General features: G+C 68.4%; 221 protein-coding genes and 6 tRNA genes (1 of these 227 cut by a window edge). 156 read left to right on the top strand and 71 right to left on the bottom strand.

What is annotated here, in order from left to right:
* A protein-coding gene (locus tag ABIB15_RS04030; protein ID WP_354475442.1) for an HRDC domain-containing protein crosses the window boundary here: on the bottom strand, positions 1-604 show its 5' portion. It extends 584 nt beyond the left edge of the window; the window shows 604 of its 1188 coding nt (coding positions 1-604); the start codon lies at positions 602-604; the stop codon falls past the left edge of the window.
* 61 nt (positions 605-665) lie between these two features.
* On the bottom strand, positions 666-1262 hold the full coding sequence (locus tag ABIB15_RS04025) for a DUF3000 domain-containing protein (RefSeq protein ID WP_354475440.1): 597 nt from the start codon (positions 1260-1262) through the stop codon (positions 666-668).
* A gap of 22 nt (positions 1263-1284) precedes the next feature.
* Here ABIB15_RS04025 and ABIB15_RS04020 point away from each other — a divergent pair, with 22 nt between their 5' ends.
* Positions 1285-2544 (top strand): alpha/beta hydrolase, encoded by a 1260-nt coding sequence (locus tag ABIB15_RS04020; protein ID WP_354475438.1) that lies wholly within the window; start codon positions 1285-1287, stop codon positions 2542-2544.
* Here ABIB15_RS04020 and ABIB15_RS04015 read toward each other — a convergent pair.
* From ABIB15_RS04015 to ABIB15_RS04005, 3 genes are read right to left on the bottom strand one after another with little or no spacing between them, the layout of a single operon-like run.
* Positions 2471-3208, bottom strand: coding sequence for a dihydrofolate reductase family protein (locus ABIB15_RS04015; protein ID WP_354475436.1), 738 nt, complete (start codon positions 3206-3208; stop codon positions 2471-2473). The genes ABIB15_RS04020 and ABIB15_RS04015 overlap by 74 nt on opposite strands.
* On the bottom strand, positions 3205-3639 hold the full coding sequence (locus tag ABIB15_RS04010) for a SufE family protein (protein ID WP_354475435.1): 435 nt from the start codon (positions 3637-3639) through the stop codon (positions 3205-3207). Before ABIB15_RS04010 ends, ABIB15_RS04015 begins: the two co-directional genes overlap by 4 nt.
* 8 nt (positions 3640-3647) lie before the next feature.
* Positions 3648-4553 carry a sulfurtransferase gene (locus tag ABIB15_RS04005; protein WP_354475433.1) on the bottom strand — a complete coding sequence of 302 codons (906 nt, stop codon included), beginning with the start codon at positions 4551-4553 and terminating at the stop codon, positions 3648-3650.
* Between the two features lie 109 nt (positions 4554-4662).
* On the opposite strand from ABIB15_RS04005, the gene zapE reads away from it, so the two are divergent.
* From zapE to ABIB15_RS03985, 4 genes are all read left to right on the top strand, one after another.
* Positions 4663-5685, top strand: coding sequence for a cell division protein ZapE (zapE, locus tag ABIB15_RS04000; RefSeq protein ID WP_354475432.1), 1023 nt, complete (start codon positions 4663-4665; stop codon positions 5683-5685).
* A 239-nt stretch (positions 5686-5924) separates the two neighbouring features.
* Positions 5925-7208, top strand: a complete 1284-nt coding sequence (locus ABIB15_RS03995; RefSeq protein WP_354475554.1) for an ammonium transporter — start codon at positions 5925-5927, stop codon at positions 7206-7208.
* Between the two features lie 105 nt (positions 7209-7313).
* A complete protein-coding gene (locus tag ABIB15_RS03990; RefSeq protein ID WP_354475430.1) occupies positions 7314-8378 on the top strand; it encodes a hypothetical protein in 1065 nt (354 codons plus the stop codon).
* 26 nt (positions 8379-8404) lie between these two features.
* A complete protein-coding gene (locus ABIB15_RS03985) occupies positions 8405-9133 on the top strand; it encodes a YqjF family protein (RefSeq protein ID WP_354475429.1) in 729 nt (242 codons plus the stop codon).
* A gap of 311 nt (positions 9134-9444) precedes the next feature.
* Here ABIB15_RS03985 and fdhA read toward each other — a convergent pair whose 3' ends face one another.
* Positions 9445-10662, bottom strand: coding sequence for a formaldehyde dehydrogenase, glutathione-independent (gene fdhA, locus ABIB15_RS03980; RefSeq protein ID WP_354475427.1), 1218 nt, complete (start codon positions 10660-10662; stop codon positions 9445-9447).
* 202 nt (positions 10663-10864) lie between these two features.
* Positions 10865-10937, bottom strand: a tRNA-Val gene (locus ABIB15_RS03975).
* Positions 10938-11077: 140 nt separating this feature from the next.
* Between ABIB15_RS03975 and ABIB15_RS03970 the strand changes: the two genes are divergently transcribed.
* The 12 genes from ABIB15_RS03970 to ABIB15_RS03915 all read left to right on the top strand — a co-directional run bounded on the left by ABIB15_RS03970 (position 11078) and on the right by ABIB15_RS03915 (position 20975).
* Positions 11078-11149, top strand: a tRNA-Gly gene (locus tag ABIB15_RS03970).
* A 48-nt stretch (positions 11150-11197) separates the two neighbouring features.
* Positions 11198-11268, top strand: a tRNA-Cys gene (locus tag ABIB15_RS03965).
* Positions 11269-11301: 33 nt separating this feature from the next.
* Positions 11302-11373 (top strand) — tRNA-Val (locus tag ABIB15_RS03960).
* A gap of 299 nt (positions 11374-11672) precedes the next feature.
* A complete protein-coding gene (locus tag ABIB15_RS03955; protein ID WP_354475425.1) occupies positions 11673-12551 on the top strand; it encodes an FAD binding domain-containing protein in 879 nt (292 codons plus the stop codon).
* 5 nt (positions 12552-12556) lie between these two features.
* Complete coding sequence (locus ABIB15_RS03950) at positions 12557-13051, top strand: (2Fe-2S)-binding protein (RefSeq protein WP_354475423.1); 495 nt, start codon at positions 12557-12559, stop codon at positions 13049-13051.
* On the top strand, positions 13048-15441 hold the full coding sequence (locus ABIB15_RS03945; RefSeq protein WP_354475422.1) for an aerobic carbon-monoxide dehydrogenase large subunit: 2394 nt from the start codon (positions 13048-13050) through the stop codon (positions 15439-15441). The genes ABIB15_RS03950 and ABIB15_RS03945 overlap by 4 nt, the downstream gene beginning before the upstream one ends.
* A gap of 11 nt (positions 15442-15452) precedes the next feature.
* Positions 15453-16352: an XdhC family protein gene (locus ABIB15_RS03940; RefSeq protein ID WP_354475420.1), complete on the top strand. Its 900-nt coding sequence runs from the start codon at positions 15453-15455 to the stop codon at positions 16350-16352.
* Positions 16336-16944: a nucleotidyltransferase family protein gene (locus ABIB15_RS03935; RefSeq protein ID WP_354475418.1), complete on the top strand. Its 609-nt coding sequence runs from the start codon at positions 16336-16338 to the stop codon at positions 16942-16944. Before ABIB15_RS03940 ends, ABIB15_RS03935 begins: the two co-directional genes overlap by 17 nt.
* A complete protein-coding gene (locus tag ABIB15_RS03930; RefSeq protein ID WP_354475417.1) occupies positions 16941-17864 on the top strand; it encodes an AAA family ATPase in 924 nt (307 codons plus the stop codon). Before ABIB15_RS03935 ends, ABIB15_RS03930 begins: the two co-directional genes overlap by 4 nt.
* The gene (locus ABIB15_RS03925) at positions 17857-19110 is read left to right on the top strand and encodes a vWA domain-containing protein (protein WP_354475415.1); all 1254 of its coding nucleotides are present in this window, start codon (positions 17857-17859) and stop codon (positions 19108-19110) included. Before ABIB15_RS03930 ends, ABIB15_RS03925 begins: the two co-directional genes overlap by 8 nt.
* Complete coding sequence (locus ABIB15_RS03920) at positions 19097-19849, top strand: SRPBCC family protein (protein WP_354475413.1); 753 nt, start codon at positions 19097-19099, stop codon at positions 19847-19849. Before ABIB15_RS03925 ends, ABIB15_RS03920 begins: the two co-directional genes overlap by 14 nt.
* Positions 19842-20975 carry an XdhC family protein gene (locus ABIB15_RS03915; RefSeq protein WP_354475412.1) on the top strand — a complete coding sequence of 378 codons (1134 nt, stop codon included), beginning with the start codon at positions 19842-19844 and terminating at the stop codon, positions 20973-20975. Before ABIB15_RS03920 ends, ABIB15_RS03915 begins: the two co-directional genes overlap by 8 nt.
* 16 nt (positions 20976-20991) lie before the next feature.
* Here the strand turns inward: ABIB15_RS03915 and ABIB15_RS03910 are convergent, their stop codons facing one another.
* Complete coding sequence (locus ABIB15_RS03910) at positions 20992-21591, bottom strand: cell wall-binding repeat-containing protein (RefSeq protein ID WP_354475410.1); 600 nt, start codon at positions 21589-21591, stop codon at positions 20992-20994.
* Between the two features lie 530 nt (positions 21592-22121).
* Between ABIB15_RS03910 and thrS the strand changes: the two genes are divergently transcribed.
* The 13 genes from thrS to ABIB15_RS03845 all read left to right on the top strand — a co-directional run bounded on the left by thrS (position 22122) and on the right by ABIB15_RS03845 (position 35321).
* Positions 22122-24098 (top strand): threonine--tRNA ligase, encoded by a 1977-nt coding sequence (thrS, locus tag ABIB15_RS03905; RefSeq protein WP_354475552.1) that lies wholly within the window; start codon positions 22122-22124, stop codon positions 24096-24098.
* 3 nt (positions 24099-24101) lie between these two features.
* Positions 24102-24683: an HIT family protein gene (locus ABIB15_RS03900; protein WP_354475408.1), complete on the top strand. Its 582-nt coding sequence runs from the start codon at positions 24102-24104 to the stop codon at positions 24681-24683.
* A gap of 12 nt (positions 24684-24695) precedes the next feature.
* Entirely contained in the window at positions 24696-25598 is a 903-nt protein-coding gene (gene pdxS / locus ABIB15_RS03895; RefSeq protein WP_354475407.1) for a pyridoxal 5'-phosphate synthase lyase subunit PdxS, read from the top strand.
* A complete protein-coding gene (pdxT, locus tag ABIB15_RS03890) occupies positions 25588-26184 on the top strand; it encodes a pyridoxal 5'-phosphate synthase glutaminase subunit PdxT (RefSeq protein ID WP_354475406.1) in 597 nt (198 codons plus the stop codon). The genes pdxS and pdxT overlap by 11 nt, the downstream gene beginning before the upstream one ends.
* 44 nt (positions 26185-26228) lie before the next feature.
* Positions 26229-26987, top strand: a complete 759-nt coding sequence (locus ABIB15_RS03885; protein ID WP_354475405.1) for a YebC/PmpR family DNA-binding transcriptional regulator — start codon at positions 26229-26231, stop codon at positions 26985-26987.
* 14 nt (positions 26988-27001) lie between these two features.
* Entirely contained in the window at positions 27002-27580 is a 579-nt protein-coding gene (ruvC, locus tag ABIB15_RS03880; RefSeq protein WP_354475551.1) for a crossover junction endodeoxyribonuclease RuvC, read from the top strand.
* Positions 27577-28212 carry a Holliday junction branch migration protein RuvA gene (gene ruvA / locus ABIB15_RS03875; protein WP_354475404.1) on the top strand — a complete coding sequence of 212 codons (636 nt, stop codon included), beginning with the start codon at positions 27577-27579 and terminating at the stop codon, positions 28210-28212. The genes ruvC and ruvA overlap by 4 nt, the downstream gene beginning before the upstream one ends.
* Complete coding sequence (gene ruvB, locus ABIB15_RS03870; RefSeq protein WP_354475402.1) at positions 28209-29264, top strand: Holliday junction branch migration DNA helicase RuvB; 1056 nt, start codon at positions 28209-28211, stop codon at positions 29262-29264. Before ruvA ends, ruvB begins: the two co-directional genes overlap by 4 nt.
* 81 nt (positions 29265-29345) lie before the next feature.
* A complete protein-coding gene (locus ABIB15_RS03865) occupies positions 29346-29771 on the top strand; it encodes a preprotein translocase subunit YajC (protein WP_354475400.1) in 426 nt (141 codons plus the stop codon).
* A gap of 99 nt (positions 29772-29870) precedes the next feature.
* Positions 29871-31601: a protein translocase subunit SecD gene (gene secD / locus ABIB15_RS03860; protein WP_354475398.1), complete on the top strand. Its 1731-nt coding sequence runs from the start codon at positions 29871-29873 to the stop codon at positions 31599-31601.
* Positions 31601-32587, top strand: a complete 987-nt coding sequence (gene secF / locus ABIB15_RS03855) for a protein translocase subunit SecF (RefSeq protein WP_354475396.1) — start codon at positions 31601-31603, stop codon at positions 32585-32587. Before secD ends, secF begins: the two co-directional genes overlap by 1 nt.
* 11 nt (positions 32588-32598) lie before the next feature.
* The gene (locus tag ABIB15_RS03850) at positions 32599-32955 is read left to right on the top strand and encodes a rhodanese-like domain-containing protein (RefSeq protein WP_354475395.1); all 357 of its coding nucleotides are present in this window, start codon (positions 32599-32601) and stop codon (positions 32953-32955) included.
* Positions 32956-33047: 92 nt separating this feature from the next.
* Entirely contained in the window at positions 33048-35321 is a 2274-nt protein-coding gene (locus tag ABIB15_RS03845) for a RelA/SpoT family protein (protein WP_354475393.1), read from the top strand.
* Here the strand turns inward: ABIB15_RS03845 and ABIB15_RS03840 are convergent.
* From ABIB15_RS03840 to ABIB15_RS03830, 3 genes are all read right to left on the bottom strand, one after another.
* Positions 35308-35880, bottom strand: a complete 573-nt coding sequence (locus ABIB15_RS03840) for a type IV toxin-antitoxin system AbiEi family antitoxin (protein ID WP_354475391.1) — start codon at positions 35878-35880, stop codon at positions 35308-35310. The two genes, ABIB15_RS03845 and ABIB15_RS03840, sit on opposite strands and share 14 nt — an antisense overlap.
* An 81-nt stretch (positions 35881-35961) precedes the next feature.
* Positions 35962-37191, bottom strand: coding sequence for a DUF349 domain-containing protein (locus tag ABIB15_RS03835; protein ID WP_354475390.1), 1230 nt, complete (start codon positions 37189-37191; stop codon positions 35962-35964).
* Between the two features lie 93 nt (positions 37192-37284).
* A complete protein-coding gene (locus ABIB15_RS03830) occupies positions 37285-38076 on the bottom strand; it encodes a peptidylprolyl isomerase (protein WP_354475388.1) in 792 nt (263 codons plus the stop codon).
* Between the two features lie 71 nt (positions 38077-38147).
* On the opposite strand from ABIB15_RS03830, the gene ABIB15_RS03825 reads away from it, so the two are divergent.
* The 17 genes from ABIB15_RS03825 to ABIB15_RS03745 all read left to right on the top strand — a co-directional run bounded on the left by ABIB15_RS03825 (position 38148) and on the right by ABIB15_RS03745 (position 53591).
* On the top strand, positions 38148-39485 hold the full coding sequence (locus tag ABIB15_RS03825; RefSeq protein ID WP_354475387.1) for a replication-associated recombination protein A: 1338 nt from the start codon (positions 38148-38150) through the stop codon (positions 39483-39485).
* 201 nt (positions 39486-39686) lie between these two features.
* A complete protein-coding gene (rpsD, locus tag ABIB15_RS03820) occupies positions 39687-40316 on the top strand; it encodes a 30S ribosomal protein S4 (RefSeq protein ID WP_161886356.1) in 630 nt (209 codons plus the stop codon).
* Positions 40317-40450: 134 nt separating this feature from the next.
* Positions 40451-40645, top strand: coding sequence for a hypothetical protein (locus ABIB15_RS03815; RefSeq protein WP_354475385.1), 195 nt, complete (start codon positions 40451-40453; stop codon positions 40643-40645).
* A gap of 61 nt (positions 40646-40706) precedes the next feature.
* A complete protein-coding gene (gene alaS / locus ABIB15_RS03810) occupies positions 40707-43361 on the top strand; it encodes an alanine--tRNA ligase (protein WP_354475383.1) in 2655 nt (884 codons plus the stop codon).
* Between the two features lie 2 nt (positions 43362-43363).
* Positions 43364-43816, top strand: a complete 453-nt coding sequence (gene ruvX / locus ABIB15_RS03805; RefSeq protein ID WP_354475381.1) for a Holliday junction resolvase RuvX — start codon at positions 43364-43366, stop codon at positions 43814-43816.
* A 17-nt stretch (positions 43817-43833) separates the two neighbouring features.
* Entirely contained in the window at positions 43834-45033 is a 1200-nt protein-coding gene (gene mltG, locus ABIB15_RS03800) for an endolytic transglycosylase MltG (protein WP_354475379.1), read from the top strand.
* On the top strand, positions 45026-45880 hold the full coding sequence (locus ABIB15_RS03795; RefSeq protein WP_354475377.1) for a shikimate dehydrogenase: 855 nt from the start codon (positions 45026-45028) through the stop codon (positions 45878-45880). The genes mltG and ABIB15_RS03795 overlap by 8 nt, the downstream gene beginning before the upstream one ends.
* A 36-nt stretch (positions 45881-45916) precedes the next feature.
* Positions 45917-47131 carry a chorismate synthase gene (aroC, locus tag ABIB15_RS03790; RefSeq protein WP_354475375.1) on the top strand — a complete coding sequence of 405 codons (1215 nt, stop codon included), beginning with the start codon at positions 45917-45919 and terminating at the stop codon, positions 47129-47131.
* Positions 47131-47679 (top strand): shikimate kinase, encoded by a 549-nt coding sequence (locus ABIB15_RS03785; protein WP_354475374.1) that lies wholly within the window; start codon positions 47131-47133, stop codon positions 47677-47679. The genes aroC and ABIB15_RS03785 overlap by 1 nt, the downstream gene beginning before the upstream one ends.
* Positions 47676-48752, top strand: a complete 1077-nt coding sequence (gene aroB, locus ABIB15_RS03780; protein WP_354475372.1) for a 3-dehydroquinate synthase — start codon at positions 47676-47678, stop codon at positions 48750-48752. The genes ABIB15_RS03785 and aroB overlap by 4 nt, the downstream gene beginning before the upstream one ends.
* A 35-nt stretch (positions 48753-48787) precedes the next feature.
* Positions 48788-49222, top strand: a complete 435-nt coding sequence (locus tag ABIB15_RS03775) for a type II 3-dehydroquinate dehydratase (RefSeq protein WP_354475370.1) — start codon at positions 48788-48790, stop codon at positions 49220-49222.
* A gap of 97 nt (positions 49223-49319) precedes the next feature.
* The gene (gene efp / locus ABIB15_RS03770) at positions 49320-49883 is read left to right on the top strand and encodes an elongation factor P (RefSeq protein ID WP_354475369.1); all 564 of its coding nucleotides are present in this window, start codon (positions 49320-49322) and stop codon (positions 49881-49883) included.
* Entirely contained in the window at positions 49883-50296 is a 414-nt protein-coding gene (nusB, locus tag ABIB15_RS03765; protein WP_161886367.1) for a transcription antitermination factor NusB, read from the top strand. The genes efp and nusB overlap by 1 nt, the downstream gene beginning before the upstream one ends.
* A gap of 65 nt (positions 50297-50361) precedes the next feature.
* Positions 50362-51213 carry an ABC transporter ATP-binding protein gene (locus tag ABIB15_RS03760; protein WP_354475367.1) on the top strand — a complete coding sequence of 284 codons (852 nt, stop codon included), beginning with the start codon at positions 50362-50364 and terminating at the stop codon, positions 51211-51213.
* On the top strand, positions 51210-52247 hold the full coding sequence (locus ABIB15_RS03755; protein ID WP_354475365.1) for an aliphatic sulfonate ABC transporter substrate-binding protein: 1038 nt from the start codon (positions 51210-51212) through the stop codon (positions 52245-52247). The genes ABIB15_RS03760 and ABIB15_RS03755 overlap by 4 nt, the downstream gene beginning before the upstream one ends.
* A gap of 2 nt (positions 52248-52249) precedes the next feature.
* The gene (locus tag ABIB15_RS03750) at positions 52250-53146 is read left to right on the top strand and encodes an ABC transporter permease (RefSeq protein WP_354475363.1); all 897 of its coding nucleotides are present in this window, start codon (positions 52250-52252) and stop codon (positions 53144-53146) included.
* 82 nt (positions 53147-53228) lie between these two features.
* Positions 53229-53591 (top strand): LysR family transcriptional regulator, encoded by a 363-nt coding sequence (locus tag ABIB15_RS03745; RefSeq protein ID WP_354475361.1) that lies wholly within the window; start codon positions 53229-53231, stop codon positions 53589-53591.
* Positions 53592-53719: 128 nt separating this feature from the next.
* On the opposite strand, the gene ABIB15_RS03740 is transcribed toward ABIB15_RS03745, so the two are convergent.
* Positions 53720-54349 carry a LysE/ArgO family amino acid transporter gene (locus tag ABIB15_RS03740; RefSeq protein WP_354475359.1) on the bottom strand — a complete coding sequence of 210 codons (630 nt, stop codon included), beginning with the start codon at positions 54347-54349 and terminating at the stop codon, positions 53720-53722.
* Between the two features lie 68 nt (positions 54350-54417).
* On the opposite strand from ABIB15_RS03740, the gene ABIB15_RS03735 reads away from it, so the two are divergent.
* From ABIB15_RS03735 to pyk, 31 genes are all read left to right on the top strand, one after another.
* On the top strand, positions 54418-55314 hold the full coding sequence (locus ABIB15_RS03735; protein WP_354475358.1) for a LysR family transcriptional regulator ArgP: 897 nt from the start codon (positions 54418-54420) through the stop codon (positions 55312-55314).
* A gap of 87 nt (positions 55315-55401) precedes the next feature.
* Positions 55402-55989 carry a bifunctional pyr operon transcriptional regulator/uracil phosphoribosyltransferase PyrR gene (gene pyrR / locus ABIB15_RS03730; RefSeq protein ID WP_354475357.1) on the top strand — a complete coding sequence of 196 codons (588 nt, stop codon included), beginning with the start codon at positions 55402-55404 and terminating at the stop codon, positions 55987-55989.
* A complete protein-coding gene (locus ABIB15_RS03725) occupies positions 55986-56942 on the top strand; it encodes an aspartate carbamoyltransferase catalytic subunit (protein ID WP_354475355.1) in 957 nt (318 codons plus the stop codon). The genes pyrR and ABIB15_RS03725 overlap by 4 nt, the downstream gene beginning before the upstream one ends.
* Positions 56939-58288, top strand: coding sequence for a dihydroorotase (locus ABIB15_RS03720; protein ID WP_354475354.1), 1350 nt, complete (start codon positions 56939-56941; stop codon positions 58286-58288). Before ABIB15_RS03725 ends, ABIB15_RS03720 begins: the two co-directional genes overlap by 4 nt.
* Positions 58281-58799 (top strand): PH-like domain-containing protein, encoded by a 519-nt coding sequence (locus tag ABIB15_RS03715; protein ID WP_354475353.1) that lies wholly within the window; start codon positions 58281-58283, stop codon positions 58797-58799. The genes ABIB15_RS03720 and ABIB15_RS03715 overlap by 8 nt, the downstream gene beginning before the upstream one ends.
* Positions 58800-58804: 5 nt before the next feature.
* Positions 58805-59971, top strand: a complete 1167-nt coding sequence (carA, locus tag ABIB15_RS03710) for a glutamine-hydrolyzing carbamoyl-phosphate synthase small subunit (RefSeq protein WP_354475351.1) — start codon at positions 58805-58807, stop codon at positions 59969-59971.
* A complete protein-coding gene (gene carB, locus ABIB15_RS03705) occupies positions 59971-63264 on the top strand; it encodes a carbamoyl-phosphate synthase large subunit (RefSeq protein WP_354475350.1) in 3294 nt (1097 codons plus the stop codon). The genes carA and carB overlap by 1 nt, the downstream gene beginning before the upstream one ends.
* Positions 63261-64112: an orotidine-5'-phosphate decarboxylase gene (pyrF, locus tag ABIB15_RS03700; protein ID WP_354475348.1), complete on the top strand. Its 852-nt coding sequence runs from the start codon at positions 63261-63263 to the stop codon at positions 64110-64112. The genes carB and pyrF overlap by 4 nt, the downstream gene beginning before the upstream one ends.
* Positions 64109-65032 (top strand): guanylate kinase, encoded by a 924-nt coding sequence (gene gmk, locus ABIB15_RS03695; protein ID WP_354475347.1) that lies wholly within the window; start codon positions 64109-64111, stop codon positions 65030-65032. Before pyrF ends, gmk begins: the two co-directional genes overlap by 4 nt.
* 51 nt (positions 65033-65083) lie before the next feature.
* Positions 65084-65341: a DNA-directed RNA polymerase subunit omega gene (gene rpoZ / locus ABIB15_RS03690; protein ID WP_354475345.1), complete on the top strand. Its 258-nt coding sequence runs from the start codon at positions 65084-65086 to the stop codon at positions 65339-65341.
* Positions 65342-65389: 48 nt separating this feature from the next.
* The gene (gene coaBC / locus ABIB15_RS03685) at positions 65390-66610 is read left to right on the top strand and encodes a bifunctional phosphopantothenoylcysteine decarboxylase/phosphopantothenate--cysteine ligase CoaBC (protein WP_354475343.1); all 1221 of its coding nucleotides are present in this window, start codon (positions 65390-65392) and stop codon (positions 66608-66610) included.
* Between the two features lie 111 nt (positions 66611-66721).
* The gene (gene metK, locus ABIB15_RS03680; RefSeq protein WP_354475341.1) at positions 66722-67924 is read left to right on the top strand and encodes a methionine adenosyltransferase; all 1203 of its coding nucleotides are present in this window, start codon (positions 66722-66724) and stop codon (positions 67922-67924) included.
* A 2-nt stretch (positions 67925-67926) separates the two neighbouring features.
* Entirely contained in the window at positions 67927-69912 is a 1986-nt protein-coding gene (locus ABIB15_RS03675; protein ID WP_354475340.1) for a primosomal protein N' family DNA-binding protein, read from the top strand.
* A gap of 8 nt (positions 69913-69920) precedes the next feature.
* A complete protein-coding gene (fmt, locus tag ABIB15_RS03670; protein WP_354475339.1) occupies positions 69921-70850 on the top strand; it encodes a methionyl-tRNA formyltransferase in 930 nt (309 codons plus the stop codon).
* A complete protein-coding gene (locus tag ABIB15_RS03665) occupies positions 70847-72295 on the top strand; it encodes an RsmB/NOP family class I SAM-dependent RNA methyltransferase (protein ID WP_354475337.1) in 1449 nt (482 codons plus the stop codon). The genes fmt and ABIB15_RS03665 overlap by 4 nt, the downstream gene beginning before the upstream one ends.
* A 26-nt stretch (positions 72296-72321) precedes the next feature.
* The gene (gene rpe, locus ABIB15_RS03660) at positions 72322-72984 is read left to right on the top strand and encodes a ribulose-phosphate 3-epimerase (protein WP_354475336.1); all 663 of its coding nucleotides are present in this window, start codon (positions 72322-72324) and stop codon (positions 72982-72984) included.
* Between the two features lie 206 nt (positions 72985-73190).
* The gene (locus tag ABIB15_RS03655) at positions 73191-73559 is read left to right on the top strand and encodes an FKBP-type peptidyl-prolyl cis-trans isomerase (RefSeq protein WP_354475335.1); all 369 of its coding nucleotides are present in this window, start codon (positions 73191-73193) and stop codon (positions 73557-73559) included.
* A gap of 66 nt (positions 73560-73625) precedes the next feature.
* Positions 73626-73889 carry a phosphoribosyl-ATP diphosphatase gene (locus ABIB15_RS03650; protein WP_161886384.1) on the top strand — a complete coding sequence of 88 codons (264 nt, stop codon included), beginning with the start codon at positions 73626-73628 and terminating at the stop codon, positions 73887-73889.
* 80 nt (positions 73890-73969) lie between these two features.
* Positions 73970-74809, top strand: a complete 840-nt coding sequence (hisG, locus tag ABIB15_RS03645; RefSeq protein ID WP_354475333.1) for an ATP phosphoribosyltransferase — start codon at positions 73970-73972, stop codon at positions 74807-74809.
* Positions 74810-74811: 2 nt separating this feature from the next.
* Positions 74812-75573 carry an imidazole glycerol phosphate synthase subunit HisF gene (hisF, locus tag ABIB15_RS03640; RefSeq protein ID WP_354475332.1) on the top strand — a complete coding sequence of 254 codons (762 nt, stop codon included), beginning with the start codon at positions 74812-74814 and terminating at the stop codon, positions 75571-75573.
* Between the two features lie 6 nt (positions 75574-75579).
* A complete protein-coding gene (gene hisI, locus ABIB15_RS03635) occupies positions 75580-75954 on the top strand; it encodes a phosphoribosyl-AMP cyclohydrolase (protein WP_354475330.1) in 375 nt (124 codons plus the stop codon).
* Between the two features lie 8 nt (positions 75955-75962).
* Complete coding sequence (locus ABIB15_RS03630) at positions 75963-77471, top strand: anthranilate synthase component I (RefSeq protein WP_354475549.1); 1509 nt, start codon at positions 75963-75965, stop codon at positions 77469-77471.
* The gene (locus ABIB15_RS03625) at positions 77472-78119 is read left to right on the top strand and encodes a Trp biosynthesis-associated membrane protein (RefSeq protein WP_354475329.1); all 648 of its coding nucleotides are present in this window, start codon (positions 77472-77474) and stop codon (positions 78117-78119) included. It begins immediately after the preceding gene.
* Positions 78120-78158: 39 nt separating this feature from the next.
* Positions 78159-78392, top strand: a complete 234-nt coding sequence (locus tag ABIB15_RS03620) for a DUF6704 family protein (protein WP_354475328.1) — start codon at positions 78159-78161, stop codon at positions 78390-78392.
* 4 nt (positions 78393-78396) lie between these two features.
* Positions 78397-79170, top strand: coding sequence for an indole-3-glycerol phosphate synthase TrpC (gene trpC, locus ABIB15_RS03615; protein ID WP_354475327.1), 774 nt, complete (start codon positions 78397-78399; stop codon positions 79168-79170).
* Positions 79170-80381 carry a tryptophan synthase subunit beta gene (gene trpB, locus ABIB15_RS03610; RefSeq protein ID WP_354475326.1) on the top strand — a complete coding sequence of 404 codons (1212 nt, stop codon included), beginning with the start codon at positions 79170-79172 and terminating at the stop codon, positions 80379-80381. Before trpC ends, trpB begins: the two co-directional genes overlap by 1 nt.
* Positions 80378-81187, top strand: coding sequence for a tryptophan synthase subunit alpha (gene trpA, locus ABIB15_RS03605; RefSeq protein WP_354475324.1), 810 nt, complete (start codon positions 80378-80380; stop codon positions 81185-81187). Before trpB ends, trpA begins: the two co-directional genes overlap by 4 nt.
* A 40-nt stretch (positions 81188-81227) precedes the next feature.
* The gene (gene lgt, locus ABIB15_RS03600) at positions 81228-82247 is read left to right on the top strand and encodes a prolipoprotein diacylglyceryl transferase (RefSeq protein ID WP_354475323.1); all 1020 of its coding nucleotides are present in this window, start codon (positions 81228-81230) and stop codon (positions 82245-82247) included.
* 138 nt (positions 82248-82385) lie between these two features.
* A complete protein-coding gene (gene gltB / locus ABIB15_RS03595) occupies positions 82386-86963 on the top strand; it encodes a glutamate synthase large subunit (RefSeq protein ID WP_354475322.1) in 4578 nt (1525 codons plus the stop codon).
* A complete protein-coding gene (locus tag ABIB15_RS03590; protein ID WP_354475321.1) occupies positions 86956-88410 on the top strand; it encodes a glutamate synthase subunit beta in 1455 nt (484 codons plus the stop codon). Before gltB ends, ABIB15_RS03590 begins: the two co-directional genes overlap by 8 nt.
* 86 nt (positions 88411-88496) lie before the next feature.
* Positions 88497-89939, top strand: a complete 1443-nt coding sequence (gene pyk, locus ABIB15_RS03585; protein WP_354475320.1) for a pyruvate kinase — start codon at positions 88497-88499, stop codon at positions 89937-89939.
* Positions 89940-90041: 102 nt separating this feature from the next.
* On the opposite strand, the gene ABIB15_RS03580 is transcribed toward pyk, so the two are convergent.
* Positions 90042-90124 (bottom strand) — tRNA-Leu (locus tag ABIB15_RS03580).
* A 38-nt stretch (positions 90125-90162) separates the two neighbouring features.
* On the opposite strand from ABIB15_RS03580, the gene ABIB15_RS03575 reads away from it, so the two are divergent.
* Positions 90163-90768, top strand: a complete 606-nt coding sequence (locus ABIB15_RS03575; RefSeq protein WP_354475318.1) for an ANTAR domain-containing response regulator — start codon at positions 90163-90165, stop codon at positions 90766-90768.
* A 131-nt stretch (positions 90769-90899) separates the two neighbouring features.
* Here ABIB15_RS03575 and ABIB15_RS03570 read toward each other — a convergent pair whose 3' ends face one another.
* The gene (locus ABIB15_RS03570; RefSeq protein WP_354475317.1) at positions 90900-91325 is read right to left on the bottom strand and encodes a hotdog fold thioesterase; all 426 of its coding nucleotides are present in this window, start codon (positions 91323-91325) and stop codon (positions 90900-90902) included.
* 53 nt (positions 91326-91378) lie between these two features.
* Between ABIB15_RS03570 and polA the strand changes: the two genes are divergently transcribed.
* The 4 genes from polA to rpsA all read left to right on the top strand — a co-directional run bounded on the left by polA (position 91379) and on the right by rpsA (position 97750).
* A complete protein-coding gene (gene polA / locus ABIB15_RS03565; RefSeq protein ID WP_354475315.1) occupies positions 91379-94045 on the top strand; it encodes a DNA polymerase I in 2667 nt (888 codons plus the stop codon).
* A 40-nt stretch (positions 94046-94085) separates the two neighbouring features.
* Entirely contained in the window at positions 94086-94355 is a 270-nt protein-coding gene (locus tag ABIB15_RS03560; protein WP_354475547.1) for an HPr family phosphocarrier protein, read from the top strand.
* A 36-nt stretch (positions 94356-94391) separates the two neighbouring features.
* Positions 94392-96095, top strand: coding sequence for a DUF885 domain-containing protein (locus tag ABIB15_RS03555; protein WP_354475314.1), 1704 nt, complete (start codon positions 94392-94394; stop codon positions 96093-96095).
* Positions 96096-96301: 206 nt separating this feature from the next.
* Positions 96302-97750 (top strand): 30S ribosomal protein S1, encoded by a 1449-nt coding sequence (gene rpsA / locus ABIB15_RS03550; protein WP_354475313.1) that lies wholly within the window; start codon positions 96302-96304, stop codon positions 97748-97750.
* A 180-nt stretch (positions 97751-97930) separates the two neighbouring features.
* On the opposite strand, the gene ABIB15_RS03545 is transcribed toward rpsA, so the two are convergent.
* Positions 97931-98554: a DUF4126 domain-containing protein gene (locus ABIB15_RS03545; protein ID WP_354475312.1), complete on the bottom strand. Its 624-nt coding sequence runs from the start codon at positions 98552-98554 to the stop codon at positions 97931-97933.
* Between the two features lie 183 nt (positions 98555-98737).
* On the opposite strand from ABIB15_RS03545, the gene coaE reads away from it, so the two are divergent.
* From coaE to ABIB15_RS03485, 12 genes are all read left to right on the top strand, one after another.
* A complete protein-coding gene (gene coaE / locus ABIB15_RS03540; protein ID WP_354475310.1) occupies positions 98738-99352 on the top strand; it encodes a dephospho-CoA kinase in 615 nt (204 codons plus the stop codon).
* A 34-nt stretch (positions 99353-99386) separates the two neighbouring features.
* Positions 99387-101453 (top strand): excinuclease ABC subunit UvrB, encoded by a 2067-nt coding sequence (gene uvrB / locus ABIB15_RS03535; RefSeq protein ID WP_354475308.1) that lies wholly within the window; start codon positions 99387-99389, stop codon positions 101451-101453.
* 86 nt (positions 101454-101539) lie between these two features.
* Positions 101540-104509, top strand: a complete 2970-nt coding sequence (uvrA, locus tag ABIB15_RS03530) for an excinuclease ABC subunit UvrA (RefSeq protein ID WP_354475307.1) — start codon at positions 101540-101542, stop codon at positions 104507-104509.
* A gap of 3 nt (positions 104510-104512) precedes the next feature.
* Positions 104513-106381: an excinuclease ABC subunit UvrC gene (gene uvrC / locus ABIB15_RS03525; protein ID WP_354475305.1), complete on the top strand. Its 1869-nt coding sequence runs from the start codon at positions 104513-104515 to the stop codon at positions 106379-106381.
* Between the two features lie 73 nt (positions 106382-106454).
* A complete protein-coding gene (gene rapZ, locus ABIB15_RS03520) occupies positions 106455-107330 on the top strand; it encodes an RNase adapter RapZ (protein ID WP_354475304.1) in 876 nt (291 codons plus the stop codon).
* Between the two features lie 64 nt (positions 107331-107394).
* Positions 107395-108375 (top strand): DNA-binding protein WhiA, encoded by a 981-nt coding sequence (gene whiA / locus ABIB15_RS03515; protein ID WP_354475302.1) that lies wholly within the window; start codon positions 107395-107397, stop codon positions 108373-108375.
* Between the two features lie 111 nt (positions 108376-108486).
* Positions 108487-109113, top strand: a complete 627-nt coding sequence (locus ABIB15_RS03510; RefSeq protein ID WP_354475301.1) for a superoxide dismutase — start codon at positions 108487-108489, stop codon at positions 109111-109113.
* Positions 109114-109221: 108 nt separating this feature from the next.
* Complete coding sequence (gap, locus tag ABIB15_RS03505) at positions 109222-110229, top strand: type I glyceraldehyde-3-phosphate dehydrogenase (protein ID WP_354475300.1); 1008 nt, start codon at positions 109222-109224, stop codon at positions 110227-110229.
* Positions 110230-110247: 18 nt separating this feature from the next.
* A complete protein-coding gene (locus tag ABIB15_RS03500) occupies positions 110248-111465 on the top strand; it encodes a phosphoglycerate kinase (RefSeq protein WP_354475299.1) in 1218 nt (405 codons plus the stop codon).
* Positions 111462-112253 (top strand): triose-phosphate isomerase, encoded by a 792-nt coding sequence (tpiA, locus tag ABIB15_RS03495; RefSeq protein WP_502908906.1) that lies wholly within the window; start codon positions 111462-111464, stop codon positions 112251-112253. The genes ABIB15_RS03500 and tpiA overlap by 4 nt, the downstream gene beginning before the upstream one ends.
* A 51-nt stretch (positions 112254-112304) precedes the next feature.
* Complete coding sequence (gene secG / locus ABIB15_RS03490) at positions 112305-112553, top strand: preprotein translocase subunit SecG (RefSeq protein WP_161886413.1); 249 nt, start codon at positions 112305-112307, stop codon at positions 112551-112553.
* Between the two features lie 8 nt (positions 112554-112561).
* Complete coding sequence (locus ABIB15_RS03485) at positions 112562-112927, top strand: RNA polymerase-binding protein RbpA (protein WP_354475297.1); 366 nt, start codon at positions 112562-112564, stop codon at positions 112925-112927.
* On the opposite strand, the gene pgl is transcribed toward ABIB15_RS03485, so the two are convergent.
* Genes pgl through tkt form a run of 6 tightly spaced genes read right to left on the bottom strand, consistent with a single transcriptional unit; the run spans position 112924 to position 121080 of the window.
* The gene (pgl, locus tag ABIB15_RS03480) at positions 112924-113700 is read right to left on the bottom strand and encodes a 6-phosphogluconolactonase (protein ID WP_354475296.1); all 777 of its coding nucleotides are present in this window, start codon (positions 113698-113700) and stop codon (positions 112924-112926) included. The genes ABIB15_RS03485 and pgl overlap by 4 nt on opposite strands.
* Positions 113697-114665 (bottom strand): glucose-6-phosphate dehydrogenase assembly protein OpcA, encoded by a 969-nt coding sequence (locus ABIB15_RS03475; RefSeq protein ID WP_354475295.1) that lies wholly within the window; start codon positions 114663-114665, stop codon positions 113697-113699. The genes pgl and ABIB15_RS03475 overlap by 4 nt, the downstream gene beginning before the upstream one ends.
* Complete coding sequence (gene zwf / locus ABIB15_RS03470) at positions 114662-116203, bottom strand: glucose-6-phosphate dehydrogenase (protein WP_354475294.1); 1542 nt, start codon at positions 116201-116203, stop codon at positions 114662-114664. The genes ABIB15_RS03475 and zwf overlap by 4 nt, the downstream gene beginning before the upstream one ends.
* A gap of 31 nt (positions 116204-116234) precedes the next feature.
* Positions 116235-117833: a glucose-6-phosphate isomerase gene (locus tag ABIB15_RS03465; protein ID WP_354475293.1), complete on the bottom strand. Its 1599-nt coding sequence runs from the start codon at positions 117831-117833 to the stop codon at positions 116235-116237.
* Positions 117830-118945: a transaldolase gene (tal, locus tag ABIB15_RS03460; RefSeq protein WP_354475292.1), complete on the bottom strand. Its 1116-nt coding sequence runs from the start codon at positions 118943-118945 to the stop codon at positions 117830-117832. The genes ABIB15_RS03465 and tal overlap by 4 nt, the downstream gene beginning before the upstream one ends.
* A 26-nt stretch (positions 118946-118971) precedes the next feature.
* Entirely contained in the window at positions 118972-121080 is a 2109-nt protein-coding gene (gene tkt, locus ABIB15_RS03455; RefSeq protein WP_354475291.1) for a transketolase, read from the bottom strand.
* Between the two features lie 272 nt (positions 121081-121352).
* Between tkt and ABIB15_RS03450 the strand changes: the two genes are divergently transcribed.
* Complete coding sequence (locus ABIB15_RS03450) at positions 121353-122273, top strand: heme o synthase (RefSeq protein WP_354475546.1); 921 nt, start codon at positions 121353-121355, stop codon at positions 122271-122273.
* A 211-nt stretch (positions 122274-122484) separates the two neighbouring features.
* On the opposite strand, the gene ABIB15_RS03445 is transcribed toward ABIB15_RS03450, so the two are convergent.
* Positions 122485-123399, bottom strand: coding sequence for a COX15/CtaA family protein (locus ABIB15_RS03445; protein WP_354475290.1), 915 nt, complete (start codon positions 123397-123399; stop codon positions 122485-122487).
* A gap of 377 nt (positions 123400-123776) precedes the next feature.
* On the opposite strand from ABIB15_RS03445, the gene sufB reads away from it, so the two are divergent.
* The 6 genes from sufB (at position 123777) to ABIB15_RS03415 (ending at position 130000) form a co-directional block, all read left to right on the top strand.
* Positions 123777-125195, top strand: a complete 1419-nt coding sequence (sufB, locus tag ABIB15_RS03440; protein WP_354475289.1) for a Fe-S cluster assembly protein SufB — start codon at positions 123777-123779, stop codon at positions 125193-125195.
* Entirely contained in the window at positions 125196-126422 is a 1227-nt protein-coding gene (sufD, locus tag ABIB15_RS03435; RefSeq protein WP_354475288.1) for a Fe-S cluster assembly protein SufD, read from the top strand.
* A complete protein-coding gene (locus ABIB15_RS03430) occupies positions 126422-126748 on the top strand; it encodes a non-heme iron oxygenase ferredoxin subunit (protein WP_354475287.1) in 327 nt (108 codons plus the stop codon). Before sufD ends, ABIB15_RS03430 begins: the two co-directional genes overlap by 1 nt.
* Positions 126749-126768: 20 nt before the next feature.
* The gene (gene sufC, locus ABIB15_RS03425) at positions 126769-127533 is read left to right on the top strand and encodes a Fe-S cluster assembly ATPase SufC (RefSeq protein WP_354475286.1); all 765 of its coding nucleotides are present in this window, start codon (positions 126769-126771) and stop codon (positions 127531-127533) included.
* 4 nt (positions 127534-127537) lie between these two features.
* Positions 127538-127867: a metal-sulfur cluster assembly factor gene (locus ABIB15_RS03420; protein WP_354475285.1), complete on the top strand. Its 330-nt coding sequence runs from the start codon at positions 127538-127540 to the stop codon at positions 127865-127867.
* Between the two features lie 534 nt (positions 127868-128401).
* The gene (locus ABIB15_RS03415; protein ID WP_354475283.1) at positions 128402-130000 is read left to right on the top strand and encodes an ABC-F family ATP-binding cassette domain-containing protein; all 1599 of its coding nucleotides are present in this window, start codon (positions 128402-128404) and stop codon (positions 129998-130000) included.
* Positions 130001-130003: 3 nt separating this feature from the next.
* On the opposite strand, the gene ABIB15_RS03410 is transcribed toward ABIB15_RS03415, so the two are convergent.
* Genes ABIB15_RS03410 through ABIB15_RS03400 form a run of 3 tightly spaced genes read right to left on the bottom strand, consistent with a single transcriptional unit; the run spans position 130004 to position 131399 of the window.
* A complete protein-coding gene (locus ABIB15_RS03410) occupies positions 130004-130858 on the bottom strand; it encodes an SURF1 family cytochrome oxidase biogenesis protein (RefSeq protein ID WP_354475281.1) in 855 nt (284 codons plus the stop codon).
* Complete coding sequence (locus ABIB15_RS03405) at positions 130855-131103, bottom strand: hypothetical protein (RefSeq protein WP_502908905.1); 249 nt, start codon at positions 131101-131103, stop codon at positions 130855-130857. Before ABIB15_RS03405 ends, ABIB15_RS03410 begins: the two co-directional genes overlap by 4 nt.
* The gene (locus ABIB15_RS03400; protein ID WP_354475280.1) at positions 131100-131399 is read right to left on the bottom strand and encodes a DUF3099 domain-containing protein; all 300 of its coding nucleotides are present in this window, start codon (positions 131397-131399) and stop codon (positions 131100-131102) included. The genes ABIB15_RS03405 and ABIB15_RS03400 overlap by 4 nt, the downstream gene beginning before the upstream one ends.
* A 115-nt stretch (positions 131400-131514) precedes the next feature.
* Between ABIB15_RS03400 and ABIB15_RS03395 the strand changes: the two genes are divergently transcribed.
* Positions 131515-132225 (top strand): beta-ketoacyl-ACP reductase, encoded by a 711-nt coding sequence (locus ABIB15_RS03395; RefSeq protein ID WP_354475279.1) that lies wholly within the window; start codon positions 131515-131517, stop codon positions 132223-132225.
* Positions 132226-132231: 6 nt separating this feature from the next.
* Here the strand turns inward: ABIB15_RS03395 and serB are convergent, their stop codons facing one another.
* Positions 132232-132873: a phosphoserine phosphatase SerB gene (gene serB, locus ABIB15_RS03390; protein WP_354475278.1), complete on the bottom strand. Its 642-nt coding sequence runs from the start codon at positions 132871-132873 to the stop codon at positions 132232-132234.
* 45 nt (positions 132874-132918) lie between these two features.
* Positions 132919-134160 (bottom strand): glucose-1-phosphate adenylyltransferase, encoded by a 1242-nt coding sequence (glgC, locus tag ABIB15_RS03385; protein WP_354475277.1) that lies wholly within the window; start codon positions 134158-134160, stop codon positions 132919-132921.
* A gap of 47 nt (positions 134161-134207) precedes the next feature.
* On the opposite strand from glgC, the gene glgA reads away from it, so the two are divergent.
* The 3 genes from glgA to ABIB15_RS03370 all read left to right on the top strand — a co-directional run bounded on the left by glgA (position 134208) and on the right by ABIB15_RS03370 (position 136572).
* On the top strand, positions 134208-135389 hold the full coding sequence (glgA, locus tag ABIB15_RS03380; RefSeq protein WP_354475276.1) for a glycogen synthase: 1182 nt from the start codon (positions 134208-134210) through the stop codon (positions 135387-135389).
* A 50-nt stretch (positions 135390-135439) separates the two neighbouring features.
* Complete coding sequence (locus ABIB15_RS03375; RefSeq protein WP_354475275.1) at positions 135440-136222, top strand: ABC transporter ATP-binding protein; 783 nt, start codon at positions 135440-135442, stop codon at positions 136220-136222.
* A gap of 98 nt (positions 136223-136320) precedes the next feature.
* Positions 136321-136572 (top strand): type B 50S ribosomal protein L31, encoded by a 252-nt coding sequence (locus tag ABIB15_RS03370; protein WP_161886435.1) that lies wholly within the window; start codon positions 136321-136323, stop codon positions 136570-136572.
* A 115-nt stretch (positions 136573-136687) separates the two neighbouring features.
* Here ABIB15_RS03370 and ABIB15_RS03365 read toward each other — a convergent pair whose 3' ends face one another.
* Both ABIB15_RS03365 and treS read right to left on the bottom strand, forming a co-directional pair.
* Positions 136688-137371: a 3'-5' exonuclease gene (locus tag ABIB15_RS03365; protein WP_354475272.1), complete on the bottom strand. Its 684-nt coding sequence runs from the start codon at positions 137369-137371 to the stop codon at positions 136688-136690.
* Positions 137372-137380: 9 nt separating this feature from the next.
* Entirely contained in the window at positions 137381-139105 is a 1725-nt protein-coding gene (treS, locus tag ABIB15_RS03360; protein WP_354475271.1) for a maltose alpha-D-glucosyltransferase, read from the bottom strand.
* A gap of 100 nt (positions 139106-139205) precedes the next feature.
* Here treS and ABIB15_RS03355 point away from each other — a divergent pair, with 100 nt between their 5' ends.
* Entirely contained in the window at positions 139206-140105 is a 900-nt protein-coding gene (locus ABIB15_RS03355) for an alpha/beta fold hydrolase (protein WP_354475269.1), read from the top strand.
* Positions 140102-141226, top strand: coding sequence for a glycosyltransferase family 4 protein (locus ABIB15_RS03350; RefSeq protein ID WP_354475268.1), 1125 nt, complete (start codon positions 140102-140104; stop codon positions 141224-141226). The genes ABIB15_RS03355 and ABIB15_RS03350 overlap by 4 nt, the downstream gene beginning before the upstream one ends.
* Positions 141227-141250: 24 nt before the next feature.
* Here ABIB15_RS03350 and ABIB15_RS03345 read toward each other — a convergent pair whose 3' ends face one another.
* Both ABIB15_RS03345 and ABIB15_RS03340 read right to left on the bottom strand, forming a co-directional pair.
* Positions 141251-141898, bottom strand: coding sequence for a histidine phosphatase family protein (locus tag ABIB15_RS03345; protein ID WP_354475267.1), 648 nt, complete (start codon positions 141896-141898; stop codon positions 141251-141253).
* Positions 141895-142746 carry a Sir2 family NAD-dependent protein deacetylase gene (locus tag ABIB15_RS03340; RefSeq protein WP_354475266.1) on the bottom strand — a complete coding sequence of 284 codons (852 nt, stop codon included), beginning with the start codon at positions 142744-142746 and terminating at the stop codon, positions 141895-141897. The genes ABIB15_RS03345 and ABIB15_RS03340 overlap by 4 nt, the downstream gene beginning before the upstream one ends.
* Positions 142747-142877: 131 nt before the next feature.
* Here ABIB15_RS03340 and ABIB15_RS03335 point away from each other — a divergent pair, with 131 nt between their 5' ends.
* Positions 142878-143675 carry a TrmH family RNA methyltransferase gene (locus ABIB15_RS03335; RefSeq protein ID WP_354475264.1) on the top strand — a complete coding sequence of 266 codons (798 nt, stop codon included), beginning with the start codon at positions 142878-142880 and terminating at the stop codon, positions 143673-143675.
* On the opposite strand, the gene ABIB15_RS03330 is transcribed toward ABIB15_RS03335, so the two are convergent.
* Complete coding sequence (locus ABIB15_RS03330; RefSeq protein ID WP_354475263.1) at positions 143672-144613, bottom strand: aminoglycoside phosphotransferase family protein; 942 nt, start codon at positions 144611-144613, stop codon at positions 143672-143674. The genes ABIB15_RS03335 and ABIB15_RS03330 overlap by 4 nt on opposite strands.
* A 68-nt stretch (positions 144614-144681) precedes the next feature.
* On the opposite strand from ABIB15_RS03330, the gene ABIB15_RS03325 reads away from it, so the two are divergent.
* Positions 144682-145968 (top strand): D-alanyl-D-alanine carboxypeptidase family protein, encoded by a 1287-nt coding sequence (locus ABIB15_RS03325; protein ID WP_354475261.1) that lies wholly within the window; start codon positions 144682-144684, stop codon positions 145966-145968.
* A 74-nt stretch (positions 145969-146042) separates the two neighbouring features.
* Positions 146043-147146: a fatty acid desaturase family protein gene (locus ABIB15_RS03320; RefSeq protein WP_354475260.1), complete on the top strand. Its 1104-nt coding sequence runs from the start codon at positions 146043-146045 to the stop codon at positions 147144-147146.
* Here ABIB15_RS03320 and ABIB15_RS03315 read toward each other — a convergent pair.
* A complete protein-coding gene (locus tag ABIB15_RS03315) occupies positions 147134-147952 on the bottom strand; it encodes an SGNH/GDSL hydrolase family protein (protein ID WP_354475259.1) in 819 nt (272 codons plus the stop codon). The genes ABIB15_RS03320 and ABIB15_RS03315 overlap by 13 nt on opposite strands.
* 237 nt (positions 147953-148189) lie before the next feature.
* Here ABIB15_RS03315 and ABIB15_RS03310 point away from each other — a divergent pair, with 237 nt between their 5' ends.
* The 3 genes from ABIB15_RS03310 (at position 148190) to ABIB15_RS03300 (ending at position 153139) form a co-directional block, all read left to right on the top strand.
* Positions 148190-148453, top strand: coding sequence for a GlsB/YeaQ/YmgE family stress response membrane protein (locus ABIB15_RS03310; RefSeq protein WP_354475257.1), 264 nt, complete (start codon positions 148190-148192; stop codon positions 148451-148453).
* Positions 148454-148545: 92 nt separating this feature from the next.
* On the top strand, positions 148546-150330 hold the full coding sequence (locus tag ABIB15_RS03305; protein WP_354475255.1) for a DEAD/DEAH box helicase: 1785 nt from the start codon (positions 148546-148548) through the stop codon (positions 150328-150330).
* A 127-nt stretch (positions 150331-150457) separates the two neighbouring features.
* Positions 150458-153139, top strand: a complete 2682-nt coding sequence (locus tag ABIB15_RS03300; protein ID WP_354475254.1) for a hypothetical protein — start codon at positions 150458-150460, stop codon at positions 153137-153139.
* On the opposite strand, the gene ABIB15_RS03295 is transcribed toward ABIB15_RS03300, so the two are convergent.
* The 9 genes from ABIB15_RS03295 to ABIB15_RS03255 all read right to left on the bottom strand — a co-directional run bounded on the left by ABIB15_RS03295 (position 153098) and on the right by ABIB15_RS03255 (position 167516).
* The gene (locus ABIB15_RS03295; RefSeq protein WP_354475252.1) at positions 153098-156601 is read right to left on the bottom strand and encodes an error-prone DNA polymerase; all 3504 of its coding nucleotides are present in this window, start codon (positions 156599-156601) and stop codon (positions 153098-153100) included. The genes ABIB15_RS03300 and ABIB15_RS03295 overlap by 42 nt on opposite strands.
* Positions 156601-158172, bottom strand: coding sequence for a DNA polymerase Y family protein (locus ABIB15_RS03290; protein WP_354475250.1), 1572 nt, complete (start codon positions 158170-158172; stop codon positions 156601-156603). Before ABIB15_RS03290 ends, ABIB15_RS03295 begins: the two co-directional genes overlap by 1 nt.
* The gene (imuA', locus tag ABIB15_RS03285; RefSeq protein WP_354475249.1) at positions 158169-158978 is read right to left on the bottom strand and encodes a DnaE2-dependent mutagenesis accessory factor ImuA'; all 810 of its coding nucleotides are present in this window, start codon (positions 158976-158978) and stop codon (positions 158169-158171) included. Before imuA' ends, ABIB15_RS03290 begins: the two co-directional genes overlap by 4 nt.
* A gap of 365 nt (positions 158979-159343) precedes the next feature.
* A complete protein-coding gene (locus ABIB15_RS03280; protein WP_354475248.1) occupies positions 159344-159619 on the bottom strand; it encodes a hypothetical protein in 276 nt (91 codons plus the stop codon).
* Between the two features lie 477 nt (positions 159620-160096).
* Positions 160097-162148, bottom strand: coding sequence for an alpha-galactosidase (locus ABIB15_RS03275; protein ID WP_354475542.1), 2052 nt, complete (start codon positions 162146-162148; stop codon positions 160097-160099).
* A gap of 50 nt (positions 162149-162198) precedes the next feature.
* The gene (locus tag ABIB15_RS03270) at positions 162199-163533 is read right to left on the bottom strand and encodes an ABC transporter substrate-binding protein (protein ID WP_354475246.1); all 1335 of its coding nucleotides are present in this window, start codon (positions 163531-163533) and stop codon (positions 162199-162201) included.
* Between the two features lie 56 nt (positions 163534-163589).
* On the bottom strand, positions 163590-164507 hold the full coding sequence (locus ABIB15_RS03265; RefSeq protein WP_354475245.1) for a carbohydrate ABC transporter permease: 918 nt from the start codon (positions 164505-164507) through the stop codon (positions 163590-163592).
* The gene (locus ABIB15_RS03260) at positions 164504-165430 is read right to left on the bottom strand and encodes a carbohydrate ABC transporter permease (protein WP_354475244.1); all 927 of its coding nucleotides are present in this window, start codon (positions 165428-165430) and stop codon (positions 164504-164506) included. Before ABIB15_RS03260 ends, ABIB15_RS03265 begins: the two co-directional genes overlap by 4 nt.
* 25 nt (positions 165431-165455) lie before the next feature.
* Positions 165456-167516, bottom strand: a complete 2061-nt coding sequence (locus tag ABIB15_RS03255) for a beta-galactosidase (protein WP_502908904.1) — start codon at positions 167514-167516, stop codon at positions 165456-165458.
* 230 nt (positions 167517-167746) lie between these two features.
* On the opposite strand from ABIB15_RS03255, the gene ABIB15_RS03250 reads away from it, so the two are divergent.
* A complete protein-coding gene (locus ABIB15_RS03250) occupies positions 167747-168769 on the top strand; it encodes a LacI family DNA-binding transcriptional regulator (RefSeq protein ID WP_354475242.1) in 1023 nt (340 codons plus the stop codon).
* A gap of 6 nt (positions 168770-168775) precedes the next feature.
* On the opposite strand, the gene ABIB15_RS03245 is transcribed toward ABIB15_RS03250, so the two are convergent.
* Positions 168776-169639, bottom strand: a complete 864-nt coding sequence (locus ABIB15_RS03245) for a hypothetical protein (RefSeq protein ID WP_354475241.1) — start codon at positions 169637-169639, stop codon at positions 168776-168778.
* A gap of 39 nt (positions 169640-169678) precedes the next feature.
* Between ABIB15_RS03245 and ABIB15_RS03240 the strand changes: the two genes are divergently transcribed.
* The 4 genes from ABIB15_RS03240 (at position 169679) to ABIB15_RS03225 (ending at position 172329) form a co-directional block, all read left to right on the top strand.
* Positions 169679-170032, top strand: a complete 354-nt coding sequence (locus tag ABIB15_RS03240) for a DUF2834 domain-containing protein (RefSeq protein ID WP_354475239.1) — start codon at positions 169679-169681, stop codon at positions 170030-170032.
* Between the two features lie 75 nt (positions 170033-170107).
* A complete protein-coding gene (locus tag ABIB15_RS03235) occupies positions 170108-170491 on the top strand; it encodes a hypothetical protein (RefSeq protein WP_354475237.1) in 384 nt (127 codons plus the stop codon).
* A gap of 139 nt (positions 170492-170630) precedes the next feature.
* Positions 170631-171845: a GAF domain-containing protein gene (locus tag ABIB15_RS03230; protein ID WP_354475236.1), complete on the top strand. Its 1215-nt coding sequence runs from the start codon at positions 170631-170633 to the stop codon at positions 171843-171845.
* Positions 171846-171882: 37 nt separating this feature from the next.
* Positions 171883-172329 carry a hypothetical protein gene (locus ABIB15_RS03225; protein WP_354475235.1) on the top strand — a complete coding sequence of 149 codons (447 nt, stop codon included), beginning with the start codon at positions 171883-171885 and terminating at the stop codon, positions 172327-172329.
* Here the strand turns inward: ABIB15_RS03225 and crcB are convergent, their stop codons facing one another.
* From crcB to ABIB15_RS03200, 5 genes are read right to left on the bottom strand one after another with little or no spacing between them, the layout of a single operon-like run.
* The gene (gene crcB / locus ABIB15_RS03220; RefSeq protein WP_354475234.1) at positions 172330-172704 is read right to left on the bottom strand and encodes a fluoride efflux transporter CrcB; all 375 of its coding nucleotides are present in this window, start codon (positions 172702-172704) and stop codon (positions 172330-172332) included.
* Positions 172701-173126 carry a fluoride efflux transporter FluC gene (locus ABIB15_RS03215; protein WP_354475233.1) on the bottom strand — a complete coding sequence of 142 codons (426 nt, stop codon included), beginning with the start codon at positions 173124-173126 and terminating at the stop codon, positions 172701-172703. Before ABIB15_RS03215 ends, crcB begins: the two co-directional genes overlap by 4 nt.
* Complete coding sequence (locus tag ABIB15_RS03210) at positions 173119-173505, bottom strand: RNA-binding S4 domain-containing protein (RefSeq protein ID WP_354475232.1); 387 nt, start codon at positions 173503-173505, stop codon at positions 173119-173121. The genes ABIB15_RS03215 and ABIB15_RS03210 overlap by 8 nt, the downstream gene beginning before the upstream one ends.
* Positions 173506-173536: 31 nt before the next feature.
* Positions 173537-174232 carry a Pr6Pr family membrane protein gene (locus tag ABIB15_RS03205; protein ID WP_354475231.1) on the bottom strand — a complete coding sequence of 232 codons (696 nt, stop codon included), beginning with the start codon at positions 174230-174232 and terminating at the stop codon, positions 173537-173539.
* A 26-nt stretch (positions 174233-174258) separates the two neighbouring features.
* Positions 174259-174480, bottom strand: a complete 222-nt coding sequence (locus ABIB15_RS03200) for a hypothetical protein (protein ID WP_354475229.1) — start codon at positions 174478-174480, stop codon at positions 174259-174261.
* A 151-nt stretch (positions 174481-174631) separates the two neighbouring features.
* Here ABIB15_RS03200 and ABIB15_RS03195 point away from each other — a divergent pair, with 151 nt between their 5' ends.
* Positions 174632-175561 (top strand): J domain-containing protein, encoded by a 930-nt coding sequence (locus tag ABIB15_RS03195; RefSeq protein ID WP_354475228.1) that lies wholly within the window; start codon positions 174632-174634, stop codon positions 175559-175561.
* A 104-nt stretch (positions 175562-175665) separates the two neighbouring features.
* Here the strand turns inward: ABIB15_RS03195 and ABIB15_RS03190 are convergent, their stop codons facing one another.
* Positions 175666-175944, bottom strand: a complete 279-nt coding sequence (locus ABIB15_RS03190; RefSeq protein WP_354475227.1) for an acylphosphatase — start codon at positions 175942-175944, stop codon at positions 175666-175668.
* Between the two features lie 101 nt (positions 175945-176045).
* Here ABIB15_RS03190 and ABIB15_RS03185 point away from each other — a divergent pair, with 101 nt between their 5' ends.
* The 3 genes from ABIB15_RS03185 to ABIB15_RS03175 all read left to right on the top strand — a co-directional run bounded on the left by ABIB15_RS03185 (position 176046) and on the right by ABIB15_RS03175 (position 180164).
* Positions 176046-177899, top strand: a complete 1854-nt coding sequence (locus tag ABIB15_RS03185) for a DUF2207 domain-containing protein (RefSeq protein ID WP_354475226.1) — start codon at positions 176046-176048, stop codon at positions 177897-177899.
* Between the two features lie 43 nt (positions 177900-177942).
* Positions 177943-179409: an NCS2 family permease gene (locus ABIB15_RS03180; RefSeq protein WP_354475539.1), complete on the top strand. Its 1467-nt coding sequence runs from the start codon at positions 177943-177945 to the stop codon at positions 179407-179409.
* A gap of 68 nt (positions 179410-179477) precedes the next feature.
* Positions 179478-180164, top strand: coding sequence for an endonuclease/exonuclease/phosphatase family protein (locus ABIB15_RS03175; RefSeq protein ID WP_354475538.1), 687 nt, complete (start codon positions 179478-179480; stop codon positions 180162-180164).
* A 22-nt stretch (positions 180165-180186) separates the two neighbouring features.
* Here the strand turns inward: ABIB15_RS03175 and ABIB15_RS03170 are convergent, their stop codons facing one another.
* The gene (locus ABIB15_RS03170) at positions 180187-180354 is read right to left on the bottom strand and encodes a hypothetical protein (protein WP_354475224.1); all 168 of its coding nucleotides are present in this window, start codon (positions 180352-180354) and stop codon (positions 180187-180189) included.
* Positions 180355-180646: 292 nt separating this feature from the next.
* Here ABIB15_RS03170 and ABIB15_RS03165 point away from each other — a divergent pair, with 292 nt between their 5' ends.
* Positions 180647-181060, top strand: coding sequence for an Hsp20/alpha crystallin family protein (locus tag ABIB15_RS03165; RefSeq protein WP_354475222.1), 414 nt, complete (start codon positions 180647-180649; stop codon positions 181058-181060).
* Positions 181061-181197: 137 nt separating this feature from the next.
* On the opposite strand, the gene ABIB15_RS03160 is transcribed toward ABIB15_RS03165, so the two are convergent.
* Entirely contained in the window at positions 181198-181902 is a 705-nt protein-coding gene (locus tag ABIB15_RS03160; protein WP_354475221.1) for a hypothetical protein, read from the bottom strand.
* A 119-nt stretch (positions 181903-182021) separates the two neighbouring features.
* Positions 182022-183407, bottom strand: coding sequence for an HNH endonuclease signature motif containing protein (locus ABIB15_RS03155; RefSeq protein ID WP_354475220.1), 1386 nt, complete (start codon positions 183405-183407; stop codon positions 182022-182024).
* A 272-nt stretch (positions 183408-183679) separates the two neighbouring features.
* Here ABIB15_RS03155 and ABIB15_RS03150 point away from each other — a divergent pair, with 272 nt between their 5' ends.
* Positions 183680-184414, top strand: a complete 735-nt coding sequence (locus tag ABIB15_RS03150) for a cell wall-binding repeat-containing protein (protein ID WP_354475219.1) — start codon at positions 183680-183682, stop codon at positions 184412-184414.
* Between the two features lie 286 nt (positions 184415-184700).
* Here the strand turns inward: ABIB15_RS03150 and ABIB15_RS03145 are convergent, their stop codons facing one another.
* From ABIB15_RS03145 to ABIB15_RS03125, 5 genes are all read right to left on the bottom strand, one after another.
* Complete coding sequence (locus tag ABIB15_RS03145; RefSeq protein ID WP_354475218.1) at positions 184701-185402, bottom strand: hypothetical protein; 702 nt, start codon at positions 185400-185402, stop codon at positions 184701-184703.
* A gap of 103 nt (positions 185403-185505) precedes the next feature.
* On the bottom strand, positions 185506-186132 hold the full coding sequence (locus ABIB15_RS03140; RefSeq protein ID WP_354475217.1) for a TetR/AcrR family transcriptional regulator C-terminal domain-containing protein: 627 nt from the start codon (positions 186130-186132) through the stop codon (positions 185506-185508).
* 2 nt (positions 186133-186134) lie between these two features.
* On the bottom strand, positions 186135-187232 hold the full coding sequence (locus ABIB15_RS03135) for a zinc-binding dehydrogenase (RefSeq protein WP_354475215.1): 1098 nt from the start codon (positions 187230-187232) through the stop codon (positions 186135-186137).
* Positions 187229-188713 (bottom strand): purine-cytosine permease family protein, encoded by a 1485-nt coding sequence (locus ABIB15_RS03130; protein ID WP_354475214.1) that lies wholly within the window; start codon positions 188711-188713, stop codon positions 187229-187231. Before ABIB15_RS03130 ends, ABIB15_RS03135 begins: the two co-directional genes overlap by 4 nt.
* Complete coding sequence (locus tag ABIB15_RS03125; protein ID WP_354475212.1) at positions 188710-188883, bottom strand: hypothetical protein; 174 nt, start codon at positions 188881-188883, stop codon at positions 188710-188712. The genes ABIB15_RS03130 and ABIB15_RS03125 overlap by 4 nt, the downstream gene beginning before the upstream one ends.
* A 122-nt stretch (positions 188884-189005) precedes the next feature.
* Here ABIB15_RS03125 and ABIB15_RS03120 point away from each other — a divergent pair, with 122 nt between their 5' ends.
* Positions 189006-189839 (top strand): nitrilase-related carbon-nitrogen hydrolase, encoded by an 834-nt coding sequence (locus ABIB15_RS03120; protein WP_354475210.1) that lies wholly within the window; start codon positions 189006-189008, stop codon positions 189837-189839.
* A 13-nt stretch (positions 189840-189852) separates the two neighbouring features.
* Here ABIB15_RS03120 and ABIB15_RS03115 read toward each other — a convergent pair whose 3' ends face one another.
* The 3 genes from ABIB15_RS03115 to ABIB15_RS15285 form a co-directional block, all read right to left on the bottom strand.
* Entirely contained in the window at positions 189853-190386 is a 534-nt protein-coding gene (locus ABIB15_RS03115) for a DUF4395 domain-containing protein (RefSeq protein WP_354475536.1), read from the bottom strand.
* A 77-nt stretch (positions 190387-190463) separates the two neighbouring features.
* On the bottom strand, positions 190464-190784 hold the full coding sequence (locus ABIB15_RS03110; protein ID WP_354475208.1) for a hypothetical protein: 321 nt from the start codon (positions 190782-190784) through the stop codon (positions 190464-190466).
* A gap of 50 nt (positions 190785-190834) precedes the next feature.
* Complete coding sequence (locus ABIB15_RS15285) at positions 190835-190993, bottom strand: DUF8730 family Cys-rich protein (RefSeq protein WP_502908903.1); 159 nt, start codon at positions 190991-190993, stop codon at positions 190835-190837.
* A gap of 115 nt (positions 190994-191108) precedes the next feature.
* Between ABIB15_RS15285 and ABIB15_RS03105 the strand changes: the two genes are divergently transcribed.
* The 6 genes from ABIB15_RS03105 (at position 191109) to ABIB15_RS03080 (ending at position 196640) form a co-directional block, all read left to right on the top strand.
* Positions 191109-191477 (top strand): thioredoxin family protein, encoded by a 369-nt coding sequence (locus ABIB15_RS03105; RefSeq protein WP_354475207.1) that lies wholly within the window; start codon positions 191109-191111, stop codon positions 191475-191477.
* A 49-nt stretch (positions 191478-191526) separates the two neighbouring features.
* A complete protein-coding gene (locus ABIB15_RS03100; protein ID WP_354475205.1) occupies positions 191527-191898 on the top strand; it encodes a rhodanese-like domain-containing protein in 372 nt (123 codons plus the stop codon).
* 269 nt (positions 191899-192167) lie between these two features.
* Entirely contained in the window at positions 192168-193553 is a 1386-nt protein-coding gene (locus ABIB15_RS03095) for a MoxR family ATPase (protein ID WP_354475204.1), read from the top strand.
* The gene (locus ABIB15_RS03090; RefSeq protein ID WP_354475203.1) at positions 193546-195549 is read left to right on the top strand and encodes a vWA domain-containing protein; all 2004 of its coding nucleotides are present in this window, start codon (positions 193546-193548) and stop codon (positions 195547-195549) included. Before ABIB15_RS03095 ends, ABIB15_RS03090 begins: the two co-directional genes overlap by 8 nt.
* A gap of 187 nt (positions 195550-195736) precedes the next feature.
* Entirely contained in the window at positions 195737-196057 is a 321-nt protein-coding gene (locus ABIB15_RS03085) for a DUF6907 domain-containing protein (RefSeq protein ID WP_354475201.1), read from the top strand.
* A gap of 289 nt (positions 196058-196346) precedes the next feature.
* Complete coding sequence (locus ABIB15_RS03080) at positions 196347-196640, top strand: hypothetical protein (RefSeq protein WP_354475199.1); 294 nt, start codon at positions 196347-196349, stop codon at positions 196638-196640.
* Between the two features lie 97 nt (positions 196641-196737).
* Here ABIB15_RS03080 and ABIB15_RS03075 read toward each other — a convergent pair.
* A tRNA-Leu gene (locus tag ABIB15_RS03075) sits at positions 196738-196821 on the bottom strand.
* Positions 196822-196961: 140 nt separating this feature from the next.
* Here ABIB15_RS03075 and ABIB15_RS03070 point away from each other — a divergent pair.
* From ABIB15_RS03070 to mshC, 6 genes are all read left to right on the top strand, one after another.
* Entirely contained in the window at positions 196962-198317 is a 1356-nt protein-coding gene (locus ABIB15_RS03070; protein WP_354475197.1) for a M20/M25/M40 family metallo-hydrolase, read from the top strand.
* A gap of 15 nt (positions 198318-198332) precedes the next feature.
* On the top strand, positions 198333-199196 hold the full coding sequence (locus ABIB15_RS03065; protein ID WP_354475196.1) for an undecaprenyl-diphosphate phosphatase: 864 nt from the start codon (positions 198333-198335) through the stop codon (positions 199194-199196).
* A 157-nt stretch (positions 199197-199353) separates the two neighbouring features.
* Positions 199354-200070 (top strand): GAF and ANTAR domain-containing protein, encoded by a 717-nt coding sequence (locus tag ABIB15_RS03060; protein WP_354475195.1) that lies wholly within the window; start codon positions 199354-199356, stop codon positions 200068-200070.
* Between the two features lie 33 nt (positions 200071-200103).
* On the top strand, positions 200104-200817 hold the full coding sequence (locus ABIB15_RS03055) for a GAF and ANTAR domain-containing protein (RefSeq protein WP_354475194.1): 714 nt from the start codon (positions 200104-200106) through the stop codon (positions 200815-200817).
* 84 nt (positions 200818-200901) lie between these two features.
* The gene (locus ABIB15_RS03050; protein WP_354475192.1) at positions 200902-201081 is read left to right on the top strand and encodes a hypothetical protein; all 180 of its coding nucleotides are present in this window, start codon (positions 200902-200904) and stop codon (positions 201079-201081) included.
* Positions 201082-201136: 55 nt separating this feature from the next.
* Complete coding sequence (gene mshC / locus ABIB15_RS03045; RefSeq protein WP_354475190.1) at positions 201137-202390, top strand: cysteine--1-D-myo-inosityl 2-amino-2-deoxy-alpha-D-glucopyranoside ligase; 1254 nt, start codon at positions 201137-201139, stop codon at positions 202388-202390.
* A 312-nt stretch (positions 202391-202702) separates the two neighbouring features.
* Here the strand turns inward: mshC and ABIB15_RS03040 are convergent, their stop codons facing one another.
* On the bottom strand, positions 202703-203659 hold the full coding sequence (locus ABIB15_RS03040) for a proteasome assembly chaperone family protein (protein ID WP_502908902.1): 957 nt from the start codon (positions 203657-203659) through the stop codon (positions 202703-202705).
* Positions 203660-203816: 157 nt separating this feature from the next.
* Here ABIB15_RS03040 and ABIB15_RS03035 point away from each other — a divergent pair, with 157 nt between their 5' ends.
* The 10 genes from ABIB15_RS03035 to ABIB15_RS02990 all read left to right on the top strand — a co-directional run bounded on the left by ABIB15_RS03035 (position 203817) and on the right by ABIB15_RS02990 (position 214456).
* The gene (locus tag ABIB15_RS03035) at positions 203817-204458 is read left to right on the top strand and encodes an HAD family hydrolase (RefSeq protein WP_502908908.1); all 642 of its coding nucleotides are present in this window, start codon (positions 203817-203819) and stop codon (positions 204456-204458) included.
* On the top strand, positions 204455-205495 hold the full coding sequence (locus ABIB15_RS03030; protein ID WP_354475185.1) for a tRNA (adenine-N1)-methyltransferase: 1041 nt from the start codon (positions 204455-204457) through the stop codon (positions 205493-205495). The genes ABIB15_RS03035 and ABIB15_RS03030 overlap by 4 nt, the downstream gene beginning before the upstream one ends.
* A 44-nt stretch (positions 205496-205539) precedes the next feature.
* Positions 205540-206448 (top strand): FKBP-type peptidyl-prolyl cis-trans isomerase, encoded by a 909-nt coding sequence (locus ABIB15_RS03025; RefSeq protein ID WP_354475183.1) that lies wholly within the window; start codon positions 205540-205542, stop codon positions 206446-206448.
* 51 nt (positions 206449-206499) lie between these two features.
* A complete protein-coding gene (locus ABIB15_RS03020) occupies positions 206500-207513 on the top strand; it encodes a helix-turn-helix transcriptional regulator (protein ID WP_354475181.1) in 1014 nt (337 codons plus the stop codon).
* Positions 207506-208483: a helix-turn-helix transcriptional regulator gene (locus ABIB15_RS03015; RefSeq protein ID WP_354475180.1), complete on the top strand. Its 978-nt coding sequence runs from the start codon at positions 207506-207508 to the stop codon at positions 208481-208483. Before ABIB15_RS03020 ends, ABIB15_RS03015 begins: the two co-directional genes overlap by 8 nt.
* A 94-nt stretch (positions 208484-208577) precedes the next feature.
* On the top strand, positions 208578-208814 hold the full coding sequence (tatA, locus tag ABIB15_RS03010; protein WP_354475534.1) for a twin-arginine translocase TatA/TatE family subunit: 237 nt from the start codon (positions 208578-208580) through the stop codon (positions 208812-208814).
* 47 nt (positions 208815-208861) lie between these two features.
* Positions 208862-209620 (top strand): twin-arginine translocase subunit TatC, encoded by a 759-nt coding sequence (gene tatC, locus ABIB15_RS03005; protein WP_354475178.1) that lies wholly within the window; start codon positions 208862-208864, stop codon positions 209618-209620.
* Positions 209617-212049: a DEAD/DEAH box helicase gene (locus tag ABIB15_RS03000; RefSeq protein ID WP_354475176.1), complete on the top strand. Its 2433-nt coding sequence runs from the start codon at positions 209617-209619 to the stop codon at positions 212047-212049. The genes tatC and ABIB15_RS03000 overlap by 4 nt, the downstream gene beginning before the upstream one ends.
* 63 nt (positions 212050-212112) lie before the next feature.
* Positions 212113-213717, top strand: a complete 1605-nt coding sequence (gene lnt / locus ABIB15_RS02995; RefSeq protein ID WP_354475174.1) for an apolipoprotein N-acyltransferase — start codon at positions 212113-212115, stop codon at positions 213715-213717.
* A complete protein-coding gene (locus tag ABIB15_RS02990; RefSeq protein WP_354475172.1) occupies positions 213710-214456 on the top strand; it encodes a polyprenol monophosphomannose synthase in 747 nt (248 codons plus the stop codon). Before lnt ends, ABIB15_RS02990 begins: the two co-directional genes overlap by 8 nt.
* 28 nt (positions 214457-214484) lie before the next feature.
* Here the strand turns inward: ABIB15_RS02990 and ABIB15_RS02985 are convergent, their stop codons facing one another.
* The 4 genes from ABIB15_RS02985 to ABIB15_RS02970 all read right to left on the bottom strand — a co-directional run bounded on the left by ABIB15_RS02985 (position 214485) and on the right by ABIB15_RS02970 (position 217175).
* Positions 214485-214847, bottom strand: coding sequence for an RNA polymerase-binding protein RbpA (locus ABIB15_RS02985; RefSeq protein WP_354475171.1), 363 nt, complete (start codon positions 214845-214847; stop codon positions 214485-214487).
* A 144-nt stretch (positions 214848-214991) separates the two neighbouring features.
* A complete protein-coding gene (locus ABIB15_RS02980) occupies positions 214992-215780 on the bottom strand; it encodes a glycerophosphodiester phosphodiesterase family protein (protein ID WP_354475169.1) in 789 nt (262 codons plus the stop codon).
* Position 215781: 1 nt separating this feature from the next.
* Entirely contained in the window at positions 215782-216705 is a 924-nt protein-coding gene (locus tag ABIB15_RS02975) for an SPFH domain-containing protein (protein ID WP_354475168.1), read from the bottom strand.
* A complete protein-coding gene (locus tag ABIB15_RS02970) occupies positions 216705-217175 on the bottom strand; it encodes an NfeD family protein (protein WP_354475167.1) in 471 nt (156 codons plus the stop codon). The genes ABIB15_RS02975 and ABIB15_RS02970 overlap by 1 nt, the downstream gene beginning before the upstream one ends.
* Positions 217176-217266: 91 nt before the next feature.
* Here ABIB15_RS02970 and ABIB15_RS02965 point away from each other — a divergent pair, with 91 nt between their 5' ends.
* Genes ABIB15_RS02965 through ABIB15_RS02950 form a run of 4 tightly spaced genes read left to right on the top strand, consistent with a single transcriptional unit; the run spans position 217267 to position 221046 of the window.
* Positions 217267-218040, top strand: a complete 774-nt coding sequence (locus tag ABIB15_RS02965) for an SDR family oxidoreductase (protein WP_354475166.1) — start codon at positions 217267-217269, stop codon at positions 218038-218040.
* A gap of 31 nt (positions 218041-218071) precedes the next feature.
* Entirely contained in the window at positions 218072-220093 is a 2022-nt protein-coding gene (locus ABIB15_RS02960) for a S9 family peptidase (protein WP_354475165.1), read from the top strand.
* A gap of 4 nt (positions 220094-220097) precedes the next feature.
* Positions 220098-220580 (top strand): NUDIX hydrolase, encoded by a 483-nt coding sequence (locus ABIB15_RS02955; RefSeq protein ID WP_354475164.1) that lies wholly within the window; start codon positions 220098-220100, stop codon positions 220578-220580.
* Complete coding sequence (locus ABIB15_RS02950; RefSeq protein ID WP_354475163.1) at positions 220570-221046, top strand: heme-degrading domain-containing protein; 477 nt, start codon at positions 220570-220572, stop codon at positions 221044-221046. The genes ABIB15_RS02955 and ABIB15_RS02950 overlap by 11 nt, the downstream gene beginning before the upstream one ends.
* A gap of 178 nt (positions 221047-221224) precedes the next feature.
* Here ABIB15_RS02950 and ABIB15_RS02945 read toward each other — a convergent pair whose 3' ends face one another.
* On the bottom strand, positions 221225-221623 hold the full coding sequence (locus ABIB15_RS02945) for a VOC family protein (RefSeq protein ID WP_354475161.1): 399 nt from the start codon (positions 221621-221623) through the stop codon (positions 221225-221227).
* Positions 221620-221760, bottom strand: coding sequence for a hypothetical protein (locus ABIB15_RS02940; protein ID WP_354475160.1), 141 nt, complete (start codon positions 221758-221760; stop codon positions 221620-221622). The genes ABIB15_RS02945 and ABIB15_RS02940 overlap by 4 nt, the downstream gene beginning before the upstream one ends.
* Before the next feature lie 125 nt (positions 221761-221885).
* On the opposite strand from ABIB15_RS02940, the gene ABIB15_RS02935 reads away from it, so the two are divergent.
* Both ABIB15_RS02935 and ABIB15_RS02930 read left to right on the top strand, forming a co-directional pair.
* Positions 221886-222149 carry a hypothetical protein gene (locus ABIB15_RS02935; protein WP_354475159.1) on the top strand — a complete coding sequence of 88 codons (264 nt, stop codon included), beginning with the start codon at positions 221886-221888 and terminating at the stop codon, positions 222147-222149.
* A gap of 311 nt (positions 222150-222460) precedes the next feature.
* Positions 222461-222832, top strand: coding sequence for a VOC family protein (locus tag ABIB15_RS02930; protein ID WP_354475157.1), 372 nt, complete (start codon positions 222461-222463; stop codon positions 222830-222832).
* Positions 222833-222884: 52 nt separating this feature from the next.
* Here ABIB15_RS02930 and dhaM read toward each other — a convergent pair whose 3' ends face one another.
* Genes dhaM through dhaK form a run of 3 tightly spaced genes read right to left on the bottom strand, consistent with a single transcriptional unit; the run spans position 222885 to position 225197 of the window.
* Positions 222885-223559: a dihydroxyacetone kinase phosphoryl donor subunit DhaM gene (gene dhaM, locus ABIB15_RS02925; RefSeq protein WP_354475155.1), complete on the bottom strand. Its 675-nt coding sequence runs from the start codon at positions 223557-223559 to the stop codon at positions 222885-222887.
* The gene (dhaL, locus tag ABIB15_RS02920) at positions 223556-224188 is read right to left on the bottom strand and encodes a dihydroxyacetone kinase subunit DhaL (RefSeq protein WP_354475153.1); all 633 of its coding nucleotides are present in this window, start codon (positions 224186-224188) and stop codon (positions 223556-223558) included. The genes dhaM and dhaL overlap by 4 nt, the downstream gene beginning before the upstream one ends.
* 7 nt (positions 224189-224195) lie before the next feature.
* On the bottom strand, positions 224196-225197 hold the full coding sequence (dhaK, locus tag ABIB15_RS02915) for a dihydroxyacetone kinase subunit DhaK (RefSeq protein ID WP_354475151.1): 1002 nt from the start codon (positions 225195-225197) through the stop codon (positions 224196-224198).
* Positions 225198-225420: 223 nt separating this feature from the next.
* On the opposite strand from dhaK, the gene ABIB15_RS02910 reads away from it, so the two are divergent.
* Together ABIB15_RS02910 and ABIB15_RS02905 are read left to right on the top strand one after the other, a co-directional pair.
* Positions 225421-226179: an MIP/aquaporin family protein gene (locus ABIB15_RS02910; protein ID WP_354475149.1), complete on the top strand. Its 759-nt coding sequence runs from the start codon at positions 225421-225423 to the stop codon at positions 226177-226179.
* 104 nt (positions 226180-226283) lie between these two features.
* A partial coding sequence (locus ABIB15_RS02905; protein ID WP_354475533.1) for an FGGY family carbohydrate kinase occupies positions 226284-226429 on the top strand: 146 nt, incomplete at its 3' end.

The following is a 226429-nucleotide window of genomic DNA, read 5'->3' as shown; positions in this document are numbered from 1 at the left end:
TGAGCCCGGTGAGCCGCCGCCAGACATCCGTCTTCATGGGCTTCACCTCACGGGTGAGCACCGCGGCGAACTCCTGCTCCGCGATTCCCGTCTTGCGTTGCTCTGTCAGCACCCGCCCCATGGCGTCGCGCAGGTCGACGAGCAGTTCCACGTCGAGGGCGGCGTAGACGAGCCACGACTGGGGGAGGGGCCTGGTCGACCAGTCGGCCGCCGAGTGCTCCTTGGCGAGGTGGATGCCGAGCAGACTTTCCACGACGGTTCCGAGTCCGACCCGCGGCAGTCCGGCGAGTCGCGCGCCCAGTTCGGTGTCGAAGATCACGGTCGGGTCGAGGCCGACCTCGCGCAGGCAGGCGAGGTCCTGGCTGGCGGCGTGCAGCACCCACTCGTCGTCACGGATCGCGGCGTTGAGCTCCTCGAAGGAGCCGATCGCCGGAGGATCGAAGAGGAAGATCCCGGCGTCGCGCCGGAACACCTGAATGAGGTAGGCCCGCTGAGAGTAGCGGAATCCGGATGCCCGCTCCGCGTCGATGGCGATGGGCCCGTGACCGGCGGCGATCGTCTCGACGGCGGCCAGGTACTCCTCGCGAGTGTCAATCACGCTCATGAGCGCATGCGGATCGGCCACGTCTTCCTCGGCCGGGGAAGGCGGTGTGTCCTGAGCGGCGTTACTCACGCCCTGCTCGACGTGACGACAACATGGTCACTCCTTCAATGGTCGGCGGAAGGCCCGCCAACATGCACAATAGCTCCCCCCAGCCTTCCACATGAGCGGCGATGTCGGTTCCCTGCGGTGTCCACGAGGCGCGCAATTCAATCTGTGCCCCATCTCCCTGCTCGGCGAGCTCGCCGTACCCGGTCGACAGGATCTTCGTGGCGGTGCCGGAAAGCGAGTGGTAGCGGGCCCCGCGGGCAGCGAGCGCGTCGACAAGCCAGGACCAGGCGACGTCCGCGAGGAACGGGTCGACGCCGATGTCGGTTTCGAGCGGCGCCTGCGCGAAGCAGACGATACGAAACTTCCCGTCCCAGCCCTGCTGGCCCTCGGGGTCGTGCAGCAGGATGAACCGCCCGGTGCCGGGCTCCGAGTCGCCCTCGTGGCGTGCCGGGGTGACGTCGGCGGCGAACGCGACGGTAAACGGGGCGACTCCCGATGGTGCCGTGATCTCGCTGATCGCCAGCTCTTTTCGGGGCGCCGACCGGCGGATCGACTCGAGCGCCGAGGCGAACGCGGGTGGGGCCGAGGCTCCGGAGACAGTTTCGGGCACGAGTGAAGATTAGAGTTTGTCCGTGGCAGATTCCGGAAGGCACGCCGACCACCGGCCCCCGTGGTGGAGCATCGTGATCTTCTCGGTGTCGTCGCTCGCCGCGATGGGCGGCGCCATCACGGCGCTCATGACGCTGCGCGTGGCTCAGCTCGTTGTGACGCCGCCGAGAAGCCGCCCCGATGACGTGCCGATCCTTGACGTGGACAGGCACGCACACACGGTGACCCTCGGCCGCACCGCCGACTCGGCGACGCCGGGCCGATACGGCCTCTGGTTCTCTCGCGACTCCGGGCATGCGCGGCTCGGCGAGGTCACGGCGGAGACCGACGGAACCGTAACCCGTGAGCTGCTCGGCGTGGACTTCGGCGAACTACTGCCCGATACGAGGGGCCGGTTCAGCGGGTGGTTCTTCCTGACCCCGCGAGACCTGGGCGTCGACCACGAGAGCGTGAGCCTCGTGACGACCCTCGGCCCGGCGCCGGCCTGGGTCATCCTCGCCGATCGGGACGAACACGGCACCGCGACGGGGAAGTGGGCGGTGCTCGTGCACGGGCGCGGGGTGACCCGCTCGGAGACGCTGCGCTGCGTCGGCGTGTTCCGTGAGGCCGGGTACAACTGTCTGCTCGTCTCCTGGCGCAACGACGGGGACGCTCCCCCGAGCGACGACCGCCGCTACGCCCTCGGCGCGACCGAGTGGCTCGATGTGGAGGCGGGCATCCGCTACGCCCACGACGAGCGGGGCGCGACCGACGTCGTCCTCGTGGGGTTCTCGATGGGGGGCGCCGCGGTATTGCAGGCAGCGGCGAACTCGGAGCTGGCGACCCTCGTCCGCGGGATCGTGCTCGAGTCGCCCGTCGTCGACTGGGCACCAACCCTGCTCTTCCAGGCCAGAGTGTTGCGCGTTCCGCGGCTCGTGCAGCGCGCGGCGATCAGCCTCCTCGGCAGTCGGCGCGCCCATCGGATCACCGGGCTGCGGACCGCGATCGACTTCCGGATGCTGGACTTCGTGCTGCGCAGCGACGAGTTGACCGTGCCGGTCCTTCTGATGCACAGCGACGACGACGGATATGTGCCGCCGACCGCGTCACGGGCGCTCGCGTCAGCGCGGCCCGACATCGTGACGTTCCACCTGTGGCGTGGAGCGCGGCATGCGCGCCTGTGGAACTATGATCCGGTGCAATTCACGGCCCAGATCGGCCAGTGGCTGGCTACACTGCCGCTGGGCGGGGGACCAGCCACCTCGCATACAGGCCGCTCCGATCGTCCACCAGAAGCTGGCTGAGTTCGAGCCGCCGCTCGGCAACACCGGTACTGCCGAAGAGCGGCAGCTGGGCCGTCGTGATGACCGGCCCGGTCGAGAGGCAGAGCTCATCGACGATTCCGGCGTCGAGGAGCTGCCCGGCGAGGCTCGGGCCGCCCTCGCACACGATGTGGGCGAGCCCGCGGCCGCGCAGCCGCGCGACGACGTCGGCGGGGGCGATGCGACCACCGACGTCGTCGACCACGATGATCTCGGCGGCGGCGCCGTCGAGCGAGGCGTCGACCCGAGCCACGGCGCCAGCGGGGCAGATCACGAGCAGCCGGCCTGGTTCGATGTCCCTCCTCACCTTGTGACCGTCGAGGTCACCGGTGCCGGTGAGGACGGCGAGGCGCGAGCTCCTCGGCACGTGGTAGCCCTCCGCCCTGACGCTCGCGGCCCCGACGAGCACGACGTCGGCGAGAGAGCGGATGGCCCTGAGGATTGATCGGTCGGCCCTGTTCGTGAGTGAGTCGGACGTACCATCGCCTCCGGCGGCACTCCCGTTCACGCTGGAAACGAGGTTGAGTCGCAGCCACTCGGCCCGGGGTGGGGCGTAGAGCGCGGCGAGAGCCTGCAGCGCGCCGTCATCATCGAGGTCGATTCGTTCCGCGTCCGCGTCGGAGGGGACCACGCTGGTGAGGATCACGCCGCGATTTTCGCGCGAATCTGTCGCTTAGAGCGGGAGAGCAGCGCGTTCATCCCGCGCATCCGGAGCGGGCTCACGGCATCCGTCAACCCGATGGTCTGCGGAAAGTCGTCCGGAACGTCGAGGACCTCGTCGGCACTGAGGCCGGAGAGCCCCTGCACGAGGATCGACGCGAACCCGCGCGTTGTCGGCGCCTCCTTCGGCGCGGTCGCGTGCAGGTGCACCGTCCCGTCGTCGCCGACCTCGACGAAGATGAACACGGGTGCCTGGCACTCCTCGACGCGCTCCAGAAGGTCCGGGTGGTCGGCGAACTGGGCGGGCAGCTCCGGCAGCTCGTTGGCGAACTCGAGCAGCAGCACCAGCCGGTCGGACTGGTCGAGCTCGAGGAAGTCGTCGCGGATCTGGGCGAGGGACTGCGGTAGTTCGGTCATCCGGTCCATTATCCCTTGCGCGGGGGAACCTCGCCCGGCTCGCTGCCACGAACGATCGGCACCCGCACGGCGCTGCCCCACTCCGTCCAGGAGCCGTCATAGTTGCGCACGTTCTCGAACCCGAGCAGGTGGGTGAGCACGAACCAGGTGTGCGCCGACCGCTCGCCGATCCGGCAGTAGGCGATGACCCGGTCGCCGTCGCTGAGCCCGGCCTCGCCGCGGTAGAGCGCGTCGAGCTCCGACGTGCGCCGGAAGGTACCGTCATCCGCGGCCGCCCTGCCCCACGGCACGTTGTGCGCGCTGGGGATGTGCCCCGCCCGCAGGGCACCCTCATCGGGGTAGGCCGGGGCGGTCGTGCGCTCGCCGCTGAACTCCTCGGGCGAGCGCACGTCGATGAGGGGCTCGCCGAGGTGCGCGAGCACGTCGTCCTTGTAGGCCCGGATCGAACTGTCGTCGCGCTCGACGACGGGGTAGTCGACCGCGGCCGGTCGAGGCCGCTCTGTCGTGTAATCGCGGCCCTCGGCCTCCCACTTCGCCCGGCCTCCGTCGAGCAGGCGCACGTCGGCGTGGCCGAAGAGGGTGAACACCCAGAGGGCGTAGGCGGCCCACCAGTTGTTCTTGTCGCCGTAGATGACGACGGTCGTGTCGCGGGTGATTCCGCGAGACCCGAGGAGCTTCGCGAAGGCGGCGCCGTCGATGTAGTCCCGCTCGACCGGGTCGTTGAGGTCGGTGTGCCAGTCGATCTTGACCGCTCCGCGAATGTGGCCGGTCTCGTACAGCAGCACGTCCTCATCGGATTCGACCACCACGAGCCCGGGGGAGGAGAGGTGCTCCTGGAGCCAACCGGTCGAGACGAGCCGCTCGGGGTGGGCGTAGCCGATGAATTCCGTGGATGAATCTACCTCGATGGCCATCTGGACCTCCTGTTGACGCGGACTCGGCGGCACATGGCCGGCTACTCCAAGGTTAAGCTGGTGCGACCACGAGATTGACCATTCGCAACCAAGGTGAGGCTGTAAGACATTGTCCGCTGACCCGGTGCGCGTTGTGAACAGGCTCGTCGACCGACGCCCCACGATTAGCGGAGCCCAGATCGTCGCCCACCTGGTGCCGCCCCGCCAGTTTGTGAACGCCACGATCGACTCGTACCGCCCCGACCCGGACTATGTATCTCAGACTGAGGCGGTCGAGGCGGTCGATGTGTTCTCCTCAGTGTGGACCGCGGGGCCGAGCGGCGGCTTCTTCCGGCGTCGGCGTACTCCGGCGGCGCTCCCCGGCATCTACTTCGACGGCGGCTTCGGCGTCGGGAAGACCCACCTGCTCGCGGCGCTCTGGCACCGCGCGCCCGGGCGCAAATACTTCGGAACCTTTATCGAGTACACCGCACTCGTCGGCGCGCTCGGCTATGCCGAGACGATTCACCTGCTGCGCGGGGCATCCCTCGTCTGCATCGACGAGTTCGAGCTCGACGACCCGGGCGACACCCGCCTGATGTCCCGTCTGCTCTCCGAGCTGGTGCACAGCGGCACGCGCATCGCGGCGACCTCGAACACCCCGCCCAACGCACTCGGTGAGGGGCGGTTTGCCGCGGCCGACTTCCTGCGCGAGATCGATGCCCTCGCCGCGAAGTTCAGGACCATCAGGATCGACGGCCTCGACTACCGCCGTCGCACGGTCTCCGGGCACGCAGGCACCGTCGCCGACAACGAGATCGAGGACGCGATCGGCGCCGTCGCCGGCACCACGACGATCGACGACTTCGAAGAGGTCGTCGCGCACCTCGCGACCGTGCACCCGTCCCGCTACGTGACTCTCGTAGAGGGCCTTGCCGCGGTCGCCTTCCGCGACGTGCGCCAGTTCACTAGCCAGACGGATGCCCTCCGCTTCGTCGCGTTCGTGGACCGGCTCTACGACGCCCAGGTGCGCATCCTTGCCACCGGCCTGCCGCTCGACGAGGTGTTCGCCGAAGACATGCTCGCCGGCGGCTACCGCAAGAAGTACCTGCGTGCGATGAGCCGCCTCATCGCGCTCGCGTCGTCGGACTGAGCCCGGAAATTCGTCGGGCCGGGCCCGCGCGCCCGGACTCCGGGGCGTTTCGTGGTGCCTCGAAACACGATGTTAACGCGCCACCGGCGCGCGTAACAGGCCCGAAACACGGCGAGGCCACTGACGAAACCTCCTCCCGAGAAACTGTGTTCGTACCCGAGCTGGCTCGGTGCCGGCTCCGGCCCCTCTCGGGGAGGCCGGCCGACATTCAGTCTTCGCATACCTAAGAGAGGTTCATGATGGATCAAGGCAACACCGCCTTCCTGCTTATCTGCGCGGCGCTTGTGCTGTTGATGACGCCCGGTCTGGCGTTCTTCTACGGCGGCCTCGTCAAGGCAAAGAGCGTCATCAGCATGATGATGATGAGTTTCGGGGCCCTCGGCCTCATCGGAGTCCTCTGGGTCCTCTACGGCTATGCGATCACCTTCGCCAACGGCGGAACCGAGGGCTTCCTCGGCATCGACGGGTTCCTCGGCGTCGACACGGCCAACCTCGGCCTCAACGGCCTCCTCGAGACCCCGGAGGGTGCGGCGTTCCCGCCCATCGCTTTCGCGGCCTTCCAGGCGACCTTCGCCATCATCACAGTCGCACTCATCTCCGGCGCTATCGCCGACCGGGCCAAGTTCGGCGCGTGGATGATCTTCGCCGGCATCTGGGCGACCGTCGTCTACTTCCCCGTCGCAAGCTGGGTCTTCAACTTCACTCTCGACCCCGAGACCCTCGCGTTCACCGACGGTGGCTGGATCACCTACGGCATGCAGGAGGTATTCGGCGTCGGCGCGATCGACTTCGCCGGCGGAACCGCAGTGCACATCAACGCCGGAGCCGCGGCCCTCGCCCTTGCCCTGGTCCTCGGCAAGCGCGTCGGCTTCGCCAAGGGCGCCCACGTGCCTCACAACCCGCCGTTCGTTCTGCTCGGTGCCGGGCTCCTCTGGTTCGGCTGGTTCGGCTTCAACGCCGGCTCCGAGCTCGCCGCCGACGGTACCGCCGCCCTCGCCTTCCTCAACACGATCGCCGCACCCGCGGCCGCGCTGCTGGCCTGGCTCGTCGTCGAGAAGGTCCGCGACGGCAAGCCGACCTCGGTCGGCGCCGCATCCGGAGCCGTCGCCGGACTCGTCGCGATCACCCCGGCCTGCGCCTCGATCCACCCGATCTGGGCGATCCTGCTCGGCTTCATCGCCGGTGCCGTCTGTGCCCTCGCGATCGACCTGAAGTTCAAGCTCGGCTTCGACGACTCCCTCGACGTCGTCGGCATCCACCTCGTCGGTGGCCTCATCGGAACGCTGTACCTGGGCTTCTTCGCCAACGGAACCGGCCTCTTCATGGGCGGCGACGGAACGCAGCTCCTGGTGCAGGCGATCGCGGCCTTCTCGGTGATGGCCTTCTCCTTCACACTGGCCTTCGTCATCGGCCTCGTGATCGAGAAGACGATCGGATTCCGTATCAAGAACGAAGACGAGCTCGCCGGCGTCGACACCGTGGTCCACGGCGAAGAGGGTTACGTGCTCGCCGAAACGAGGTAGCACCACCGCACAGCACTGGGGTGCCGCCGTCCGGGCGGCACCCCTTTCTGCATTCCGGGCTGCCGGAACGGGAACGCACCCCTACGCTGGGTCACTGGAGGCGACGTGATCATCGAGGTATCCCCGCTCACCCTGTTCTCGACGATCGCGATCGCCGGACTCGGCCCGGCGATCACCGCGCTCACCGACGCCTGGCAGGGATCTGCCGGCATCCGCTCGCTCGCGGCCGGCGCCATGCACTCCGTGGCCGGCTGGCTGGGCTGGCTGGCGTTGGCGGGAATGCTTCGGCCCGACATCGACCCGCTGCTCGTGCTACCGCTCACGGCGCTCGGCGGTGTCGCGGCGGTCCTCGCCGCCACGCCCGCCCGACTCCTCGGTCGCGGTGCGCGCAGCACCCTCGCCTACGCGGCTCTCTGGTCGGTGCTCGTCTACGGGCCCGTGGCCGTCGCCTTGTTCTCGGCGGAGGGGTTGCTCGCCGCTGAACTGGCGACAGTCGATCTTGCCGGGGCGCTGCCGGTGCTCGTGGCGGGCGGATGCGGCGGGCTCGCGGTGCTTGTCCTCGAGAGGAGCCGGGTCGAGCGCCGGCGCGGGAGGAACGCGGGACGCGTGCTGCTCGGCATCTTCGCGGGGGTCTGGGCGCTCTGGCTCCTGTGGCTCGTTGGGATGGAGTTGGCGATCGACGAGATCACCGGGCTGATCATCGCGAACACGCTTTTGACGCCGGTCGCCTCGGCGGCAGCCTGGCTTGTGGTCCAGCGCATCCAGCACGCGAGAACCACGCCGTCGGCGGCGGTCGGCGGGCTGCTGTGCGGACTGGTCGCGATCGCCCCTGGCAGCGGAAACCTGAGCACCGTCGGCGCCCTTCTTACCGGAATCGTCGCCGGAGCGCTGTGCTCGCTCGTGGGATATTGGGCCGCCCGGCGCACCGGCAACTTCGTCTGGCTCGTTGTCACGATTCTGCTGGGAGGGGGAGGGCTCGGCGTCGGCCTCATCGGCGCCTTCGCGACCCGCACCGGAATCGTGTTCACAGGTCAGCCCGAAGCGCTGCTGAGCCAGTTCGCGAGCGTGCTGATCGTCACCGTCTACGCCGGCGCCGTGTCGCTCGCCTGCTGGCTCGTCGTCTCCCGCGTTGCGCGCCGACCGGCGCCGAGTGCCCTCGCAGGTTCCTAAGGGCACACCGCACGTACAGTGAGCTCGTGGATCCCATTACTTCGACCGCACCGCCGCTCACCGGGCGTCCGGTGCTCCGACAGCTCTGGCGCGACCTCGTCTTCGTGCACTGGCGAGTCGACCCCCACGAGATCGCGCCGCTGCTGCCGCGGGGGATCGTGCCGGATGTCTTCGATGGATCATCATGGGTCGGCCTGATCCCGTTCGAGATGCGGGACTCCGCTGTGCTCGGCGGGCCGCCCGTTCCCTACTTCGGCTCGTTCACCGAGGTCAACGTGCGCCTGTACGGCGTGGACGCATCCGGCCGCCGCGGCGTCGTCTTCTGCTCGCTCGAGGCATCCCGGCTCGCCGCCGTGATCACCGCGCGCGTGCTCTTCCGGCTTCCCTACCAGTGGGCACGCGCCGCCTCGGTGGTCACCGACGACCTGCTCGCGTACCGCTCGGAGCGGTTAGCCCCCGGCCGTGCCGCCACGATGATCTCCGTGCGCCCGTCGACGAGAGCCGTCCATGGCGACGCCCTCGCCGAATTCCTGACCGCCCGCTGGCTCCTGTTCGTCACGCGCGGCAACGACACCGTCGCAATGGCGAACGAGCACGAGCCGTGGCCGCTGTTCGAAGCCGACATTCTCACCCTGCGCGACGGACTCGTTGCCGCGGCCGGCATCACCTCGATCGGCTCCCGCGCCCCGGACTCGGTGCTCTACTCGCCCGGTGTCGTCACGAGCTTCGGCCTGCCGTCTCGCGTCGACGTCTAGCCAGCCCCGCCGCTGTCATTATTCAGGACCCTGCGGGCCGCAGGCCTTTCATCATTCAGGAGATTTGGGTCGGACACATCCGGGCGGGAGCATCCCGCCCCGCACGTGCGGCAGTGGTGCCAGTAGCTCGCCGCGTTCGCGGTGGTGCTCGCCAGGCTGTCCTGAATGATGATGGCCGCCCGACTTCAATCTCCTGAATAATGAAAGCCCGGCTGGCAGCAACTCCGGCTGAAACTCCTGAATAATGAGGCACGCAGACGAGGAGGACCGCCGACCGCTCGGCCGGCGGCCCTCCTTGGGCGTTGCGTCCTCTACTTGCCGTCGAGGTACCCGTTCGGGTTGAGCACGTACTTCGTCGCGGCACCCGCGTCGAACTCGGCGTAGCCGCGGGGGGCCTCGTCGAGCGTGATCGCCTTGGCGTTGACGTTCTTCGCGATGCTGACCCGGTCGTGCAGGATCGCCATCATGAGGCTGCGGTTGTACTTCATCACCGGGCACTGTCCGGTGGTGAACGACAGCGACTTCGCCCAGCCGGTGCCGAGGCTGAGGGACAGCGAGCCCGTCTTGGCGGCCTCGTCGACCCCTCCCGGGTCACCGGTGACGTAGAGCCCGGGGATGCCGAGCGCTCCGCCTGCCGCCGTGACGTCCATGAGCGAGTTGAGCACGGTGGCGGGAGCCTCGCCGGAGTCCTTGCCGTGACCCCTCGCCTCAAACCCGACCGCGTCCACGCCGCAGTCAACCTCCGGCACGCCGAGGATCTGGTCGATCTGATCGGCGAGGTCGCCCTTGGTGAGGTCGATTGTCTCGCAGCCGAAGCTGCGCGCCTGGGCGAGCCGATCGGCGTTGAGGTCGCCGACGATGACAGCAGCTGCGCCGAGCAGCATCGCGCCGCTTGCCGCGGCGAGTCCGACGGGTCCGGCTCCGGCGACGTAGACGGTCGAGCCGACCCCAACTCCGGCGGTGACCGCTCCGTGGAATCCGGTGGGGAAGATGTCGGACAGCATCGTGAGGTCCATGATCTTCTCGAGGGCCTGGTCCCGGTCCGGGAACTTCAGCAGGTTCCAGTCCGCGTACGGGACGAGGACGTACTCCGCCTGGCCACCAACCCACCCGCCCATGTCGACGTAGCCATAGGCGCTGCCGGGGCGGTCGGGGTTGACGTTGAGGCAGATGCCCGTCTTGCGCTCCTTGCAGTTGCGACACCGGCCGCACGCGATGTTGAACGGGACAGAGACGATGTCGCCGACCTTGATGAACTCGACCCCGGGGCCGCACTCGACAACCTCGCCCGTGATCTCATGGCCGAGCACCAGATCACTGGGAGCTGTCGTGCGACCACGGACCATGTGCTGGTCCGAGCCGCAGATGTTGGTGGCGATGGTGCGCACGATGACGCCGTGGGGCACCTTCCTGCCCACGTTCGCGGGGTTCACCCCCGGTCCGTCCTTCAATTCGAATGTGGGGTAGTCGATGTCGATGACCTCGACTTTCCCTGGGCCCTTGTAGGCAACGGCTTTGTTTCCTGACATGGTGGTTCCTCTCTTCGATTTCTTCAGGGTGACTGTGTGGTGCGAAGGAGACCCCGGATGCTGTGGTCGTACCGGGTTCATCTCGACGCTAACCGCCGAGCATGGGAATAACCATGGGGTTGCGAAAACGGGGTCACTGGCGGGAATGGAATGACCCCGGGGAACTAAAGAAGCCCCCCGGGTAACCGAGGGGCCGTTGCTGTGGGCGATACCGGACTCGAACCGATGACCTCTTCCGTGTGAAGGAAGCGCGCTACCAACTGCGCCAATCGCCCTGCACGATAATCCTGCCACATGCGCCGACAGGACATGGACACCCGAAGCTCGTCTTTCGAGGACACGCCCTGCCGGCACACGATTGGCCCATTCGCATCGCATCGGATAGAGTTCCCAAGCACGCAGAAATGCGAGCAGTGCGGATGTGGCGCAGTGGTAGCGCATCACCTTGCCAAGGTGAGGGTCGCGAGTTCGAATCTCGTCATCCGCTCGAAATGGTCTCACGTGGCAGTTACACGTGGCGTGGGAAACCACACATGGTGGCGTGGCCGAGAGGCGAGGCAGCGGCCTGCAAAGCCGTCCACACGGGTTCAAATCCCGTCGCCACCTCGGCAGTACAATAGAAAATACCGAAGTATGCATGAGCGATTGGCGCAGCGGTAGCGCGCTTCCCTGACACGGAAGAGGTCGCTGGTTCGATCCCAGTATCGCTCACAAGAAAAGCCCCGGTCAGCCGGGGTTTTTTTCTGCCCAAAACGGCCCGCTGCAACACGTGGATGTCTCCGCTTCGAGTGAGTCGTTCGTTTACCGCGTCCACCTCCGGGCACCGGTCCGAGTCCTCTGCAGGCGGCCGCGTAGCTGCGCGATTGTGCCCACCGGGAAAGATTCGTCCGCCTCCTTCGCCGGGCTGCCGTCCCGCGCAACTCATTGACACCCGGGATCAGGGGGAGCAGGATGGCCCCAATCCAGTGCCCTTCACATCGGCCGGGCACACACTCGAGGAGGAGTGACCCGTGCAGATTCCGGCTCAGTTCGATTATGTCCGCGCCAGCACCGTCGACGACGCCGTTGCCCTGCTGGATCGCCATGGACCTGACGCCCGCGTCGTCGCAGGAGGGCACAGCTTGTTGCCGATGATGAAACTACGGCTGGCGAGGCCGGAGTGGCTTGTCGACATCAACGACCTCTACGAGCTCGACTTCGTCCTGCGCGACGGCGACACCCTGCGCATCGGCGCGCTCACCCGCCACACCGCCCTGCTCGAGTCGGAGGAGATATCCCGCCTCTTCCCCATAATCGGCGATGCCGAAAGGGTCATCGCGGACCCGACCGTGCGCAACCGCGGAACAATCGGCGGGTCGCTCTGCCAGGGCGACCCGGCGGAAGACCTGTCGACCGTCTGCGACGTGCTCCGCGCGCAGGCGGTCATCCGTGGACCCCGCGGCGAGCGCACTCTCACGATGGGGGAATTCCATCGAGGTCCCTACGAGAGCGCCGTCGCCCAGAACGAACTGCTGTGCGAGGTTCGCATCCCCATCCGTCCACGCTCCGGGAGCGCCTACGAGAAGGTCGAGCGGCGCTCGGGCGACTGGGCGGTCGTGGCCGCCGGCGCATCGATCTCACTCGCCGAGGACGGCACGATCTCCGATGTCGGAATCGGACTGACCGCGGTCGGCCTCGACGGGACGATCCCCCAGGCGGAAGCGGTCCTGCTGGGCACGCGGCCGTCCGAGGACCTCTTCGTCGAGGCCGCGCGGCTCTCCGCCGCCGCCTGCGACCCGATCGCCGACCAGCGTGGGCCGATCGACTATAAGCGGCACCTCGCCGACGAACTGACCCGCCGGGTCCTGCGACGCGCGGCCGCGCGGGCAGCTGAAGCACAGGAAGGCTGAAGTCAATGCAGATCAGCATGACCGTCAACGGCGAGGAGATCACTCGCGAGGCAGAGCCGAGGGTTCTCCTCGTGCACTTCATCCGAGACGTTTTGCGTCTCACCGGTACGCACTGGGGATGCGACACCTCGAACTGCGGCACGTGCGTCGTGCTGATGGACGGGCAGCCGGTCAAGTCGTGCACCGTGCTCGCGGCGATGGCCGACGGCCATGCGATCACGACGGTTGAGGGCCTCGCCACCGGAGCCACGCTCGACCCCGTGCAGCAGGGGTTCATGGAGGAGCACGGACTGCAGTGCGGATTCTGCACGCCCGGCATGATGCTCACCGCTCGCGCCCTGCTCGACAACAACCCGCATCCCGACGACGACCAGATCCGCGAGGCGATCTCGGGGCAAATGTGTCGGTGCACCGGCTACGCCACCATCGTCCGATCCGTCCGGTGGGCAGCGGACCACCCCACCACCGTTCAGAGCGCTGAAGAAGAGGTGACCGCATGACCATCATCGAGGAGCACGCGTCCAACCCGGCGGCGGGGGATGCCGACCGCCCGATCGGCTACGGCCGCATCCAGCGCAAGGAGGACCCACGCTTCGTCCGCGGCAAGGGGCACTATGTCGATGACATCGTGCTGCCCGGGATGCTGCACGGTGCGATCCTGCGCTCCCCGGTCGCACACGCGCGGCTCGTCTCGATCGACACGACCGCTGCGCTCGCCCACCCCGGGGTCGTTGCCGTCATCACCGGCCAGGACCTGCTGGGTCTGAAGCTCGCATGGGCCCCCACCCTCTCCGCCGATGTGCAGGCGGTGCTCGTCACCGACAAGGTGCGCTTCCAGGGCCAGGAGGTCGCGTTCGTCATCGCGGAAGACCGCTACGCCGCCCGGGATGCGCTCGAGCTGATCGAGGTCGATTACGACGTGCTGACTCCGGTCGTCGACGTGCGCACGGCGTTGGATCCCGGTGCGCCGGTAGTCCGGGACGAGCTCGAGGGACGAACAGACAACCACATCTTCGACTGGGAGGCCGGAAACGCGGCCGAGACCGACGCGGTCTTCGCCTCGGCCGATGTAGTCGTCTCGCAGGAGATCATCTATCCGCGTTCCCACCCGGCCCCAATGGAGACCTGCGGCGCCGTCGCCGACTTCGAGCCGATCGAGGGCGCGTTGACCCTGTACGAGACGAGTCAGGCCCCGCACGCCCACCGCACCCTGTTCGCGATCGTCTCCGGCATCCCGGAGCACAAGATCCGGATCGTATCGCCGGACATCGGCGGCGGATTCGGCAACAAGGTCGGCATCTACCCCGGATACATCCTCGCCGTGGTCGGCTCGATCGTCACCGGCCGCCCAGTGAAGTGGGTAGAGGACCGATCCGAGAACCTCATGTCGACCTCGTTCGCGCGGGACTACATCATGCAGGGCGAGATCGCGGCGACGAAGGACGGCAAGATCCTCGCGCTGAGGACCAACGTGCTCGCCGACCACGGAGCGTTCAACTCCACGGCGCAGCCGACGAAGTACCCGGCCGGTTTCTTCCACATCTTCACAGGAAGCTACGACCTGCAGGCCGCTCACTGCAAGGTCACGGGCGTGTACACGAACAAGGCACCCGGCGGGGTGGCGTACGCCTGCTCGTTCCGTGTGACCGAGGCGGTGTACCTCGTCGAGCGGCTCGTCGACATGCTCGCCCAGAAGATTGAGATGGATCCGGCCGAGCTTCGGCTGAAGAACTTCATCAAGCCCGAGCAATTCCCGTACACGAACAAGACAGGGTGGGAGTACGACTCCGGCAACTACGAGCGGGCCATGCGGCTGTCGATGGAGATGGCCGGCTACGACGACCTCCGCCGCGAGCAGGCGGAGAAGCGCGCCAGGGGTGAGCTCATGGGCATCGGGATCTCGTTCTTCACCGAGACGGTGGGAGCTGGGCCCCGCAAGCACATGGACATCGTCGGCCTCGGCATGGCCGACGGCGCCGAGCTGCGGATCCATCCGACCGGCAAGGCCGTAGTCCGCATCTCGGTGCAGAGTCAGGGCCAGGGCCACGAGACGACCTTCGCGCAGATCGTCGCCGAGGAGATCGGCATCCCGCCGGAGGACATCGACGTCGTTCACGGCGACACGGACCAGACCCCGTTCGGCCTCGGGACCTACGGCAGCCGATCGACGCCGGTCAGTGGTGCCGCCGTCGCACTCGTGGCCCGCAAGGTGCGGGAGAAGGCTAAGTTCATCGCGGCGGCGATGCTCGAGACCAGGCCGGAGGACCTCGAGTGGGAGAAGGGCCGCTGGTTCGTGAAGGGCGATCCCAGTGTCGGCAAGACCATGGCGGAGATCGCGATGGGCGCGCATGGCACCGTTGCGCTGCCCGAGGGCATCGACGGAAACCTCGACGCCGAGGTGACCTACGACCCGCCCAACCTCACCTTCCCGTTCGGCGCCTACATCTGCGTCGTCGACGTCGACCCGGGAACCGGGCACGTGAAGGTGCGGCGGTTCGTCGCGGTGGACGACTGCGGCACGCGCATCAACCCGATGATCATCGAGGGCCAGGTGCACGGCGGTCTGACCGACGGCGTCGGGATGGCGCTGATGCAGCTCATCGAGTTCGACGACGAGGGAAACTGCCTCGGCGGATCGTTCATGGACTACCTCGTTCCTACGGCGATCGAGGTGCCGGACTGGGAGACCGGCTTCACCGTGACGCCGTCGCCCCATCACCCCATCGGCGCCAAGGGCATCGGCGAGTCCGCGACCGTCGGCTCGCCTCCGGCGATCGTGAACGCGGTCGTCGACGCATTGCGCCCGTTCGGCGTGACCCACATGGACATGCCCTGCACCCCGGCCCGGGTGTGGGCCGCCATGCAGGGTCGACCGACGCCTCCGATCTAACGATGACGGCCATGGGGGAGACCCTCGCGCGACGGGCGCAGGAACTCACCGGACGCCGGGAGTCCTTCGTGCGCGCCACCGTGGTGCGGGCGCAACACCCGACGAGCGCATCGGCCGGCGACACCGCGATCGTGCATCCCGACGGGATCATCGACGGTTTCGTCGGCGGCAACTGCGTCGAGGCATCCGTTCGGGAGTACGGCCTCATGACACTGTCGACGGGAGAGCCGCTGCTGTTGCGTGTCGTACCGGGGGAGCCCTCCCACACGAGAGAGGAGGGGGCGGTGGAGGTCGCGAACCCGTGCCTGAGCGGCGGCGCAATCGAGATCTTCCTCGAGCCGCACCTTCCGGCCGCGCGCGTGGTCGTTGTCGGCCGCACCCCGACCGCGCACGCCCTCGTCGAGCTCGGCGCGGGGATCGGGCTGGATGTGCAGCTGACCGACGGGCTCTCCGCCGACCCCGCGCCCGACGACGCCGCTGTCATCGTGGCCTCGCATGGGCGGGACGAGGAGCCGGCGCTCGAGGCCGCCCTCCGCGCCGGGGTCCCCTACGTCGCACTCGTCGCGAGTGCGACGCGGGGTGCTTCCGTGCGTGCGTCGCTGGATGTCGACGAGGCGCAGCGCGCCCGTCTGCACAGCCCCGCCGGGCTAGACCTGGGGGCCAGGACCCCAGCCGAGATCGCACTGTCGATCCTGGCGCAGCTTGTAGCCGAGCGCGCCGCACACCGGGCCCGGCCGGCATCCAGCGGGTGGGTGGCGGAGACGGCGATCGACCTGGTCTGCGGGATGTCCGTCGCCGCGAGCCCCGCGAGCCTGAACGCCGAGATCGACGGGGTCACGACCTATTTCTGCTCGACGGGGTGCCGCGCGCGCTTCATCGCCCATCCGGAGCGATATGCCGACGCGCCCTGAACCCCGCGTCGCCGCGCTCGTACTCGCCGCCGGCGCCTCCACCAGGTACGGCAGCCCCAAACAATTGCTCCAGTACGGCGACGGAGTGCTGCTCGACGCCGTGCTCGCGACCGCGCGGGCCAGCTCCCTCGATCAGATCGTCGTCGCCCTCGGCGGTGCCGCGGCCCAGGTGCGGAAGATGGTCGACACGGCCGGCTGCGACGTGGTTGAGAACCCCGATTTCAGTTCCGGATGCTCGTCGTCGATCGCGTCGTCGCTGCCAGCACTCGGCCCGGGCACGGACGTGCTCGTGCTGCTCCTCGGCGACCAACCGGGGGTGCGCCCGGAATCGGTGCGCCTCCTGCTCGAGGGGCGCGGCGACGCGGCGATCGCGGTGTGCCGGTACGACGACGGCATCGGGCACCCGTTCGCCTTCTCCCGCTCCACGTTCGCAGATCTCGCCGGACTGCACGGCGACAAGGGCGTGTGGAGGCTGCTCGACCAGCGAGCCGCCGAGGTGGCCGAGGTGCCCGTCGCCGGCAGGATCCCCGTCGATGTCGACACCGAGGAGGACTACGACACGGTGCTCGCCGAGCGACGGGGGGCACGATGACCGGGCCGGCGCGCGGCGGCGCCGAGGACGACGTGCTGCGGCGAATTCCGGATGTCTCCGCGCTGCAGGCCGCCCTCGACGACGTCGACTACCTCTCCGACCCCGGGCTCGCCACCGCGCTGTTCCTCGCCGTGCGGCTCCCGCAGCCGATCCTGCTCGAGGGCGAACCCGGCGTCGGCAAGACCGAGGCGGCGAAGGCGCTCGCGCGGGTGCTCGATACCCCGCTCTACCGGCTGCAGTGCTACGAGGGGATCGACGCGGGCGAGGCACTCTACGAGTGGAACTACCCCCGGCAACTGCTGGGGATCCGGCTCGCGGAGGTACGCGACGCGCACCTGGACGAGACGGAGCTGTTCGGCCCGGAGTACCTGCTGCGCCGACCCCTGCTGAAGGCCATCGAGCACACCGGCCCGCGGCCCGCCGTTCTCCTGCTCGACGAGATCGACCGGGCGGACGCCGAATTCGAGGCATTCACCTTCGAACTGCTCGCCGAAGCCGCGGTGACGATCCCCGAGCTCGGCACGGTGCGGGCGACGCATCCGCCGATAGTGATCTTGACCTCCAACCGCACTCGGGACCTGCACGATGCCCTGACCAGGCGCTGCCTCTACCACTGGATCGACTACCCTGCGCCGGAGCGCATCGCCGAAATCGTGCGTCGGCGCGTGCCGAGCAGCGCCGAACCCCTCGCCCTTCAGGCCGCATCGGCCATCACCAGGCTGCGCTCCCTCGACATGGACAAGCCCCCCGGCACCGCCGAGGCGATCGACTGGGTCTCGGCGCTGACCATCCTCGGCGTCGAACGGCTCGACGTTCGGGCCGTCAACCAGACATGGGGGACGATCCTGAAGAACCGGGACGACCACGACCTCGCGCTCGCACGGGGCGCCGGTTGGCTGGTCGGAGACGCGAATGCCTGACCCGGGCAACCCCATCGCCACACGCACGGTGGAGCCTGCCAGCCTCGCCGTCGGGTTCAGCACGGCGCTGCGCTGCGCCGGGCTCCCGGTCCCACCCGACCGCGCTGCGCGGTTCGCCGAGGCCATCCGGCTCGTCCCGCCGCACGCGCGTGACGCCCTCTACTGGACGGGACGCGTCGTGCTCGTGTCCCGCCGGGAGCAGCTCGCCGTCTTCGACGCCGTCTTCGCCGCGGTGTTCGACGGGATGCTGGATCCGGCGGACTCCCGGGGAGACACCACCGCGACGGCCCCGATCGGCGGGGAGGTCAGGACCCGCCCGACCGCCAACGACGAGCGGCCGAGTGGCGCGGAGGCGAGCCCCCAGAATCCGGCCATGAGCCCCGGCGGCGACTCCGAGCAGGGCGCGGGCCCGGACCGAGAGGCGATCCTCGCGATGGCGTCGTCGGACGAGCACCTGCACGACGTGGCCTTCGCTGAGCTCGCGCCCGAGGAAGTCGCCGAGATGCGGAGACTCGTGCGCAAGATCGTCCTGGCGACGCCCACCCGCCGAAGCCGGCGCACCCGGCGCACACCGCACCGCAGCGCGAGGCTGGACCTCCGCCGCACGGTGAGGTCGGCGCACCGCACGGGCGGGGACTCAATCCGGCTCATCTACTCCCAGCGCCGCACGCGCTCCCGGCGCCTCGTGTTGTTGTGCGACGTCTCCGCGTCGATGGAGCCCTACACGCGGGTGTTCCTTACGCTGCTCCAGGGCTCCGTCGTCAGCGCAGGCGCCGAGGCATTCGTGTTCTCGACCCGCCTGACCCGGTTGACCCGGCAGCTCACCTCGCGCGACGCCGACCAGGCGCTCGCACGGGCCGCCTCCGCCACGAACGACTGGGCCGGCGGCACGCGGCTTGCGGAGAGCATCCGGAGCTTCATCGACGACCACGGCCGCCGGGGTCTCGCCCGGGGCGCGGTGATCGTAGTGTTGTCTGACGGATGGGCGCAGGATGCGCCTGCGCTCGTCGGGGAGCAGATGGCACGACTGAGCCGGCTCGCCTACCGAATCGTGTGGGTGAATCCGAGGAAGGTCGCCGTGGACTACCAGCCACTCGTCGGTGGCATGGCCGCTGCGCTGCCCTACTGCGACGCCTTCGTGAGCGGGCACAGCTATACGGCACTGACCGAAGTGGCGGTGGCGATCCGCGCCGACCGCTCATCTCAACCCAAGAGAAACAGAGGCCCAGACAATGCAACTCGATAGCTCCTTCTCCGTCGTTGCCCCCATTCACGAGGTGTGGCAGGCCCTCATGGACTTCGAGCGGGTGGCCGGCTGCGTGCCGGGCGCGCAGATCCTGGGCAAGCTCTCCGACGACGCCTACCAGGTCGGCCTCCAGGTGAAGATGGGGCCGGTGACGATGCAGTACAAGGGACAGATGACGGTGCTCGAACGGGACGCGGATGCTCATCGTGCCGTGTTCGAGGGAAAGGCGCAGGAGACCCGTGGCCAGGGGACCGCGCAGGGCTCGGCGACGTTGACCCTTGTCGAGGTCGACGGGGCAACGCAGGGCACGGTCAGCGCGGACATCTCCCTTTCCGGCAAGGTCGCCGCCATGGGCAAGGGTGTCATCGGCAGCGTCACCGACCATATGATGACCCTGTTCGCCACGAACCTTCAGTCGATGGTGGGGGCCTCGGCGGCTCCGGAGCCCCAGGCAGAGTCCGCGACGGCCGCACCGGCAGAGGCCGGCTCATCCGCCCCGCCCCGCCCGGATTCACAGCCGCGCACCCCCGCGCAGCCCGTGATGGTACCGTCCGCGGGACCCAGCCTCGACGCGATGTCACTCGCGAAGGGCGTCGTCATGGACCAGCTCAGCAGCCCGGCCAAGCTCATCGGCATGGTCGTGGCGGTGGCCTTCGTCGCCTACCGCGTCGGCACCTTCGTCTCGACGCGCCGGTGGATCCGGCTGAGCACCGCGAGGGGGTTCTCCCCAGATGCGTGATGTGCTCGGCCCCCTCCTGGCGGGCTGGGGCACCGGCGGCACGGCGGGCCTCGCCACCGTCGTGCGCACCTTCAACTCCGCTCCCCGACCGGCCGGAGCGTCGATGCTCGTCACCACGGAGGGCGAGGCGGTCGGCTCCGTCTCCGGCGGCTGCGTCGAGGCGGCCGTCTACGAGCTCGCCACGGAGGTCGCCGCCGACGGCCGGCCGCAGCTCGTGCGCTACGGCATCACCGACGACGACGCATTCGCGGTGGGTCTGACCTGCGGTGGAATCCTCGACGTGTTCGTCGAGCCCATCTCCCCGGAGACATTCCGCGAGCTCGACTCGGTGCGGCAGGACATCGACAACTCCGCGCCGGTGGCGGTTGCCACCGTGATCGAGCATCCCGACGATCGCCGACTCGGCCGCCACCTCATCATCCGCCCGCACGGATTCGAGGGCAGCCTCGGCTCCGACCGGGCCGACGGTGCCGTCAGCGACGATGCTCTGGGGATGCTCGCGGCCGGCCGGAACAGCATCCTGACCTACGGGCCCGAGGGCGAGCGCCTCGGCGAGGGGATGACCGTCTTCATCAACAGCTTCGCGCCGCGCCCCCGCATGCTCGTGTTCGGGGCCATCGACTTCGCCGCGGCCCTGGCCCGGCTGGGCACCTTCCTCGGCTACCGGGTCACCGTCTGCGACGCCCGGTCGGTGTTCGCCACCGAGAGGCGGTTTCCCGGCGCCGAGGTGGTCGTCGCCTGGCCGCACCGCTACCTGACCGAGCAGATCTCCGACAGGCTCGTCGACGAGCGCACCGTCATGTGCGTGCTGACCCACGATCCGAAGTTCGACGTGCCTCTCCTCGAGGTGGCGCTGAGCGGACCGCCGGTCGCCTACATCGGAGCGATGGGGTCCAGGCGCACCCACGACGATCGCGTCGCCCGCCTCCGCGAGGTCGGGCTCGGCGACGACGAGCTGGCGCTGCTTCATAGCCCGATCGGCCTCGACCTGGGCTCCAGGACCCCAGAGGAGACCGCCGTCTCAATCGCCGCCGAGATCATCTCCCTGCAGTGGGGTGGGACCGGCAAGCCGCTCGGCACACTCGCCGCCCCCATCCACCACGAGGAGGCGGTCGCACCCGCCTAGCCTCGAAGCCGTCTCGCTACTGCACCGGCGTCGCGTACTTTGTGCCGAGAAGGAACAGGTACGGGTCGACGTGCGTGCCGTTGATGCGGATCTCGAGGTGCAGGTGCGGGCCGGTGCTGGCGCCGGTCGTGCCGACGAGTGCGACGGCGAGGCTCCGGATCGGCATCCCCAGGATGCCCGTCTTCGCGTAGTCGGTGCCGTTGTGCATGGTCACAGTTCCGGTAATCGGGTGCACCCTCATGCCGAACGACGACGTGATGGGCACGAACGACTCGAACGGCTGGTTGAAGCCGAGCAGGGCACCGCTTCTCGAGAGATCTGTCGTGCACTCGACGAGGTTCTCGACGTTCTCGGTGAGCGACGCGGGCCCGCCGAGAAGCACGAGGCTGGTCGTGCCCATGTCGCGCAGGCCGGTGAGTATGGCCGCGGGCACGCAGTTGCCCGGCACAGTGAACAGTGGCGCGGAGTCCCTCGCCGCGAGAGCGGCCCCGGAGAGCGCGTCGGGGTAGTCGGTTCCCCCGGCGAGGTAGGCGACCGGGGCGGCCGAGACGATACGGTCGCCCCCGGCCGCTGCCGAGGAGGTGAGCGCATCCGGGAACATCTCGCCCGTCGCCACGAACGCCGGCGCGACGCTCCCCGCCGGGAACGCACCGTGGTGATCGTTCGGGACGTTTCGTAACGGTCCCCGCCCGAGTCGCGTCGGATCGCAGGCGCCAGGAGCGCGAGGGCGTCGTACACCTCGGGGGCGATTGCAGCGGGTCTACCCGCGATGACGATGAGCCGCGGGGCGAGGCGCGTGATCTCCGCTCGCACGTTGTCCATCAGCACCGTCGGCGGGGTCAGCAGCAGCGGGCCGCCCTCCAGCCGTTCCCAAGTCGGCGCGGTCGTCGCGGTCGCCCGTGCCGTGTGCGCGGCCGCGGACATCGCGGGCAGCAGGGACGCGGCAAAGACTCGGCGCATGGATCCCCCAATCCTGGAACGAACTCTCCAGAGCACACGTTGAGTGAGAGACCGAGCGAACGTACCCCTTCGGGCCACACCACGCGCAGGGTCGGCAATCGGCGCAACGGTACAGTTGTCCGTACCGCACACTGCAAGCTGAGGAGCCCGTCGACCGTGTCTGAAACGCCCGAGAATCCCCCTGCCGTGCTCGAGCCGCAAAGGGTGGCGACGACGACGACGGGGTTCGACCTGTTCCCCGATCGCAGTGTCGTCGCCGTGCGCGTGAACGGCGAACTGCGGGATCTCGCGACGCCGCTCACGGTCGGCGAGGTCGCCGAGCCGGTGCTCATCGACTCGCCCGACGGCCTCAGCATCCTGCGCCACTCCGCGGCGCACGTGCTCGCCCAGGCCGTGCAGTCGATCACTCCCTCGGCGAAGCTGGGCATCGGACCGCCCATCACCGACGGCTTCTACTACGACTTCGACGTCGAGACCCCCTTCACCCCTGATGATGTCAAGGCGATCTCCAAGGCGATGGACCGCATCATCCGCGCCGGCCAGCGCTTCGTGCGCCGTGTCGTGACCGAGGATGAGGCGTTCGCCGAACTCGCCGGGGAGCCGTACAAGCTCGAGCTCATAGGTCTCAAGGGCGGCGCGGCCGACGGCGCCGACAACGAATCGGTCGAGGTCGGCGGTGCAGAACTCACGATCTACGACAACGTCGACCCGAAGACGGGGGAGACCCTCTGGAAGGACCTCTGTCGCGGCCCGCACCTGCCGAGCACCCGAATGATCGGCAACGGCTACGCGCTCATGCGCACCGCGGCCGCGTACTGGCGCGGCTCGGAGAAGAACAAGCAGCTCCAGCGCATCTACGGCACGGCCTGGGCGAGCAAGGACGACCTTCGCGCGTACCAGGGGCGGCTCGAGGAGGCCGCGAAGCGCGACCACCGCAAGCTCGGGCAGGAGCTGGACCTCTTCTCCTTCCCGGACGAGATCGGATCCGGGCTCGCCGTATTCCACCCCAAGGGTGGCATCATCCGCCGCGAGATGGAGGACTACTCGCGCCGAAAGCACGAGGACGCCGGCTACGACTTCGTCTACACCCCGCACATCACCAAAGCGAACCTGTTCGAGACATCCGGCCACCTCGGCTGGTACGCCGACGGGATGTTTCCCCCGATGCACCTCGACGAGGGGCGCAACGAGGAGGGCGAGATCACCCGGCAGGGCGCCGACTACTACCTGAAGCCCATGAACTGCCCGTTCCACATTCTCATCTACCGCTCGAGCGGTCGCTCCTACCGCGACCTGCCCCTGCGGCTGTTCGAGTTCGGCACCGTCTACCGCAACGAGAAATCCGGCGTCGTTCACGGACTCACTCGAGTGCGCGGGCTGACGATGGACGACGCCCACATCTTCACGACCAGGGAGTCGATGAAGGCGGAGCTCACGAGCACCCTGAACTTCGTGCTCGCGCTGCTGCGCGACTACGGGCTCACCGACTTCTACCTCGAACTCTCGACCAAGGACCCGGAGAAGTTCGTCGGAGACGATCGTCTCTGGGAGGAGGCGACCACGACCCTCGCCGAGGTCGCCGCCGAGTCCGGGCTCGACCTCGTGCCCGACCCGGGCGGCGCCGCGTTCTACGGTCCGAAGATCTCCGTGCAGGCGCGCGACGCGATCGGCCGCACCTGGCAGATGTCGACAGTGCAGCTCGACTTCAACCTGCCCGAGCGTTTCGACCTCGAGTACACCGCTGCCGACGGAACCCGGAAGCGGCCGGTCATGATCCACCGCGCGCTCTTCGGCTCGATCGAGAGGTTCTTCGGGGTGCTCACCGAGCACTACGCCGGCGCCTTCCCGGTCTGGCTTGCGCCCGTTCAGGTCGTCGGCATCCCCGTCGCGGAGGAATACGGCGACTACCTCGACGAGGTCATCTCGAAGCTCACGGCGAAGCGGGTTCGCGCCGAGGTCGACCACTCGAACGACCGGATGCCGAAGAAGATCCGCACCCACACGAAGGCCAAGGTGCCGTTCCAGCTGATCGCCGGAGAGGAGGACCGCGCCGCCGGAGCCGTCAGCTTCCGCTATCGCGACGGCACCCAGGAGAACGGGGTTCCCGTCGACGAGGCGATCCGCCGGATCACAGAGGCGATCGACTCGAAGGCGCAGGTCTGAGCGATGACGATCGACGACTCCGAACTGAACGGGATCACGGTCGACGGCTCGTATGAGCTCGCCGGGGTGCCCGACGAGTTCCAGCGTCTGTGGACGCCCCACCGCATGGTCTACATCCAGAACGGCCAGCAGCCGCCTGAGCACGAATGCCCGTTCTGTATTGCCCCGCGAATGGACGACGAGAAGGCCCTCATCGTGGCGCGCGGCACCCACGCCTACGTGCTCCTGAATCTGTTCCCGTACAACAGTGGACACCTCCTGGTCTGCCCGTACCGTCACGTCGCCCTGTACGACGAGGCGACGGCGGCGGAGACCGCGGAGATCGCGGCTCTGACCCAGACGGCCATGCGGGTGATCAAGAAGGTCTCCCGAAACGAGGGCTTCAACATCGGTATGAACCAGGGCAGGATCGCGGGAGCCGGCATCGCCGACCACCTGCACCAGCACATCGTTCCACGCTGGGCCCTCGACTCGAACTTTTTCCCCATCATCGCCAAGACCAAAGCGCTGCCGCAGCTTCTCGGCGACGTGCGGCGATCCATCGCCGAGGCCTGGCCGACCGAACCCACAGATTCCGCGGAGTAGAGTACAGACACAATGAACGACACCAATTCGAACGAACAAGTCGGCACGAGCCGAGTCAAGCGCGGCCTCGCCGAAATGCTCAAGGGCGGCGTCATCATGGACGTCGTCAACGCCGATCAGGCGCGCATTGCCGAGGATTCCGGGGCCGTCGCGGTCATGGCCCTCGAGCGCATTCCTGCCGACATCCGTGCCGAGGGCGGCGTCTCGCGGATGAGCGACCCCGATCTCATCGACGGGATCCGCGACGTCGTCTCGATTCCTGTCATGGCGAAGGCGCGCATCGGCCACTTCGTCGAGGCGCAGATCCTGCAGGCCCTCAGTGTCGACTTCATCGACGAATCCGAGGTGCTGAGCCCCGCCGACTACGTCAACCACATCGACAAGTGGAACTTCACCGTTCCCTTCGTCTGCGGTGCCACCAATCTTGGCGAGGCGCTGCGACGCATCAACGAGGGTGCCGCGATGATCCGCTCGAAGGGCGAGGCCGGCACCGGCGACGTCTCCGAGGCGACCAAGCACATCCGCACCATCAATCGGGAGATCGCGCGCCTCAGCTCGATGAGCCGCGATGAGCTGTACGTCGCGGCGAAGGAGCTGCAGGCACCGTACGACCTCGTCGTCGAGGTCGCGCGCACCGGCAAGCTCCCCGTCGTGATGTTCACCGCCGGCGGCGTGGCCACCCCGGCCGACGCCGCGATGATGATGCAGCTCGGCGCCGACGGCGTCTTCGTGGGATCGGGCATCTTCAAGTCGGGCAACCCCGTCGCCCGCGCGGCCGCGATCGTCAAGGCCACCACGTTCTTCGACGACCCGGCGGTCATCGCCGAGGCATCCCGCGGACTGGGCGAGGCGATCGTGGGGATCAACGTCTCCGACCTCCCCGCACCGCATCGCCTCGCCGAACGTGGCTGGTAGGCCCGCTCGAGTCGGGGTACTCGCCCTTCAGGGCGACTTCCGGGAGCACCTTGCGGTGCTCGCGTCTCTCGGTGCCGACACGCGGCCCGTCCGCCGCGCGTCGGAGCTGGATGAGCTCGACGGTCTCGTGATCCCCGGTGGGGAGTCGACCGTCATGGACAAGCTGTCTCGCGCGTTCGACGTCGCCGAGCCGCTCGAGGCCGCGATCGCATCCGGGTTGCCGGTCTACGGCACGTGCGCCGGCCTCATCATGCTCGCAGACCGTCTGTCGAACCCGATCGCCGGCCAGCACACCCTCGGCGGCGTCGACATCACGGTGCAGCGCAACGCTTTCGGATCGCAGAACGAATCCTTCGAGGTGGATCTCGACATCCCCGAGCTCGGCGCCGTTCCCGTGCACGCGGTCTTCATCCGCGCGCCCGTGATCGTCCAGTACGGACCCGCGGTCACGCCGCTCGCGGCGCTGCCCGACGGCCGGGTCGTCGCCGCCAGACAGGGCAACCTCCTGGTCACCTCGTTCCACCCCGAAATCATGGGCGACACCCGCTTCCACGCGCACTTCCTCGCCGGGCTCCGCCGGTCCTGACGGCCCAGCCCGATCAGCCGGTGCCCGCTGGGTAGAATGGCGGCATGTCAGGTCACTCCAAGTGGGCAACCACTAAGCACAAGAAGGCGATCATCGATTCGCGTCGCGCGAAATCGTTCGCGAAGCTCATCAAGAACATCGAAGTTGCGGCGAAAATGGGTGGCGCCGACCTCTCGGGCAACCCGACGCTGGTCGATGCGATCCAGAAAGCGAAGAAGACGTCCGTCCCGATCGACAACATCAACCGGGCCGTCAAGCGTGGGTCAGGGCAGCTCGGCGAGGCCGTCGATTACCAGACCATCATTTATGAGGCCTACGCGCAGGGCGGCGTCGCCCTCCTCGTCGAGTGCCTCACCGACAACCGCAACCGCGCCGCCGCCGACGTGCGGGCGATCATGACCCGCAACGGCGGAACCCTCGCCGACCCGGGCAGCGTCGCCTACAACTTCCACCGGAAGGGTGTTGTGGGCGTGCGCAAGAGCGACGGCGTCACCGAGGACGACATCCTCGCGGCGGTGCTCGACGCCGGGGCGGAAGAGGTCAACGACCGCGGCGAGGGGTTCGACGTCATCACCGAGCCGGGCGCGCTGGTCGCCGCGCGCACGGCGCTGCAGGAGGCCGGAATCGACTACGAGTCGGCCGACATCGAATTCGTCCCGCAGGTCCTCGTCGAGGTCGACGCCGACACCGCGCGCAAGGTGTTCCGGCTCGTCGACGCTCTCGAGGACAACGACGACGTGCAGAACGTCTACGGCAACTACGACGTTCACGCCGACGTGCTCGCCGAACTCGATAACGACTAGCCAGCTTCGTGACCATTCGGGTGCTCGGCATCGATCCGGGGCTCACCCGGTGCGGCGTGGGAATCGTCGATGTCGACCCGAACCGGGTGGCGAGGCTCGTTGAGGTCACCGTCATCCGTACCCCGTCGGACATGCCGCTCGAACAACGCCTGCTCGCGGTGGGCACCGGGATCGAGGAGCTCCTCGACCGGTTGGCGCCCGATGCGGTGTCGCTCGAGCGGGTCTTCGCGCAGCAGAACCTCAGCACCGTGATGGGCACGGCCCAGGTGAGCGGAGTGGCTCTCTACGCGGCGGCGAAGCGCGGGCTCGCCGTGGGACTACACACGCCGTCGGAGGTCAAGGCCGCCATCACCGGCTACGGCTCGGCCGACAAGAGGCAGGTGCAGGCGATGGTCGCGCGCGTGCTGGGCCTCGCCGAGGTGCCGAAGCCGGCCGACGCCGCGGATGCCCTCGCGATCGCGATCTGCCACGCCTGGAAACGCGGCGGCGTCTCCGCACCGACCGGCAACGGGCGCACCCCGGCACAGGATGCGTGGCTCGCCGCCGAGCGTGCCGCGGCGAAGCCGGTGGCCAACCGTAGGCTTGCACCATGATTTCCTCTGTGCGCGGCACCGTCATCGCCGTGGCCGGGACCACCGCCATCATCGAGGTCGGGGGAGTGGGCCTCTCCGTCAGCGTGACGCCCCAATTGGGCCTCTCGCTGCGGATCGGCACCGAAGCACGTCTGCGCACCGCTCTCATCGTGCGCGAAGACGACCTCGCCCTGTTCGGATTCCGGGAGGCGGACGAGCTCGCCGTCTTCGACCTGCTCCGCGGGGTGACGGGCGTCGGCCCGAAGTCGGCCATGGGGGTACTCGCCGCGATAAGCCCCGCCGAGATCGCGACCGCCGTCGCCACCGAGAACGACGCGGCATTCCGCAAGGTCTCCGGGATCGGCCCCAAGACCGCGAAACTCATCGTGCTCTCGCTCGCCGGCAAGATGCTACCTTTCGCGGCAACAGCACCGAATGCGCCGACGAGCGCGACCCCCGTCAGCGAGAGTGTGCTCGTGGCTCTCGTCGGGCTGGGCTGGTCGGAGCGGGTCGCCGCGCAGGCTGTCGACGAGGCCGTCGCCGAGGCATCCGCCATGGAGCTCGCGAGCGTGCCGGCTCTGCTGCGCGTCGCGCTCACCCGCCTCGGCCCGCGCCAGCCAAGCGCCGCCCGCAGCGAAGGAGTGCCCTCATGATCGACCCCGCCGACCCGTCGATGGCAATCGTGCGCCCCACCCCGGAATCGGATGCCGAGCTGGCCTTTGAGGGCGCCCTGCGACCCAAGACCCTCGCCGAGTTCGTAGGGCAGGCGAAGGTGCGCGCGCAACTGCAGCTGCTCCTCCAGGCCGCGACAATGCAAAACCGCACCCCCGATCACATCCTGCTCGCCGGCCCGCCGGGCCTCGGCAAGACGACACTCGCAATGATCGTCGCGGAGGAGAGCGGACGCCCCCTGCGGATGTCGAGTGGGCCGGCGATCCAGCACGCGGGCGACCTCGCCGCGGTGCTGTCGTCGCTCGTGCCGGGCGAGATCCTCTTCATCGACGAGATCCACCGCATGGCCAGGCCTGCCGAGGAAATGCTCTACCTCGCGATGGAGGACTTCCGCATCGACATCATGGTCGGCAAGGGGGCGGGGGCGACCTCGATCCCGCTCGACCTGGCGCCGTTCACCCTCGTCGGCGCGACCACGAGATCGGGCCTGCTTCCCAACCCGCTGCGGGACAGGTTCGGGTTCACCGCGCATCTCGAGTTCTACGCCGAATCGGAACTCGAGCAGGTGCTCGTGCGGGCGGCCGCCCTGCTCGACCTTCCGATCGACCGGTCGGCCCTCGCCGAGATCGCCGGACGCTGCCGCGGTACCCCACGGATCGCGAACCGGCTGCTCCGCCGGGTGCGGGACTACGCCCTCGTACACGGCGGTGGCGCCGGGCTTGGGGCGGTGCACGGGGCACTCGACCTGTACGACGTCGACGAACTCGGGCTCGACCGGCTCGACCGCGAGGTCATGACGACGATCCTCACGCGGTTCGACGGAGGGCCCGTTGGCCTCAGCACCCTCGCGGTCTCGGTCGGCGAGGAGGCGGAGACCGTCGAGTCCGTCGTCGAGCCGTTCCTCGTGCGGATCGGCCTGCTGACCCGCACGCCGCGCGGCCGGGTCGCCACAAGGCTGGCCTGGAAGCACTTCGGGTTGCAGTCCAACGCTCCCGGCACGGTGAGCCTCGGCCTCGATATCGATGGCCTATAATTCAAGCTGGCCTTATCGGGCTCTGACCTGGGCTCGTCGCAGCCCGCACATTACCTAAGCCGCGGAAGGCTCGTTCCTCACATGGACCCCACACTTATTCTCCTCGTCGTCGCGCTTGGCGCCTTCATCGTCTTCCAGGTGTTCCAGGGCAGGAAGCGCAAGCGCGAGACCGAAGAGCGCCAGACGAAGTTCGTTCCCGGCGTCGAGATCATGACGAACTACGGCCTCTACGGCACCATCCTCACGATGGACGAGGAGACCAACGTCGTCGAGATCGAGTCGACCCCCGGAACTGTGCTCAAGATCCACCGCCAGACGATCCTCAAGGTCGCCGACTATGCCGTCGTCGCCGAGCCCGAGGAGGCGACCGACATCCTCGAGAACGATGATCCAGCCGTGATCGACCAGCCCGTCGCCGATGGTTCGCGCGGCGACACCCCGGAATTCGGCGAACGGGTCGAGCCCGAGGCGACCCCGGCCGAGCAGCCCAAGAAGTCGGACGACTAGCACCAACCTTGTTCCGCAGTCCCGCGCGTTCGCGCGAAGGCCAACCTCAAGGATGCGCGCGCGACACTCCGCACATCCGAATAGAAAGCTGAGTTCCCGGTGGCAAGATCCACTCCGGCCAAGAAGGCCTGGCGTTCACTGACCTGGCTCCTGGTCATCATCGCCACACTGACGGCGGTGAACGCCGGGGGAGTGCTCTTCTCGAACGGCTCCTGGACCCCGAAGCTCGCTCTCGACCTCGAGGGCGGAACCCAGATCGTGCTCCAGCCCCAGCTCGGCGAGGGCGAGAGCGTGTCGGGTGAACAGCTCACGCAGGCCGTGGGCATCATCCGTCAGCGCATCGACGCCGGCGGTGTCTCCGAGGCGGAGATCAGCACCCAGGGAACCCAGAACATCGTCGTGTCGATCCCGGGTGTGCCCGACCAGGAGACGCTCGACCGGATCGAGTCCTCAGCGAAGCTCGAGTTCCGACCTGTTCTGGTCACCGACGCCGCGGCCACCAGCGCGACCGGCGGGGACGGCGCGGACGCCAGCGCGGCTCCGAGCGACCCCGCCGCGCCGCCGCTCGAGTCGACACCGAGCGTGAGCCCGACCGACCCGAGCGACCTCAACTACGTGACCCCGGCGCTGCTCGACCAGTTCACCAATTTCAACTGCGACGACGTGGATGCCCTGGGACTCAACACCGCACCGGCCGACCAGCCCATCGTCACGTGCGACGACACCGATTCGGTCAAGTACATCCTCGGCCCGGTGGAGATCACCGGGGAGAACATCTCCGACGCGAGCGCCGGCCTCAGCACGAACAGCCAGGGTGCGACCACCAACGAGTGGGGCGTCAACCTCGAGTTCGACGCCACCGGCACCGAGCAGTTCGCCGGGGTCTCGGAGCGGCTGTTCTCGCTTGAGGGCGCGCGCAACCAGTTCGCGGTCGTGCTCGACGGCCGGGTAATCACCGCCCCGACCACCGGGGGTGTGTTCACCGACGGCAAGGCACGCATCACCGGCTCGTTCACCCAGGACTCGTCCAAGGCCCTGTCCGACCAGCTCAAGTTCGGAGCCCTCCCGATCGGCTTCGAGGTGCAGAGCCGCGACACGATCTCGGCCACGCTCGGATCCAGCCAGCTGACCAGCGGAATCATCGCCGGCGGGATCGGGCTCCTGCTCGTCGTGATCTACTCCCTGTTCCAGTACCGGCTGCTCGGCTTCGTGACCGTCGCCTCGCTCATCGTTGCAGGAGTGCTCACCTACCTCGTGCTCGCGATCATGTCGTGGCGGCAGGGCTTCCGGCTCTCCCTCGCCGGCGTCGCGGGCCTGATCGTGGCCATTGGGTTCACTGCCGACTCCTTCATCGTCTACTTCGAGCGCATCCGAGACGAGCTGCGCGACGGACGGAGCCTCGAGGCGGCCGTCGAGGCCGGCTGGAAGCGCGCGCTGCGGACGATCATCGCGGCGAAGGGCGTCAACATGCTCTCGGCCGTTGTGCTGTTCGTGCTCGCGATCGGCAACGTGCGCGGATTCGCCATCACCTTTGGAATCACCGTCATCATCGACGTGCTCGTGGTCGTGCTCTTCACCCATCCGATCATGCAGCTGCTCGCGACGACGAGGTTCTACGCGAACGGCCACCGCCTGAGCGGGCTCGACCCGCAGGCGCTCGGCGCCGTCTACCGCGGCCGAGCACAGTTCCGCGCCCCGGTCGCGGCCACGCCGGGCAAGAAGACGCCCGGCGGCAAGGAGGCCGCGAAGCGGCAGACCATCGCCGAACGCAAGGCCGCCGAGGCCGACAAATCGTTCGAGGATGCATCGACCAAGGGAAAGAAGTCCTGATGGCCAACCTCACGCAGTTCGGAAACGACCTCTACACCGGCAAGAGGTCCGTCGACTTCGTCGGCAAGCGTCGCATCTGGTACTCGATCGCGATCGCGATGATGGTCATCTCGGTGATCATCCCCTTCGCCGGCGGCGGATTCAACTTCGGGATCGAGTTCCGCGGCGGCTCCCAGTTTCAGATCACCGGTGCCGCAACGCTCGATCAGGCTCCGGCGACCGAGACCGTCCAGCAGGTCGTGCCGGGCGAGGTCACTCGCGTCACGACCGTCGGGTCCGACGGCGTGCGCGTGCAGACCGACCAGCTCAGTGACGACGAGACCCAGGAAGTCGCCGCAGCACTCGCGGTCGCCTACGACGTTCCTGCCGCCGACGTCGCGGCGTCGTTCATCGGCCCGAGCTGGGGTGCCGACATCACCGAGCAGGCGGTGCGCGGCCTCGTCGTGTTCCTCGTGCTCGCGGCGATCATCATGGCCCTCTACTTCCGCACCTGGAAGATGTCGGTCGCTGCGATGGTCGCGCTGCTCCACGACCTGGTGATCACCGCCGGCGTCTATGCTGCCACGGGCTTCGAGGTCACCCCCGCCGCCATCATCGGGTTCCTCACCATCCTCGGCTTCTCCCTCTACGACACCGTCGTGGTGTTCGACAAGATCCGCGAGAACACCAGCGAACTCGGGGAGCAGTCGCGGTACACCTTCGCCGAGGCCGTGAACCTTGCCGTCAACCAGACCCTGGTGCGCTCCATCAACACCGGTGTCGTCGCCGCCCTTCCCGTCGCCGCGATCCTGTTCATCGGGTCGTTCGTGCTCGGCGCGGACACCCTGCGGGACATCTCGCTCGCGCTGCTCGTCGGCATCATCGTCGGCACCTACTCGACGATCTTCATCGCCGCGCCGTTCTACGCGCAGATGCGCGAGGGGGAGCCCGCGATCCGCAAGACCGACGAGCGCACCCGCGTCGCCCGCGGCGAAGCCGTGGCCTGAGGGCGGTCGACATGACGACGGCGGGCACTGACGACCCGAACTCGGTGACCGCGCTGGAGGCCATTGCGGAGGCGACCGCGCAGCGCGCCGTGCTGGTCGACGTGCGCGAGCAGCACGAGTGGGACCTGGGCCACTCGCCGCTGGCCACGCTGGTCCCCGTGTCGCAGCTGCAGGCCCGGATCGACGAGCTGCCTCTCGGGCGCCGCCTGCTCGTGGTGTGCCACTCGGGCCAGCGCTCGGCCCGGGTGCAGGCCGCGCTCGTCGGGATCGGGTACGACGCGGTGAACGTATCCGGTGGCATGATTGCCTGGCAGCTCGCCGGTGGCGAGATCGTCGCAGAGGGCCCAGGGCCCGCCCGCGTGGACTGAGCGATGCCGAGCGGACGGGCGGCTGACGCCCCCAGCGAACAGCACCACCCACACAGCCCTCCGGTGCTATTTTTGCTGGGAGAGGTGGGCCCATGAGCGAAATCACGACGTCGAACGTCGCCTCGCTGCGCACACTCCTGCCCCGGCTGTTTTCGAAGGCGCAGCCCGTCGGCGCGGTCGACCGCCTCATCCGCACCGCGCGCACGAATCATCCGAAGGCCGACATCTCGGTGATCGAACGCGCCTACGTCACGGCCGAGAAGGCCCACCGGGGCCAGATGCGCAAGAGCGGCGAGGCGTACATTACGCACCCCGTCGCGGTCGCCCAGATCCTCGCCGACCTCGGTATCGGTCCGAAGACGCTCGCCGCGGCGATCCTGCACGACACCGTCGAGGACACCGGCTACAGCCTCGACCTGCTCCGCCAGGAGTACGGCGATGAAATCGCGATGCTCGTCGACGGCGTCACGAAGCTCGACAAGCTCAAGTACGGCGACAGCGCCCAGGCCGAGACGGTGCGCAAGATGGTCGTGGCAATGTCGAAGGACATCCGCGTGCTCGTCATCAAGCTCGCCGACCGCCTGCACAACGCCCGCACCTGGGGCTTCGTGGAATCGGAGTCGGCCAGGCGCAAGGCGCAGGAGACCCTCGAGATCTACGCACCGCTCGCGCACCGCCTGGGAATCCAGACGATCAAGTGGGAGCTCGAGGACCTCTCGTTCGCCGTGCTGTACCCCAAGCTGTACGTCGAGATCGAGAGCCTCGTGAGGCAGCGAACCCCGCAGCGCGAGGAGTTCGTGCAGGAGGTCATCGACGCGGTCGGCGACGACCTCAAGGTCAACCGGATCAAGGGCAAGGTCGCCGGGCGACCCAAGCAGTACTACTCGATCTACCAGAAGATGGTCGTCCGCGGCCGGGAGTTCGACGAGATCTACGACCTCGTCGGCATCAGAGTCCTCGTCACATCGCTGCGCGACTGCTACGCCGTGCTCGGCTCGATCCATGCCCGCTGGACGCCGATTCCCGGCCGGTTCAAGGATTACATCGCCACGCCGAAATTCAACCTGTACCAGTCGTTGCACACGACGGTCATCGGCCCCCACGGGCGCCCGGTCGAGATCCAGATCCGCACCGAGGAGATGCACCGGCGCGCCGAATTCGGCGTTGCGGCGCACTGGAAGTACAAGGACCGCATGAGCGGCGGCAAGGCCGCCGGCGGCATGGGCGGAGCCGGCGCGAACCTCACCGACGAGGGCGACATGGCCTGGCTCGCCCACATCACCGACTGGCAGGCCGAGACGGTTGACCCGAGCGAGTTCCTCGACTCGCTTCGCTTTGAGATCGGCGCAAAAGAGGTCTACGTCTTCACCCCGCAGGGCAAGGTCATCGGACTCCCCGCGGGAGCGACCCCCGTCGACTTCGCCTACGCCGTGCACACCGAGGTGGGCCACCGCACGATGGGCTCCAAGGTCAACGGGCGGCTCGTTCCGCTTGAGACGACCCTCAGCAGCGGTGACGTCGTCGAGGTCTTCACATCGAAGAACCCCGACTCGGGCCCCAGCCAAGATTGGCTCACATTCGTCAAGAGCCCCCGCGCGCGCAACAAGATCAAGCAATGGTTCACCAAGGAACGCCGGGACGAGGCGATCGAGCAGGGCAGGGACGCCATCGCACGCGCAATGCGCAAGCAGAACCTCCCGCTGCAGCGCCTCATGAGCCAAGACTCGCTCAGCGAGGTCGCGGCTCAGCTCCGCTACGACGATGTCTCGTCGCTCTACGCCGCCGTCGGCGAGGGCCACGTGTCGACCCAGTCGGTGCTCGAGAAGGTGCTTGCGACGATCAACTCCGACGCCGAGACCGAAGACGCCGAGCTGACCCTGCCCAGCCGCGGCAAGTCGAAGCAGCTGCGCAACAGCGACTCCGGCGTTCTCGTGCGCGGAGCGCCGGATATCCTCGTCAAGCTGGCGAAGTGCTGCACCCCGGTACCGGGCGACCCGATCGTCGGTTTCGTCACCCGCGGCGCCGGCGTCTCGGTGCACCAGGCCGACTGCCACAACGTCTCGTCACTGCAGAATGAGCCAGAGCGGATGATCGAGGTCGAGTGGGCCCCATCGTCGAAGAGCATCTTCCTCGTGCAGATCCAGGTCGAAGCCCTCGACCGCTCCGGGCTGCTGTCGGACGTGACGCGGGTGCTCTCCGAGCATCATGTCAACATCCTCTCTGCGACCGTGACCACGTCGAGCGATCGCCTCGCCCTCAGCCGCTTCGTCTTTGAAATGGGCGACACCACCCACCTGGACCGCGTGCTCAACGCGGTGCGCCGAATCGACGCCGTCTATGACGTGTACCGGGTCAGCGCGGGCTGACAATCGAAGCGGGCGGCAGCGCCGCCCGCAGCCGCCGCGCCGCGCGCACCTTTCCCGGCAGGTGCCGGCGGAGCTCGAGACAGGCGATCGCACCGGGCAGGTCGAACCCGCCGATTCGCGCGAGCCCGGCCACGATGTCCTCCTCGGCCGCGCCGAATTCCGGGCAGAATCGGGCGAGGTCGATCGCGGTCCGCAGCGCCGTGGTGACGCGGATCCCTCCGAGGACCGCCGTTTCGGTGGGGTCCAGCACCACCTCGCGCACCAGGAACCGGGCCGCGCCGGCGAACCTGTACCGCGCGGCCGTGTCGGCGCAGAGCTGGTGCTGCGCCGGTGGATCGAGCAGCGCGCCCAGCACCCACGCGGCAGTGCGCTGCTCGGCGATGAGCCGGGCCGGCAGGATCGCGGCGAGCGACGCCGCACGCGCACTCGCCTGCGGTGCGAGGTCGATCGGTGCAAAGCACTCGTCAATGGCGAACAGCTCGCCGTCGAGCCTGGCCGCGTGCAGCTCCGCCGCCGGCAGGTCGAACCGCGAGAGCACGAGGGGGAGTAGCCGGGTCATCCCTCCATCATGAAGGGGTGGCATGACCGGCAGGCCGGGGCGCGAGCGGTTGTGCACTCGCGGCCCCGTCCGGGCACGGTGTCAACCGAGTGCATCGAGCCAGACCTTCCGGGCGTCGAGCGCTTCCTGCGCCTCGGCGACCTTGCGCTTGTCACCGGAGGCCTTCGCCTCGGCCAACTCGCGTTCAAGCTTCGCGATCGCATCCTGCAGCTGGCTCGCAAGTCCCTCGGACCTGGCCTTGCGCTCGGGGTTGTTCTTCTCCCAGTGCTCCTCGTCGAGCTTGCGCACTGCGGTCTCGACCTTGCGCAGCCGATCCTCGACGACCTTGACCTTGTCCCTCGGGACCTTGCCGAGGGCATCCCACCGACGCTGAACCTGGGCGAGAGTCTCCTTCGCCTTCACACGGTCGGTCTCGGTGAGCAGCGGCTCCGCCTCGGCGAGAAGGGCGAGCTTCAACTCATAGTTCGCGGTGAACTCCTCGTCGTCGTGCGCGTCGACCTCGGCCTTCGCCCCATAGAGCGCGTCACCGGCGGCTTTGAACTTGGCCCAGAGCGCATCGTCGAATTTCTTGCCGGCGCGACCGGCGAGCTTCCACTGGTCCAGAAGTGTGCGGTAGCTGGGGATCCCGTCGGCACCCTTGGGAATGAGCACCTCGGCCTTGTCGACGAGCTCCTGCTTCTTGCCCCGTGCGTCGCGGTGCACCGAGTCGAGCTCGGCGAAGAACGCCTTGCGATGCGTCTCGATCGTCGTGCGGGCGGCGCGGAATCGCTTCCACAGCTCGTTGCTCTCGTTCTTGGGCAGGCGCGGGCCGTCCTGCTGGTGCTTCTGCCACCTGGCGAAGATCTCGTCGAGAGAGGCGCTGACCTGCTTCCACTGCACCTTCGACGGGTCCTGCGCGGCAAGCAGCTCCGCCTCCTCCACGAGGGCGGCACGCTCCGCGACAGCGGCTTCAATCTGTGCCTTCTGCTCGGCGGACTGCTTCTCGACGATCTCTCCGACGGCACCCCCGAGCGCCTCGAGGCGCCGTGTCAGCGACGCGAGGTCTCCCACCGCATTCGCGGTCGCAACCGTGGTCGTGAGGGTGGAGATCGTCTTGGCGACATCGGCGACCGCCGTGCCGCGCTTGATGCGCTGCTCGAGAAGGGTCACCTGGCCGGCAAGCTCGGTGTACTTGCGCTCGAAGTAGGCCAGTGCCTCTTCCGCCGTTCCGTCGGGATACTGACCGACAGCGCGCTCGCCGTCCGCCTCGCGGACGAAGACGGTGCCGGTCTCGTCGACGCGGCCCCACGGTGCCTGATCGTTGGTCGCCACAAGCTTCACCTTAATACTCCGGGTCGCTCCGGTCGGAGCGGCCGGGATCCAGCCTATTGCACGCGCGCACGCCGAAATGCAGCGGTGCTCCGGCTACTCGAGCGTGATCGAGGAGATGACGGCCGGGATGGCGGGCTGCCCGTCTGTCGGGGACGCGCCACCCTCGGCGACCCCGCCGCTCGCGACCTGGGCGATGAACTCGTCGAGGCCGTCGGTAACGGCGCCGAAGACCGTATACCCGCCGCCGCTCGGGTCAAGGTAGGAGTCCTCGTAGGTGATGAAGAACTGGGTGGACTGGCTCTCGGGGGTGTCGGCCCTGGCCATGGCGATGGTACCGGCCGGGTAGATGCCGTCCTCCGGCACGTTCTCGAGCGGGCCGAAGGTGAACCCGGGGTCGTCCGAGCCGGTGAGGTTCGGCTGCCCGCACTGGATGACCTTGAGCTGATCCGCACTGGTGAGGCGCTGGCAGGCGTTCTGGTCGTAGTAGCCGTCCTGGGCGAGGGAGATGAACACGGAGGCGGCCTGTGGGGCGAGATCGCCGTCGATGCGGATGCCGAGGTCGACCTCGTTGATCTCGAGCAGCCCGGTCCAGGTGCGGTTCTCGGCGATCTCGGCGGAGGGCACGTCGCCGAGGTTGCCGGTCTCGGTCTCCGGCGCGTCGCTGGCGCTCGGGGTGGGCTCCGGCATCCCCGGTCCCGACGTGAAGTAGACCACCTGGCTGACCGTGGCAATCGTGACGATGGCGACCACGCCGATGACGGCTGCGAGGTTGTCGCGCGTGCGACGGCGCAATCTCATCTCGTGCACGGTCTGCCTGGCCCTGTAGTTTCGCAGGCGATCCCGGGCCGCGCGTTGTTCGCGCTCGGCGTTCTTGCTCGTTGCCACGTGATCCTCCGTCGGTGTTGCCGGGGTTGCCACCAAGAACTTTAGTCGGCGGGCGTGGCTACGATTGCCCAATGGTTGATGCCCAGCTCGGTCTGCGCGGGGGAGCCACCCCGCTGGCGGTGCGGATGCGCCCGACCTCCCTCGACGAGGTCGCCGGGCAGAGGCACCTGCTGACGCCGGGATCGCCCCTTGTCAGCCTCGCCTCAGACACGCTCGGTGAGCGCGGCTCGGTGTCGGTCATCCTGTGGGGGCCTCCGGGCACGGGAAAGACCACCCTCGCCCAGGCGATCGCGCACACCTCCGGCCGCAAGTTCGTGGAGCTCTCGGCCGTGAACGCCGGGGTGCGCGACGTGCGCCAGGTGATGGAGCAGGCGATGTCGGCGCGCGACCTCTATGGCGTCTCGACAATGCTGTTCCTCGACGAGATCCACCGGTTCTCGAAGGCCCAGCAGGACGCTCTGCTGCCCGGCGTCGAGAACGGCTGGGTGATCCTCGTCGCGGCGACCACCGAGAACCCGTCGTTCTCGGTCATCTCGCCGCTGCTGTCCCGCTCGCTCCTCCTGACCCTCGAGCCACTCTCCGACGACGACCTCGGCACGCTGATCGACCGCGCCGTGACCGACCAGCGCGGGCTTGGCGGGCGGGTGAGCCTCGATGACGGGGCGCGAGCGACGATCATCCGTCTCGCCTCGGGCGACGCCCGGCGGGCCCTCACGGCGCTCGAGGCGGCGGCGCAGACCGCGGTGTCGACGCTCTCCTCGGCCGACCGGGTGCCCGTCGTCACCGCGGAGATCGTCGCGAACGCCGTCGACCGCGCGCTCCTGCGCTACGACCGCAATGGCGACGAGCACTACGACGTGATCAGCGCGTTCATCAAGTCGGTGCGCGGATCGGACGTGGATGCCGCGATCCACTACCTCGCCCGGATGATCGAGGCGGGGGAGGACCCCCGGTTCATTGCCAGGCGGATCATCGTGAGCGCGGCGGAGGACATCGGCATGGCCGACCCGCAGGCGCTCGTCATCGCGGTTGCCGCCGCCGACGCGGTGCAGTTGATCGGGATGCCGGAGGGGCGCATTCCCCTCGCCGAGGCGGTGACCTACCTCGCGACGGCGCCCAAATCAAACCGCTCCTACCTCGCGATCGACCGGGCCATCGACGACGTGCGGGCCGGCAAGTTCGGCCGCGTTCCGAAGCCGCTGCGCGACGCCCACTATCCGGGCGCCAAGCGGCTCGGGCACGGCAAGGGATACCGCTATTCCCACGACTCCCCGCTCGGCGTCGTGGCCCAGGACTACCTGCCGGACGAGCTGCGCGGCACCGTCTACTACCAGCCCACCGAGCACGGCCACGAGCGGGACGTCGCGGCGCGCCTCGAGAAGCTGCGGCGCATCATCCGGGGCGACTAGATCCGTGCTAATCTTGTGCCCGCCTACAGGGCTCGAGTGCGCACGGCTGCTGCTCTCGAATCCCTGAAGGGAACCGTCCTGTAGCCGGACCGCTCCCGCGGCGCATCCCTCTTCTAATGTTCGGATCGTTCGATGGTGTTCGCCGTCGTCCCCGTCCGAAGTCCTGTTGAAGACCGATGATCTCTGTACCGAAAGGAACCCGTGTCTACCAAGTCACGTACTCGTAGCAAGACCCGCCTGTCGCGCGCGCTGGGCATTGCCCTCACGCCGAAGGCAGCCAAGTACCTCGAAAAGCGTCCGTACGCTCCGGGCGAGCACGGCCGCACCAAGCGCAAGACCGATTCCGACTACGCCGTGCGCCTTCGCGAGAAGCAGCGCCTGCGTGCCCAGTACGGCATCCGCGAAGCTCAGCTGAAGATCATCTTCGAAGAGGCCCGTCGCGCGCCCGGACTGACCGGTGAGAACCTTGTCGAACTGCTCGAGATGCGTCTCGACGCTCTCGTGGTCCGCGCCGGCATCGCCCGCACCACGGCCCAGGCTCGCCAGCTCATCGTGCACCGCCACATCCTCGTCGATGGAGCGCGCGTCGACCGTCCGTCGTTCCGCGTGAAGGAGGGCCAGCTCATTCACGTCCACGCGAAGAGCGAGGGCCTCGAGCCGTTCCAAGTTGCCGCCGCCGGCGGTCACGTCGACCTCCTGCCGAAGCTTCCGCCCTACCTCGAGGTCGAGATCGACAAGCTCCAGGCGCGCCTCCTGCGCCGCCCGAAGCGCGTCGAGGTCCCCGTGACCTGCGAAGTCCAGCTCGTCGTGGAGTACTACGCCGCCCGCTGATTCACCGCACGTCGATTCACCGCATGTCGATTCGGAGCGGGCCCCCTCGGGGGTCCGCTCCGTAGTCGTTAAGGCCGTCGACAACCCGAACTAAGCTGGCAGACGGGCATCATCCGCTCTCCGGAGGAGAAATCATGAAGAACGCACTGTGGCTCGTCATCGGCATCGGCACCGGCTTCCTTGCCGCGCACCAGGTTAACCGCACCGAGACTGGGCGTGCCTTCTTCGAGGAACTCGACGCGCGAATGCAGGAATTCACCGCCGCGGTCACCGCCGGCTACCGGTCTCGCGAGGCCGAACTCCGCGGTGCCCCCGACACCGACCGCTAACCTCCAGCCCTCCACCCCGCGACGGGATGCGCTCCCGCCTCACCAGCCCTGTTTGGACATCATGCAGACCGCCGAAATCCGCCGCCGCTGGCTCGACTTCTTCGCCGAGCGCGGCCACACCGTGGTGCCGTCCGCGTCCCTCGTGAGCGACGACCCGACCCTCATGTTCACCGTCGCCGGGATGGTGCCGTTTGTGCCCTACCTCACCGGTCTGGTCCCGTCGCCGTTCCCGCGCGCGACGAGCGTGCAGAAGTGCATCCGCACGCTCGACATCGACGAGGTCGGGAAGACAACCAGGCACGGCACCTTCTTCCAGATGAACGGCAACTTCTCCTTCGGCGACTACTTCAAGGAGACGGCGATCCAGTACGCCTGGGAACTTCTCACGACCCCGGAGGCCGACGGCGGCCTCGGCTTCGAGAAGAAGGACCTCTGGGTCACCGTCTACGAGAACGACGACGAGGCCGTCGACCTGTGGAAGAAGATCGCCGACCTTCCCGACGAACGCATCCAACGGCTCGGCATGGACAGCAATTACTGGTCCACCGGGCAATCAGGACCGGCGGGGCCGTGCTCCGAGATCTTCTTCGACCGCGGACCCGCCTACGGCAAGGACGGCGGTCCCGCCGCCGACGACGACCGCTACATCGAAATCTGGAACCTCGTCTTCATGCAGTACCTGCGGGGGGAGGGGTCCGGCAAGGACTTCCAGATCCTTGGTGAGCTGCCGCGAAAGAACATCGACACCGGGATGGGCCTGGAGCGCGTTGCGTTCATCAAGCAGGGGGTCGAGAACCTGTACGAGATCGACCAGGTGAGGCCGGTCCTCGACAAGGCTGCCGAGCTGTCCGGGCGCCGTTACGGCGCCGTGCATGAGGACGACGTGCGGATGCGGGTCGTCGCCGACCACGTGCGGAGCGCGCTCATGCTCATGAGCGACGGTGTCACACCGTCGAACGAGGGACGCGGCTACATCCTGCGGCGCCTCCTTCGCCGCGCGGTGCGCGCCATGCGGCTGCTCGGCGTCGAGACCGCGACGTTCCCCGAGCTGTTCCCCGAGTCGAGGGACGCCATGAAGTCGGCCTATCCCGAGGTCGAGGCAGACTACGACCGCATCGCCCGCCTCGCCTACGCCGAAGAGGAGACGTTCCTGCGCACGCTCGCGAGCGGCACGAACATCCTCGACGTCGCGGTGACGAAGGCCACGCGGTCCGGTGCAGCACAGCTCGCGGGCGACACCGCGTTCCTGCTGCACGACACGTTCGGCTTCCCGATCGACCTGACCGTCGAGATGGCCGAGGAGGCCGGCCTCAGCGTCGACCGTGCCGCCTTCGACACGCTCATGCTCGAACAGCGCACCATGGCGAAGGCCGACGCGAAGGCGAAGAAGACCCTCCTCGCCGACCTGTCGGTGTACAGCGCGTTCCGCGCGGTGGGAGAGACCGTCTTCACCGGGTACGACTTCCTGGAGACCGACTCCCGCGTGCTCGGCCTCATCGTCGACGGCGTGTCGGTCACCACGGCCGTCGTCGGCGACATCGCCGAGGTCATCCTCGCCGAGACCTCCCTCTACCCGGAGTCCGGCGGCCAGGAGGCCGACGCCGGCTCCATCGTCGGAAAGGGCTTCGACCTCGAGGTGCTCGACGTGCAGAGGCCCGTCAAGGGACTCGTGAGCCACAAGGTGCAGGTGCGCTCCGGCGAGGTCGGGGTCGGCGACGCCGCCACGAGCGTCGTCGACGCGGAATGGCGCCGCGGCGCCACCCAGGCACACTCGGCGACGCATCTCATCCACGCGGCCCTGCGAGAGACGCTCGGCGCCGACGCGCACCAGGCGGGCTCCTACAACCGCGCGGGCTACATGCGGCTGGACTTCAACTGGAACCAGGCGCTCTCCCCGGCGACCCGCAGCGAGATCGAGGAAATCGCGAACACCGCGATCCGCAACAACCTCGACGTCGAGACGCGCGTGATGCCGCTCGACGAGGCGCGCGCGCTCGGCGCGATGGCGCTGTTCGGCGAGAAGTACGGCGAGACCGTGCGCGTCGTCGACATCGGCGGACCCTGGTCCCGGGAGCTCTGCGCCGGAACCCACGTCGCGCGCAGCTCCGAGATCGGGCTCATCAACCTCGTGAGCGAGACCTCGGTCGGCTCGAGCAACCGCCGGATCGAGTCGCTCGTCGGCATCGACGCCTTCCGTGACCTCGCGACCGAGCGCGCCATCGTCGGGCAGCTCACCTCGACGCTCAAGACGCCGCGAGAGCAGCTCCCCGACCGTATCGGCGAGCTGATTCAGAGCCTCAAGTCCGCAGAGAAGAAGATCGCCCAGTTCGAGGCGGCCGCCCTGTCGGAGCGGGTGCCCGCGATCATCGCGACGGCCACGAGAGTCGGCGAGCTCACCGTTGTGAACGAGAACGTCGGCACGGTCGCGACCTCCGACGACCTGCGCTCGCTCGTGCAGTCGGTGCGATCGCGCCTCGGCGAAGGCGCGGCCGTCGTCTGCCTGGCGGCGGATGTCGCGGGCAAGCCGGCCGTGATCGTCGCGACCAACGACGCGGCCCGCGCGCGCGGGGCGAAGGCGGGAGCTCTGGCCAAGATCGCTGCGGCGGTGCTCGGCGGCGGCGGCGGCGGCAAGGACGACCTCGCGCAGGGCGGCGGCTCCGATGTGGCGGCGATCCCCACCGCGCTCGACGCAATCTCGAACGCCCTGCCGAGGTAGTCGTGCGCCCGGGAGTGCGGATCGGCGTCGATGTCGGCACGGCGAGGATCGGGGTAGCGAGGAGCGACGTCCACGGGATGCTCGCCATGCCCGTTGAGACCGTGCCCCGGGGGGCCGGCGACGTGCGCACCATCGTCGCGCACGCGCTGGAGCTCTCGGCCACCGAGATCGTCGTCGGCCTGCCGATCGCCCTGAGCGGGAGAGAGACCGCATCGACGCAGGATGCCCGTGAATTCGCGGCGCTGATCGCCGCCTCGAGCCCCGACGCGCCGGTGCGCCTCGTCGACGAGCGCCTCTCCACCGTCTCCGCCCAGCAGGCCCTGCGGGCCGCCGGCCGCACCGCGAAGAACTCGCGGAATGTGATCGACCAAGTCGCGGCCGTTATAATTCTGCAACATGCCCTCGACTTCGAGCGGACCAGCGGAACCCCGCCGGGCACCCTCGTGGTTCCCTGACGCAAGGACGTATGAACGTGCCGAATGACTCGAGCTGGGACGACCTGTTGGCGTCGCAGCCCGCCACCACCGACACCCGCCACCAGGGTGTCGGTCATCACTCGAGCTCGGCACCCGATCAGGCGAAGCGCACACGCCGGCGCCGCCGTCGCACTGTGCTCGTCATCGCCCTCGTCCTCGTCGGCGCGCTCGGCATCGGCGCTGCCGGCATCTTCTTCACCTTCGAGGACCGCATCCGCAACGTCCTCGGCTGGGAGGGGCCGATCGACTACGAGGGCGAGGGAACCGGCGAGGTCGTCGTCACCATTACCGACGGCCAGGTCGGCGGCGACATCGCGACCCTGCTCGCCGAGGAGGACGTGGTCATGACCTACAAGGCCTTCTACTCGCTCCTTCTGCAGAATCCCGAGATCACGTTCCAGCCCGGCAACTACGCGCTCCGCACGCAGATGAGCGCGCAGGCGGCCCTCGACGCACTGCAGGACCCGGCGAACCGGGTGGAGGTGTCGGTCGGATTCAACGAGGGGCTGAGCATCGACCAGGTGCTCGAGTCGCTGAGCGAGTCCTCGGGCATCCCGCTTGCCGAGTTCGAGGCCGCGGCGGCCGATCCGACCGTCTACGGCGTCGGCGCCGAGGCGCCGAGCCTCGAGGGGTACCTGTTCCCGGCGCGCTACACGCTCGACCCGCGCGTCGACGCACCCACCATCCTGCAGACGCTCGTCGACCGCACCTTCCAGTCCCTCGACGCGGCCGGCGTCGCCGCGGCGGACCGGCACCGGGTGCTGACGATCGCCGCGCTGATCCAGCGCGAGGCGGGGTCGAATCCGGAGGACTTCTACAAGGTGTCCCGGGTGATCCAGAATCGCCTCGACTCCGGGACGCCGCTCCAGATGGACTCCACCGCGCAGTACGGCTACGCCTGGCGCTACGGCGAGCGGCTCGAACAGTCCGTCTTCAGCAAGCAGGCAGAGCTCGACGACGACAACGCCTATAACACCTACCAGATCCAGGGACTCCCGCTCGGCCCGATCGGAGCTGCCGGCGACCTCGCGATCGACGCCGCGGTCAACCCGGCCGACGGCCCGTGGCTGTTCTTCGTGACGGTGAACCTCGACACCGGCGAGACGGCCTTCACGACCACGGGCGAGGAGCACAACGCGGCGGTGCGCCGCCTGCAGGCGTGGTGCGAGGAGACGAACAGCCCGAACTGTGCCTGACGCGAGGCAGACGCGCCTCGCCGTACTGGGCAGCCCGATCGCGCACTCGAAGTCACCGTTGCTGCACCGTGAGGCCTATCGCGAGCTCGGCCTCGACTGGACCTACGAGGCGACCGAGGTGACCGGGGAGAGGCTGCCCGCCTTCGTCCGCGCCCTCGGCGCCGAGTGGCGAGGGCTCTCCCTCACCATGCCGCTCAAGCGCGACGTGCTGCCCCTCCTCGCCCGACGTGACGACCTGGTCCACCTGACCGGCGGGGCGAACACCGTGCTCATCACCGAGGGCGGGCTCGTCGGCTTCAACACCGACGTGTACGGCCTGGTCGAGGCACTGCGCGGCAGCGGTGTGGTAAGGGTGAGCGCCGTTCAGCTCATCGGGGCCGGCGCGACCGCGGCCTCCGTGCTCGTCGCCGTCGCCTCCCTCGGCGCCACGGAGGTGCTCATCGCGACGCGGTCACCGGAGAAGGCGACCGCACTGCTCGAGCTCGCGACGAGCCTGGGCATGTCGGCGACCGCGAGCGGCCTCTCCGGGAGGCGTGGCGACTTCGTTGCCGACCTGGTCGTCAGTACCCTGCCGGGCGGCACGAGAGTCGACCTGCCCCTGCCCGCCGAGGTCCTCTCCGGGGCGACCCTCCTCGACGTCGCCTACGACCCGTGGCCGACGCCGCTCGCGGCCCGGTTCCTCGATGCCGGCGGCAGCGTGATCTCCGGCCTCGAGATGCTCGTGAATCAGGCGCTCGCGCAGGTCCGGATCTTCGTGACGGGCAGCGCGCAGACGCCGGTCGACGACGAGGCCCGCGTGCTCCAGGCCATGCGGGCGAGCATCGGACTTGCCCCCTCGTCCCGCTGACCGTCGGGCCTCCGCTCCTGTGGGAGGATTCTTTACATGCTTCGATGGTTGACCGCAGGCGAATCCCACGGCCCGGAACTGGTGGCGATCCTCGAGGGGCTCCCGGCCGGAGTCCCCATTTCGATCGACGGGATCCGCGCCGATCTCGCCCGACGCAAGCTCGGCTACGGGCGCGGCGCCCGGATGAAGTTCGAGGAGGACCAGCTCGACATCTCGGGCGGAATCCGCTTCGGGCTGAGCATGGGCAGCCCGGTCGCCCTGCGCATCGGCAACACCGAGTGGCCGCGCTGGGTCGACGTGATGAGCGCGTCGCCGGTCGACCCCGACACGCTTCCCAAGGGGCGCGGCGCCGCCCTCACCCGCCCGCGTCCCGGCCACGCCGACCTCGTCGGCATGCAGAAGTACGACTTCCCCGAGGCGCGCAACGTGCTCGAGCGGGCCAGCGCTCGGGAGACCGCAGCACGGGTCGCCCTGGGCGCCGTCGCCCGCGCGTTCCTCAGCGGACTCGGCATCGAGCTCGTGAGCCACACCCGTGCCATCGGGCCGGTGCGCGTGCCGGAGAACAGCCCGCTGCCCGGCCCCGGCGACGTCGCCGCGCTCGACGCCGACCCACTTCGCTGCTTCCACCCGGAGACCTCCGCGCGGATGGTCGCCGAGGTCGATATGGCCCACGAGGACGGTGACACCCTCGGCGGCGTCGTCGAGGTCCTTGCCTACGGACTCCCTCCCGGGCTCGGCTCCTACACGCACTGGGACCGGCGGCTCGACTCGCGGCTCGCGGGTGCGCTCATGGGCATCCAGGCCATCAAGGGGGTCGAGGTCGGCGACGGCTTCCTCACCACCACGCGGCGGGGCTCGGTCGCGCACGACGAACTCGTGCAGACCGATGCGGGTATCACGCGCCTCAGCGATCGCGCCGGCGGCACCGAGGGCGGAATGAGCACGGGGACCGTGTTGCGGGTGAGCGCTGGGATGAAGCCCATCGCCACCGTTCCGCACGCCCTCCGTACCGTCGATGTCGCCACCGGCGGAGCCGCCGAGGCACACCACCAGCGCTCCGACGTCTGCGCCGTCCCGGCATCCGGCGTCGTCGCGGAGGCCATGGTCGCGCTCGTGCTCGCGGACTCCGTCATCGAGAAGTTCGGAGGGGACTCGCTCGGCGAGACCCGCCGCAACCTCGACTCGTACCTCGCGGCCATTCCGACGACGCTCGCGACGTCGGGCGCGAGCGACCCGACGGCCAGCGCTTAGTGGGCACCGCCCCGGTGGAGAGCGGGCGCCCCTATGTCGTCATGATCGGCGCGCCCGGCGCCGGCAAGTCACGCGCCGGCAAGCGCGTCGCCCGCCTGCTCAAGGTGCCGTTCGTCGACACCGACCGGCGCATCGTGCTGCGCCACGGCCCAATCGCCCAGGTCTTCGCGACCCGCGGCGAGGAGTACTTCCGCACGATCGAGCGCATCGAGGTCGCCCGTGCGCTGAAGGAGGGCGCGGTCGTCGCGCTCGGCGGCGGCGCCGTGCTCGACCCCGAGACCCAGCGTGAGCTCGAGAGCCTGCCGATCGCCCTCATGACTGTGAGCGCCGAGGCCGTCGCGAGTCGCATCGGCGACAAGCGGCCTCTGCTGCGCGGTGGGGGAGTCGAGGCATGGGAGAAGCTTGTCGCCGCGCGCCGCGTCACGTACGAACGACTCGCCACCCGCACCTGGGACAGCTCCCACCGGCCGATCGACGCCATCGCGCAGGAGATCGCCGACTGGGTGACCTCTGGCGCGGGGCCAGAACCAGAACAGGAACTGCCATGAGCACCAGCACCACCATCGCCGTCACCGGCGCGAACCCCTACGACGTGGTGATCGGCCGCGACATTCTCGGCACCGTCGCCGACCAGCTCGGCCCCGACGTCAAGAAGGTTCTCATCGTCCACCCCGCGACGCTCACAACCCGCGCCGCCGCGCTGAGGGAACGCCTTCTCGGGCAGTACGAGGTACTGCTGGCCGAGATCCCGGATGCCGAAACAGGCAAACGCGTCGAGGTCGCCGCCTTCTGCTGGGGCGTGCTCGGCAAGGCCGACTTCACCCGCACCGACGCCGTGATCGGCTTCGGCGGCGGGGCGGTCACCGACCTCGCCGGGTTTGTCGCCGCAACCTGGCTGCGCGGGGTGAAGCTCGTGCAGGTTCCAACGACGCTGCTCGGCATGGTCGACGCGGCGATCGGCGGCAAGACCGGAATCAACACGGCCGAAGGGAAGAACCTCGTCGGGGCGTTCTACGCTCCCGCCGCGGTCGTCATCGATCTCGACGTGCTGCACGGGCTGAGCCAGATGGAGATCCTCGCCGGGTTCGGCGAGGTCGTGAAGTGCGGCTTCATCGCCGAGGCGGAGATCCTCGACATCATCGAGGCCGACGTCGACGCCGCAACCGACTCGACGAGCCCGCAGTTCCGCCGCCTGGTCGAGCTCTCTGTCGGTCTCAAGGCACGAGTCGTGAGCGAGGACTTCACGGAGGCCGGGCTGCGCGAGATCCTCAACTACGGGCACACGCTCGGACACGCGGTCGAGTACGCCGAACGCTTCCAGTGGCGGCACGGCGCTGCCGTGGCCGTCGGCATGGTCTACGCCGCCGAGCTCGCCCGGCTCACCGGACGGCTCGGCGACAGCGTCGTCGACCGGCACCGCAGCATCCTGAGCTCCCTGCAGCTTCCGATCGACTACCCGCTGGGCCGGTGGAACACCCTGCTCGCCGCGATGAAGCGCGACAAGAAGGCCCGCGGCTCGATGCTGCGATTCATCGTGCTCGACGACATCGCCAAGCCGACGGTGCTCACCGGGCCCGACGAGAGCCTGCTCTTCGCCGCGTACCAGGAGATCGGCGTCTAGAGGGAGTGACGGCCGCGCGCCGATAGGCTGGTCGGATGCCCCGCGTGCTGGTCCTCAACGGACCCAACCTCAACCGCCTCGGCAGTCGCGAGCCCGATATCTACGGAACCGGCTCGCTCGACGACCTCCGGGAGGCTCTCGCCGCGGACAGCCGCTTCGAAATCGACCTGCGGCAGACCAACGATGAGTCGGAACTCATCGGCTGGCTGCACGAGGCCGTCGATACCCGCACCCCGGTCATCCTCAATCCGGCCGCGTTCACGCACTACTCGTACGGGCTGCGCGACGCCGCCGCGCTCGTCACCAAGGCTGGGCTGCTGCTCATCGAGGTGCACATCTCGAACCCGCACGCGCGCGAGGAGTTCCGCCATACGAGCGTGATTTCGGGGGTGGCGACGGGCGTCATCGCCGGCTTCGGCTTCGATTCGTACCACCTCGCGCTCGACCTCATTGGTCGCCGGCCCAGATAGCCGGTAAACTCCTATTCTTTGGGCCCGACGCGCCCGCTTGGCACCACAACCTCCGCATCGCAATCTCCGCACCACAATCGAATGGAACCGCACCCCCATGGCCTCAACCGCTGACATCAGGAACGGCGTCGTTCTCAACATGGACGGCCAGCTCTGGACCGTGATCGAGTTCCAGCACGTCAAGCCCGGCAAGGGCGGCGCGTTCGTGCGCACCAAGGTCAAGAACGTCATGACGGGCAAGACCGTCGACCGCACCTTCAATGCCGGCGCGAAGATCGAGACCGAGACCGTCGACCGACGCGAGTTCCAGTACCTCTACCGCGACGGGGACGGCTTCGTCTTCATGGACGTCTCCGACTACGACCAGATCACCCTGTCGACGACGGTCGTCGGCGACGCCGCGAACTACCTGCTCGAGAACCAGAACGCCACCGTCGCGCTGCACAACGGCAACCCGCTCTACGTCGAGCTGCCGGCATCCGTCGTGCTCGAGATCACCTACACCGAGCCCGGCCTGCAGGGAGACCGCTCGACCGGCGGAACCAAGCCGGCGACCGTCGAGACCGGTTTCCAGATTCAGGTTCCGCTCTTCCTCGAACAGGGCACCAAGGTCAAGGTCGACACCAGGGACGGCTCCTACCTCGGTCGCGTGAACGACTAGTGAGCGCACGCACGAAGGCGCGAAAGCGCGCCGTCGACATGCTGTACGGCGCCGACCTGCGCGGCACGAGCATCAACGAGGCCATCTCCGAGGCGGCCACCCGTGCCCTCACCGAGTCTGGCCGCGAGGAGTCCTGGAACTACGCGCGCGAGATCGTCGTGGGGATCGCGGAGCACGGCGACGAGATCGACGAGCTCATCGAGACCTACGCGCTCGGTTGGACGATCGAGCGGATGCCCGTCGTGGACCGCGCGATCATCCGTATCGGCATCTGGGAGCTGCTCTTCAACGAGCAGGTTCCCGACACCGTCGCGATCGCCGAGGCCGTCTCGATGGCGAACGAGCTGAGCACAGACGATTCCGGCAAATTCGTGAACGGCCTGCTCGCGCGAATCGCCCAGACCCGGGTCTGACCGCAACATTTCGCTACGTTACGCGACCGCCGGCACGCGCTGGGGCGGCGGTTTAGCGTGGTGTCATGTCCATCACCTCGACCCCTGTTCGCGAGACCGCGGCCCCGCTCGCGGTGTCGGTGCGCGGCGTCGGCCGGAGCTTCGCCGGTGCCACGCGGCACGAGCCCGATCGGGTAGTGCTGCGCGACATCGACATTGAGGTCGCCGCGGGCGAGATCGTGGCCCTCATCGGGCCCTCCGGATGCGGCAAGTCGACGCTTCTGCGCGAGGTGAGTGGTCTGGATGCTCCGACCGTCGGCACGGTGAGCATCGGCGATCGCCCGGTCTCGGGCATCGACCTGCGCTGCGCGGTCGCCTTCCAGGAGCCCCGCCTGCTTCCGTGGCGCACGATCGAGAAGAACGTGTCGCTCGGCCTGCCGCGCGGAACCGACAAGGCGGCCGGCGCCCGCCGCGTCGCCGAACTGCTCGAACTCGTCGGCCTGGCCGAGTCCACGGCGCTGCGCCCCCGGCAGGTGTCGGGCGGCATGGCGCAGCGCGTCTCGCTCGCCCGCGCCCTCTCCCGCGGTCCCGGGGTTCTCGTGCTCGACGAGCCGTTCGGCGCCCTCGACGCCCTGACCCGGCTGCGGATGCAGGACCTGCTCCTCGATGTGCACGCCGCCGAGCCGGCGACCATCCTCCTCGTCACCCACGACGTCGACGAGGCCCTCTACCTCGCCGACCGCGTCGTGCTGCTCGGTCAGGATCCCGACGGACCGGCCGGCTCGAGCATCCGCCGCATCATCCGCGTGCCGGGCAGCCGACCGCGCGACCGCGGCGACGCCGATCTCGCCCACCTGCGCGCCGGGCTTCTTGACGGCCTCGGCGTCAACAGCCATCACCCGACCACCACCGCATCCACAGCAAGGGATTCCCGATGACTCTCCGTTCACGACTGACCCGCGCGGCCGCCGCCGCGGCCACCACGGCACTCCTCCTCAGCGGCTGCGTCGCGGGGGAGGGCTCCGCCGTCGCCGAGCCCGCCGCCGACAACGAGGCCGGCTGGTCAAGCGACACCCTCAACATCGACTACGCCACCTACAACCCGCTGAGCCTGATCATCAAGGACCAGGGCTGGCTCGAAGCCGAGCTCGGCGACGACGTCACCGTCAACTGGGTGCAGTCGGCCGGATCGAACAAGGCGAATGAGGCCCTGCGCGCGGGTGCCGTCGACGTCGGATCCACCGCAGGTTCCGCGGCGCTGCTCGCGAAGTCGAACGGGTCGCCAATCCAGACGATCGACATCTACTCCCAGCCGAACTGGGCGGCGATCCTGGTTCCGTCGGGCAGCGCGATCAGCGAGGTGAGCGAGCTCGCGGGCAAGTCGATCGCCGCCACCAAGGGAACGGACCCCTACTTCTTCCTGCTGCAGAGCCTCGAGGAGGCCGGGCTGTCCCTCGCCGACGTCGACGTACAGAACCTCCAGCACGCCGACGGCAAGGCCGCGCTCGAGAGCGGCACCGTCGACGCCTGGGCCGGACTCGACCCGCTGCTGTCGACGAGCGTCGCGGTCGCGGGCTCGAAGATCATCTACGACAACATCGAGTTCAACAGCTACGGGTTCCTCAACGCCACCGATGACTTCATCCAGAACCACCCGGACCTCGCCCAGCTCGTCGTGGACGCCTACGAGAAAGCCCGCGGCTGGGCCATCGACAAGCCCGACGAGACCGCCGCGATCCTCGCCGAGGTCGCCGGGATCGATGTGGCCATCGCCACCGCCCAGCTCACCGACCGCACCAACTTCGACCTCGACCCGGCCCCGGGAGCCGCCCAGCGCGACGTACTCGCGATCATCGGACCGATCTTCGTGGACTCGGGCGACGTTCCGAGCCAGGAGCTCATCGACGATGCCCTCGACAACCTGTTCGAGCCGAGCTTCGCCGAGAACTCCGACCCGACCGCCGTCGGCTGAGCATGACTCGCGTCCCCGACACCGTGACCCACGACACCCAGTGGCAGGGCCCGGACACCGACCCGTCCGCCGCCCTCGAGCAGTATTCGTCCTCGCTCGGCTACTCCGCCGCGGGTACGGCCACACCGGTGTCTGTCCTGCGGGGGCCGAAGCGCTCGGCGATCGTGCTGTTCGGGGCTGTTCTGCCGATCGCGCTGCTTGCGGCGTGGTGGGGGATCGCGGCGTCCGGCGTTGTGCCCGCCTATCGTCTGCCGTCGCCCGCGGCGGTCTGGCAGGCCGGGGTCGACCTGACGGCCACCGGGCAGCTCGCCCAGTACTCGGCCATCTCAACCCAGCGCGTCATCCTCGGCTTCATCGCGGGATCGGCGATCGGCCTCGTGCTGGGGTCGATTGTGGGGCTGTCCCGCTGGGCATCCGCGTTCCTCGCGCCCACGATCGGCGGCTTCCGCGCGGTGCCCTCGCTCGCCTGGGTTCCACTGCTGGTGCTCTACATCGGCATCAACGAGGACTCGAAAGTCACACTCATCGCGGTCGGCGCGCTGTTCCCCGTGTACACGACCGTGGCGGGCGCGCTGCGGCACGTCGACCCGCAGCTCGTCGAGCTCGGACGTGCCTATGGCCTCGGCCGCTGGGCGCTCCTTACCCGCGTGCAGCTGCCTGCGGTGATCCCGACGATCGTCTCGGGGCTGCGCCTCGCGCTGGCGCAGGCATGGCTGTTCCTCGTCGCAGCGGAGCTCATCGCGAGCTCGATGGGTCTGGGATTCCTGCTCATCGACTCGCAGAACAACGGCCGTCTTGACCGCATCGTCCTCGCCATCATCGTGCTCGCGATCATCGGGAAGACGACGGATGCCCTCATCGGGCTCCTCGAGCGGTACCTGCCGCGCCGCTGGGGCTAGGGCCGCCCGCTCGGGCCACGCCCGCGTCCCGTAACCTGATCGGGTGGCCGCGACTCGCGCGGCTTCGATGAAAGAGCTCTCCGTGGACATCTCCCTGCTTCGCCACTTCGTTCAGGTCGTCGACACGCTCGACTTCGAGCGGGCCGCAGCGGCGCTCGCTATTCCGCGGTCGACCCTGAACGCATCGATCCGGCAGCTCGAGGCCGAGGTCGGCACGCCGCTGTTCATTCGCGTCGACGGTTCGGTCACCCTCACTCCGGCGGGCGAGGCCATCGTCGACGATGCTCGCGCCGAGCTCGCGAACCCGACTCCCAAGGCCCCCGGCTCCGTTCGCAAGGCGTCGAAGCCCAGCGCCGGCGGCAAGGCCAAGGCGTCGAAGGGCAAGGGCCGTGCACCAGCGGTGAAGGGGCAGGCTGCCCCGGGCAAGCGTCGGCAGTCGCGCTGATCGAAACCGAACCGCGCGGTCCTTGTTCACCCGCGCGGTTTGTCTCACCACAGGCTGACACGTTGGGAATCACACCCGCGCGAGTGAACAGCGGGCGCGCGAGCTGTGACCTGGCCGAAGCCGCACCCCTACTGCCCGACCGCGAGCCGCACGCCGAGGGCGATCATGACAACGGCGATGGACGCGTCGAGAACCCGCCACGCCCGGGGTCTGGCGAACAGTGGCCGCAGCAGCCTGGCTCCGAATCCGAGCACGCCGAACCAGAGGAAGCTCGCGAGCACGGCGCCTCCCGTCCACCACCAGCGTTCCGCCGCGTCCTGCTGGGACGCCACCGCACCGAGCAGCAGTACCGTGTCGAGGTACACGTGGGGGTTCAGCCAGGTGAGCGCGAGAACGGTCGTCACCGCCACCCGCAGACCGGTCTGCTGGCCCGCACCCGCGGTCAGGAGCGCCGCCGGGCGGAAGGCACGCCGCGCGGCGAGCAACCCGTAGACGATCAGGAATCCGGCACCGAGCACACGCACGATGACGAGCGCGACCGGCGCGGACTCGACGATCGCTCCCAACCCGATCACCCCCGCCAGGATCAGGGCGGCATCGGACAGCGCGCAGATGGCGACGACGGGCGCGATGATGCGAGTGCGGCCCTCGATTCCGAGCCGGAGCACGAAGGCATTCTGGGCCCCGATCGCGATGATGAGCGACAGCCCGGTCACGAGGCCCAACAGGGCAGGGAGCAGGGTCGCGGAGAAGGTCACGGCATCACGATACGGCCGACCGTCACTCCAGCCCAGCTACGGTTTCTTCGCCGCCATAAGCTGACCTTATGCAGCGCTTCTCGCTCGACCAGCTCGCCACCCTTCGCGCCGTGATCGACGAGGGCACATTCGAGGCGGCGGCGGGGCGGATGCATGTCAGCGCATCAGCCATCTCGCAGCGGGTGAAGGCGATGGAGCAGGCGGCCGGGCAGGTGCTCGTGCGCCGCACCGCCCCGGTCACGCTCACCCCCGCTGGGGATGTGCTGCTCCGCTACGCCCGGCAGATCGAGCTGCTCGAGGCCGACACCCTGCGCGAGCTCGACGACGGCCCAGACGGCGGGCAGCATCTCCTGGTCCCGCTCGCGGTCAACGCCGACAGCCTTGCGACGTGGTTTCTCGGTTCCCTCAGGGAACTCGGCGAGGAGCTCGGCGCGACCTTCGACCTGCACCGCGAAGACCAGGAGCACACGATCTCACTGCTGCGGGCCGGCACCGTGATGGCCGCGGTGACCACCACCCGGGCGTCCATCCAGGGCTGCGTGACCGAGCCGCTCGGGCTCATGCGCTACCGCGCGGTGGCCGCTCCGGCATTCGTCGCCAGGTGGATCCCACAGCATCCCGACCTCGCGGCCCTCACCGATGCGCCCGTCGTCACCTTCGACCGCAGTGACGAGCTGCAGCGCGCCTTCGTGCTCGCCCGAACGGGCGGGGTCGGCGGCCCGAGTCACTACGTCCCGGCGTCCCACGACTTCGCCCGCGCCGTGGTGCTGGGTCTCGGCTGGGCGCTGCTCCCCGAGCAGCAGTGTCTCGCCGAGATCGACGACGGCACGCTCGTGGAGCTCGCGCCGCGTCATCCGGTCGACGTCGCGCTCTACTGGCAGCGCTGGAACCTCGCGTCTCCGCTGCTCGACGCGGTGTCGCGGGCGGTACGTGAGGCAGCGGCAACCGCGCTGCACCCGTTCTGAGCCGGGGCGCCCCGCTGGCCCTGCTAGGCTCGACACACACCAGACATCCTTTAACCACCGTCCAGAGAGACGGGGAAGGAGGTCAGATTGCCTCCCAGAGTAGTTCTGCGGCACGCTGACATCGCCCGCGCGTTGACTCGGATCTCGCATGAGATCCTCGAGTCCAATCGCGGCCCCGACGATCTGGTCATCCTCGGCATCCCCACACGTGGGGTCATTCTGGCCGAGCGCATCGCCCGGCTGATCTCAGACATCTCCGGGCGGCCCGTGGCCTCGGGATCGCTCGACGTGACGATGTACCGCGACGACCTCTCCCGCAACCCGACGAGGGCCCCCTCGCCGACACGCGTTCCCTCGTCCGGCATCGACGGCTCCGTTGTCGTGCTCGTCGATGACGTGCTCTACTCCGGCCGCACGATCCGCTCGGCCCTCGATGCACTCGGCGACATCGGACGCCCGCGCATCGTGCGCCTCGCCACCCTCATCGACCGCGGTCATCGTGAGCTGCCGATCCGGCCCGACTTTGTCGGCAAGAACCTGCCGTCCGCCCAGGGCGAGCGAATCTACGTGCGCCTGCACGAGAGCGACGGCGACGAGTTCGTCAGCATCGACAGCGGCGAGACCAGCAGCGAGACCAGCGGCGAGAACACCGGCCAGAACGGGGCACAGAAGTGAAGCACCTGCTCAGCACCCGCGACCTGGCGCGCGTCGAGGCGATCGGCATCCTCGACGTCGCCGAGGACATGGCCGATGTGCAGTCCCGGGAGGTCCGCAAGCTGCCGACCCTACGCGGCCGCACCGTCGTGAACCTCTTCTTCGAGGACTCCACCCGCACCCGCATCTCGTTCGAGGCGGCCGCAAAACGGCTGAGCGCCGACGTCATCAATTTCAGCGCGAAAGGCTCGAGCGTGTCGAAGGGCGAGAGCCTCAAGGACACCGCGCAGACCCTCGCCGCGATCGGGGCGGATGCCGTCGTGATCCGGCATCCGGCATCCGGCGCCCCCCAGGTGCTCGCGCAAAGCAACTGGATCGAGGCCGGCATCATCAACGCCGGCGACGGCACCCACGAGCATCCGACCCAGGGCCTCCTCGACGCGTTCACCATCAGGAAGCGCCTGCACGGCACCGCGTCGCGGGGCAGATCGCTCGACGGCGTTCGCGTGACGATCGTCGGCGACATCCTCCACTCGCGCGTCGCCCGCTCGAACGTCTGGCTTCTCACGAGCCTCGGCGCCCAGGTGCACCTCGTCGCCCCGGCGACCCTGCTGCCGGTGGGCATCGTGAACTGGCCCGTCACCGTCGGCTACGACCTCGACGAGGCCATCGACGTCGGCACCGACGTCGTGATGATGCTGCGGATCCAGTCCGAACGGATGATGTCGGGCGGGTTCTTCCCGAACGCCCGGGAGTACTCGAGGCGCTGGGGCCTCGACGACGCGCGGGTCGACCGTCTCCCCGCCGCTACCATGGTGATGCACCCGGGTCCCATGAACCGCGGCCTCGAGATCTCCTCCCGCGCCGCCGACTCACCCCGATCGACAGTGCTCGAGCAGGTCGCAAACGGGGTTTCGGTGAGGATGGCAGTGCTGTACCTCGTCTTGTCTGGGGAACGCGGAGAACTTTCATGACAACCACACTTCTCGTCACCAGCGCGACCCTCGTCGACGGAACCCGCACCGACCTCGTCGTGCGCGACGGTCGCATCAGTGAGGTCGGCACCGGCCTCAGCGCCACCGGCGCACGGGTGATCGACGCCGACGGGCTCACCGCCCTGCCCGGCCTCGTCGACCTGCACACGCACTTGCGCGAGCCCGGCTTCGAGCACAGCGAGACCGTGCTGACCGGATCTCGTGCGGCGGCGATCGGCGGATTCACGGCGGTCCACGCCATGGCCAACACCTCTCCCGTCGCCGACAACGCCGGAGTCGTCGAGCAGGTCGAGTCGCTCGGCCGGCGCGCCGGGTACGTCACCGTGCGCCCGATCGGCGCCGTCACTGTGGGACTTGCCGGCCAGCAGCTCTCTGAGATCGGCGCGATGGCGAACAGCCGCGCGCGGGTGCGGGTCTTCTCCGACGACGGCAAGTGCGTCTCGGACGCCCTCCTGATGCGCCGCGCCCTCGAATACGTGAAGACCTTCGACGGCGTCGTCGCGCAGCACGCTCAGGAGCCCCGGCTCACCGAGGGCGCCCAGATGAACGAGGGAGTCGTGAGCGGCGAACTCGGGCTCGCCGGCTGGCCCGCCGTCGCCGAGGAGGCGATCATCGCTCGCGATGTGCTGCTCGCCCAGCACGTCGGCGCCCGCGTGCACATCTGCCACCTGTCGACGGCGGGATCCGTCGAGGTGGTGCGCTGGGCGAAGGCGAGGGGCATCCGCGTCACCGCCGAGGTGACCCCGCACCACCTGATGCTCACCGAGGAGCTCGTCCGCAGCTACGACGCGCGCTACAAGGTCAACCCGCCACTGCGGCGCGAGGAGGACGTGCTCGCACTGCGCGCCGGACTCGCCGACGGCACCATCGACATCATCGCGACCGACCACGCGCCGCATCCGTCCGAGTCGAAGGACTGCGAGTGGCACGCCGCGTCGATGGGCATGGTCGGTCTCGAGTCCGCCCTCTCCGTCGTGCAGGCCTCTGTCGTCGACACCGGGATGCTCGGCTGGAACGACATCGCCCGGGTGCTCTCGCGCACCCCAGCCGCGATCGGCCGCCTCGACGGGTACGCCGACGGAATCGCGGTCGGCGCGCCCGCCGAGTTCACCCTCTACGACTCCGCGGCGAGCCGCGTCTTCGACACCGACGCTCTCGCGGGACAAGGCCGCAACTCGCCATTCCTGCAGCTCACCCTGCCGGGCCGCGTCGTCGCGACGGTGCACCAGGGCTACCCGACCGTGCTCGACGGGCAACTCGTCGACGAGGACACCGTCTCGGCGGCCGCCGCCGGTGTCGAGGCAGCTGGGAGTGCCCATGGATAGCCGCGTCATCTCCGGCGCCATCGTGCTGGCGGTGCTCGTACTCCTTCTCACGCTCATGTACGCGGGGTGGCGGCGACGCCAGCGGCGCCAGTCGGGCATCCCGAGGCCCCAGGGCCTTCCCGAGCTGACCGGACGCGAGATCATCACGGCCGAGGCCTTCTACGTCGCCTCGACGATGACCGACGAACCACTCAACCGCATCGCCGTCGCCGGCCTCGGCTACCGCGCCCGCGCCCGCCTGCGGGTCTTCGAGTCGGGGATCTCGCTCGGGATCGCGGGGGAGCCGGATGCCTTCATCCCGCGCTCCGACCTCGTGGCCGTCGAGCGCGCCACCTGGACCATCGACCGCGTCGTCGAGACCGGCGGCCTCGTGCGCATCGTCTGGCGACTCGGCGACACCACGATCGACAGCTATCTCCGCGTGCCGGAGCCCACCGACCCGTCGGAGCTCATCCGCGCGGTCGAGTCAATCATCACGGCGCCGACCCGCGCCAGGAACGAGGAACAGTGACGAGCATGGATCCAGCAGTGCTGGTGCTCGAAGACGGCACCCGGTACGTCGGGCGGGCCTGGGGCGCGCGCGGGCGCACATTCGGCGAGGCCGTGTTCTCGACGGGGATGACGGGTTACCAGGAGACCCTCACCGACCCGAGCTACGCCGGGCAGATCGTTCTCATGACTGCCCCGCACATCGGTATCACCGGGGTCAACGACGAGGACCCGGAGTCCCGCCGCATCTGGGTCAACGGCTTCGTCGCGCGCGACCCCTCCCGCATGGTGTCGAACTTCCGCGCGAACGGCAGCCTCGACGACCAACTCGTCACCGACGGGATCGTCGGCATCAGCGGCGTCGACACGCGTGCCGTCACCCGCCGGCTGCGCGACGCCGGTGTCATGCGCTCCGGCATCTTCTCCGGCGAGGATGCCGCGCTCGACCCGGCCGAGCAGCTGCGGCTCGTGCAGTCCGGCGAGGACATGCGCGGCCTCAACCTCTCCGACCGGGTGTCGGTCAGCACGCAGTACCGGATCGCGCCGGAGGGGGAGCGGATCGGACTGGTCGCGGTTCTCGATCTGGGCGTCAAGGAATCCACCCTGCGCTACCTCGCCGCGCGCGGCTTCGAGGTGATGGTCCTGCCGCAGTCGGTGTCGGCCGGGCAACTGCGCGACCTCGACCCCGACGCGCTCTTCTTCTCCAACGGCCCGGGCGACCCGAGCGCATCCGACGCCCACGTCGCCCTGCTGCAGGGCGCCCTGCGCGACGGCGTGCCGTTCTTCGGCATCTGCTTCGGCAACCAGCTCCTCGGCCGAGCCCTCGGCTTCGGCACCTACAAGCTGCCGTTCGGCCACCGCGGCATCAACCAGCCGGTCGTCGACAAGTCGACCGGGCGGGTCGAAATCACCTCGCACAACCACGGCTTCGCGGTCGACGCGCCCATCGGGGCACCCACCCCGTCCCCGGCCGGCTTCGGCCTCGTCGAGGTGAGCCACGTCAACCTCAACGACAACGTCGTCGAGGGCCTCAACGCCCTCGAGATCCCCGCCTTCTCGGTGCAGTACCACCCGGAGGCCGCCGCGGGGCCGCACGACGCCAACTACCTCTTCGACCGGTTCCGCGACATGGTGCTCGCCACCATCGCCGCCCGTGCGGACAACGCCCGTGCCAACAAGAAGGACGACAAGTAATGCCCAAACGCGACGACATCAACTCGGTCCTGGTCATCGGGTCCGGGCCCATCGTCATCGGCCAGGCCGCGGAGTTCGACTACTCCGGCACCCAGGCCTGCCGGGTGCTGCGCGAGGAAGGCGTGCGCGTCATCCTCATCAACTCCAACCCCGCGACGATCATGACCGACCCCGGATTCGCCGACGCGACCTACGTCGAACCGATCACCTGGGAGGTCATCGAGACGATCATCGCCAAGGAGCGGCCGGATGCCGTGCTTCCGACCCTCGGCGGGCAGACGGCGCTCAACGCGGCGATCGAACTGCACGAGCACGGGATCCTCGAGAAGTACGACGTCGAGCTGATCGGCGCGAACTTCGAGGCGATCCAGAAGGGCGAGGACCGCCAGATCTTCAAGGAGCTCGTCATCGCCTGCGGTGCCGAAGTGGCCCGCTCGCACATTGCCCACACGGTCGAGGAGGCCATCGGATTCGCCGACGACCTCGGCTACCCGCTCGTCATCCGCCCCTCGTTCACGATGGGCGGGCTCGGCTCCGGATTCGCCTACACGCCAGACGAACTCGTGCGCATGGTCACCGACGGCCTGCACCAGAGCCCGACGACGGAGGTGCTGCTCGAGGAGTCCATCCTCGGCTGGAAGGAATACGAGCTCGAGCTCATGCGCGACACGGCCGACAACACCGTCGTCGTCTGCTCGATCGAGAACGTCGACCCCGTCGGGGTGCACACCGGCGACTCGATCACCGTCGCGCCGGCACTGACCCTCACCGACCGCGAATACCAGAAGCTCCGCGACATCTCGATCGACATCATCCGCGCCGTCGGCGTCGACACTGGCGGCTGCAACATCCAGTTCGCCGTCGACCCCGCCAACGGTCGCATCATCGTCATCGAGATGAACCCGCGCGTCTCCCGCTCCTCCGCCCTTGCCTCGAAGGCCACCGGCTTCCCGATCGCGAAGATCGCCGCGAAGCTCGCCATCGGGTACCGGCTCGACGAGATCCAGAACGACATCACCAAGGTCACCCCGGCCTCGTTCGAGCCCACCCTCGACTACGTCGTCGTCAAGGTGCCGCGGTTCGCGTTCGAGAAGTTCCCGGCCGCTGACGCGACCCTGACGACGACGATGAAGAGCGTCGGCGAGGCGATGGCGTTCGGCCGCAACTACGCGACAGCGCTGCAGAAGGCGCTGCGCTCGCTCGAGAAGCGTGGGTCGAGCTTCCACTGGGGCGACGAACAGCGTTCGATGGACGAGCTCCTCGCCGCATCCGCGATTCCCACCGACGGCCGCATCGTCACGCTGCAGCAGGCGCTGCGCGCCGGCGCGACCAACGCCCAGGCCCATGCCGCGACCGGCATCGACCCGTGGTTCATCGACCAGATCGAGCTCATCAACGAAGTTGCCGCCGACGTTGCGGCTGCGGAGCACCTGAATGCGAGCGTGCTGCGCCACGCCAAGGACCACGGGTTCAGCGACGCGCAGATCGCGCAGTTGCGCGGGCTCGACGAGCCGGAGGTGCGCGGCGCCCGCTGGGCTCTCGACGTGCGTCCGGTCTTCAAGACCGTGGACACCTGCGCCGGCGAGTTCCCCGCACTGACCCCATATCACTACTCGAGCTATGACCTCGAGACCGAGGTCGTGCCGAGCGAGCGGCGCAAGGTCGTCATCCTCGGCTCGGGCCCGAATCGCATCGGGCAGGGCATTGAGTTCGACTACTCCTGCGTGCACGCCTCGTTCACCCTCGCCGAGGCCGGGTACGAGACGATCATGATCAACTGCAACCCGGAGACGGTCTCGACCGACTACGACACCTCCGACCGCCTCTACTTCGAGCCCCTCACCCTCGAGGATGTGCTCGAGGTCATCCACGCCGAGAGCCTCAGCGGCGAACTGGTCGGCGTTGTCGTGCAGCTCGGCGGGCAGACGGCGCTCGGGCTCGCCCACGGTCTGCAGGCGGCCGGAGTGCCGATCCTCGGAACGACGCCCGATGCGATCGACCTCGCCGAGGAGCGCGGCCTGTTCTCCGGGATCCTCGACGCGGCCGGTCTCGTCTCGCCGCGCAACGGCACCGCGATCGACTTCCGCGGCGGCGTCACCATCGCCGAGGAGATCGGCTACCCGGTGCTCGTGCGCCCGTCCTACGTGCTCGGCGGCCGCGGGATGGAGATCGTCTACGACAGCCCGTCGCTCGAAGACTACTTCCACCGGATGTCCGGCCAGGGCATTATCGGACCATCGCATCCGCTGCTCATCGACCGCTTCCTCGATGACGCGGTCGAGATTGACATCGACGCGATTTACGACGGCACCGAGCTCTACGTCGGCGGCGTCATGGAGCATATCGAGGAGGCCGGCATCCACTCCGGTGACTCCAGCTGCACCCTGCCTCCGGTGACGCTCGGCCGCGACCAGATCGCGCGCGTCGTCGAGGCGACCCTCGCGATCGCGCAGGGCATCGGCGTGAAGGGGCTGCTCAACGTGCAGTTCGCGATCGGCGCCGGGGTGCTCTACGTGCTCGAGGCGAACCCGCGCGCATCGCGCACCGTGCCGTTCGTGTCGAAGGCCCTCGGCATCCCGCTCGCCAAGGCCGCGGCCAGGGTGATGGTGGGGGAGAGCATCCGCGACCTCATCGAGAGCGGGCTGCTTCCCGAGCAGGATGGCGCGATCGTGCCCATCGACTCGCCGGTCGCGGTGAAAGAGGCGGTGCTGCCGTTCAAGCGGTTCCGCACCAAGGACGGCCTCATCGTCGACTCGGTCCTCGGCCCGGAGATGCGCTCGACCGGGGAGGTGATGGGAATCGACGAGAACTTCCCGAAGGCGTTCGCCAAGAGCCAGGAGGCGGCCTACGGCGGCCTCCCGTCCGGCGGTGCCGTGTTCGTCTCGGTCGCCGATCGCGACAAGCGTGCGATCATCCTGCCAGTGCTGCGGCTCCAGCAGCTCGGGTTCGAAATCCTCGCGACGATCGGCACCGCCGAGATCCTCGGCCGCAACGGCATCCGCGCGACCGTCGTGCGCAAGTACTCGCAGGGCGGCTCCTCGCCCGAGGACGAACCGTCGATTGTCGACCTCATCAACCAGGAGCGCGTCGACGTCGTCATCAACACGCCCAGCGGGCGCAGCGCCCGAGCGGACGGGTACGAGATCCGGGCTGCGGCCGTCGCGGCCGACAAGCCCCTGTTCACTACGATCGCGCAGCTCAGCGCCGCGGTCGCCTCCTTCGAGGCGATCCAGAACGGCTTCGACGTGAAGTCGCTGCAGGCGTACGCGATCGAGCGGGCGGCGCGCCTGTGATCGGCTTCGGCACGCGCCTGGAGCACGCCATCGACGGCCACGGGCGCCTCTGCGTCGGCATCGACCCGCACCCCTACCTTTTGGGCCAGTGGGGCCTCGGCGACGACGCGGCCGGCCTGCGCGACTTCGGCCTGCGCGTCGTCGAGGCGAGCGCCGGCCGGGCGGGCATCGTGAAGCCGCAGGTGGCATTCTTCGAGCGCCACGGGTCCGCGGGCTTCGCCGCGCTCGAGGAGGTGCTGAGGGTGGCCCGCGCCGCGGGCCTGATCGTCATCGCCGACGCCAAGCGCGGCGACGTCGGCTCGAGCGTCGAGGCGTACGGCCAGGCGTGGCTGACCCCCGGCTCCCCGCTCGAAGCCGACGCGATGACCGTCAGCGCCTTCCAGGGCGTCGGGTCGATCAAGGCGCCGCTCGACCTCGCGGCCCAGCATGGCAAGGGGCTCTTCGTGCTCGCTGCGACCTCGAATCCCGAGGCGGCGGCCATCCAGACGGCCGTCATCGGGTCGGGCGCGCGTAGCGGACTGACGGTGGCAGCGGGTATCGTCGCCGACGTGACCGACTGGAACCTGGGCGACCCCTCCGCCCGCATCGCAAGCGTCGGCGTCGTGCTCGGAGCCACTGTCGACTTCGCCGCGTACGGTATCGACACCGCGCCCGCCGGCGCCGGACCGGGAACGCCCATCCTTGCCCCGGGCTTCGGGCACCAGGGCGCCAGGTTCGACCAGGTCGACGCGATCTACGGCACCGCCGCGAGCCGCACCATCGTGGCCGCGTCGCGCAGCATCCTTTCCGCCGGGCCGTCCGGGCTCGCCGCGGCGATCACCTCCCACGCGAACGAGGTCGGCGCATGACGCAGTCAGGTCCACCACCCGTCGACCGGGTCGCGGCATCCCGCGCCGCCGTGGCAGCGCGCCGCCGCCGTGCGGCCGTGAAGCACGCTGTCGCGACGCGGCAGCGCAGCGCCGTAGACGTGCTCGACACCGCGTGGAGCGATCCGGACGCCGTCGCCGAGGGCACCCTCCGGGTGCGGGAGCTGCTGACCAGCGTTCCCACCCTCGGCCCCACCCGCACCGCCAAGGTCATGGCCGAGTTGCAGATCGCCGATTCGAAGCGGGTCGGCGGCCTCGGCTCCCGCCAGCGGGACCGGTTGCGGGACTGGCTCGTCGTACGGGAGAGCCGGGGGACGGACACCGCGAAGGCCAAGCTCGTCGTCCTCGCCGGGCCGACCGCGGTCGGCAAGGGCACCGTCTCCGCCTTCATCCGGGAGAACTACCCCGACGTGCACCTCTCGGTGTCCGCGACGACGAGGGCCCCACGGCCCGGCGAGGTCGAGGGGGTCAACTACTTCTTCGTGAGCGACGAGGAGTTCGACCGCCTCGTCGAGCGGGGCGAGATGCTCGAGTGGGCGAAGGTGCACAACGCGTTCCGTTACGGCACGCCGCGGCGACCCGTCGACGACAACCTCGGCGAGGGCAGCAGTGTTCTGCTCGAGATCGACATCCAGGGCGCGCGACAGGTGAAAGCGGCGATGCCGCAGTCCGTGCTCGTATTCCTGCTGCCCCCGACCTGGGACGAACTAGTGCGCCGCCTCATCGGCCGCGGCACCGAGGGGCCTGCCGAACAGCAGCGCCGGCTCGAGACCGCGAGGGTCGAGCTCGCCGCGCAGCACGAGTTCGACTACCGCGTCGTGAACGGCGACGTCGCCGAGGCAGCCGAGGAGGTCGTAGACTTGATGAGATTGCGCCCTCGCGCTGCCCACGACTTCGGCTGATCCGGCCGCATCCGCTTTCACTCACACGCTTATTCACAGAAGGAGCACCACATGGTTGACAAGGCAAAGGGCATCATCGATCCGCCCATCGACGAGCTGCTGACGAAGGTCGACTCGAAGTACGCGCTCGTCATCTTCGCCTCGAAGCGTGCTCGCCAGATCAACGACTACTACGCCGACCTCCACGAGGGAAGCCTGTTCGACAACGTCGGACCGCTCGTCGACTCCACGATCGAAGACAAGCCCCTCTCGGTCGCGCTGCACGAGATCAACGAGGACAAGCTCGTCGCGAAGCCTCTCGCCGAGTAGCCCCGACCCTCGACCCCGCGCCCAGATCTCGCGCCCAACGCCGACACCATGACCGACCCCGGCACGCGGTGGCCGCTCGCCAGCCGCCCGCTGAACATCGTGGTCGGGGTCACCGGGGGAATAGCGGCCTACAAGGCCGTCGGGGTCATCCGCGCGTTCGTGCTTCTCGGGCACGACGTGCACGTGGTGGCGACGGATGCCGCGCTGCGCTTCGTCGGACGCCCGACGCTCGAGGCGATCAGCCGCAACCCGGTGCACACCGACCTCTACGAGGGCGTCGCGCAGGTCAGGCATGTGGCGATCGGCCAGGCGGCCGACCTCATCGTCGTCGCGCCGGCGACGGCGAATTCGATAGCGAAGCTGGCGACCGGTCTCGCCGACGACCTCCTGGGCACCACGATTCTCGCGAGCACCGCCCCCGTCGTCATCGCCCCCGCGATGCACACCGAAATGTGGGTCAGCGCCGCGACAGCCGCGAACGTCGCGACCCTCCGCTCTCGGGGCATCCGCATCGTCGGCCCGGGAACCGGCCAGCTGACGGGGTCGGATGCCGGGCTCGGGCGCATGGTCGAACCCGACGAGATCGTTGTGGCGGCACTCGCCGCGCTGCGCCCGAGGGACCTCGCCGGTCGGCGGGTGCTCGTCACCGCCGGCGGCACACGGGAGGCCATCGACCCGGTGCGCTACATCGGAAACCGTTCGAGCGGCCGACAGGGTGTCGCGATCGCCGAAGCCGCGTCCCTTCGGGGCGCCACCGTCGAGCTGATCGGCGCGAACCTCGAGGTGGCGCCGCCCCTCGGCATCCGCCTGACCGAGGTCAGCTCCGCCGCCGAACTGGCCGCCGCCGCCTCCTCCTCATCCACCCGCGCCGACATCATCATCATGGCCGCCGCCGTGGCCGACTACCGCCCGGAATTCTCGGCCGAGGCGAAGATCAAGAAGGAGGCGCAGGGCGACCGGATGCGGATCGACCTCGTCAAGAATCCCGACATCCTCGCCGGCCTCGTGTCCACGCGCCACCGGGGTCAGATCATCGTCGGTTTCGCCGCCGAGACCGAACCGGACGACTCCGAGCTGCTCGCCCTCGGCCGGGCGAAGGTGATCCGCAAGGGCGCCGACTATCTCGTCCTCAACAGGGTCGGCTGGACGGAGGGCTTCTCGGTTCCTGACAACCGGGTCCTGGTCATCGATCTGGCCGGGGATATAGTGATGGAGGCCTCCGGGAGCAAGATGTCGGTGGCCGATCGCATACTCGACCTGCTGGCCTGACCGCACCTGTTCGGCCAGCGGCCTGTCCCGCTCGGGTCTGCGCCCCTGATTCGCACGGCACCCCGACGGAGTGGATCCGTCCGCCCGCCAACTTCCAGCTACGAGGCACCCATGAGTACGTCACCGTCCGGCCTGCGCCAGTTCAGCTCCGAATCCGTCACCGAGGGACACCCCGACAAGATCTGCGACCAGATCTCCGACGGCATCCTCGATGCGCTGCTCGCCGAGGACCCGCACAGCCGCGTCGCGGTGGAGACCCTCGTCACCACCGGCCTCGTCCACGTCGCCGGCGAGGTCACGACCACGGGCTACGTCGACATCCCGACCCTCGTGCGCGACACGATCACCTCGATCGGCTACAACTCGTCCGAGGTGAGCTTCGACGGCAGCAATTGCGGTGTGACCGTCTCCATCGGGTCGCAGTCGCCGGAGATCGCCCAGGGCGTCGACCGGGCCCTGGAGGCCCGCGGCGGCGACGACGACGCTCTCAACGCGCAGGGCGCCGGCGACCAGGGCCTCATGTTCGGATTCGCCACCCGCGAGACCCCCGAGTTCATGCCGTTGCCGATCTGGCTCGCCCACCGCCTCGCCGAACGGCTCGCCGCCGTGCGCAAGGAGGGAATTGTCGATTACCTCCGCCCGGACGGAAAGACGCAGGTGACGATCGGCTACGACGGGCTCGTTCCGCGCACCGTCGAGACCGTGGTGATCTCGGCCCAGCACGCCCCGACCGTGTCGGACGCGACCCTCGCGCGTGAGATCGAAGAGCTGGTGATCAAGCCCATCCTCGAGCTCACCGGGCTCGACTTCGGCTCGGCGGACATGCTCATCAACCCCACCGGCCGGTTCGAGATCGGCGGCCCGAAGGGCGATGCCGGGCTCACCGGGCGCAAGATCATCGTCGACACCTACGGCGGCGCCAGCCGGCACGGCGGGGGCGCGTTCAGCGGCAAAGACCCGTCAAAGGTCGACCGCTCGGCGGCGTACGCAATGCGCTGGGTCGCGAAGAACGCCGTCGCGGCCGGTCTCGCCGATCGGCTCGAGGTGCAGGTCGCCTACGCGATCGGCAAAGCCGCGCCGGTGAGCCTGTACGTGGAGAGCTTCGGCACCGGCCACGTCGACGACGACGTGATCGGCCGGGCCATCCGCGACGTATTCGACCTGCGCCCCGCCGCGATCATCCGCGATCTCGATCTGCTCCGCCCGATCTACGCGGCCACCTCGACCTACGGGCACTTCGGCCGCGAGCTTCCCGACTTCACCTGGGAGAAGCTCGACCGAGTCGAGTCGCTGCGCAGCGCCGCCGGGCTGTAACCATGACGACCCCCGCTCCGATCGCGCGGGTGATGGTCGATTCACCGCTGCCCCAGCTCGACCGGCTGTTCGACTACGCCGTGCCCGCCGCGATGGCGGCCGATATCGCTCCCGGGGTGCGCGTTCGCGTGCCGCTCCGGTCGGCGGGACGCATCGCCGACGGATTCGTGATCGAGGTCGTCACCGAGATCGACTACACGGGCGTGCTCAGCGAACTCGAGGCCGTGGTGTCGACCGCACCCGTGCTCACCCCGGAGGTTGTGGCACTCGCGCGGGCCGTCGCCGACCGCGCCGCCGGCACCGCCAACGACGTGATCAGGCTCGCGGTGCCGAAACGCCAGGTGCGGGTCGAGAAGGCCTGGCTCATGGGCAAGGCCGACGGCGCGCCCGCTGCAGTCGAGCCCGATCCGGTCACGGCGGCGGACGTCGCCGAGTATCCGGCCGACCGGCTCGCCCAGGCGATCGCGGGCGGCGAGAAGCACGCCGTCGACGCCGTGCCACGGGTCGTCGCACTGCCGGACGGACAGCAGGTGGGGCACTGGGCGACGACGATGGCGGCTGCTGCGACCCACGCGCTCGCGAGCGGTGGCAGCGCGATCCTCTCGGTACCCGATTACCGCGACCAGGAGCAGCTCGTCGCCGCCCTCGAGGCGGTGCTGCCCTCGTCGCGTATCGTGCACCTCGACGCCAGGCAGTCCAATCCCGACCGATACCGCGCCCACCTCGAATGCCTGGGGGAGACCCCGCTCGCGATCGTCGGCAACCGCTCGGTCGTCTACGCGCCGGCCGTGAGGCTCGCGCTCATCGCCGTGTGGGACGACGGTGATCCGCTGCACGCCGAGCCGCTCAGCCCCTATGTGCACACCAGGGACGCCGCGCTCGTGCGCCAGCAGCAGCAGGGCTGCGCGCTCGTCTTCCTCGGCCACTCCCGCAGCACCGAGGTCGAGCGGCTCGTCGAGATCGGCTACCTCACAAGCCTCGGTCCCTCCCGCAGCTACTCCCCGAAGGTCGTCCCGACCGCCCAGCAGGCGCCGCAAGACCGGTACGCGGCGATCGCCCGCATCCCCTCGACGGCCTGGCGGGAGGCGAAGACGGCGCTCGCGACCGGGCCGGTGCTCGTGCAGGTCGCGCGCCCCGGCTTCGCGCCGCGCCTCGCCTGCGACTCCTGCGGGCAGTCGGCCAGATGCCGGCACTGCGACGGGCCGCTCGGCACGAAGACGTCGAGTTCGGTGCCCGCGTGCACGTGGTGCGGCAAGCCCGCCGCCGCCTGGACCTGCGGCAACTGCGAGGGCACGCGGCTGCGGCAGGTCGGGCAGGGCACGGTGCGCACCGCTGAGGATCTCGGACGCGCCTTTCCCGGCGTGCGGGTGATCATCGCCGACGGAGACCGGCCGCTGCTGCACGTCGACGCCGTGCCCGCCCTCGTGGTCGCCACGAGGGGGGCGGAGCCTCTCGCCGCTGGCGGCTACCATGCCGTGCTGCTCCTCGACGGGGAGCGGATGCTGGCCAGGGAGAGCCTGCGCGTCGGCGAGGACTGCCTGCGCTGGTGGGCCAACGCCGCGGCACTCGCGAAACCGGGTGCCCCCGTTGTGCTCGTCGGGGTCGGCGGCGCCCTTGCCACGGCTCTCGCGACCTGGCGGCCCCAGTCGTACGCCGCCGCGGAGCTCGTCGACCGACGGCGGCTGAGGTTCCCGCCGGCGATCAGGGTCGCAACGGTCACGGGCACCGCCGACTCGGTCGAAAAGGCGCTCGCGAGCATCGCCGGCCTCGCCGGCGCCGACGTTCTCGGCCCCCTCGACACGGATGCCGGCGTGCGTGCGATCGTGCGATTCGACTACTCCCAGGGCCCTGCCGTTGCCGCGGCGCTGCGGGCCGAGATCATCCGGGCGGCCACCGTCCGACGCAAGCGCGTTCCCGGCAAGAGCATCCCCCTCGCGCTGCCTACACTGAAAGTTCGGTTCGACGACATCGAGCCGTTCATCGAGTGAAGAGCCACGTGACCCACCTCAAAATCGTCTTCGCCGGCAGCCCCGGCGCCGCCGTCCCCAGCCTCCGCGCGATCGCCGCAACCGATCACGCCATCGCGGCGGTACTCACCCGCCTCGACTCGCCCAAGGGCCGCAAGCGCGTGCCCACCCCCACCGATGTGGGGGCAGCTGCGACCGAGCTTCGCCTCCCGACCATCAAGTCGAACCGGCCGGGCGACGAGGTGACGGAGCAGATCACCACGCTCACCGCCGACCTCGGTGTGATCGTGGCCTACGGCGCGATCCTGCGCGAACCGCTCCTCTCGACCCCGCGGCTCGGTTGGATCAACCTGCACTTCTCGCTACTTCCGCGCTGGCGCGGCGCCGCCCCCGTGCAGAGGGCGATCATCGCCGGCGACCAGCTCACCGGCGCCAGCGTGTTCCAGCTCGTGCCGGAACTCGACGCGGGCGACATCTACGGCCAGTTCACCCAGCCGATCGGCGGCAACGAGACCGCCGGGCACCTGCTCGACTCCCTCGCCGCCGGCGGCGCGGAGCTGCTCGTGCGGGTCATCGATGCGATCGCCGACGGCAGCGCGAGGGGCGAGCCCCAGGCCGGCGACGTGACGCGAGCCCCGAAGCTCACCCTCGAGGACGGCCGTATCGACTGGACCGCGCACGCGAGCACTGTGCACGACCTCATCCGCGGAGTGACACCGGAACCGGGCGCCTCCACCACCATCGACGGCGCCCGGCTGAAGGTGCTCGACGCGGCCATCGCGCGGGATGCCGCCCGGATTGCCCCCGGGCAGCTCCGGCTCGACGGGCGCCGCGTCCTCGCCGGCACCGCGAGCGACGCGATCGAACTCGTCACGGTGCAGCCGGCCGGCAAGAACGCGATGGCCGCCGCCGACTGGTGGCGCGGCCGGCCCGCCGATGCGAGGATGATTGTCGAATGACCAGTGACGCCGGGCCACCTCGCAACCAGAAGCGGCGCCCGCCGCGGCGCCCCGCCCAGGCCCAGCGCGTGCAGCCGGCCCGCCGCGTCGCATTCGACGTGATCCGCGCGGTGACCGAATCCGACGCCTACGCGAACCTGCTTCTTCCCACCCGTCTCGAGCGGGCAGGGCTGAGCGGGGCGGACGCCGGACTCGCGACCGAGCTGACCTACGGCACCCTCCGGATGCAGGGCTACTACGACGCCGTCATCCGGATCGCGGCCGGGCGCGAGACCGACAGGATCGACCCGCCCATCCTCGACGTGCTGCGCCTGGCGACCCACCAGCTGCTGTCGATGCGCACCGCGCACCACGCCGTCGTCGACGAGGCGGTGTCCCTCGCCCGGGAAGTCGGCTCCCAGTCGGCCACCGGTTTCGTGAACGGGGTGCTCCGAACGATCACCCGGACCGAGCCAGCAGACTGGCACGAGCGGGTCATGGACGAGCCGCGGACCGACGACGAGCGCCTCGCGATCGAGTACTCCCACCCGGTCTGGATCGTGCGCGCGTTCCGCCGGGCCCTGGCCGCCGAAGGGCGCGAAATCGAGCTCGAAGACCTCCTCGACGCCGACAACCTCGCTCCGCGGGTGAGCCTCGTCGCTTTGCCGGGCCTGTCGAGCACCGACGACTTGCCCAGGTCGCGCCCCGCGCGTTTCTCCCCCCTCGGCGTCGTGAGCGAGGGCGGCGACCCGGCCCGCTGGCCCGTCGTGCAGACCGGGCACGCGCGTGTGCAGGACGAGGGCTCCCAACTGGCCGCCCTCGCCCTCAGCCGTGCCCGCCCGGCCGTCGCCGGGGAACGCTGGCTCGACATGTGCGCCGGTCCAGGAGGCAAGGCCGCACTGCTCGCCGCCGAGGCCGCCGCCGTCGGCGTGACCCTCGTCGCCAACGAGATCCTCCCCGTTCGCGCCGAGCTCGTCCGCTCGGCACTCGCGGCCATCCCGAACCCGCCGCAGGTGCTCGTGCAGGACGGCACGACGATCGGCCAGACCCTCCCCGAGCAGTTCGACCGCATCCTCATCGACGCGCCATGCACGGGACTCGGCGCGCTCCGCAGGCGCCCGGAGGCACGCTGGCGCAAGCAGCCGAAGGACGTCGCCGAGCTGCAGAAGCTGCAGGCCAGGCTGCTCGAATCCGGGATCGACGCACTCAAGCCCGGCGGTATCCTCGCCTACGTCACCTGCTCGCCGCACCTCGCGGAGACCACCGGCATCGTCGAGGGCGTTCTGAAGCGGCACGGCGGCCGCATCGAGCGGCTCGACACCGCCGCGGTGCTCGCCGGCGTGACGGTGGAACCGCTCGAGCTGGGCGACCGGGGCGAGCGGACACCCGGGCATGTGCAGCTCTGGCCGCATCGGCACGGCACCGACGCGATGTTCATCTGCCTGCTGCAGAAGGTCCAGGACTAGGGCCGCCGGCCCAATAGGCTCGCCCCATGGACATGCGCCTGAATCCCAGCATCCTCGCGGCCGACTTCGCAAACCTCGAACGCGACCTCGCGCGGATCTCGAGCGCCGACTTCGCCCATGTCGACATCATGGACAACCACTTCGTGCCCAACCTCACCTTCGGGGTCGGCATGGTCGAGCGGCTGCAGCAGGTGTCGCCCATCCCGCTCGACGTGCACCTCATGATCGAGGACCCCGACCGCTGGGCACCGGGCTACGCCGAGGTCGGTGCCGCGTCGGTCACCTTCCATGCCGAGGCCGCGACGGATGCCGTCGCCCTCGCGCGCCGGCTGCGCGACATCGGCGCGAGGGCCGGCCTCGCGCTCAAGCCGGGCACGCCTGTCGAGCCCTACCTCGACCTGCTCCACGAGTTCGACCAGGTGCTCGTCATGACCGTCGAGCCGGGATTCGGCGGGCAGTCCTTCATCGAGGAGACACTGCCGAAGATCGAACGCCTCCGTACCGCGATACGGCACTCCCGGCACGACGTCTGGCTGCAGGTCGACGGTGGCATCAACGAGGAGACGATCCTCACGGCGGCCGAGGCCGGAGCGGACACCTTCGTCGCCGGCTCCTCGGTCTTCGGGGCCGAGCATCCCTCCGACCAGATCGCCGCGCTGCGCGCCGCGGCCGCCTCGCACAGGCACTGAGCGCGCCGGCGCAGTGGCAGCGTCACCGGCATCCGCCCCGCGCGTTGCCGAGGAGATTCCGCGCCACGCCGCAAGGCGGTGCCACGAAACGCGCCGTGTCACCCGGATCTCCTGCGTTGCGCCCACGCCAGTCGAGCGGGCGACGGGGCAGCTACCCGACGGGCACGACCGATGAGCGGCACCGGCCCGTCTGGTTGGATAGGCACATGACAGAAAAAACCAAGCCAGAAATCGAGTTCTACGAGGGCGACGAGCCCACCGAGCTCGTCATCATCGACGTCGAAGAGGGAACCGGCGAGTCCGCCGCACCCGGCGCGACCGTCGACGTGCACTACCTCGGCGTCGACTTCGCCTCCGGTGAGGAGTTCGACTCCTCGTGGAGCCGCGGCCAGTCCATCAACTTCCCGCTCGGCCAGCTCATCTCCGGCTGGCAGCAGGGGATCCCCGGCATGAAGGTCGGCGGGCGCCGCCAGCTCATCGTGCCGCCCGCGCTCGCCTACGGTCCCGCCGGAAGCGGCCACCAGCTCAGCGGACGCACCCTGATCTTCGTGATCGACCTGCTCGGCACCCGCTGACCCGCAGCTGAGCGGGCACGCCACCGTGGCGCGGAGTCGGCCTCCGCGCCACGGTAACCTTGACAGGTGAAAACGTTCGACGAACTCTTCCTCGAGCTGGGCGACAAGGCCCGGTCCAGGCCCGCCGGCTCCGGCACCGTAGCGCAGCTCGACGCTGGCGTGCATGCCATCGGCAAGAAGATCGTCGAGGAGGCCGCCGAGGTGTGGATGGCCGCTGAGTTCCAGTCGAACGACGAGACGGCGGAGGAGATCTCCCAACTGCTCTACCACCTGCAGGTGCTCATGCTCGCGAAGGGGCTGACGACCGCCGATGTCTACCGACACCTGTGACCTGGCGCCCCTCATTCCCGTCCTGACTACCGCACCACCCCGATCACGCTGCACCGGCAGCGAGTAAAGAGTCGTCCCCCATGCTGCGCATCGCAGTGCCCAACAAGGGCTCCCTCGCCGAAACGGCCGCCGACATGCTCATCGAGGCCGGCTACGTCGGACGCCGCGACCCGCGCGCGCTGAGCGCAGTCGACCCGCGCAACGACGTCGAGTTCTTCTACCTCCGCCCCCGCGACATCGCGACCTATGTCGGCTCGGGCGCGCTCGATGTCGGTATCACCGGCCGCGACCTCCTGCTCGACTCCGGCTCGACCGCGAGGGAGATCGCGACCCTCGACTTCGGCGACTCGACCTTCCGGTTCGCCGGACCCAAGGGCCGGTTCGACACGCTCGCCGACCTCGAGGGCATCCGCGTCGCGACCAGTTATCCCGGTCTCGTTGGCGACTTCCTCGCGACGCAGGGGGTCAAGGCCGAACTCGTCCGCCTCGACGGCGCCGTCGAATCGGCCGTCAAGCTCGGGGTTGCGGACGCCGTCGCCGACGTGGTCTCGACCGGCTCGACCCTGCGCGCGCAGAACCTCGAGATCTTCGGGCCCGTGATCCTCGACTCCACCGCGGTGCTCATCAGCTCCGGCAATGCACTGCCCGGCATCGACACCCTGCACCGTCGACTGCAGGGCGTGCTCGTCGCCCGCCAGTACGTGCTCATGGACTACGACCTCCCCGTCGAGCTTGTCGAAGCCGCCGCCGCCATCACCCCCGGGCGCGAATCGCCGACCGTCTCGCCGCTGCGCGACCCCGCCTGGGTCGCCGTGCGGGCGATGGTCGCACGCACCGACACCAACCACATCATGGACGAGCTCTACGGCCTCGGCGCCCGCGCGATCCTCGTCAGTTCCATCCACGCGGCGAGGATATGACGATGTCCCTCGCGGTTCGCGTCATCCCGTGCCTCGACGTCGCCGCCGGGCGCGTCGTCAAGGGTGTGAACTTCAAGAACCTCCGCGACGCCGGCGACCCGGTCGAGCTCGCCGCCCGCTACTACGAGCAGGGCGCCGACGAAATCTGCTTTCTCGACGTCACCGCGACGATCGACCAGCGCGAGACGATGCACGAGGTTGTGCGCGCCACCGCGGAGCAGGTGTTCATCCCGCTCACGGTCGGCGGCGGAGTGCGCAGCACCGACGACGTCTCCCGGCTGCTCGGCAGCGGAGCCGACAAGATCGGTGTCAACAGCGCCGCAATCGCCCGGCCCGCGCTGCTCGGGGAGATCGCCGACCGCTTCGGCGCGCAGGTGCTCGTCCTCTCGCTCGACGTGCGCCGCTCGGATGCCGCTGCCAGCGGGTTCATCGTGACGACCCACGGCGGGCGCACCGACACCTCCTTGGATGCCCTCGACTGGGCCCGCGAGGCGATCGAGCGCGGCGCGGGCGAGCTGCTCGTCAATTCGATCGACGCCGACGGGACCCGCAGCGGATTCGACCTCGAACTCATCCGCGCGATGCGCGAGGTCAGCCATGTGCCCGTCATCGCGTCCGGCGGTGCCGGCGCACTCGACCACTTCGCCCCCGCGATCGCGGCGGGCGCCGATGCTGTGCTCGCGGCATCCGTCTTCCATGACGCCGACCTCACCGTCGACGACATCAAGGGAAGCCTCGCCGCGGCGGGCATGACGACGAGGTAGGACAACATGACCGACACCGGAATCGACGCGATTCTCGACCGCGCCACCTTCGATGGCGACGGGCTCCTCCCGGCGATCATCCAGCAGTGGGACACCCTCGAGGTGCTCATGCTCGGCTACATGAACGCCGAGGCCCTCCGCCGCACCCTCACCGAGGGGCGCGTGACGTTCTGGTCCCGCTCCCGGCAGGAGTTCTGGCGCAAGGGCGACACCTCCGGCCACCGCCAGTACGTCAAGGGTGCCGCGCTCGACTGCGACTCGGACACGATCCTCGTGACCGTCGACCAGGTCGGAGCCGCCTGCCACACGGGTGCGCACGCCTGCTTCGACGTTGACCCGCTCGAGCCCGCGATCGGTGACCGGAGCGAGGACGACCGGTGAGCGACACCATGACGAGGGCGCAATTTGACGCGCTCCTCGGCGACCACCGCGTCATCCCGGTCATCCGCGAGCTCTTCGCCGATGGCGAGACGCCCGTCGGCATCTACCGCAAGCTCGCCGCGGGGGAGCCGGGAACCTTCCTGCTCGAGTCCGCGGAGCAGGGCGGGATCTGGTCGAGGTTCTCCTTCATCGGCGTCTCGAGCTTCGGTGTGCTGACCCAGACCGGCGACGAGTCGGTGTGGCTCGACTACGGGCTCTCCGCCGAGCGCGCTCTCGGCGCGGGCGCACCGACCGGGCCGCTCGAGACGCTCGCGCATATCTATCAGCGGTGGGGCACCCCGCACGTGCCCGGCCACCCGCCGTTGACCGGCGGGCTCGTCGGCTTCATCGGTTGGGAGGCGATCCGGCAGATCGAGCGGCTGCCGAACATTCCTCCCGCCGACTTCGCCACGCCCGGGCAGGCACTCAGCTTCGTCTCCGCGCTCGTCGTCGTCGACCACCGCACCGGGTCGGTGCTGCTCATCGCCACTGCCCTCAACGACGGAGTCGACACGCCGGACGACCTGTGGAGGCTCGCCCAGTCCAGCCTCGACGCGATGCAGGCACGCCTCGCAGAGCCGGCCGAAGCCTGGCTCGCCGAGGTTGACCTTGAGACCGCGCCGCAGCCGACCCCGCGAATCCGCCCGGAAGACTTCCACGCCGCCGTCACCCGGTCTCGGCAGTTCATTGTCGACGGCGACGTGTTCCAGGTCGTCATCTCGCAGCGTTTCGACCACGAGATCAGCGCGCACCCGATCGACGTGTACCGCGTGCTGCGCACCCTGAACCCGAGCCCGTACATGTACCTGCTGTCCCTCGAGGATGCCGCGGGGGAACCGTACTGGATCGTCGGCTCGTCCCCGGAGGCGCTCGTCAAGGTCGAGAACGACCGCGTCTATATGCACCCCATCGCCGGGTCCAAGCCGCGCGGCGGCTCCCCGGAGGAGGACCAGTCGCTCGCCGACACCCTCGAACGCGACCCCAAGGAACGTGCCGAGCATCTCATGCTCGTCGACCTCGCCCGCAACGACCTGCTCAAGGTCTGCGAGCCCGGTTCGGTCGAGGTGACCGAGTTCATGCAGGTGGAGCGCTTCAGCCACATCATGCACCTCGTGTCGTCGGTCGAGGGCGACCTCCGCCCCGGCGCGAGCTCGGTCGACGTGTTCCGGGCGACCTTCCCGGCCGGCACCCTCTCCGGCGCGCCGAAACCCCGGGCGCTCGAGATCATCGACGAGCTCGAGGTTGCCCAGCGGGGCGTGTACGGCGGTGTGGTCGGCTACTTCGACTTCGCCGGCGACCTCGACCTCGCCATCGCGATCCGCACGACGACGATCGCCGGGGGAGTGGCGCGAGTCCAGGCCGGAGCGGGGCTCGTCGCCGATTCCGACCCTCTCGCTGAGGAGCAGGAGACCCAGAACAAGGCCGCCGCACCGCTGCGGGCAATCGCCGTTGCCAACGCCATGCGCCGGGTGACCTGAGTGGCTCCCCGGCGTCTCAAGAGCACGATCCTGCTCGCGGGTGTCGTCGCCAACGCCCTCATCCTCCTCGCCTGGACTCAGACGTGGGTCATCGTCGCGCTGACCGCGGACGAGCTCGGCGGGGCACGGGTGATCGTCGGCGGTGACATCGCCGCGGGGGGCCTGTCCGCCCTCGCCCTGGCGGGTCTCGCGCTGGTGGGCGCGCTGTCGATCGCCGGGCCCATCTTCCGGGTTGTGCTGGGCGCGCTGCAGGCGCTGATCGGCGCCACCGTCGCACTCACCTCGGTGCTCGCGATCGGCGACCCCGCCGGGGCCGCCTCCCGTGCGATCACCGACTCGACCGGAATCTCCGGTGCCTCGTCGGTGCAGGGCCTGGTCGAGTCGGCCACTCTCACCGCCTGGCCCTGGTTCGCGGCGACGGTCGGGGTCATCAGCGTCGCCATCGGGGTCGCGATCATCGCCACGGTGCGCCTCTGGCCCGCTGCCACGCGCAAGTACCAGAATGCCGCGTTCACCAGCGCCGACGGCACTCCGGTCGACGGGAGCACCGTGGACGGCGGGGCGGGCTCGGGCGCGGCAGCCCGCGAGCCCGATGCGATCGGCGACTGGGACGCGTTGAGCGACGGCGCCGATCCGACGTCACGCTAGACTCGAAGCCCTGCCATCCACCCACAACACAGGAGCGACATGACGCACGATAACTCTGATCCAGGCCACGGCAACTCGCCTGCGGCATGGACCGCGGTCATCATCATGTTGGTGGCATTCACCATCGGCACGGTTGCATTCTTCTTCTCGATCGCGTGGCTCGTCTGGGCTTCCGCAGCCCTCGTTGTCGTCGGCCTGATCGTCGGCATCGTGCTCGCGCGACTGGGTTACGGCGTGGGCGGATCCCGCTACGTGCCCAAGAACGTGCACTGAACCGGTGCTGACCGAACTCACCGCTGGCGCCCTCGCCGACTCGTCGGAGCGCCAAGCTGTTCGCCCTCTCCCAACCGTCGAGGCGGATGCCCTCGCGCGTCCGCGGGCGCTCGACGCCCTCGCGCTTCTCGCCCCCGCCGAGCGCGTCAAGATCATCGCCGAGGTGAAGCGCGCGAGCCCGTCCCGCGGCGCCCTCGCCGAGATCCCCGACCCCGCGGCGCTCGCGATCGCCTACGAGACCGGTGGCGCGAGTGCGATCAGCGTGCTGACTGAGGGCAGGCGCTTCGGCGGTTCCCTCGCCGACCTCGAGGCCGTGCGCTCCGCCGTCAGCATCCCGGTGCTGCGCAAGGACTTCATCGCGACCCCGTACCAGGTGTTCGAGGCGCGCGCGGCCGGGGCAGACCTCGTACTGCTCATCGTCGCCGCTCTCGACACGCGCACCATTGCCGAACTGTACGAGCTGATTGGCGCGCTCGGCATGACCGCGCTCGTCGAGACCCACGACGCGGACGAGGTGAGCCGTGCGCTCGACCTCGGCGCCGGACTCATCGGCGTCAACGCCCGCGACCTCTCCACCTTCGAACTCGACCGGGACCTGTTCGGGCGACTCGCCGACCAGATCCCCTCCGGCGTGATCCGTGTGGCGGAGTCCGCCGTCACGACCGCCGCCGACGTCACCCACTACCGTTCGGCCGGCGCGGACATCGTGCTCGTCGGCGAAGCCCTTGTCACCGGCGGCGACCCCGTCGCCACCCTGCAGCGATTTCTGGAGGCCTGATGGCTCTGCGCGACCAAGTCGGACCGTACTTCGGCGAATACGGCGGCCGCTTCGTGCCCGAATCCCTCATCCAGGCCCTCGACGAACTCGACGCCGCCTACCTTGCGGCGAAGGTCGACCCGGAGTTCCAGGCGGAACTCGCCGCACTGCACGCGACCTACAGCGGCCGCCCCTCGATCATCACCGAGGTGAAGCGGTTCGCCGAGCATGCCGGCGGGGCGCGCGTCTTCCTCAAGCGCGAAGACCTCAACCACACGGGCTCGCACAAGATCAACAACGTCATGGGCCAGGCCCTGCTCGCGAGGCGGCTCGGCAAGAAGCGACTCATCGCCGAGACAGGCGCCGGCCAGCACGGCGTCGCGACCGCGACCGCGGCCGCCCTGTTCGGCATGGAGTGCGTCGTCTACATGGGCGAGGTCGACACGGAACGGCAGGCGCTCAACGTGGCCAGGATGCGCCTGCTCGGCGCCGAGGTGATCCCGGTCACCGCCGGCTCCCGCACCCTGAAGGACGCCATCAACGAGGCACTGCGCGACTGGGTCGCCAATGTCGACAGCACCCACTACCTGCTCGGAACCGTCGCGGGGCCGCATCCGTTCCCCGTCATGGTCCGCGACTTCCACAAGATCATCGGCGAAGAGTCCCGCGACCAGCTCCTCGCGCTCACAGGCAAGCTCCCTGATGCCGTCACGGCGTGCGTCGGCGGCGGCTCGAACGCCATGGGCATCTTCCACGCCTTCCTGGACGACCCCGGCGTCATGCTCGTCGGGTACGAGGCCGCGGGCGACGGCGCGGACACCCCGCGGCACGCCGCGACAATCACGAAGGGCCGCCCCGGCGTGCTGCACGGCGCACGCAGTTACCTCCTGCAGGACGAGGACGGACAGACGGTCGAGTCGCACTCCATCTCCGCCGGCCTCGACTACCCGGGAGTCGGACCGGAGCACGCGTGGCTCGCCGACATCGGCCGGGCCCGCTACGAGCCCATCACCGACGCCGAGGCCATGTCGGCCCTGCGCCTGCTTGCCCGCACCGAGGGCATCATCGCCGCGATCGAAACGGCGCACGCCCTCGCCGGCACGATCAAGCTCGGCCAGGAACTCGGACCTGACGCGGTCATCCTCGTCAACCTGAGCGGCCGCGGAGACAAGGACATGGTCACCATCGGCAACTACTTCGGAGTGCTCGACCGCGAAGCGGAGCAGGTATGACCGAGTTGACGAGCCCGGTGGAACGCGTCATCGCCGCGCGCCGCGAGGCGGGCAGCGGCGCACTCATCGGCTACCTCCCCGCCGGTTTCCCCGACATCCCGACAAGCATCGAGGCGGCAGTCGCCCTCGCCGAGAACGGGGTCGACATCATCGAGCTCGGCCTCCCGTACTCCGACCCCGTCATGGACGGACCCGTCATCCAGGCGGCGACCCAGACCGCCCTGGCACAGGGCTTCCGCCTGCGCGACGGCTTCGAGGTGATGGCGGCGATCACCGCGCGAGTCTCCACGCCCGTGGTGTTCATGAGCTACTGGAATCCGATCGCGCAGTACGGCGTCGACCGGTTTGCGGAAGATCTCGTCGCTGCCGGGGGCGCCGGGCTCATCACCCCCGACCTCATCCCCGACGAGGCACGCCAGTGGCTCGCCGCGTCGGAGCGCACCGGGCTCGACCGCATCTTCCTCGCGGCACCATCGTCGACGGATTCCCGGCTCGAGCAGGCCGTGCAGGCCAGCCGCGGGTTCGTGTACGCCGTCTCGACCATGGGCATCACCGGGGCGCGCGGCGACGTGGACTCCGCAGCCAAGGCGCTCGTCGCCCGGCTTCGCACCGCCGGCGCCACCAGCACCTGCGTCGGCCTGGGTATTTCCAGCGCCGATCAGGTGCGCGAGGTGCTCGCCTACGCCGACGGCGCGATCGTCGGCTCCGCCCTCGTGAAGGCCCTCTCGGACGGCGGCGTTCCCGCCGTCGCCGCCACCGCCGCGGCCCTGTCCGCTGGAACCCGGCCCGCCGTCGCGCGGCACTGAGCCTCTCCCTTCTTCCCCCATCAGAAAGGCGACCGGTCAAATGTTCGCACCCCTGAGCATCCCCGCCCCCAACCCCGACTGGCAGGTCTTCAACCTCGGCCAGTGGCTGCGTGACATCGGCCTCGGATTCTTCCCCTTCGATCTGAACATCAACGCCTACGCGATCTGCATCCTGCTGGGAATCGTCGTCGCCACCGCGCTCACGAGCGCGCGCCTCAAGCGGCGTGGAGCCGACCCCGGCGTCGTGCTCGATATCGCAATCTGGGCGGTGCCGTTCGGCATCATCGGTGGCCGCATCTTCCACGTGCTCACCCATCCGGACGACTACTTCTTCCCCGGCGCCGACCTCGCCCGCACCCTCTACATCTGGGAGGGCGGCATGGCGATCTTCGGAGCGCTGATCCTCGGCGCCCTGGGCGCCTATCTCGGCTGCCGCCAGGCCGGCCTGCGATTCTGGAGCTTCGCGGATGCCCTCGCGCCCGGGCTGCTGCTCGCGCAGGCCTTCGGTCGACTCGGCAACTACTTCAACCAGGAACTCTTCGGCCTCCCGACCGACCTGCCGTGGGGACTTGAGATCGCCTCGGCGAACCCCGCCTTCCCCGTCGGCCTCGCCGAGGGAACGCTCTTCCACCCGATGTTCCTGTACGAGATCATCTGGAACGTCGCCGGGGCGGCGCTGCTGCTGCTCATGGACCGCCGCCTGCGCGTGCAATGGGGAAAGCTCATCGGGCTGTACTTCATCTGGTACGGCATCGGCCGCAGTGTCTTCGAGACGATCCGCATCGACCCGAGCGAGATCTTCCTCGGCGTGCGCACCAACGTCTGGGCGGCGTTCGCCGCGATCCTCGTCGGGCTCGTCATCATCATCGTGCAGACCCGCCGTCATCCCGGCATCGAGCCGAGCCCGTACCTGCCGGGCAAGGAGTGGTCTCCGGACGCCGCTGGGGTAGACTCGGGGGAGAGGTATTCGGACTCCGACGACGATGGCAACGGTGCCGCGGAAGATGCCGAAACACCCGCCAGGAAACCTGCCACAAGCGGGGTCGGTGCGAAAGCATAGGCACGACGGGGAATGAGAGGGGCCGCACCAAAGCCCCACGAGAATCCCACACCCATTGCGACGCCTTCGTCAGGAAGGCCGCCAATCCCAGGGCCACTGACGTCCCGCGAAGCTGTTTCCTCGTGAGGACGGTTGCTCATGGCACTCAAGCCAACTTTTTCCCGCTTCGGCCTCAACCCTGAGGCGAGCGGTCTCTACGACCCGCGCAACGAACGCGACGCCTGCGGGCTCGCGATGGTGGCGACGCTCCGCGGCACCGCGGGCCACGACATCATCGATGCCGCACTCGGCGCGCTGCGCAACCTCGAGCACCGCGGCGCGATCGGCTCCGACGCCGGCACGGGCGACGGCGCGGGTATCGTCACGCAGATCCCCGACGAGTTCCTGCGCGCCGTCACCGCCTTCGAGCTTCCCCCGGTGGGCCGCTACGTCGTCGGCATGGCGTTCCTACCCCACGGCGACAGCGAGCGCGCCGAGGTCAAACTCGGCATCGAGGCCCTCGCCCGGCAGGAGTCGCTCACTGTGATCGGCTGGCGCGAGGTTCCCGTGCGCGCCGACGAGGTCGGGAAGCTCGCCCGCGCCGCGATGCCAGCCTTCGAGCAGTTGTTCCTCTCGAGCGAGCGCACCACCGAAAGCGGAGAGCCCGTCTCCGGCATCCAGCTCGACCGCCAGTCCTTCCGCCTGCGCAAGCGCGCCGAGCGGGAGCTCGAGGTCTATTTCCCCTCGCTGTCCTGCCGCACCATGGTCTACAAGGGCATGGTCACGACCCTCCAGCTCGAGCCGTTCTACCCCGACCTCTCGGACGAGCGGTTCATGTCGAAGCTCGCGCTCGTGCACTCGCGCTACTCGACGAACACCTTCCCGTCGTGGCCGCTCGCCCAGCCCTTCCGCATGGTGGCGCACAACGGCGAGATCAACACGGTGCAGGGCAACCGCAACTGGATGCGCGCCCGCCAGTCGCAACTGCAGTCCGACCTGCTCGGCGACATCGAGACGATCCTCCCGATCAACACTCCCGGAGCGAGCGACTCCGCGTCGTTCGACGAGGTCGTCGAGCTCCTCAACCTCGCCGGGCGATCCCTCCCGCACGCCATGATGATGATGGTGCCCGAGGCGTACGAGAACCAGGTCGACATCGACCCGGCCCGGCGCGACTTCTACGAGTACCACTCCATGCTGATGGAGCCGTGGGACGGCCCCGCGGCCCTCGTCTTCACCGACGGCAGTCTCGTCGGCGCGACCCTCGACCGCAATGGTCTGCGCCCCGGTCGCTACCTCATCACCGACGACGGGCTCGTCGTGCTCGCAAGCGAGATCGGCGTGCTCGACATCGATCCCAGCCGCGTCGTGCGCAAGGGGCGCCTGCAGCCCGGCAAGATGTTCCTCGTCGACACGACCGAGGGTCGCCTGATCGAGGACGAGGAGATCAAGAGCTCGCTCGCCGCCTCCAAGCCGTGGGGGGACTGGCTCGAATCCGGGCGGATCAACCTCAAGGACCTTCCCGAGCGCGAGCACATCGTGCACACCCCGGCATCCGTCACCCGGCGCCAGCGCACGTTCGGCTACACCGAGGAGGAAGTGCGCATCCTGCTCATGCCGATGGCGGCCAACGGTGCCGAGCCGATCGGCGCGATGGGTTCCGACACCCCCATCGCCGTGCTCTCCCAGCGCCCACGGCTGCTCTTCGACTACTTCACGCAGGCCTTCGCGCAGGTCACCAACCCTCCGCTCGACTCGATCCGGGAGGAGGTCGTCACCTCCCTCACGGTCGGTCTCGGACCCGAGCGCAACCTGCTCGACGCGACCGAGGAACACGCCCGTCAGGTCATCCTCGACTTCCCGGTGATCGACAACGACGAGCTCGCCAAGATCCAGCACATCGACCCGCGCGCCGGCAGCCCCACCACCACGACGATCCGTGGGCTGTACCGGGTCGACCAGGGGCCGCTCGCGATGCAGAAACGCATCGCCGAGATGTGCGACGAGGTCGATGACGCGATCGCGAACGGCTGCACCTTCATCGTGCTGTCCGACCGCGACTCCAACAAGGACCTCGCGCCCATGCCGTCCCTGCTGATGGTCGCCGCCGTGCACCACCACCTGATTCGCGAGCAGAACCGGATGAAGGCCGGCATCGTCGTCGAGGCCGGCGACGTGCGCGAAGTGCACCACGTGGCGCTCCTGATCGGTTACGGCGCCTCGGCGGTGAACCCGTACCTCGCGATGGAGAGCGCGGAGCAACTCGTCCGCGGCGGCATGCTGAGCTCTGTGACCGCCGAGAAGGCCGTCGCGAACCTCATCAAGGCGCTCGGCAAGGGGGTGCTCAAGATCATGTCGAAGATGGGCATCTCGGTCGTCGGCTCCTACGCGGGCGCCCAGACGTTCGAGGCCGTCGGCCTCAGCCAGGGTTTCGTCGACCAGTACTTCACCGGAACGTCGAGCCTTCTCGGCGGCGTCGGCATCGATGTAATCGCGGCCGAGAGCGCGTCGCGCCACGAGGCCGCCTACCCCCAGGACGGCGGGACCAACCCGCACGAGCGGCTTGAGACGGGCGGCGAGTACCAGTGGCGCCGGGACGGGCCGCCGCACCTGTTCAACCCCGACACGGTGTTCCGCCTGCAGCACTCGACGAAGACGCGCCGGTACGACATCTTCCGCGATTACACGCGCCTCGTCGACGACCAGGCCGAGAACCTCATGACCCTGCGCGGGATGCTGTCGCTGCGCACGGGCATCCGCCCCGCCGTTCCCCTCGACGAGGTCGAGCCGGTAGCCTCGATCGTCACGCGCTTCTCGACCGGCGCGATGAGCTACGGGTCGATCAGTGCCGAGGCGCACGAGACGCTCGCGATCGCCATGAACAGCATCGGCGCGAAGAGCAACACGGGGGAGGGCGGCGAGGACGTCGCCCGCCTGCTCGACCCGGAACGTCGCAGCGCGATCAAGCAGGTCGCGTCCGGACGATTCGGGGTCACGAGCATGTACCTCACCCACGCCACTGACATTCAGATCAAGATGGCGCAGGGAGCCAAGCCCGGCGAAGGCGGCCAGCTGCCGCCGAACAAGGTGTACCCGTGGATCGCCAAGACCCGGCACTCGACGGCCGGCGTCGGGCTGATCAGCCCGCCGCCGCACCACGACATCTACTCGATCGAAGATCTCAAGCAGCTCATCTTCGACCTCAAGCGGGCAAACCCCGCTGCCCGGGTACACGTCAAGCTCGTGAGCCAGTCGGGCATCGGGGCGGTCGCCGCGGGCGTCACCAAGGCCCTCGCCGACGTCGTGCTGATCTCCGGCCACGACGGAGGAACCGGAGCGAGCCCTCTCAACAGCCTCAAGCACGCGGGAACACCGTGGGAGCTCGGCCTCGCCGAGACCCAGCAGACGCTCATGCTCAACGGCATGCGCGACCGCGTCGTCGTGCAGGCGGACGGCCAGATGAAGACGGGACGCGACGTCATCGTCGCGGCCCTTCTCGGCGCGGAGGAGTACGGCTTCGCCACCGCGCCCCTCATCGTCTCGGGTTGCATCCTGATGCGGGTCTGCCACCTCGACACGTGCCCCGTCGGCGTCGCGACCCAGAATCCCGAACTGCGCGCCCGGTTCACCGGCAAGCCCGAGTTCGTCGTGAACTTCTTCGAGTTCCTCGCCCAAGAGGTGCGGGAGTACCTTGCGGAGCTCGGGTTCCGGTCGCTGGCCGAGGCCATCGGCCACAAGGAGATGCTCGACACCAACCGGGCCATCCAGCACTGGAAGGCCGATGGGCTCGACCTGTCGCCCATCCTCATCGGCCCCGACTTCGCCGACACCGTTCCCCGCTCCTACGCCGTGCCGCAGGATCACGAGCTCGAGTCGCACTTCGACGTCGAACTCATCCGGCTCAGCCAGGCGGCGATCGAGCACGGGACGCCCGTGTCGATCGCCCTGCCGATCCGCAACACCGAGCGCGCCGTCGGCACCATGCTCGGCAACCGGGTCACGGCGAACCACGGCGAGAACGGCCTGCCGACGGGAACGATCGAGGTGACCCTCACCGGCTCGGCCGGCCAGTCGCTCGGCGCCTTCCTCCCGTCGGGAATCACCCTGCGGCTCGAGGGCGACAGCAACGACTACGTCGGCAAGGGACTCTCCGGCGGGCAGATCGTCGTGCGACCGGACCGGGCGAGCGTGTTCCCCGCCGAGCACAACGTCATCGCCGGCAACGTGATCGGTTATGGGGCGACCCAGGGCAGCATGTTCATCCGCGGCATCGTCGGTGAGCGCTTCCTCGTGCGCAACTCCGGCGCGACGGCCGTCGTCGAGGGCGTCGGCGACCACGCGCTCGAGTACATGACCGGTGGGCTCGCCGTGATCCTCGGCGACACCGGCCGCAACCTCGGCGCAGGCATGTCCGGTGGCACCGCCTACATCCACTCCCTTCACCGCGAGCACGTCAATCCCGACTCGCTCGCGAGCGGCGAACTCGAGCTGCACCCGCTCGGCGCCGCCGACGCGGAGATCCTGCGGGACCTGCTGCAGCGTCACGCCGACGAGACCGAGTCGCCGCTGGCGTCCCGGATGCTCGGGTCGTTCGAGCAGACCGTTGGCGAGTTCGTGAAGGTGCTTCCGCGCGACTACGCCGCCGTCCTCGCCACCAGGGCGAGCGCGATCGAACAGGGAATCGACCCCGACGGAGACGTCACCTGGGGCAGAATCATGGAGGTGACCGGTGGCTGATCCCAAAGGGTTCCTGAAGGTCAAAGAACGAGAACTGCCGCCCCGCCGTCCGGTCGCGCTGCGGCTCATGGACTGGAAAGAGGTCTACGAGCAGGGCGACACCGCGACCGTGCGCACGCAGGCCGGGCGCTGCATGGACTGCGGCATCGCGTTCTGCCACCAGGGCTGCCCGCTGGGCAACCTGATCCCGGAGTGGAACGACCTCACCTGGCGCGGCGAGGGCCGCCAGGCCATCGAGCGCCTGCACGCCACGAACAACTTCCCGGAGTTCACCGGGCGCCTCTGCCCGGCACCGTGTGAGAGCTCGTGCGTGCTCGGCATCAACCAGCCGGCCGTCACGATCAAGCAGGTCGAGGTGTCGATCATCGACCAGGCCTTCGCGAACGACTGGGTCGAGCCGCACCCGCCGGAGCGTCTCACCGGCAAGACCATCGCGGTCGTCGGCTCCGGCCCGGCCGGACTCGCCGCGGCCCAGCAGCTGACCCGCGCCGGCCACACGGTCGCCGTCTTTGAGCGCGACGACCGCATCGGCGGACTGCTCCGCTACGGCATCCCGGACTTCAAGATGGAGAAGAAGCACATCGAGTCTCGCCTGCGCCAGATGCAGGCGGAGGGCACCCGCTTCCGCGCGAACGTCAACATCGGCGTCGACATCTCCTGGAGCGACCTGCGCGCGCGCTACGACGCCGTGATCGTCGCCACGGGCGCCCTCGTGCCGCGTGACCTGCCGATCCCCGGACGCGACCTCTCCGGCGTGCACTTCGCGATGGAGTACCTGGTGCAGCAGAACCGCGTCGGTGCCGGCGACGCCGTGCTCGACCAGATCACCGCGGACGGCAAGCATGTCGTCGTGCTCGGCGGCGGCGACACGGGAGCGGACTGCATCGGCACCGCGCACCGCCAGCGCGCCCTCTCGGTCACGAACCTCGCAATCGGCGTGCAGCCACCGGCCGAGCGCACGGAGGCGCACCCCTGGCCGATGGCCCCCACCCTGTTCGAGGTGACCAGTGCCCACGAAGAGGGCGGCGAACGGGTGTACCTCGCCTCCACGGTCGAGTTCCTCACCAACGACGTCGGTGAGGTGCGCGCGATCCGCGTCGCCGAAACCGAATATCTCGACGGCCGGCGCGTGCCCAAAGCGGGAACGGAGCGGGAGATCCCCGCGGACCTCGTACTCCTCGCGCTCGGCTTCACGGGCACGGAGGGCGACCAGCTCGCCGACCAGCTCCAGGTGCCGTTCGAACGCGGCAACGCCCTGCGGGACGGCGATTACCAGACGAGCGAATCGGGGGTCTTCGTCGCCGGGGATGCCGGCCGCGGACAGTCGCTCATCGTCTGGGCGATCGCCGAGGGCCGTGCTGCGGCCGCCGCCGTGGACCGCTATCTTGAGGGCGAGACGAAATTGCCGGCACCGGTGCGGCCCACCGACCGTGCCGTGTCGATCTGATCCCCCCACCCGTACCCACCACCCGCACCGCCGAGCACGGCAGAACGAAGCCGTCTCACCACTCCACACGAATGAAGAAGGAACCAATGAGACGCGCAAAAATCGTGGCCACCCTCGGCCCGGCAACGTCGAGCTACGACAGCATCCGGGCGATCATCGATGCCGGCGTCGACGTCGCGCGGATGAACCTCAGCCACGGCAACTATGCGGTGCACGAAGAGGTCTACATGAACGTGCGCCGCGCGAGCGATGACTCCGGTCGCGCCGTCGCCGTGCTCGTCGACCTGCAGGGCCCCAAGATCCGCCTCGGCAAGTTCGCCAACGGGCCGCACGACCTCGCGGTCGGCGACATCTTCAAGATCACCACCGAGGACATCCTCGGCACCAAGGAAATCTGCGGAACCACCTACTCCGGGCTCGCCGGGGACGTGAAGCCGGGCGACCCGCTCCTCATCGACGACGGCAAAGTCAAACTCCGTGCCGTCTCGGTCGAGGGCAACACGGTCACGACCGAGGTTGTCGTCGCGGGAGCCGTCTCCAACAACAAGGGCATCAACCTGCCGGGCGTCGCCGTCAACGTTCCCGCGATGAGCGAGAAGGACGAAGCGGACCTGCGCTGGGCCCTCGCGCTCGGCGCCGACCTCATCGCGCTCTCCTTCGTGCGCAACGCCGAGGACATCGTGCGCGCCGAGGAGATCATGGCGGAGGTCGGTCGCAAGGTGCCGATCATCGCGAAGATCGAGAAGCCGCAGGCCGTCGACAACCTCGAGGCCATCATCGACGCGTTCGACGGCATCATGGTCGCCCGCGGCGACCTCGGCGTCGAACTGCCTCTCGAGGCGGTCCCGATCGTGCAGAAGAAGGCGATCGAGATGTCCCGCCGGATGGCGAAGCCCGTCATCGTGGCGACGCAGATGCTCGAATCGATGATCTCCAGCCCCATCCCGACCCGCGCGGAGACCTCCGACGTGGCCAACGCGGTGCTCGACGGTGCCGACGCGGTCATGCTCAGTGGCGAAACGAGCGTGGGGGAGTACCCCGTCATCACGGTGCAGACCATGGCGCGCATCGTCACCTCCACCGAGGAGCACGGCCTCGACCGCATCCCGGAGCTCGGCAGCAAGCCACGCACCCTCGGCGGTGCCCTCACCCTCGCCGCCGCCGAGGTCGCCGACTTCGTCGATGCCCGCTACCTGTGCGTGTTCACCGAGAGCGGCGACTCCGTGCGCCGCATGTCGAGGCTGCGCCACCACACCCCGATCTTCGCGTTCACCCCGAACCCGGGCATCCGCTCGCGCCTCGCCTGGGTCTGGGGCGTCGAGACCTTCCTGGTTCCCCGCGTCACCCACACCGACGAACTCATCGCACAGGTCGACGATGTTCTGCTGGGCCACAACCGCGCCGATGTCGGCGACCGGGTCGTCGTCATCGCCGGTTCGCCCCCCGGAATCTCGGGTTCGACCAACGACGTGCGGGTCCACCGCGTCGGCGACGTGCACAACGGCGCCGCACCCGCGTACCAGCGCTAGCGTCCGCCACACCGCCCGGGCCTCGCGTCCGGGCGGTGTGGCGTTTCCGCGAGGCGAGACGTGCCCTCGCCCGCCGCCCGCGCCCCGCGAATCGAGCGATTGTGCCGGTGGTGGGACTCGAACCCACACGCCCTCTCGAGCAAAGCATTTTGAGTGCTCCGCGTCTGCCATTCCGCCACACCGGCGCACAACAACCGCGTTCAGAATACCGTAGGGTTTAGGCATGACCGACCAGGATCCCGTCCAGCAAGCCCCCCGCCGCGTCGTTGTGGCAGAGGACGAATCCCTCATCCGCCTCGACATCGTCGAAACCCTCCGCGACAACGGATTCGAGGTCGTCGGCGAAGCCGGAGACGGCGAGACAGCGGTCGCCCTGGCAACGGAGTTGCGCCCCGACCTCGTCATCATGGACGTGAAGATGCCCCTCCTCGACGGCATCTCCGCCGCAGAGCGTCTGAGCAAGAACCACATCGCGCCCGTCGTGCTGCTCACCGCGTTCAGCCAGAAGGAACTGGTCGAGCGCGCGAGCGAGGCCGGAGCGCTCGCCTACGTCGTCAAGCCGTTCACCCCGAACGACCTGCTGCCCGCGATCGAGATCGCCCTCTCGCGGTACGCCCAGATCATCACCCTCGAGGCCGAGGTCGCTGACCTCGTCGAGCGCTTCGAGACCCGCAAGCTCGTGGACCGCGCCAAGGGCCTGCTGAACGAGAAGATGGGCTTCAGCGAGCCCGAGGCCTTCCGCTGGATCCAGAAGGCGTCGATGGACCGCCGTCTCACGATGCACGATGTCGCCCAGTCGATCATCGAGCAGCTCTCCGCCAAGAAGTAGCGTCGCGGCTGGGGTGCCATCCCTTTCCGGCATGCCAGTACGCCGATCGTGGCTGTTCGCGCCGAGTGTGCCCGTCGGAACAGGCACGCTCGGCGTGCACAGGCACACTCGGCGCCACGGCGTGGCCGACGCTACATCTCGCGCAGCATGTTCGTCATCCGCACCGTCGAGAGCCTGCGGCCCTCGTCGTCGGCGACGACGATCTCGTGGGTCGCCAGGGTGCGGCCGAGCACGAGCGCGGTGCAGGTGGCTGTCACCCACCCGCTCGTGATCGAGCGGCTGTGGGTGGCGTTGATCTCGATCCCGACCGCGTAGCGTCCGGGGCCAGCGTGGATGGCGGATGACACCGAGCCCAGCGTCTCGCCGAGCACTACGTGGGCGCCGCCGTGCAGCAGCCCGACCACCTGGGTGTTGCCTTCGACCGGCATCCGCGCCACGGACCTCGCCGCCGACAGCTCGACGAATTCGATCCCCATCTTCATGGCGAGGGCCCCGCCGCCGGAGTCGATCAGGCGGGCAACCAATTCCGGGTCGAGGTCCGTGGGGAAGGTCGTCATGGGCTGCTTTCGTCGGTCCCCGGCGTGTCGCCAGCCGCCGGTAGGCTTGCTGCGTGTCGGACAACGAAAAGCCTACTCTGCTCATCATCGACGGCCATTCGCTGGCGTTCCGTGCGTTTTACGCGCTCCCGGTCGATAGCTTCCAGAACCGGGAGGGGCAGCACACCAATGCGATCCACGGGTTCATCGCGATGCTGATCAACCTGCTGCAGAACGAGAAACCCACCCATCTCGGTGTCGCCTTCGACATCTCCCGCTTCTCCTTCCGCACCCGCGAGTACCCCGAGTACAAGGGCACCCGCGGCGAGACACCGCCCGAGTTCGTCGGTCAGGTTCCCCTGCTCGAGGAGGCGCTGAAAGCGATGGGTATCTCGACCATCACCAAAGAGGACTACGAGGCCGACGACATCCTCGCCACCCTCGCCACCCAGGGTGCGGCGCAGGGCTACAGGGTTCTGGTCGTTTCCGGGGACCGCGACGCGATCCAGATGGTGAACGACGACGTCACCCTGCTGTACCCCAACGCACGCGGAGTGTCCGAACTCAAGCGGTACGACCGCGACGCCGTATTCGAGCGCTACGGTATCGAACCGCACCAGTACCCCGACATCGCCGCGCTTGTCGGCGAGACGAGCGACAACCTCATCGGCATCGACAAGGTCGGCGAGAAGACGGCCGTGAAGTGGATCACCCAGTACGGCAGCCTCGGCGAAGTGCTCGCCCACGCAGACGAGATCAAGGGCGTCGTCGGCGAGAAGCTCCGGGAGCAGTCCGACCGGGCGATCCGCAATCGCAAGCTCAACCACCTGCTCTGCGACGTCGTGCTGCCGGTCGGACCGAACGACCTGCAACGCCGGCCCATTGACGAGCGTGCGGTGCGCGACGTCTTCGCGAAGCTGCAGTTCAAGACGCTGCTCGAGCGGGTGCTCAAGCTCGCCGGCTCGCCCGCCGACCCGAACGAGCTGCAGGCGGTCCCGGATGCCGCCGCGGCCGCGACCCCGCCGGTCCGCACGCTCGTCGATGAGGAGCTCGCCCACTGGATCGACACGGCCTCCGCCGAGCACACCAAGTCCCTCGCCCTGCGCATCGAGCGCGGCGCCTGGGGCATCACCGGGTTCGGGCTCGCCGCGCACCACGACTCCGCCTATGTGCCGTGGGCGCCCGACCGCCCCGACTACACAGCGCTCGAGGGCTGGCTCGCGGGCCCCGCCCCCAAGGTGCTGTTCGACGCGAAGGCCGACCTCAAGGCGCTGCGCGGTGTCGGGCTCGACCTCGCCGGCATCCGGTTCGACACGAGGATCGCCGCGTGGCTGCTCAAGCCGGGCGGCTCCACGAAGGACCTCGCCGGCCAGGTGTACGACTTCCTCGGCCTCACCCTGCCGCAGGCCGACCCGAACCAGCTCGTGCCGGAGACGAGCGCGGTGAGCGTCGCGACCGAGGCCTGGTACCTGCTCGAGGTCGCCGACTACCTCGAGGACGCCCTCGACGACACCACCAGGGGAGTACTCGACAGCATCGAGCTCCCGCTCGTGACGGTGCTCGCGAACATGGAGCTCACCGGAATCACGGTCAACGCCGAGGTGCTCGGGCGCCTGTCGAAGGAGCTCGCCGAGACGGCCGGCGACCTGCAGTCCCGCGCGTATGCGGAGATCGGCCGCGAGGTGAACCTCGGCTCGCCGAAGCAGCTGCAGCAGGTGCTGTTCGAGGAGCTGGGGATGCCGAAGACGCGCGCGAACAAGACGGGGTTCTCGACGGATGCCGCCTCGCTCGCCGACCTGCAGGAGCAGAGCCCGCATCCGTTCCTCGACCTGCTGCTCAAGCACCGCGACGCGACGAAGCTGCGCCAGATCATCGAGACCCTCGAGAAGGCGATCGAGCCCGACCACCGCGTGCACACCCGCTACGACCAGACCGGCACCAGCACCGGACGCGTCTCGTCGACCGACCCGAACCTGCAGAACATCCCGATCAAGACGGAAGTCGGCCGCGAGATCCGCTCGGCTTTCGAACACGGGGGCAACTTCAGCACGCTGCTCACCGCCGACTACTCGCAGATCGAGATGCGCATCATGGCGCACCTGTCCGGCGACACGGGCCTCATCGCCGCGTTCAATGAGGGCGAGGACCTGCACCGCTTCGTCGGTGCCCGCATCTTCGGGGTCGCGCCGTCGGAGGTCACCCCGGTCATGCGGGGCAAGGTCAAGGCGATGTCGTACGGGCTCGCCTACGGGCTGAGCGCGTTCGGGCTGTCGAAGCAGCTCCGCATCGATACGGCCGAGGCGAAGCAGCTCATGGCCGACTACTTCGCCCGGTTCGGCGCCGTGCGCGACTACCTGCGCAACGTCGTCGTGCAGGCCCGCGTCGACGGGTACACCGAGACGATCTTCGGCCGGCGCCGGCCGTTCGGCGACCTCAACTCCGCGAACCGGGTGCTGCGCGAGAACGCCGAGCGCGCCGCGCTGAACGCGCCGATCCAGGGTTCGGCCGCCGACATCATGAAGATCGCGATGCTCGGCATCTCCGACGACCTCCAGGGGCGCGGCCTCGGCTCCCGGATGCTGCTCCAGGTGCACGATGAACTCGTGTTCGAGGTCGCCGACGGCGAGCTCGACGAGCTGAGCGGCATCGTGCGGCAGCGCATGGGGCACGCCGCCGACCTCTCGGTGCCGCTCGACGTGCAGATCGGCACCGGAGCGAACTGGGACGCCGCGGCGCATTGACCGCCGCTAGGGTTGTCACATGACGATCGAGGGGCAGCACATGGCGGAACGCACCGTTGTGATCGCGTCGGCGATCGGGCTGCACGCGCGGCCCGCCTCGCTGTTCTGCCAGGCCGCCGCAGCGACCGGCATTCCGATCACCCTCATGAGCCAGGAGGGACGCAGGGTCAACGCCGCGAGCATCCTCGGCGTGCTCTCGCTCGGCATCGACCACGGCGAGGCCGTGCACCTGAGCGCGGAGGGCGACGGCGCGGATGCCGCGCTCGACAGCCTCGTCGAGCTGCTGAGCTCCGACCTCGACGCGCAATAGCGGTTACTTTCTCACACCCTGTCATAGGCTCGGGTGATGACCAACGACGCCATCACCACTCCGGGCACGCCCACTCCGCGCACTCCCACCGCGATCGACCGGATCGCCGAGGAGTGGGTGCTCACCCTCGCCGACCTCGACCCCACGGTCGCGACCTGGATCGGCATCCCCGGACGCCTGGACGAGTACGGCGACCTGTCGCCGGCCGGCCACGCCATGTACATCGACGAGGTCACGAAGGTCATCGCGCTGCTCGATGAGACGGATGCCGCCGATGACGTCGACTGGGTCACGAAGACCGACCTGGGCGCCGACCTCCGGCTCACACTCGAGGAGAGCGAGGCCGGGCTGTGGATGCGCGACCTCAACGTCATCGCCTCTCCCGCGCAGGGGCTGCGCGACGTGCTCGACCTCATGCCGACGGCGAACGCCGCGGACTGGGCGAACATCGCCGGCCGGCTGCACAACCTCCCCGCCGCGATCGACGGCTACATCCAGTCGCTCCGCGCCGGGATCGACCGGCAGGTCACCCCCGCGAAGCGCCAGGTGCGCGAGGTGCTCGCCCAGGCCCGCAAGCACGAGGCCCCAGACGGCTTCTTCTCCGAGTTCACCGCCGGAGCGGAGCTCGACGGCGGGGGAGCGCTGCCCGAGACGGTCACCGCCGACCTCGCGAGCGGCGCGATCGCGTCCGCCGCCGCCTACGGGGTGCTCGCCGCGTTCCTCGAGAACGAGCTTCTGCCGGCCGCGACCGAGAGCGACGCCGTGGGCCGCGAGCTCTACGCGCTGCAGTCCCGCCGCTTCCTCGGCGCCACCATCGACCTCGACGAGACCTACGAGTGGGGTATCCAGGAGCTCGCGCGGATGACCGCGGAGCAGGAGTCCATCGCGAACGAGATCCAGCCCGGGGCCTCCGTCGCCGAGGCCATCGCCCTGCTCGACGCCGACCCCGCTCGCACCCTGCACGGCACCAAGGCCCTGCAGGAGTGGATGCAGAAGCTCAGCGACACCGCCGTGGCCGAGCTCGCCGAGTCGCACTTCGACATCCCCGACCCGATCAAGCGCCTCGAGTGCCTCATCGCCCCGACCAAGGAGGGCGGCATCTACTACACGAGCCCGAGCGACGACTTCAGCCGCCCCGGCCGCATGTGGTGGTCGGTGCCGGAGGGCGTGACCGAGTTCAACACCTGGCGCGAGACGACCACCGTGTACCACGAGGGTGTCCCCGGGCACCACCTCCAGCTCGGCCAGGCCGTCTACAACCGCGCGAAGCTCAACACCTGGCGCCGCCAGCTCGCCGGCACCTCCGGCCACGCCGAGGGGTGGGCGCTGTACGCCGAGCGGCTCATGCAGCAGCTCGGCTACCTCGACGACCCGGGCGACCGGCTCGGCATGCTCGATGGACAGCGGATGCGCGCGGCGCGCGTCGTGCTCGACATCGGCGTGCACCTCGGCAAGCCGCGCCTCGACGGCACCGGCGTGTGGGACTACGACTACGCCTTCGAGTTCATGAAGGCCAACGTCAACATGAACGAGCCGTTCGTGCGCTTCGAGGTCAACCGCTACTTCGGCTGGCCTGGACAGGCGCCCTCCTACAAGGTCGGCCAGCGCATCTGGGAGCAGCTGCGCGACGACTTCCAGGCGCGCGAGGGCGACGACTTCGACATCCGCGCCTTCCACCGCCGTGCGCTCGACATTGGCGGGGTCGGGCTCGACACACTGAGGGCGGCGCTGCTCGGCTGACCGCCCGGCGCCCGCAACGCCCCTGCCCGCGCCTCCGCCCGCACCTCCGTCCGACTCGCCGGGCGGGGCGGTTGCCGCTTGGCGATTTGCCCGGCTAAGGTAGACAGGCCGCGTTTTGCGGCGAGCCCATCCGCACGCCTCCGGCGACTTCACCGTGCAGCATCCGCCGAGGCCCGAATTACGTCCATCCTGGAGCATCTACTTATATGACAATCGCAACGACCGATAGGGCACCCAAGCAGGTCGCCATCAACGACATTGGATCTGCTGAAGACTTTCTTGCCGCGGTCGAAAAGACACTGAAGTTTTTCAACGACGGAGACCTCATCGAGGGCATCGTCGTCAAGATCGATCGTGACGAGGTTCTCCTCGACGTCGGTTACAAGACCGAGGGTGTCATCCCCTCGCGCGAGCTGTCGATCAAGCACGACGTCAACCCCGACGAGGTTGTTTCCGTCGGCGACACGGTCGAAGCCCTCGTTCTCCAGAAGGAGGACAAGGAAGGCCGCCTCATCCTGTCGAAGAAGCGCGCGCAGTACGAACGTGCGTGGGGCGACGTGGAGAAGATCAAGGACGCCGACGGCGTGGTGACCGGTTCGGTCATCGAGGTCGTCAAGGGTGGCCTCATCGTCGACATCGGCCTGCGTGGGTTCCTGCCCGCGTCGCTCATCGAGCTGCGCCGTGTCCGCGACCTGACCCCGTACCTCGGCCAGGAGATCGAAGCGAAGATCCTCGAGCTCGACAAGAACCGCAACAACGTGGTCCTGTCCCGCCGTGCCCTGCTCGAGCAGACCCAGTCCGAGAGCCGCACGACGTTCCTCAACAACCTCGCCAAGGGCCAGGTTCGCAAGGGTGTGGTCTCGTCGATCGTCAACTTCGGTGCGTTCGTCGACCTCGGCGGCGTTGACGGTCTCGTCCACGTCTCCGAGCTCAGCTGGAAGCACATCGAGCACGCCTCAGAGGTTGTCGAGGTTGGCCAGGAGGTCACCGTCGAGATCCTCGAGGTCGACCTCGAGCGCGAGCGCGTCTCCCTGTCGCTCAAGGCGACGCAGGAAGACCCGTGGCAGGTCTTCGCCCGCACCCATGCAATCGGACAGGTTGCACCGGGCAAGGTCACGAAGCTCGTCCCCTTCGGCGCGTTCGTTCGCGTTGCAGAGGGCATCGAGGGCCTCGTGCACATCTCCGAGCTGTCGGGCAAGCACGTCGAGCTCGCCGAGCAGGTCGTCTCGGTCGGCGACGAGGTGTTCGTCAAGGTCATCGACATCGACCTCGAGCGTCGCCGCATCTCCCTCTCGCTGAAGCAGGCGAACGAGGGCGTCGACCCCGAGGGCACCGAGTTCGACCCGGCGCTCTACGGAATGCTCACCGAGTACGACGACGCCGGGAACTACAAGTACCCCGACGGCTTCGACCCGGAGACCAACGAGTGGAAAGAGGGCTTCGAGACCCAGCGCGAGAAGTGGGAGCAGGACTACGCTGCAGCCCAGGCTCGCTGGGAAGCCCACAAGAAGCAGGTCTCCACGGCCGCCAACGAGGTTCGCGAGGCGCCCGCCGCCGCGGGCTCCTCGTTCTCGAGCGATGCTGACTCGGCCGGAACCCTCGCCGATGACGCCGCGCTTGCGGCCCTTCGCGAGAAGCTGTCCAACAACTCCTAACCGAGTGAGGTGAAGCGGCCGGGTCCCTCTGGGGCCCGGCCGCTTTGTCGTTGCGCTGCGTGCGGGCCTTGCAGACGGCTCGGCTGACTGGCTTCGGCGGTGAGAGTACACCTTTCGGCTGCCGCCGTCGCGCATCAGCAGCCGAAACGCGTACTCTCAGGCGCTTCGAGCGGTGCATCGTCAGGCGGACGGATGCCGGGGCGGCCGCAGCGTCGCCGTCTCGCGTGCGCGCCGCCGCCGATAGCCGCGAATCGCGAGAACAACGCCGATCGCGAGCGCCGGGATCACGACGATCAGGAGCAGGGGGAGCGCGATCGCGAGAAACGCCATTGCGACGCTCACTCCGTCTTCGGCGACACTCACGACGGGAGCGGCGACACCGGCCGTCGCGAGGTTCAGCACCGGGCGGGCAGCCGTCTTCACCAGGTGCACACCGAGCGCGAGGAGCACCCCGGACAGGATCGGCACCCACTGGTTGGAGGAGAAGAACTCAGCCGGGTCGGTGACGGCCCGAGTCTGTGCGGTCGAGCCCGATCCGAAGGCGAGGCCGCCGGCCGCGGGGCGCACAACGGTCTGCAGCCAGTCGTTGATCGTGTCGACCGCGGGGATCTTGTCCGCGAAGAACTCGACGACGAGCAGCACCCCGAGGATCACGAGCACCCACTCGTTCTCGAGCCAGGCCCACGCCGGCGGAAGCGCGACGATGTCGAGAAAGCGGGCAGCGAGCCCGAGGGCGAGCAGGGGGATGTAGGCGTTGAGCCCTGCGGCCATGGCCAGGCCCGTGCCGGTCAGCAGTTCGATCATGGACGCCTCCGAATCTCCTTCTTCGATGCTACGGCGGCCGGGCGCGCCGGGAGCCGTCCCGCCCATTCACGCGCGTGTTGTTCACTCCCGCGGAATCGCACCCGCGCGAGCGAACAGCACGCGCATGAGCGAACGGCCCGTGTGCCGAGCCGAGCCGCAGCGCCCCGCAGCTAGCATGAGCGGATGTACCTGATCGGACTGACCGGTGGCATCGCGTCCGGCAAATCGCTCGTGAGCGCTCGCCTCGCCGAGCACGGGGCCATCGTGATCGACGCCGACCTGCTCGCGCGCGAGGTCGTCGAGCCCGGCACGCCCGCGCTCGAGGCGATCGCGAAGCAGTTCGGCGCATCCGTCATCGACAGCGAGGGCCGGCTCGACCGCGCCGCGCTCGGCGCAATCGTCTTCGCCGACCCTGCCCGGCTCGAGATCCTCAACGGCATCACGCACCCCGCTGTGAGGGCGCTCACACGCGAGCGGATCGCCGCCGCGGAAGCGAACGACCCGAACGCGATCGTCGTCTACGACGTGCCGCTGATGGCCGAGGCGAGCGTCGCGCACGGATACGACCTCGTCGTCGTCGTCGAGGCAGGAGTCGCCGAGCGCATCCGCCGCATGGTCGAGATCCGCGGCCTGTCGCGGGACGACGCCGAGCGGCGCCTCCTGTCGCAGGCGAGCGACGACGAGCGCCGGGCCATCGCCGATCTCGTCATCGACAACTCGGCAAGCATCGACCTGACGCTCGCGCAGGTCGACGCCCTCTGGGAAACGGTCACCGGTTCCGCTGCTGGCAAACACTGACCGAAGTGTCAGTGGCGCTGCCTAAACTCGCAGCATGGAACCAACGCGCTCAGTGCGCCCGTTTGAGGTCATCAGCGACTACACGCCGAGCGGCGACCAGCCGGCGGCAATCGCCGAACTCACGGCCCGCATCAACGCGGGGGAGACGGATGTCGTGCTGCTCGGCGCCACCGGAACCGGCAAGTCCGCGACCACAGCATGGCTCATCGAGCAGGTGCAGCGGCCGACCCTCGTGCTCGCCCACAATAAGACCCTCGCGGCGCAGCTCGCCAACGAGTTCCGCGAGCTCATGCCGAACAACGCCGTCGAGTACTTCGTCTCCTACTACGACTACTACCAGCCGGAAGCGTACGTTCCTCAGACCGACACCTTCATCGAGAAAGACAGCTCGGTCAACGCCGAGGTGGAGCGGCTGCGGCACTCCACGACGAACTCGCTGCTCAGCCGACGCGACGTCATCGTGGTATCGACCGTCTCCTGCATCTACGGCCTCGGCAGCTCCGAGGAGTACCTCGAGGCGATGATGGCGCTGCAGGTCGGGATGCGCATCAACCGGGACGTGCTGATCCGCAAGTTCGTGTCGATGCAGTACCAGCGCAACGACGTCGACTTCTCCCGCGGCAACTTCCGGGTGCGCGGCGACACGATCGAGATCATCCCGATGTACGAGGAGCTCGCGATCCGCATCGAGATGTTCGGCGACGAGATCGAGGCCCTCTACTCCCTGCACCCGCTCACCGGCGACGTCGTCAAGAAGCTCGACGCCGTGTCGGTGTTCCCCGGGTCGCACTACGTCGCCGGCGACGAGGCGATGCGCGCCGCAACGATCACGATCAAGGAGGAGCTCGCCGAGCGGCTCGGCCAGCTCGAGCGCGAGGGCAAGCTGCTCGAGGCGCAGCGGCTGCGCATGCGCACGACCTTCGACCTCGAGATGATGGAGCAGATCGGCTTCTGCAGCGGCATCGAGAACTACTCCAGGCACATCGACCAGCGGGCACCCGGCGAGGCCCCGCACTGCCTGATCGACTACTTCCCCGACGACCTCCTCGTCGTCATCGACGAGTCGCACGTCACGATCCCGCAGATCGGGGCGATGTACGAGGGGGATGCCTCGCGCAAGCGCACCCTCGTGGAGCACGGATTCCGTCTTCCGAGCGCCATGGACAACCGCCCGCTCAAGTTCAACGAGTTCCTCGACCGGGTCGGGCAGAAGGTGTATCTGTCGGCGACCCCGGGCAAGTACGAGATGGGCATCACCGACTCCGTCGTCGAGCAGATCATCCGGCCGACAGGACTCATCGACCCCGAAATCGTCGTCAAGCCGACGAAGGGCCAGATCGACGACCTGCTCGAGGAGATCCGCATTCGGGCGGCGAAGGACGAGCGGGTGCTCGTCACGACCCTCACCAAGAAGATGGCGGAGGAGCTCACCGACTTCCTCGGTGAGGCCGGGGTGCGCGTGCGGTACCTGCACTCCGACGTCGACACCCTCCGCCGGGTCGAGCTGCTCACCGAGCTGCGCGCCGGGGTCTACGACGTTCTCGTGGGCATCAACCTGCTCCGGGAAGGTCTCGACCTTCCCGAGGTGTCGCTCGTCGCGATTCTGGATGCCGACAAGGAGGGCTTCCTGCGGTCCGCGACGTCCCTCATCCAGACCATCGGCCGCGCGGCGCGCAACGTCTCCGGTGCCGTGCACATGTACGCCGACGTGCTCACCGACTCGATGAAGAAGGCGATCGACGAGACCACGAGGCGGCGCGAGAAGCAGGTCGCCTACAACCTCGAACGCGGCGTCGACCCGCAGCCACTGCGCAAGCGCATCGCCGACATCACCGAGATCCTGCAGCGGGAGCAGGCCGACACGCAGGCGCTGCTCGCCGGCCGCGACGGCCGCAAACGTTCCCCCACGCCGGGGCTGCGCCGGGAGGGCCTTGCGGCGGCCGGTGCGGGCGACCTCGAGAGCATCATCCGCGATCTCAACGAGCAGATGCTGCAGGCGGCCGGGGAGCTGAAGTTCGAGCTCGCGGCGCGTCTGCGCGACGAGGTCTCCGACCTGAAGAAGGAGCTGCGCCAGATGGAGGCGGCCGGGCACCTCGCATGAGCGGCCCCGCGGTGGATGGGCGCCCGGGGAGGGCGCTCACGGCCCGCTGTCAGGCCGATGTCGGGCGCATCCGTAGGATATAGAGGGTGTCTATTTCGAACGTAGAATCCGGTTCCGTCCTCAGTGTCCGCGGGGCTAGGGTCCACAATCTCCGCAACGTCGACCTGGAGATTCCGCGCGACTCCCTCGTCGTCTTCACCGGCCTCTCCGGCTCCGGAAAGTCATCCCTCGCGTTCGACACGATCTTCGCCGAGGGGCAGCGCCGCTACGTCGAGTCGCTGTCCGCCTACGCCCGCCAGTTCCTCGGACAAGTCGACCGCCCCGACGTCGACTTCATCGAGGGGCTGAGCCCCGCCGTCTCGATCGACCAGAAGTCCACCAACCGCAACCCGCGGTCGACGGTCGGCACGATCACTGAGATCTACGACTACATGCGCCTGCTCTGGGCGCGGATCGGTATCCCGCACTGTGCGATCTGCGGCGAGAAGATCGAGAAGCAGACGGTGCAGCAGATCGCCGACCAGCTGATGACGCTGCCGACCGGCACCCGCTACCAGGTCGTCAGCCCGGTCATCTCGAAGAAGAAGGGCGAATTCGTCGACCTGTTCCGCGAGCTCGCCGCCACCGGATACTCGCGCGCGATCGTCGACGGCGAGCAGATCCAGCTGAGCGAGCCGCCCACGCTCAAGAAGCAGATCAAGCACGACATCGCGGTCGTCGTCGACCGGCTCGTCGCGGCCGACGACATCCTGAGCCGCCTCACCGACTCGCTCGAGACCGCACTGCGCCTCACCGACGGCCTGGTCTCAATCAACTTCATCGATGAGAAGGGCGACAAGGCCTGGCGCAACTTCTCAGAGAAGCTCTCCTGCCCGAACGGGCATCCGGTTCAGCTCACCGAGATCGAGCCGCGCACCTTCTCGTTCAACGCGCCGTTCGGAGCCTGCCCCGAGTGCTCCGGCCTCGGAACCCGCATGTCGGTCGACTCCGAGCTGCTCCTCGGCGACCCCGCCCTGAGCCTCGCCGAGGGTGTCATCCTGCCCTGGACCCAATCGGGCAAGGGCCTGTTCACCTACTTTCAACGGCTGCTGCAGGGGCTCGCCCACGACCTCGACTTCTCGCTAACGACCCCCTGGCGCGACCTCGACGACGAGGTGCAGGAGGCGATCCTCAAGGGGAACAACTTCGAGGTGACCGTCAAGTGGAAGAACCGCTACGGCCGCGAGATGAAGTACTCCACCGGCTTCGAGGGGGTCATGCCGTACATCGAGCGCAAGTTCCTCGAGGCGGAGACGGATGCGGCGAGGCAGCGTTACTCGAGCTACCTGCGCGAGATCCCGTGCCCGGTCTGCGACGGCAAGCGACTGCGGCCCGAAGTTCTCGCCGTGACGGTGCACGACCACAACATCTCCGATGTCGCCGAGCTCAGCCTCGTCGACGCGTTCGAGTTCATGCAGCTCCTCGAGCTCTCCGAGCGTGAGGCGAAGATTGCTGCCGCCGTGCTGCGCGAGATCCGTGCGCGGCTCTCGTTCCTCATCGAGGTGGGCCTCAACTACCTGAACCTCGCGCGGTCCGCGGGATCGCTCAGCGGGGGCGAGGCCCAGCGCATCCGGCTCGCGACCCAGATCGGGTCCGGCCTGACCGGGGTGCTGTACGTGCTCGACGAGCCGAGCATCGGCCTGCACCAGCGGGACAACCGACGCCTCATCGAGACGCTCGTGAAGCTCAAGAACCTCGGCAACACTCTCATCGTCGTGGAGCACGACGAGGACACCATTCGCACCGCCGACTGGATCGTCGACATCGGCCCGGGCGCGGGCGAGCACGGGGGAGAGGTGGTGCACTCCGGCTCCTACGAGGCCCTGCTCGAGAACAGGCGATCGATGACAGGCGACTACCTCTCGGGCCGCCGCTCGATCGAAGCCCCGGCGAAGCGGCGCCCCGTCGACCCGAAGCGCAAGCTCGTCGTCGAGGGCGCACGGGCGAACAACCTGCGCAACGTGACCGTCGAGTTCCCGCTCGGATTGTTCGTGGCCGTCACCGGGGTGAGCGGCTCGGGCAAGTCCTCGCTCATCAACGACATCCTCTACAAGGTGCTCGCGAACGAGCTCAACGGCGCACGGCAGATCCCCGGCAAGCACACCAGGGTCACCGGCCTCGACAACCTCGACAAGGTCGTGCACGTCGACCAGGCGCCGATCGGCCGCACCCCGCGCTCCAACCCGGCCACCTACACCGGCGTGTTCGACAAGATCCGCAACCTGTTCTCCGAGACCCAGGAGGCCAAGGCGCGCGGCTACCTGCCCGGCCGATTCAGCTTCAACGTCAAGGGCGGGCGCTGCGAGAACTGCTCAGGCGACGGCACGATCAAGATCGAGATGAACTTCCTGCCCGACGTGTACGTCGTCTGCGAGGTCTGCGACGGCGCCCGGTACAACCGCGACACGCTCACGGTGCACTACAAGGGCAAGAGCATCGCCGAGGTGCTCGACATGCCCATCAGCGAGGCCGCCGAGTTCTTCGAGGCCATCGGCTCGATCAGCCGGTTCCTCACGACCCTCGTCGACGTCGGCCTCGGCTACGTGCGGCTCGGCCAGAGCGCCACGACCCTGTCGGGCGGCGAGGCGCAACGGGTCAAGCTCGCGACCGAGCTGCAGAAGCGCTCCAACGGGCGCAGCGTCTACGTGCTCGACGAACCCACCACTGGGCTGCACTTCGAAGACGTGCGCAAACTGCTGATCGTGCTCGGCGGGCTCGTGGAGAAGGGCAACACCGTCATCGTGATCGAGCACAACCTCGACGTGATCAAGTCGGCGGACTGGCTCATCGACCTCGGACCGGAGGGCGGCTCCGGCGGTGGTGTGGTCATCGGCACCGGCACCCCCGAGCAACTCGCGAAGAACGCCAAGAGCCACACCGGCGTGTTCCTCGGCGAGGTGCTCGCGGCGGATGCTGCGCGCTCGGCGCTCGCGAAGACAGCGGCGAAGGCCGCGAAGGGCGCTCTCTCGACGCGGGCCCAGCGTGCCAAGGTCGCCGCGGCAGTCGCCGCCGGCTAGCCGATGGCCGACACCGTCCCCTACCGGCCGAAACCCGGTGACATCCCCACCCGGCCGGGCGTCTACCGGTTCAGCGACGCCTCCGGCCGTGTGCTCTACGTGGGCAAGGCGAACAGCCTCCGGGCGAGGCTGAGCAACTACTTCGCGCCGCTGCGCACCCTGCATGAGCGCACCAGGCGGATGGTGCTCGCCGCCGACGCCGTCGAGTGGACCGTCGTCGGCTCCGAGTTCGAGGCCCTGCAGCTCGAGTACACCTGGATCAAGGAGTTCGACCCGCCCTTCAACGTGAAGTTCCGGGACGACAAGACCTACCCGTACCTCGCGATCACGCTCGGCGACCCCGTGCCGCGGGTGTTCATCACCCGCAACCGCAAGATCCCCGGGGCGCGCTATTTCGGCCCGTACACGAAGGTCTGGGCGATCCGCGAGACGGTCGACCAGATGCTCAAGGCGTTCCCGATGCGCAGCTGCACCGAGTCGACCTACAAGAGGGCCGAGCAGACCGGCCGGCCGTGCCTTCTCGGCGACATCGGCAAGTGCGTCGCGCCGTGCGTCGGGCGGGTCACGAACGAGGAGCACAAGTCTGTCGCCCTCGACTTCGCCTCCTTCATGGGCGGCAACGACTCCCGCTACCTCGCCGAGCTCACCACACGGATGAAGCGCGCGGCGGCGGAGCAGGACTACGAGTCGGCGGCCCGCATCCGCGACCAACTGGGCGCCCTCGAGGCGGCCCTGTCGAAGAGCACGATCGTGCTTCACGACGACATCGACGTCGACATCTTCGGCATCGCGCACGACGAGCTCGCCGCAGCGGTGCAGCAGTTCATGGTGCGCGGCGGGCGGATCCGCGGGGTGCGCGGCTGGGTCGTCGACAAGGAGCTCGACCTCGACCTCGGCGCCCTCGTCGACACGGTGCTGCAGAAAGCCTACGAGGACGCGGTGCCGCCGCGCGAGATCCTCATCCCCGAGCTCCCCGACGACTCGGCCGCGCTCGAGCTGCTGCTCACCGGCATCCGCGCACACCGCGGCGACACCGGGCGTGTGACCCTGCGGAGCGCGCAGCGTGGCGACAAGGCGGCCCTCGCTCTCACCGTCGCCACGAACGCCCACAACGCGCTCGTGCTCTACAAGTCCAAGCGCAGTGGCGACTTCGTCGCGAGGTCGCAGGCCCTCGCCGACATCCAGGAGGCGCTCGGCATGCCGGACGCCCCCCTGCGGATGGAGTGCTTCGACGTGTCCCACTTGAGCGGCACCAACATCGTCGCCTCGATGGTCGTCTTCGAGGACGGGCTGCCCAAGAAGGACCAGTACCGCCGGTTCAGCATCCCCGAGTCCACCGACGACACCCAGTCGATCTACCAGACCCTGTCCCGCCGGCTCGCGAACGTCGACCAGGAGACCACCCGTGCGGGTGACGACGACCAGGCGGTCAAGAAGTTCGCCTACCGTCCGAACCTGCTCATCGTCGACGGCGGCCAGCCGCAGGTCGCGGCCGCAGCGAAGGCGATGGCCGACGCCGGGGTGACCGGGATCCAGCTTTGCGGCATCGCCAAACGGCTCGAGGAGATCTGGCTGCCCGACTCCGACTACCCCGTGATCCTGCCGCGCAACAGCGACGCCCTATTCCTGTTCCAGCGGATCCGAGACGAGGCGCACCGCTTCGCGATCAGCTACCAGCGCCAGCGCCGGAGCAAGGACATCTCCACGGTGCTCGATGGCATCCCGGGGCTCGGGCCGTCCCGCATCCGTGAGCTTCTGCGACACTTCGGCTCGGTCAAACAGCTCAGGGCGGCGGATGCTGAGGCGATCACCGAGGTCAAGGGAATCGGCCCCGCCCTCGCCGAGGTCATCCACCGCACGCTCCGCGCCTGAGGCCCCCGCGCGCACATCGGTAGGCTTGACCCCGTACGGCACCCCGAATCGAGCAGAAGCGGCAACGAACACGATGACCGACCCTCCCGTCCAGCAGGAAGTACTCATCATCACCGGCATGTCGGGAGCGGGCAGGTCGACGGTGGGCAACGCCCTCGAAGACCTCGGCTGGTACGTCGTCGACAACCTCCCGCCACAGATGCTCCGCCCGCTCGTCGAGCTCGTCGAACGGGCCGGCTCGAACCTGCCCAAGATCGCCGCCGTCGTCGATGTTCGCGGCGGCGCGCTGTTTCGCGACCTCGACGAGATCATCCGCTCCCTGCGCAACGGCACCCAGCTCCGAGTGCTCTTCCTCGAGGCGACGGATGCCGCGCTCGTGCGCCGGTTCGAGCAGGTACGGCGCCCGCATCCGCTCCAGGAGGACGGCACGATCCTCGACGGGATCACCGCGGAGCGCGAGAAGATGCTTGACCTGCGGGAGGCGAGCGACCTCATCATCGACACCTCCGACCTGAACATCCACCAGCTGTCGACCACGATCGTCGAGGCCTTCACCGGGGTCGACACACCCGGGCTGCAGGTGACGCTTTTGAGTTTCGGCTTCAAGTACGGACTCCCGACCGACGCGGACCTCGTCGCCGACATGCGCTTCCTGCCCAATCCGTTCTGGATCCCGGAGCTTCGTTCGTTCACCGGCCTCGACCGCCAGGTGAGCGACTACGTGCTCGCGCAAGAAGGAGCGGGCCAGTTCGTGACAGACTATGCCGCGGCCATCACTCCGGTGCTCGCCGGCTATCAGCGCGAGAACAAGAGACACGCTACGATCGCCATTGGATGCACCGGGGGGAAGCACCGATCGGTCGCCGTCGCGGAAGAGTTTGCCACGCGACTTCGAGGCCTTCCCGGTGTGGCCGTGAGCGTCAAGCACCGCGACCTCGGTCGCGAGTGAATCTCACCCGGATAACCGGGTCGCCGGCGTACGGCCGACACGAACAGCAAAGGATTTCCCCACCGTGGCTCTAACCGCCGACGTCAAAGACGAACTGGCTCGCATCGAGGTCGCCAAGACGACCGTTCGCGCCGCCGAACTCGCCACCATCCTGCGCTTCTCGGGCGGGCTCCACCTCATCTCGGGGCGCATCGCGGTCGAATCCGAGCTCGACACCGCCCAGCTCGCGAAGCGCGTGCGCAAGGACCTCGCCGAGCTGTACGGCGTGCGCAGCGAGATCTCCGTGATGTCCGCCTCCGGCCTGCGCCGCACGAGCCACTACCTCGTGCGCGTGCTCGACGGCGGGGAGACGCTCGCCCGGCAGACGGGGCTTCTCGACGCGCGACGCCGCCCCATCCGCGGCCTCCCCAACCGGCTCACGACCGGAAGCCGCGAGGAGATCGCCGCCGTGTGGCGTGGCGCGTTCCTCGCCCACGGCTCGCTCACCGACCCCGGCCGCTCCGCGGCGCTCGAGATCACCTGCCCCGGCAACGAATCGGCCCTCGCCCTCGTCGGCGCCGCCGGCCGTCTCAAGGTGCAGGCGAAGGCCCGCGAAGTGCGCGGCGTGCACCGCGTCGTCATCCGCGACGCCGACGCGATCAGCGCGATGCTCGTGCACATGGGCGCGCACGCCACCGTGCTGCACTGGGAGGAGCTGCGCCAGCGCCGGGAGGTGCGCGCGACCGCGAACCGGCTGGTGAACTTCGACGACGCGAACCTGCGTCGCTCCGCGCAGGCCGCCGTCGCCGCCTGCGCCCGGGTCGAACGGGCACTGGAGATCCTTGACGGCAATGTGCCGGACCACCTGAAGTATGCGGGGGAGCTGCGCCTGAACTTCCGCGACTCCAGCCTCGACGAGCTCGGACACCACGCGGACCCGCCGATGACGAAGGATGCCGTCGCCGGACGCATCCGCCGGCTCCTCGCGATGGCCGACAAGCGCGCCGTCGACCTCGGTATTCCGGGCACGGATGCGAACCTGCCGCCCGACTACGACGACGAGTGACGCGCACGGCGTAATCCGGAAGCGCGCCCAACGCACGATAACTAGACTGGATTGGTCACCCGGGTCACGCGGTTTCCGCACCGGGAAAAATCTAAGCTAGGAGACAAACGAATGGCTGATTACACACTTCCCGAACTGCCGTACGACTACGCCGCACTCGAGCCGAGCATCAGCGGCACGATCATGGAGCTCCACCACGGCAAGCACCACCAGGCGTACGTGACCGGGGCGAACACCGCGCTCGCCCAGCTGGCCGAGGCTCGCGACAGCGGCAACCTCGCCAATGTGAACAAGCTCGAGAAGGACCTCGCGTTCAATCTCGGCGGGCACGTCAACCACTCCGTGTTCTGGACCAACCTCTCGCCCGACGGCGGCGACAAGCCCACCGGCGAGCTCGCGTCGGCGCTCGACGACAACTTCGGCTCCTTCGACAAGTTCACGGCGCACTTCACCGCTGCCGCGCTCGGCGTGCAGGGGTCCGGTTGGGCCGCACTCGTCTGGGACTCCATCGGCGAGCGGCTCATCATCCAGCAGTTCTTCGACCAGCAGAGCAATTTCGCCGCCGGCACCGTCCCCGTGCTCCTGCTAGACGTCTGGGAGCACGCGTACTACCTCGATTACCGCAACGTGCGCGCGGACTACGTGAAGGCGTTCTGGAACATCGCGAACTGGGCGAACGTGCAGAAGCGCTTCGAAACGGCCCGCGAGAAGACGAACGGCCTGCTGCTACTGTCGTAGCGGTGAAGTGCCCGGGACTTCCCGGGCACCCCACCGTCGCCGCTTTTATTCACTCTTCTTCTCCCCATCACCAAGCGCAAGAACCGCGCCAGAACACCAGGAGTCCACTTGACTGTCAAGATCGGTATCAACGGCTTCGGCCGCATCGGCCGCAACTACTTCCGCGCCGCCCTCGCCAAGGGGAGCGACGTCGAGATCGTCGCGGTCAACGACCTCACCGACAACAAGGCGCTGGCGCACCTGCTCAAGTACGACTCCATCAACGGGCGCCTCGACGCGACGGTCGAGCTCGACGGCGACAAGATCATCGTCAACGGCAAGCCCATCCTCGTGTTCGCCGAGCGCGACCCCGCGAACCTCCCGTGGGGCGAGCTCGGAGTCGACATCGTCATCGAGTCGACCGGCTTCTTCACCAAGGCCGCCGACGCCGGCAAGCACATCACCGCCGGAGCCAAGAAGGTTCTCGTCTCCGCCCCCGCGACCGGCGACAACGTCGCCACGATCGTGCTCGGCGTGAACGAGGACATCTACGACCCGACCGTTCACGACATCATCTCCAACGCATCCTGCACGACGAACTGCCTCGCGCCGCTCGCGAAGGTGCTGCTGGACAACTTCGGCATCGAGCGCGGTCTCATGACCACGGTCCACGCCTACACCGCCGACCAGAACCTGCAGGACGGCCCGCACAGCGACCTGCGCCGCGCCCGCGCCGCCGCCCTCAACATCATCCCGACGTCGACCGGTGCCGCCAAGGCCCTCGGCCTCGTCATCCCCGCCCTCGTCGGCAAGCTCGACGGCTACGCGCTCCGCGTTCCCGTGCCCACCGGCTCGATCACCGACCTCACGGTCGAGGTCTCCGGAACGGTCACGGTCGAGCAGGTGAACGCCGCCTACAAGGCCGCCGCCGAGGGCCCGCTCAAGGGAATCCTGAAGTACACCGAGGACCCGATCGTGTCGAGCGACATCGTCGGCGACCCGCACTCCTCGATCTTCGACGCCGGACTCACCAAGGTGCTCGGAAGCCAGGTCAAGGTGGCCTCGTGGTATGACAACGAGTGGGGCTACTCGAACCGCCTCGTCGACCTCACCGAGTACGTCGCGGCCAAGCTCTAGCAACGCGAGGGCAGAGGAATGACGCTCCGCACGATCGATTCCCTTGGACCGCTGGCCGGCAAGAAGGTCATCGTCCGCTGTGATCTGAACGTTCCGTTGAAGGACGGTCAGATCACGGACGACGGGCGGATCCGTGCTTCCCTACCTACCCTGGGCGCGCTGGTGGCCGCCGGGGCGCGAGTCATCGTGATCTCGCACCTCGGCCGGCCCGACGGCACGCCCGACCCGAAGTACAGCCTCGCCCCGGTCGCCCAGCGGCTGGGCGAGCTGCTCGGGCAGCGCGTCGCCTTCGCCGCCGACACCATCGGCAGCTCAGCCGCCGAGGTGGCCGGCGCGCTGGCCGACGGCGAGGTCGCGCTACTCGAGAACCTCAGGTTCGACGAGCGCGAGACCTCGAAGTCCGACGGCGACCGCCGCGAGTTCGCGGCGCAGCTGGCCTTGCTCGGCGATGCCTTCGTCTCCGACGGCTTCGGCGTCGTGCACCGCAAGCAGGCGAGCGTCTACGAGCTCGCCGAGCTCCTTCCCAGCTCTGCCGGCACTCTCATCGCCACCGAGCTCGCGGTGCTCGAGGGGCTCACCGCGACCCCGACCCGGCCGTACACGGTCGTTCTCGGCGGCTCCAAGGTCTCCGACAAGCTCGGGGTCATCGCACACCTCCTCCCGCGCGTCGACTCGCTGCTCATCGGCGGCGGCATGCTCTTCACCTTCCTCGCGGCCCTCGGCCACAAAGTCGGCGGCAGCCTGCTCGAAACGGACCAGCTCGACATCGTGCGCGGCTACCTCGACGAGGCGAAGCGCCTCGGCGTCGAGATCGTGCTGCCCACCGACATCGTCGTGGCGTCGAAATTCGGGACGGACGCCGAGCACGTCATCGCGCCGGCGGACGGTATCGAGAACACGCCCTTCGGCGCATCCGGACTCGGACTCGACATCGGTCCCGACACCGCGGGACGATTCGCCGAGGTCATCCGCGCCTCGAAGACGGTGTTCTGGAACGGCCCGATGGGCGTCTTCGAGCTCGCGCCGTTCGCGGCGGGGACGAGAACCGTCGCCGAGGCCCTCACCGAGATCGACGGGCTGTCTGTTGTGGGCGGCGGCGACTCGGCTGCGGCGGTGCGCGTGCTCGGCTTCACTGACGAACAATTTGGACACATTTCAACGGGTGGCGGCGCGAGCCTCGAGTTTCTCGAGGGCAAGCGTCTCCCAGGACTGGAGATTCTCGGATGGCAAGCATGACCACGAACGGGCGCGTTCCACTGATCGCGGGCAACTGGAAGCTCAACCTCGATCACCTGCAGTCGATCGCCTTCGTGCAGAAGCTCGCCTGGAGCCTGAAGGACGCGAGGCTCGACTTCAACGACGTCGAGGTCGCGGTGTTCCCGCCGTACACCGACCTCCGCTCGGTGCAGACCCTCATCTCGGCCGACAAGCTCCCGCTCAAGTTCGGTGCGCAGGACCTGTCCGAGCACGACTCCGGCGCCTACACGGGCGAGATCTCCGGCCAGTTCCTGCGGGCCCTCGACTGCAGCTACGTCATCATCGGGCACTCCGAGCGACGAACTCTGCACAACGAGACCGACGCCGTCGTCGCCGCGAAGACCGCCGCGGCCCTCCGCCACGGACTCGTTCCGGTCATCTGCGTCGGCGAGACCGCCGAGGACCTCGAGACCCACGGCCCGAGCGCCGTGCCCGTGTCGCAGCTCAAGGTGGCGCTCGCGACAGTGCCGCAGGGTGCCGACATCGTCGTCGCCTACGAGCCCGTCTGGGCGATCGGATCCGGCCAGGCCGCGACCCCCGAGCAGGCCGAGCAGGTGTGCGCCGCGCTGCGGGCCGTCGTGGCCGAGAATATCGGACAGGATGCCGCCGACGCGACTCGCGTCCTCTACGGTGGCTCGGTCAAGTCGGGCAACATCGCCGGATTCATGCGCCAGCCCAACGTCGATGGGGCCCTCGTGGGTGGGGCGAGCCTCGACATCACCGAATTTTCTAGCATTGCTCGCTTTCAGAAGCATGTCGGCGTCTGACCTGCCGTTATACTGAACAACGGTTTACCGCCGCATTGAAAGGCTTTTTTCGTGGAAATTCTCCAGGTCATCCTGCAGGTCCTGCTCGGCATTACGAGCCTCCTGTTGACCTTGCTCATCCTCCTGCACCGCGGTCGTGGTGGGGGGTTGTCCGACATGTTCGGCGGTGGAGTGACCTCGAACCTTGGCGCATCCGGCGTCGCGGAGCGTAACCTGAATCGAATAACGGTGTTCCTCGGGCTTCTCTGGATCACCTGCATCATCGTTCTCGGTCTCATCACCAAGTTCAGCGGAAGTTAGGACACACCATGGCATCAGGTGGAAGTGCAATTCGCGGTTCGCGCGTCGGCTCCGGACCGATGGGCGAACAGGATCGCGGCTATCAGACGGAGCGCATCGCCGTCTCCTACTGGGACGCGATCGGCAACCAGACCGTCCGCTATTTCGCGGCGAACCTTCCCGATGCCGAAATCCCCGAGCTGATCGACTCGCCGCAGTCCGGCCTCCCCGCCGGCCGCGACAAGGAGAACCCGCCGAGCCTCGTCAAGCTCGAGCCGTATAAGACCCACCTCGCCTACGTCAAGGAACGACGCACAGAGGAAGAGGCGACAGAGCTCCTCAACGAGGCCCTCGAGCAGCTCCGCGCCCGGCGCGGACGCGTCGCCACGAACTAGGGCTGGTAGTCCCGGCTGATCAGCTCCGCCGGCACCTCGGCGGCAGCCGCGCTGTCGACGAAGAACACGGTGCGCCGACGTCCGCGCACGCCCGCGGCGGGAACCTCGAACGGTGCCGCGCCGGCGAGGGCGAGGCCGAGCGCCGAGGCCTTGTCCGCGCCGGAGAGCGCGAGCCAGATCCGGTCGGAGCCGTTGATCGCCGGGAAGGTCAGGCTCAGCCGCTCCGGCGGGGGCTTGGGCGCGTTTCGCACCGCGATCACCGAGCGGTCGGTGACCCTGACCCCATCCGACTCCGGGAAGAGCGACGCGATATGCCCGTCGGGCCCGACGCCGAGGAAGGTGATGTCGAACACCGGCGAGTCGGCACCCTCGAAGGCACAGGCTCTCAGCTCGGCGGCGTGGGCGTCGGCGGCGGCATCGAGGTCCGCGTTCTCGCCCGGCGCCGGGAACGGGTGGATGTGACCGGGGGAGAGCGCCACGTGGTCGAGCAGCGCCTCGCGCGCCTGCCGCTCGTTGCGGTCGGCATGGTCGTGCGCGACCCAGCGCTCGTCGCCCCACCAGACGTGCACGCGCGCCCACTCGACCTGGTCGCGGGCATCCGACTCGTTGACTGCCGTGAGGATGCCGATGCCGGCGCCTCCGCCGGTCAGCACGATGTGCACCTCTGGCTTTTCCTCGAGCAGGTCGATCATCTTCGTGATGAACCGTGCGGCGACGGCGCCCGCGAGAGCGGGCAGGTCATGGTGGACGAGCACCCGGCGTTCACTGGTCATCGGGAGCGCGCCTCGGCGTTGTCGGGGGCGTCGACCGTCTCGAGCAACCCCCTCGTGATCACTTCACCGTACAGGTCGTCCGGGCCGAGGCGACGAAGCTCCTCCGCGAGGCACTCGCGCATGCTGCGGCGGGGCAGAGAGATGTCGTGCACCGGCTGGTTCGGTTGCACCAGGGTGACGATGTTCACATGCGAGCGGGACAGTTCGATCGTTCCGGAGGCGCGGTCGAGCTTGACGCCGTGGATGCCGCTGGATCCGGGGATCGACGGGGTCACCTCGTGCAGTACGGGAAGCTGCAGCTGCAGCTCCAGCCAGGCGGCGATGAGCGTCGTCGAGGGGGAGTCCGCCGCACCGTGCACCTCGGCCGCGATGATCGGCTCGTACGGCGGCTGGTCGAGCACTGCGGCGAGCTGCGCGCGCCACAGTGTGAGCCTCGTCCAGGCGAAGTCGGTGTCTCCGGGGGAGTAGGTGCGGGCGAGGTGCTCCAGGAAGCCCCGCGGGTCGCTCTGCGCCGCAGCATCCGTGATCCGGCGCTGTGCAATGCGCCCGAGCGGTGAGGCGGATGCGACCTCGGGCGCCTCGCCCGGCCACCACGCGACCACGGGGGCATCAGGCAGCAGCAGCCCCGTCACGAGGCCTTCCTCATCCTGCGCCATGTCACCGTAGGCCTTGAGCACGATGACCTCGCTGGCCCCGGCGTCTCCGCCGACCCGGATCTGCGCGTCGAGGCGCGTCGCATCCTTCGCCGGGGAGTCGGCCGCCGCGGTGGAGATCACGATGACGCGCATCGGATGCTCGCGGGACGCGTCGTTCGCGGCCTCGATCGCCTCCTCCTCGTGGCCGAGGGAGGTGGAGATGACCAGGGTCAGCACGCGCCCAAGAGCGACGGCGCCGCCCTCCTCGCGGATCTTCACGAGCGTCTTCGAGATGCGGCTCGTCGTGGTGTCGGGCAGGTCGACGATCATGGGCGTCTCCAGGTTCGGCCGTCCCTCGCGAGGAGGTCGTCGGCGGATGTGGGGCCCCAGGTTCCGGGCCGATACTGTTCGGGCTGGCCCTGCGTCGCCCAGAACTCCTCGATCGGGTCGAGAATCTTCCAGCTCAGCTCCACCTCCTGGTGGCGCGGGAACAGGGGAGGGTCGCCGAGAAGCACATCGAGGATGAGTCGCTCGTACGCCTCGGGGCTCGCCTCGGTGAAGGCATGGCCGTAGCCGAAGTCCATCGTGACGTCGCGCACCTGCATGACCGCTCCCGGGACCTTCGAGCCGAAGCGGATCGTGACTCCCTCGTCGGGCTGCACGCGGATGACGAGGGCGTTCTGGCCGAGGGCCGAGGTCTGGCTCTCGGCGAACAGCTGCTGGGGTGCACGCTTGAACACGACAGCGATTTCGGTCACCCTCCTGCCCAGTCGCTTACCGGCCCGCAGGTAGAACGGCACGCCGGCCCATCTCCTGGTCCCAATGTCGAGCCGCATCGCCGCGAAGGTCTCGGTCGTCGACTCGGGGTTCATGCCCTCCTCATCGAGGAAGCCGAGCACCTTCTCTCCGCCCTGCCAGCCGCCGGAATACTGGCCGCGCGCGGTGCCCGTCGCCAGATCCTTCGGCAGCCGAACGGCCGACAGTACCTTCTCCTTCTCGGCGCGCAGGTCAGCCGCGTCGAACGAAATCGGCTCCTCCATTGCGGTCAGGGCGAGCAGCTGGAGCAGGTGGTTCTGGATGACGTCGCGGGCGGCGCCGATGCCGTCGTAGTACCCCGCTCGTCCGCCGACACCGATGTCCTCGGCCATCGTGATCTGCACGTGGTCGACGTGGTTCGCGTTCCAGATCGGTTCGTAGAGCTGGTTCGCGAAGCGCAGCGCGAGGATGTTCTGCACCGTCTCCTTGCCCAGGTAGTGGTCGATGCGGAACACCGAGTCGGGAGGGAAGACCGACTCGACAACCTCGTTGAGCTCGCGCGCTGTCTTCAGGTCGCTGCCGAACGGCTTCTCGATGACGACGCGACGCCACTGGCCGTCCTTCTGCTCCGCGAGGCCGGACCGGCGCAGCTGCTCGGTCACCTCGGGGAACGACTTCGGCGGGATCGACAGGTAGAACGCGTGGTTGCCCATCGTTCCCCGGTGCACGTCGAGCTCTTCAACGGTGTCCTTGAGCCTCGCGAAGGCCGCGTCATCGTCGAACTCGCCCTGCACGAAGCGGATGCCCTGCGCGAGCTGCTTCCACACGTCGTCGTCGAAAGGCGTGCGGGCGTACTGTTTGACCGCGTCGTGCACGACGTTCTCGAAGTCCTGCGTTTCCCAGTCGCGCCGCGCGAACCCCACCAGGGCGAAGCCGGGTGGCAGCAGTCCGCGGTTGGCGAGGTCGTAGACCGCGGGCATGAGCTTCTTGCGTGACAGGTCTCCCGTCACACCGAAGATGATGAGCCCACTCGGGCCGGCGATGCGGCTGAGTCGGCGATCGGTGGCCAATCGCAGCGGATTGAACTCCGGGGTGATCTCCACCGGGCGCATGCGGCTCCTTGTTCTCTGTCGTGTGTTCGCGTCAGCGCAGGGCGCTCATGAGCGCCCGCACCGTGTTCGCGGGGTCGTGAAGGGTGAGGGTGAGCACCGGTCGACCGTGCTCGGCGAGCACGCTCGCGTCGCCCGCCGCTTGCGCCTGGATGAGCTGCCCGAAGCTGAACGGTCGCCCGGGGATCTCGACGTCGAGCAGCTCCACGGCGGTGATCTGCAGGAACACTCCGACGGCGGGCCCGCCCTTGTGGAACTGGCCCGTCGAGTGCAGGAAGCGCGGCCCCCAGCCGAAGGTGACGGGCCTGCCGGCACGCCGGGCGAGGATCGAGCGGAGCTGCGCGAGCTCGCGGAACGAAATCCTGTTGGCGTAGGCCTGGATCGACAGGTATCCGTCGGGGCCGAGCTGCGCGAGGAGCCGGTCGACGGCCGTGCGCAGCGAGTCGACGCCGTCGACGGTGTCACCGGTGCCGCGCACCTCGATCTCGCCGTCGACGAACGCTGGGGCCGAGGGCTGCGGTCGCGCGTCGAGAAGCCCGCGGGTGGCGATCTTCGCCGACTCGACGTCGGGCTGGTCGAATGGGTTGATGCCCAGCAGCCGTCCGGCGACCGCGGTCGCGTACTCCCAGACGAGGAGCTGCGCCCCGAGGGTGCCGCTGATCTCGATCTCGCCCTCGATGACCTCCTCGGTGGCGCGCCTGTCGTGCACGAGGCGCACGATTTGCAGGTCCGGGAGTCCGGCGGAGATTTCGGGCGAGTCGACGCCGAGGACGACGGGGAGGATGCCTGTGCCGCGCTTGCCCGTCGATTCGGCGATGAGCTGCTCCGCCCAGTCTCCGAAGCCGACGATGTAGGTGCCGTCGGCGACGATCCCGAGCTTGTCCTTCAGCGGACTCGTTCCGGCGATCGCCGCGCCCAGCACGAGCCCCGGGTTGTCGGCGGTGTCGAGGGCGAGTTGCAGGCTGACCGATTCGGCATCGTCGAGCAGGTGTTGGATGTCGACTCCGGCGAGCCCGCACGGAACCAGTCCGAACGCGGTGAGCGCAGAGAATCGGCCGCCGACGTTGGGGTCGGCGTTGAACACGCGGTAGCCGTCGGCCCGCGCCGACACGTCGAGCGGCGAGCCCGGGTCTGTGACGATGATGATCCGGTCGACGGGGTCTATGCCGTGCTCGCGGAACGCCTGCTCATAGACGCGCTTCTGGCTGTCGGTCTCGACCGTCGAGCCCGACTTCGACGAGATCACCAGGGCGGTCGTCGCGATGCGGTCGTGCAGCGCCGAGAACACCTGCCCCGGGTCGGTCGTGTCGAGCAGGGTCAGCTCGACGCCAGCGGTGCGGGCGATGACCTCGGGCGCGAGCGAGGATCCGCCCATCCCTCCGAGCACTATGTGGTCGACACCGTTCGAGCGAAGCAGGTCACGCAGCGCGATGATCTCCGGCACCAGTGCCTCGGAGTTCGCGACGGCCTCGACCCAGCCGAGACGCCGGGACGCCTCGTCCTCGGCCTCGGCGCCCCACAGGCTCGAATCCTGTGTCGTGATCCCGGAGGCGACCCCTTCGATCACGAGCTGCGGCACCAGGCGGGCGACCGCGTCTGCGGCAGCCCCGGTGACGGCGATGTCAAAGGTCACTTGGCTGCCTCGAGGGCTGCGGTCACCGTGTCGAGAAGTTCGTTCCAGGACACCTGGAACTTCTCGACGCCCTCTCGCTCGAGAAGCTGGGTGACCTCGTCGTAGGAGATCCCGAGCGAGTCGAGCGCGTCGAGAACGCCGTTCGCGGAGTCGTAGTTGCCGGTCACGGCGTCACCGGCAATCTCGGCGTGGTCGAAGGTCGCATCGAGGGTCTTCTCCGGCATGGTGTTGACGGTGTCGGCGACGGCGAGCTCAGTGACGTACAGGGTATCGGGGAGGTTCGGGTCCTTGACGCCCGTCGAGGCCCACAGCGGACGCTGCTTGTTCGCCCCGGCTGCGAGCAGGCCGGACGCGCGCTCGGTCGCGAAGGACTGCTCGAACACCTGGTAGGCCAGCCGCGCGTTCGCGACCCCCGCCTTGCTCTTGAGCGCGGTGGCCTCGCCGGTGCCGATGGCCTCGAGCCGCTTGTCGATCTCGGTGTCGACTCGCGACACGAAGAACGAGGCGACCGAGTGGATGCTGGAGAGGTCGTGGCCCGCCGCTTTCGCCTTCTCGAGACCGGTGAGGTAGGCGTTGATGACGTCGCGGTAGCGCTCGAGGCTGAAGATCAGGGTCACGTTGACGCTGATCCCCTCGCCGATCGTGTTCGCGATGGCTTCGAGTCCCTCGACGGTGGCGGGGATCTTGATCATCACGTTCGGGCGGTCGACCTTCGCCCAGAGCCGCACGGCCTCCTCGAACGTGCCGGCCGCGTCGTGGGCGAGGTCGGGCTCGACCTCGATCGACACTCGGCCGTCGAATCCGGCGGTGGAGTCGAAGACGGGGCGGAAGATGTCGCAGGCGTCGGCGACGTCGGCTGTGGTGATCTCGAAGACCGCGTCGGTCACGCTCGTTCCGCTGGCGGCGAGCTCGGCGATCTGGGCGTCGTACGCCTCGCCCTTGGCAAGCGCGCTGGCGAAGATCGTCGGATTCGTGGTGATGCCGACGACGTTCTTCTCGGCGATGAGCTTCTGCAGGCCTCCCGAGTTGATCCGCTCGCGCGAGAGGTCGTCGAGCCAGATGCTCACGCCGGTGGCGGACAGTGCTGCGGTGGGGGAAAGGGTTACGGTCATGGCGATCTTCCTTCGGTTGATGGTGCTCAGTTGCCGGTCGCCCGGGCGGCGGACAACGAATCCTTGGCGGCGGCGACCACGCTCTCAGTCGTCATGCCGAACTCGCGGTACAGGGTCTCGTAGTCGGCGGAGGCGCCGAAGTGCTCGATGGAGACGCTGCGCCCGGCGTCGCCGACATACTCCCGCCAGCCGAGGGCGATGCCGGCCTCGACCGACACCCGGGCCTTCACCGCGGCGGGAAGCACCTGCTCGCGGTACTCGGCGCTCTGCTCGGCGAACCACTCCAGGCTGGGGGCGGACACGACGCGCGCGCCGATCCCGTCGGCGGCCAGCGCGGCGCGAGCCTCGAGAGCGAACTGCACCTCGGAGCCGGTCGCGATGATGATCACGTCGGGGGTTCCGCCGGCGGCGTCCGCGAGCACGTAGGCTCCCTTCGCTACGTGCTTCGCCGAGGCGAGGGTGTCGCCGCTCGCGACGTCGTCGCCGCGATCGAAGACGGGCAGGTTCTGGCGCGAAAGCACGATTCCGGCCGGACCGCGGCGGCGGCCGAGAATCGCCTGCCACGCATAAGCGGTCTCGTTCGCATCCGCCGGCCTCACGACGTCCAGCCCCGGGATGGCACGGAGCGTCGCGAGCTGCTCGACCGGCTGGTGGGTCGGGCCGTCGGCGCCGAGGGCGACCGAATCATGCGTCCACACGAAGATCGAGGGTGCCTGCATGAGCGCGGCGAGGCGCACGGCCGGCCGCATGTAGTCGCTGAAGATCAGGAAGGTACCGCCGAACGGGCGCGTATTGCCGTGCAGCACGATTCCGTTGAGGATCGCCGCCATGGCGTGCTCGCGGATGCCGAAGTGGAGCACCCGTCCGTACGTGTTGCCCGTCCATTCGCCGGTGGAGTGCTCGGCGGGAACGAACGACGCAGCGCCCTCGATGGTGGTGTTGTTCGACTCGGCGAGGTCGGCGGATCCGCCCCACAGCTCCGGGATGACCGGGCCGAGCGCGGTCAGGACCTTGCCGGACGCGGCGCGGGTCGACACGTCTTTGCCTGCCGGGAAGACGGGCAGCGCTTCGGCGACTCCCTCGGGCAGGTCGCCGGCGAGCACGCGGTCGAGGAGCTCCTTGCGCTCGGGCTGGGCGGCGGCCCACGCGTCGAACTGGATGTTCCACTCGGCGTGCGCGGCCTGTCCGCGCTCGACCGCCTTGCGGGTGTGGGCCAGCACGTCGACCTCGACGGCGAACGACTGCTCCGGGTCGAAGCCCAGAACGGTCTTGACGGCGGCGAGCTCGTCGGCGCCGAGCGCGGACCCGTGAATCTTGCCGGTGTTCTGCTTCTTCGGCGACGGCCAGCCGATGATCGTGCGCAGGATGATGAGGGAGGGCCTGTCGGTGTCGGCCTTCGCCGCCTCGATTGCGTCGTTCAGCTCGACCAGGTCTTCGCTGTAGTCGCCGGTCTTCTTCCAGTCGACGACGAGCACCTGCCAGTTGTACGCCTCGTAGCGCGCCTTCACGTCCTCGGTGAAGGCGATGTTCGTGTCGTCCTCGATCGAGATCTGGTTGCTGTCGTAGATGGCGATGAGGTTGCCGAGCTGCTGGTGGCCGGCGAGCGACGACGCCTCGCTCGTGATGCCCTCCTGCAGGTCGCCATCCCCGGCGATGGCGTAGACGAAGTGGTCGAACGGGCTCTCGCCCGCCGCGGCATCCGGGTCGAAGAGGCCCCGCTCGAAGCGCGCGGCGTAGGCGAAGCCCACCGCGGAAGCGAGCCCCTGGCCGAGCGGGCCGGTCGTGATCTCGACGCCGTCGGTGTGGCCGTACTCCGGGTGGCCGGGGGTCTTCGAGCCCCAGGTGCGCAGCGCCTTGAGGTCGTCGAGTTCGAGGCCGTACCCGCCGAGGTAGAACTGCACGTACTGGGTCAGCGAGCTGTGCCCGACCGACAGGATGAACCTGTCACGACCGATCCAGGTGTTGTCGCTCGGGTCGCGCCGCATGACCTTCTGGAACAGAAGGTAGGCGGCGGGGGCCAAGCTCATCGCCGTGCCAGGATGCCCATTTCCGACTTTCTCGACCGCGTCGGCGGCGAGGATGCGAGCGGTGTCGACTGCTCTGGCGTCGAGGGAGTTCCACTGGAGGTTTGGCACTTGGTTGTCGACCCTTCGTTCGCTGTGGGGCCAGGCCTGTGACCATCGCCCACACATGAGGTGTGGCTTGCCGCTGACGTCAACGGCATGTCCGCGTCGAACCTCGCCAGACCAGTCAACTTGGAGGCAGGGGGAGGTTGCTCGCGGCTGGCAAGCTTCTTCAGTATAGAGAATCGCCCTCCCGGCGCGTCTCTCATGACGCCCTGCGCCGGGAGAGGTCCAGACTTCGATCAACTAGACTCGGCTGAGTAATGAATCCGGTTAGAGGAGCAATGGACGTAACCGTCACGGCCCGCGCAGCGCGCGAGAGGCCCGGGTTTGCTCGCAAGGCTCGCGCCTACATCGCGCTGACGAAACCCCGGGTGATCGAGCTTCTGCTCGTGACGACCGCGCCGGTGATGGTTCTCGCACAGAACGGCATCCCGAACCTGTGGCTGGTCGTCGCGACCCTCATCGGAGGATCGCTCAGCGCCGGCTCGGCGGGCGCGTTCAACTGCTACATCGACCGTGATATCGACCGGGTGATGGAGCGCACGAAGAACCGGCCGCTGGTCACGGGCGAGCTCAGCGACCGTGAGGCCCTCGTGTTCGCGTGGCTCGTCGGCATCGCGTCGATCATCTGGCTCGCGGTCACGACCAACCTGCTTGCCGCAGCCCTCTCGGCCGCCGCGATCTTCTTCTATGTCGTCGTCTACACGCTCTGGCTCAAGCGCCGCACCGCACAGAACATCGTGTGGGGCGGCATCGCGGGATGCTTCCCGGTGCTGATCGGCTGGGCAGCCGTCACGGGCTCCCTCGACTGGGCTCCCGTCATCCTTTTCTTCGTCGTTTTCCTCTGGACCCCACCGCACTACTGGCCGCTGTCGATGCGGTACCGCGCCGACTACGCCTCGGTAAACGTGCCCATGCTCGCGGTCGTGCGCGGACGCACCCTCGTCGGGCTCCAGGTGGTGCTCTACGCGTGGGCCACGGTGGCCTGCTCGCTGCTGCTGATCCCGGTGGCCTCCATGGGCATCCTGTACACCGCGGTCGCGGTCGCGGCGGGCGGCTGGTTCATCATCGAGTCCCACCGCCTGTACAGCACCGCAATCCGGCACGACGAGGTCAAGCCGATGCGCGTGTTCCACAGCTCGATCTCGTACCTGACGCTGCTGTTCATCGCGGTCGGCGTCGACCCGCTGCTGCCGTTCTAAGTCCCGCGCTTTCATTATTCAGGAGTCAGGCCAGAGCCTGGCGTCATTATTCAGGAACCGGCCCCGGCAGAACGCTCCGAACCGGGGCTGGAGTGGGCAGAGTGACGAAGGCTGATCCGATTGCCACTGCGGCGCCGTCAGACTCCTGAATGATGAAAGCCAGTTGCCGACCAGACTCCTGAATAATGAAAGCCCGTGGCGGGCCGCCGGCTCAGACCGCGGCAGTCCCGACTCTCTGCTGGGACGCGGGGGCCGATACCGGTTCGGCGCGGCTCCTGAGGTTGAGCATCGCCGACGTCATCGCGGCGGCCAGTACGCACGCGAGCACCATGTGGGTGCCGACGAGCAGCTCCGGCAGGCCCATGCGCGACTGGCTGATGCCGACGACGATCTGCGCGAGCTCCACCGCCAGCAGCAGGCCCACCGCCTTGGCGACCGCGGGAAGCCGCATCAGCACGGCGCCGGCGAGAAGCACAATCGTGAGGCCGAGCGTGATGTACGCCGGGTAGCTGTGCAAGTGCTGCAACAGTTCCGAGTCGAGGCCGTTCCGCGCCGAGCCCTTGTCGCCAGCGTGGGGACCGGAACCTGTCGTCAGGATGCCGACGAGGATCGTCACGCCGACGAACAGCGAGGCCAGATACCCGGTCGCGACGTACCAGCCCGGCGCCACGAGCGCGACTCCTCGGCGACCGCGGTAGACGCGATAGACGAGCACCGTCGCGAGAACCACGAGAACGGTCGACAGCACGAAGTGCAGTCCGACGATGTAGGGGTCGAGGTTCGTCAGAACGGTGATGCCGCCGATGACTCCCTGGAACGGAATGCCCAGACCGATCACGAGCGCGAGGCGGAACAGGTCGGGGCGCTGTCTGCGCATCCGGACAACGAACAGGAACATGGCGATCGCAATGAGGATGAGCACGAAGGTGAGCAGGCGGTTTCCGAACTCGATCACCCCATGGATTCCCTGCTCCGGGGTGCTCACGAACGAGTCCGCGGTGCAGCGCGGCCAGGTCGGGCAGCCGAGCCCCGAGCCGGTGAGCCGCACGGCACCTCCCGTACCGACGATCAATATCTGGGCGACGAGCGAGAGCCAGGCCATCACCCGAACGCGTCGGTCGATCACAGAGGGAAGCCAGGCAGAAAACGGTGCGATGACCGTACGCAGGCGAGAAGGCGCGCTGTTCACTCGGAGACTCCAAAATCAGTGTCGATCTCCCTATTCTAGGCAGCGACACCTGCGAGGAAACCGGCGCGGTGTGCCAGTGCCTTCACAGGCTCGAAACCCCGCTTTCCCGAGTGTTCCCTGTAGAATGAGTTGGTCCGGAAGGCACGTCTCGGACCGGGCGCGCAATGCGATGACCGGACCAGATCTCGCACCCACACCTCCCATCGCACGACAAAGTCGGGGGAGTGTGCCGCGAATATCGCCCGTGGAAGCAGTTTGCGGCCCGGAATACCACCCCGATCACCTCGGTTGGGAATGGTTGGAAAGAGGTAATCATGTCTGACGTACTCATCGAACGACCCGAACTCGACGGCCTTGGCACGTACGAGTTCGGATGGTCGGACTCCGACGTCGCCGGCGCCTCCGCGAAACGCGGGATATCGCCCGAAGTCGTCGCCGACATCTCGGCGCTCAAGAGCGAGCCGGAATGGATGCTCAAGAAGCGGCTCAAGGGTCTGGCGCTGTTCGGGAAGAAACCGATGCCGACGTGGGGCGCCGACCTTTCGGGCATCGACTTCGACAACATCAAGTACTTCGTCCGCTCCACCGAGAAGCAGGCGCAGACCTGGGAAGACCTCCCCGAAGACATTCGCAACACGTACGAGAAGCTCGGCATCCCCGAGGCGGAGCGCCAGCGCCTCGTCTCCGGTGTGGCCGCCCAGTACGAGTCCGAGGTGGTGTTCCACTCGATCAACGCGGAGCTCGAGGCACAGGGCGTCATCTTCATGGACACCGACACCGCCCTCAAAGAGCACCCGGAGCTGTTCCAGGAGTACTTCGGCACCGTCATCCCCGAGGGCGACAACAAGTTTGCCGCGCTCAACACCTCAGTCTGGTCCGGTGGCTCGTTCGTCTACGTGCCGAAGGGCGTGCACGTCGAGATCCCGCTGCAGGCCTACTTCCGAATCAACACCGAGAACATGGGCCAGTTCGAGCGCACGCTCATCATCGCCGACGAGGGCAGCTACGTTCACTACATCGAGGGCTGCACGGCCCCGATCTACAAGTCGGACTCGCTGCACTCCGCCGTGGTCGAGATCATCGTGAAGAAGAACGCCCGCGTTCGCTACACGACGATCCAGAACTGGTCGAACAACGTCTACAATCTCGTCACCAAGCGTGCCATCGCGCACGAGGGTGCGACGATGGAGTGGATCGACGGCAACATCGGATCCAAGGTGACGATGAAGTACCCGTCGATCTACCTCGTCGGTGAGCGCGCGAAGGGCGAGACCCTGTCGGTCGCGTTCGCCGGGCCCGGCCAGCATCAGGATGCCGGAGCCAAGATGGTTCACATGGCGCCCTACACGCAGTCCTCGATCGTCTCCAAGTCGATCGCCCGGGGTGGCGGACGCACGGGATACCGTGGCGAGGTCCGCATCGCGGAGGGTGCCCACCACTCGGCGAACACCGTGCGCTGCGACGCGCTGCTCGTCGACACCATCTCCCGCTCGGACACTTACCCGACCACCGACATCCGCGAGGACGACGTGCAGATGGGCCATGAGGCCACAGTGTCCCGTGTCAGCGCCGAGCAGCTCTTCTACCTGCAGAGCCGCGGCATGCCGGAAGACGAGGCCATGGCCATGATCGTGCGTGGTTTCATCGAACCAATCTCCCGCGAACTCCCAATGGAGTACGCGCTCGAACTCAATAAGCTCATCGAAATGGGTATGGAAGGATCCGTCGGCTAGATGTCAGCTCCTGCAAGCCCTCTCAAGATCGACGAAGGCACGCCACAGCAGGCAGAGCTCGACCCCACGCAGCCCGGCCGTGTGCCGCGCAGCGACGGCGGGTCGAGCTATGTCCCCGTGCAGACCCGTTCGGAACGATTCAAGTCGACGAACACCTCTGATTTCCCGGCCGTCACCGGCCGCGAGATCGAGTGGAAGTTCAGCCCCATCGCCAAGCTGCGCCCCCTCATCGAGGGCGAGCTCGACGGTGGCGCGTGGCTATACGACAGTGTGGAAACGCCCGGCGTGAACATCGCGTGGGTCGACCGCGCGGATGCCTCGGTCGGGTCCGCCGGAGTGCCGGAGGACCGCGCATCCGCAAACGCCTGGTCGAGCTTCGAGCGCGCCCTCGCCATCACGATCGACGGCGACGAGATCCAGGATCTCGCCCTCGAGCGGTCCGGGCTCGACGGCGCACCCCGTGCAGCGCACACCATCATCACGGCGAAGAAGCACAGCCGCGGACACATCGTGCTGCACAACTCGGGAGCTGCCCAGCTCACCGAGAACGTGGAGATCATCGTCGAAGACGGCGCCGACCTCACCGTCGTGAGCGTGCAACAGTGGAACGACGACGCGATCCACCTTGCGAGCCACTTCGCCCGGGTCGGCCGGGATGCCAAGCTGCGCCACGTCGTCGTCTCGCTCGACGGCGACGTCATCCGGATCAACCCCTCCGTGCACCTCGTGAGCGAGGGAGCCGACGTCGAACTGTACGGCGCCTACTTCGCGACCTCGGGCCAGCACATCGAGCAGCAGGTGTTCGTCGACCACAATGCCCCAAGGACCAAGTCGCGCGTCACCTACAAGGGCGCACTGCAGGGCAGGGGAGCGCACACCGTCTGGATCGGCGACGTGCTCATCCGCCAGTCGGCGGCGGGAACCGACAGCTACGAGCAGAACCGAAACCTGCTGCTCACCGACGGCGCCCGCGCCGATTCGATTCCGAATCTCGAGATCGAGACCGGCGACATCGCCGGGGCCGGTCACGCGAGTGCATCGGGACGCTTCGACGACGAGCAGCTGTTCTACCTGCAGGCGCGCGGCATCAGCGAGGAGGAGGCGAGGCGACTCGTCGTCCGCGGATTCCTCGCCGAGATCGTGCAGCGCATCGGCTCGCCCGAGCTGCAGACGCGCCTCGAATCCGCAATCGAGTCGGCACTCGTGCCGGAAGGAGCCCAGAGCTGATGGCCGCAATCAAGGTATGCGCCGAAACCGACCTCGAGGTTGGGGCAGCAGTGCGCGTCGTGATCGACGGCCTGCCGATCGCCCTGGTGCGCGACTCGGCCGGCGATATCCACGCGATCGGCGACACCTGCACTCACGGCGACATCTCGCTGTCCGAGGGGTTCGTCGAGGACGACACCCTCGAGTGCTGGGCGCACGGCTCCAAGTTCTCGCTCAAGACCGGCAAGCCCATCACCCTTCCGGCCTACGAGCCGGTCCCCGTCTACACCGTGACGATCGAGGGCGGCGAGGTCTTCATCGACCCGACCGCCGTCGTCACCGTCTAAGAAATCTGAAGGAACCCACCATGTCTGTTCTCGAAATCCACGACCTCCATGTGAGCGTCGAAACCGAGCAGGGAAAGATCGACATCCTCAAGGGCGTCGACCTCACCGTCAACGAGGGCGAGATCCACGCGATCATGGGTCCCAACGGCTCGGGCAAGTCCACCCTCGCCTACACGATCGCCGGGCACCCGAAGTATCACGTCGAACGCGGATCGATCAAGCTCGACGGAAACGAGATGACCGACCTGCCCGTCGACGAGCGCGCGCGCGCCGGTCTTTTCCTCGCCATGCAGTACCCGGTCGAGATCCCGGGCGTCGCCGTGACGAACTTCCTCCGCACCGCCAAGACCGCGCTCGACGGCGAGGCCCCCGCGCTGCGCGGCTGGACCAAGGACGTCAGGGAGGCCATGAAGAACCTGCGCATGGACCCCTCCTTCGCCCAGCGCAACGTCAACGAGGGGTTCTCCGGCGGCGAGAAGAAGCGCCACGAGATCCTCCAGCTCGAGCTGCTCAAGCCCAAGTTCGCGATCCTCGACGAGACTGACTCCGGCCTCGACGTCGACGCGCTCAAGATCGTCGCCGAGGGCGTCAACCGTGCGAAGGCCGAGACGGGCCTCGGACTGCTGCTCATCACCCACTACACCCGCATCCTGCGCTATATCCAGCCGGACTTCGTGCACGTGTTCGTCGATGGTCGCGTCGCCGAGGAAGGCGGCCCGGAGCTGGCAGACCGACTCGAGGCCGAAGGCTACGATCGATTTCTCACCGAGACTTCCGTAGGCTAGCCCGATGGCCGTCGCACTCGCACCCGCACTCTTCGACGAGGTCGAAGAGGCGTTGAAGAACGTCATGGATCCCGAGCTCGGGATCAACATCGTCGACCTCGGCCTGATCTACGACCTCACCTGGGACGACGAGAACAACGCCCTCATCATCAGCATGACGCTCACGTCGGCTGGATGCCCGCTCACCGACGTGCTCGAGGAACAGACCGCAGAGTCCCTCGATGGTGTCGTCGAGCAGTTCCGCATCAACTGGGTGTGGATGCCGCCGTGGGGCCCGGAGAAGATCACCGACGACGGACGCGACATGATGCGCGCACTCGGCTTCTCGATCTGACCTGCCGAGCCTGAGGCATCACGCCAGAGCCGTCGGGCCGGAGGCGTCACGCCGAGCGCGTCCCGCCACCGCGCGGGGATATCGTTTCGTCGTTCCGACCCGGCACGGCGCGCGCGCACGCACGCAACCGAGGAGAATCCGCGACACGACGCGCTCGAGCGCCAGTGCGCCCGGCGCGTCGCAGAAACTCCTGCCGAACGGACCACATCACCGGCCAAAACTGTCTGACCGGTCTCTGGCCCGACTTGCCCGTCCAACACGACTGACCGGACTCGCACGGGCGACAGAACGTCCGGGGCCCCACGGCGCGCGAGCGCACGCAACCGAGGAGAATCCGCGACACGCCGTGCCCGAGCGCCAGTCAGCCCGGCGTGTCGCAAAAACTCCTGCGTTGAGTCTCTTCGCGGAGGCGGACTCTTCGGGCGGGCAGCCTCTTCGTGCGTTCGGGCGGGATGCCGCGGCACGGCGCGTAGACTGGGGCACTTCCCCCCGCAGTGTGTTGTAAAAACGCGCCCGAAGAAATGGAATTGACCTGTGCTGAGCGTGCATGACCTCGAGCTCCGAGTCGGAGCACGCACGCTGATGCAGGGCGTCTCCTTCCGCGTCGACCGCGGAGACAAGATCGGCCTCGTCGGGCGAAACGGCGCCGGCAAGACCACGCTGACCAAGATCCTTGCGGGCGAGGGGCTCCCCACGGACGGCCGCATCGACCGCACCGGCGAGGTCGGTTACCTCCCGCAGGACCCGCGCTCCGGCAACCCGGAGGACCTGGCCCGCACCCGCATCCTCGACGCCCGCGGCCTCGGCCAGCTGCTGCTCGGCATGGAGTCCGCCGCGATCGACATGGGCGACGGCGACTCGGCGACGAGCGAGCGGGCGATGAAGAAGTACGGCAACCTGCAGGACAAGTTCCTCGCGCTCGGCGGGTACGCGGCCGAGGCCGAGGCCGCGTCGATCGCAAGCAACCTGTCGCTCCCCGACCGCATCCTCGACCAGCCCCTCTCGACCCTCTCCGGCGGCCAGCGTCGTCGGATCGAGCTCGCGCGCATCCTGTTCTCCGGCGCCGACACGATGCTCCTCGACGAACCGACCAACCACCTCGACGCCGACTCCGTCGTCTGGTTGAGGGACTACCTGAAGTCATTCCAGGGCGGCCTGATCGTGATCAGCCACGACATCGAACTGGTCGAGGAGACCGTCAACCGCGTCTTCTACCTCGATGCCAACCGCACCGTAATCGACGTGTACAACATGAACTGGAAGAACTACCTGCGCCAGCGGGCCGCCGACGAGGAGCGCCGCAAGAAGGAGCGCGTCAACGTCGAGAAGAAGGCGACCGTGCTGCAGCTGCAGGCCGCGAAGTTCGGCGCGAAAGCCTCCAAGGCCGCCGCAGCGCACCAGATGGTGCGTCGGGCGGAGAAGATGCTCTCGGGTCTCGACGAGGTTCGCTCGGTCGACCGCGTCGCCAAACTTCGCTTCCCCGAGCCAGCGCCGTGCGGCCGAACCCCGCTCATGGCGTCCAACCTGAGCAAGAGCTACGGGTCGCTCGAGATCTTCGCCGCCGTCGACCTCGCGATCGACCGCGGGTCGAAGGTCGTCGTGCTCGGCTTCAACGGAGCGGGCAAGACCACGCTGCTCCGGATGCTCGCGGGCGTCGACAAACCCGACACCGGCCAGATCGAGCCGGGGCACGGACTGCGGATCGGATACTACGCGCAGGAGCACGAGACGATCGACGTCAAGCGGAGCGTGCTCGAGAACATGGTCTCCTCCTCGCCGTCGATCACCGAGATGGAGGCCCGGCGGGTGCTCGGGTCGTTCCTCTTCACGGGCGACGACTCGCACAAGGCTGCCGGGGTGCTCTCCGGCGGAGAGAAGACCCGACTCGCCCTCGCCATGATCGTCGTGTCGGGCGCGAACGTGCTGCTGCTCGACGAGCCGACGAACAACCTCGACCCGGCAAGCCGCGAGGAGATCCTCGACGCCCTCTCGAACTACTCGGGCGCCGTCGTGCTCGTGAGCCACGATGAAGGCGCCGTCGAGGCCCTGAACCCGGAGCGCGTGCTCATCCTGCCCGACGGCACCGAGGACTTCTGGAACAAGGACTACGCGGACCTGATCAGCCTGGCCTGATCGCTAGCGGCGTTCGCTCGCCTCGAGCAGCGCGTCCTCCGACTCGTCGTCGGACGGCGCCCGGGCCGCGCGGCGCCGCGCGCGTTCGTCGGCGCGCTCCTTCTCCTCCGGGTCGTCCGCGTTCACGGTGCGGTACTCCTGGCGCAGGGCCCAGCCGAGCCCGATGAAGGCGAGAATCGCGAAGACAAACCACTGCAGCGCGTACGACAGGTGCGGGCCCTCGTCCAGCACCGGCGTGACCGACGGCATCGGGGCGGTCGCGGGCTCCGGGCTCTCGGTGATCACCAGCCCGTACGCCGCCGTGTAGGCGGGCCGGTCGAGCAGTTCGGCGATCTGGGGGAGGTGAATCGTGGGGATCTGGCCGGAACCGGCAATTGTCGACCGACTCGAGAGCAGAGGCTCGCTGGCCTTCAGCCGCGCCGTGACAGACACCGGGCCGGCCGGCGCGGCGGGAATGTCGTCGGGGGCGTCCTGTTCGGATCCCGTTGGCAGCCAGCCGCGGTCGACGACGAACACTGTGCCGTCGGCGAGGAGCAGGGGAGTGAGAACCTCGAACCCTGGACGGCCAGCGAACGGGCGGTTGCGAACGAGAAGCTGCTCATCGGGGAGGTACGTGCCCTCGAGCAGCACCGGAAGCCACTTCTGGCTCTCCTCGAAGGAACCCGGCGTGGCGAGCACGTCACCCACCGGCGCTGCCGGGCGCTCGTAGTTCGACTCGATCCGATCGATCTCGGCGCGCGCCTCGGCGCGGCGCTCAAACTGCCACAGGCCGAGCCCCGAACAGGCGATCGCGACAACGACGGTGAGCGCGAGGTAACCCGCCCACCGCTTCGAGAGGGCGAATCTCCAACGGTTCATGACAGTTCAACCCTATCGACGCGCTCCGCCAGCGGGGTCACCCGAACCGGGAAGTCCCTGGCGTGCAGATAGTCGTGCAGGTACTCGCGGTGCTCATCGCACGCCAGCCACACCTTGACCCGCTCCGGACCGTGGATGCGGGGATTGCGCCAATTGACGTTGAAGGTCGCAGCCCCCGAGCATCCCGCCCGCGAGCAGGTCGGCGACAATCCAGCGCCAACCCCTGCTCCCGGGAGTGGGATCACGCAGCGTCACCGTCGGCGGCCTGCTCGCGCGGGCGCACCGGAACGATCGACCCCGGCCGCACGACGGTGCCGGCCTCCTGATGCCCCACATTTGCCAGGATCACCGCGAAGTAGGGGAGCACGATCGCGGCGATTGCGAAGACGGCGAGCCACCAGCCCTGCACGACGAAGCACAGGGCGATGCAGACCAGGCGCACTCCCATGGCAATGAGGTACTTCGTCATGCGCGCCCTGCGATCGTCCTGGGGGGACTGCGGGAGTGCGGTGATCGACGAGATGACCTGTGGTTTAGCCATGGAACACGTTTTCTGCTGAGTGATGGAACCAGCTACGACTGGTTAAGCCTACGTCTAGGCTTGTGGGAGTTTGCCGGGAGCGCCCCGTTTGCACGCTGATCCAGGGGAGTCACCAATGACCGTTGCCAGGACCGTTCTCGTCACCGGCGGAAACCGCGGAATCGGCTTTGCCATCGCTCAAGAATTCGTTGCTCTCGGGCACCGTGTCGCCGTGACCGCGCGGTCCGGTGACGGCCCGGGCGGCACCATGACCGTGCGCGCCGACGTCACCGATGCCGCCTCGATCGACGCCGCGTTTACGAGCATCGAGGCCGAGCTCGGGCCCGTCGAGGTGGTCGTCGCCAATGCCGGCATCACCCGTGACATGCTCCTCATGCGGATGAGCGACTCCGACTTCACCGACGTCATCGACACGAACCTCTCCGGGGCGTTCCGTGTGGTCAAGCGCGCCTCGAAGGGAATGCTCAAGGCACGCTTCGGTCGAATCGTGCTCGTCTCGAGCGTTGTGGGCCTGCTCGGCTCGGCCGGCCAGGTCAACTACTCCGCCTCGAAGAGCGGTCTCATCGGACTTGCGCGGTCGGTAACGCGCGAGCTCGGCTCACGCGGCATCACGGCGAACGTGGTCGCGCCAGGATTCATCGAGACCGACATGACCGCCGAGCTGTCCGAGGCGCAGCAGGCCGACTACCTGAAGTCGATCCCCGCGGCACGGTTCGCCACCCCGCAGGAGGTCGCCCGTGTGATCACCTGGCTTGCGAGTGACGACGCCGCCTACATCTCCGGGGCGGTTATCCCCGTTGACGGCGGCCTCGGGATGGGCCACTAGCCGACCTCAGGCCCGGCAGAGTCCGAGCAGCGGAAGCAGCTGCGCGAGGTCGCGCACGTCCATGAGGATGTCGGCCTCGTCCCGCACGGGTGCCTTCGCGTCGAACCCGACCGACAGCCCGGTGATGGCCATCATGGGCAGGTCGTTCGCGCCATCGCCGACCGCCATCGTCTGGCGCAGCGGCACACCGAAGTCATCCGCCCATTCGCGCAGAGTGTGCGCCTTCGCCTCGGCATCGACGATCGCGCCCGACAGTCCGCCGGTGAGCAGCCCACCCGCGATGTCAAGTCGGTTTGCCCTCCAGTAGTCGAGGCCGAGCCGCTCCGCGATCGGGTCGACCAACTCGTGGAACCCTCCCGAGACAACCCCGACGCGCCCTCCCGCCGCGTGCACCCCGCGGATCATCTCGGGCACCCCGTCGGTCACGCGGATGAGCCCGGCGACCTCGTCGAAGACCGACACCGGGAGTCCCGCGAGCGTCGCGACTCTCGCCCGGAGGCTCTCCTCGAAGTCGAGCTCCCCGTTCATAGCGCTTGCGGTGATCCGCGCGACCTCGGCGAGCGAGCCCGCAGCATCCGCGAGCAACTCGATGACCTCGTTCTCGATGAGTGTCGAGTCGACGTCGAGAACGACAAGAAATCCGGCCATGCGCTTCCCTGGTGGCTTCGGCCACAACCGGCGAGCGGGTGGCAATTAGGCGGAGACGTGAACTCCCTTGCCCACAACGGTGATCCCGGAATCGGTGACGGTGAATCCGCGAGCCCGGTCGGCATCGGCATCAACACCAATCGTCGCGCCGGCTTCGATCACGACTTCCTTGTCCAGAATAGCCCGGCGCACCACGGCGTTCGGACCGATCTTCACCCGGTCGAACACGATCGAGTCGGTGACCTTGGCTCCACCGCCGATCGTCGCCCACGGCCCGAGCACGCTGCGTTCGATGTGCGCGCCGGACAAGACCGACCCGAGCGACACGATCGAGTCGATCGTCGTGCCGAGGTTGCCGCTGGAGTCGCGGACGAACTTCGCCGGCGGCGAGTTGAGCTGCTGGCTGAAGATCGGCCACTCTGAGTTATAGAGATTGAAGACGGGCAGCGCCGAGATGAGGTCCTGGTGGGCGTCGAAGAACGACTCGATCGTGCCGACGTCGCGCCAGTAGTACCGGTCGCGATCGGTTGCGCCGGGAACCTCGTTGCGGTTCAGGTCGTAGACGGCCGCGTCATTCTGCGACACGAACCACGGAACGATGTCACCGCCCATGTCATGCTTCGAGTCGGGCAGCTCGCCGTCGCGGATCACGGCATCCATGAGAACGTCGGCGTCGAAAATGTAGTTGCCCATCGACGCAAGCACCTCCCCGGGGGAGTCGGCCAGGCCGACCGGGTTCTTGGGCTTCTCGTGGAACGCCTTGATACGGGTCGGGTCGTCCGGGCTGACCTCGATGACGCCGAACTGGTCGGCGAGTGCGATCGGCTGCCGAATGGCCGCCACGGTCACGCCGGCACCGGATTCGATGTGCGCCGCAACCATCTGGCTGAAGTCCATGCGGTAGACGTGGTCGGCGCCGACCACGACGACGATGTCGGGCTTCTCGTCGCGGAGCAGGTTGAGGCTCTGCAGGATCGCGTCGGCGGATCCCGCGAACCAGCGCTTTCCGAGTCGCTGCTGGGCGGGAACGGATGCGACGTAGGAGTTCGTGAGGCCCGACAGGCGCCAGGTCTGTGAGACGTGGCGGTCGAGGCTGTGCGACTTGTACTGGGTCAGCACGACAATCTGCCGCAGGCCCGAGTTGATCAGATTCGAGAGCGCAAAGTCGATGAGGCGGTAGTTGCCGCCGAACGGCACTCCCGGCTTGGCCCGGTCTGCGGTCAGCGGCATGAGCCGCTTTCCTTCTCCACCGGCGAGGACAATTCCAAAGATCTTCTTCGATGACATTCCTCAACAGTAGAGGCTCGAGTTCACGCTGTACTAGCGTTCACTCCGTGAAGGTCAATCTGATAACTCGGGAGTATCCACCAGAGGTGTACGGCGGTGCTGGCGTGCACGTCGCGGAACTGGTGCGGGCGCTTCGCCCCACCCTCGACGTCACCGTGCGCTGCTTCGGCGCACCCCGCGACGAGCCGGGCGTGTTCGCCTATTCGGTGCCGGATGAGCTGAAGGACGCCAACGCGACCCTCGCGACCCTCGGCGTGGATCTGCAGATCGCCCAGGATGTCGCCGGGGCCGATCTTGTGCACTCCCACACCTGGTACGCGAACGGAGCCGGGCACCTCGCCTCGCTGCTGCACGGCATCCCGCACGTTGTCACCGCCCACAGCCTCGAGCCGCTCCGGCCCTGGAAGGCAGAGCAGCTCGGCGGCGGATACCGCATCTCCAGCTGGATCGAGAAGAACGCCTTCGAGAGCGCGGATGCCGTGATCGCGGTGAGCGACGGAATGCGGCGCGACATCCTGCGCGCCTATCCCTCGCTGGATCCGAACAAGGTCGAGACCGTCTACAACGGCATCGACCTTGCGAAGTGGAAGCCGGTCGACGATCCGGATCTGGTGCGCGGTCTCGGCATCGATCCCGACCGCCCATCGGTGGTGTTCGTCGGCCGGATCACCCGGCAGAAGGGTCTTCCCTACCTCCTGCGCGCCGCACAGCAGCTGCCCCCGGAGGTGCAGCTCGTACTCTGCGCTGGCGCGCCCGACACCAAGGAGATCCTCGCCGAGGTCGAGGCCGGTATGGCCGAGCTCGCCCGTGAGCGCTCGGGAGTCGTCTGGATCGATCGCCTGCTGAGCCAGCACGAGCTCTCCGCCGTGCTGAGCGTCGCGACGACCTTCGTCTGCCCCTCTGTCTACGAACCGCTCGGCATCGTCAATCTCGAGGCGATGGCCTGTGGCGCCGCCGTGGTCGGCACCGCCACCGGCGGCATCCCCGAGGTCGTGGACGACGGTGTGACGGGACGCCTTGTGCCGATCGAGCAGATGCAGGACGGCACCGGCACCCCGATCGACCCGGACCGGTTCGTCAACGATCTGGCGGCGACCCTCATCGAGGTCACGGGCGACCCCGAGACCGCTGCGAAGTACGGTGCCGCCGGTCGGATTCGTGCCGAGAAGGAGTTCGGCTGGGACAAGATCGCGCTCGAGACCCAGCGCATCTACGACTCACTGGTCTAGTTCCCGCGGGGCTCACCGCCGGTCCCCCCGCGGTGGCCTAGGGTTGGAGAATGGCACGTGTTCTGCAGCTCAGTGGCGTCTCCGTTGTACGGGGCGGCAACACCATTCTCGACTCGGTCTCCTGGACCGTCAACGACGACGAACGCTGGGTGATCCTCGGCCCCAACGGCGCCGGCAAGACCACGTTGCTGCAGATCGCCGCGGCGATGATCCACCCGAGCGGCGGCACCGCCGTCGTGCTCGACGACACCCTCGGCAAGACCGACCTGTTCGAGCTGCGGCCGCGCATCGGCTTCGCGTCCACCGCCCTCGCCCGGCGAATCCCTCCGACCGAGACCGTGCTCAACGTCGTGATGACGGCCGCCTACGCCGTCACCGGCCGATGGAACGAGAACTACGACGACATCGACACGCGCCGCGCACGCCGCGTCCTGGCAGAGTGGAAGCTCGACACCCTCGCGGACCGTCATTTCGGCGACCTCAGCGACGGCGAGCAGAAGCGCGTGCAGATCGCCCGATCGATCATGACCGACCCGGAGCTGCTCCTCCTCGACGAGCCCGCCGCGAGCCTCGACCTCGGTGCCAGGGAGGAGTTGCTCAAGATCCTCGGCGGCTACGCCAGCGCCCCCACAGCCCCCGCGATCATCATGGTCACCCACCATGTCGAGGAGATCCCGCTCGGCTTCAGCCACGCGCTGATCCTTGAGGCCGGGGGCATTCGCGCGTCGGGGCCCATCCGCGACGTGCTGACCGCCGACAACCTCGGTGGCGCATTTGGCCTCGAGCTTGTCGTCGAGGAGCGAGACGGACGTTTCGCTGCCCGCGCGGCCTGACGCAGGCCGTGCCATCTGATAACATCGATGGTTGGGCCACAGGCCGCTGAACTTTTCGCAACACACTGCAATCCACTTTCGAATCCCAAGGAATCGCCATGAAGTCTGACATCCACCCCACGTACTTGCCCGTCGTGTTCCGCGACCTCGCCTCCGGCGCCACGTTCCTGACCCGTTCGACGGTCGGCAGTGCGAAGACGATCGAGTGGGAGGATGGCAACACGTACCCGGTCATCGACGTCGAGATCTCCTCCGAGTCGCACCCGTTCTACACGGGCAAGCAGCGGATCATGGACTCCGCCGGCCGCGTCGAGAAGTTCAACACGCGTTACAAGGGCTTCGGCTCCTAACCAGCAGTCTGCGAGAGCGACCGCTGAGACCCGAGGGTCTCACCGGTCGCTCTCGTCGTTAACGCCGGTGACACGCTCGGCGACATGCCGCGCACCTTGGCGCTGCGACGAGGTCTCAGCGCTGCGGCCAGGCCCCATCGGCGACGAAGTCCGGCGTCGTGCGCCGCTTGTAGGACTGGAAGCTCGCGGCCTGATCGGCGCACCACTGCACCTGCCGCGTGTGCAGCACCGCGGTATCGTCACCGAGCTCCGTGGCGAACTTGCGCGCGATTGCCTGCGCGACCCTGCCGGCGGCCACGGCATCCGCGGTCGCGTCGTGCGCGTCCATCAGTTCGACGCCGTAGACATCCGCAGCGCTCGCGAGCGTGCGTTTGCCCTTGCGGTAGGTGTCCATCGCCTTGTCGAGCACGAGGGGATCGATGATCGGGCCCGGCGTGTCGAGGGGCTCGATGCCGTACCGGATGGCCTCGCGGTTGAGCAGGGTGAGGTCGTAGGGGGCGTTGTAGATCGTGATGGGCACGCCCTGCGCGAGCAGTGCGCGCAGCACCGAGACGATCTCGGCCACGACCTCCTCCGCTGGCCGACCCTCGGCCCGCGCGCGCTCGGTGGTGATGCCGTGCACGGCGCTCGCCCCGGCAGGGATCTCGACGCCGGGGTCGGCGAGCCACGCCACCCCCTTCGGCGCGCCGAATGAATCGATCACTCCGACATAGGCCGAGACGATCCGGCTCGACTCCACATCGATGCCGGTCGTCTCGAGGTCGAACACGCCGAGTTTGTCGTACCAGGTGTCACTCACACCGTCACTCTAGGGCCGACCACCGACACCGGACGGTGTTCCGAGGTGCAGCCAGTAGAAGCTCTGCGTCGCAAGCGTCAGGTTGACCTCGCCCTCGGCCCCGACCGTCGGGAACTCGGCCCCGCCGAACAGGTCCCACGTCGCCGCCCCCTCGAAGCCGGGAACCTTGACGGTGACCGAGACGGGGTTGTGGGCGAAGCTGAACACGCACAGCACGTCTTCGGCGGAGTCGCCGAACTGGGTGCCGGAGCCTCCGTACGAGCGCACGAAGGCGAGAACCGACTCGTGGTTGGTCTCGAGCACCGTGAGGGTGCCGAGGCCGAAGGTCGGATGCGCCTTGCGCACGTGGATTACGTTGCGCACCCAGTGCAGGAGCGAGCGGGACTGGGCAAGCTGCGACTCGACGTTGGTGAGGTTGTAGTTGTACACGAGCGACTGCACGACCGGCAGGAACAGCTTGCCGGGGTCGGCGGTCGAGAAGCCGGCGTTGCGGTCCGGGGTCCACTGCATCGGCGTGCGTGAGCTGTCGCGGTCGGGCAGCCAGATATTGTCGCCCATGCCGATTTCGTCGCCGTAGTAGAGGAATGGGCTTCCCGGCAGGGAGAAGAGCAGCGCATGGGCGAGTTCGAGCTCCGCGCGCGAGTTGTCGAGCAGGGGAGCGAGGCGACGGCGGATGCCGATGTTGGAGCGCATCCGGGGGTCGTACGCGTACCAGCCGTACATGGCCTGCCGGTACTCCTCCGACACCATCTCGAGGGTGAGCTCGTCGTGGTTGCGGAGGAACACGCCCCAGCCTGCGCCGTCGGGGATGTCGAGCGTCTCCGACAGCACGCTGATCAGCTCGGCGGCGTTCTGCGACCGCAACGAGTAGAAGATCCGTGGCATGACGGGGAAGTCGAATGCCATGTGGCACTCGGGCTCCTCGTTCGTGCCGAAGAACGCGGCCACCTCGCGAGGCCACTGGTTCGCCTCGGCGATCAGGATGCGACCGGGGTAGTCCCGGTCCACCATCTCGCGCAGCTGCTTGGTGAACTCGTGCGTCGGCGGCTCGCCCTCGCCGTTGCCCTCGTCGGATTCGAACAGGTACGGGATCGCATCGAGCCGGATGCCGTCGACTCCGAGGTCCATCCAGAAGCGGATGGTGTCGAACACGGCCTCGCGCACGGCCTCATTCTCGAAGTTGAGGTCGGGCTGGTGGGCGAAGAAGCGGTGGAAGAAGAACTGGCGGCGGATCGGATCGAAGGTCCAGTTGGACTCCTCGGTATCGATGAAGATGATCCGGATGTTCTCGTACTTCTTGTCGGTGTCGCTCCACACGTAGTAGTCGCCGAATGGTCCATCCGGGTCGGAGCGGGACTGCTGAAACCAGTCGTGCTGGTCCGAGGTGTGGTTGAGCGGATAGTCGATGACGATGCGCATGTTGCGCTCGTGCGACTTGGTGACGAGGTCCCGGAACTCGTCAAGGGTGCCGAACTCCGGCAGTACCTCCGTGAAGTCCGACACGTCGTAGCCACCATCGCGCAGCGGCGACTGGTAGAACGGCGGCAGCCACAGCGCGTCGATGCCGAGCCACTGGAGATAGTCCAGCTTGCCGATGAGCCCGGCCAGGTCTCCGGCGCCGTCGCCGTTGCTGTCGACGAACGAGCGGACCATGACTTCGTAGAAGACAGCGCGTCGGTACCACTGGGGGTCGAGAGTCAATCCGGGCAGTTGGATGGGTGCAGTAAAGCTCACGTCTTCCTCTCGGCCGGCGGGCCGCTATTAACAAATTCGTTACGAGTCTAGAAGGCCTTTCGCGCTACGCGGCGGTTTCTCGTCCCTATGCTGGAGACCAATGAGCATCGAATCGCCTTTTGCATCACTTCTCGCGGCAATCCCCGTCGAGAAAGACGAGGTGACGGTACTCGGCAGCACGACCCGCTTCTGGACCTACGGTGCGGCGGATTCGCCCTTCACGATCGTCATCGCGCACGGCTACCGCGGTGAGCACCACGGGATCGAGCCGATCATCGCGCAGCTCCCCGGCATCCGGTTCATCAGCCCCGACCTTCCGGGCTTCGGCGAGTCGACGCCGCTCACCGACGTTCCACACTCGGTCGCCGGCTATGCGGCCTGGCTCACGGCCTTCGTCGATGCGCTCGGGCTCGCCGGCCGCGCGATCATCCTCGGGCATTCGTTCGGCACGATCGTCGCCGCGAACGCCCTCGTCGACGGTCTCGCGACGCCTGCCCTGATCATGGTGAACCCGATTGCGACGTCAGGGCTGCGGGGTCCACGGCAGCTTGCGACGAAGGTCACCGTCGCCTATTACGAACTCGCCTCGAAGCTCCCGGAGAAGCTCGGCCACCGACTGCTCAACAGCTGGTTCGTCGTGCAGTTCATGAGTTCGAGCATGACCAAGACCCGCACGCGATCGCTGCGCCGCTGGATCCACAACGAGCACCACACCTACTTCAGCCGGTACGCGAACCGCGACGTCGTCGTCGAGGGGTTCCGCGCATCGATCAGCACCGACGTGAGCGCGTTCGCCGCACGCATCACGGTGCCGACCCTGCTCGTCGCCGCCGCCCGCGACGACATCACCCCGGTCGCCGCGCAGTTCGAGCTCGAGCGAATGATGTCGAATGCCACCCTCCGGGTCCTGGCCGACGTCGGGCACCTGATCCACTACGAGGTTCCGGCACTCGCGGCCGAAGCAATCACGTCGTTCCTCGACGACCTGCCGCAGCCGTGAAGGTCCTCTTCGACTGCCGGTACATCCGGCTCGTCCGCCACGACGGGATCAGCCGGTACACGGCCGGACTCGTCGGTGCCTTCGCCAAGCTGCATCCGGTCACGATGATGATCCACGACGAGCGCCAGCTGACCATGCTCCCCGACCTGCCCTGGGTGATGATTCCTCGAGCGCAGAGCCCGCTCGAGCCGTGGGTCGCCCTGTGGATCAACCGCTTCTCGCCGGACGTCGTGTTCAGCCCGATGCAGACGGTGGGGTCGGCGCACCGGCGGTTCCGGCTCATCCTCACCCTTCACGACATGGTGTTCTACAAGACCCGAAAGCCGCCGCGTGACTTCAGCTTGTTGGTACGCACGATCTGGTGGGGCTTCCACTTCACCTACATCCCCCAGCGGATGGCGCTGAATCGCGGCGAGGCCGTCGTCACGGGGTCGAACACCTGCAAGGGACTGATGACGGATGCGCGCCTGACCAGGCGTCCGATCACCTCGATCCGCCCGGGCGTCGACCAACTCGGCCTCCCACCGCGCCGTTACGACGACACGAAGACCCTCGTCTACATGGGCACGTTCATGCCCAACAAGAACGTCGAGACGCTCGTGCGCGGGATGGAGTTCCTGCCCGGCTACACCCTGCACCTGCTGAGCCGCGTCTCCGACGAGGCTCGGGAACGGCTCGCCGCGCTCGCCCCGGCCGGATCCGTCGTGTTCGAGAACGGGGTGAGCGACGAGCGCTACCTCGAGTTGCTGAAGGCCTCGACCGCAATGGTGTCCGCGTGCTTCGACGAGGGGTTCGGTATCCCGCTCATCGAGGCGCTCGCGGCGGGAACCCCGCTCGTCATCAGCGACATCCCAGTGTTCCGCGAGGTCGGCGGGCCGGCGGCAACCTACTTCGACCCGCACAGTGCCCGGGCGTTCGCCGATGCCGTCACGGCGGTCGACCAGCCGGACCGCTGGAACGAGCTCACCGGGCTCGCCATCTCCCAGTCGCAGGTCTTCTCCTGGGAGGAGTCGGCGAGACGCCTTTTGACGCTCATCGAAACGCTTCCGCCGCGCAACCGCAAGTGGTGGAAGCCGTGGAGCTGGCGCACCTCGCCGCGAATCCGGCGCCGCACACGCTGACCGACCCGCCGTCGCCCGAGGCGGTCAGCTCGAGCGACCATCTTCCCTCGCGGCAATCGCGTTCTGCAGGTCGAAGTCGGCTGTACCGGGCTCGATCGACTCGAACTCGATCGGATCGTCGAAGGCCATGAGCTCGAGCGCGCCCTCCGTGTAGAGGAATCTATGGATCGATCCGTTGGTGATCGGCACGCCCCGGAACCGTGCCTCGCCGGGCGCCACCGAGTTCAGCACCGTGCGAATGACGCCGCCGTGCGAGACCACCACGATCCGCTGTCCGAGGTGCCGCTCGGCGAGGTCGGCGAGGGCCGGCAGCACGCGCGCGGCGACCGCGTGCCGGCTCTCTCGACCGGGGACCGGCACGCCCGTGGGGTAGGTCGCATCGAGCGTCTGGTAGTCCAGACCCTCGGCGGCCCCATACCGACGCTCCACGATCGAGTCGAGGCGCTCTGGCTCGGGCAGGCCGATCTCGTCCGCGATGATGCTGGCGGTCTCGAACGCGCGCGACAGCGGGCTCGCCACGACGGCATCCCACTGTCGGGAGGCGAGAAGGCGGCCGGTTCGGCGGGCCTGCGCCCTGCCGGTCTCGTTGAGCGGGATGTCGGTGCTCCCCTGGATGCGCCGCGCGGCGTTCCAGTCGGTCTCGCCGTGCCGCACGAGGTACAGGTGGGTCATGATCTGAGTTGCGCCGCAAGTGCGGCGAGGTGCTGTGACGTTCCGCCGTCGATCTTCACAGTGGCACGCAGGTCGCCTCGGGTGACGCCGCGGTTGATGATGACGATGGGAAGCTTGCGCTTGGCGGCCTGGTCGAGCAGCCGGATGCCGGAGTTCACCACGAGCGACGAGCCCGCGATGAGCAGCGCGTCGGCGGCCTGCATGAGCGCGGTCGCCTCGGCGAACTTCTCGGTGGGGATGAACTCGCCGAAGAAGACGATGTCGGGCTTGAGCACGCCGCCGCAGACGGTGCAGTCCGGTGTCACGAAGCCGTCGATGCTGCCAACCTCGACGTCGCCGTCGGGCGCAAGCTCGCGAGCGCCTGGTTCATCGAGCCACGGGTTCTCCCGGGCCAGGCGAAGGGCGATGTCGGAGCGGGCGAACCCCTGCCCGCAGGTGAGGCAGCGCACCCGGTCCATCGTGCCGTGCAGGTCGACGACGCGCTGGGAGCCGGCCCGCAGGTGCAGCCCGTCGACGTTCTGGGACATGACCCCGTTGACGACGCCGGCGAGTTCGAGTTCGGCGAGCGCCCGGTGCCCATCGTTGGGCTGGGCGTCGTCGAACTGGCGCCAGCCGAGGTGGCTGCCCGCCCAGTAGCGCTTGCGGTACTCGGGATCCTTGATGAACTGCTGGAACGTCATCGGGTTGCGGGGGAGTGCCCCGGCGCCGCGGTAGTCGGGGATACCCGAGTCCGTGCTTATCCCGGCACCGGTGAGCACCGCGACGGTGCGTCCGGCGAGCACCTCGACGGCCGCCGCGAGGTCGCCCGCACCCACGGTGTCGACGTCAGCCGCATTCGGTGCCACCATCGATACTCCCTTGCAGTGCCCGTTCGGGCCGGAGGGCCAACGCGACCACTTCAGGATAGACAACTGGTGGGTCCGATATGTTTCAAGTTGCTGGCAGCGAACCGTTCGGCCACCGCACGAGAGGAAGCCGAATGCGCGTCATCCGAATATCCACGCTGGACGAGCCGGGGCTCGCCGACTACTCCGGACTCACCGACGTGGCCCTGCGCCGCGTGTCGGAGCCGGCCGGCGGCCTCTATATTGCCGAGTCGAGCAAGGTCATGGCGCGCGCGATCGCCTCAGGCCACCAGCCGAGGTCGGTGCTCCTGCAGGAGCAGTGGCTCGACGCCCTCCGGCCCCTGCTCGACCCCTTCGACATTCCCGTGTTCGTGGGCGATGCCGCGTTGCTCGAGAGCCTCACCGGTTACAACCTCCACCGCGGCGCCCTCGCGGCGATGCACCGCCCGGCGCTGCCTCCCGCCGCGCATCTGCTCGCGAACGCGCGCCGCGTCGTCGTGCTCGAGGACATCGTCGACCACACCAACGTGGGCGCGATCTTCCGCTCCGTCGCGGGGCTCGGCGCCGACGCCGTTCTCGTGACGCCGCGCTGCGCCGACCCCCTCTACCGCCGAAGCGTGCGGGTGAGCATGGGCACTGTGCTGCAGGTGCCATGGACGCGGTTGCCGGACTGGCCAGAGGGCGCGCAGATCCTCGCGGCCGCGGGCTTCCATATCGCGGCGCTCGCCCTGGCGGCGGATGCCGTCGGCCTCGACGAGTTCGCGGCGAACGCACCGGAGAAGGTCGCGATCCTGCTCGGCTCCGAGGGCGACGGCCTCAGCCGCGCCGCCCTGTCCTACGCCGATTCGATCGTGACGATCCCGATGGGGCACGGGGTCGACTCCCTCAACGTCGCCGCCGCGAGCGCGGTCGCCCTCTGGGCTCTGCGTTAGATTCCCGTCCCCGTTCGGATGCCGGCGAGCACGCCCGCCCAGGCCCGCAGCAGCTCGGCGTCGCGCGCGGCGAGGCGCGGCTGCCGCTCGTCGAGGTACCAGCTGACGTTCAGCGCCGAGCGCGCGAATGACCAGCGGGCCGCGCGGACGGGGTCGACGCCGGCGGCATCGGCCGCGATCGCGAGCTGGCGCGCGAGGGTGCCCTGCGGATCGGGCCTGTCGGCGGGGGAACCGAGTTGGCTGACCAGCGGCCAGAGGTCGTACGCGGGGTCGCCGATCATCGCCTTCGGGTCGACGGCGACGAGCCCGGCAGCGGACTGCAGAATGTTGCCCGGGTTGAAGTCGCCGTGCACCATCGAAGTTTCGATTCCCGTTCCGGCGAGCTTCTCGAGCTCGTCGAGTCCGGCCGCCACGAGCTCGGTCGCCTCAAACTCGTCGAGATTCGGACGGTGCGCGTCGAACCGCTGGCGGGCGGCCGCCGCGTACGCTTGCGCGACCGACCTCAGCGACGGGATGCCGAACACCGGCTCGGCCGCCGCGATGCGGGCGAGGAGCTTGCCGGCGGCCTGCAGCGCCGCGTCGACACCGGTGTCGGCGGCGGAGAGCGGAACGCCCGGCTCGATCCGCTCGAGAAGCATCGACCACGTCCACGGATCCTGGCGCAGCACGACGGGCGCCGTTCCGGCGGGCCAGGCCTCGAGGGCGATCGCTTCCGGTACCCCCTCGGCGTGCGGGAAACCGATCTTCAGGACAGCGGGGGTGCCGTCGGACCGCGTGACGGCGAGCACCGTTGCGGCGTAGCCACCCGAGAACACCGCGCCGGGGGCGAGTTCCCAGCGCTCGAGCATGACGGCGAGGATCTCGACCGCCGCGGCATCCCAGGACGCCCGGCTGCCGTAGCCCGTGATCGCCGCGGTCTCGAACGCGCGACGCTGCATTCTGCCAGCCTAGGAGCGCGCCGCCACGGGGTCCAGAGGTTGCTCCGGAGTTGGCTTAGCATTACCACGTGTCCACTCACAGCCGCTCGGCACTGATCCGACGGCGGGTTGCAGCAGCCCTGATCCTTGCCACCGTCGCCGCCGGGGGCGTGTACCTCCCGGTGACCCTGATGGCCCCCATCGGTCCCGCGAGTGCGAGCATCACCCAGTTCGTGACGCCGGTGCGCGATGCCTCCGAGCTCATGTTCCCCGGCGTCGGGGCAAGCGGGATCTCCGCGGTCGGATTCGATGGGGTGCTGGCCTCGAGCGGCTCGACGAACGCGCTGCCGATCGCGAGTATCAGCAAGGTCATCTCGACCCTCGTCGTGCTCGACGCGAAACCACTTGCCGTGGGCGAGGACGGCCCCTCAATCGTCTTCGATCAGGCCGACGTCGCGCTGTACGGCAAGTACCAGCGAGTGGGCGGCACCGTCGAGCCGGTCACGGCCGGCCTTGCGATGAGCCAGCGCGACCTGCTCGAGGTCGTGCTCGTCTCCTCGGCGAACAACTACGCAGAGTCCCTCGTCGACTGGGCATTCGGGTCGCAGGCCGAGTTTGCGACCGCGACGGCGGTGTGGCTCACGGAGGGCGGGTTCGACTCCACCGTTATCGTCGAGCCCACGGGCATGTCGCCGAGCAACGTCAGCAGCGTTCCCGACCTCCTCCGAATCGCCAAGCTCGCACTCCACAATCCCGTGGTCTCCGACATCGTCGCCTCGAAGAGCGTCGAGGTGCCCTATGTCGGCACCCTCACAAACACGAACACGCTGCTCGGCGTCGAGAGCATCGATGGGATCAAGACGGGAACGCTCGACGAGGCGGGCTCGTGCCTGCTGTTCTCGACCGACTACACGATCGGATCGTCCGTGGTGACAGTCGTGGGGGTCGTCCTCGGTGGCGAGAACCGCGAATCGCTCGAGGCCGCGATCCGATCGCTCGTCGACGGCATCGCAGAGGGGTTCCACGAGGTTCCGCTCGCCGAGAAGGGCGAAGTGTTCGCGTCCTACTCCACCAAGTGGGGCCAGAGCGCCAATGCCGTCGCCGAGGAAGCCTCGTCCGTTCTCGTATGGTCCGACACGCCGGTGAGCGGCGACGTCACCGTGCAGCCGCTCGTGAAGGCCGCCCGCGGCGAGGCCATCGGGGAGGTGACCTTCACGGTCGGCGCCGCGCAGGTGCGCGTGCCGCTCGTGCTCGATGCCGACATCGCAGATCCGGGACCGTGGTGGCGCCTCTCGCATCCCCTCGAATTGCTGCCCGGCGGCGACAGCAACCCCGATGGAGCTCTTTCCACGCTTTTCACAGGTCGCCGGATATAATTGCGTAATCCGCGAGAGCAATCGCTCGTACATTTCGACTGGGAAGTCAACAGCCGGAACGGGGCTCCAACTTTATGAGCGGACAATCCATCGCGTCGCCTGTCGTCACCTTTACCAAGACGAAGCCGGGCGGAAGCCGGGCAAATCCCACGACGGAATACTCGTCATTGCTGCGGACCGTGCGCGACGCCGGGCTGCTCCAGCGCCGCACGGGCTTCTACGTCATGATGTTCAGCATCGTCACCGCCGCGCTGGGCGGCGTCATCACGGGATTCATCCTCCTCGGCGACTCGTGGTTCCAGCTGCTCATGGCGGCCGCGCTCGGCATCATCCTGACCCAGTACGCCTTCCTCGCCCACGAGACCGCGCACCGCCAGGTCTTCGAATCCGGCAAGACGAACGACCTCGCCGGCCGCATTCTCGCGAACCTCTTCGTGGGCATCAGCTACTCCTGGTGGATGACCAAGCACAGCCGTCACCACGCGAACCCCAACATCATCGGCAAGGACCCGGACATCGAGCGAGACTTCGTGTCGTTCATTCCGGAGGATGCCGCGAAGGCGAAGGGACTCTACGCCTGGGCAACCAAGCGCCAGGGCTACCTGTTTTTCCCCGCCCTCCTGCTCGAAGGTCTCAACCTGCACATCCTCGGCCTGAAGACCGTGTTCGGACGCGGCAAGGTCGACAAGCGCTGGGTCGAGATCGGGATGATCGTCACCCGCCTCTCCGCCTACGTCGCCGTCATCTTCCTGACTCTTCCGGTCGGACTCGGATTCGCCTTCATCGGAGTTCAGCTCGCGGTCTTCGGCCTCTACATGGGCGCGTCCTTCGCGCCGAACCACAAGGGAATGCCGATCCTTCCCCGCGATGCCAAGGTCGACTTCCTGCGCCGCCAGGTGCTGACCTCGCGCAACATCAAGGGCAACTGGGCGATGGACACCTTCATGGGTGGCCTGAACTACCAGATCGAGCACCACCTCTTCCCGAACATGCCCCGGCCGCACCTCGCGAGGGCACAGGAGATCGCGAAGGAGTACTGCGCGACCCACAAGATTCCGTACACCGAGACCTCGCTCATGCAGTCCTACGGCATCGTCATCCAGTACCTGAACCGTGTCGGCCTCGCGGCGGGGGGCGATCCGTTCGACTGCCCCGCGGCATCCGCCTACGGACGCTGAGCCGCGTCGGGGCCGACCGTTTCGCGGCCCGGTCCCGACATGCCGTCGGCCGTCGGCCGTTTGGCGCTGACGCCGTCACCGGATGACTGGTGGCGAATCCGCCGCACAACCCACGGCACGAGGTACTCCCTAGCCCAGCCCATGTCCTCGACGCGCGCCTGTCGCCACGGGCGGTGGGGGAGCGGTTCCGGGTTGTAGGGCTCAAGCTCGTTCTCGACGCCCAGCGAGTCCAGAACCATTCGCGCGATCGTTGTGTGACCGATGGGCGAGAAGTGCAGCCGGTCCGGCGCCCACATGCGTGGGTCCTTCAGCTCGCGCAGCGCCCACATGTCAGCGATGATCGCGTCGTGGCGGGCGGCGATCGCGCGCAGGTTCTCGTTGTAGATCGCGACCTTTCCGCGGGAGCGATTCAGCACCGGAGTCATTCCGATGTCCGGCCCGTTGAACAGCACGACGGTCGCGCCGTCCGACCGCAGTCGCTCCACCGCCCCCTCGAGCCGATCGGCGATCACGTCGGGATCGGTGTTGGGCCGGATGATGTCGTTGCCACCGCCAGACAGGGTGATGAGGTCGGGGCGCAGCTCCAACGCGGTCTCGACCTGCTCGTCGATGATCTGCTGCAATAGACGTCCGCGAATGGCGAGGTTCGCGTAGGCGAAACCGTCGGTGCGGGTCGCGAGGACCTCGGCAACCCGATCCGCCCAGCCCCGGTGGCCGCCCGGCGATCGCGGTTCCGGGTCACCGATGCCCTCGGTGAAGGAGTCGCCGAGGGCCACGTACCGCGACCACGGGTGATGCTGAGTCATGCTCCCCAGAGTGCCTCATCGACCGGACCAACGCCACCTGACAGAAACTCCTACCCAAATTGCCGAAATTCCTCTACCCCTCACGAAAAAGACTCAGCTCAACTTGTGCCCTACTCGGGGGGCATGGCAGAGTAGATTCCCGCATCACACACGATGCACTCGGGATTGAGCCCAAATCGGGTTCGATCCCAGCTGTAGCTGGACATCTGCAGCACCACGATCGACTGGGAGGTCGTTATGGGAATCATTGGTTGGATCATTCTTGGATTGCTCGCTGGCGCAATCGCGAAGGCAATTCTTCCCGGCAACCAGGGCGGTGGATGGCTGCTCACCCTGGTGCTCGGCGTCGTCGGCGCCCTGCTTGGCGGTTTCATCGGAAGCGCGCTGTTCAACGCGCCACTGGAGGACTTCTTCTCGATCCAGACCTGGCTGCTCGCGATCGGCGGCTCGATTCTCGTGCTGCTCATCTTCGGTCTCGTGACCCGCGGACGCCGGTCATAGCCGCTCCGCACACGAAGTGACAACGGACTCCCCGCCCACCCGGCGGGGAGTCCGTTCGTTTAACAGGCGACCGGACGGTAAAGTTTCATCCAGTGAGCATCCCCTCGACGTTCGGCACCTTCGCCGCCGAACACCTCTCCCCGGCCTTCCCGGAGCGGGCGGCCAGAGGTACGGCGCAACGGTTGCGGGCGTGGCAGGCCGAGGCCCTCGACCTCTACTTCGAAACCGAGCCGCGTGACTTCCTCGCCGCCGCGACACCGGGCGCAGGAAAGACGTCGTTCGCACTTCGACTCGCGGCAGAACTGCTCGCCAGGCGCGCGATCGACAGGATCACCGTGGTCGCTCCGACCGAGCACCTCAAGCGCCAGTGGGCCGAAGCGGCCCACCGCGCCAGCATCCGCCTCAACCCGGGCTTCCGCAACAACCACGGAACCGGTGGGCGGCAGTTCCACGGTGTTGTCGTCACCTACGCACAGGTTGCCATGGCCCCGGCGCTGCACCGCTCACTGACAGAGGACCGCCGCACCCTGGTGATCCTCGACGAGGTGCACCACGGCGGCGACGCGCTGAGTTGGGGCGATGCGATCCGGGAGGCGTTCGAGCCTGCCACGCGGCGCCTGTCGCTGACCGGCACGCCGTTCCGCTCCGACACGGCGCCGATCCCGTTCGTCAGCTACCTGCGGGACGAGCACAACATCCGGCTCTCCCAGACCGACTACAACTACGGCTACGGTCGCGCCCTCGCCGACGGTGTGGTTCGCCCCGTCATCTTCATGGCCTACGCCGGCAAGATGCGCTGGCGCACCAGGATGGGCGACGAGATGGAGGCCAGGCTCGGCGAGGGCGACACGAAGGACGTCACCGCGCAGGCTTGGCGCACCGCGCTGAACCCGGAGGGCGAGTGGATCCCCGCCGTGCTCCGCGCCGCCAACCAGCGCCTCAGCGAGGTGCGCCATTCGATCCCGGATGCCGGGGGCCTGGTGATCGCGACCGACCACTTCACCGCCAAGGCCTACGCCGGCATCCTGCGGGAGATCACCGGCGAAGCGCCGACAATCGTTCTTTCGGACGAGAAGGAGGCGAGCGACCGGATCGACGCGTTCGCCCACGGGACGAGCCGCTGGATGGTCGCGGTGCGCATGGTCTCGGAGGGTGTCGATGTTCCGCGACTCGCAGTCGGTGTCTACGCGACCTCCGCCTCGACCCCGTTGTTCTTCGCCCAGGCGATCGGCCGATTCGTGCGCACGAGGCGGCGAGGCGAGACCGCGAGCATCTTCCTCCCCAGCGTTCCCTCGCTGATGGCGCTTGCGGCGACGCTCGAACGCGAGCGCGACCACGCCCTCGACCGCGAGAGCAACGACGACGACAGCCTCGACGACGACCTGATGGATGCCGCCGAGAAGGAGGAGAAGGCCTCCTCCGAGCTCCTGAACGAGTTCACGTGGGAAGCGATCGAGTCGTCGGCGACCTTCGACCGCGTCCTGTTCGATGGCGAGGAGTTCGGCTCGCTGGCCGAGCCCGGAAGTGACGAGGAGTTCGACTTCATCGGCATCCCCGGCCTGCTCGAACCGGAGCAGGTGAGCGACCTGCTCAAGCAGCGGCAGGCGCGGCAGTCGCGCCGCGGCACCGAGCGGGACCGCCGCAGGGCCGAGTCCGGCGAGCCGCCAGAGCCCGCCCCGCTGTACCGCACCCTGGTCGAGCAGCGGAAGCTGCTCAACAGCCTCGTCGGCATGCGCGCGAAGCTTTCCGGGGAGCCGCACGGCCTCATCCACGCGGAGCTGCGTCGCGCGTGCGGCGGCCCGGCCGTTGCCTCCGCCACGGTGAGCCAGCTGCAGGCGCGCATCGACCTGTTGCGCCGGAACGTCGCGCGGCCGTAGCGCTGCGTCGGGCGGGGCGGATGCTGTGGACGGTGCCCGCGCCCGTGCGTCGGCCCCGTCCGGGGTGCCCGTGGACCGGGCCGTTCGCCGCGAGTATCGTGTCCCGCATCCGACGATGGGAGCGGGGATGCTGGTATTCGAGAGGTTTCGCCCGCGACGCCATGCCGACGACCCTGAAAGGGTGCTCGAGCTGCGCATCCACGGCATCAAGAACACCCCTCCGGCCGAGATGCTCGAACGCGAGGTGGACGACATCACCCGGGATCGAGGCGACGACCTCGGCGGCTTCTGGCGCGAGCGGGCATCCGCGGCTCCCGATGGCGTGCGCCGAGAGGCGTACTCGTGGGGAGCGCTGGCCAGGTCCGACGGCGGTGCTCTCGCCGGTATCGGGCAGCTCGTCGTGCACGTCGGCTGGTTCCTGCTGCTCCCGTTCGGCCTGGTGAATGTCGCCTACTGGACCAGGCGGATTCCCGACCAGGGCGACCCGCACGTCTGGGAGGGCGGCCACGGGTCCGGCTACGTGCGCGCCTTCGGGCTCGGGCTGACCCTGCTGTATGTGATGGCGCTCGGAACGGTCAGCATCGAGCTGGTCGGCGTGCAGTGCTACCGGGCGAGCGGCCTGTGCGCGGGCCTTCCCGAGCAGTTCGCGGCACTGGTGGGCATCCCGCGCGCGACGCGCCTGGCCATCTTCGCCGCGGTTCCACTGGCCGGCGTGCTGGTGCTCTACCTGCTGTCCGCCCGTGCCCGGGCACGCTACGAGGCGAGCGTCGCGCTGATGACCGCCGCCCAGACCTCCGGGCTGTCGTGGCCGGTGCTCGCCACCCGCGGATTCTGGAGCAGGTCGAGGGTCACCGGCGGCATCGAGCGACTGCATGTGGCCGCAACGGCGTTCCTCCTCGCCGCGATGCTCGCGTGGGACCAGCTCTTCTCGAACTTCCCGCAGTGCGACAGCCCAGAGAGGTTCTTCTCGCCGGACTGCCTCTCGACCGGCCCGCTCGCATCCAACCCCTGGACGACCGCGTGCCTCGTGGTCGCCGCCCTCGGACTGTGCCTTGTCGTCCTCCTGGTCGTGCCCGGCACTCCCGGGCGGGGACTGCTCGCCCGCCGCCGCTCCTCACTGTGGATGCTGGTGGGAAGCCTGGTGGTGCTGCTGGGCACCGCCGTCGCCACGAGCATCGCCGGGCGGGCGATCGCCGCGGTGAGCTCGCCATTCCTCGGGCTCGTCTCGACGCCGGGCAATCTCATCGGCATCCTGCTCGTGCTCGCGATCTCGGCTCTCGGCTGGCGCCGGGGCGTACCACCGGTCCTCAGTGCAACGCTCGTCGGCATCGTGATCGCGGTGCCGTTCTCGCGTTACTTTCTCGTCGACGCCTTTCCACTCGGCGCCGAGGAGCCGTGGGTCTACGTCGCTATCGCGGGGATCGCCCTCTGGGTGCAAGTCGCCGTCGCCGTCATCCCCCGGCATACCCACCGCCGGCCACGGGAGGGGTGGAGCGGCGCGGGCCCCGGGGTCGTGCTGTTGCTCGCCCTCGGCATCGCCATGGCCCTCTCGACGGTGCTGGTCGTTGGGATCGCCGCCTGGCTGTCCCGCCCGAACGCGAGCGGCATCCCGTCGCCGACGCTCCAGGTTCCCGGGGTCTGGGCCGACTTCGCCCTCTGGTTCCTGGTGATCGTCGTGCTCTTCGTGGTCGGGGTGGCTGTCGTCCTCGCCCGCCACCTGGTCGGCTATCCGGGTGTGACGACGCCGACTGTGGACGAGATTCCCGGCTACGAGCGCTACGCGCTCGCGAGCTACAGCAGCGGTGGGCCGGCGCGCATCCCGGTTGCGGAGCCGCCGCCGCCGCGGGTGCTCGTCGCCCGCCGCACCGCCGGCATCCTGCATCGGGCGGAGCCGGTGCTGGGGACCCTCTCGGCGTTCTTCGGGGTCGCGCTCGCCCTCACGGCGGCCCCCGACCTGAAGAAGATCTTCGCGGGCGGTCCGGGAGCCGCCGTGAACAGCATCGTCGAGCAAGCCCCGGATGTGGCCCTCGCCGTTCTCGCGGCCATCGCCGCGGCCGCCTTCGCGGCAGTGGCCGCGAACGCCCTGACGACCAAGGAGCGCCCCATCGGGCTGCTGTGGGACCTCATCTGCTTTCTGCCGAGGGCCGGGCACCCGTTCGGTCCGCCGTGCTACTCCGAGAGGGTCGTGCCGGAGGTCAACCGCCGGATCCGGGAGTGGATGTCTCCGGCCGGCAGCAGCCCGAAGCGCTACGTCATCCTGTCCGCGCACAGCCTCGGCGCCGTGCTCGCGACCGCCTGCATCTTCGCGCTGCGGGGGCAGGGCGACGTGCCCATGGGCCGTGTCGGGCTGATCACCTACGGAGTGCAACTGCGCCCGTACTTCGGGCGGTTCTTCCCCGAGCTGTTCGGCGCGGAGGTGATGGGGACCCGGCCGTGTGCCGGTCCCTCGCTCATAGCGTCGGACCCGTGGCTCGCGCAGGTGCGGGAGGATGAGCAGGCTCCGGCGGCGCGGCCCCGGACCGACAGCCTGGCCGACATCCTCCGGTCGGGTGGGTCGGACCCGGCCTGGGTGAACCTGTGGCGGCGCACCGACTTCCTCGGCTTTCCGGCGGCCAGCTATCGGGAGGGCAACGGGGTTGACCACGGCGCCAGCGAACTCGATCTGCGCACCTACCTGCCGACGATCGCCACCCACGGGCACCACCCGCTGACCCCGCAGTACCAGGCCGCCCTGCGCGAGGTGCTGTGTCGGCTCGGCGTGGCCGCGTCACCGAAAGTCGCGCGAGGTCGTCCTGGCCGTGAGCGCTAGCACCTCGAAGCGGTCCGCGAGCAGGTTGACGACACCCTCGGGGGATCGCTCGAGGATCCCGCGCACGATGATGGCCGGTGCCTCCCTGGTGATGCGCCGGTAACGGTTCCACACCCCGACGCTGCAGATGACGTTGACGAGCCCGGTCTCGTCCTCGAGGTTGATGAACGTGATCCCGCTCGCCGTCGCCGGACGCTGGCGGTGGGTGACCACCCCGCCGACCTCGACCCGGCGCCCCGACTCCGCGACCCGCAGCTGGGCGGAGGAGAGCACCCCGCGCACCTCGAGCGCCTCCCGCACGTGGCGGAGGGGGTGGTCGGTGGGGGAGATCCCGGTGGCCCAGAGGTCCGAGACGAGCGTCTCGGCCTCGGTCGGCAGCTCGAACAGCGGAGGCTGCACCGAGACATGGCTGCCCGGCAGGTATTCGGCCAGGTTCTGGGCGGCGTCGCCGGCCGCCCAGAGCGCCTCGCGCTGGGTCAGCCCGAACGCCTCGAAGGCACCGGCGGCGGCGAGCGACTCGAGCTGCGCGGTGTCGAGCCCGACACGGTGCACGAGGTCGGGCATATCGGCGTAGTCGCCGGCCTCGCGCTCCTCGACAATGCGCCGCGCGAGTGCCGCCCCGATTCCCCGCACCTCGGCGAGCCCGAGCCGCACGGCGAACGCACCGTCCCTGCGGTGGTCGTCACAGTCGAAGTGGGCGGTGCGGTCGAAGACGGGCACCGGAGGCTGCTCGAAGTGCAGACACCGTGCCGAGCCGGTCGGCAGCGTCACGGCATCCGGCGCCCTGCTGGTGAGCGCCTCGAGCCCGGCATCCGCCCCCGAGCGGAGGATGTCGGGACGGCGCACCTCGACGCCGTGCCGCCGCGCGTCGGCCACGAGGGTCTGCGGGGAGTAGAAGCCCATCGGCTGGGCGCGCAGCAGGGCGGCGAGGAAGGCGGCGGGGTAGTGCAGGCGCAGCCAGGAACTCGCGTAGACGAGCAGGCCGAAGCTGAGCGAGTGGCTCTCGGCGAATCCGAAGTTCGCGAACGCCTGGATCTTGCCGTAGATCTCGTCGGCGGTCTCGCCGGTGAGCCCGTTCTCTGCCATGCCGGCGTAGAGCTTGGCGCGCAGCGACTCGATGCGCTCGACCCCGCGCTTGGACCCCATCGCCCGGCGCAGCAGGTCGGCGTCCTCTCCGGTGCAGCCGCCGACGGCCATCGCCATCTGCATGAGCTGCTCCTGGAAGACGGGGATGCCGAGGGTGCGCTCGAGCGGCTCGACGAGCTTCGGATGCAGGTAGGTGACCTTCTCCGTGCCGAGCTTCCGGCGCACGAACGGGTGCACCGCGCCGCCCTGGATGGGGCCGGGGCGAATCATCGCGATCTGCACGACGAGGTCGTAGAAGCGGCGCGGTTGCAGCCTCGGCAGCAGGCCCATCTGGGCGCGGCTCTCGACCTGGAACACCCCGATCGAGTCGGCGCGGCACAACTGGTCGTAGACACCCGCCTCCTCGCGCGGGAGGGTCGCGAGGGTCCAGCTCTCGCCGAGGCTCGCCGCCGCGAGGTCGAAGGTGTGCTGCAGCGCGGCGAGCATCCCGAGGCCGAGCAGGTCGAACTTGACCAGCCCCATCCAGGCACAGTCGTCCTTGTCCCACTGCAGCACGGTGCGCTTCTCCATGCGGGCGTGCTCGATCGGCACGACCTCGCCCACCGGGCGGTCGGTGAGCACCATGCCGCCGGAGTGGATGCCGAGGTGGCGGGGGAACTTCAGCACCTCGTGCGCGAGGCCGATCACGGCGTCCGGAATATCGTGGTCCTCGCTCGAGACCGTGGCGCCCCACCGCTCGACCTGCTTCGACCAGGCGTCCTGCTGGCCGGGGGAGTAGCCCAGCGCCTTCGCCATGTCGCGCACCGCGAACTTCGGCCGGTAGCTGATGACGTTCGCGACCTGCGCGGCGTTCTGCCTGCCGTACTTGCCGTAGACGTACTGGATCACCTCCTCGCGACGGTCGGAGTCGAAGTCCACGTCGATGTCGGGCTCCTCGTCGCGCATGCTCGACAAAAACCGCTCGAATGGCAGCTTGTAGAAGATCGAGTCGACGGCCGTGATGCCGAGCACGAAGCACACGGCGGAGTTCGCCGCCGACCCCCGCCCCTGGCAGAGGATGCCGCGCGCCTTCGCGAAGGAGACGATGTCGTGCACGATGAGGAAGTAGCCGGGGAAGTCCTTGAGCTCGATCACCTCGAGCTCGCGCTCGATGCGCCGGCGGTCCTCCGGGGTGAGCCGCGGGTACTTCTCGGCGACGCCCTGCCAGACGAGGTGCCGCAGCCAGCTCATCGGCGTGTGCCCCTCCGGCACCTCCTGCTTCGGCAGGCCGGGGCGGGCGCTCCGCAACCGGAAGCTCAGGTCGGCGGCGAGCCCGACGCTCTGCTCGACGACGCCCGGGTAGCGGGAGAACCGCGCCGCCATCTCGCGGCCGGAACGCAGGTGCGCGGCACCGGATGCCGGCAGCCAGCCGTCCATCTCGTCGAGGCTGCGCCTGGCGCGCACGGCCGAGAGTGCCGTGGCGAGGTGGTGCTGTCTCGGGGTCGCGTAGTGCACGTTGCCGGTGGCGACCGCGCGGAGCCCGCGCCGCTGCGCGATGGCGAACAGCGCGTCGTTGTGGTCGCTGTCGAGCGGGTTGCCCTGGTCGTAGAGCTCGACGACGACGTTGTCCGCGCCGAAGAGGTCGACGAGCCGGTCGACCTCGCGCACGGCGGCGGCGATGCCCTCGCGCGACTCGCCTCCGCCGCCTGGCGCGTCTCCACCCAGGCGCGGCGTCTCGCCCGGCATCCGCGCCTCGCCCGGCAGCGTGCCCGTCAGGGCCTGGCGCACCCGGCCCTTGCGGCCCCCGGTCAGCAGCATCCAGTTTCCCGATGCCCGCTCGGCGAGGTCGTCGAGGTCGTACACCGGGCGGCCCTTCGCCCCGCCGGCGAGCTGGGCCGCGGTGATCGCGCCGGCGAGCCGGTGGTAGCCCTCCTCACGGCGCGCGAGCACGACGAGGTGGCTGCACTCCGGATCGGCGACGCCCAGCTGGGGTGCGCTCAGGCCCAACGACAGCTCGGCGCCGAACACCGTGGCGATACTCGGGTGCGACTCGGCGGCCTCCGCCATCCGCACGATGCCGTAGAGGCCGTCGCGGTCGGTGAGGCCGAGCGCGGACAGGCCGAGCGCGGCCGCCTCCTCGAGCAGCTCCTCGGGCGAGGACGCCCCATCGAGAAAGCTGAAGTTCGAGTGGGCGTGCAGCTCGGCGTAGGGCACGGTCTCGGCGGGGCGGGCGTCGGCCTCCGTGGGCGGGACGGGCGGCTGGTACGGCTGGCGCTTGGCCGACCAGGCCGGGCTGTCGCCGCCGTCGGCGCCGGCCGGGGGAGCGCCGGGGCGCCGCTGGTCGGAAAGGGTGCGCTCGAACTCCGACCACGGGATCGGGGGATTGCTCCAGCCCATCAGTCGTACCTCGCTTCGGCCCACCAGAGCGCACCCTCGCTGACCAGCAGCCAGGCCACCCCCGTGTCGTCGACGACCTGGAACCGGTCGCACCTGCCTGACCGCCCCGCGCCCTCGACCCACCAGCGCTCCTCGATCGGCCACGGACCCGCCCAGGCGGTGAGCCGGCGAACCGTGGTGCCGGAGGAGAGGCCGGCGGGCTCCGCGGAGAGGACGCCGCGCTCATCGACCGTGAGGGGCTCTCCCGCCGCCGAGACGACCGTGACCGGCAGGCGCTTCTCGAACACCGTCGACGGTGCCGGGTCGGGCAGCTTGCCATGCCAGGGCGGCGCCGGGTCGCGGTCCGCCGCGGGCCGGTCGCCCCAGGCGATGAGGTTCTGCCGGTCGGCGAGCGTGCGTCCGCCCCCGATCACGGCCGTGAGCACCCCACCGTGGCCGAGCATGCTCTGCACGCGGGAGAGCCCGTGGTGGATGCGCTCGTCGGCGGCGGTTCCCCACAGCCCCTGCTCGTGGTTGCCGATCGCGTCAACGGCCTCCGGGACGACTCGCACGTAGCTGACCGGCGAGCTGAGCCCGCTCTCGCTGCCGCCGCCCTGCAGCTGCCAGCGGATGCGGTCGATGACATCGGCGGCGGTGAAGGACCGCGGATGCAGCCAGGTGCGCTCGGAGGTCTCCCCGGCATCCGAGTCGATCTCGACCCTGATGCTCGTGCAGACGAGCTTCGCGGCCGTGATGGCCTCGATGAAGCTGTCGGCGGATGCCCGGAAGCCGAATGCGACCTGGTCGATGCGGTCGAGCGGCGGCTCGAACTCGATGACGCTGTCGAGCTCGCGCGGGGGCGTGCGCGGGATGACCCGGCGGCTGTCGAGCCCGCCGGCGAGGGCGTGCAGGTGGGCGCCCTCCCGACCGAAACGCGCGTCGACGTCGGCGGCCGGCAGCGCGGCGAATTCGCCGAGGGTGCGGATGCCCAGCCGCTGCAGCAGGGTCGTCAACGGGGGGCGGTCGAGCATCCGCACCGGCAGGGGAGCGAGGAAGGCGGCCGATCCGCCCTCCGGCACGACCCGGATGCGCGGTCGGACGGCGCTGCGGGCGGCGTGCTCGGCGGTGAACGGTCCGTCGGCGATGCCGACCCGCGAGTCGATGCCGAGGGCGTCGAGGGTGTCGAGCAGCCACAGCGCCGCCTCGTCGTCGCTGCCGTAGAAGCGGCTCGGGCCGCGGGAGCGGATTGCGCACATGCCCGGCCGCAGCAGCTGCGCCCCGGAGGTCACCTCCTCGATTGCCTCGAGCACCGGGTCGAAGGCGCGGATGTCGACGGCAGCGTCGTAGGGCAGCACGACGAGGTCGGGGCACCGGCTCTGCGCCTCGCGCACGCGGAGGCCGCGCCTCACGCCCTCCCGGCGGGCCGCGGCGGAACACGCGAACACCTGGCCCTTCTCGATGAGGGCGATGGCGGCATCCGTGTTCGTGGAACCGGGCGCAAGGCCGTGGGCGCGCGCGGCCGCCGCGATCGGCCAGTCGGGGCACCAGAGCACGATCGTGCGTGTGACCGAGGTCGGCGAGGTCGCGGTCATCCGGCAAGCACCTCTTGCGGCAGCGCCGGCATGCCGACGGGGCCGCCGCCCTGCCACGCGAGCGGGTGCGCCTCGGCGCGACTGACCTGGCCGGTGGGGCCGGGCAGCCAGAGCCGCGCGCTGCGCGGTCGGGCGCTCGTGCGGGTGCTGACGGTCACGGTCGCCTCGCGCGCGGCGAGGTGGCCGTGCCCGTTGCCGATGCCGCTCCAGCGGCTGTGCGAGATGCTCAGCATGGCCTCGGTCTGGGGCCACGGGCCGAGCACGATGAGGGTGGCCCCGCGCTGTCGCAGCCGGGCGGCCAGCCGCGCGATGCTCGAGTCGCTCGCCTGGCGCGGGGGACGGGTGACGACGACCGTGAGCACGTCGGCGATGGCGGCCGTGACGCCGAGCCACTGGTCTCCGGGGTGCGGCACGAGCACGAGCCGGTCGAGGTCGATGCCGTGGCGCGCGGCCGCCTCGACTCCGAACTCGGGAACGCCGATGACACCGCACCAGGACCCCGCGGCCGACGGACCGGCGAGCAGGGCCATCAGCAGCGTGGCCGACCGCTCGACGGAATAGGCCGCCCCCTGCTTGAGCCCGCCGCCGGGCAGCAGCGACGCGATCGCGGGATGCGTCGGCAGGCTGCGGGTGTCGAGCCTGGTGCCCTGCATCTGGCGGATGCGCGCCTGCAGCTCGCGCACCGTCTCGCCCGGGGTGCCGGTGCTGCCGGCGGGGGTGGCGCCCGGGGCAGCGTCGTGTCCCTGGTCCCCCTCGAAGGGATCGGCGAGAACTGCGGCGTGAAGCATCTTCCCATATTCGAACATACATTCGATGATGTCAATTGCCACCGACATTGCTGCGGCGTGTCGCGGACTCTCCACCCGAGCATGTCGCCGCACCCCGTCACGGCACCCACCGACGCACGCTTCGCAGGAGTTTCAGCGCCACGCCGCATCGGCTGGTCGATCTACCCGGCGTGGCGCCGAATCTCCTCGGTTACGTGCGCCATCATGCATGAAACACCCCGCCGGTGTCGATCCCCCGGTGGGGTGTTCAGTCACTAGGCATTTGACAGGCACCCTCGGCCCCGACCGGCGAGAAACATACACCGGCATCGATCGTTTCGCTGAACTCGATGCCGCTACTGCGATAAACGACCTCGACACCGGTGACTCTGCCCTCCCCGCCGTCATCGGTCCAGCGAATCTCGTAGACAACCGTCCAGTCGGTCTCCTCGGAGGGGCGGCAACACAAATCCGGCGACCGCCTCGCGCTCCTGCCACGCCGCGAGGTCGGTCCCCTCCAGCGGCCAGGGCGATGCCCCGATACTGATGCCGTCGTCGAGCAGTTGCACTGGCGTGACCGCCGTGCGGCCGATCTCCACGTTCTCGACTCCGAACGGGGCAACCCCCACTAGTTCGAGATCGCCATCGCCCGTGTTCTGCAGCGGGACCCCGGCGAGCACATGGTCGTACCTGCTTGGCAGCGTGATCTGGCTCTGCCCAGCCCCGGCGTAGCCGAGCGCATCGCCCGAGCACCCTGAGAGCGTGAGTGCGAGAGCGACACCAATCGGCAGGCGCCTATTGCAGCAGTCGCAGTCGGCGAAATGGCGTGAATGTTCCCATTTGTGACATCGGCCCCCGCACGAGCGGGGGCATTTGTCATGCGCGGGCGCCGACACTGCAGATCGTCTTGTGAGATCTCGTGAGATCGGCAGGATTTACGTCGCGTACGTGCGCAACTCAGGTGAAATGCGGGTGCGGCGGCTTCCACCGCTCGGAAACGCAGGACTACATCAGGGCCCGGCGAAAAATCGCCGGAGTTGCACCCGATTGTGACGTGAGACGGGTGAGTGCGCCCGATTGTGACGAATGCGCCCGCACGAGCGGGCGCAAACGCCACAAACGGGCGCCGACACTGCCGGATGGCCGGTTGCACAGGCTCAGACCGCCACACACCTCAGCACGAGCGCCTGCGCCGGCAGCAGCAGCGGCATCGCGATGCCGACCGCGCCGAGCACCCGCCCGGAGAGCACGAGGCCGCCCGACGAGGTCCACGGCGGCGGCTGGTCCTGCATCACGCGCGGGCCGGCACCGAGGTCGAGCACCTCGACCCGATAACTCGTGTCGGGGTCGAGCCCGGGAAAGAGCACGGGAGCCGGCACGGCATCCCGCGGCGCCGCGAGGCAGACGACCGCGAAGATCGCGGCATCCGGCGCGACGACGCCGTGCACGAGGATGGCCGGATCCGCGGCATCCGCCCGCACCGTCCGCCCGGAGTGCAGCAGCGCCCTCGAGTCCTTGTAGAGCGCGATCCAGGTGCGAATGGCGGCGAGGTCGGCGGCATCCGCCTGCCCGAGGTCCCACTCGATGCCGGCGGAGAGGAAGAACGCGGTCGCCAGGCGCAGGCCCATGTCGCTCGTGCGGCCGGTCGTGTGCGCGGTTGGGGCGCCGAGGTGGCTGCCGAGGTACTCGGGGGGCAGCAACAGCCCGGTCCAGCGCTGGATCGACTGCCGCTCGAGCGGGTCGTTGGTGTCGCTCACCCAGATGCGGTCGGTGCGCTCGAGCACGCCGAGGTCGACGCGGGCGCCGCCGGAGGAGCACGACTCGATCTCGAGCCCGGGGTGGCGCTCGCGCAGACCGTCCATGAGCCGGTACGTGGCGCGGGTCTGCCGCAGCGACGAGCCTCCGAGCAGGTCGCGGTTCTGGTCCCACTTGAGGTAGGCGATCGGATACTCGTCGAGCAGTGCGGTGAGCTGCCCGAGGATGTTCTCGAACGCGTCGGGGTTGCCGAGGTCGAGCGCGAACTGCTGCCGCCACGGCTGAGGCAGGCGGTCGGCACGGCCGCGCAGCAGCCAGTCGGGGTGCGCGCGGGCGATGTCGGAGTCGAGGCTGACCATTTCCGGCTCCACCCAGAGCCCGAAGTCCATGCCGAGGGCGTGCACACGGTCGATGAGCGGATGCAGGCCGCCCGGCCATCTGTCCGGGTCGACGGTCCAGTCGCCGAGCGCGCGCCGGTCGTCGGTGCGTCCGGTCATCCAGCCGTCGTCGAGCACGAAGCGCTCGACGCCGACCGCCGCGGCGGTCTCGGCGAGGGAGGTGAGGCGGTCGACGGCGTGCTCGAAGTAGACCGCCTCCCAGGTGTTGACGATGACCTTGCGCACAGGGAGCGGATGCCGCTCGCGCACGCGATCGTGGAACCTGGCGCTGATCCCGTCGAGTCCGTCGGCCGACCAGGCGGCCACGACGGCGGGGGACCGGTGGCTCTGCCCCCTGTCAAGCCGCACCTCGCCCGGGGCAAGCAGCTCGCCGCCGGAGAGCAGCGCGTGGCCCGTCGCGTGGGAGTCGGCGCTCAGGTGCTGGTCGCCGCTGAAGGCAACATGCAGGGCCCATGCCTCGCCGGAGCGGAAGCCGAAGCCCTCGGTTCCCGCGACAAGCACGAAGGGGCTGTCGTGGCCGGTGCGCCCGTGCCGGGACTGCCGGCTCCAGGAGCCGTGGTCGAGGCTGCGGCGCTGCGGCCGGCGCTCGTGCGACCAGCGGCCGGTGAAGTCGAGGAGCTCGCGTGCGCGGGCCGGAAGCGGCAGGGTGACCGCGAGGCGGGAGAGAGTGAAGGCGGCAGGGGCGCGGTTCGTCACGGTGCTGCGGCACTCGAGCACGCCGTGCGAGTCGATCCCGATCGAGGCGTCGAGCTCGAGCCCGGTGGTCTCGTCGGCCAGCCGCACGAGAATCGAGCTTCCACTGGTCTGCTCGATGCCGGTGAGCAGGAAGGCCGGCGACAGCGGTCCCGCATCGTTCGCTCCGGCGAAGCCGGGCAGCCCGCTCCAACCCTCGCTCTCGAGGGGAACGAGGCTCAGCCTCAGCTGCCCGTCGATCGAGCTGGGTGAGACAGCCGGCGCGATCGCGTCGGCCAGCCGCGCGAGTTCGGCATCCGAGGCAGCTCCGAGGTCCGAGCCCCAGTGCAGAAAAAAGGGAACCCCCGCACCCCGGGCATCCAGTACGAGACTGGTGCCCGAGGCGCGGAGGTGGATGATGCGATGGATGTGAGCTACTCCTGTACGGGGATCGACTGCGCCTTGAGCGCCTCGACGGTCTTCTCGCCGCCGGCCGCGAGGGCATCAGCAAGAGTACCGCTGCCGCCGAGGACCGTGCCGAAGCCGTCCGAGACGTCGGTGTAGGTCTGGGTCATAGTCGGTCCCCACAGGAAGTCGGGGATGACATTGGCCGAGGCCTCAGCGAAGACGTCGTAGATCTTCTGTCCGCCGTAGTACTCCGACTCGCCCGTGAACGCGGGAAGGGTCGCGCCCTCCTTCGACGCCGGGTACAGGCCGCCGAGCTCGTTCGCCATGGCGAGGGCATCGGGGTCGGTGTTCAGCCACAGAGCGAACTGCGCGGCCTCGTACGGGTGGTCAGAGCCCTTGAGCACTGCGGTGGAGGATCCGCCCCAGTTGCCGGCGTCCTCTCCGCCGGCTTCCCACTGCGGCATGGGAGCGACGCGCCAGTTGCCGGCCTGGTTCGGGGCACCGGTGGAGAGCGTCGAGGCCCCCCAGACGGCGGAGATCCAGGTCCACTGCTGGCCCGTGTCGAAGGAGTTGTTCCACTCGTCCGAGAACGATGCGAGCGCCGAAACCTCTTCGTTGTCGATCAGCGTCTGCCAATAGTCGGCGACCTCGATCGACTCGGGGGAGGTCAGCTCGACGCCCCAGTTGTCACCGTCGTTCGAGAACCACTGGCCACCGTTCTGCCAGACCATGCCCGCGAACCAGTTGACGTCGGTCTTCGGGAAGTTGGTGATGTAGGAGCCCTCGGCCTTGATGAGCGCCGCGGCGGCCGCGTACTCCTCCCAGGTGGTGGGGACGGGGATGCCGGCGGCCTCGAAGAGGTCGGCGCGGTAGTACATCGCCATGGGGCCGCTGTCCTGCGGGATGGCGTAGACGGCGTTGTCCTCGCCGAACGTGACCTGGCTCCAGGTCCAGTCGACGAAGTCGTCGCCGGCGGCGAGGATGTCGCCACAGGCGGCGATGTTCTCGAGGCCGTCCTGCACGCGGAAGTTCGGCAGGGCGTCGTACTCGATCTGGCCGACGTCAGACGCGTTGCCGGCCTTGATCTCGTTGAAGAAGTTCTGGTACGTGCCCGAGTTGCCGTTCGGGCCGGTCTGGAACTCGACCTGGATGTCCTCGTTCTGCTCGTTCCACAGTTCGACGACCTTGTCCATTCCGGGAACCCAGCTGGTGAAGGTCAGTTCGACGGGACCGTCGGAGGGAGCGCAGTCGCCGGCCGCTTCGCCGGGCGCAGCGCTGTCCGATGCGGTCGCGCAGCCCGCGAGGGCGAGCGAGGAGACGACGGCCGCTGCCATAGCGACTGTCTTGAATTTGCGTTGCATATTCTGTCCTTTTCGTGTGCGGTGTAACCGGAGGGAGACCGGCTGGTGGGAATGGACTACTTGACACTGCCCGCGGCGAGGCCGCCGCTCCAGAACCTCTGCAGGCTCAGGAACGCGATGATCAGGGGCAGGATCGACACGAATGCGCCGATGATGACGAACGACCTGAGTTCTGGGTTCTGGCCGATCGCACTGTTCCAGGCATAGAGACCGAGGGTCACCGGAAACAGGCTCTGGTCCCGCAGCATGATGAGCGGCAGGAAGAAGTTGTTCCAGATCGTGACGAACTGGAACAGGAATATGGTCACGAGGGCGGGCGACATGAGCCGCGCGGCGATCGTGAAGAAGGTGCGAATCTCGCCCGAGCCGTCGAGGCGGGCGGCCTCGAGAAGCTCGTCGGGCACGCTCGAGGAGCCGTAGATCCTGGCGAGGTACACCCCGAACGGGCTCACGATGCTGGGGAGGAAGACAGCCCAGTAGGTGTTGGTGAGCTCGATCTGGCTGAAGATCAGGAAGAGCGGCAGGGCGAGCGCGGTCGCGGGCACGAGCACACCGCTGAGTACGAGGTTGAAGACCGCTTCGCGGCCCCGGAAGTTGTACTTCGCCAGGGCGTAGCCGCACATCGCCGCGAACAGGGTTCCGAGAAGGGCGCCGACGCCGGCGTAGAGCACGCTGTTGCCGATCCATTTGAGGAAGATGCCGTCGTTGTAAGCGAAGAGCCGCCCGATGTTGCCGAAGAAGTTCGGGATCGCGTCGGCGGTGAAGCCCAGCGGCGGGGTCGTGGTGAACTCCCCGACATCCTTCGTGGAGGAGACGAACAGCCACCAGATGGGCGTGAGGAAGTAGAGCGTGAAGACGCCCATGATGAGCATTGCGGCGCTGCGCGACATGGGGTTCTCCCGCGTCGATCCGCCGTTCTGGCGCGACGGTGCGGCGACCGGGGCCTTTCGCCGTGCAATGGATGAGGTGCTCATGCGAATGCCTTCTTCTGGGTTGCCTTGAGGAACGCGAACGAGAGTGCGAAGGTCGCAAGTGCCAGCACGACCGACATCGCGGCGGCGAGGCTGTAGTTCGGAACGGATGCCGTGGTGTACACGGCCAGGTTCGGGGTGAAGGTGCTGTTGATGGCGGTGCTGAAGCTGCGCAGGGTCTGCGGCTCGGCGAGCAGCTGCAGCGTGCCGATGATCGAGAACACGGCCGTGAGGATGATGGCGGGCGTCACGAGAGGGATCTTGATCTTCCACGCGACCTGCCAGTTGTTGGCACCGTCGAGCTTCGCCGCCTCATAGATCTCGGTGGGGATGGCGAGCAGCGCCGAGTAGATGATGAGCATGTTGTAGCCGACGTACACCCAGGTGACGATGTTCGCGATCGACCAGAGGATGAGGTCGGCGGAGAGGAAGCTGACGTTCTGGGTGACCGGCGCGAACGGCGACAGGGTCGGCGAGTAGAGGAAGCCCCACATGATCGCCGCGATGACGCCGGGCACGGCGTAAGGGGCGAAGAACGCGAGTCGGAAGAACTTCTTTCCTTTGAGCAGCGGGGAGTCGAGCAGCAGCGCGAACAGGAGCGCGAGGCCCAGCATGATCGGCACCTGAACGACGCCGAACAGGAGCACCCGCACGACGGATGCCCAGAACTCGTCGTTCTGGAAGACCGCCACGTACTGGGTGAGCCCACCGAAGACCTGGGTGGCGGGGCCGAAGGTGCCGTCGCGCTCGACCGTGAGGAACGACTGGTAGATCGCGTAGGCGATCGGCACGATGTAGAAGAGCGCGAACAGGACGACGAACGGCCCAACGAAGGTGATGATGGCGCGGCGCTGGCTCAGGCCCTTGCGCTTGGGGGCGCCGGGGCTCTCCGTTGGCGGCGAGGTGGCTGTCGACATCGTTGTCATGGTGACTCCTTGTGCTGCGGGGGATCTAAATGGTGCTGGCTGGCTGGAGCGGGGTGCGGATGACCCGCACTCCACCGGCCGGAACGTCGACCGTGTGATCGACCTGGCCACCGCGGGTGAGTTCGGTACCCGTGGCGGGATGGCTGATGGGCTCGTCGGTGTGGTTCATGACGAAGAGGTAGACATTGTCGGCGGAGGCCCTGCGGATTACCTCGACGCCGGGCGCGCCGGCCAGGCGGGTCGGGTTCACTCCGGCCTCACCGCTCGCCCGCACGAGCAGGCGCCCGAGCGCCCCGGACTCGAGCGCCGTGCCGAGGTACCAGGCGACGCCGTCTCCGTGCCGGTTCCTGGTGATCGCGGGCACTCCGGCGAGCGTGCCGTCGGCGTAGGATGCGATGACCTCGGCGCCGCGCGCGTGCATCCACTCGGTCCAGATCGTCGCGGTCGAGCCGTCGTCGAGAGCGACGGTGTCTCCGTGTCCGAGGGGGAAGAACTCCTCGGTGACGACACCGAGCATCTCCTTGAACGCGCCGGGGTACCCGCCGAGCAGGATCCGGTCGTTCTCGTCGACGATGCCGCTGAAGAAGGTCACGAGGGCGTGGCCGCCGCGGGCAACGTAGTCCCGGATGCCGCGCGCGGCATCCTCCGTCACGAGATACAGGCACGGGACGACGACGAACCGGTAGGCCGACAGGTCGGCGCCCGGTGCGACGATGTCGACGGTGATTCCGGCGTCCCAGAGCTCACGGTACGCGCGGTGCACCTGGTCGAGGTAGCGCAGGTCGCCGGAGGGGCGCGACTCGAAGTCGACGGCCCACCAGGCGTCCCAGCTGAAGACGATGGCGGCATCCGCGACGACCCGGGAGCCGGCGACCTCGCCGAGCGCGCCGAGCACGCGGCCGAGTTCGAGCACGTCGCGCCAGATGCCCGTGTCGGTGCCCGCGTGGGGCACCATGCCGGAGTGGAACTTCTCGCTGCCAGAGGCCGAGGCGCGCCACTGGAAGAAGCAGATGCCGTCGGCGCCGCGCGCGAGGTGCGAGAGCGAGTTGCGCACCATCTCGCCGGGACCCTTGGCGATGTTGCGCGGCTGCCAGTTGACCGATCCTGTCGCCTGTTCCATCAGCACCCACGGCCCGCCGCCCGCGAGGCCTCGCGTGAGGTCCGCTGCGAAAGCGAGCTCCTGGTGCGGGTCGTCGAGGCGGTGGTCGAGGTAGTGGTCGTTGGCGATCACGTCGACGTGGGGCGCCCAGCTCCAGTAGTCCTGGGTGCGGATGTGGGCGGTGATCATGAAGTTCGTGGTGACCGGAACCGCGCTCAGCTCGCGCAGCACGCCCGCCTCGGCGAGATAGTAGGAGAGCAGCTCGTCGGAGCTGAACCGGGAGAAGTCCTGCGCCTGGGTGGGGTTGGCCGCGGAGAGGGTCGCCCGGGGCGGGAGCACGTCGGCCCACTCCGAGTAGCGCTGGCTCCAGAACGCCGTTCCCCACGCCTCGTTGAGGGCGTCGATCGACCCGTAGCGGCGCTCGAGCCAGCCGCGGAACGATTCGGCCGAGACATCGCAGTAGCAGAGGGCGTTGTGGCACCCGAGTTCGTTCGAGACGTGCCAGAGGCGCACCGCGGGGTGGCTGCCGTAGCGCCTCGCCACCTCGGTCACAAGCAGGAGGGCGTGTTCGCGGAAGACGGGCGAGCTCGGGCACCAGGCCTGACGGCCACCGGGCCAGCGGCGGGTGCCGTCGGCGGCCATCGGCAGGATCTCCGGATGCTGCCGCGTGAGCCACGGGGGAGGGGAGGAGGTTCCGGTGCCGAGGTTGATGCCGATGCCGTTCTCATGCAGCAGGTCGACGATCGCGTCGAGGCCGGAAAAGTCGAACTCGCCGCGGCGCGGCTCGAGCACGGCCCAGCCGAAGACGTTGATCGCGACGAGCGTGACGCCGGCCTCGCGCATGAGCCGCACGTCGTCGTTCCAGACCTCGCGGGACCACTGCTCGGGGTTGTAGTCGCAGCCGTATTCGATTCCGACGGAGGCGAACCGGCTGCGGACCGCCGGTGCGAGGGCGGCTGCGGGCGCGTGGTCTGTCGTCCTGGACAAAAAGGGCCTCGATCGTCATTGGTCTGGCTGTGCGCTGCGGTGCGGATGCGGTGCGTGCGGTCAAGCGTAGGTCTGTGAACGTTCCCAGACTGCGAAAAAAAGAAATTCGCAGCTGCTCTGTGAACGATCCCAGAGTAGCCAGTCGCGTTTCGATTTGTCAAACACATTCCCGACGAACTCCGCGGGCTGCACCACGCGGCCAGCATCCACGCGAGCACTACAGTGAGTTCATGGCCACTGGTGCTGCGCGTCCGCGCCGAGCGACGATCCACGATGTCGCCGCGGAGGCCGGGCTCTCGCGCGGGACCGTCTCCCGCGTCATCAATGCCGAGCGCTACGTCTCCGACGACGCGCGCGTCGCCGTGGAGGCCGCGATCGCCAAGGTCGGGTACGTGCGCAACACCGCCGCCCGCAACCTCAAAACGCAGCAGTCGCACGCGATCGGGCTCATCGTGCACGAGCCGCACTCCCTCTTCCTCGAGGACCCGGTGATCGGCGCGATCCTGCTGGGTACCAACGCGATCCTCTCGGAGGCCGACTACCAGCTCGTCTCCCTCGTGATCGACTCCGACCGCGACAGCGACCGGGTCGCCGAGTACCTCAGCGGCGGCTTCGTCGACGGTGTCATCATCATCTCGGCCCGCTCCGGTGACCCCATCGCCCACGCCGTGGTCAAGCTCGGCATCCCCGCGGCGTTTGTCGGCCACCCGCCCGACATCGAGGGCATCCCCTTCATCGGCATCGACAACTTCGCCGGTGCGAAGGCAATCACCGAGCGCCTGCTCGCCACCGGGCGCCGGCGGGTCGGAATGATCGCGAGCGCCCTCGACCGAGACTCCGGCCAGGACCGCCTGGCTGGCTTCCGCGCCGCGCTCGGCGACGCCTTCGACCCGAGCCTCGTCGTCGACTACCCGCTCTACTCCCACGGCACAGGGCTGAGCGGCATGCGCGAGCTGCTGAGCCGTGCCCCCGACATCGACGGCGTCTTCGCGGCATCCGACTCGATCGCCGCGGGCGCACTCGACGGCCTGCGCGAGGCAGGGCGGCACGTGCCGGACGACGTCGGCATCGTCGGGTTCGACGACAGCGCCTGGGCGCTGCGCTGCCAGCCCACACTGTCGACCGTGCGGCAGCCCGCCGACGCGCTCGGACGCCTCGCGGCCGAGCGGGTGCTCTCGCAGCTGCGCGGCGAACAGGTACCGGACTCCGGCACCCTCCTGCCGACCTCGATCGTCTGGCGCGACTCGGCCTGAGCCGTCTTAGCCGGCAAACTCCCGAACCCAGTGCGCGAGGAACTCGGCTCCGGCTTCGTCGTGGATGAGGTCACCCTGCGTGATCACCCGATACGGCTTGTCCGGGATACCGTCGGCAGGGCGCACATCGACGTGCGCGACGTCGAAGCCGTTGTGGTGCAGGTGGTCCGCCATGCCGTAGTCGCTGCGCGAGTCGCCGACCGTGCGCCAGAGCCTCGGGATCGGCCCCGAGTCGGCCAAGAGCAACAGGGCGCGCTCCGCGCCGAGCGCCTTGCCCAGCGCTACCCGTTCAATGTCGGTCGAGATCACGGTCGGCTCGATCCGGACGGATACCGGATGCGCGCTGGAGCGTTCGCCGAGCTCGGCCCCGACGCCGTGCCGCTCGAGAAGGTCGAAGGCGTCCGCGGCGAACCGGTCGCGCTGCGGCAGGAACTCACCCGGGGTGACGTCCGTTCGCTGTTCGAGCGACACCATCGCGTGCTTGCCGTCGTCCCAGAACATCGTGTCGCTGTACCGCGCGTCGAACAGGGCGCGCAGCTCGGCGACGATGCCGGCGGGCAGCGCGAGGCTCCGGTCGACCTGCACCCCGGCGAAATTCGTCATCGTGGCACCGAACCAGACGGCGCCCTTCTCGCACACCCCGAAGACACGCGCATCCATGGCGAGGCCGGCCGCGAGCATGGGCTTGACCACCTGGTCGCGGATGAACACGTCGGAGCGCCCCGTGTTGAACACAACAGGGATGCCCCGGTTGGCGAGAGTCACGAGGTCTTTCGTGATCGTCTCGATCGCGATGGTTCGGGTCACGGGGCTCGCGATGGGACCGTCGACGTCAAGCAGGAGACCGAGGGGAGGCGTGGCGATAGTCACGTCCCCATTCTTCCAGTGCGCGTGGTCGACAATGTGACCATGGCCACGAAATCGACACTCACCCAGCACTGGAACGCCACCTCGATCACGTTTCTCGTGCTCAGCATCCTCGGCCTTCTCGGCACGCTCGCCTTCAACGTGATCGCAGCAGCATCGGGGCGCGACTTCCTCGGCGACTGGTTCGGGTCGGGCCCGGCTGTCGGCTCGCTCGGGATCGATCTGCTCATCGTCGCGATCGCCGGCAGCGTGCTGATCATCGTGGAGGCGAGGAGGCTGGGGATGAAGCGGGCCTGGCTTTACATCGCACTGTCGGCGCTGACCGCGTTCGCGTTCACCTTTCCGCTGTTTCTCACCATGCGCGAACGCCGCCTCGTCGCCCTGTCAATGGGTTGAGTCCACCCCATCGCGGGTGTTGCGTTGGGACTATCGGCGGATTGCCTGCTGCAGCGCTGGGGGAGGGAGCGAGCAATGACACCCACATCGACCCCGCCCGCACCAACACCGAACGAGCAGTCGGAACGGCGGGCGCGCGAGACCGATCCCACGCTCGTGCGCAACCAGCCCGCCCTGACCTCCTCGAGCGGTCTCGCGTGGATCATCGTCGGCGGGATCCTCACCGTCACCGCCATCGCCGTGCTCGCCCCGCTCATCGGACTGGGCCCCCCGGGTGTCGCGGTCGTCGGAATCGTCGTGCTCGCCGCGATCTACCTCGTCATGGTCGTCGTGCGATTCACGACCACGGGGGGCCGATTCCGCCTCGCCATCATGGCAACCTGCATGATCGCGATCGCCGTCGTCGGGCTGGTGACGGTCGGCATGATCACCGCCGACGAGTGGAGTGTCGTGCGCTGAACCGGGTTTGAGTGAACGGGGGCACCCCGCGACTGCAGGGTACCGGGACACGGATCGCGCAATAGTTGCGCGGCTGACGTACGATCGCAACCGCGGGGGGTCGCATCGACTCGTCGTGGACTTTCGGGGGTCGAGCACAGTGGGTAAATTCGTCGACGCAGTCGTGCGCCCCTTCATGAAGCTCGCCTACCTCACCGCCGCCACCACGTGGTACGATCTTCCTCGCCCAACGGGGTCGACGGGTGCCCACGCCTCCGGCGCCGACCCGCTGAGAGTGCTGCTCATCGGTTGCGGTCCCGCGGTCGGCTTCGGCGTGCTCACCCACGACCTCGCACTGCCGGGGGGAATTGCCAGGCAGCTCTCCACCGAGACGGGCCGGGGAGTCGACGTCGACCTCATCGTCGACATCGAGCTCACCGCCCGCGGCGCTTACTCCCGGCTCGACGAGACGATGCTCTCCCGCTACGACGCCGTCATCGTGATGCTCGGGCTCTTCGACGCCCTGACCCTGGCCCCCGCCGCCCAGTGGCGCATCGACATGAGCGCACTGCTCACCCTGCTCGAATTCGAAGGTGCGCCGTGCCTTCGGACGTTCGTGCTGTCGGTGCCCCCGATGCCCGAGATTCGGATGCTGCGCCTGCTGCCGGCCTGGATCGCCAATCGCCACGGCCGTGCACTCAACGCCGAACTGCCACTCGCGTGCGAGGGGCACCCGCGAACGTCGCTCCTGCCCTTCCCCCCACAGCCCGCAGAGGAGACGTCGAGATTCCGGGGACCGAAGACTTACCGCGCCTGGGCTCGGGCGATCGCCGTCCCCATCGCGGCGCAACTGACACGCCCCGACGACGCGGCCCCGCCGGTCGATTGGGCTGAGGAAGAGGAGCGGATTCGCGCCCTCGACCGGCTCGAAATTCTCGACAGCGCCGCCGACAGTCGGTTCACGCGTGTCACCGATCTGGCGCAGAGCATGTTCGGCACAGCGGCCTCGGCGATCACCTTCATCGACCGGGACCGCCAATGGTTCAAGGCCCGGTCGGGATTCGAGCTGTCGGAGATTCCGCGCGACGGCGGCTTCTGCGACTACACGATTCGCGCGGATTCTGCATTCGTCGTCACAAACGCGGTCCTCGATGGGCGGTTCGCCGACAATCCCTTCGTGACCGGCTATTACCACGTGCGCTTCTACGCCGGGTACCCCATCGTGAGCCCAGAGGGCCAGCGTGTCGGCGTGTTCTGCATCTACGACACGCGCCCGCGCGAGTTCTCCGAGGAGGAGGCCGTGATGCTCCGCAATCTGGCCCTGCTGGTGCAGGACGAGCTCTGGGCCGACAGCCAGCAAGCAGCAGTAAAGTAGCGCAACGCCCCGACCCGACCGACCCCACGGATGCCAGATGGCCGTCTCGCTTCGCCTCCTCTCGATAGGGCTCGTTGCCGCCTCGAGCCTCGGCCTCGCCTCCTGCGGCGCTGTGCCGATCCGACTCGGCCCCTCGGCCCCTGCCCCCGACTCGTCGGTCACCGAGTTCTGCTCCGACTTCACGCTCGCGGGCGGGGACGCCTCCACCGTCGGCCCTCTCGAGCTCTCACTGCCGAAGGATCAGCTCCACGACAAGATCCGGGTGAAGCTCGAGATCATGAATGGGCTCGAACCTCCGGTCGTCATAGCCCAGGTCTGGGCGAACTATGAGGCCTACTTCACGCGTGCGCAACTGGCCCTGGCCGACCAGGTGTCGGGCGCGGCGCTCCACGACGACGATGTCATCCAGACCGGGCTGGAGCTGTATCCCCAGTCGAGGATCGTGCGCAACTTCTATCTCACGAACTGCGCCGCGAAGCCCTGATCAGACCAGGGACCCCAGCCACAGCCCGAGCGCCGCGGCGAGCACGCTCGCGACGATCATCCCGACGCCGACCGCGAGCGCGGCGCCGTAGCGGCGGTCCCCGACCAAGCGCACCGTCTCGAAGCTCGCGGTGCTGAAGGTCGTGAAACCGCCCATGAGGCCGACGCCGAGCACGGTGAGGGCTTCCGGCGGCACCACCCGGCCCAGCGCCAAGGCCGTGACGAGGCCGAGCACGAACGAGCCGGAGACGTTGATCACGAGGGTCCCGATGGGAAGGGTGGAGACGCGGGACCTGATTACGCCGTCGAGCACGAACCGCAGCGCGGCGCCGACGCCGCCCGCGGCGGCGGTCAGCAGGAACAGGAGCGGGGTCACCGGTGCCCCCGTTTCCGGTCGACCAGCGCGGCGAGCACGATACCCAGCCAGGTCGCGAGCGCCCCGAGCACGAGGGTGCCCAGTGCGTTCAGCAGCGCGAGCGCAGGACTGCCCGCAGCGAGCAGCACGCTGTCGGTCGCGAGGGCGCTGTAGGTGGTGAACCCGCCGAGGAACCCGGCGCCGAGCAGCAGCCGGATGCGCCGGCGCGGCCCCTCGTCGGCGCCGCGCCGGGAGAGCGACTCGAGCAGGGCGCCGAGCAGCAGGGCGCCCGCGACATTGATGCCCATGATGGTGGCCGGGAACCCGTCGGCCGGGGGGATGATAAGCGTGAGCGCGGCCCGGGTCGCAGTGCCGAGGCTGCCGCCGACGAACACCAGCCCGATGAGCGCCCAGTTCGCCCACGCGGGGCGCGCCTCAGCCACTGTCGCCCGTGCGGCCGTGCAGCCGGTCGATCTCGCGCCGCTCCCGCTTCGTGGGGCGCCCGGCTCCGCGATCACGCTGCGCGGCGACCGGGATCGTCTCACGCGGCGGGGGCGGGGGCGTCTGGTCGAGCAGGCACTCGGCGGCGGCGGGTGCGCCGACGCGCTTGCGGATGATCCGCTGCACGACGACGATGCGCTCGAGGTCGCCGACCCGCACCCGCACCTCGTCGTCGATCCGCACGGCCTGCGCCGGCTTGACCTTCTCGCCATTGATGCGCACGTGGCCGCCGCGGCAGGCCGCCTGCGCGAGCGACCTGGTCTTCACGAGCCGCACGGCCCAGATCCAGCTGTCGACTCGCGCGCTCGCTGCCGTCTCCATGTCTCGACTCTACGTAAGTCGCGCGCCGGGGTCAGGCCGCAGGGGCGCGGCTGCGCCCGATGCGGCTGACGGCGATGCCGATGGAGGCGATGACGACGATGAACCCGGCGATGCCCAGCACGTAGACGAACACGCCGAGAGCACCGTTCGGTCCATCGGGGATAAGGAACGGATACGGGTACCAGCCCGTCGCGGCGCCGCGCACGAGCGTGAGCGCGACCCAGGCGAGCGGGTACACGACGGCGAAGAACAGCCGGTTCCAGCCGAGCCGGTGGCGACCCGGCGTGACCAGGAAGTCGATCGCGGTGAAGATCGGCACCCACACGTGGATGACCTCGTTGGGCCACTGCACTCCGACGAATCCGTCACTGACGATGTCGCGAAGGAGCACATTGTAGACGACGCCCGTGACAACCGCGTAGGAGAGGATCGACACCCGTAGGGTCGTGAGCAACTCGGAATCGCGGCGGCGACGCAGCGCGATGACGCCCGCGACGATCAGCACGACCACATTCATCAGGCTCGTCTGGATCGTGAAGTAGCTGAAGTACTCGCCTGGAAGAAAGGCATCGTTGAGCGACTGGTCGACGATCTGGGTGATGATGCTGGCCAACACCAGCAGGCCGACGACGATGCGCGAGGCACCGACCAGCCGGCGGGGCAGGGTCGGCGCGGGACTCTCCGGATACGACGCCGGGTCGGCGCGGTCGCTCGTCGTCTGGCTCACTGCTTGAGACTAGCGTCACGGGGCACTCAGCGGTCCCAGTCGACGCGACCCCATTCGACCCCGCAGTCAAGACGGCGGCAGCGATAGGCGGCGTTGTCATCGGCGACCACCGGCCCGCCGATCGCGATGAGCCCGGAATCTGCCGCGGCGAGCATCTCGCTGCTCGCCGTTCCGTGCACGATTTCCAGGGGATTCGTGCTGTCGCACTGGGGACAGCGTTCGTCGATGAGATGCGGATAACTGGGCATGGGTTCCTCCGGCCAGGGATGAAATTGCGGTTACTTCACTCAATCAGCAGCCACCGACATTGGTCAGCGCGGCAGACCTCACCCACGCTGCTGCCAGCGCGGGGGCGGTACTCTCGTCTATTGATCCCCGAGCCCCAAGAAGAATTGACGGATGCGCGACAGCCCCATCTCAGCGACGCCCTACGAGGTGCTCGGCGTTCCTCCGACCGCGAGCACCGAGGAGTTGCGCCGCGCCTACCGGCGCATTCTGCGGGAGACGCACCCGGACACGGGAGGAACCGCCGCCGAGTTTCACACCGCGCAGTGGGCGTGGGAGCGCATCGGAACACCCGAGGCGCGCGCCGCCTACGATCGCGGCGCGACCAGGAGCGAACCCGCCCATGCGGCGTGGGCGGCACCGTCGGCACGCAAGCCCCGGGACTCCCGGCCGCTCGCTCGGTCGCACGGGCATCCGGGCGGCTGGCGCCGGGAACGCTATCTCAGCCTCATCCGCGAGTGGGCGGGCCGCGGGGTCGCGCTGGACGATCCCTACGACTCCGCGCTCGTGCGCTCGGCGCCGCGCGACATCCGTCATGTGCTCGCCGACGCTCTTGCGGAGGAGGCGAGCGCGCGCCTGCTCTCCGAGCTGGGCATCGCGTTCACGATCTGGCACGACGTGGCGACGGATGCCGCGGGCGGCGGCCCAGCTCAGAAGCTCGACCACATCGTTCTCGGCCCGAGCGGGCTGTTCGCCCTGCTCTCCGAGGACTGGGGAGCTGCGGTCGCTGTGCGCAAGGGGGAGATCGTGGGGGAGGCAATTGGTGCGGGGGAGCGTCCACTTCACGCGCTGTCGCTGCGTGCCCGGTCGATCGCTCGTGCGGCGCGCGTCCGCTTCACCGCGCTCGTCATCGTTGTCCCTGACGACCAGACGGAGGAGTCCCTCACGGTCGTCGGCCGCGCGCGCGGCGTGCCGACCCTCCTCGTGCAGCGCTCCCGGCTGCAGGACCTCGCCCGAGCCGGGCTCGCGGGCGTGCCGCCGATGGGCGGTAACGAACTCTTCGATGTGCGCACGAGGCTGTCCGCGGCGATCCGATTCGTCTGAGTGCGCGCGCCACGCGGTGCCGGGTCAGTGCGCGTTGCCGCCGGCGACCAGGGGCCATTCGGTCAGGCGCTGACGCAGCCCTGCCTGCTGCACCACCACCGTCGTCAGCCGAGCCGGAAGCCCGAGTCTCCCGTGGGTTCGAGCTCAGTCACCTCTATCGAGCTGACCTCCGCCCACCGCGGCCCCGTGCGCAGCCAGCGGAGGAGTTCGCCGACCCCGGCGGCCGGGCCCTCGGCCTCAACCTCGACGCTGCCGTCTGGCCGATTGCGGGCGAAGCCGGTGAGCGCGAGCCGCCCGGCCTCGGCCCTCGTGTTCGCCCGGAAGCCCACTCCCTGCACCATCCCGCGCACGATCACCCGTGTGCGCACGGTCCCAGCATCCACCACTCCACGCTAGTCCGCCACGGCGCGCCCGTCACGGCCGGTCGGCCTCGTGTAGTGCCGGGCGGGGTGCCCCCTCGACGCCACGCGCCTAGGCTGACCTCATGCGGCGATTGCTGACGACGACTCTGATCATGGCGAGCGTGCTCGCCGGCCCCGCGATTCCCGCGACGGCGGGCCTCGGCCCGGCTGGCGGAACGGCGAGTGCAGAGTCCGCGGCGCGCGGCGTCGCCGACGTGCAGGACTTCACCTTCGCCTCCTACGAGGCCGATTACTTTCTCAGCCAGGCGGAGGATCGCACGTCGCGGCTGACGACCGTGGAGACCTTCGTCGCCGAGTTTCCCGACTTCGACCAGAACCGGGGAATCATCCGCTCCATCCCGCTCGACTACGACGGTGTGCCGCTCGAGCCGAGTGTCGACTCCGTCGTCGACGCCGACGGCGATGCCGTGCCCTACGAGGAGTCGGAGATCGGAGGGTTCCTCGAACTCGCACTCGGCACCGACGACTATGTCCGCGGCACCCAGACCTACACGATCAGCTACTCGCAGATCAACGTCGTGCGCTCCTTCGCCGACACCTCCGCCGACGAGTTCTACTGGGACACCAACGGCACCGGATTCGACCAGCCGTTCGGCCGGGTCACCGCACGGGTGCATGTCGCCCCGGGGATCTCGGGCGAGCTCACGGGGCAGGCCGCGTGCTACGTCGGCGCGCAGGGCTCGACCGACCCGTGCGACCTCGTGACGACACCCGACCCGGGCGTGCCGGGCGGCGAGTTGTTCACCGCGAGCGCCGAGAACCTCGGATCGGGCGAGAACGTGAGTGTCGCGATCGCATTCACCCCGGGCAGCTTCATCACGCCGGAGCCGCCGCAGCCATCGACCCTGGCGGTCTGGGCCTCGATTGTCGTGATGGTGCTCGCGGGTTTGGGGTCGATCGCCGCGATCGCCGCGCGCGTCGCCGGACCACGGGATGCTCGCGGTCGCGGCACGATCATCGCGCAGTACAGCGTGCCCGACGGCGTCAACCTGCTGCTCGCGGGCGACATCGCGAAGCGGCCCTCGACCTCGATGGCGGCGCAGTTCGTCAGCCTCGCCGTTCGCGGCAACCTCCGCATCATCGAACGGGGCGACGACTTCGCGCTGCAGTTTCTGCACGACCGCGACCTCGACGAGCAGGAGACCGAGGTGATGGAGGCGCTCTTCGGCCGGACCCCGACTCCCGCCCAGGAGCGCAACCTGGCAAAACCGAGCCAGAAGCTCGCCACGAAGCTCAGCTCGATTCGCACCGCCTCACGCAAGCGGGCCATTGGCGCCGGGCTGCGCGAACCGGTCAGGACGCGGGCACGCTGGGTGATCCTGGCGGTGCTCGCAGCCATCTTCGCGCTGGCCGCCGTCGTGGTCTTTCTCGATCTCGTCCTCTCGCCCGCGCCCACCGGATGGGCGTTCGCCGCCCTGTTCGTGAGCGGGTTCAGCCTCGTCATCGGCGGGCTGAGCGCCATCCGGCCCGCCGTCCTCACAGACACCGGCGCGGACCTGCGCGACTACATCACCGGCCTGCGGGTGTACATCACACTCGCCGAGGCCGACCGGTTCCGGGTTCTGCAGAGTCCGGAGGGTGCCCTGCGGGTGGACGTCGACAACCACCGCCAAATCGTGAAGCTGTACGAGAAGCTGCTTCCGTGGGCGGTTCTCTGGGGTGTCGAGAAGGAATGGGCGCAGGAACTCGCGGTGCAGTACGCCGACGAAACGCCCGACTGGTACGTGGGCAGCTCGCCGTTCACCGGCGCCTACTTCGCCGGCGCGATGACGGGATTCCGCTCGGCCGCGACGTCCGCGTCGGCACCCGCGAGCTCGGCATCCGGCAGCTCATCCGGGGGCTCCTCGGGCGGCGGCTTCTCCGGCGGCGGCGGGGGAGGCGGGGAGGAGGAGGCCGCTGACCCGCGACCGGGATAAACTCGCACTCGCTCGAGGCGCAGGCCGCGCCGGAGAAGTCCGACTGGAGTCACCCATCACCACGACAGCTCAGCGCCCGGCCCTCGGCACGCGCATCGACCGCTTCTTCTCGATCAGCAAGCGCGGGTCGACGACCAGCCGCGAGATTCGCGGCGGCCTCGTCACCTTCATGACGATGGCGTACATCGTGATCCTCAACCCGCTCATCCTCGGCGGGTTCAGCGGCGACCAGGCCACCCTCGACGTCGAGGGAAACTGGCTGCAGGCCGGCCAGGTCGCCGCGGTCACCGCGCTCACCGCCGGCGTGATGACGATCCTCTTCGGGCTCGTCGCGAATCTCCCGTTCGGCCTCGCCGCCGGGCTCGGGATCAACTCGTTCCTCGCCGTGAGCGTCGTCGGGCAGGTCACCTGGGCCGAGGCGATGGGCCTCGTCGTAATCAACGGCCTGCTCATCGTCCTGCTCTCGGCGACAAGCCTGCGAGAGATGATTTTCAAGGCGGTCCCCGCGCAGCTGAAGACCGCGATCACCGTGGGCATCGGCCTGTTCATCGCGTTCATCGGTCTCGTCGACTCCGGCTTCGTGCGCTCGAGCGGCGCCGCATCGCCGCCCGTGCAGCTCGGCGATGCCGGCTCTGTCACCACGATCCCCACCGTGATCTTCATCCTCGGCCTGCTCACCATGGGCGTGTTGATGGCCCGCAGGGTCAGGGGGGCACTGCTCATCGGCATCCTCGCGACCACCGCCGTCGCCATCGCTGTGGAGGCGATCTTGGGGCTCGGGCCGTCGTTCTCCAACCCGGGCGGGTGGAGCCTTAATGCCCCGGTGATCCCGGAGTCGATCGTCTCGCTTCCCGACCTCAGCCTCATCGGTGCCTTCAGCTTCGGAGCATTCGAGCGCATCGGAATTCTCGCCGCTGTGATGCTCGTGTTCACCCTCGTGTTCACCAACTTCTTCGACGCCGTCGGCACCCTCACCGGACTCACCCGCGAGGCCGGCCTCGCCGACAAGAAGGGCAACTTCCCGCGCCTCAAGTCGGCACTCATCATCGAGGGAATCGGCGCCGTCGCCGGCGGGGCGACCTCGTCGTCGTCGAACACGATCTTCATCGACTCCGCAGCCGGGGTCGGCGAGGGAGCACGCACGGGACTCGCCTCGGTCGTCACGGGCGGCATGTTCCTGCTCGCGATGTTCTTCACCCCGCTCACCCAGGTCGTGCCGCTCGAGGTGGCCGGCGCCGCCCTCGTCGTCGTCGGCGTGCTCATGATGTCGCAGATCAAGGAGATGGACTGGAGCGAGTTCTCGGCATCGCTCCCGGTCTTCCTCACGATCATCGTGATGCCGCTCACCTACTCGATCGCGAACGGCATCGGCGTGGGCTTCATCTCGTGGATCGTCGTACGCTCGCTCTCCGGCAAAGCGCGGGAGGTCTCGCCCCTGCTCTGGATCGTCGCGGTCGGATTCCTGGTCTATTTCGCCCGCGGACCCATCGAGATGCTCTTCGGCGGCTGAACCGTTTGCCCCCGACGGGGGATAGGATTCCTCCGTTAGACGAACTCGACGAGATCTAAGAGGTTGTTCTGTTACGAGTCATTAGCTACAACCTCCGCAAGAATGCGGCGAGCGGCGAACTCACCGATCTGGTGAACCGCTTCGACCTTGATGTGCTGTGCCTGCAGGAGTGCGACACGCTCGCCCTCCCTGCCGAGCTCGACAACCTCCACCTGGCCGACTCCACCAAGCGAAACCGGCTCGGGCTCGCGGTCTACTACCGCAAGGACCGCTTCACGGCCCAGTCCACCCAGGCCTTCGCGCTCAAGAAGTCCCTGCACGACAGGGTCCTCGCGCCGGCGCACGAGCGGCTGATCGGCACGCGCCTGATAGATGACGAGTCGCAGCAGGAGCTCGTGGTCGCATCGTTCCACGCGGCGCCGCTCACCGCTCTCAACTCGCTGCGCCGCAACCAGATCAAGGCGGCGCACGCCGAGTTGCGGGGCCTCGGCGACCTGCCGACCCTCATGGTCGGCGACTACAACTACCCGTATTTCAAGGACAACCTGAGTGCGCGGGTCAAGGAGTCCGGCTACGACCTGTCGCTGAGCGACACGTCGACCTACACCCGGTACAAGTTCTTCAAGGGGCACTTCGACTTCGTGACCTCGGTCGGTCTCGACATCGACAACGTCGAGACGCTGCCGAGTGGAAAGTCCGACCACATGCCGATCCTGGTCACGGCCCAGTACTCTGCCGCCGAGCACGTAGCCTGAGGCACGGCCTGAGGCGCACCGCTCAGGCAGCGCTCGTGGCGTGCTCGCGGCCTCCGACCGCGTGGGTCGTGACGATCGTCGTCGGCGTGACCAGCAGGAGGTCCAGCCCACCCTCGTGCAGCAACGGCACGAGCTCCGACCTGCCAGCTTCCGCGGTTTCGCGCACCCGTTTGATGAAGATCTCGCTCATGCTTGGGTCAGTGTGAAATTCGCGCCCGCCCCAGTGGATGCGAACGTGCCGCTCGAGAAGCCTGCGGTGTTTGAGGGTCATCTGTCCACTGTCGGCGTTCGCGAAGCGCGCAGGTAGGGGCTTTCGGCCCAGCCGGGGCGCGGCCAGGACAGCGTGGGACTTTGTTCCCTGTTCCGCCGCCGTCCGTCGAGATGCACTTGATCTCGCGACCGTCGGCCCGGCTCGGACCCGGTGCGAAGACAACAGCGAAGACAACTGCGAAGACAACTGCGAGAACACAAGGAGATCCACCATGACAGACATCGTGAGACGAACCTCACGCGAGGTTTTCGACCCGATCCGGCGCTTCATCGAGGGCGACTGGGAGTCGGCCACGATCCGCGTCGAGGAGTTCGTTGACGGCACCACGCAGGTCGTCCGAGCGGAGATGCCGGGAATCGACCCCGAGAAGGATGTCGACGTCTCGGTCGCGAACGGCGTGCTTCACATCAGGGCGCAGCGCGAGGAGAAGAGTGAGGAGAAGTCCAAGGACGGCTACCGCTCGGAGTTCCGCTACGGCTCCTTCACCCGCGACATCCCCCTCCCCGAGGGCATCAAGGATGACGACATCACCGCGTCGTACCACGACGGGGTGCTCGAGGTCAGGGCGCCGGTTCCACCGCGGGCCCAGACCCAGGCCCGAAAGGTGCAGATAACTCGCGCATAGCCGAGCGTCAATCGCTACTGGCAGGGCACGGTGGGGCTCGCAGGCATCGTCGACGGTGCCCGGCCAGATCCGCCCGGGACATGGATAGGGCCGGACCCGACCTGTGGTCGAGCCCGGCCCTCGGGTAAATCGTTAGGTCAGCGCAGCACTCCACAGGCGGCCGGGTCGGTCGCCTCAGCCGGGAACGCCGGGTCCAACTCGCTTGCGCCCTCGTCACTGAAGCTGTAGGCGCCGTCAGCGTCGTAGTCGAGCCCGTGGATCACCACCACACCCTCTCCTTCACGGATCGAGTCGGCGATCTGCTTGGCCGTTCCGGCACCGCCCGCGTAGCCGGTTCCGGCGACGTCGGTGAACTCGATGTTGTCGCGGCTGTAGTCGAGCATGCCGCCGGCTGCGACTGGGTAGCGATCTACAGCGAGCAAGCTCGCCGGGGTGGTGTCGCCCGTCGTGGTGAGCGAGACGACGACAGGACCATACGCGGGCAGACCCTCGACGGTGTTGATCCGACCGTCGCCGTTATCGTCCTGGAGCAGCGTCGGGCATTCGTTGAGTGCCTGGTTGCCATAGTGGATGTGCTGCGCGTGCGGAGCGTCCGGGGTCAGCCCCTCCGCGTGCACCTCGATGTGCTGGATCTTCTGGTTCCGCACGATCGCGGTCGCGGTTCCGGACGCTCCCGAGCCGTTCAGCTCGCTCAGCGTGGCGGTGAGGGTGACGGTCTTGTCTGCTCCTTTTCCGCGCGGTGCTTCGGGGTTTTGGGCGGATGCTGCGCTTGCTCCGACCGACGTCGCTGCGAACAGCATCAAGACTGTTGCGCCGAGTGTCGTCATTGACTTTTTCATCACGGTTTGCTCCTAGGTGAGCGATCTGCGGGCGGGGTCCCGCGGGTTGCGGAGTGTTCGGAGCCCTCGCACGAATGGATTGGGATGGAGCGCCTCGGGCACCGCGCCCGGGTCAGGTCAGGTCACCCGGCCATCGTCGCCCTCGTGTAACCGACCGGCTTCCACTTCTGAACCGGATCCAACCACGGCGGGGCAAGCAGCCAGGGCTTGCCGTTGACCATCTTCAGCGTGAACCCGGAGGCGTGCAGCCAGGTGTGATGGGTGCCACACAGAAGCACACCATTGTCGATATTGGTCTCCCCGCCCGCCTCATACTCGGTGACGTGATGCGCGTCACACCATCCCGGTGGAGCCCCGCAGTTGATGACACAGCCCCCGTCGCGCACCGCGAGCGCCTTGCGTTGAGCCGTCGAGAACAGGCGCTCGGGCCGCCCCAGGTGGAGCACCTCGCCGTCATCGCCGGGCACGATCTTCTGGTGCCCGCCGTCGCAGGCCATCCGGCCGACGGTGACTGCAGAGACGGGCTCGGCCACGTCGTCGAGCCAGCCCACTCCCGTGCCGCTCTCGAGGTCTTTGAGCTGGACGACGGCCATGACGGTCGCGAGACTGCGCATTCCCGCCGGGGCTCGTTCGCTCGCCCGGATTCCGGCCGTGAGCAGACCGATGACGACGTCGTGCTGGCGCTGTTCCCGCGTCCGCGGATCGCGCATCGTGATGACCTCCTCCCCATTGTCGTTGGTGCTCGTCTGGGTGCCTCGCGCGATGTCCTCCTCGCTGAGGAAGCGGGGCGTAGCGCCGGGCGCTGCGGCATCCGAGAAAGCAGCACGCAGCAGCGCTGCGGAGGCCGGATCGAGTGCGCCGGAGAACGGCGTCATCCCTTCCACCTCGCGGCCGAGCGAGAAGCGCCGTCGCGCTCGAAGCACCTCCTCCCGCGGCTCGGCGCCGTCGGGGTCGAGCGCCTCCCGCCACACCCGCGCGTGGAGGCCGACGATGTCGGCGGGCTCGACCGCCGCGGTGTCGACGAGGGATTGCTCCGCCGCATCGAGGTCGTCCATGTTGGCGTGCCGCTCGGCGGCCTGGCCGAGGCAGCGGATGATGCCCGCCGCAGCATCCACCCCCAGCTGGCCCGCGGTCAGCGCCTCGGCAACGAGTGGGAATGCCGCGGGGAGCTGCTGGCCATCGAGCGCGAGACGGGGGCGCACGGCGCTACCGAGCCGTATGCGCCGCGCCGCCTCGGCCTGCGACACCCGGGTCAACTGCTCGATGAGGTGCACGGGCCGGCGGTGGCCGAGCCGATAGGAGAGCCCCTCGGAGCCGAGTTCGTGACGCGACCGATCCGCGATCTCGGCGGCAGAGGTCGCCCTGAGCGCGTCGACCAGCCGGCCGAGCTTTTCAACCTGCACCGTGATCGTGCACACCGTCTGATCGTCGACGCCGGTGAGCGCGACGGGCGCCGCCTTCGCGAGCAGGGCCTCGGCCTGCGCAATCAGGCGGGTGATCTCGTCCATGCCGACACTATCGCAGGAGCCACCGACATTGGGTTTAGCCTGATCAAGCGGAGTTTTTGCTGTGGACAACCCTCCCCGTTCAGCGCCTGCGGAGGAGAGGATGCGGCGCTCCGGGGCCGAGCGCGAAGGCAGGTGACGTCGCGGAGGCACGGGTGACAGTTACCCCGGGACGAAGGTCCGTTACCGCGCAGGCAGCGGCGACTCAGGCTTGACCACATGAGATTCCACTCGCGCGCCACACCGTCCTGGGGTTCCTTGCTCTGCTGGGCATAGTGCTCTCGTCCGCACCAGCCGCGGCGCAGCCGATACCGACATCCCCCGACCGCTACGGCACCGCCGCCGCGTTCGAGGCCTTCCCTGCCGGTGCAGACGTGGCGATCCTGGCATCGGGGGAGAACTTCCCGGATGCCCTGGCCGCGGCGCCACTCGCCGCGTTCTACGCCGCCCCAATTCTGCTCACGCCGAAGGCGGCGCTTCCTCCGGTCACCGCCGGCGCAATGGTCGAGCTCGGCGTCGCCGACGTGATCGTTCTGGGCGGCCCGGATGCCGTCAGTTTCGCAGTCACCAGCGCGCTCGACCTTGAATACGGGGTAACCAGAGTCGCCGGGGGATCCGGGGCCACCCGCACGGTTCAGGTGTTCTTCGCGAACGCCTCGCTCGGGGCCGAGTGCGACGACGCCTTCCCGGTGCAGCGCACTGTCGACGCCGCCGCATCGCTCCGCCCGGCCCTCGAGGCCCTGCTCGCCGGTCCGACCCCGGCGGAGCAGGCGCTCGGCTACGGCGCATGGTCCTCGTCCGCCACGGACGGGATGCTGAATGACGTCAGCATTACGTCGCGCGTCGCGTTCGCCGATTTCGACGACCTGCGCTCCATCATCCCGAACGCCTCGACCGCCTGCGGATCCGCGGGCCTCCTCGCCCATCTCGACTCGACAGCAACGCAGTTCGACACCGTCGATGACGCCCGCTACTCCCTCGTCGGTTCCGAGGTCGTATTTTACGAGTGACTGCAGATGACTCCGCCGAGCTGAACCAGAGGCCGAATCCGGCGGCCCCGCGAGGCAGCGCTTCCGACTGGCTTCCAGTTCTGCGCGGTCCGACATTTCGACGGCGGATGTTGCCATGACCGCGTCGTCCACGGGCTCAGGCTTCTCGACTCCTTCACGGGCTCGGCTTTCTGGGCGGGCCGCCGGATCAACGTTCACGAGCGAGGCGTGTCGGATCGTGTCGGCGCGCCGCGAGGGCCGGATCCGACTCTCTCAGTCGGGCCCGGCCCTCGGGTAAACCTTTGGCTCAGCGCAGCACGCCGCAGGCGGCCGGGTCGGTCGCCTCAGCCGGGAGCGCCGGGTTGAGCTCGCTCGCGCCTTCGTCACTCAAGCTGTACACGCCATCCTCGTTGTAATCGATCCCGTGGATCACGAGCACACCCTCTCCTGCACGGACCGCGTCAGCGATCTGCTTGGCCGTTCCGACACCGCCCCCGACGCCCGCCCCGGCGACGTCCGTGAATTTGATATTCGAGCGGCTGTAGTTGTACATGCCATCCTCTGCGACGGGGAAGCGATCGACAGCGAGCAGGCTCGCCGGGCTCGTGTCTCCCGTCGTGGTGAGCGAGACGGCGACGGGGCCGTACGCGGGCACACCCTCTACGGTGGTGAGCCGACCGTCGTTGTTCGCGTCCTGGGCCAGGGTCGGGCATTCGTGAAGGGCCTGATCGCCGAAGTGGATGTGCTGCGCGTGAGGCGCGTCCGGGGTGAGTCCCATCGCGCGCACATCGATGCTCCTGATCTTCTTGTTGCGCACGACTGCCGTCGCCATTCCGGATGCTCCTGAGTTGTTGAGTTGGCTGAGTGTCGCGGTTAGGGTGACGGTTTTGCCCGCGCCCTTGCCGCTTTCTCCGTCGGTGTTATGGGCTGATGCTGCGCTTGCTCCGACCGACGTCGCTGCGAACAGCATCAAGACTGTTGCGCCGAGTGTCGTCATTGACTTCTTCACGTTGTGCTCCTAGGTAAGCGATCTAACGGGTGGGGACCGCACAATACTCCATTTCTCCGAGATCTCGCCGTGCGCGAGGTCTCGATCGGTACGTCTGAGGCGGTCACGGGAGCCCGCTTGCCACGATTGCCTCGAGGTTTGCGACCAGCGCGGCGATCCCCGCTTCGAAGGCCGCATCGGGCCGGTTGTCCGCGAGGCCCCCACCGTGGAGCGCCTTGTGCAGGGCCGGATGCGCCTGCGGCTGCGTGACCCACGCCATGGCGGGGGACGCGGCATCCATCGCGGAGCCGAGCATGTAGCTGTCGATCACGGAGACGGCGACGATCACCGCACGGGGGTCGAACCCCTGGGCTGTGAGTAGCGCGGCGAGGCGCTCGTAGATCTCGAGAGTCGCCTCGTCGGTCACCGCCTCGCCCACGAAGATCGGGATGGCCTTCGCATGCTGGGCGAGTGCGGCCCGGTAGATCCTCGCCCAGCGCACCACCTGCTCTCGCCAGGCACCCTCGCCGGGCGGAAACCCGTCCTGTGCCAGCACGTCAGCGCTGATGAGCGACCTCATCCCGTTGATGATCTCGGGACGGCCCTGCACATGGTGGTAGATCGACGAAGGACTGACCCCGAGTCGGCGTGCGAGTCGCGGCAGCGTGAAGTCTCCCCGCTCGTCGACGAGCTCGAGCGCGGCACGGCAGATCTTCTCCGGGGACAGCAGCGGGCTGAGCGGCCTGCCCATGGTCAGAACACGATCACGCTGCGGGCGCGCTCTCCGCGCCGCATCGCATCGAAGGCCTCGTTCACTTCCTCGAGCGGGATGCGGTGCGAGATGAGCTCGTCGACCGGGATCTTGCCCGCGAGGTACAGCTCCGCAATGCGCGGAAAGTCCCGCCCGGGGACGGTCGACCCGTAGTTGGATCCGATGAGCGACTTGCCGCTCTCGGCGAGCGCGAGGGCGTCGATGGCGACGGGCGTGTCCTGCGGCGGGAGCCCGACGATGATCGCCTTCCCCCCTGGGGCGATGAGTCCGGGCAGCGACTCGATCGTCTCCACGCGGCCGATCGCCTCGAAGGCGTAGTCGGCCCCGTTGCCGGTGAGTTCCCTCACCCGCTCGGCGAGGTCGGGTCCGGCCTCGAGCGTGTGGGTCGCTCCGAGTCGGCGGGCCGCCTCGAGCTTCTCCTCGCTGCGATCGACGGCGATAATCGGGTTCGCACCGATTAGCTTCAACGCCATGATGATCGAGAGGCCGACCCCGCCGCTGCCGACGACGACCGCGGAGGATCCTGCTTCGACGGCGGCGTCGTGGGTCACGGCTCCGAAGCCGGTGGCGATCGAGCATCCGATCAGGCTGGCGACGTCGAACGGAACGGCCTCGGGAATTCGGATGGCGGCGGACTCGGGCACGACCGCGTACTCGCACATCGACCCGACGGCGAGATAGGGGAAGACGCGCTCCCCGTCGCGGGTGAGCGCGGTGCTCCCGTCGGGCAGCACGCACTCCTCCGACCGGCTGCCGGTGCAGACGTAGGCCTTGCCGGACAGGCAGGCGACGCAGCGGCGGCACGGGTAGAACCACGACAGGATGACGTGGTCGCCGACCGCGACGTCGACGACACCCGCACCGATTGCCTCAACCGTTCCGGCTCCCTCGTGCCCCATGACGGTGGGGGAGGGCAGGGTCCAGTCGCCGTCGAGCACGTGCCGGTCCGACCCGCACACCCCGGAGGCGCCCAGGCGCACGAGCACGGCCCCTGGCCCGGGATCGGCGACCTCGATGGTCGCGATCTCGAGCCCGGTCGACGAGCCGTCGTGCACCGCCGCGCGCGCGAGCCGCGTCACGCCTGCTCGATCCGCGCTGGTGACGCCCCCGCCGCTGCGGTGCCGTCGACGAAGTCGCCGATACTGTGCCGCTTGTAGAGCACCGTGGCGAGCACGAAGTAGACCACGCCTCCCACGACCGCGGCGGGCAGCGAGGCGGTCGTGTAGGAGAAGAGCGGATGCGTCGCGAGCGTGATCGGGTTGTAGATCCAGAGATAGAACGCGGCCCCGACGATGACGGCACCCATTCCCGCCCAGTTCACGCCTCCGTTGAAGTGGTAGGCGCTCGCCCAGCCGGGCAGGTAGAGGTCGCGCAGCGATACGTGCTGGCGGCGAAGCACGAAGTAGTCGGCGATGATCGCACCGCACATGGCCGAGAGGAACGCTCCGCTCAACGTGACGAAGACCATGAACTTGTCGTACATGAAGCCGGGGAAGAAGGCGAGCATCGCCGGCAGCACGAAGAAGCCGGCGCACAGCCACGCCCATCTGACCCGTGACAGCAGGTTGCCGCTGGCCTGGCGAATCGCGAGCACGGTCGAGTAGACGATCGACGAGGTACTCGTGACATTGGCGAAGGCGATGAAAATCAATATGAACGCGCCGAGCACCGGCCCGCCGAAGGGCATCATCCACACCGTCGGGTCCGAGTCGCCGAGGGTCAGTGCGGCGGCCATTCCCACGATCTGGGCGATGAGGGTCGCGACGAGCAGACCGCCGTAGGCGGGCCAGAGGGCGGCCCGCGGCGAGCGCGTCAGCCGGGCAAGTGAGCCCATGACGGGGTACCACGAGACACCGACCCCGGCGTTGAACTCGACCGCGAGCATGAAGTTGAGCTGGTCGTCCTCGAAGGGGGCGAGGGGGGCCGCCGTGAAGAGGGTGTCGACCGAGGTGTTGAGCACGAGGTAAACCATGAGGAAGAGAGTGACGATGAGCAGGCCGGGCGCGATGAACTTGTTGAAGCGGCCGATCGTGACCGGACCGCGGGAGAGGATCCACCACGAGACGGCGATCGCGAGGAGCGCGAAGAAGGTGACCAGCAGGCTTTCGGGGCCGAAGTCGGTGCTGAATGCCGAGTTCGAGACCTGGGTGACAGCGCGGCCGACCATGATCGCCAGCAGCGACGACCAGCCCATCTCGGTGATCAGAATGACGGTGAAGACGAGCACTCCCACACCCACAACGCCGAAGACGGGCCGCAGCAGCGTGTACTGCTCGACGCCGTAGCGCTGGCTCGAGACCACGCTCGCGAGCACCATGAAGCACAGGCCGATGGCGTTGCCGATGATCATCGCCGCGATGCCCTGCTGGAACCCCACCAGCAGAGCGGTGAAACCGCCGACGAGGAAGGCCCAGGTCGCGATCGCGAGCGCCACATTCACGCCGGTGAAGTCGGTCGCGTTCCAGATGCGCTCCTTCTTCAGCAGGGGCAGCGAGCCCAGGGATGCCGTGTCGAGTTCTGCGCGATCGGTTCGTGCGCCGCCGGCGCGTGGGGCGGTCACAGTGCCAGCACCAGGATGCCGAGAAGCGTGATCACGACGGAGACGCCGACGAAGAGCGACAGATCTGCCCCCGAGAGCGCGTGACGCGAGGGGTCGTCGCGCTCGATGGTGTCGATGACACCGAGGCGGGTCTCCAACTCTGTGGCGGTCTGTGCGTCCGCAGCATCCATGACTGCACTCCTTTGTTCAATCGAATGTCATTCGGTTTTGGGTCAATAGTGGCCCTCGGCTACGGGTGTGTCAATTAGTATTCGGTGCACGATGCCAGCGATCGGCGAGACAGGAGAAGGCAATGTTCACGATGGCTGTTCTCCAGTCTGCCGCCCGAATCAACGCCGTCACCGAAAATCTCGAAAGAATCGCGATGTTCGCGCAGAGGGCGGCGGGTGGGGGAGCCGGCCTGCTCGTGACCCCGGAGCTCTTCACCACCGGATATGCGCCCGGGCTTGTGAAGCACTCCGACGGGGAGGCGATCCGAGCGGAGCTTGGCCGCATCGCCCGACAGCAGGGCATCGCCCTGGTCGGCTCGAGCGTGGAGGCGGCAAGTTCCGGCCTCTACATCTGCGCGTCGCTCTTCGACGATCAGGGTGTCGAGCGCACGCGCTATCGCAAAGCACACCTGTTCGGCCCCGACGAGAAGGCCGCCTTCACCCCGGGCAACGCGTTGCCGGAACTGGTGCCGTACCGCGGCCTCGCCCTGGCGCTGGGCCTCTGCTACGACATCGAGTTTCCCGAATACGCGAGGAGCGCCGCGGTGCGCGGAGCCGATGTGCTCTGCATCCCCACCGCCGTACCCACCACGGGCGATGTCGGCGGCGCCACCCCCGGGCTCACCTACAACGCCGAGCGCATCTCGACCATGATGGTGCCGGTGCGCGCGCTCGAGAACGGCGTCTACATCGCCTACGCCAACCACAGCGCTCCCGGGTTCACCGGCCTCAGCTGCATCGTGAGCCCCTACGGAACGTTCCTGGACGCGGCGGGCGGCGGCGACGACCTGCTGATCGCTGAGATCGACGAGGCGGAGGTGCGCCGGGCACGCAAGATCAACACCTACCTCGACTGCGTGCGCACCGACCTGTACTCGCCCCAGAGGTCGCCCGCGGCGCTCTCACAATTGCCGTAGGTCGTCCCCGCAACTATCGCTCGCGGCGCGCGACGTCTCCGGCGGTGGCCGTCACCACAGTGTGACGCTGCCCGCGCTTCGGCGGCACGTGGGTGCAGGTGTCGCCCGCGCACAGCTCGGGCTTCGTCTTCGCTAACACCCGCTGCAGCTCGCAGCCCACGCAGATGCCGGATGCGCTCTCGATGAAGAGCAGCCCGAGGCACACCCCGCAGAGGGCGAGCATGAAGCCGTTGGTGATGTTCAGGAATCCCATCACGCCGCACGAGACGAACGCCATGCCGAGGCCGAACGACCACGCAAGCCGTTTCTGGGCCCCGCCGACCCACTCGGGTCGTTGCCTCCACACGAGCAGCGTGCCCACGATCAGGCTCGGCGTGTACTTCGTTCCGACAAGGAGCCGCAGGACCATGTCGATCATGAAGACCGCCCCGAACATCCTCAGCGGTTGGAAGTCGTCCGTGAGGGCGGCGACCATGAACGCGACGATGCCGCCGAGAAACAGAAGGCCCGCGGATGCCCGGACCGCCCGCTCGTTGACAACGAGAATGTTGATGCCATCGACGTGTTCGCCGATAATTGGCTCCTCTGCGGCGGTCAGGGCGCCGTCCGCGACGTGGCGGCGGGCTACCGCGGGGGAGCGAGCTCGGCCGCGATGTCGGTCATGGCCTCGACCCCTCCGGCGCGATACGCCTCCCAGTCCCTCGCCTGGGGTCCGCCGGGCAGGCACTTGTCTGCCCATCGTGCGCTGAGCATGACGGCCGCGTCGACGGCTTGCGCGGGTTCGGTCTCGTCGGCGATCAGGCGCGCGAGCTCTCCCAGCGCCGCCACCTTGCCCTCGTAAAACTTTGCGGCCGGATGCGAACGCCCGACTTTCGCAAGCGTGCAGGCCGAGACGTCACCGAGCAGCCGCGACCACTCTGCCGTGGTGAGGAGACGTGACGCCATCACAGTCGTCCGGGCGGGGCTCACGGTGGCCACGGGGCTGCTGCCGCCGCTTAGCGGCGGGAAAAAAAGGCAGGGAAGGCCGCCGTGGCGCCGGCGTGGCCGGCGCAGAGCTGCGCATCCGGGATTCCCTGTAGCGCTTCCTCGACGTGCTGGCCGCAGCCGTCCCAGGTCGTTTTTCCACAGGCAGAACAGGCAATTGTGAAGCACATGGGGGTCTCCTTCGGACAAGTTGAATTGAGAGTAGCATACCCCCAGGGGTATATGCTTTACTGCATTCAGCCACCACCAATAGGCTGCCCGACGCTTCGACCGAAAGGACCCCCGATGGCAACCATCGATCTGACATCCGACTTATTCAGCCAGGCCGTCGACGAAAACGGCATCCTCATCGTCGACTTTTGGGCGGCGTGGTGCGGCCCGTGCCGCGCGTTCGCTCCCGTGTTCCAGGCGGCATCCGAGGCCCACCCCGACATCACGTTCGGCAAGGTCGACACCGAGGCGGAGCAGCAGCTCGCCAGCGCCGCCGGTATCTCATCGATCCCCACCCTCATGGTCTTCCGCGACCAGATTCTCGTCTTCTCGCAGCCCGGCGCGCTCAGCGGCCCCCAGCTCGAGCAGGTCATCTCCGGGGTGAACGGCCTCGACATGGACGAGATCCGCAGCAAGATGGCCGGCGCCGCCGCGAATGCCTGATGGAGCTCGGAAAACTGTCCACCACCTTCAATCGAAAGACACCTCACCAATGAAGATCACCTTCCGTCTCCTCGCCTCCGTGGCGATCGCCGCCACCCTCGCTTTCGGCGTCGCCGCGTGCGCTCCCGCCGCCGAACCCATCTCGATCTCAGCTGAGACGGTCGTCATCGACGTGCGCACAGCCGAGGAGTTCGCCTCCGGCCACCTCGAGGGAGCTGTGAACATCGATGTGCAGTCGGCATCGTTCGACGAGACGGTCTCGGAGCTGCCGACGGACGGAGAGTACGTCGTCTATTGCCGCTCCGGCAGCCGGTCCGCCGCTGCAATCGACCGCATGGAGGGCCTCGGTTTCACCACGCTGACCGACGCGGGCGCCGTCGGGGCCGCCTCGGAATCGACGGGGTTGGCGATCACGAAGTAGCCGGGGCCCCGGGCAGTCTCCTTTCACCATTCAGGAGTGGTCTGTTGCCGACGCCCACGCAGGCGCAACAATGTTGTGTATGTCGCAACATCGGTGCAGCAAGAGGGGCTGGATGCTGGATATCCCAGCATCCGCCCGCCGACCAGCCTGCCACTCCTGAATAATGAAAGGAGAAACGGATGCTGCTGCGAAGCCCACTTTATTTGCCTCGTGATTTCACAAGGCGAATTCACTGCCTGCACCGCAGCGGTGCGGCGTAGTTTGCTGAGATGACGATGCCAACAGCGGAGACAGTCGGCGCTCTCCGCGCTTCCGGCCACGTGCAGAAGACCCTCCGCGCCGAGATTCGCGAGAATCTCCTGTCCGCTCTCCGCGACGGCCGTGATCCGTGGCCCGGCCTGCACGGGCTCGAGTCCACCGTCATCCCGCAGCTCGAGCGGGCACTCATTGCCGGTCACGACATCGTGCTGCTCGGCGAGCGGGGTCAGGGCAAGACCCGCCTGTTGCGCACGATGGTCGGCCTGCTCGACGAGTGGTCCCCGGTCATCGCGGGCTCCGAGCTCGGCGAGCATCCGTTCGACCCCATTACGGCGGCGAGCCGGCGCCGTGCCGCCGAGTTGGGCGACGACCTGCCGGTCGCCTGGCGCGGGCGCGACGAGCGCTACTCCGAGAAGCTCGCCACCCCCGACACGAGCGTCGCCGACCTGATCGGCGACGTGGACCCGATGAAGGTCGCCGAGGGCCGCAGCCTGGGCGACCCCGAGACCATCCACTTTGGCCTCATTCCGCGCAGCCACCGGGGGATCGTGGCCATCAACGAGCTCCCCGACCTTGCCGAGCGCATCCAGGTCGCAATGCTCAACGTGATGGAGGAGCGCGACATCCAGATCCGCGGCTACGTGCTCCGGCTCCCTCTCGACGTGCTCGTGCTGGCCACCGCCAATCCGGAGGACTACACGAACCGGGGTCGCATCATCACCCCGCTGAAGGACCGTTTCGGCGCCGAAATCCGCACCCATTATCCGACCGAGTTGGCCGACGAGATTGCCATCATCCGGCAGGAGTCCGACCTGACCGCCGACGTTCCCGACTACCTCGTCGAGATCCTCGCGCGCTTCACCCGGGCGCTGCGCCACTCGAACGCGGTCGACCAGCGCAGCGGGGTGAGCGCCCGATTTGCGATCGCCGGCGCGGAGACCATCGCGGCGGCCGCGATCCACCGCCAGGCCCGTCAGGGTGAGGCGGATGCCGTGGCTCGCCCGGTCGACCTGGAGACCGCCGTCGACGTGCTCGGCGGCAAGATCGAGTTCGAATCGGCCGAGGAGGGGCGTGAGGACGAGATCCTCGACCACCTGCTTCGCACCGCCACGGCCGAGACGGTCAGGGCGCACTTTCGCGGGGTCGACTTCGCGTTGCTGGTGGAGGCGATCGAGGCGGGCGCCCTCGTTACGACCGGCGAGCAGGTCACCGCTCGCGCGTTCCTCTCCGGGCTGCCGGTGCTCGGGGAGTCCGAACTGTATGACGAGGTCTGCGACCGGGTCGGCGCGCACGGCGACGGACAGCGCGCTGGCGCCATCGAGCTGGCCCTCGAGGGCCTCTACCTGCAGCGCCGGATCAGCAAGGAGAGCGGAGGGGGCGAGACGATCTATGGCTAGGGCCAACCGCCGACTCACCCACGCCGCCCGCTACGGCAGGTACGCCGGCGGGCCCGATCCGCTCGCCCCGCCCGTCGACCTGGCCGAGGCGCTCGACGCCATCGGCGAGGACGTCATGGCGGGCTACTCGCCCGAGCGCGCGATGCGGGAGTTCCTGCGGCGCGGCGGCACGGACCGGGCCGGCCTCGACGAGCTGGCCCGCCGGGTGGCCGAGAGGCGGCGGGAGCTGACACGCCGGCACAACCTCGACGGCACCCTCGAGGAGGTCCGACAACTGCTCGAGAAGGCAGTCAGCACCGAACGCGCACAACTGGCGCGTGACGTCGACCTCGACGACGGCGACCGGATGCTGGCCGAGATGCAGCTCGAGAACCTGCCGGCATCCACTCCCGCTGCCGTCAGCGAGCTCGGCGACTACAACTGGCGCAGCAGCGAGGCCCGCGCCGACTTCGAGAAAATCAAGGACCTGCTGGGCCGCGAGATGCTCGACCAGCGTTTCGCCGGCATGAAGAATGCACTCGAGAACGCCACCGACGCCGACCGGGCCGCGATCAATGAGATGCTCGGCGACCTCAACAAGCTGCTCGCCGCGCACGAGAGGGGCGATGACACCCCAGAGCAGTTTGACGAGTTCATGGAGAAGCACGGCGGCTTCTTCCCGGAGAGGCCCGCGAACATCGAGGAGCTCCTCGACGCGCTTGCCCGGCGCGCCGCCGCCGCCGCGCGGATGCGCAACTCGATGACCCGGGAGCAACGCGACGAGCTCGATACGCTGGCCGCTCAAGCCTTCGGCTCGCCTGATCTTTCGCAGGCGCTCGCCCAGCTCGACGGTCACCTCCAGGCGTTGCGCCCGGGTGAGGACTGGGGCGGCTCGGAGCGCATGCAGGGCGGGGAGGGGCTCGGCCTGGGCGACGGCACGGGCGTGTTCCAGGATCTCGCCGACCTCGACGAGTTGTCCGAGCAGCTGGCGCAGTCGTACAGCGGGTCGAGCAAGGACGACCTCGACCTCGACCTCGACAAGCTGACCCGGCAGCTGGGCGACGCGGCGGCGGCCGACGCCCGCACCCTCCAGCAGCTCGACTCGGCGCTCCGCGATCCGGGCACCATGAAGCGCGGTTCCGACGGCATGCTCAGGCTGACGCCGAAGGCGATGCGTCAGCTCGGCAAGGCGTTGTTGCGCGATGTCGCCGCCCGGATGTCCGGGCGGCAGGGCAACCGTGATGTGGCGACCGCCGGCACCGCGGGGGAGTTCTCGGGGGCCACCCGGGAATGGGCCTTCGGCGACACTGAGCCGTGGGACGTGACCCGCACGATCACCAACGCCATCACCCGCACGGTGGGGGAGCGCGGCGGGACCGACGCGGGCATCCGGCTCGAGATCGGCGACGTCGAGGTTCAGGAGACCGAGGCCCGCACGCGGGCGTGCGTGGCGTTGCTGGTAGATACGTCGTTCTCGATGGCCATCGACGGGCGGTGGGTTCCGATGAAACGCACCGCGCTCGCGCTCCACACGCTGATCACGAGCCGCTTTCGCGGCGATGACCTGCAGCTCATCGGTTTCGGCCGCGTGGCCGAGGCGATGGAGATCGAGCAGCTCACCGCGCTCGACGCGGAATACGAGAAGGGCACCAACCTGCACCACGCCCTCCTGTTGGCGAACCGACACTTCCGCCGGCATCCGACGGCCCAGCCGGTGCTGCTCATCGTCACCGACGGCGAGCCGACCTCTCACCTCGAGGCCGGCGGCGACGTGTTCTTCAACTATCCACCGCATCCGCTCACGGTGGCCCTCGCCGTGCGCGAGCTCGACAACTCGATGCGCCTGGGCGCACACACGACCTTCTTCCGCCTCGGCGAGGATCCGGGGCTCGCACGGTTCGCCGACTCGCTGGCGGCGCGAGTCGGCGGCACCGTCGTGGCACCCGAGCTCGACGACCTCGGCGCCGCGGTGGTCGGCTCCTACCTGGGTTCGCGCCGCGGCGATGGCACCGGCTAGCCCCAGCCGACGAGCGAGCGATCCAACGCAGCTCGTTCAGAAGTTTGAACGCTAAAGAGGTAGAGCTGGGCCCGTGCGCCGCTCTAGCGTAGGAAATCGCAACATCACGAACCCGCACGCAACAACCCACGAACGACCCGCCGGAATCGTTCACAACAATCCCACCGCCGAGCGAATTGAGACCGGTGTGTCTGACTCAGAATTCTCGGCGCGGTCGCACAATCGCACGGTCGCGTCGCGCATCAATTGTCCACTGTGGTGCGCCATCCAACACGGCGCGAACCACGGCGAAGAGGACTGGGTGCACATGAGTGAGGCGCTGGAAGTTGCCGACGGAGTCCCCGCGCGGCTGTGCATGTCGGTCGATCCGGACACGGGCGCCGAGGACCGCCCGTACGTCACCATCGGGTCGAGCGAGTACACCCTGGATGAGGCCGAAGAACTGGGAATGTCCCTGGTTGCTATTGCCCGGGTTGGGGCGGCGTCAATCCATCCTTCCGCAGGGTGAAGGCGCCCTCCCGGTCCTGGTCGCTACCTCATGCCTAAATCTCGCCGCGTTGCGTGCGTTTGGGCAAATGAACGGCGCGCGCCGACATCGTTTAGGTCTTTGAACACTCGACCCCTTCTGCGCTGCCGGGCACGCACCTAACGTCAGTCACACGACCTGCCCCCGTTCGTCGTCCCCACCGCAGTAAGGACACCTCATGACGGTCTTCCGCACCCCTCTGGCCCGCTCTGTCGGAGCGCCTCGCCGCGCTTCAGTGACACAGGGCCGGCGACGCCGGTTGTGGATGAGTGTGAGCACGATTGTTGCGGTACTTGCGGCCACTCTTGCGGGACCCGCCGCGTTCGCGTCGAGCGTCTCGAGCGCGGTCTTCAGCGGTACCGGGACGGTCACGGTCACCGGCACGGTCTACGCCAAGTCCGGCACGGTGCTGACGCTGACCGGCCACCCTGGTAGTAGCCGGACCCACTCCGCGATAACCCCCGCTTACCCGCAACACCAATACGAATCGGCGTGCCTGAAAATCCTCAGGCACGCCGATTTTGCGTTTAACGCCGGCATCGGCCATCCGCCGACGGGGCCCTAAGAGCGAATCCGGGCACAAAAAAGGCCGGGAGACCGCTAAGCGGTACTCCCGACCAATTTCCCGAACAACTCAGCTGAATAAGCCGAATCTCTCAGTGTGCGCGAAGGGGGACTTGAACCCCCACGCCCTTTCGGGCACTAGCACCTCAAGCTAGCGCGTCTACCAATTCCGCCATCCGCGCGCTTCCGGCAATCCCTTGCAGGACTACCGAGGTACGACAATAGCACGCGCGGGGACGGCGGTTTGAACGCCATGGCCCGCCCGGGCGAGGATCCGCGCGCAACCGCCCCCGCACAGGGCGTCATCGGTATCGTGGGAGGCATGGTCACCCCCAAATCCACCTCCTCCGCCGCCGCGCTGTCGGCCGACACCGATGAAAACGGCGTCGCACTCGACGAGACGGCGATCGTCGCGCGCGACCTCATCCGGTTCGACACCACCAATTACGGCGAGGGCAGATCCAACGGCGAGGCGGATGCCGCCGAGTACCTCGAGGCCAAACTCGTGGCCCTCGGGCTCACCCCGCAGCTGTTCGAGTCGGCCCCCGGGCGGGTGTCGGTCGTCGCCCGCGTGGAGGGCGCGAATCCGGATGCCGATGCCCTGGTTCTGCACGGGCACACCGACGTCGTGCCGGCCGACCCGGCGAACTGGAGCGTCGACCCGTTCGGCGGCGAGATCAGGGACGGCCTGCTCTGGGGTCGGGGCGCGGTCGACATGAAGGACATGGACGCGATGATGGTCACCGCGCTCGGCGACATCCTCGGCAGCGGCCGCCAGCCGGCCCGCGACATCATCGTCGGCTTCTTCGCCGACGAGGAGGACGGCGGCCGGCTCGGCTCGCACTACCTGGTGCGGGAGCATCCGGAACTCTTCGCCGGCGCGACCGAGGCGATCAGCGAGGTCGGCGGCTACTCGATCACCCTCAACGGAACCCGCGCCTACCTGCTGCAGACCGGCGAGAAGGCCCTCATCTGGGTCAAGCTCATCTCCCGCGGCACCGCCTCGCACGGATCCCGCGTGATGCATGACAATGCGATCACCAAGCTCGCCGAGGCCGTCGCCACTCTTGGCCGCGAACAGTGGCCACTGCGCCTGACCGACACGACGACCGAGCTCATCGGCGAGCTCGCCCGCATCCTCGACCAGGACCCGCAGAAGGTCGGCCCGGACGAGCTCGTCATCGCGACCGGCACGGCGGCCGGGTTCATCCAGGGCTCCCTGCGCACCACCACGAACCCGACGATGCTGACCGCCGGGTACAAGCACAACGTGATCCCCGACACCGCCGAGGCGCTCATCGACATCCGTGCGCTGCCGGGGGAGGAGGATGCCGTGCTGGCCCGGGTGCGAGAGCTGGTCGGCCCCGACATCGAGATCCAGATCATGCACCAGGACATCGGGCTCGAGACAGCATTCTCGGGGCCTCTCGTGGACGCGATGACGAACGCACTCGGCACCCATGACCCGGGTGCGGCCGTGCTGCCCTACCTGCTGAGCGGCGGAACCGACAACAAGGCGCTGTCGCTGCTGGGCATCAAGGGCTACGGCTTCGCGCCGCTCAAGCTGCCGGCCGAGCTCGACTTCCCTGGCATGTTCCACGGGGTGGACGAAAGAGTACCCCTCGACGCACTAGTGTTTGGCAGGCACGTCCTGACGGACCTGCTCCTCGACTACTAGAACGGCTCCAACCGCGTGAGTTTCATCGAAGCGATCATTCTCGGACTGCTCCAGGGGCTCACCGAATTCCTCCCGATCTCCTCGAGCGCGCACCTGCGAATCGCGGGGGAGTTCCTGCCCTCGGCGACCGATCCGGGCGCGACGTTCACCGCCATCACCCAGCTCGGCACCGAGGCCGCGGTGCTGCTCTACTTCTGGGGCGATATCAGCCGCATCATCGGCAAATGGTTCCGCCACTTCGGGTCCGGCGCGAGCCGCGGGGGCCGCGGCGTGACCATCGAGAAGAACGACCCCGACGTGCGCCTGGGGTGGCTCATCATCATCGGCACCATTCCGATCGTGCTCGTGGGCTACTTCCTGCAAGACACGATTCGCGGGGCATTCCGTTCGCTCTGGCTCGTGGCGATCGTGCTTATCGTCTTCGGTATCTTCCTCGGGGTCGCCGACCTGCTCGGTCGACGCACGAAGCAGCTGAACGACATCGGCTATCGCGACGGCATCCTCTACGGGCTTGCGCAGACCCTCGCGCTCATTCCCGGGGTCTCCCGCTCCGGCGCGACCACGACGATGGGCCGGGCATTGGGCTACTCGCGACCGGCGGCCGCCCAGTACGCGTTCCTGCTCGCCGTGCCCGCAGTCTTTGGGAGCGGTCTGTTCGAGCTCGTCAACAGCATCACCGACCCCGAGATCAACGGGCCGTTCGGGCCGCTCGAGACCGCGATCGCGACGATCGTCGCGTTCGGGGTCGGCTACGGTGTCATCGCATTCCTCATGAACTACATCAAGACGCGGTCATTCCTGCCGTTCGTGATCTACCGTCTCGCTCTCGGAAGCACGCTGCTTATCCTCCTGTCGCTCGGTCTACTGCAACCCACCTGATCTGACGCGACGTCGACCGCGCACCGGTGTAGCGTTAAGCGATTGCGAACGACGATCAATTGCCGTATACCCCTCCGTACGACACACCATCGATCAAAAAGGTTGAGCGTGAATACGATGAGCGGGTCTGGTCGGCAGGATTGGACGGTACGCCCTCATGGATGAGAGCGAGCAGTTCGAAGCGGCAAAGGTCGCCATCAGCACCGCCCACGAGACGCGCAGCAACCTGTGTCGCCCGTTCCTCGCTGTCGCTCCCGTCACCGGGGCCTCGGTCTCGGTGCTCGCCGGATCGAACGGGCAGTCGACGATGTGTTCGAGCGACGCCACGTCGGCACTTCTCGATGAGATGCAGTTCGATCTGGGTGAGGGTCCGTGCTGGCAGGCGCTCTCGACTCGACTCCCCGTTCTGGCTCCCCGGGTTCGCGTCGAGAAGAACACGGTCTGGCCGATCTTTGCCCAAACTCTGCGAGACGATCCAAGAAACAGCGACGTGCAGGCCATCTACGCTTTCCCGCTCATTGTCGGATCCCTCGACATCGGCGCCGTCGACCTCTACTCGACCAAGAAGGGGGACCTGACCAGTTCCCAGGTCACCAACGTGCTGGAGCTCGCCGGACTCACCGCATGGCAGGTCCTGCGCCGCATACTCGCCGACGGAACGGCCGCGACGGAGAGCGAAGACGCCACCGAGGCTCGCTCCCGGCGCGAAGTGCATCAGGCGACCGGGATGGTGCTCGCTCAAATGGGCATCAGCGCCACAGACGCCGCGCTGTTGCTTCGCGCACACTCGTTCTCGACGGGCAGGTCGGTGCGCGAGGTTGCGAGCGACGTGGTCGAGCGACGGATCGACTTCTCGAAGGATGGCCATGCGTGACGACGGATGCCGTGTGGGCGGCAAATTGGAGGAATGGTGAGTACCACGCGCGAGGCCCGACTGGCCGCGACGTTCGTGACGCTCGCAGACACGCTCGTGGCGGGCTACGACGTGGTCGACCTGCTCGACACGCTCGTGAATGCAAGTGCGGATCTGCTTGACGCTGCGGCAGCCGGGTTGATTCTGGCCGACGAGGCCGGCGAGCTCTCAGTGATCGCGTCCACGAGCGAGCGAAGCCGACTCGTCGAGATCATGCAGCTCCGGTACGGACTCGGTCCGTGCGTGGAGTGCTACAGGACCGGCCGGGTCGTGACGGTCCCCGATGTCGACAAGGTGGGCGACAAGTGGCCCGACTTCCGCGAAGCCGCACTCGAGCAGGGCCTGCACTCGGTGCACGCCGTGCCGCTGCGCCTGCGCGGCACCGTGATCGGCGCGCTCAACCTGTTCCGCAACCAGACCGGTGTCATCTCCGACGAGGACGCGCTCGCGGCGCGCGCACTCGCCGACATCGCGACCATCGGCATCCTGCACGAACGCACGCTGCACGAGAGCGACGTAGCCAAACAGCAGTTGCAGCACGCGCTCGACAGCAGGGTGTTGATCGAGCAGGCGAAGGGAGTGCTTGCCCACACCCGCAATGTCGATATGGACGACGCCTTCCGAACTCTGCGGGACTACGCCCGCAGCAACGGATTGTTACTCAGAAACGTTGCCGAGGGAGTTGTCAACCGCACCCTCCTTATATGACATCTCATAGACCGATGCGGTAGCTTTGTTATCTGCCCCAGACCTCGGCAGTTCACACACTCCGATGGTCGAAGGGACTGCATCATGACTCAATTCTTTGCTCGCCTCGTCTTCGATACGAATGACGGCTCGGTCGGGCTGGCTGATTCCCGCGTCGTAGACGCACTCACTCATTCCCCGCAGTTGTCCCAGAAGGGGATGCCGTTCAGCGAGCTGGACCTCCAGGAGCTCGCCGCCATGAACTCCCACCACGACAACCTCTGAGCCTCCTTCAACCTGCATGGTCGGACTCCCAGCGAGGCTCGCCTAGGCTGGAGGGGTGAAGTCGTGGAGCCGTCCGTGGGTTCCCCGTCTCTCGGGGAACGGGCAGCCGCCGCGCCTGTTCGACACCTCGACGAAAACGGTCGTGTCGACCGAAACATCGGGAACGGCAACACTCTATGTCTGCGGGATCACCCCGTACGATGCCACCCACCTCGGCCACGCCTCGACCTACCTCGCATTCGACATCCTCGTTCGCGGCTGGCTCGATGCCGGCTACGACGTGGACTACGTGCAGAACACGACCGACGTCGACGACCCACTGCTGGAGCGTGCTGCCCTGCTGGGAATCGACTGGCGCGAGCTCGCCGCCTCGCAGACCGAGCTGTTCCGTGGCGATATGGAGGCTCTGTCGATCATCCCGCCCGACCACTACGTGCCGGTCACAGCGGTGATCCCCGAGGTCGCCGCCGCCGTGGACGCCCTCGTCGTCAGCGGCTTCGCGTACGAGGTCGCGTCGGACGAGTCCATCGACTCCGCACCCGACCTCTACTTCGACAGCGCCGAGGCCGGCGAGACGACCTCATGGCATCTCGGCCTCGAAAGCAACCTCGACCGCGCGGAGATGCTCGCGCTGTTCGGCGAACGCGGGGGAGACCCGGACCGCCCGGGCAAGCGAGATCCCCTCGACCCCCTGCTCTGGCGCGCCGCGCGAGCGGGGGAGCCGGCGTGGGACACGGTGCTCGGACTCGGCCGACCGGGATGGCACATCGAATGCTCGGTGATCGCGGTCAACCGGCTCGGGTCGTCGATCACGGTGCAGGGCGGCGGGGCCGACCTCCTCTTCCCCCACCACGAATTCAGCGCGGCACACGCCACCGCTCTCACCGGTGAGCCATTCGCCCGCATCTACTCCCACGCCGGGATGATCGCCTACGAGGGCGAGAAGATGAGCAAGTCGCTCGGCAACCTTGTCCTCGTGTCACGCCTGGTCCAGGGTGGCGCCGATCCGCGCGCCATCCGGCTCGCCCTGCTCGGGCACCACTACCGGCACGACTGGGAGTGGACCGACGACGCGCTCGTCGGCGCCGGCAACCGTCTCGCGCTCTGGCGCGCCTGGGCGGAGCGCGAACAGCCCGACGTCCCCACGAGCGATTCGCTCATCAGTGCTCTGCGCGCCGCCGTGAGCGACGACCTTGACACCGTCGCGGCGCTGGATGCCGTCGACAGGGCGGTCTCGTCCGGACACGCGCCCGACTCGGGAGCGCTCGACGCCGTGAACGCGCTGCTGGGCATCGACCTCCGCAGCTGAACCCTGCCGCGCTGCGGCGAGGCACGCGCGCCCCGGCACGCGCGCGCAGGTTCAGCTCGCGCGGGTGTTATTCAGTCACGCGGGTGCGATTACGACCGCGCGAGTGAACAACACCCGCGCGGCAGGGGCGCCGCGCGAATAGCTACCGCGCGAGTGAACAACACCCGCGCGACAGAGCGTCCGGCCGAACGGAGTCACGCCCACGAGCACCTGGCCCGCGAGCAGCCGCCCGATCGCATGAACGGCCGCAAGAACGACCGCGCACTCGAGGCACTCGCAGCGCGAGCGATGGCGAGCGAGACGTCGCCCGGCTCAGTCCTTCGGCCGCCAGGGCTCGTCGCCCGCTGACCCGCCGCCGCTGCCGTCGGGCTTGTCGTCGCCGCTGCGCCGCAGGTATCTCTCGAACTCCTGGGCGATCGCCTCGCCGCTCGCCTCGGGGGAGTCCACTGTGTCGCGCGCCTGCTCGAGCTGCTCGATGTAGTTCGACATGTCCTCGTCTTCGCTCGCGAGGGCATCGATCCCGCTCTCCCAGGTCGCGGCGTCGCCGACCAGGTCCCCGCGGGGGATGACGACGTCGATGATCTCCTCGAGCTTGTCGATGAGCGCCAGCGTCGCCTTGGGAGAGGGGGCGTTGTGCACGTAGTGGGGAACGGATGCCCAGATCGACATGGTGGGGATCCCCGCCACCTCTGCCGCGTGGCCGAGCACCGCGAGAATGCCGACCGGCCCCTCGTACGAGCTGCGCTCGAGGCCGAGCTCTGCGCGCACGGTCGCGTTCTCCGAGCTGGCGAACACCGAGATCGGCCGGGTGTGCGGCACGTCGGCGAGCATCGCACCGAGCATCACGATGCCGGTGATCCCGGTCCCGCGCACCGTCTCGAGAATCTCGGCCGAGAAGCTCTTCCAGCCGCGGGAGGGTTCTGTGCCCAGAAGGAGGTAGATGTTGGTGTTCTCGGCGACACCGACCGCGAGCTCGGCGTCGTTCGCGAGACCCTCCGACTTCGTGTCGGGCGCCTTCACCGACGTCGGACCGTAGATCGTCACATTCGGCCAGACGAGGGTGCGGTTACCATCCTCGTCGTTCGCGGCGAGCGGCCGGTTGAACTGGTAGTCGAAGTAGTCCTCCGACTCGAACTCGGCGATCGGGTAGAGGTCAAGGAGGCCCTTGAGCGTGCGCACCGCGCCGCTCGCTGCCTCGCCGGCGTCATTCCAGCCCTCGAACGCGACGACAAGAAGGCGTCCGCTCAATAGTCCCGAGCCGTCAGTCAACAAGTCTCCTCCATTGGTCGGCCACGGGCGCCGTGACCGATCGTCTCTGACAAGGATAGAACCCGAGGCGTGGTCGACTGAACCGCCGCCGGTACTATTGGGCATCGTGACCGAACCGAGCCAGCCCGCACATCTTCCCGCCGCCGTTCTCTGGGACATGGATGGCACCCTCGTCGACACCGAGCCGTATTGGATGGTCGCCGAGACCGAGCTGATCGCCTCCTTCGGCGGCACCTGGACCCACGAGGACGGCCTCGAGGTCGTCGGCATGGGCCTGTGGGATGCCGCAGTCATCTTCCAGGCACGCGGCGTCGACATGACCGCGGACGCCATCATCGAGTGGATGACCGACCGCGTGCTCGAGCAGGTGAAGGTTGCGGTGCCCTGGCGGCCGGGTGCCCGCGAGCTTCTCGCCGACCTCAAGCGCGCCGAGGTTCCCACCGCCCTCGTGACGATGTCCGTGCATCGGATGGCGGCGAGAATCGTCGACGCGATCGGATTCCACGCGTTCGACGTGATCGTCGGCGGCGACGATGTCGAGCTCGCCAAGCCGCATCCGGCTCCCTACCTGCACGCCGCCGGGCTGCTCGGCGTCGACATTCTCGACTGCCTCGCGATCGAGGATTCCGTTCCCGGGCTCACCTCGGCGATCGCATCCGGCGCCGTCACGATCGGTATTCCCCTGCACAGCCCTCTCGACCCGGGGCCGAACCACACACTCTGGGAGAGCCTCGCCGGCGTCACCCACGCCCACGTCGCCTCCCACTTCGCGCAGATCCGAACGGGGGCATCGCTGTGAGCGGCGCCGTGCGCCGCCAGAGCGGCCCATTCCGCGCCGGCGACAAGGTGCAGCTGACCGGGCCGAAGGGCCGCCTCAATACGATCGCGCTCGAGCCGGGCAAGATCTTCCACACCCACCGGGGCGGCGTCGAGCACGACGTCGTCATCGGCCAACCCGACGGGTCGGTCGTGCTGGGCACGACGGGGGAGGAGTACCTCGCTCTGCGCCCGCTGCTGAACGACTTCGTGATGTCGATGCCGCGGGGGGCTGCGATCATCTACCCCAAGGACGCCGCCCAGATTGTCGCGTTCGGCGACATCTTCCCCGGCGCAACGGTCGTCGAGGCCGGAGTCGGCTCCGGTGCGCTGAGCCTGTGGCTGCTGCGCGCGATCGGGCCGGCCGGCCGCCTGCACTCCTTCGAGCGCCGAGACGAGTTCGCCCAGGTCGCCAGGGGCAACGTCACGAGCTTCCTCGGCGGGGAACCCGACAACTGGACCGTCACCGTCGGCGACCTGGTCGAGGAGCTCCCCGGCGTCGTCACCCCGGGCGAGGTCGACCGGGTGATCCTCGACATGCTCGCCCCGTGGGAGTGCATCGACGAGGTCGCCGAGGCGCTCACCCCCGGTGGTGTGCTCGTCTGCTACATCGCCACCGTCACGCAGCTCTCCCGTGTCGCAGAGGCGATCCGCCGCACCGGCCTGTTCACCGACCCCGATTCGTCGGAGACGATGGTGCGCGGCTGGCACGTCGAGGGCCTCGCCGTGCGCCCCGACCACCGGATGGTCGCCCACACCGGATTCCTTATGACCGCCAGGCGCCTCGCGCCCGGCGCCATCCTGCCCCAGCTCAAGCGCCGCGCCTCGAAGACCGACTTCGCGGACGAGGATGTCGAGGCCTGGACCCCCGGATCTCTCGGCGAGCGCACCGCAACCGACAAGCGGCTGCGCAAGACCGCGCGGGCGGCGCAGGCTGGCGCGGAATTCGCCGTCGCCGCCGAGGCGGATGGCGCGGCGCCGAGCAGCGATCAGCCGGACGCCGCCGCATCCGCCACCTAGACTTGAGCAGTTCCGCCCCCGTGTTCCACCGAAATGAGGCCCCCGTGCGCAGATTTCCCGCGCTAGTCGTCGCCGCCAGCGTCCTGGCCGCACTCACCGCGTGTGCCCCAGGCGGGGCCACCGACGGATGCGAGTCCGCCGTCACGAGCGGGTCAGCGTCGTCGACCGTCGACGCGCCGGGCGACTTCGGCTCCGCGCCGGAGGTCAGCTTCCCGACGCCTCTCATCACGACAACGATCGAACGCACCGAACTCATCGCGGGCGAGGGCGAGCGGCTCCAGTCCGGCCAGCCCGTCATCCTCGAGGCGACGATCCTCAACGGAACCGACGCCACGGTGCTCCAGCAGACCGCGTATGCCCCGGAGGGCGGCAGCCTCTTCACGATCGGCGATACCGGTCTCCCCGCCCTCGGCACCGGGCTGGAGTGCACGACCGAGGGCTCGCGGGTCGCCGTCGTCGCGTCCGCCGAGGACAGCGCCGCGAACGACTCCCCGCCGGCGACGAGCGACTCGATCGTCTATGTCGTCGACGTCGTTCGCGCCTTCCCCGCCCGCGCCTACGGCACCGCGCAGCTCGCGGTCGCGGGTATGCCGAGCGTCGTCACGGCGCCCGACGGCACTCCCGGCATCACGATCCCCAGCGAGCCTGCCCCGACCGAGGCCCGGGAGTCGCTCCTCCGTCTCGGCGACGGCGACGAGATCCGCGCCAGCGACCAGGTCGTCGCCAAGCTCACCGCCGTGGACTGGGACGACGAATCCGTCGTGCAGTCCACCTGGACGACGGGCAGCGCCGCGATCGTCGATCTCGCGGGCGATTCCGTGAGCGAAGGGCTCAAGGCCGCAATCATCGGCAACACAGTAGGCTCGCAGGTTCTCGCCATCGTGCCGCCGGAAGCCGGCACCGAGGGCGCAACCCTGATCTACGTGGTCGATATTCTCGGAACGGTCAACTAGCCCCACGGCCGAACACGGCCAACGGGATCACCCGCAAGCAAGGACGCCACCGTGTCACCAGGCAGTGCAGCAGGCGCACCGCGCGTTCCCGTCGAGGAGCGGCTGTTCAGCCTTGTGCTCGCGCTGCTCGCGACCGACACCGGGCTGACGAAGAACGAGATCCTGTCCACCGTTCAGGGATACCGGCAGAGGTACGACCACGGCGGCAGCAACGCCAACCTCGAGAGGCAGTTCGAACGCGACAAGGACGACATCCGCGACCTCGGGGTGCCGCTGGAGACGGTCGAGTCGCCGGCGGAGTCCGGCAATCAGAACTCGCGTTACCGGATCCCTCGCGGCAGCTACGAGCTGCCGAGCGACATCACCTTCTCCGCCGAGGAGACCGCGATCCTCGGCCTCGCCGCGATGGTGTGGCGGGAGGGCTCGCTATCGACCGAGTCCCGCCGCGCGCTCGTGAAGCTGCGCGCGCTCGGTGGCACCTCCGACGAGCCTGTTCTCGGCTACGCGCCGAGCCTGCGGGTGCGGGACAGCGCGTTCGAGCCGCTCCGCACCGCACTCGACAAGCACCAGGTGGTGCGGTTCGCGTACCTCAAGCCGGGGGAGCTCGAGTCCCGGGTGCGCACCGTCATCCCGCTCGCCCTCGTGCAGCATCAGGGCCGGTGGCACCTGGCCGCGGAGGAGACGGGCACGGGCGCCCAGCGAACCTTCCTGCTGCGCCGCATCGTCGGCCAGGTCGCGGCGACGGGCGAGATCGTCGAGCCGCGCGCGGACGACGAGTCGACGCGGGCGCTCCGCGAGCTCGAGGAGGTGTGGTCGTCGCACACCGCGGTCGTCGAGGTCGAGCTGGAATCGGATGCCGCCACGCGCCTGCTCAAGCGCCGGGGAACGGTCACGGCGCCGTCCGGGGCCCTCGAGCTGCACTACTCCGACCTCAACATCATCGCCGACGAGCTCGCATCCTTCGGCCCGGAGGTTCTCGTGCTGTCGCCGGTCGAGCTGCGCGACGCCGTGCGCTCCCGCCTGTCGCTGACGGCCCACGACCACAGGGAGCACACCAGTGACTAAGCGACCCCCGGCGCTGCAGGCCACCGACAAGCTCGCCTTCCTGCTCTCCCTCGTGCCGTGGCTCATCGACCGCGCCCGGGTGAGCGTGGCCGAGACCGCGAAGCACTTCGGCATGACCGAGCAGCAGATCCGCGATGCCGTCATGCTCATCGCCGTGTCCGGCATCCCGGGTGAGACGCACCAGTACCAGGACGGCGACCTCTTCGACATCGCGTGGGACCGGTTCGAGGACGACGACGAGATCGTGCTCACCCACCTCGTGGCCATCGACGACTCGCCGCGCTTCTCCGGCCGGGAGGCCGCGGCCCTCATCGCCGGCCTGCAGTACCTCTCGGCGCTGCCGGAGAACGCCGATCGCGGCGCGATCGACTCGCTCATGGCCAAGCTCGCGCGCGGCGCATCCACGAGGCCGAGCGAGATGGCGGTCGAGGCGGGGCAGACGGATGCCGCGCTGGCCCTCATCCGTGAGGCCGTCGCGACCGGCGTTCAGGTCGAATTCGACTACGTCAACTCCCGCGGCGAGCACGAGCACCGGCACGCCGACCCGCTCCGCATCGAGTCCGTCGACACCGACTGGTACCTGCGCGCCTGGTGCCACCTGCGCGGGGCGGTGCGCATCTTCCGGCTCGACCGCGTCTCCACGCTCACCCTCACGGCGCTGCCCATTGAATTCAAGGTCGGCGACGTGGCGCTGCCGGACGAGCTGTTCGAAGGCTCCGCCGACGACCTGTTCGTCACGATCGACGTCACGCCCGCCGCTCTCAGCCTCATCGCCGACTACATTCCGGACGACGCCGAGCGCACCACCGCGGGCGACCGGGTGCGGACGAGCGTGCGGGTCTCTCACGTCCACGCTCTCAAGCGACTCGTCGCGGGGCTGCCGGGAATGGTCACCGTGGTCGAGCCGCCGGAGGCTCGCCACGCGGTCGCAGAGTGGGCCGCGGCGGGGGCGGCGCGCTACGGCATCTGACCGGCAGAACTCAACCTGCCCGCGGTTCGCAGGCAACTCACCCGCGCAGGGGTAAAATGATCGAAACAGTCAACGCGAGGACGCAATCATGGGAATCTTCCAAAACCTGACCGGGTGGCACGCGATCATCATTCTTGTCGTGATCCTGCTGCTCTTCGGCGCGGCCAAGCTTCCGGCGCTGGCCAAGAGCGTCGGCCAGTCGATGAAGATCTTCAAGAACGAGATCAAGACCGGCGCGGAAGACGGACCGACGCCGCAGGCGGAGCCGATGCAGAACAGCTCGCAGGCATCGCCGCCCGCGACCCCGACTGAGCAGCATCCGAAGCCATAGCCACCATGGCTCCGCGCACCCGAACCCGCGCGAATAACGAAGGCCGAATGTCGTTCGGGGAGCATCTGATCGAGTTGCGCAAGCGACTGTTCAGGTCGGCCATCGGCATTCTGCTGGGCGGAATTTTCGGCTTCATCATCGCGCCCGCCGTGCTCGACGTGCTGCGCGAGCCAATTCTTGAAATTGCCCGTTCGCGCGACGCGAGCCTCAACTACGACAGCATCACCGGCGCGTTCGACCTGCGGATGCAGATTGCGATCTACGTCGGCCTCGTGGTGTCGAGCCCGGTCTGGCTGTACCAGATCTTCGCGTTCATCACCCCCGCGCTCACCCGCAAGGAGAAGCGGTACACCTTCGGATTCTTCTTTTCGGCGGTGCCGCTGTTCCTCGCCGGATGCGCGAGCGGCTTCTTCGTCTTCCCGCACATTGTCGAGGTTCTCGCCGGCTTCGCCCCGGCCGAGGACACCTCGATCTTCCTCGCGAAGTACTACGTCGACTTCGCCCTCAAACTCATCTTCGCCGTCGGTATCGCCTTCGTCCTCCCCGTCTTCGTGGTGCTGCTCAACTTCATGGGGGTCATCTCGGCCAAGGGCATCCTGAAGGGGTGGCGCGTCGCCATCCTGACCATCACGATCTTCTGCGCCCTCGCCACGCCGGCCGCCGACGTCTTCTCGATGTTCCTGCTCGCCATTCCCATGGTCATGCTCTACTTCGCTGCCGTCGGAGTCGCCTTCTGGCACGACCGCATCGCCGAGAAACGCGCCGCCAAACTACTCACCGAGGGGTTGGGCAGCTCCCCAGCATGACCGACCAGCTATCGCCCGCCGAGCGTTTCGCCGCATCGAAGGCTCGCCGGGGGTTTCCCCGCGTCGATGCGTTTCGCGCGCGGCAGAAGTTCGACCTCGACCTCTTCCAGCTGACGGCGTGCACCGCGCTCGAGCGCGGCAACAGCGTGCTTGTCGCCGCCCCCACCGGCGCCGGCAAGACCATCGTGGCCGAGTTCGCCGTGTTCCTCGCGATGCAGCAGCCGCGGGCGAAGGTGTTCTACACCGCGCCGATGAAAGCGTTGAGCAACCAGAAGTTCCAGGAGTTCGTCGCCGAGTACGGCGCGAGCGAGGTGGGCCTGCTCACCGGTGACACCAACATCAACTCGGGTGCCCGCATCGTGGTCATGACGACCGAGGTGCTGCGCAACATGCTCTACGCCGACTCCGACCTGCTGCGCGACCTGTCGTTCGTCATCATGGACGAGGTGCACTACCTCGCAGACCGGTTCCGCGGCGCCGTCTGGGAGGAGGTCATCATCCACCTCCCACAGCCGGTGCGGCTCGTGTCGCTGAGCGCCACCGTGTCGAACGCCGAGGAGTTCGGCGACTGGCTGCAGGCCGTGCGCGGCGAGACCGATGTCATCGTCTCGGAGGAGCGCCCGGTGCCGCTCGACCAGCACATCCTCATGCGAACGAAGCTCATCGACCTGTTCGACTCGTCGGGGCTCGCCGCGACCAACCGGGTGAACCCCGAGCTGGTGCAGATGGCCAGGCACGGCGGCCGCGCGATCAGCTCCCGGCAGTCCCAGGATGTCGGACGCCGGCACACGAGGGGCGGTCGGCCGGATGACACCCGCATGAACCGGCCCGCGGTGATCGACCTGCTCGAGAGCCGCAACCTGCTGCCGGCGATCTTCTTCATCTTCAGCCGGGTCGGCTGCGACCAGGCCGTCGCGCAGGTGCTGCGGGCCGGCGTGCGCCTGACGGAGCAGTGGGAGCGCGACGAGATCCGCTCCATCGTCGAGGAGCGCTGCCGCACCCTCCTCGACGAAGACCTCGCCGTGCTCGGCTACTGGGAGTGGCTCGAGGGTCTCGAGCGAGGCGTCGCCGCGCACCACGCCGGCATGTTGCCCGCCTTCAAAGAGGTCGTCGAAGAGCTCTACCGCCGCAAGCTTGTGCGCGTCGTCTTCGCGACCGAGACCCTCGCGCTCGGCATCAACATGCCCGCCCGCACCGTCGTGCTCGAGAAGCTCGAGAAGTTCAACGGCGAGGCCCGGGTGCCGATCACGCCGGGGGAGTACACCCAGCTGACCGGCCGGGCCGGCCGGCGCGGCATCGACGTGGAGGGGCACAGCGTCATCCAATGGCAGGACGCCCTCGACCCGCAGGCCGTCGCGTCGCTCGCGTCGAGGCGCACCTACCCGCTCAACTCGAGCTTCCGGCCGACCTACAACATGGCCGTGAACCTTATCGAGCAGTTCGGCCGCGCCCGCACCCGCGAGGTCCTCGAGTCGTCATTCGCGCAGTTCCAGGCCGATCGTGCCGTCGTCGACCTCGCCCGCAAGGTGCGCAGCCAGCGCGAGTCCCTCGACGGCTACGCCGAGGCCATGACCTGCCACCTGGGCGACTTCGCCGAATACTCCGGCATCCGGCGCGAACTCACCGACCTCGAGCGCAAGGGTGACTCACGCGCCGAGCTGCAGAGCCGCAGTGAACGGGAGAAGCGCCAGCACCAGCTCACCTCGCTGCGCAAGCGGCTGCGCCAGCACCCCTGCCACAGCTGCAACGATCGGGAGGCACACGCGCGCTGGGCCGAGAGATGGTGGCGGCTGAAGAAGCAGACCGACGACCTCACCCGCCAGATCCGCGCCCGCACGGGCGCCGTCGCCCGCGTCTTCGACCGTGTCACCGACGTGCTGATGATCCTCGGCTACCTCGAGCGGGACGACAGCGGCACCGTGAACCTGGCGGCCGGCGGCAGGATCCTGAAGCGGATTTACGGCGAGCGCGACCTCCTGATCGCGGAGTGCCTGCGGAAGAACCTGTGGAACGAGCTCGACCCCGCCGCACTCGCGGCGATGGCCGCCGCGCTCATCTACGAGCCCCGGCGCGACGAGGGGCAGGTCAGTGAGCACTACCTGCCCAAGGGTGCCTTCCGGCCGGCGCTGGAGAACACGACCACGCTGTGGGCCACCCTCGACGACCTCGAGAGGGACAATAAGCTGGCCGGCAGCAATCCGCTCTCGAGCGGCCTGTCGCTCGCGATGAACCGGTGGGCACAGGGCGCGAGCCTCGACTCGGTGCTCCGGGACACCGACTTGGCTGCGGGCGACTTCGTGCGCCTCACCAAGCAGACGATCGACCTGCTCGACCAGCTGTCGATGGTCGCGGACGCCCCGGTCGGGCCGCGGGCACGCAAGGCCCTCGAGCTCATCCGACGCGGCATCGTCGCGTACAGCAGCGTCTGATCGCCGCACCGGCCCGGCACCCGGCGGGGCGGCGTTCAGACAAGTCGATCTAGGCTGTACAGGATGATCACGCGCGCCGCTCCCTCTCGACCGCCGCGGCGGTCACCCCACGCGCGCGCCGCGCCGCTGTGGCTCGCCGTCCTGCTCGCCGCGTTCGGCGGCATGCTGAACGCGCTGGCGTTCCCCGGCCTCGGCTGGTGGCCGCTCGCCTTTGTCGGCACACCGCTCATCCTGTACTCGCTCGTCGGGCGCCGGGTCGGCCCGTCGCTGCTCGTCGGACTCGCCGGCGGGTTGGTGTTCTGGGGTACCCACATCTTCTGGATCACGGTGTACCTCGGCGCGGCCCCCTGGCTCGCGCTCGGGGGTCTGCAGTCGGTGTTCTTCGCGATCGGCTGCGCGCTCATCGCCCTCGCCTGGCGTTTCGGCGACAGAGCCCTTCCCGGCCCGGTCGGCCAGCTGCTCGTGCTGCCGCTCCTCATCGCGGGCCTGTGGACGCTGCGTGAATTCGTCACCACAACCTGGCCGTACGGCGGATTCTCCTGGGGCAGGCTCGCCTTCTCCCAATCGGAGAGCCCCTTCGCCGAGCTCGCGGCGTGGGTCGGAGTGGCCGGCCTCTCCTTCCTCATCGCGTGGGTCAGCGCGCTCGTCGTGCAGGCCCAGCGGGTGCGGGCGGCGACTCTCGCATCGGGCGCCGGCCGGCGCCGCATCCTGCGTTCGGTTCTCCCGGTCGGCCTGCTCCTGGTGATGATCGCCGTGCCCGCCTTCCCCGTCGTCGCCTCGGGCAGCCTGCGGGTCGCCGCCGTGCAGGGGGACTCGGACGCTGGGCTGTTCGCCGAGTACGAGCGTGGCCAGATCCTCGACGACCACCTCGCCGCGACCGAACCCCTGTACGGCCAGGACATCGACCTGCTCGTCTGGCCGGAGAACGCATCCGACCTCGACCCGCTGCGCTCGGCGCGATCGGCGGCGGCGCTGGACCGGGTGACCGAGCAGGCGGGGGCCCCGCTCATCGTCGGCACCATCACCGAGGACGGCGCCGACACCTACAACAGCCTGCTGCTCTGGCAGGAGGGCGGCCGCGGCCCGGCCGACCAGTACGACAAGCTGCATCCGGTGCCGTTCGCCGAGTACATCCCCGATCGGGACTTCTGGTACCCGCTCGCGCCCGACCTGCTCTCCCTCATTCCCCGCGACTTCTCGATTGGCGAGAGGGACAACGTGTTCGACATTGACGGGCTGGCGACCGCGGGCCTGGCGATCTGCTACGACATCGTCGATGACAACCTCATCCGGCAGATGATCGCGGACGGAGCCGACATCATCATCTCACCGACCAACAACGCGGACTTCGGGCGCTCCGACGAGAGCGTGCAACAGCTCGCGATCGCCCGGCTGCGGGCGATCGAGACGGGCCGCAGCGTCGTGAACGCCTCGACCGTCGGCACCTCGGCGATCATCGCCCCCGACGGCAGCACGCTCGAGCGTCTGCCGACCTTCACTCCCGGCACGATGCTGCAGGATGTGCCGCTCAGCACCACGACGACCCCCGCCACGGTCGTCGGCCAGGGGATCGAGATCGCGGTCTCCGTGCTCGCCCTCCTCGGCCTGATCCTGACTGGCCTTCTCGCTCGGCGTCGCCGCACCGGTGAGGGACTAAGCCGTGGCTGACACCCTCATCGTCGTGCCCACCTACAACGAGATCGAGAATCTCGAGGGCATCCTCGGCCGCATCCGCCAGGCGGTCGGGAGCGCCCACGTGCTCGTCGTCGACGATTCCAGCCCCGATGGAACCGGCCAGCTCGCCGATCGCCTCGCCCTGTCGGATAGCGGCATCCGTGTGCTGCACCGCACCACCCGCGAAGGTCTGGGCATGGCCTATCTCGCCGGCTTCCAGAGGGCGATCGACGACGGCTACGACCTCGTTGTGGAGATCGACGCCGACGGGTCGCACAACCCCTCATCGCTCCCGGCGATGATCGCCCTCGCCCGCGACGGCGCCGACCTCGTCATCGGGTCCCGCTGGGTGCCCGGCGGCCGGGTGCTCAATTGGCCGTGGCTGCGCCTGGCAATCTCGCGCGCGGGCAACTCCTACTCGCGCCTCGTGCTCGCATCAGGCATCCACGACCTCACGTCGGGATTCCGGGTGTTCCGCACGCGCGTTCTCACGCCGGAGCGGATGGCCTCGGTGTCGTCGCAGGGCTACTGCTTCCAGGTCGAGCTCGCCTGGCGGCTCGAGCGCGCGGGAGCGATCGTCGTCGAGCATCCGATCACGTTCGTCGAACGCACCCACGGGCGGTCGAAGATGCACACGGGCATTGTCGCGGAGGCGCTCTGGCGGGTCACCGTGTGGGGTCTCATGAGAAACGCCCCCCGTCGCGTTCGCGACGAGAGGCGTCTGCCCATCTGATGAAGCTCAGCTGATCAGTCGCTGCTGATCAGGCTCCGACCTTCTGTCCCTTGCGGGCACGGAGGTAGCCGAGCCTCTCGTTGAGAAGCTCTTCGAGCTCATCGCGCGTGCGGCGCTCGAGAAGCATGTCCCAGTGGGTGCGCGGAACCTTCTGGTCGGTCGCCTCGATGACGACAGGCTTGCCGTCGGCGGCGATGAGGATGCCCTCCTGACCCGACTTCGGCGATTCCCACACCTGGGGGATTTCCGCGTCCGCGGAGAAGGTGACCTCGAAGGTCATTCCATCGGACATCTGGTAAGTACTGGTGATTCGCGGGGAGAAGGTCACGCCTTCTTCGCTCTGAAGACTCTGTGATCCGAGTCGCATTCCCCGCAAGCTACGATCTGCCATTGTGTGGCCCCTTTCTCGCGAAACCCATTAGTCGCGCGATACCTATTCAGATAGCAACCCCGAGGATGGCGCATTCCATACCCGATCTCGTGTTTCCCACCCTGTTCACAGCAAGTTACCGGGTTCACGGATGGTGAGGGACAGTCAGCGACGTGACCGCTCGAGCAGCACCTGCATGGCCAGATCGGCACGATCAGTCACGAGACCGTCGATTCCGAGGTCGAGCAACCTGTGCATGTCTGCGACGTCGTTGACAGTCCAGACATGAACTTCCTGCACCGCGGAATGCATGATTCGGATGATTCGGGGCGTGACGAGGCGGATGCCGCGCACGGTCTCGGGGATCTGAACGGCGTGCACGTCACGCAGCATCCACCTCGCCAGCGGCGCAGCGCCGACCAGCGCCGCGGAGAAGGCGAGCGCGAACTGCCGGCTGGAGGCCGACGTCGCCACCGAGGGCAGGAACTTCACCGCGGCCCGACGGCGCGCCCCGTTGAACGAGGTGATGAGCACCCGCCCCGACGACCTCGTGGCCCGGACCGCGTCGACGGTGGGCTGCACCGCGGCATCCGACTTGATGTCGATGTTGAACCGCGCCTCGGGGAAGGCGTCGATTGCCTCCGCGAGGCTCACAAACGACTGGCCGTCGCCGAGGTCGATCGCGGCGAGCTCGGCCATGGTGAGGTCGCCGACCCTCTCAGCGCGACCGGTCAGCCGGGTCAGCTCGGGGTCGTGGCTGATCACCGCCACTCGGTCGCGGCTCGCGTGCACATCGGTTTCGAGGTGGGTCACGCCGTGCGCCAGCGCAGCGACGAACGACAGCATCGTGTTCTCGGGAGCGAAAGTCGCGAGCCCCCGATGGGCAAGCACGCGCGGGGCGGCGGGGGAGAGGTACGGGCCGGTGAGCGGGCCCGGCGTGGGCGGTTCGCCCACGCTACGGGGCCGGCGGCGTCTGATCCCGCTGCGCGCCGCCGAGGAAGCCCTGTCCAACGGTCTTGAGGGCCTCGGTGAGTTCGGACGGGATGATCCACAGCTTGTTCGCGTCGCCCTCGGCGAGCTTGGGCAGCGTCTGGAGGTACTGGTAGGCGAGCAGGGGCCCGTCGGGGTTGCCGGCGTGGATCGCGCCGAAGACCGTCGTGATGGCCTGTGCCTCGCCGTTGGCGCGCAGCACGGCCGCCTGCGCCTCTCCCTCGGCGGAGAGGATGGATGCCTGCCTGGCACCCTCGGCCTGCAGGATCGCGGCCTGCTTCGTTCCCTCGGCGGTGAGGATGACGGCGCGCTTCTCCCGCTCGGCGCGCATCTGCTTCTCCATCGAGTCCTGGATGGAGATGGGCGGATCGATCGCCTTGAGCTCGACCCGACCGACCCGGATGCCCCATTTGCCCGTCGCCTCGTCGAGCACGATGCGCAGCTGGCCGTTGATGTTGTCGCGGCTCGTGAGGGCTTCCTCGAGGTTGAGACCGCCGACCACGTTGCGCAGGGTCGTCGTGGTGAGCTGCTCGACGGCGCCAAGGTAGTTGTTGATCTCGTAGGTCGCCGCACGGGCATCCGTCACCTGGAAGTAGACGACGGTGTCGATGGAGACGACGAGGTTGTCCTCGGTGATGACCGGTTGCGGCGGGAACGAAACGACCTGTTCACGCATGTCGATGAGCGGCCGCACCCGGTCGATGAACGGCACGAGGATGTTGAGACCGGGCATGAGCGTCTTGTGGTACTTGCCGAGCCGTTCGACAACCCCGGCGTTCGCCTGCGGGATGATGCGGATCGCGCGAATCAGCGTGACGACCGCGAACACCGCGACGACGATCAGCAGGGCGGCGATGAAGAGTTGTGCGATGAATCCGGATCCGGACATTACGGGGTGATCCTTTCGGAGGGAATGACGACGGCGGTTGATCCCTCGATGGCGGTCACGGTGACCTTGCTCTCCGCGTCGAGGACGAGGTCGAGGGCGGAGCTGTCGAGCCGGGCGGTCCAGGTCTCTCCGTTGGCGAGCTTGACGAGGCCGCCGTTCTCTCCGACGGTTTCGAGCACTCGACCGTGCAGGCCCAGCAAGGCCGCGATGTTGCTCGGCGTGAGATCCGCGCCGCGGTGCATGACGCGGAGCAGCAGGGGGCGGATGGTCAGGATGAGCAGCACCGCGAGCGCGGCGGCGACGAGGATCTGCAGCCACCACTCGGCGCCGAGCAGGTTGGCGCCGAGGCCGCCGAGACTGCCCGCCGCGACCATGAGGAAGGTGAACTCGAGGGTCAGCAGCTCGATGATGACGCAGACGAAAATGAAGACGAGCCAGATGATCCACAGGTAGTCCCTCAGATCGACCATCGCCGGCACCTCCCGTATGTGCACTCGATCTTGAAACTACCATTACCTCGCATCTGCGCGGCTGTCCCCATGCTTGGTAGTGTCTGATGCCGTGAGCACCCCACTGAACCCCCTTGCGCCCGAATCCCTCTCCGGCGCCCGCGCCCTCGTCACCGGCTCGTCGCGCGGTATCGGAGCCGACACCGTCGGCTACCTCGCAGGCGCCGGCGCCAAGGTCGTCGTCAACTACCGCAACAAGGAGGCTAGGGCGCGCAAGCTCGTCGCCGCGATCGAGGCATCCGGGGGCGAGGCGATCTCGATCGGCGCCGACCTCACCGACGAGGCCTCCGTTGGCGCGCTGTTCGACACGGTCGCGCGCGAGTGGGGCGGCCTCGACATTCTCGTCATGAACGCATCCGGCGGCATGGAGTCCGGCATGGCGGAGGACTACGCGATGCGCCTCAACCGCGACGCGCAGGTCGACCTGCTGACCGCGGCACTCCCGCTGCTCGCGCCGGGCGCCCGCGTCGTGTTCGTCACGAGCCACCAGGCGCACTTCGTCGCGACCGCCGAGACAATGCCGGAGTACCTGCCGGTCGCGCTCAGCAAGCGGGCCGGCGAGGATGCGCTGCGCGCGATGATCCCGGCGCTGACCGCTGCCGGCATCGGCTTCGTCGTCGTCTCCGGCGACATGATCGAGGGAACGATCACCGCGACACTTCTGGAGCGCGCCAACCCCGGCGCGATCAGCGCCAGGAAGGATGCCGCCGGCCGGCTTTACAACGTGGGCGAGTTCGCCGCGGAGATAGCACGTGCCGTCGTCGACCCCGTGCCAGAGAACAACACCCGGTACGTCGGCGACGTCTCGGACTTCACCGGGGCCTGATCCGCGCGGGGAGGTCCGTACGATGGCAGTGATGATAGCCAACGATGTGTCACTCCTCACCGCCGTGTCCCGCCCGACCGTGCACCCGAACGGTTCGCGCGCCGTCGTGGCGGTCTCGCACCCGGACCTCGATGCCGATGCCTATGTCGGCCAGCTGTGGACGGTGCCCCTGGCGCCCGGCGCCGCACCGACCAGGCTGACCCGCGGCCGGCTCGACAGCGCTCCGCGGTTCTCGCCCGACGGGCGCCTGCTCGCCTTCCTGCGCGACACGGGCGACGGACCGGCCCAGCTGCACGTCGTGTCCGCCACCGGCGGGGAGAGCGTGCGGGTGACCGACCAGAAGCTCGGCGTCGGGTCGTACCGGTGGTCGCCGGACTCGACCCGACTCGCCTTCACCGCGCGAGTTCCGGAGCATGGCCGCTACGGCACGGTCGACGATCTGGGCGCGGCCGCCGAGCCGCCGCGCCGCTTCACGACCCTCCGCTACCGCTCGAACGGTGTCGGCTACACGACCGATCGGCACACCCACGTCTTTCTCGTCGACGTTCCCGACCCGACCGCGGAACCGGCGTACCGCGTCGCACCGTCGCCGCAGGCCCCGGACCCCGACCCCAAGGGGGGCTATCCCGGCGTGCGCCAGCTCACGAGTGGTCCGTTCGACCACGGACCGATCGCGTTCTCGCCCGACGGCAGCACGATCGCGGTCGTCGCGGCACGGCACGAGTCCCGCGACGACGACCTCGCCACCGACGTCTTCGCACTCGCGCTGGGGGAGGATGCCGGTGAGCCGCAGCAGCTGACCACGACCAGCGCCGCTCTCGGCATCGGGGCGATCGAGTGGGCGCCCGACGGCACCGTGTACGCCCTCGGCACCGAACTCGGGGCGAGCCGCCGTGACTTCGTGGGCCGCGGCACCTCGCTCTGGGCGCTCGGCGGGGCCGCCCTTCCCGCACGCCGCCTCACCGATCCCGCCATCCACGACCTCGGCGAGGTCGGCAGCCACATCACGGTGACCGAGGGGGGAGTGCTCGTGCAGAACCGCACCCGCGGGCGGGTCGAGCTACTGCGCATCGGCGCCGACGGCGGCGTGAGCGTCGCGGTGGGCGGAGACATCGCCGTCACGGGTCACGAGGCGGTCGGCGACACGATCATCGTGAGCTTCACCTCGCCGCGCAGCGAGGGCGAGCTGGGCATCGTGGAGGACGGGCGGGTGCGCCAGCTCACCGACTTCTCGGCCGCGCTCGCGGAGCGCGGAATAGCGCAGGCCGTCGAGTTCACGCTCCCGACCCGCGACGGCCACACCGTGCACGGCTGGGTGCTCGAACCCGAGGGGGAGGGGCCGCACCCGGTGCTGCTCAACATCCACGGCGGTCCGTTCGCGCAGTACGGCGTCTCATTCTTCGACGAGGCGCAGGTCTACGTCGCGGCCGGGTACGCCGTCGTCCTGTGCAACCCCCGCGGCGCAGCGGGGTACGGCGAGGCGCACGCGCAGGCAATCCGCCAGCGGATGGGCACCGTCGACCTCACCGACGTGCTCGACTTCCTCGACGGGGCGATCGCGCGCAGACCACTGCTCGACGGAACCCGCGTCGGCATCATGGGCGGCTCCTACGGCGGATACCTCACGGCGTGGGCCATCGCCCACGACCACCGGTTCGCCGCCGCGATCGTCGAGCGCGGCTACCTCGACCCCGAGCAGTTCGTCGGCACCTCCGACATTGGCAGCTTCTTCACCGACGAGTACGCGGGAACCGACCCCGGGCTGCTGGCCGCGCAGAGCCCGCAGGCCGTCGTCAATCGCGTCTCGACCCCGACGCTCGTCGTGCACTCCGCGGACGACCTGCGCTGCCCGCTCGCACAGGGGGAGCGGTACTACGCCGCCCTGTCCCGCAACGGCGTGCCGACCGAATTGCTGGTCTTCCCGGGCGAGAACCACGAGCTCACCCGCTCCGGCCGGCCGCGGCACCGGCTCCAGCGCTTCACGGCGATCCTCGACTGGTGGGCGCGTTACCTGCCCACCGAGCGCAACCACATCGCGCCGGCCGAGGAGTGAGGCGATGACACTGCGCCACCGGCTCACCTCCCGCATCCTCGTCGTCGACGACGACGACCGCGTGCTGCTGTTCCTGACCAAGGGGTCCGTGCCCGCCCAAGTGACCCGCTGGATCACCCCCGGCGGTGGGGTCGACCCGGGGGAGTCCCACCACGACGCCGCCTGCCGCGAGTTGTTCGAGGAGACCGGACGGGTCGTCGACGACCTCGGAGAGCCGATCTGGGCGCTCGATTTCGAGGTGGACTACGTCGGGGGGGACCACGACACCGGCCACGCGGAGTACTACCTGCTGCACAGCGCCACGTTCACGCCGTCGAGCGAGAACTGGACGGCGGAGGAGCACGTCGACGTGGTGGAGCACCGATGGTGGAGCATCGACGAGCTCCGGCAGAGCACCGACCCGATCGACCCTGCCAACCTCGCGGACCTCGTCGCCCGCCAGATTGCATTCAGGAAACTCCCAGAAAAGGACAACCGTGACCGATGACATCCAGGCGCTCATCGCCCGTATCGAGGCGCAGGAGCGCGCGCTCGTCTTCCACGGCTTCAGCAATGACGACGCCTGGGCCCTCGGCTCGATCCTCGTCGAGCTTGCCCGCGAGCGAGTGCTCGCCGTGACGATCGACATCACCCGCGGCGAGCAGCAGCTGTTCCACGCGGCCATGCCGGGAACTTCGGCCCACAACGACGCATGGATCACCAGGAAGACGCGCACCGTGCGCGAATTCGGCGTCAGCTCGCTGCTCGCCGGCCAGCGCGCGAAACTCGGAGGCCATTCGTTCGAGACGGCGCCGTGGATCGACCCGATGCGCTACGCGGGACACGGCGGAAGCTTTCCGATCACCGTCGCCGGAGTCGGCGTCGTCGGCACGGTCACTGTCTCGGGGCTGCCGCAGCTCGAGGACCATGCGCTCGCGGTCGAGGCCGTCACAGCCTTCCTCGCCGGCGCCTGACACGACCTGTCCACCCGGCGGGCCAGCCCCGCCCGACCCCTCTCGCAATGCGCCGATAATGCACATTATGTCAATAGCAACAACGCCAATTACGAATAATGCAATCGGGGCGAAATCGGGTGGGCGCAGATCCACTCCGCGGATCAGCAGTTCGTCGGCCCATCTTGCTGGTCCTCCGTCAGCGGGTAGCTGGTTTCTCGGCGATGAGCTGGATGAGGTTGCCACAGGTGTCATCGAAGACCGCGACGATCGCTTGGCCAATGTCCGTGGGCGGTTGCGTGAATGATACTCCCCTCTTGATCAGTCGCCCATACTCGGCTTCGACGTCATCGACGGCGAACTGAGCCAGTGGAATGCCGTCCTCAACGAGAGCGTCCCGATAGGCTTTGACCTCTGGTTGGCCCGCTGGTTCCAGCAGCAACTCGACTCCGTCTGGGGCGTCCGGCGAGACGACCGTGAGCCAGTAGTCGTCTCCGAGCGGAATGTCGTGGTGCACGGCGAAGCCGAGAACGTCGGTGTAGAACTCGAGTGCTGCTCGCTGGTCGTTGACAAAGACGCTTGTCAGCTTGATTCTCATGGAGTCTCCTTCCTGGCGATGAGCCAGCGTTGGGAGATGCCAGCGAGGGCGCAGAGCTCGAAGAGGGTCTGCCCGTCCCTAGCCGCGAGTTCATCGAGGATGAGACGTCTGGTTCCGTCGTCGAGAGCTCGGAACACGTCTGAACATCTCGCTCCTCCGCGCGGAGCGCCCTGCCCATGTTTCTCCCCACTCGGCCAATCCATCCGGTCCCCCGCTCCGAACGCCCTGAACAGGTAGTACCCACTCTCACGGAGGCCTTTCAATGAAGAAGAAACTCGCATATGCATTCATCCTCGCGACGATGACCGGCGGAATCATCGCGGGCACGTCGGGCGCCGCCACTGCGGCACACTGCCAGAACACCGAGATGTCCTCCCCCGGCTTCTCCTACTTCGGCACCGACCATGTGCAGGAAGCATCTCATGCCGAGGGCGGGAACCCCGGTCCGCACATGGGGACCTCCGGCGCATCGAACTGCCTCGCAACTACGGGAAATCCCTCGCTCCGCGCGCCCGGCAGGAACTGACCCGATGTGAAGGCCCGGATCGTTCTCGGTCCGGGCCAATCGCCCCCTCGCGCGATGGAGCCGCGCGGAGTATGATTCTGCCAAGAAAATTGGTGCTCACCGCCCACCGGCTCCCCGGCCCGTCGTTTCCAACGCTAGCCTGTCCGAGTCGGTGGACGAGGACATCCGGAGACAGTCACGCGCGACGGAGATGTCCCGGATGCCCAACCGGCGAAAATAGAGGCCGCCCCGATCGGGCGCGCGAGTCGTAACTTGGCGACGGCATCCCTTTCGCGAGAATTACGCCCCTCTTCGCTTGGAGGATGATTTCAATGCTGAAGGACTTGCACACCGTACTCCCCGCCGCCGACTTGGCTCGCGCGCGAACGTTCTACCACGACACCCTCGACCTGGACCCCGCCGAGGAGGTCGCCGGAACGCTCGTCTACCGCCCCACGCCCACCAGCTTCTTCGAGATCTACGAGACGGAGAACGCCGGCACCGCCAAGAACACTCAAATGGGCTGGCTGACCGACGATCTCGACGCCGAGATGGCTCGGCTGCGCGAGCGCGGCGTCGTCTTCGAGGACTTCGAGATTCCGGGCATGGCCACAGCCAACGGCGTAGTGACAATGGACGACGGGAAGGCTGCGTGGTTCAGGGACTCGGAGGGGAACTTCCTATACATCATGCAGAGGACCTGAATCGAGGGAGCCCGGATGCCCGTGCGGCATCTGGGCTCCCGTCGCTCGAGCTTCACACCTCCCCGAATCCCGATTCGATGAGTTCCACGAGCGCATCGAGAGCCGCCTGCGCGTCCGGGCCCTCAGCAGTCAGCGTGAGTTCGCTGCCGACGCCGACACCCAGCGACATGATGCGCAGGAGGCTCTTCGCGTTGACGCCGTTGACGGTCACCGACGCCTCGAAGTCGCTCGCGCGCTTCACGAAGTCGGCGGCCGGCCTGGCGTGCAGCCCGTCCTTGTTCACGAGGGTCGCACGCGCCGACAGCGCCTCGGCGGATTCGGTCGACTCCCCCGGTTCCCGCGTGCCCGGACGGTTGGCAGACTCCGCGGCCGTCACGACAGCGGCGAGGTCACCACCGGTCTCGGCCGCGACGGCGGCGGCGACGGCACCCTCGACGATGGGGGCGTCGGCGATCACGACGCGCTCGCGTTGGTCGTCATCGAGAAAATCGAGGGCCGTCTCCGCGGTGAGGATCGCCGACCCGAGGTCGCAGAGCAGCACCACACCCGCACCGTCGTCCGCTTCGGCAATGGCCCGCGTGATCTTCTCGAAGCTCGTGCCGATCGCCCCGTCGTCGAGGCCACCCGCGGCGAGCACTCGGGTGGTCGGCGCCATCTGCCCGGCAAGCTCGCCGATCCCGACCGCGATCTTGTCGCTGTGCGACACGATCACGAGTCCGACGCTCACTCGTCCGCCACGTCCGCCGCGGCCCGCAGCAGGAGCGCGCTCGACTGCGCTCCCGGGTCCCGGTGCCCGATCGCACGCTCGCCGAGGTAGCTCGCACGACCCTTCCGTGCGATGAGCGGCTCGGTCGCGACCGCGCCATTCTCGGCCGCCTCCGCCGCGGCCAACAGGATGTCCTGCTCGGACTTGCCGGCCGCGTGTGCCTCGGCAGCGGCATCCACCGCAGGGGTCCACGCGTCGATCATCGTCTTCTCGCCGACCTCGGCCTTGCCGCGAAGCACGACGCCATCCCGAGCGGCCCTGAGGAGGGCGACGATCGCCTCGCCGTCCAGCTCGTCCCGGCCCGCGACGGCCCCGGCGGCCTTGAGGTAGCCGGTGCCGTAGAGCGGACCGGCGGCACCGCCGACCGTCGAGATGAGGGTCATCGCCACGAGCTTGAGGACGTCCGCAGGGGTGCCGTCGATGACATCGTCGATTTTGAGCATGACCGCGGCGAAGCCCCGGTTCATGTTCTCGCCGTGGTCACCGTCGCCGATGGGCCGGTCGAGGGCCGTGAGTTCGACCCTGTTCTCGGCGATGACGCGCGCGCTCTCGATGACCCAGGCCCTGGCCCATTCGCTCGTCAATGCCATCCGGTGTCTACCGTCCCCAGCGAAGCGCGGAGGTGTGCACCGGCGCGTCCCACAGTTCGGTGAGTTCGTCGTCGAGCTTCAGCAGGGTGATCGAGAAGCCCTGCATCTCGAGCGAGGTGACGTAGTTGCCCACGAGGGTGCGGGTGACCTCGATGCCCTGCTCGGCCAGCGACTCGGCCGCACGACGGAAGGCGATATACAGCTCCACGAGCGGCGTGCCTCCCATGCCGTTGACGAAGAGCAGCACCCGGTCGCCGGAGGTGAAGGGGATGTCCTCGACGATGTGGCCCAGGATGCGGTCGACGATGCTGTCGGCCGGTTCGAGCTTGATGCGCTCGCGACCGGGCTCCCCGTGGATGCCGATGCCGATCTCGATCTCGTCGTCGGCGAGTTCGAAGCTCGGTTCGCCCGCGTGCGGCACGATGCACGGGGAGAGCGCGACGCCCATCGAGCGCATCTGCGCGTTCACCTTCTCGGCGATCGATGCGACAGCCTCGAGGTCGTCGCCGCGCTGCGCCGCGGCGCCGGCGATCTTCTCGACGAGCACCGTGCCGGCGACGCCTCGACGGCCGGCTGTGTACAGGGAGTCCTTGACGGCCACATCGTCGTTGATGACGACGCTGCGCACGCTGATTCCGTCGGCCTCGGCGAGCTCGGCGGCGGTCTCGAAGTTCAGCACGTCGCCGGTGTAGTTCTTCACGATGTGCAGCACCCCCGCTCCCCCGTCGACGGCCTTCGTGGCCGCCAGGATCGGGTCGGGCGTCGGTGACGTGAACACGGGACCGGGAACGGCCGCGTCGAGCATCCCGAAGCCGACGAAGCCGCCGTGCAGAGGCTCGTGCCCGCTTCCTCCCCCGCTGACGAGGCCGACCTTGCCAGAGACCGGCGCGTCGTTGCGCACGATGTAGTTCGGGTCGTACGACACGGAGAGGATGTCGGCGTGTGCCGCTGCCACCCCCGCGATGGCCTCGTTCACAACATGCTGCGGGTCGTTAATGAGCTTCTTCATTGAATTTCCCTTCAAACCGTCAGGAGCGAACCCGGCGCACTGAAGCGCGCGCGGAATGAGACGTTCCGGCTCAACCTACTACCCGGAGCGCCTCCGGCGACAGCGCCCATCGCAAAGGGAAAATATCGTGACCTGAGCGGCTGTCAGGGGTTATCGTATTCCTCAACCACCGTCGGTTGCCCCACAGGGATCGTTGCCGCGGTGCTCTCTAGGGAAGGGCAACATGGACAACCTCGGCATCGTTTTTCTATCGGAAATCATCGGCACGGCAATGCTCGTGCTCCTCGGCTGTGGCGTCGTCGCCAACGTCGCGCTCGCGAAGAACAAGGGATTCAACGGCGGATTCCTCATGGTCACCTTCGGCTGGGGCTTCGCGGTCTTCGCCGGAGTGATGGTCGCCTACAACTCCGGTGCGCATATCAACCCGGCGGTCACGCTCGGGCTGGTGGCCAACGGCGTTGAGGAGTTCGGCTCGGGGGTTCCGGTCAATGCGCTCTCGGTAGTCACCTACATCGGCGGCCAGCTGATCGGTGCAATCATCGGTGCGGTCATCTGCTGGGTCGCGTACAGGCAGCACTTCGACGAAGAGCCGGAGGCGGCGAACAAGCTCGGCGTGTTCTCCACCGGCCCCGCGATCCGCTCCTACGGCTGGAACCTCGCCACGGAGATCATCGGCACCTTCGTGCTCGTGTTCGTCGTGATCGCCTTCGGCCGCCAGGGCGAGACTGCCGGTCTCGCCGCCCTGGGACCGCTGCCGGTTTCCCTGCTCGTTGTCGGCATCGGTGTCTCGCTCGGTGGACCCACCGGCTACGCCATCAACCCTGCTCGTGACCTCGGTCCGCGCATCGCCCACGCGCTGCTGCCGATCAAGGGCAAGGGCTCGAGCGACTGGGCCTACTCCTGGGTTCCCATCGTCGGACCCATCATCGGAGGGGTGCTCGCGGGTCTCGCGGCCATCCCGCTCCTGCCGATCCTCACCTGATACCGATCCAGGGCTGGTCCGCTACCGCAGGCCAGCCCTGTTTCGGTGCCATTCATCCGAACACCACCCCATGACCAACACCACTCAACGAGGAGACACAACCCATGGCTGACTATGTACTTTCGCTCGATCAGGGAACGACCAGCTCGCGCGCGATTATTTTCGACAAGGCGGGGTCGATCGTGTCGACCGGCCAGCTGGAGCACGAGCAGATCTTCCCGAAGGCGGGGTGGGTCGAGCACGACCCGAT

The sequence above is a fragment of the Marisediminicola sp. UYEF4 genome (assembly GCF_040546025.1).
In the GTDB taxonomy this organism is placed as follows: Bacteria; Actinomycetota; Actinomycetes; order Actinomycetales; family Microbacteriaceae; genus Marisediminicola.
This window is presented reverse-complemented; position numbering and strand designations above follow the sequence as displayed.

What these genes read in the sequence shown, in the direction of transcription:
- ABIB15_RS04010 (WP_354475435.1), bottom strand. Translation starts at nt 3,639, where the DNA reads ATGACCGAACTACCGCAGTCCCTCGCCCAGATCCGCGACGACTTCCTC.
- ABIB15_RS04005 (WP_354475433.1), bottom strand. Translation starts at nt 4,553, where the DNA reads ATGGCCATCGAGGTAGATTCATCCACGGAATTCATCGGCTACGCCCAC.
- ABIB15_RS03995 (WP_354475554.1), top strand. Translation starts at nt 5,925, where the DNA reads ATGGATCAAGGCAACACCGCCTTCCTGCTTATCTGCGCGGCGCTTGTG.
- fdhA (WP_354475427.1), bottom strand. Translation starts at nt 10,662, where the DNA reads ATGTCAGGAAACAAAGCCGTTGCCTACAAGGGCCCAGGGAAAGTCGAG.
- ABIB15_RS03950 (WP_354475423.1), top strand. Translation starts at nt 12,557, where the DNA reads ATGCAGATCAGCATGACCGTCAACGGCGAGGAGATCACTCGCGAGGCA.
- ABIB15_RS03945 (WP_354475422.1), top strand. Translation starts at nt 13,048, where the DNA reads ATGACCATCATCGAGGAGCACGCGTCCAACCCGGCGGCGGGGGATGCC.
- ABIB15_RS03940 (WP_354475420.1), top strand. Translation starts at nt 15,453, where the DNA reads ATGGGGGAGACCCTCGCGCGACGGGCGCAGGAACTCACCGGACGCCGG.
- ABIB15_RS03935 (WP_354475418.1), top strand. Translation starts at nt 16,336, where the DNA reads ATGCCGACGCGCCCTGAACCCCGCGTCGCCGCGCTCGTACTCGCCGCC.
- ABIB15_RS03930 (WP_354475417.1), top strand. Translation starts at nt 16,941, where the DNA reads ATGACCGGGCCGGCGCGCGGCGGCGCCGAGGACGACGTGCTGCGGCGA.
- ABIB15_RS03925 (WP_354475415.1), top strand. Translation starts at nt 17,857, where the DNA reads ATGCCTGACCCGGGCAACCCCATCGCCACACGCACGGTGGAGCCTGCC.
- ABIB15_RS03920 (WP_354475413.1), top strand. Translation starts at nt 19,097, where the DNA reads ATGCAACTCGATAGCTCCTTCTCCGTCGTTGCCCCCATTCACGAGGTG.
- ABIB15_RS03915 (WP_354475412.1), top strand. Translation starts at nt 19,842, where the DNA reads ATGCGTGATGTGCTCGGCCCCCTCCTGGCGGGCTGGGGCACCGGCGGC.
- ABIB15_RS03900 (WP_354475408.1), top strand. Translation starts at nt 24,102, where the DNA reads ATGACGATCGACGACTCCGAACTGAACGGGATCACGGTCGACGGCTCG.
- pdxS (WP_354475407.1), top strand. Translation starts at nt 24,696, where the DNA reads ATGAACGACACCAATTCGAACGAACAAGTCGGCACGAGCCGAGTCAAG.
- ABIB15_RS03885 (WP_354475405.1), top strand. Translation starts at nt 26,229, where the DNA reads ATGTCAGGTCACTCCAAGTGGGCAACCACTAAGCACAAGAAGGCGATC.
- ruvA (WP_354475404.1), top strand. Translation starts at nt 27,577, where the DNA reads ATGATTTCCTCTGTGCGCGGCACCGTCATCGCCGTGGCCGGGACCACC.
- ruvB (WP_354475402.1), top strand. Translation starts at nt 28,209, where the DNA reads ATGATCGACCCCGCCGACCCGTCGATGGCAATCGTGCGCCCCACCCCG.
- ABIB15_RS03865 (WP_354475400.1), top strand. Translation starts at nt 29,346, where the DNA reads ATGGACCCCACACTTATTCTCCTCGTCGTCGCGCTTGGCGCCTTCATC.
- secF (WP_354475396.1), top strand. Translation starts at nt 31,601, where the DNA reads ATGGCCAACCTCACGCAGTTCGGAAACGACCTCTACACCGGCAAGAGG.
- ABIB15_RS03850 (WP_354475395.1), top strand. Translation starts at nt 32,599, where the DNA reads ATGACGACGGCGGGCACTGACGACCCGAACTCGGTGACCGCGCTGGAG.
- ABIB15_RS03845 (WP_354475393.1), top strand. Translation starts at nt 33,048, where the DNA reads ATGAGCGAAATCACGACGTCGAACGTCGCCTCGCTGCGCACACTCCTG.
- ABIB15_RS03840 (WP_354475391.1), bottom strand. Translation starts at nt 35,880, where the DNA reads ATGACCCGGCTACTCCCCCTCGTGCTCTCGCGGTTCGACCTGCCGGCG.
- ABIB15_RS03825 (WP_354475387.1), top strand. Translation starts at nt 38,148, where the DNA reads ATGGTTGATGCCCAGCTCGGTCTGCGCGGGGGAGCCACCCCGCTGGCG.
- ABIB15_RS03815 (WP_354475385.1), top strand. Translation starts at nt 40,451, where the DNA reads ATGAAGAACGCACTGTGGCTCGTCATCGGCATCGGCACCGGCTTCCTT.
- alaS (WP_354475383.1), top strand. Translation starts at nt 40,707, where the DNA reads ATGCAGACCGCCGAAATCCGCCGCCGCTGGCTCGACTTCTTCGCCGAG.
- aroC (WP_354475375.1), top strand. Translation starts at nt 45,917, where the DNA reads ATGCTTCGATGGTTGACCGCAGGCGAATCCCACGGCCCGGAACTGGTG.
- aroB (WP_354475372.1), top strand. Translation starts at nt 47,676, where the DNA reads ATGAGCACCAGCACCACCATCGCCGTCACCGGCGCGAACCCCTACGAC.
- ABIB15_RS03775 (WP_354475370.1), top strand. Translation starts at nt 48,788, where the DNA reads ATGCCCCGCGTGCTGGTCCTCAACGGACCCAACCTCAACCGCCTCGGC.
- efp (WP_354475369.1), top strand. Translation starts at nt 49,320, where the DNA reads ATGGCCTCAACCGCTGACATCAGGAACGGCGTCGTTCTCAACATGGAC.
- ABIB15_RS03760 (WP_354475367.1), top strand. Translation starts at nt 50,362, where the DNA reads ATGTCCATCACCTCGACCCCTGTTCGCGAGACCGCGGCCCCGCTCGCG.
- ABIB15_RS03755 (WP_354475365.1), top strand. Translation starts at nt 51,210, where the DNA reads ATGACTCTCCGTTCACGACTGACCCGCGCGGCCGCCGCCGCGGCCACC.
- ABIB15_RS03750 (WP_354475363.1), top strand. Translation starts at nt 52,250, where the DNA reads ATGACTCGCGTCCCCGACACCGTGACCCACGACACCCAGTGGCAGGGC.
- ABIB15_RS03735 (WP_354475358.1), top strand. Translation starts at nt 54,418, where the DNA reads ATGCAGCGCTTCTCGCTCGACCAGCTCGCCACCCTTCGCGCCGTGATC.
- ABIB15_RS03720 (WP_354475354.1), top strand. Translation starts at nt 56,939, where the DNA reads ATGACAACCACACTTCTCGTCACCAGCGCGACCCTCGTCGACGGAACC.
- ABIB15_RS03715 (WP_354475353.1), top strand. Translation starts at nt 58,281, where the DNA reads ATGGATAGCCGCGTCATCTCCGGCGCCATCGTGCTGGCGGTGCTCGTA.
- carA (WP_354475351.1), top strand. Translation starts at nt 58,805, where the DNA reads ATGGATCCAGCAGTGCTGGTGCTCGAAGACGGCACCCGGTACGTCGGG.
- carB (WP_354475350.1), top strand. Translation starts at nt 59,971, where the DNA reads ATGCCCAAACGCGACGACATCAACTCGGTCCTGGTCATCGGGTCCGGG.
- gmk (WP_354475347.1), top strand. Translation starts at nt 64,109, where the DNA reads ATGACGCAGTCAGGTCCACCACCCGTCGACCGGGTCGCGGCATCCCGC.
- rpoZ (WP_354475345.1), top strand. Translation starts at nt 65,084, where the DNA reads ATGGTTGACAAGGCAAAGGGCATCATCGATCCGCCCATCGACGAGCTG.
- coaBC (WP_354475343.1), top strand. Translation starts at nt 65,390, where the DNA reads ATGACCGACCCCGGCACGCGGTGGCCGCTCGCCAGCCGCCCGCTGAAC.
- metK (WP_354475341.1), top strand. Translation starts at nt 66,722, where the DNA reads ATGAGTACGTCACCGTCCGGCCTGCGCCAGTTCAGCTCCGAATCCGTC.
- ABIB15_RS03675 (WP_354475340.1), top strand. Translation starts at nt 67,927, where the DNA reads ATGACGACCCCCGCTCCGATCGCGCGGGTGATGGTCGATTCACCGCTG.
- ABIB15_RS03665 (WP_354475337.1), top strand. Translation starts at nt 70,847, where the DNA reads ATGACCAGTGACGCCGGGCCACCTCGCAACCAGAAGCGGCGCCCGCCG.
- rpe (WP_354475336.1), top strand. Translation starts at nt 72,322, where the DNA reads ATGGACATGCGCCTGAATCCCAGCATCCTCGCGGCCGACTTCGCAAAC.
- ABIB15_RS03655 (WP_354475335.1), top strand. Translation starts at nt 73,191, where the DNA reads ATGACAGAAAAAACCAAGCCAGAAATCGAGTTCTACGAGGGCGACGAG.
- hisG (WP_354475333.1), top strand. Translation starts at nt 73,970, where the DNA reads ATGCTGCGCATCGCAGTGCCCAACAAGGGCTCCCTCGCCGAAACGGCC.
- hisF (WP_354475332.1), top strand. Translation starts at nt 74,812, where the DNA reads ATGTCCCTCGCGGTTCGCGTCATCCCGTGCCTCGACGTCGCCGCCGGG.
- hisI (WP_354475330.1), top strand. Translation starts at nt 75,580, where the DNA reads ATGACCGACACCGGAATCGACGCGATTCTCGACCGCGCCACCTTCGAT.
- ABIB15_RS03630 (WP_354475549.1), top strand. Translation starts at nt 75,963, where the DNA reads ATGACGAGGGCGCAATTTGACGCGCTCCTCGGCGACCACCGCGTCATC.
- ABIB15_RS03620 (WP_354475328.1), top strand. Translation starts at nt 78,159, where the DNA reads ATGACGCACGATAACTCTGATCCAGGCCACGGCAACTCGCCTGCGGCA.
- trpB (WP_354475326.1), top strand. Translation starts at nt 79,170, where the DNA reads ATGGCTCTGCGCGACCAAGTCGGACCGTACTTCGGCGAATACGGCGGC.
- trpA (WP_354475324.1), top strand. Translation starts at nt 80,378, where the DNA reads ATGACCGAGTTGACGAGCCCGGTGGAACGCGTCATCGCCGCGCGCCGC.
- lgt (WP_354475323.1), top strand. Translation starts at nt 81,228, where the DNA reads ATGTTCGCACCCCTGAGCATCCCCGCCCCCAACCCCGACTGGCAGGTC.
- gltB (WP_354475322.1), top strand. Translation starts at nt 82,386, where the DNA reads ATGGCACTCAAGCCAACTTTTTCCCGCTTCGGCCTCAACCCTGAGGCG.
- pyk (WP_354475320.1), top strand. Translation starts at nt 88,497, where the DNA reads ATGAGACGCGCAAAAATCGTGGCCACCCTCGGCCCGGCAACGTCGAGC.
- ABIB15_RS03575 (WP_354475318.1), top strand. Translation starts at nt 90,163, where the DNA reads ATGACCGACCAGGATCCCGTCCAGCAAGCCCCCCGCCGCGTCGTTGTG.
- ABIB15_RS03570 (WP_354475317.1), bottom strand. Translation starts at nt 91,325, where the DNA reads ATGACGACCTTCCCCACGGACCTCGACCCGGAATTGGTTGCCCGCCTG.
- ABIB15_RS03560 (WP_354475547.1), top strand. Translation starts at nt 94,086, where the DNA reads ATGGCGGAACGCACCGTTGTGATCGCGTCGGCGATCGGGCTGCACGCG.
- ABIB15_RS03555 (WP_354475314.1), top strand. Translation starts at nt 94,392, where the DNA reads ATGACCAACGACGCCATCACCACTCCGGGCACGCCCACTCCGCGCACT.
- rpsA (WP_354475313.1), top strand. Translation starts at nt 96,302, where the DNA reads ATGACAATCGCAACGACCGATAGGGCACCCAAGCAGGTCGCCATCAAC.
- ABIB15_RS03545 (WP_354475312.1), bottom strand. Translation starts at nt 98,554, where the DNA reads ATGATCGAACTGCTGACCGGCACGGGCCTGGCCATGGCCGCAGGGCTC.
- coaE (WP_354475310.1), top strand. Translation starts at nt 98,738, where the DNA reads ATGTACCTGATCGGACTGACCGGTGGCATCGCGTCCGGCAAATCGCTC.
- uvrB (WP_354475308.1), top strand. Translation starts at nt 99,387, where the DNA reads ATGGAACCAACGCGCTCAGTGCGCCCGTTTGAGGTCATCAGCGACTAC.
- uvrC (WP_354475305.1), top strand. Translation starts at nt 104,513, where the DNA reads ATGGCCGACACCGTCCCCTACCGGCCGAAACCCGGTGACATCCCCACC.
- rapZ (WP_354475304.1), top strand. Translation starts at nt 106,455, where the DNA reads ATGACCGACCCTCCCGTCCAGCAGGAAGTACTCATCATCACCGGCATG.
- ABIB15_RS03510 (WP_354475301.1), top strand. Translation starts at nt 108,487, where the DNA reads ATGGCTGATTACACACTTCCCGAACTGCCGTACGACTACGCCGCACTC.
- ABIB15_RS03500 (WP_354475299.1), top strand. Translation starts at nt 110,248, where the DNA reads ATGACGCTCCGCACGATCGATTCCCTTGGACCGCTGGCCGGCAAGAAG.
- tpiA (WP_502908906.1), top strand. Translation starts at nt 111,462, where the DNA reads ATGACCACGAACGGGCGCGTTCCACTGATCGCGGGCAACTGGAAGCTC.
- ABIB15_RS03485 (WP_354475297.1), top strand. Translation starts at nt 112,562, where the DNA reads ATGGCATCAGGTGGAAGTGCAATTCGCGGTTCGCGCGTCGGCTCCGGA.
- pgl (WP_354475296.1), bottom strand. Translation starts at nt 113,700, where the DNA reads ATGACCAGTGAACGCCGGGTGCTCGTCCACCATGACCTGCCCGCTCTC.
- ABIB15_RS03475 (WP_354475295.1), bottom strand. Translation starts at nt 114,665, where the DNA reads ATGATCGTCGACCTGCCCGACACCACGACGAGCCGCATCTCGAAGACG.
- zwf (WP_354475294.1), bottom strand. Translation starts at nt 116,203, where the DNA reads ATGCGCCCGGTGGAGATCACCCCGGAGTTCAATCCGCTGCGATTGGCC.
- tal (WP_354475292.1), bottom strand. Translation starts at nt 118,945, where the DNA reads ATGACCGTAACCCTTTCCCCCACCGCAGCACTGTCCGCCACCGGCGTG.
- ABIB15_RS03450 (WP_354475546.1), top strand. Translation starts at nt 121,353, where the DNA reads ATGGACGTAACCGTCACGGCCCGCGCAGCGCGCGAGAGGCCCGGGTTT.
- sufB (WP_354475289.1), top strand. Translation starts at nt 123,777, where the DNA reads ATGTCTGACGTACTCATCGAACGACCCGAACTCGACGGCCTTGGCACG.
- sufD (WP_354475288.1), top strand. Translation starts at nt 125,196, where the DNA reads ATGTCAGCTCCTGCAAGCCCTCTCAAGATCGACGAAGGCACGCCACAG.
- ABIB15_RS03430 (WP_354475287.1), top strand. Translation starts at nt 126,422, where the DNA reads ATGGCCGCAATCAAGGTATGCGCCGAAACCGACCTCGAGGTTGGGGCA.
- sufC (WP_354475286.1), top strand. Translation starts at nt 126,769, where the DNA reads ATGTCTGTTCTCGAAATCCACGACCTCCATGTGAGCGTCGAAACCGAG.
- ABIB15_RS03420 (WP_354475285.1), top strand. Translation starts at nt 127,538, where the DNA reads ATGGCCGTCGCACTCGCACCCGCACTCTTCGACGAGGTCGAAGAGGCG.
- ABIB15_RS03410 (WP_354475281.1), bottom strand. Translation starts at nt 130,858, where the DNA reads ATGAACCGTTGGAGATTCGCCCTCTCGAAGCGGTGGGCGGGTTACCTC.
- ABIB15_RS03400 (WP_354475280.1), bottom strand. Translation starts at nt 131,399, where the DNA reads ATGGCTAAACCACAGGTCATCTCGTCGATCACCGCACTCCCGCAGTCC.
- ABIB15_RS03395 (WP_354475279.1), top strand. Translation starts at nt 131,515, where the DNA reads ATGACCGTTGCCAGGACCGTTCTCGTCACCGGCGGAAACCGCGGAATC.
- serB (WP_354475278.1), bottom strand. Translation starts at nt 132,873, where the DNA reads ATGGCCGGATTTCTTGTCGTTCTCGACGTCGACTCGACACTCATCGAG.
- glgC (WP_354475277.1), bottom strand. Translation starts at nt 134,160, where the DNA reads ATGTCATCGAAGAAGATCTTTGGAATTGTCCTCGCCGGTGGAGAAGGA.
- ABIB15_RS03375 (WP_354475275.1), top strand. Translation starts at nt 135,440, where the DNA reads ATGGCACGTGTTCTGCAGCTCAGTGGCGTCTCCGTTGTACGGGGCGGC.
- ABIB15_RS03370 (WP_161886435.1), top strand. Translation starts at nt 136,321, where the DNA reads ATGAAGTCTGACATCCACCCCACGTACTTGCCCGTCGTGTTCCGCGAC.
- ABIB15_RS03355 (WP_354475269.1), top strand. Translation starts at nt 139,206, where the DNA reads ATGAGCATCGAATCGCCTTTTGCATCACTTCTCGCGGCAATCCCCGTC.
- ABIB15_RS03345 (WP_354475267.1), bottom strand. Translation starts at nt 141,898, where the DNA reads ATGACCCACCTGTACCTCGTGCGGCACGGCGAGACCGACTGGAACGCC.
- ABIB15_RS03340 (WP_354475266.1), bottom strand. Translation starts at nt 142,746, where the DNA reads ATGGTGGCACCGAATGCGGCTGACGTCGACACCGTGGGTGCGGGCGAC.
- ABIB15_RS03335 (WP_354475264.1), top strand. Translation starts at nt 142,878, where the DNA reads ATGCGCGTCATCCGAATATCCACGCTGGACGAGCCGGGGCTCGCCGAC.
- ABIB15_RS03330 (WP_354475263.1), bottom strand. Translation starts at nt 144,613, where the DNA reads ATGCAGCGTCGCGCGTTCGAGACCGCGGCGATCACGGGCTACGGCAGC.
- ABIB15_RS03320 (WP_354475260.1), top strand. Translation starts at nt 146,043, where the DNA reads ATGAGCGGACAATCCATCGCGTCGCCTGTCGTCACCTTTACCAAGACG.
- ABIB15_RS03315 (WP_354475259.1), bottom strand. Translation starts at nt 147,952, where the DNA reads ATGACTCAGCATCACCCGTGGTCGCGGTACGTGGCCCTCGGCGACTCC.
- ABIB15_RS03310 (WP_354475257.1), top strand. Translation starts at nt 148,190, where the DNA reads ATGGGAATCATTGGTTGGATCATTCTTGGATTGCTCGCTGGCGCAATC.
- ABIB15_RS03300 (WP_354475254.1), top strand. Translation starts at nt 150,458, where the DNA reads ATGCTGGTATTCGAGAGGTTTCGCCCGCGACGCCATGCCGACGACCCT.
- ABIB15_RS03295 (WP_354475252.1), bottom strand. Translation starts at nt 156,601, where the DNA reads ATGGGCTGGAGCAATCCCCCGATCCCGTGGTCGGAGTTCGAGCGCACC.
- ABIB15_RS03290 (WP_354475250.1), bottom strand. Translation starts at nt 158,172, where the DNA reads ATGACCGCGACCTCGCCGACCTCGGTCACACGCACGATCGTGCTCTGG.
- imuA' (WP_354475249.1), bottom strand. Translation starts at nt 158,978, where the DNA reads ATGTTCGAATATGGGAAGATGCTTCACGCCGCAGTTCTCGCCGATCCC.
- ABIB15_RS03270 (WP_354475246.1), bottom strand. Translation starts at nt 163,533, where the DNA reads ATGCAACGCAAATTCAAGACAGTCGCTATGGCAGCGGCCGTCGTCTCC.
- ABIB15_RS03265 (WP_354475245.1), bottom strand. Translation starts at nt 164,507, where the DNA reads ATGAGCACCTCATCCATTGCACGGCGAAAGGCCCCGGTCGCCGCACCG.
- ABIB15_RS03260 (WP_354475244.1), bottom strand. Translation starts at nt 165,430, where the DNA reads ATGACAACGATGTCGACAGCCACCTCGCCGCCAACGGAGAGCCCCGGC.
- ABIB15_RS03250 (WP_354475242.1), top strand. Translation starts at nt 167,747, where the DNA reads ATGGCCACTGGTGCTGCGCGTCCGCGCCGAGCGACGATCCACGATGTC.
- ABIB15_RS03240 (WP_354475239.1), top strand. Translation starts at nt 169,679, where the DNA reads ATGGCCACGAAATCGACACTCACCCAGCACTGGAACGCCACCTCGATC.
- ABIB15_RS03235 (WP_354475237.1), top strand. Translation starts at nt 170,108, where the DNA reads ATGACACCCACATCGACCCCGCCCGCACCAACACCGAACGAGCAGTCG.
- ABIB15_RS03225 (WP_354475235.1), top strand. Translation starts at nt 171,883, where the DNA reads ATGGCCGTCTCGCTTCGCCTCCTCTCGATAGGGCTCGTTGCCGCCTCG.
- ABIB15_RS03210 (WP_354475232.1), bottom strand. Translation starts at nt 173,505, where the DNA reads ATGGAGACGGCAGCGAGCGCGCGAGTCGACAGCTGGATCTGGGCCGTG.
- ABIB15_RS03200 (WP_354475229.1), bottom strand. Translation starts at nt 174,480, where the DNA reads ATGCCCAGTTATCCGCATCTCATCGACGAACGCTGTCCCCAGTGCGAC.
- ABIB15_RS03195 (WP_354475228.1), top strand. Translation starts at nt 174,632, where the DNA reads ATGCGCGACAGCCCCATCTCAGCGACGCCCTACGAGGTGCTCGGCGTT.
- ABIB15_RS03185 (WP_354475226.1), top strand. Translation starts at nt 176,046, where the DNA reads ATGCGGCGATTGCTGACGACGACTCTGATCATGGCGAGCGTGCTCGCC.
- ABIB15_RS03170 (WP_354475224.1), bottom strand. Translation starts at nt 180,354, where the DNA reads ATGAGCGAGATCTTCATCAAACGGGTGCGCGAAACCGCGGAAGCTGGC.
- ABIB15_RS03165 (WP_354475222.1), top strand. Translation starts at nt 180,647, where the DNA reads ATGACAGACATCGTGAGACGAACCTCACGCGAGGTTTTCGACCCGATC.
- ABIB15_RS03155 (WP_354475220.1), bottom strand. Translation starts at nt 183,407, where the DNA reads ATGGACGAGATCACCCGCCTGATTGCGCAGGCCGAGGCCCTGCTCGCG.
- ABIB15_RS03140 (WP_354475217.1), bottom strand. Translation starts at nt 186,132, where the DNA reads ATGGGCAGGCCGCTCAGCCCGCTGCTGTCCCCGGAGAAGATCTGCCGT.
- ABIB15_RS03125 (WP_354475212.1), bottom strand. Translation starts at nt 188,883, where the DNA reads ATGGATGCTGCGGACGCACAGACCGCCACAGAGTTGGAGACCCGCCTC.
- ABIB15_RS03120 (WP_354475210.1), top strand. Translation starts at nt 189,006, where the DNA reads ATGTTCACGATGGCTGTTCTCCAGTCTGCCGCCCGAATCAACGCCGTC.
- ABIB15_RS03110 (WP_354475208.1), bottom strand. Translation starts at nt 190,784, where the DNA reads ATGGCGTCACGTCTCCTCACCACGGCAGAGTGGTCGCGGCTGCTCGGT.
- ABIB15_RS15285 (WP_502908903.1), bottom strand. Translation starts at nt 190,993, where the DNA reads ATGTGCTTCACAATTGCCTGTTCTGCCTGTGGAAAAACGACCTGGGAC.
- ABIB15_RS03105 (WP_354475207.1), top strand. Translation starts at nt 191,109, where the DNA reads ATGGCAACCATCGATCTGACATCCGACTTATTCAGCCAGGCCGTCGAC.
- ABIB15_RS03100 (WP_354475205.1), top strand. Translation starts at nt 191,527, where the DNA reads ATGAAGATCACCTTCCGTCTCCTCGCCTCCGTGGCGATCGCCGCCACC.
- ABIB15_RS03095 (WP_354475204.1), top strand. Translation starts at nt 192,168, where the DNA reads ATGACGATGCCAACAGCGGAGACAGTCGGCGCTCTCCGCGCTTCCGGC.
- ABIB15_RS03090 (WP_354475203.1), top strand. Translation starts at nt 193,546, where the DNA reads ATGGCTAGGGCCAACCGCCGACTCACCCACGCCGCCCGCTACGGCAGG.
- ABIB15_RS03070 (WP_354475197.1), top strand. Translation starts at nt 196,962, where the DNA reads ATGGTCACCCCCAAATCCACCTCCTCCGCCGCCGCGCTGTCGGCCGAC.
- ABIB15_RS03060 (WP_354475195.1), top strand. Translation starts at nt 199,354, where the DNA reads ATGGATGAGAGCGAGCAGTTCGAAGCGGCAAAGGTCGCCATCAGCACC.
- ABIB15_RS03055 (WP_354475194.1), top strand. Translation starts at nt 200,104, where the DNA reads ATGGTGAGTACCACGCGCGAGGCCCGACTGGCCGCGACGTTCGTGACG.
- ABIB15_RS03050 (WP_354475192.1), top strand. Translation starts at nt 200,902, where the DNA reads ATGACTCAATTCTTTGCTCGCCTCGTCTTCGATACGAATGACGGCTCG.
- ABIB15_RS03035 (WP_502908908.1), top strand. Translation starts at nt 203,817, where the DNA reads ATGGATGGCACCCTCGTCGACACCGAGCCGTATTGGATGGTCGCCGAG.
- tatC (WP_354475178.1), top strand. Translation starts at nt 208,862, where the DNA reads ATGTCGTTCGGGGAGCATCTGATCGAGTTGCGCAAGCGACTGTTCAGG.
- ABIB15_RS03000 (WP_354475176.1), top strand. Translation starts at nt 209,617, where the DNA reads ATGACCGACCAGCTATCGCCCGCCGAGCGTTTCGCCGCATCGAAGGCT.
- lnt (WP_354475174.1), top strand. Translation starts at nt 212,113, where the DNA reads ATGATCACGCGCGCCGCTCCCTCTCGACCGCCGCGGCGGTCACCCCAC.
- ABIB15_RS02985 (WP_354475171.1), bottom strand. Translation starts at nt 214,847, where the DNA reads ATGGCAGATCGTAGCTTGCGGGGAATGCGACTCGGATCACAGAGTCTT.
- ABIB15_RS02975 (WP_354475168.1), bottom strand. Translation starts at nt 216,705, where the DNA reads ATGTCCGGATCCGGATTCATCGCACAACTCTTCATCGCCGCCCTGCTG.
- ABIB15_RS02970 (WP_354475167.1), bottom strand. Translation starts at nt 217,175, where the DNA reads ATGGTCGATCTGAGGGACTACCTGTGGATCATCTGGCTCGTCTTCATT.
- ABIB15_RS02960 (WP_354475165.1), top strand. Translation starts at nt 218,072, where the DNA reads ATGATAGCCAACGATGTGTCACTCCTCACCGCCGTGTCCCGCCCGACC.
- ABIB15_RS02955 (WP_354475164.1), top strand. Translation starts at nt 220,098, where the DNA reads ATGACACTGCGCCACCGGCTCACCTCCCGCATCCTCGTCGTCGACGAC.
- ABIB15_RS02945 (WP_354475161.1), bottom strand. Translation starts at nt 221,623, where the DNA reads ATGAGAATCAAGCTGACAAGCGTCTTTGTCAACGACCAGCGAGCAGCA.
- ABIB15_RS02935 (WP_354475159.1), top strand. Translation starts at nt 221,886, where the DNA reads ATGAAGAAGAAACTCGCATATGCATTCATCCTCGCGACGATGACCGGC.
- ABIB15_RS02930 (WP_354475157.1), top strand. Translation starts at nt 222,461, where the DNA reads ATGCTGAAGGACTTGCACACCGTACTCCCCGCCGCCGACTTGGCTCGC.
- dhaL (WP_354475153.1), bottom strand. Translation starts at nt 224,188, where the DNA reads ATGGCATTGACGAGCGAATGGGCCAGGGCCTGGGTCATCGAGAGCGCG.
- dhaK (WP_354475151.1), bottom strand. Translation starts at nt 225,197, where the DNA reads ATGAAGAAGCTCATTAACGACCCGCAGCATGTTGTGAACGAGGCCATC.
- ABIB15_RS02910 (WP_354475149.1), top strand. Translation starts at nt 225,421, where the DNA reads ATGGACAACCTCGGCATCGTTTTTCTATCGGAAATCATCGGCACGGCA.